Here is a 227018-nt window from a genome sequence, read left to right as displayed (position 1 = left end):
GACATGGCGAAGACTGCACTCAAGGTCAAGGCCGCCCGCAAGCCGAAGTTCAAGGTCCGGGGCTACACCCGCTGCCAGCGCTGCGGCCGGCCCAAGGCTGTCTACCGGAAGTTCGGCCTGTGCCGCATCTGCCTTCGGGAGATGGCACACCGCGGCGAGCTGCCCGGCGTGACCAAGTCCTCCTGGTGACCACCACTTCAAACCGCTGAAGGTCCCGCTCGCGCGGGAAACCACAGAAGAGAGAGAACACCCAATCCCATGACCATGACTGACCCGATCGCAGACATGCTGACGCGTCTGCGCAACGCCAACCAGGCGTACCACGACGTGGTGTCCATGCCTTACAGCAAGATGAAGGCAGGCCTCGCCGAGATCCTCAAGCAGGAGGGTTACATCACCTCCTTCGAGGTCAACGACAACGTCTCCGCCGAGGGTGAGGCGGTGGTCGGCAAGACGCTCACCATCACCCTCAAGTACGGCCGCACCCGTGAGCGTTCGATCGCCGGTGTCCGCCGCATCAGCAAGCCCGGACTGCGCGTGTACGCCAAGTCCACCAACCTGCCCCGGGTCCTCGGTGGGCTCGGCGTCGCGATCATCTCGACGAGCCAGGGACTGCTGACCGACCGCCAGGCCAACCAGAAGGGCGTGGGTGGGGAAGTCCTCGCCTACGTCTGGTAACGACGAGACCGGAAAGAGAGAACAGAGCAATGTCGCGAATTGGCAAGCTCCCCATCGCGGTCCCGTCCGGCGTCGACGTGGCCATCGACCAGGCGCTGGTGACCGTCAAGGGCCCCAAGGGCACCCTGTCGCACGAAGTCAGCGCCCCGATCGTCGTGGAGAAGGGTGAGGACGGCGTCCTCGAGGTGAAGCGCCCCAACGACGAGCGCGAGAGCCGCTCGTTGCACGGGCTCACCCGCACCCTGATCAACAACATGGTCGTCGGTGTCACCGAGGGATACGAGAAGAAGCTCGAGATCGTGGGCGTGGGCTACCGAGTCCTGCCCAAGGGACCCACCCAGCTGGAGTTCCAGCTCGGCTACTCCCACTCGATCACCTTCGACGCCCCCGAAGGCATCACGTTCACCACCGACGGCCCCACCAAGCTCGGCGTCGTCGGCATCGACAAGCAGCTGGTTGGTGAGACTGCGGCGAAGATCCGCAAGCTCCGCAAGCCCGAGCCCTACAAGGGCAAGGGCGTGCGATACGCCGGCGAGCAGATCCGCCGCAAGGTCGGAAAGGCTGGTAAGTGACATGGCGATCTCGCTGTCCAACAACAAGCACACCGCCGGTCGCGTCAAGGCCCGTCTGCGGCGCCAGGTCCGGGGTCGCAAGCGCGTCGCCGGCACTGCCGAGCGTCCGCGGCTCGTGGTCACCAAGTCGGCGAAGCACCTCAGCGTCCAGGTCGTCGACGACCTGCGGGGCGCGACGCTGGCCTACGCCTCCACGATGGAGGCGGACGTCCGCGCCGTCAGCGGCGACAAGACCGCCAAGGCCAAGCAGGTCGGTGAGCTGGTTGCCCAGCGCGCCAAGGCCGCGGGTGTCGAGGGCGTCGTCTTCGACCGCGCCGGCAACAAGTACCACGGTCGTATTGCGGCCCTTGCTGATGCTGCCCGCGAGGGCGGCCTTCAGTTCTGATCGCCCACGCGAAGAATTCTGAAAGAGGAGAAAGTCTCATGAGCGGAGCCCAGCGCGGACAGCGCAGTGGCGAGCGCCAGGGCGGCGACCGTCGCAATCGCGACGACCGTCGCGGCCAGGGTGCCGAGAAGACCGCCTACATCGAGCGCGTCGTTGCGATCAACCGTGTCGCCAAGGTCGTGAAGGGTGGTCGTCGCTTCAGCTTCACCGCCCTCGTGATCGTCGGTGACGGTGAGGGTCTGGTCGGCGTCGGCTACGGCAAGGCGAAGGAAGTTCCCGCGGCGATCGCCAAGGGCGTCGAGGAGGCCAAGAAGCAGTTCTTCAAGGTCCCGCGCGTCCAGGGCACGATCCCGCACCCGGTGCAGGGCGAGAAGGCTGCAGGCGTGGTCCTGCTGCGTCCCGCTGCTCCCGGTACCGGTGTCATCGCGGGTGGCCCCGTGCGCGCCGTGCTGGAGTGCGCCGGCATCCACGACGTGCTGAGCAAGTCGCTCGGCTCCTCCAACCAGATCAACATCGTCCACGCGACGGTGGCTGCCCTGAAGATGCTCGAGGAGCCCGAGGCCGTGGCCGCACGCCGTGGCATGCGGGTCGAGGACGTCGCTCCGGCCGCCCTGCTCAAGGCGCGCGCCGAGTCGACCGAGATCGCGGCTGCGGGGGTGTCCCAGTAATGGCACAGCTCAAGGTCCAGCAGAAGCGCGGCCGGGTCGGGCTCAAGGCCAACCAGCGCGAGACCCTGCGCACGCTCGGTCTGAAGAGGATCGGCGATGTCGTCGTCAAGGAAGACCGCCCGGAGATCCGGGGCATGGTCAACACTGTCCGTCACCTCGTGACGGTCGAGGAGGTGGAGTGACATGACGCTCAAGCTGCATCACTTGCGTCCCGCTCCTGGCGCCAAGACCGCCAAGACCCGTGTGGGTCGCGGTGAGGGCTCCAAGGGCAAGACTGCCGGACGAGGCACCAAGGGCACCAAGGCGCGTTACCAGGTTCCGGTCGCCTTCGAGGGTGGCCAGATGCCGATCCACATGCGCCTGCCCAAGCTGAAGGGCTTCAAGAACCCCTTCAAGGTGGAGTTCCAGGTCGTCAACCTCGACAAGATCAACGACCTCTTCCCGGCCGGCGGCGCCGTGTCGGTGGAGGACCTGGTCGAGAAGGGCGCCGTCCGCAAGGGCCAGCCCGTCAAGGTCCTGGGCCAGGGCGACATCGCTGTCGCGGTCCAGGTGAGTGCTGACGCGTTCTCGACCTCCGCCAAGGAGAAGATCGAGGCCGCGGGCGGAACCACCACCACGATCTGAGGCACGAAGACCAGCGTCGGCCCGGTCGGAGCAGCGGCACTCGCCACTCCGTCCGGGCCTTCGCGTCTCCCGGCAGGACACGAGGAGCGGGCTGTTAGGCTTCCCCGGGCCTGTCCGCGACCAGAGTCGCGGATCGCACCACACTTCGCCGCTCGCCCACCGCGCCGCGGCGCCCCGTCACGAAAGAGGATCCAGTGCTAGGCGCTTTCGCCAACGCTTTCCGGACGCCGGACCTGCGGCGCAAGCTGCTGTTCGTACTCCTGGTCATCACGATCTTCCGGCTCGGGTCCCAGGTGCCGACCCCCGGTGTGAACGTCGCCAACGTCCAGAGCTGCATCGCCGACCTCGAGGAGGACGGCCTCTACAGCCTGATCAACCTCTTCTCGGGCGGAGCGCTCCTCCAACTGGCCGTCTTCGCGCTCGGGATCATGCCCTACATCACGGCCTCGATCATCCTCCAGCTCCTCGTCGTGGTGATCCCGCGGCTGGAGACCCTGAAGAAGGAGGGGCAGGCCGGGCAGACCAAGATCACCCAGTACACCCGCTACCTCACGCTCGGGCTCGCCGTGCTCCAGGCCACCGGCATCGTGGCCCTCGCTCGCTCGGGACAGCTCCTCCAGGGCTGCCAGGAGGACCTCCTGCACGACAACGGCACCGCGACCTTCCTCGTGATGGTCGTGACGATGACGGCGGGCACCGCCGTGATCATGTGGCTGGGTGAGCTCATCACCGACCGCGGCATCGGCAACGGCATGTCGATCCTGATCTTCGCCCAGGTCGTGGCCACCTTCCCCTCGTCCCTGTGGAACGTGCAGAAGACCAACGGCTGGTGGGTCTTCGGGGTCGTCATGGTCGTCGGCCTCGTCCTGGTGGCAGCGATCATCTTCATCGAGCAGGCCCAGCGCCGCATCCCGGTGCAGTACGCCCGCCGCATGGTCGGTCGCAAGATGTTCGGCGGCAGCTCGACCTACATCCCGCTGAAGGTCAACCAGGCTGGGATCATCCCCGTCATCTTCGCCTCATCGCTGCTCTACCTGCCCGCGATGGCGGTGCAGTTCAACCCCGAGAGCAAGAACCCGGCGCTGCTCTTCATCGCCGACAACCTCGTGAACACCGGCAAGCCGCTCTACATGGCTGTCTACTTCGCCCTCATCATCTTCTTCGTCTACTTCTACGTCTCGATCACCTTCGACCCGAAGGAAGTCGCCGACAACATGAAGAAGTACGGCGGCTTCATCCCCGGGATCCGGGCCGGCCGACCGACCGAGGACTACCTGTCCTTCGTCCTCTCCCGCATCACCTTCCCCGGCGCCATCTACCTCGGAATGATCTCCTTGGTCCCGTCGATCGCCTTCGTTCTGATCAATGCCGACCAGAACTTCCCGTTCGGTGGCGTCTCCATCCTCATCATGGTCGGCGTCGCGCTGGACACGGTCAAGCAGATCGAGAGCCAGCTCCAGCAGCGCAACTACGAAGGGTTCCTCCGCTAGTCATGCGTCTCATCCTCATGGGCCCACCCGGGGCCGGCAAAGGCACTCAGGCCAGGTTCGTCGCCGAGCACTACGGCGTCCCGGCGATCTCCACCGGCGACATCTTCCGGCACAACGTCGCCGCCGGCACCGAGCTCGGCCTGGAGGCCCAGCGCTACATGGACGCCGGCGACTACGTCCCCGACGAGGTCACCAACAAGATGGTGCGCAACCGCATCGGGGAGGCCGACGCCAGCGCCGGGTTCCTCCTCGACGGCTACCCCCGCACCCTCGCACAGGTCGAGGAGCTCGACTCGATGATCGAGCCGGCTGGGCACTCGCTCGACGCCGTCGTCGTACTGACCGTCGACCCCGACGAGATCGTCGAGCGCCTCCTCCAGCGCGCCCAGGTCGAGGGCCGCGCGGACGACACCGAGGAGGTGATCCGTCGCCGGCAGGAGGTCTACGCCGAGCAGACCGAGCCCCTCATCGGGGTCTACCGGGAGCGGGGGCTCCTGGTCGAGGTCGACGGGATGGGTGAGGTCTCCGAGGTCACCCAACGGGTCTTCGCCGCGCTCGACGCCGTACGCCCGGACTGAGCGGCGGGGCTGGGCGATCCCATGGGATTTCGCGACCGCGGCCTCGAGATCAAGTCTCGCGAACAGATCGACCTGATGCGGGTCGCGGGAAGGCTGGTGGGGGAGACCCTCGAGCTGCTCCGCGCCGCGGTGACGCCCGGAGCCACCACCGGTGACCTCGACCGCCTGGCGGAGGCCAACATCCGCGACCACGGCGGCGTCCCGTCGTTCCTGGGCTACGGCGTCCCACCGTTCCCGGCCACCATCTGCTCCTCCGTCAACGACGAGGTCGTCCACGGGATCCCGGGGGACCGCGTCCTGGTGGAGGGCGACGTGGTGTCGATCGACTGCGGCGCGATCGTCGACGGCTGGCACGGTGATGCGGCGATCACGGTGCCCGTGGGTGACGTCGGTCCGGAGGTCCTCGAGCTGATGCGTGTGACCGAGGAGTCCCTGTGGCGCGGCATGGCTGCGGCGCGCCTCGGTGGCCGCGTCACCGACATCTCGCACGCCGTCGAGCAGTACGTCCGCTCCCAGGGGCGTTACGGCATCCTCGAGGACTACACCGGCCATGGCATCGGCACCGAGATGCACATGAGCCCCAACGTGCCCAACTACGGCCGGGCCGGACGAGGGCCCTCGCTGGTGGAGGGGCTCGCCCTGGCGGTCGAGCCCATGGTGACGCTCGGGAGCAAGCACACCACGCTGCTCGACGACGAGTGGACCGTCGCCACGGTCGACGGGTCGTTGTCCGCGCACTTCGAGCACACCTTCACCCTGACCTCCGACGGGCCCTGGGTCCTGACGGCCGTCGACGGGGGAGCGTCGCGCCTGGCCGACATGGGTGTCCCCTTCGGCGGTCGATGAGGGTCCTCGACCGACCCTGTGAGAGAGTTTCCTCCACCAGGAGGGGAGTATTCCCCCGCGGTGGCGTCGTCAGTACGGTGGAGGGCAGTGACCTGTCATGACACCCGGTGCCACCGGTCGGCTCCGCTGACGGAAGAGACCTCCGGAGCACGCGGTCCGGTCGGAAGCCGGACCGGCCCACGTCTACTCCGGAGGAGTCAAACGCTTGAACGTCCTGCTCGGTGACTCGGTCGCCTCTCCCACCATCTGGCTGGTCACCATCGTCGTCACGGTCGGTGTGCTGCTGGTCGACCTGCTGGTCATCGCCCGCCGCCCGCACGAGCCGACCATGGCCGAGGTCAGCCGACACCTGGCGTTCTTCGTCGGGATGGCCGTGCTCTTCGGGATCTGCCTCTGGGTCTTCGCCGAGCCGCACGACCTGTCCCCAGCACCCGGCCCCGAGTTCTTCGCAGGGTGGCTGACCGAGTACTCGCTCTCGATCGACAACCTGTTCATCTTCATCATCATCATGAACAGCTTCGCCGTCCCGAGGCAGTACCAGCAGACCGCGCTGATGATCGGCATCGTGCTGGCGCTGATCATGCGCGCCATCTTCATCGTCATCGGCGCCGCCGCGATCAACGAGTTCAGCTGGGTGTTCTACCTCTTCGGGCTGTTCCTGCTCTACACGGCGGTGAAGCTCGCCAAGGAGGGCGGCGAGGACGAGGACGAGTACGAAGAGAACCGCCTGGTGAAGTTCGCCGAGAACCACCTCCCGGCGACGAAGGAGTGGAACGGCACCAAGCTGTTCACCCACGAGAACGGCAAGCGCCTCATCACGCCGATGTTCCTGGTCGTCCTCACGCTGGGGACCACCGACCTGCTCTTCGCGCTCGACTCCATCCCGGCGATCTACGGGCTGACCAAGGACCCCTACCTGGTGTTCACGGCGAACATCTTCGCGCTGATGGGGCTGCGCCAGCTCTACTTCCTCATCGGCGGCCTGCTCCAGCGCCTGGTCTACCTCTCCTACGGATTGGCGTTCCTGCTCGGCTTCATCGGCGTCAAGCTGATCTTCCACGCCCTGCACGAGAACGAGCTGCCCTTCATCAACGGCGGCGAGCCGTTGCACTACGACTGGCTCGAGATCCCCATCTGGCTGTCGCTGACGGTCATCATCGGGACCTTGGCGATCACCGCCGTGCTCAGCCTCTGGGCCTCGCGCCGCATGACTGCGGCCGAGCAGGACGCCGCCACCGGACCGCGTCGCGACTGGGACGAGGACTGACCGCTCAGGCCACGCACTCGCGGGCGCTCGGCGACAGGTCGTTGCCGCGTTCGAGGGAGACCTCGAGGCACACCTGACCGGGCTCGCGCACGAGGAGCTCACGCTTGGTGGTGCGTTCGAACGCGCCGGAGTCCCGACGCCACAGCCAGCGGTCGCCCGGTTCCAGCGGCTCGGGACTCCTCCATCTGAAGACGACTCCTCGAGGGGTCCGGGTGCCGGAGAGGCTGGGTGAGCGGGACAGTACGTCGGGGATCAGGTCCTCCGGCGTCCGGGACTCGGTCGGGAGTGTCCCGACGCCGGGGTCCGGGCGGTCGCCGTCCTCGCCCAGGACGAGGAATCCGACCAGCACGGCCAGCACCACGACGCCGACCACGGCCCACACGGCGCCGGCGATCCCCGATCTCGTCCCCTCGTCGGTGGCTTCGGTGGAGGGGTCGACGCTGACCTGACGGGGAGCGGACGCGGAGATGACCTTGACGGCCTTCATGACGGTGGCGTCCTCGGGCGGGGCCTCGTCGTCTCCTCGGGCAGCCACCGACGCGTCGGGCAGGTCGCCCTCCACGGCGACCGAGGTACGCGGCCAGCGCGCGGCGGCCTCGATCCGCTGGAGCGCCCGAGCGAGCTCCAGCGCACTCTGTGGACGGTGCTCGGGGCGCTTGGCCAGGCACTGCTGGAGCAGCCGGTCGAGCGCTGGCGGCACGTCGGGTCGCTGCGTCGCGGGCGGGGGAGCGTGCAGGATGCGTGCGCTGAGGGCCCGGGTGGAGTTGTCGCCGGCGGGGATCGAGAACGGGGACCGCCCGACGAGGAGGTGCCAGATCGTGGCGCCGAGGGAGTAGACGTCGGAGGCGACCGAGCCGTTGGAGCGACCGTCGAGCAGCTCCGGCGGCGACCACGGGTAGGAGATGCGAACGTCCTGGTCGCTCTCGACGTCGGCGAGGTGGCCGGCGATGCCGAAGTCGGTGAGCGCGGGCTCGTGGTAGGTCGTGACCAGGACGTTGCTGGGCTTGATGTCGCGGTGGATGATGCCCGACCGGTGTGCGGTCTCGATCGCGCTCGCGAGCTTGATGCCGGTGGACACGGCGTCCACCACGGGCATCGGGTTGGACCGGACCCGGATGCCGAGGTCTGGCGGCGGGCAGTAGCGCATGACGAGGTAGGGGCGACCGTCCTGGGTGATGCCCGCCGTGATCACGGAGACGATGTAGGGATGATCGGCGAGTCGGGCCATGGAGTTGGCCTCGGCTGCGAAGAGCTGCTTCTCACGAGTGGTCAGGGGGACGTCGGGACGGACCACCTTGACCGCGACCCGCTGTCGCGGCCACTCCTGCTCGTAGAGGAAGACGTCAGCGAAGCCGCCGCTGCCGAGGTGCTCGATGAAGTGGAGACCCGGGATGCTCGGCGCGCTCACCGGGCGGACACCGGACCGGTCTCGTAGCGGACCGCGTAGACCTCGGCGAGGTCGAGGACGGCCCCGGACTCCAGCACGTAGGCCTCTCCGGGGCTCATCCTGAGCGGTTCCCGCCCGGGCTGCGCGAGGGTGGTGCCGCCACGGCTGTCGAGGTCACGGGCCAGGACGTCCCAGCCGTCGAGCTCGATGTGCAGGTGCATCCGGGAGACGAAGGAGTGGGCAGGGGGCAGGTGGACCAGGTGCGGCCAGTCGGTGCTGCCTTCGACGGGGGCCGGCTTGCGTCCCAGCACCACGCCACGATCGAGCGGGACGACCTCGCCCGTGGGCAGGCGGAGGCCTCCCAGGGTGGGCCGCTGGACCTGGCGCGGCTCCTGCGGCGCAACTCGCTGGTGGCAGGTGCGGCACACAGGGTCGGTGGGGGCAGTGAGGTGTCCGAGGGGACAGCTGACGGCGAGCACCGTCGTGGCCGAGACGTGGGCGAGGTGCGCGGGCCGGTGCACGGTCGATCCGTCGTGGTCGTCCGTCCCGTCCTCGAGCGGGTGGGGAGCGCGGATGGTGGTGTGACCACCATCCTCGATCCGCTGCACGAAGAGCGGGTCCGGCTCGGTCGTGTCGACCGACGACCCGGTGTCCCGGGCGGAGACCCACTCCGGCTGCTGCTGGCGTGGACGCGGGGGCGGCGGCCCGTCGGGTCCGGTCGCCGCGAGGATCTCCGCAGGGATCCCGTCGATCAGCCCCGTGGTCGGCGCGGAGGGGGCCTCGGTGACCTGGACCGCAGGTCGGCCGGCAGCACCGAGAGGCGGAGCCTGGGCCGCGTGGAGGACCACCTCAACTGCCCCGACGACCCCCGCGACCAGCGGTCGGCGGTCGTCGCCGGGTGGGGAATCTGTGGCTTCGGCGAGCGTGAGCACGTGCGTCTGTCCCGTCCCGCTCACGCGTCCGGTGCCGAGAGTGGTGGACGTGGAGGTGCCGGGTGTCAGGTCGACGGCGGCGAGCGCCACGGGTGCACCGTCCTTGGCCTGCGTGGCCTCCGACTCGACCAGCGCCACCACTGCGTCGAGCACGGGCGTCCCGAGAGGCTGCGGCGTGGAGACGAGCTCCCAGAGTCGTGAGAGGAGCCGCTCGTCGCCCGGATCGGTCACCAGGACCCAGCGCGCGCCGCTGCCGACCAGCACGCCAGGGCCCGGTGTGTACCTGGCCTCCACGAGCACGTTCCCCCTCCTCGCATTCGTGTATCCGCCCATTGTTGCGCATGAGCCGCCCGGACGCGTCGCCATCCCATCTCGCCACCCTCGACTTGTCCGATGGTGAAGCGCTACATACCCTGCGTCCACAGAGTGTGTTCGGTTGCGGGTTCGGGGGGGAGTCGCGTGGGCAGGGCGACGTTCGTGCGGCGGCACCGAGCCGCGCTCGCATCCGGTACCGCGCTGGCCCTGGCGACGGGGCTGGTCGTCGCCTACGCCGTCACGGCCGACGGCTACAAGGCCCACCGCGCCGACCTCAACGACGGAGGCGTGTGGGTGGTGAACAACCACCTCGGGGTGCACGGCCGCATCAACAAGCCCATCAACCAGCTCGACGGAGTCGTCTACGACGAAGGCCCCAAGCTCAGGCTCGACGTCGTCCAGGACGGTGCCGCCGTGGTGACGCTCAACCGGGGCTCCAACCGCGGACGAGGCGTGGATCCCGGCCTCCTGGAGTTCGCCGACGGCGGCACCGTCGCAGTGCCCGCCGCCGGGGACGTCCAGATGGGCGGCGGCACCCTCGCCACGATCGACGCGACCACGGGCAAGCTCTGGGCGACGCGCTACGACCCCCAACTGGGCAGGCCGCTGGTCAACACCGTCGACCGGCAGGCGGACGAGACCGCCGAGGTGGGCGAGGCAGCTGCGCTGGCGGTGAGCACGCAGGGCACCGTGGTCGCCACGTCCGGTGTCGAGGCGACGGTGTCCCGACTGAGTCCCGCGGGCGACGGTCTGGCGAAGCCGGAGGTCCAGGACCTCCCGCGAACGGCGGGGTCGCCGACCTCGGTGACGACGGTGGGTGAGCGGGTGGTGACGCTCGACGAGACCTCCGGGCAGCTGGCCGTCCTCGGCGGCGCCGCGACTGACGTCCCCGAGGACAGCATCCTGCAGCAGCCGGGGCCCGATGCCGCCGAGGTGCTCGTCGCCACGAGGTCCGGACTCCTGTCAGTCGACCTCGACAGCGGTGAGCAGGAGGAGGTGGCGTCGGCCACCGGCACGCCGGTCGAGCCCGTGCGGCTCGGCGCCTGCGTCTACGGCGCGTGGTCGGGCGGTGGGGGAGACGTGGCACAGCAGTGCGGCTCCGACCCGGTCCGGGTGAACGGGCTGGGGGGCAACGCCACCAACCTCGCCTTCCGGGTCAACCGGGGTGAGATCGTGCTCAACGACGCGACCAGTGGGCGGGTCTGGGACGTCCAGGAGGACAAGCCGTTCAAGATCGACAACTGGGACTCCTACACGGCCAGGAAGAAGGTCGAGGACGAGCAGGAGCAGGACGAGCAGGACAGCAGGGGTGACCAGCGGCCGCCGAAGGCGGTGGACGACGCCTACGGAGTCCGCCCCGCCCGCACCACCGTCCTGCACCCGCTCGACAACGACTCCGCCCCCGCGGGTCGCCTCCTGAGCATCGTCTCCGTGGACCAGCCCGGCGGTGGGTCGCGCGTCACCATCGGCCCCGACGGTCAGACCCTGCAGATCCAGGTGCCCGAGGAGGCCAGGCCGGCAAGCTTCGACTACTTCATCGACGACGGGCGCAACCTGCGCGCGCACGCCACGGTCCGCGTCCAGGTGCGCGGCGAGGCGGAGAACCAGCAGCCCGCGCCCCGCGAGGGCTACGAGCCGCGCCAGTGGCACGTGCCCGCGGGCGGCTCGCTCTCGGTGCCGGTTCTCAGCGACTGGCGCGACGACGCCGACGGCGACGCCCTGGTGCTGGACTCCGCCGTCGCGGTGGACGCCCAGGCCAACGGCGCGGTTGCCCGCTCCACCGCCGAGGGGCGGATCCGCTTCACGGCTCCGCCTCGGGGTGGTGGCGTGGTCAAGGTCGACTACGGGGTGAGCGACGGCCGCTCGGCACCGGTCACCCGAACCATGCTCTTCGAGGTCCAGCCGGTCACCGATCGTGAAGGCTTCCCCCCGGTGGCCGAGCCCGACGTGGTGCGTGGCGAGGTCGGCAAGCCGATCGAGATCAGGCCGCTGGCCAACGACCTGCCCGGATCCGATCCCACGACGCCCCAGGCCGAGCTGGCCCTGGGTGGCAGGATCCCCGACCAGGCTGACGCCGAGATCAGGACCGACCTCGAGAGCGGCGCGATCACCTTCACGTCCACGAAACCCGGCACCTACCTGCTCGACTACGACGCCGCCTACGGCAACACGCCGCTGTCCCAGAGCAAGATCCGCGTCGACGTGCGGCCGCGGCCCCGGCGACCGGAGGATCCGGTGGCGATGCCGGACACGCTCATGATCTACGGCCAGTCACCGGCGCTGGTCGACGTGCTCGCCAACGACCTGGATCCTTCGGGAGACCTGCTCGTGGTGCAGCGGGCCGTCGCAGACCGTGCCGAGCAGCTCGACCTCGCCATCGTCGACGGTCGCTGGCTGCGCGTCGCAGCGCGCGGCGAGTTCGGTTCCGCGACCCAGCTGGTCCGCTACACGGTCACCAACGGGCAGGCCAGCGTCACCGGCGAGGTGACGGTGACCCAGCGTGAGCAACCGGCGGACAACACGCCGATCACGGTGACCGACCGGGTCGTCGTACGCTCCGGGGCATCGGTTGCGGCGCCGGTGCTCGACAACGACTCCTCCCCCTCGGGTGACCGGCTCGAGCTGCGCACCGACATCACCGAGCGCCCCGGGGTGCTCGACGTGCTGGCCCCGCGCGACTACGACGGAGGGCCCGGGGCCGCTTTCGTCGCCGGGCGGATGGTGCGCTTCGTGGCACCCGTGGTCAAGGAGCGCGAGACCTTCGAGGTGCCCTATGCGGCCGTCAACGCCGCCGGGCAGTCGGCTCCGGGGCGGCTGCTGGTCACCGCGGTGCCGGCGAGCGAGCCGAACTCTCCTCCCGAGCCGCCGACCCTCGAGGGACGAGCAGTCGCGGGGGACGTCGTCACCCTGCGGCTGCGTGGCAGCGAGGTCGACCCCGAGGGCGACCCCGTCGCCATCACCGGCATCAGCAGTGCGCCGAGCTTCGGCCGGCTGCTCTCCACGACCGCCAATGCCCTCGTCTACCAGGCCTACCCGGGCTCCGCAGGGACCGATGAGTTCGAGTACGCCGTCGTGGACACCCGTGGTGCCACGTCGACCGGTGTGGCACGAGTGGCCGTCGTCAAGCCCTCGTCGCCCCAGCCGCCGCTGGCCGTCGACGACGAGCTCACGGTGCAGCCGGGGCGGACGGCGACGTTCGACCCGCTCGCCAACGACCACGTCGTCGCGGGCGAGGACCCCCAGATCCGGCTGGTCAACCCCACTGAGGGCATGGAGCTCGACGCAGACACGGGACTGGTCAGCGTCCCGGCGCCCGAGTCGCTCGACGAGCCCGCGACCCAGGTCGTCTACTCCGTCAGCAACGGCATCGACGAGTCGCGTGCCGTGATGACCCTGCGCACGTCCCCGGACGTCGAGAACCCGCCCGTCGTCTACGACGCCTACGGCAAGGTGCAGGACAGCGAGGCCGTGTCGGTCGACGTCCTCGACGGCGCCTACGACCCCGACGGCGACGCCGCGGACATCGTGGTGGCCGAGGTCTACGGCGACCCCGCGAGCGTCTCGCACACCGACAAGCGGGTCCGCGCGACGCGCACCGAGGATCCCCAGGTCATCCCGTTCCGCGTCGAGGACGGGCAGGGCACCTCGGCAACCGCGCAGGTCTTCGTGCCGCCCACAGGCCATGGCCTGCCCTTCGTCAGGCCGGGCTCCCTCATCGAGGTCGAGTCGGGCGAGTCGGCCAAGGGAAGGCTCTCCGACCACGTCGAGAATCCCGCCGGCGGCGCGCTCCGGCTCACCGGGCGCCAAGGAGTGCACGCCTCCCCGTCGCAGCTCCAGGCGCAGGCGACTGGCGAGAACACCTTCGAGGTGCGTGCCGACGCCGGCTACCGCGGCCCCGGCGCCGTGCTGGTCGAGGTCACGACTGCGACGGACGCCAACGGCAACGAGGACGCAGCCAGCTCTGCGGACGGCCAGACCGTGCTCCTCTCGATCCCCGTCCAGGTGGGAGACGACACCCCGGTGCTCGAGTGCCCCGGCACCACTATCGACCTGGCCCCGGGCGAGAGCAGCCAGATCGACGTGCAGTCGCTGTGCAAGGTCTGGACGCAGGATCCCCGAGATGCCGCGGGGCTCGACTACACCGCCGCATGGGTGACCGAGCTCGAGGGCCTGGGCGTCCGACCGCTCGGCGGATCAGTCTTCTCCGTCGATGCCACCGACGCCTCGGCCGGGGGAGGGCGCGCGGTCCTCTCGCTCCGGGCCGGTGACTCCGACGAGGCCCAGCTGACGTTCCGCGTGGCGAGGGCTCCCCAGCCGCGGATGCTGCCCATCCCGGTCCCCGACATGAGGGCCGGCGAGTCACGCACGATCGACCTGGAGCCGTTCCTCGTGCCGGGCGTGGCCTCACCCCAGCCCCGGGTGGTCTCGATCAGCCAGGTCAGCGGCGACCGCTCCCCGGCATCCATGTCGGGGTCCTCCATCACGTTGAGGCCGTCCGACGACGTCGAGGGGCGTGTCGTGTACCGCGTGGTGATGAGTGACGTCAGCTCGGAGGACCCCCCGGCCGACCGCAGGGCCGAGGGTCGCGTGACGTTCGAGGTGCGCGGTGTGCCCGGAGCCCCGACGCAGGTGACCCCCTACCCGGACGACCAGACGGGGGAGATGCGCGTCGGCTGGTACCCACCCCGTGACACCGGTGGCTCGCGGATCACGCACTACCAGGTGATGGAGCTGAAGACCGGCGATCGGCAGACCTGCCGGCAGAACGAGTGCTTCTTCCGTGGCCTCAAGGACGGCGTGCGCTACAGGTTCAAGGTGCGCGCGCACAACGCAGTCGACTACGGCCCGTGGAGCGAGACCTCGCGCGAGGCGTTCGTGGACACCCGGCCGAGCCGGGTGCGCAACATCCGCATGGTCTCGCGCGCCGACAAGACCATCCGGATCGCCTGGGACAAGCCGGCCTCCTCGACGTCGAAGATCGTGAAGTACGCCATCAGCTGGTCGGGCGGGGCCGGGATCGAGGTCGCCGGCGACCGTGATCGAGTCACGATCCCCGGCCTCGACAACAACACCACCTACGTCTTCTCGGTCCAGGCGCTCAACGAGATCGGGTGGTCCGATCCCCGGCAGTCGCCCGTGCTCCAGCCCCTCGGCACCCCGGCCGCGCCCGTCGACGTGTCCGCGACCGACCTCAGCACCGGCAACGCCAAGACGACCGTCCGGGTGAGCTGGACCGGCACCAGCCCCGAGGGCCCCGGGCCCGTGGTCTACACGGTCTACGTCAGCAGGGAGGGCGGCAGTCCGCGCGAGGTCCCCGGCTGCGTGCGGATCCAGGCGACGTCATGCAACGACGCCCGTGACTACGACGGTCTCGACTACACCTACACCGTGCGTGCCCAGAACTCTCCGAGCCCTGAGAAGCCCAACACCTCGCCGATGAGCCAGGGACGACTGTTCGAGGCGGTGGGCAAGCCGGCTGCCTGGGGCAACTGGTCGTGGACGGCGACCGGCACGAGCCAGGAGATCCAGGTCTCCTTCACGGTCCCGGAGTCGCGCGGGCAGGTGAGTCGTGTCGAGATCCTGGTCAACGGCTCCAGCGTCAAGACATTCGCCAACCAGACGGGAAGCACGACCACGCGCTTCGAGGTCGGCAGCAACGACGCGGCCTGGCGCGTCGAGCTGCGCGTCTGCAACGAGCACGCCCCGACCGGTTGCACCACGAGTCCCTTCCAGGACGTGCAGAGCTACGGAAGCCTCACCAGCTCACTGGACGACATCCCGGCCGCGCAGGTCAACGGCAAGAACCTCTCCTGGCTGGTCACGGGCACGAGCAACGGCAATGCCGCGGTCCTCGGCATCTCCCTCAACGGTGGCCCGGAGCAGATGGTCAGGGTCAACGGCGTGGGGAGGTTCTCGCACCAGGTGACCTACACGACCGAGGGCTACTACGAGTCGGTCTCGGTCAGGGTGCGCCTCTACGACGACGCGCCCACGGGCCGCGGCGAGGACGTCTCCTCGCGCAGCGACGAGTCCGGATCGCCGCCACCACCGTCCGTCAACATCGGCAAGGGCGATTCCTGCATGGACGGGGACGAGGACCAGAACAACAACTGCGGCGACATCATCGAGCCGGACTGCACGAACACGTCCTGCGCGTTCGTCAGGTACAACGTCTCCGGCTTCCTCGAGGACTACTCCTGCACGGTGAGCAACAGCGAGTACCCCCTACGCAGCGAGACCAACTCCCACGAGGGCGGGACGAGCGCTTCCGTGCAGACCGATTGGTACTACGACAAGGGCTACGTGTCCATCACGTGCTCCTCGGGCAACGGCGCTCGCGACCAGCGGGCGCAGTCCGGCTTCGACTGGCCCGACCCGGCTCCATGACCTCCACCTCCGGCTTGAACACGACGGCATCCGCCCACACCTCAGGAGTCCTCCGTTGACCATCTCCCACGAACAGGCCGACTGGTTCAAGACGACCTTCGACCAGCTCACCGACAACATGGAGAAGGCCGTCCTCGGCAAGCGGCACGTCGTACGCCTCGCCCTGACGTGCCTGCTGTCCGAGGGGCACATCCTCCTCGAGGACTTCCCGGGCACCGGCAAGACGATGCTGGCGCGGGCCTTGGCCAACACCGTGCAGGGCAGCCACGCCCGCATCCAGTTCACCCCTGACCTGCTGCCCTCCGACGTCACCGGCGTGACGGTCTACGACCAGCACAAGGGGACCTTCGAGTTCCACCCCGGGCCGATCTTCCACACGATCGTGCTGGCCGACGAGATCAACCGGGCGTCCCCCAAGACGCAGTCGGCGCTGCTCGAGGTCATGGAGGAGGGACGCGTCACCGTCGACGGAGTCGCCCACCCGGTCGGCAGGCCCTTCCTCGTCATCGCCACGCAGAACCCCATCGAGCAGGCAGGGACCTATCGCCTTCCCGAGGCGCAGCTCGACCGCTTCCTCATGAAGACCGCGGTCGGCTATCCCGACCGGCAGGCCACGGTGGAGCTGCTCAACAACGCCGCGGTGCGTGATCGTGCCGCCCTTGTGACCCCGGTCATCACCGCCGCGACGATCGCCCAGATGAGCGAGCTCGCCGACCAGGTCTACGTCGACCCGGCGGTGGTCGGCTACGTCGCCGAGCTGGCCGAAGAGTCCCGTCGTCAGCCCCACGTCAAGCTCGGCCTCTCTCCCCGAGGGTGCCTGGCCCTCGTCCGCGTGGCGAAGACGTGGGCTGCCGCCGATGGCCGCGACCACGTCGTGCCCGACGACGTCAAGGACCTGGCCGAGCCGGTGCTGTCCCACCGCCTGCTCCTGGACGCGGAGGCGCAGTTCAGCGGCGTCGACGTCGCGACCGTCATCGGTCGCCTCCTCGACTCCGTCGCGCCGCCGACCGACCGCGTGGGGGTCTGAACCCGACCATGGAGGCAGTCCTCGAACGGCTGAGGCCAGGGCTCGAGATCGTCCGCCCCACGGGCTGGATCGTTCTCGGCCTCGGTCTCGGCGCTGCGGTGCTCGCGGCCGTGGCCCACTGGCGCGAGATCGCCGTGCTGGCCACCGCGTGCGCAGCCCTGCTCGCGCTCGGTGTGCCGTTCCTGCTCGGCCGCACCTCGGTGCGCGTGGACCTGCGGCTGGAGCCCGAGCGGGTGGCCGCCGGCGACTCGGTCGTGGCCGGCGTCGTGGTGACCAACACCGCCTCGGGGCGGTTGCTGCCGACCACGCTGGAGGTGCCGGTCGGGTCGTCCGTCCACCGCTACGGCATCGGGTCCCTGGCAGCCGGGGCCTCGCACGAGGAGTCGTTCACGATCCGCACCGAGCGGCGCGGAGTCATCCCGGTTGGCCCGGCGATCACCCGGCGCGGCGATCCGGTGGGCCTGTTCTCGCGTGACATGGAGTGGACTCCGCTGCGCGAGGTGCTGGTGCGTCCGCCGCTCCTCCCGCTCGACTCGTTGGGGGCCGGCCTGCTCCGGGACCTCGAGGGTGTCTCGACCGACGCTGTCTCCCAGAGCGACCTCGCCTTCCATGCTCTGCGCGAGTACGCCCCCGGCGACGACCTCCGGCACATCCACTGGCGCTCCTCGGCGAAGGTGATGGCCTCGACCGGCGAGTCCAGCCTGCTCGTGCGCCAGTACCTCGACACGCGCCGCAGCCACGCCACGATCGTCGTGGACGACCGGGCGGAGGCCTGGCCCGATGCCGACGAGTTCGAGTCCGCCATGTCGGTGGCCGCGTCGATCGCCGTGCGAGCAGTGCTCGACGAGTTCGACGTCTCCTTCGTGTGCGGCAGCCACTCCTCGACCGGGGCCTCGGGGCACACCGCCCTCGACGCCGTGTGCCGGGCGGACTTCGGCGACGTGGGCATCGTCGACGCCGCCCAGCGGGCCACCGACGTGGCCCCCGAGACGAGCCTCGTCTTCCTCGTGGCAGGGGCCGCCACCGGGTTCACCGACGTCCTGCGCGCAGCTGCGGTGTTCCCGCCCGAGGTGCGCCGCTACGCCATCCTGGTCGAGCCCGACGGCACCAGCCGGATCAGCGAGGCCGGCGGCCTTCCGGTCATGCACCTCGCCGCCAAGGAGGACCTCGGCGGCCTCCTCTCCTGGAGCGTGCGTTGAGGCACCTCGACACCCGCACCCGCGTGCGTCCCACACCGCTGCTCCCCGACCGGCACACCGCGGTCGACCTGGTCATGGTGGTGGCCCTCGCGGTCGTCTCGATCAGCTCCCTGGCGTCGTCGTTCACCGGGTGGGACTTCCTCCTCGTGGGCGTGCTGGGAGTGGTCCTCGGTGTGCTGATCACCCACGTGACGCGTGCGGTCGGCTGGCCCTTCGTCTCGGCCGTCGTGCTCGCCCTCGTGGTGTTCTTCCTGCTGGGTGGGCTGCTGTGCCTGCGCTCCCTGGGGGACGCCTCGCTCATCCCCGGCCCGGCGACCCTCTCCGAGCTCGCCGACCAGGCGATCTTCGGCTGGAAGGACCTGCTGACCACGCTCCCGCCCGTGGACGGCTCCGGACCCCTGCTCGTCCTGCCGTGGCTGCTCGGGCTGGTCGCCGGCGTGTCCGGTACCGCGCTGTCGCAGCTGGTCCTCCGGCGCGCATGGCTGGGTGCGCTCCTCCCTGTCCTTGCCATGACCGGCCTGCTTGCCCTCACCCTCCTCCTCGGCGTGCGGCACCCGACGTCGCTGCTCGTCCACGGTGCGGTGTTCGCTGCTCTCGCACTCGGATGGCTCGCGATGCGCTCACGCCGTGCTTCGGCCGCCGTGCACGGAGGCACCGCCGGGTGGGGCCGGCTCGCCGTCGGGGCCGCGATGGTGGCACTCGCCGCCGCCGCGTCGTTGCCGGCAGGCGCCCTGGTGGGCGACGACAGCGAGCGCGCGGTGGCCCGCGACTGGATCACCCCGCCCTTCGACATCGGCCGCTACCCCTCGCCCCTGGCGGGCTTCCGCAAGTACGTCGACCCCCAGGGCCGCAGCGACCGGGCCAACGTCCACGACGAGACGCTCTTCACGGTCTCGGGGCTGGAGCCCGGCTCCCGGATGCGGATCGCGACGATGGACCGCTACGACGGGCTGGTGTGGGGTGCCTCGAACGACGCCCTCCCGGGCGAGGGGGGCGACTCCTTCCAGCGCGTCTCCTCGACGCTCGACAACCCGGCCGAGGGCACGTCGGTGGAGGCCAGCGTGACCATCGGGGAGGGCTACGACGGTGTGTGGCTTCCGACGAGCGGCTCCCTCACGTCGCTGGAGTTCGGCATCGGGGACCCGCTCCTCAAGGCCGAGGTCTTCCGCTACAACCTCGCCACCTCGACCGCCGTCGTACCCACCGGTCTCGCGCCCGGCGACACCTACACCTTCACCGCCGTCGTCCCGGACGACTCGTTGCGACCGGGCACCGTGCCGTCCTCCGCCGTCACCACCCTCCCGCCCGGCACGGCCTTCCTCGGGGCTCCGGCGACCCAGTGGTCCGAGGACACCACCGAGCCGATGAGCCGCGTGCTGGCCATTGCCCGGCACCTGAAGCGAGAGGGCAAGTACTCCGACGGTATCGGCAAGGACGAGCGCCAGTACCACCCCGGCCACAGCATCCACCGGCTCTCCGACGAGTTCTTGAACCAGCAGGTCATGGTGGGCAACGACGAGCAGTACGCCGCCACGATGGCCCTGCTGGCCCAGCAGGTGGGGGTGCCCGCGCGGGTCGTCCTGGGCGCTGAGGTCCCGCAGGACGGGGCGGTCACCGGGGCCGACGTCTCGGCCTGGGTGGAGCTGCGCGCGGCGGACGGTTCGTGGCGCACGCTCCCGACCGAGAGGTTCATGTCGAAGGAGCCGCCCACCCAGCAGCTGCCCCAGACCGAGGAGCCGATGACGGGGACGGTCATCCCGCCCCCGGCTCCCATCCCGCCACCCTCTGACATCGGTGACCAGAGCAACGCCGACCTCAAGGAGCGCAAGACCTCCAAGGAGGAGGACGAGGACGAGGAGGCGCTCGCCGGGCTGCCGGCCTGGGTCGGTGTGGTGCTGCGCTACGTCGGCCTGCCGCTGCTGGTCGTCGCGCTGGTCGTCGGCTCGATCCTCGCGCTCAAGGCACTGCGTCGACGCCGGCGCCGCCGGGCAGCCACGCCCTCGGCTCGCTTCGTGGGTGCGTGGCGCGAGCTGGTGGACCACGCGCGCGACCTCGGGCAGGTGGTGGCCCTGGGGCCCTCGGTCACGCGGCGCGAGCAGTCCTGCGACATCTCCGCCGACGCGGCGCCCTCCCTGGCGAGGCGGGCGGACAGCTTCGTCTTCGGACCCCGTCCGCCCGAGGCGGCCGACGCTGCGGCATACTGGAGCGCAGTCGACCAGGCTCGCCGCAGCATGTCCGCGGCGGTGGGCCGCCGTCGAAGGCTCCTCGCGGCCGTGAACGTCGCGACGCTGCGCCCGCGCCGTCGCTGATTGGTCTTCCACAGGCGGATCCGACTAGACTCGCGTGTCGGCCCAACGTGGGTTGTGCATTCGGATGCCTCGCGGCTGCCGGATCCATCTCGACTCGCTCGCTCGAGCGTGTCGTCGTGTGTCCGGAAGAGGGATCCGGGGCCACCGCACGAGGTCCACCGCCAGCCCCTCCGGGGGCAGGAGGAGGTTCCCGGGCCGGAGCAAGGAACGGTAGATGACCAGACGACAGATTGTGGAGGACATGCCGAAGAAAGAAGGCGTGATCGAGCTCGAGGGCACGATCACTGAAGCCCTGCCCAATGCGATGTTCCGTGTGGAGCTGAGCAACGGTCACAAGGTGCTCGCCCACATCAGCGGCAAGATGCGCCAGCACTACATCCGGATCCTCCCCGAGGACCGCGTGGTGGTGGAGCTCTCTCCCTACGACCTCACCCGAGGACGGATCGTCTACCGCTACAAGTGAGCGAGCGTCGAGCTCACTGCAGCACACCGAGACAGCCACTCACGAGCAAGAAAGGGCTGACATGAAGGTCAACCCGAGCGTCAAGCCGATGTGCGACAAGTGCAAGGTCATCCGTCGCCACGGCCGCGTCATGGTCATCTGCGAGAACCCCCGTCACAAGCAGCGCCAGGGCTAGTTCTCCGCCGGCTTGCACGCAGCAACAACTGAATCCACCACAACGTGATCGCTAGGTGAGGCACCGCCTCATCGAAGTCACCTCCGGAGCACTGGCCGGAGCCCACCCCGAGGCGGGATGGGACGCGACACGACCGAAACCAGAGCGATGAACACAGACAAGGCTCCCAGCCTTGTGGAAAGGGCCACCATGGCACGCCTCGTTGGTGTGGACCTCCCGCGCGACAAGCGCATCGAGATCGCACTCACCTACATCTACGGCATCGGCCGTACCCGCGCCCAGCAGCTGCTCGCCGAGACCGGGGTCGACCCGAACGCTCGGGTGCACACGCTCGGCGACGAGGAGCTGGTCAAGCTCCGCGACGCGATCGAAGCCAACTTCAAGATCGAGGGTGACCTCCGTCGCGAGGTCCAGGCAGACATCCGCCGCAAGATCGAGATCGGCAGCTACCAGGGTCGTCGCCACCGCATGGGCCTTCCGGTCCGCGGTCAGCGCACCAAGACCAACGCGCGCACCCGCAAGGGTCCCAAGCGCACTGTCGCCGGCAAGAAGAAGGCCAAGTGACCCTCGGCACCCGCCGAGCTCGCTGACCTTCCCTCGATCCCACAGCTTCCAGATACCTCAGGAGAAACTGCATGCCTCCCAAGAGCCGCGCGACCAAGGTGCGCCGCAAGGAGAAGAAGAACATCGCTCAGGGCGAAGCCCACATCAAGAGCACGTTCAACAACACCATCGTCACGATCACCGACCCCACGGGTGCGGTCGTCTCGTGGGCCTCTGCCGGCACTGTCGGCTTCAAGGGCTCGCGCAAGTCGACGCCCTTCGCTGCGCAGATGGCCGCCGAGGCCGCCGGGCGCCGCGCCATGGACCACGGGATGAAGAAGATCGACGTCTTCGTCAAGGGCCCGGGCTCGGGTCGCGAGACCGCGATCCGTTCGCTGGGTGCCATCGGCCTCGAGGTCGGCACCATCCAGGACGTCACCCCCACCCCCCACAACGGATGCCGGCCGCCCAAGCGCCGCCGCGTCTGACCCGAGACTGAGAAAGAGAGACTGACATGGCCCGTTACACCGGACCCATGACCCGCAAGTCGCGCCGTCTCGGTGTCGACCTCGTCGGTGGGGACGCCGCCTTCGAGAAGCGTCCCTACGCTCCCGGCCAGCACGGCCGTGGCCGTATCAAGGAGAGCGAGTACCTCCTCCAGCTGCGCGAGAAGCAGAAGGCGCGCTTCACCTACGGCGTCATGGAGAAGCAGTTCCTCCGCTACTACAAGGAGGCCAGCCGTCGCCAGGGCAAGACCGGCGACAACCTCCTGCAGCTGCTCGAGTGCCGTCTCGACAACGTCGTCTACCGCGCAGGGTTCGCCCGCACGCGTCGTCAGGCCCGCCAGCTGGTCGTGCACGGCCACTTCCTGGTCAACGGCAGGAAGGTCGACATCCCCTCCTTCCAGGTCACCGACCACGACATCATCGACGTGCGCGAGAAGTCGCTGGAGCAGACGCCGTTCATCGTGGCCCGCGAGACCCACGGCGAGCGCCACGTCCCGGCCTGGCTCGAGGCCATCCCCTCGCGGATGCGCATCCTCGTGCACCAGGTTCCGGTGCGTGCTCAGATCGACGTGCCGGTCACCGAGCAGCTGATCGTCGAGTACTACTCCAAGAAGTAACGCGCGGGGGTTCGCCCCCGTGCACCTCCGGCCCGCGGTTGCAGCTGCTTCCCGGGCCGGGGGGCACCTCCTCCACACACCCTCATCTGGTTCGGATCCATCAAATAGTGGTTGGGTCCGGGAAGGACACATTCCGTGCTCATCGCTCAGCGCCCGACTCTCACGGAAGAGACAGTCAACGACTACCGCTCGCGGTTCGTCATCGAGCCCCTCGAGCCCGGCTTCGGCTACACGCTCGGCAACTCGCTGCGCCGTACTCTCCTCAGCTCCATCCCAGGCGCCTCGGTCACCAGCATCAAGATCGACTCGGTCCTGCACGAGTTCTCCACCATCGAGGGCGTCACCGAGGACGTCACCGAGGTCATCCTCAACCTGAAGGGCCTGGTCGTCTCCTCCGAGCACGACGAGCCCGTGGTGATGTACCTCCGCAAGTCCGGCGCCGGTGACGTCACCGGGGCCGACATCACGCCGCCGGCCGGTGTCGAGGTGCACAACCCCGAGCTGAAGATCGCCACGCTCTCCGACAAGGGCAAGATCGACATCGAGCTCGTCGTCGAGCGCGGTCGTGGCTATGTCTCGGCCGTCCAGAACAAGGGCGCCGACAACGAGATCGGCCGCATCCCGGTCGACTCGATCTACAGCCCCGTGCTGAAGGTGACCTACAAGGTCGAGGCCACCCGTGTCGAGCAGCGCACCGACTTCGACCGCCTGGTCATCGACGTCGAGACCAAGCCCTCGATCCGTCCCCGCGACGCCATCGCCTCGGCCGGCAAGACCCTGGTCGAGCTGTTCGGCCTGGCTCGCGAGCTCAACGTCGAGGCAGAGGGCATCGACATCGGTCCGTCGCCGGTCGACGAGCAGCTCGCCGCCGACCTGGCACTGCCGGTCGAGGACCTGCAGCTCACGGTCCGCAGCTACAACTGCCTCAAGCGTGAGGGCATCCACACCGTGGGTGAGCTCATCAGCCGCTCGGAGCAGGACCTGCTCGACATCCGCAACTTCGGCGCCAAGTCGATCGACGAGGTCAAGGCCAAGCTCGTCGAGATGGGCCTCTCCCTCAAGGACAGCGCTCCCGGCTTCGACCCGAGCGCGGCCCTGGCTGCCTACGGCGACGACGACGACGACAGCTTCGTCGAGGACGAGCAGTACTGAGCGGACCGAGGAGTGAGGCGGAGGTAGGCCGAGCGCCAGCGAGGTCTGCCGAAGCCTAGCCCCGCAGGTTCCGCGACAAATGAGCACCATCCAAACCGTCCGACGCCGCGTCGGACGTCTACCCCGGTACCTGACACGGCCGGAGAGAAAAGAGAACTGAGATGCCCAAGCCCAAGAAGGGTGCCCGCCTCGGCGGCAGCCCCGCCCACCAGCGCCTGATGCTCTCGAACCTGGCCACCGCCCTGTTCGAGCACGGCCGGATCACCACGACCGAGACGCGCGCACGCGTGCTTCGCCCGGTGGCCGAGAAGCTGATCACCAAGGCCAAGAGGGGCGACCTGCACAACCGTCGCGAGGTCCTCAAGACCATCCGTGACAAGTCGGTGGTGCACACGCTGTTCACCGAGATCGCGCCGACCTTCGCCGAGCGTCCCGGTGGCTACACCCGCATCACCAAGATCGGGCCCCGCAAGGGCGACAACGCCCCCATGGCCGTCATCGAGCTGGTGACGGAGGCCTACAGCCCCAAGGCTCCCTCGACCAAGAAGACCCAGGCCGCTGCTCCGGCTGCTCCGTCCGAGGCCGCTCCGGCCGAGGTCGTGGCGGACGACGAGGTCCTCGACACCGAGGCCGCCGACGTGGAGACCGCCGAGGCCCAGGCCACCGGCGAGGCCGCAGAGGTCCACGGCGTGGCGACCCTGCCGTCGGACGAGGGTGTGACGGACGGCAACGTCTCCGGGAAGTACCCCGGCTCGCACGCGCCGATGGAGAACGTCGACGAGGTCCCCGAGGGCTTCCCGATCAAGGGCAACGAGGATTCCATGAAGTTCCACGAGCCCGACGGCCAGTGGTTCTCCCAGACGACTGCCGAGGTGTGGTTCGACTCCGTCGAGTCCGCCGAGGCGGCCGGCTTCACCCGCGCCGGCGAGTGAGCTAGTCACCAGGACCGCACGGCGGCCCGTCACCCTCCGGGGTGGCGGGCCGTCGTCATGCTCGGGGGAGTGAGCGCCGCCCGGGCAGCCTGGTCGAGCCCAGGTCAGCCCGCTGGCCGGCGCTCCATCCCGCGTGCATCCCGCTGCCTGAGAGGCGACGCGCCGACGCCTGCCGGAGGTGGGGGTAGGTGCGGTCCCGGGCACTCTCGACCGCGGCTGACCTGTCGGCCAGGACGAGGGCGCTGGACGTGCCCTGGGCAGCGAAGCGATCGCGCGCCCGGTCGGCGGCCTGCACCTCGACCGCGCTCAGTCGGTCGCCGACAGATCGGCTGAAACCGGCCAACCAGCTGCGACGGAACGCCGCTGGGTGGTCGGAGGCGGGGACCGCGGTCCGGGCCAGGGCGTGCACGGCTTGCACCAGCAGGCTCGTGAACAGGATCTCGGCCCGCTGCAGGTCGCAGCGGTGGCCGAAGAGGTGGACCGAGAGCTCCTTGGAGCCGCCTGAATAGCGCGTTCGCCGGACCGGCCGGCACCGCAGCGCCACCGAGATGGCGCTCAGCAGGTCCGCCTTGTCAACGGCATAGGGGCGGTCGAGCACGATGACGAGGTCGCCGACGATGTCGAGGCCGGGGTCGGCCAGGGCGAGCAGCGCCCGGTCGATGCCGTGGGCCGCCATCAGCTCGGCGGCCTTCGCGGTGTAGGTCTCGGCCTCCTGAGCCGTCGCCGCCGGATCCTCGGCCTTGGCCAGCAGCTTGCGGACCTTGGCGAGGGTGTCGGAACTGGGCTGGTCCATGGGCGGCTCCCGAGATGAGGTGGTGGTGTCGGGTGAGACTGCCACCCGTCACCGACAGCGCCGCGACCGGACTACCGGGACCAGCGGGTCTCCACCAGGCGCAGGGCCTCGGCGCGCTCGAGGCCGAGGCGGCGGGCACGAGCGACGTAGTCGTCGGCGGCAGCCAGCGAGTCCTGCTGCTCGGTGAGCCGGGTCGGGGCGACGGAGGTGCCCTTGCGGCCCTCGGTGATGACGACGCCGTCGCTCTCCAGCTCGCGGTAGACACGGGCGACGGTGTTGGCGGCCAGGCCGAGCTGGGATGCCAGGGACCGGACGCTGGGCAGCCGCGTCCCGGGAGGCAGGTCACCCGAGGCTGTCTTCTTCGCGATCTGGGCGCGGACCTGCTCGAACGGAGGAGTTGCGGAGCCAGGATCAATCGGGTGGAGCTTCATGGCTCAACCCTAGGATTGTCGTGTAGACCTTGTTGGCATGTTGGCGAAACCAGTGGTCCTCGTGGTGGGTGAGGCCCTGGTCGACGCCGTACGACGCCCCGACGGCGTCACCGAGGAGCATCCTGGCGGCAGCTGCGCCAACGCTGCGGTGGGGCTGGCCCGGCTGGGCCAGGAGGTCTGGTTCGCCACAGCCCTGGGGGACGACGCCCGCGGACGAGCCGTCGCCGGGCACCTGGCCGCCAACCACGTCGGCCTGGCGGGCGACCCCTACGTCCTGGCGCGGACCTCGACCGCGCTCGCCACCGTCGGGTCCGACGGTGCAGCGACCTACGCCTTCGACCTGGAGTGGCGGCTGCCCCCGCTCGACGTCCCTGACGAGGTCGACCCGGCCGTGGTGGTCTACGGCTCCCTCGGGGCGGCGCTGGCTCCGGGGGCAGAGGGCGTGGCACGGCTGGTGGAGTCGCTCCGCGAGCGCGTGCTCACCGTGCTCGACCTCAACGTGCGACCCGCGGTGACCGGCCTCGGCCCCGAGGTGGTCGCCAGGGCGGAGCAGATGGCGTCGCTCGCGGACGTGGTGAAGGCCAGCGACGAGGACGTCGAGGCCCTCTGGCCCGGTCGTGACAGGGGGGACGTCGCGTCGCAGCTGCTGGCCGCGGGCAGCAGCGCCGTGGTGGTGACCCGGGCCGCCGCGGGCGTGCAGTGGTTCGCCCGGGACGGCGTCGTCGAGGTACCCGCACCGGAGGTCGCGGTCGTGGACACGATAGGTGCCGGCGACACCGTCACTGCGGCTCTCGTGGACGGGTTGTGGCGCCTGGGCGCCCGGGGCCCGGGCGCAGGGGAGCGGGTGCGCGACCTCGACCCTGCCGACCGCGTGGGCGTCATCCGGCTCGCCGCCCGCGCCGCAGCCGTGACGGTGTCCCGGGCAGGTGCCGACCCGCCGTGGCGCAGGGAGCTCGGGCAGTCCTAGGCCGACGCGGTCGGCGAGCCCTGGGCGGTCCAGGCCGGGTCGCGGCCGATGAAGCCCATGAGGCGGTCGACGACCGGCGCGTCGGCGGGGACTGGCACGGCGGGGCCGTACTGGCCTGAGTCTCGCAGCATCTCCTCGATGCCCTGCATGCCCGTGAGCAGGCGGGCGGCGTAGTCGGGGTCCAGGTCGACGTCCTGGCCGCTGGCCCGTGCGAGGTCCCAGGTGTGCATGAACACGTCGGCGGTGTAGAAGAGGTCCACTGCGTCCGACAGTCGGTGGCTCCCCGCGCGTGGGTGGGTGAAGTCCTCCTCGCCCCGCTGCTCGAGGAGCGCCTGCACCTCCGACGACTGGTGCTCCCACGCGCCGACGGGGTCCTCGTCGGACCGCGGCCCCGGAGCCAGCTCGACCCCACCCGCCGACAGGAACGACGGGAACCAGTCCACGAGGTGATCGACCACGTCGCGCGCGGTCCAGCCGGCCACCGGAGCCGGGGCCGACCAGTCGGTGACCCCGGCCACCACGGAGGCGAAGCCGCTCGCGACGAGACGGTGCCGCTCGGCCGGGTCAGAGGGCGCCATCGGCAAGCATCCCGTCGATGGCCTCGTAGCCGTCGTCGACGCCCACCTCCATGCCGCTGGCCAGCCACTGGTCGCGGCCCTCGAAGGAGTCGCACAGGGACATGGCGTGGAGCCGGGTGCGGCCGTCGCCGAGGTCCTCGAACTCCATCGTCTCCAGCGAGACGGCGTCGGGCATGCCCTCCCAGGTGAAGGTCTGGACGATGCGGTCCTCGCGGACGGTGTGGAAGCAGCCACGGAAGGACGTCTCGAACGCCTCGCGCCCCTCGCCTCCGCGCGCGGTGTAGCTCCAGCTTCCGCCGTCGCGGGCGTCCCACTCGTGGATCTCCGCGCCGACGTCGCGCGGGCCGATCCACCGCGCGAAGAGCTCGGGATCGGTGTGGGCGCGGAAGAGCTGGGCGGGCGTGCCGCTGAAGTCGCGCCAGATGTGGATGGCCGGGACCTGGGCGTCGGCCTCGATCCTGGCCTTGTCGTAGCGGGTCGGCTGATCCGTGGAGGGGCTCTGCGTGGTGGTCATGATGCGGTTCCTTCCTGGGGTCGTGCGCGGTGTGGGTGCTGCTGGTCGTCGAGCTCGGCCAGGACCTGGTCGAGGCGCGAGTAGCGCTCCTCCGCCTGGCGCTGGTAGCGCTCGATCCACTTGGTCATCAGGTCGAACACCTCCGCCTCGAGATGGACGGGTCGGCGCTGGGCATCCCTGCTGCGGGTGACCAGGCCGGCTTCCTCGAGCACCTTCAGGTGCTTGGAGACCGCCTGCACGCTGACGTCGTACGGCGCCGCCAGGGCGCCCACCGTCGCGTCACCGGCAGCCAGCCTGGCGACCATGTCGCGCCGGGTGGGGTCGGCAAGGGCGGCGAAGATGCGGGAGAGCGGATCGGTCACGTGAAGTCCTTCATCAACCAGTAGGTTGAGAACGACGCTAGCCCTCGTCCCGTCCCTTGTCAACCAATTGGTTGGGAAAGGGATGGTCCGCTGCGAAGAGCCGCGCGGGGATGCCCGCGGAGCGGCTCTCTGCAGCGGACTATCTCGAGGAACGACGGATGCGCACGGACCGGGAGGTTGCCGCGGGGCACTCCGCGACCGCAGGGGCGTAGGCCGGCTCGGCAGTGAGGTAGTAGCGACCGGGGCGTCGCGGTGCGTCCAGAGCCTTCTTGCCGCGGGAGCTGGTGGTGAGGCGCTTGACCACCTTGTCCTCGCCCTTCTTCACCCGCCACAGGACGACCTGGGCGCGAGCCTGGCACTCGGGGTAGTAGGAGCGGACGCGAATGCTGAGGCCATGCTTCTTGCGCAGGTGGCGCAGTCGAGCGGTCCGGTCGGCGACCGGGCAGCCCGAGGCGGTGACGGCGGTGATGGCGGGGCAGCCGTCGGCGATGTTGGCCACGGTGTCTCCGTCGGTGTCGTCGTCGCACGCGTCGCCGCGGCCGTCGGCGTCGCGGTCGAGCTGTTCGGAGTTGAGGACGACAGGGCAGTTGTCGACCTTCTCCTCGATGCCGTCGCCGTCGCTGTCACAGGTCGCGAAGGTCAGCGTCACCGAGAACGAGCGGACCTCGCCGGTCATCGTGGAGGTGTTGAGCACCCACAGGTGCCACTTGCCCGCCGCGGTGTGGTCCTCGAGGTCGCGGAGCGGGTTGGCGGGTGCGTAGGTTCCGGGCGAGGGGTCGACGCCGGACAGCCCGGGTGCGCCCCTGTCGTCGTCGAAGCTGTAGTCGCCGTCCAGGCCGCCACGGGCGCCGTCGACGGTCCACACGGCAGGTGCGAGCCAGGTGAAGTCCGTCTTGGGCCCGAGGAGGTTGACCGCGATCTTGGACGCATCGGCGAACGCGATGTCGTAGGACAGGTCGAGGTCGACCACCGTGCGGGTGTCCGCCACCTCCAGCGTCCAGGCCGAGAGGGAGTGGCCGGAGCCGTCAGGGCTGGAGTTGGGGTGGATCGGGCCGCCCGCGCGCGCGAAGGTCATCGTGCACGGCTCGCTCGCCGTGGCAGCGGGAGGGCTGGTCACCACGGGCGCAACCGCGAGGGCCAGGAGCATGGCCAGGAGTGTCCTACGCACGAGCACGGTGCTCACCTCCTTGGCCGACGGATGCGCACGGACTTGGAGGTGGCCGGGGGGCACTCGGCGACCGCGGCGGCGTAGGCCGGCTCGGCGGTGAGGTAGTAGCGACCGGGGCGTCGCGGTGCGTCGAGGGCCTTCTTGCCGCGGGAGCTGGTGGTGAGGCGCGTGACCACCTTGTCCTCGCCCTTCTTCACCCGCCACAGGACGACCTGGGCGCGAGCCTGGCACTCGGGGTAGTAGGAGCGGACCCGGACCACCAGGTCGCTCGTCTTGAGCAGGTGGCGCACCCGGACGGTCCGGTCCGCCGCCGGGCAGCCGGACGTGGTGAGGGCGGTGATGGCTGGACAGCCGTCGGCGGTGTTGGCCACGCTGTCTCCGTCGGTGTCGTCGTCACAGGCGTCGCCGCGGCCGTCGGCGTCGCGGTCGAGCTGTTCGGAGTTGAGGACGACAGGGCAGTTGTCGACCTTCTCCTCGATCCCGTCGCCGTCGCTGTCGCAGGTCGCGAAGGTCATGGTGATGCTCCAGCTCCCGACGGTGCCTGCCGTGGTGCCGTAGTTGCTCACCCAGATCGACCAGCCGCCGGTCGTCGGTGGCACCTCCATCGCCGACATCGCCGTCGCCGGTTGGTAGTCACCTGCCGGCGGGTTGCTGCCGGTGATCTTGGCGGAGGCCTCGTCGTCGAAGCGGTAGAGGCCGTCGACCACGCCGGTGGCCTGTCCCTTCTGGAGCGCGACGACGTTCGGGAGGAAGCCGACGGTCTGGGGGCCCATCAGGTTGATGTGCAGGTCCTGCGCCCTCGCGTGGTCCAGGTCGATCGCGAGATCGAGGTCGACGACGGTCCTCTCGTCGGTGGTCTCGACCGCCCAGGCGTTCCACGAGTGGTCCTTCTGGGGGTCCGGCCCCGGCCTGATGGCGCCACCGCTGCTGGAATAGGTGATCGAGCAGGGCTGCACCTGGGCCGACGCCGGCGCGGTGGTGGCGACGGGGACCGCCATGACTGCCAACAGCACGGACAGGACTGTCGTACGCACGAGCACGGTGTTCACCTCTCCGACCGACGGATGCGCACGGACCTGGAACGAGCGGCCCCGCACTCGGCCACCCCGATCGCGTAGAGCTCCTCGACCGTCGCGTAGTGGCGGCCCGGTCGACGCGGCGCCTTGAGCACCAGGCGGCCACGGGCGTCGGTGGCCTTGCGTGCGACCATCTTGTCGGGGCCCTTGCGGGCGCGCCACACGACGACGTCCGCGCGGGACTGGCACTCGGTGAAGTAGGAGGCCACGGTCACACGCAGCTTGCGCTTCTTCTTCTGGTGCCGCAGTCGAACGTCGCGGTCCGCACCCGGGCAGCCGCTCATGGTGGCCGCTGCGACCCGCTGGCAGCCGTCGGACGCGTTGTCGAGGGCATCGCCGTCGCGGTTGCCATCGCAGGTGTCACCGACTCCGTCGGTGTCGATGTCCACCTGCTCGACATTGGGCTCCGCCGGGCAGTTGTCGGCTGCGTCCGCGATGCCGTCCTTGTCGGAGTCGCAGTCGACCGTCAGGGTCAGGGTGACGTTGCCCCAGTCCCCGGTGTTGTCCGAGACGTTGGTGACCATGAAGCGCCACCGCCCTGCCGCAGGGTGTCCGGTCAACGCGGCCGCCAGCTCGTCGGGACGGTAGCGGCCAGGGGCCGGGCTGCTCGTCGCGAACGGAGCCGACGCCGAGTCGTCCAGCACGTAGGAGCCCGAGAGCGGGCCGGTCATGCCGTTGACGATGGACTTGGGGACGTTCTTGTCGTCCGACTGCGGATTCACGAGCAGGAACGAGAGGTCCGCGGAGTCGCTCGCGTAGGTGGCGTCGAAGCCCCAGTCGACGTCGACCACCGTGCGGGTGTCGGCCACCTGGATGTCGATCACGCCAACGGAGAAGCCGGGGTTGGGCAGGACGCGGGGGTGGAGTGTCTTGAGGCCTGGTGCCGAGTACTCCATCTCGCAGGTGGTGGGCGCTGCCACGGCTCCCGTGGAGGACGGGAGCACGACGAGCAGCGCTCCTGTGAGGAGCAGGGCGGCGGTGCGCGAGAGCGCGCTCAGGGTGGCCATGACGGGGACATCCTAAGATCCCTGCGTGCGACTGCGACTGGACCTGTCATACGACGGGACCGACTTCTCCGGCTGGGCCGCCCAGCCGGACCGTCGTACCGCCCAGGGAGTCCTCGAGGAGGCGCTCGCCACTGCCCTGCGAGTGCCTCGCGCGAGGGTGACCGTGGCCGGCCGCACGGACGCCGGTGTCCACGCCCGCGGCCAGGTCGCCCACCTCGACGTCGACGAGTCCCTGCTGGCCGCCTCCGCGGGCAGGTCGGACGATCCGCCGATGGAGGCCCTCGCTCGTCGCCTGGCCGGGATCCTGCCTCCGGACCTGCGCGTACGACGCATCGCCGAGGCCCCGGCCGGCTTCGACGCGCGCTTCTCGGCGATCTGGCGGCGCTACGCCTACCGAGTGGCCGACGACCCGGCGCTCGTCGACCCGCTGACCCGCCGCCACGTGCTCACCTGGCCGCGCGGGCTCGACCTCGAGGCGATGAACGCGGCCGCCGAGCCGCTCACCGGCCTCACCGACTTCGCGGCCTTCTGTCGCAGGCGCGAGGGCGCCACCACGATTCGCACGCTCCTCGAGCTGAGCTGGGCCCGTGACGGGAGCGGCGTCGCCGTCGGCACGGTCGTCGCCGACGCGTTCTGCCACAACATGGTCCGCGCGCTGGTGGGCTGCCTGCTCGCGGTGGGGGACGGCCGCAAGCCCGTGACCTGGCCGGCCCAGGTGCTGGCCGGGCGTTCGCGCGAGGCCGGGGTGGCCGTCGTACAGGCCCACGGGCTCACCCTGGAGGAGGTCGGCTACCCCGAGGGGGCCGAGCTCCTCGCCCAGTCCGAGCGTGCCCGCGCCAGACGAGAGGCTCTCCATGACTGACCACTACTTCTCCGCCGATCCCGCGGCCGCGTTCGAGCGGGAGTCGTTCACGACGACGATCTGGGGCCACGAGCTCACCTTCGAGACAGGGTCCGGCGTGTTCAGCAAGGGCCACCTCGACCACGCGACGGCGGTGCTGTTCCGCGAGCTCGAACCGCCCGCGAGCGGTCGGTTCCTCGACCTGGGGTGCGGCTACGGGCCGATCGGCCTGGGGATCGCCCGGGCCGTGCCGCTGTCCTCGGTCATCGGCGTGGAGGTCAACGAACGGGCCATCCTGCTGGCCAACGACAACGCGCGCGCCGCGGGTCTCAGCGGGCAGTTTGTGGCCTGCACGGCGCAGCAGGTGCCGAGCGACCTGGTGTTCGACGAGATCTGGTCCAACCCCCCGATCCGTATCGGCAAGGACGCGCTCCACGAGCTGCTGCTCACCTGGCTGCCACGGCTGGCCCCGGGCGGTCGTGCGGTGATGGTGGTGGGCAAGAACCTCGGCGCCGACTCCCTCCAGCGCTGGCTGACCGACCAGGGATGGCCCACCGAGAGGCTGGCGAGCGTCAAGGGCTTCCGGGTGCTGGAGGCTCGCCGGCCCTGACGATCAGGCCGGGCGAGTCGCGACGAGCACCCCGATCTTGTCGATGCGGTGCTCGGGGTTGTCGAACTCGTCGGCCCAGTAGTTGCCCGCAGCATGGTCCTCGAGCGTCGCGCAGGTGGAGATCGTGATCATCGGCCGCGTCGCCTCGACGCCGGGACGTCCCGGCACGGCTGCCCGCTGCGCGGCGAGGGACGCCGGCTCGCGGAACGACGTCCACCGGGTGCGCCGGACCTCGTAGACGTGCACGGTGTCGCCGCTGCGCACCAGCACACGTGCACCGCGTCGCAACGAGGGGGAGCGGCGCAGGGGTGCCGTGCCGGTGAGCCGGTGGCCGGTGACGATGAAGTTGCCCACCTCGCCGGGCCCGACCCCGCCACGAGGCCCTCGGGGGGAGGCCATGTCGCCGGCGTTCTGGATCCGCGTGCCGGGAGCGTCGTCGGGCGATCCCCAGTAGCGCACGACGGGGAAGTCGCGCAGGCCGAGTGCCGGGATGGTCACGAACGAGCGCCTGGGCTCCGGGGTGGCGGCCGGCAGCGGGCTGGTCGCGCTCTCGGGAGTGGCCGGCGCGGGGGTCGCCGACGTCCGGGTGGGGGAGGTGCGCGTCGGCTCCGAGTCGGGTCGCGCAGGCGCCTGGTCCGAGCAGGCGGCCACACCGACGACGAGCGGGAGCACGATGCCGGCGAGGAGCGGTGCTGCTCGGCCCATCTCGTCACGGTACGCCGTGGCGGCAAGCATGCCTCGCACGCTGTCAGGGCAAGATGATGGGCATGGGCTACGAAGCAGCACCCGACCGGTACGACGACGACGGAGCCGGGATGGACTACCGCTCCTGCGGACGCAGCGGGCTCAAGCTGCCCGCGCTCTCGCTGGGGTTGTGGCAGAACTTCGGCACCGACCGGCCCGAGGAGACCCAGCGCGCGATCCTGCGCCGGGCGTTCGACCGCGGTGTCACCCACTTCGACCTGGCCAACAACTACGGCCCTCCCTACGGCCGTGCGGAGGAGAACTTCGGGCGCTACCTGACCGACGACTTCAAGCCCTACCGCGACGAGCTCGTGATCTCGACCAAGGCCGGCTGGGACATGTGGCCCGGGCCCTACGGGCAGGGCGGCGGGTCGCGCAAGTACGTCCTGGCGTCGCTCGACCAGTCGCTGGCACGGCTCGGGCTCGACTACGTCGACATCTTCTACAGCCACCGGTTCGACCCGGACACGCCTGTCGAGGAGACCATGATGGCCCTGGACACGGCGGTCCGGTCCGGCCGAGCGCTCTACGCCGGCATCTCCTCCTACTCGGCGGCCAAGACCCAGGAGGCGGCGACCATCGCCCGTGACCTGGGCACGCCGTTGCTCATCCACCAGCCCTCGTACTCGATGCTCAACCGCTGGATCGAGACACCCCAGCAGCACGGGAGCAGCCTGCTCGACGAGCTCGAGGCACAGGGCATGGGCTGCATCGTCTTCACCGCGCTGGCGCAGGGCCTGCTGACCGACCGCTACCTCGACGGCGTCCCCGCCGACTCCCGTGCGGCACGCGAGGACTCCACCCTCGCGGGGCTCGAGGACGGCGTCCTCGAGCGGGTGCGCGCGCTCAACGAGATCGCCGGCAGGCGTGGGCAGAAGCTCGCGCAGCTCGCCCTCCAGTGGGTGCTGCGTGACCGCCGTGTGACGAGTGCGGTGATCGGTGCCTCCAGCGTCGAGCAGCTGGACGTCAACCTCGATGCCCTGGACGCGCCTCCGCTCAGCGACGAGGAGCTGGCCGAGATCGACCGGTACGCCGTCGACTCCGGCATCAACCTGTGGGCGAAGCAGACCGAGGAATGAGCAGCGACGCCACCCGGGTCCTCGTGATCGGTGCCGATGCTGCCGGCATGTCGGCCGCCCACCAGGCACTGCGCACCGCAGGGAGCCACGGTCGGTCGCTGCAGGTCACCGTGGTGGACAAGGGCGCCCACACGTCGTACTCCGCGTGCGGGATCCCCTACTGGATGGCCGGTGACGTCGAGTCCGGTGATGAGCTCGTGGCACGCACCGTCGAGCAGCACCGCGAGGCGGGGATCGAGATGCGGCTCGGGACCGAGGCGGTCGCGGTCGACGTCACCTCGCGCACGGTCACTGTCCGCGGCGGGCAGGACGTCGACGAGGAGACCCTCGAGTACGACGAGCTGGTCGTCGCCACCGGTGCGCCCGCCATCGTGCCCGCCTGGGCGCTGCGGCCGGACGGGACGCCGTACGTCAACGTCGGGCCGGTGAAGACCCTCGACGACGGGGCCGCCTGGGAGAGCCGCTTCGAGGCAGCAGGCGAGGGTGCGCACGTCGTCGTGGTGGGTGCTGGGTACGTCGGCGTGGAGGTGGCCGAGGCGGCCCTGCGGCGAGGCCTGGGCGTCACCGTGGTCACACGCGGACGCGGGCTCGCCCTGCTCGAGGAGGAGATGTCGGAGAAGGTCGCCATCGCGATGTGCGACGCCGGTGCCGAGGTCGTGCTGGGTGTCGAGGTGACGGGGCTGGAGACCGCGACGGGCGAGAGCGGCGGGCACAGGGCCACCGGCGTCCGCTGGGAGGGTGGTGGCCGGGACGCCGACCTCGTGGTGCTCGCGATCGGGGTGCGGCCCGCGACGGGGTTCCTCCGCGACTCGGGCCTGCCGATGGGCGACAACGGGGCGTTGCTCCCCGACGAGCACGGCCGGGTGGCGCCGGGCATCTGGGCGGCGGGCGACTGCTGCGAGGTGCGACGGCGCATCGACGATCGCACGGTGTTCCGCCCCCTCGGCACCCACGCCAACAAGCTGGGGCGTGTGCTGGGCGACAACCTCGCCGGCGGCTCCCTGGCGTTCCCCGGGGTGGTCGACACCTCCATCACGCGGTTCGCGGCGTGCGGGGAGTACCTCGAGATCGCGCGCACCGGACTCGGCCTCGAGGAGGCGCAGCACGCCGGCTACGACGCAGTCGCGCTGGTGACCGAGGGGACGACCGCGAGCGGCTACATGCCCGAGGCCGAGCCGATCTCGGTGTGGGTCCTGGCGTGCCGTTCGACGCGAAGGCTGCTCGGGGTGCAGGTCGTGGGCGGGCACGGTGCCGGCAAGCGGGTCGACACCGCGGCCGCGGTGCTGTGGAGCGAGGGGACCGTCGACGACCTCGCCTGGATGGACCTGGCCTATGCACCGCCGTTCTCGACGGCCTGGGACATCCTCCAGATCGCGGCGCGACGACTCGCGGAGCGCCTGTGAACGAGTCGGCTGTCCAGCACGAGGAGGCCGGCCCGGCCCACGAGCGCAGCAACGGCCTGCGGCAGGTCGTGGCCAACGCGCTGCAGGGCACCGGCGACCAGGTGGTCAACGCCAAGAGCGTGCTGCCCTGGCTGCTGACCGGCCTCGGCGCGCCCGGGTTCCTGCTGGGCCTGCTCGTGCCGATCCGCGAGTCGGGCTCGATGCTGCCGCAGGCGGCGATGACACCGTGGGTACGACGTCATCGCGCGCGCAAGTGGATCTGGGTCGCCGGTGCGCTCGGCCAGGCCTCGTCGGTCGCGGCGATGGCGCTGCTGGCGTGGCTCACCACGGGGGTGGTGGCCGGTGTCGGGATCGTGCTGGCGCTGGCGGCCTTCGCCACCTCGCGCGCGCTCTGCTCGCTCGCCGGCAAGGACGTGCTCGGCCGCACGATCGAGAAGGGGCGGCGGGGGCGCATCAACGGGCTCGAGGTCGTGGCGGCCGGAGGGGCGGCCATCACGCTCGGCGTCGCGGTCCAGGTCTTCGGCGGCTCCTCGGTGCGCGTCGGGCTGCTGGCGGCGCTGCTGGTGGGTGCGGCGGTGCTGTGGGTCGTCGCGGCGCTGGTCTTCGCCGGCGTGCGCGAGCCGGTGCCGGAGTCCGCGCCCGGTTCCTCGTCCTCGGGCTGGGTCGCCTCCTCGTGGTCGCTGCTCAGGAACGACGCGACCTTCCGGCGGTTCGTCGTGGTGCGGACGCTGCTCCTGGTCTCGGCCCTCAGCCCGCCGTTCGTCGTGTCGATCGCGGCAGCCGAGGGCGGGGTGGGCCTCAGCGGGCTCGGACCGTTCGTGATCGCCCAGGGGATCGCCGGCCTCGTCGGCGGCCGGTGGTTCGGAGGGCTGGCCGACCGGTCCTCCCGTCGGCTGATGATCTGGGGCTCGGGGCTGGCGTCGGTGATCCTGCTCGCCTACCTCGCCCTCGCCCGGTCACCCGGTGTGGAGGAGTGGTCGCTGCTCCACCCGCTCACCTATCTCCTGCTCATGCTGACCCACACGGCCGTGCGGGTGGCCCGCAAGACCTACGTCGTCGACATGGCCGAAGGGGACCGGCGCACGGAGTACGTCGCCGTGGCCAACACCGCGATGGGCGTCCTCCTGCTCGTGGCGGGCGCGGTGTCGGGTGCGCTCGCGATGCTCGGCCCAGGATTCGCGCTGGTCTTCCTCGCCCTGCTCGGGCTGCTCGGCGTCGTCGTGGGTCGGACCCTGCCCGAGGTGGAGAAGCGTCAGGAGTCCTGACGCGCAGGTGAGGGCAGCATGTCGCCGAGTTCGGCGCGAGCGGTGGGGTAGGGGGTCAGCCGCTCCAGCTGCGCTCGCGCACCTCGACCCGCGCACCCGTGTCCGTGGTGACCGCGACGGGAGCGAGCTGGACCTGGTCCCAGCCAGGGCGCCATGTTCCGCGGTGGTGGAAGACGGTCCAGCCCGGGAGCACGGCGCCACTCTGGGACGTCGCCTCGGTCGAGCGGCCGTCGGGACCTTCGATCGAGACGGTCACGGTGCCGGGGACCGCCCCGACCAGCTCGTAGTTGCCGTCGGCCAGGTTGCCGCCATACAGGTCGATCCCGTCGGCTGCCTCCTCCTTCTCGGGCGTGAGCGCGGGAAGAGTCCGGAACAGCCGGTCCCCCTGTTGAAGGCCAAGGGCGACCAAGGCGTCCCCCTGCGTCGAGGCAGTGTCTGCGACGGCGTAGACGACCTGCGGGACGCCGTACGCCGTACCGGCCGGCATGCGTTCGCCCAGGAGCTCGCCCGTCTCCCAGCTTCCGACCACGTCCAGACTTCCGAGCTGGAGCGTCGTGCTCTCGGGTCGGGTCGGGGTGGTGGGCGAGCTGGAGGAGGCGGGCTCCTCGGCCCGGAGACCGGGCGCGGTGGCGGAGTCTTCGTCGGTGCCGCAGGCACCGAGCAAGGCGATGAGCAGAAGTGTGACGGGTGCCGTCCCGAGAGTCCTCACGACTGTGTAGACGCACCAGGAGGGCGGTGGGTTGCCTCCACCCTCCGAGCCGAGGGGACTCAGTCCTCGCGCAGCGCGCTGTGCTGGTCGATGTTCCGGACGTCGTCGGAGTCGGGCACGCGATCGGTGTCGATGCTGGCGAGGGTGTCCCCGATCTTCACCGCCGGCGGGAGTGAGCTGAAGTCGCGGTCGGAGGTGCGTCCCCTTGCTGCCGTCATGGAGGAACCCTACTGCGCCAGTCACTCACACCGGACCCTGAGCGTCGCCGAACAGGGTGACAGCTCCGGGCCGTCCTCTGGTGAAATGCACGGATGGAGCTCACCATCGGCACGCTGGCCGACGACCCGGACGTCATGGACGTCTTCTGGCACATGGAGACCTCGTGGCCGGAGTTCATGAAGCACGACCCCATCGGGAACGCCTACTACGCGTCGGTGGAGCACTTCGCGGAGTACGTGCTGGTGTGCCGTGACGGCGACGGTCGGCTCGTGGCCAAGGCGCACTCGGTGCCGTTCAGGCTTCCCGACGAAGAGCTTCCCGACGCCGGCTGGGACGAAGCGATCCGGAGCGGCCTGCTGACGAGGCTCGGTGGCGAGGAGGCGAACGCGGTCTCAGCCGTGGAGATCGCCATCGTCCCGGGCCTTCAGGGCACTGGACTCTCGGGACGTCTGGTCGTCGCCCTGCGCGACAACGCGAAGCGACTGGGCCATCGGGAGCTCCTCGCTCCCGTTCGACCCAACGGCAAGAAGGACGTCGACGAGCCGATGAGCGCCTATGCGCTCCGGACACGCGAGGACGGTCTGCCCCGCGACCCGTGGCTCCGGGTGCACGTCCGCGCCGGCGGAACCATCGAGAAGGTGGCGCCTCGGTCGATGGTCATCCCCGGCACGGTGGAGGAGTGGCGGGAGTGGACCGGGCTGCCCTTCGACCGGACAGGCCCAGTGGAGGTGCCGGGCGCGCTCGCCCCCGTGCTGTGCGACGCCGAGCACGGGACGGCGGTGTACGTCGAGCCGAACGTGTGGGTGCGGCACCGCACGGGGCTGTGAGCGCGGCAACCGGCAGGCGAGGACCGACCTACAGCTCCCGGACCACCCGTGCCGGCGAGCCGACGGCGACGACGCCGGCGGGGAGGTCCCGCGTGACGACGGACCCCGCCCCCACGACCGTGTCGGCACCGATCGTGACGCCGGGGCACACGATCACCCCGCCGCCGAGCCACACGTTGTCACCGATGGTGATGGGCTCGGCAGCCTCCCACTTGTCCCGGCGAGGGCCGGGCTCCAAGGGGTGAGTGGCGGTGAGGAGCTGCACGTTCGGGCCGATCTGGACGTCTTCGCCGATCGTCACCCGGGCGACGTCGAGGACGACGAGGCCGAAGTTGGCGAAGGATCGCGCTCCGAAGGACGTCTGGTAGCCGTAGTCGCAACGGAACGGCGGACGGATCTCGGCGCCGTCGCCGTAGTGCCCGAGCAGCTCGGTGAACAGCCCGCGCACGAGGTCGCGGTCGTTCGGGTGGGCGGTGTTGATGCGGTGGCACAGGTCCATGGCGCGGGCGGAGTCGGCAGCGATCGCCGGGTCGTCGGCGATGTAGAGGTCGCCGGTGAGCATCCGCTCCCGCATGGGGCGCCGGTCGGACTCGTCGGGGACGGTCACTTCACTCCTCGGCGCCGGAGTCGGCCGGATGCAGCAGGGCGCGGAACAACCGGCAGGTCTCCTCGATCGCCTGCTGGGCGGCCACGGAGTGCTGTCCCATGTCGACGAACCCGTGGATGAGGCCGTCGAACTCCTCGACCAGGACCGGCACCTCGGCGGCGGCGAGGGCTTCGGCGTAGGCCGTGCCCTCGTCACGCAGCGGGTCGAACTGGGCGACCACGACGACCGCGGGCGCGACGCCGGCGAGGTCGCCACGCAGCGGCGAGAGGCGCGGCTGGGCGGGGTCGGTCTCGGCGCCGAGGTAGTTGACGGCGAACCAGGTCATGGTCGGCATGTCGAGGAAGTAGCCCTCGGCGTTCTCGGTGCGCGAGGGCAGCTCGGCGAGCATGTCGGTGCCGGGGTAGATCAGCAGCTGGGCGTCCAGTCGTTCTCCCGCATCGCGCCGCTCCTGGGCGACCACCGCCGACAGGTTGCCACCCGCGCTGTCGCCGGCGACGGCGAGCACGTCGGACCCGCCCAGCTCGGCGGTGTGGTCGGCGGCCCAGCGCGTGGCCGCGAGGGCGTCCTCCACCGCCGCCGGGAACGGGTGCTCAGGAGCGAGCCGGTAGTCCACCGACAGGACCACGGCGTCGCACAGGGAGGCGATCGTGCGGCAGGTGAGGTCGTGGGTGTCGAGGTCGCCGATCACCCAGCCGCCCCCGTGGAAGAACACCACCGTCGGCAGGTCGCCGGCACGGGGACGGTAGATCCGCGCCGGCCGTTCGCCGTCGCCGCCCGGCACCGTGGCCTCGGTGACGGACTCCAGCTGTGGGACGCGGGAGTGGTCGCGGAAGTCGACCGTCATCGCCCGGAACATGGCTCTTGCCTCGTCGGGGGTGACCTCGTGCATGCGGGGCGCGCCACTGCCCTGGACCAGGGCGAGGAGCCCTGCCAGCTGGGGGTCGAGGCGGGGATCGAGCTCGCTCATGCGGTGGGCTCCGGGATCGGGTCGAGGGCGGCATGGTCATCGATGCCCGCGGCGAGGACCGACAGGTGGTCGCCGTCACCGAGGAAGCGCTCGAGCACGGTGAGGCGGGCGGTGATGTTGCCGACGAGGTACTCCGCAGTCATCGCGATGCCGCCGTGCAGCTGGATCGCGTCCTGCCCGATGTGGCGGGCGGCCTTGCCGACGTGCAGGCCGGCGCGCGCGGCCGCCTCGCGGGTCGCAGCGGCGTCGCCCGTCGCGTGCACCATCGAGGCCCACAATGCCGTGCTGCGGGCGAGCTCGAGGGAGACGTACATGTCCGCAGCCCTGAAGTTCAGGGCCTGGAAGGTGTTGAGCGTGACCCCGAACTGCTTGCGGCTCTTGAGGTAGTCGGTGGTGGCCGAGAGGGCCACCTCCATCCCGCCGAGCATCTCGTGGCACGCGGCGATGCGAGCACCCGCCAGGGCCTGCTCCAGCAGGGGAGCCCCGTCGGTCTCCGGGTCGCCGAGCGCCACGGCGGTGGTGTCCTCGAACGAGATCCGCGCCGCGCGCCCCCCGTCGTACGACGAGTAGCCGGCGCGCGTGGCGGCGTCGCCCTCGACGAGGAACAGCCCGAGGCTGCCGTCGGGCCGCGTCGCGCTCACCACGACCTGGTCGGCCCGAGCGCCGTGGACGACCGGCTCCTTGACGCCCGACAAGGTCCAGGAGTCGCCCGAGGGGGTGGCGGTGACCGGGTCTCCCGGCTCGAGGTGGGCAAGGGCCAGCACCCGCTCGCCGGAGGCGAGGGAGCCCAGGACCTCGGTGCGCTGCTCCGGGGTGCCCGCCAGTGCGACGAGGCCTCCGGCCAGCACGACCGAGGAGAGGAAGGGCTCGGGGGCGATCACCCGGCCGAGCTCGGTGGCGACGATCGCCACCTCGACGGGACCGGCGCCCATGCCGCCGTCGTCCTCGGAGAACGGCAGCCCGAGGACACCCATCTCGGCGAGCTCGCCCCACAGGCTCTCGTCGAAGCCGGGGTCCTCGGCCACCTGCCGGCGGCGTTGCTCGAAGTCGGAGTACTTCCTCGCCAGGAGGCCGCGCACGGCGTCGCGGAGGGCGATCTGCTCGTCGTCGTAGGTGAAGTCCATGGTGATCTCCTCACAGTCCCAGGATCGTGCGGGCGATGATCTGGCGCTGGATCTCGTTCGACCCGCCGTAGATCGAGGCCTTGCGGAGGTTGAGATAGGTCGGGGCGGCCCGGCGCGCCCACCCGGGGGCGTCGGTCCCACCGGCGTCCGGGTCGGCGCCGGAGGCCAGCGACTGCGGCCCGGCGAGGTCGAGCAGCAGCTCGCTCGCCGCCTGCTGCAGCTCGGTGCCCCGGAGCTTGAGCACGGAGCTGGCCGGGTGGGGCGCCCCGCCGGCGGAGTGGGCGACCACACGGAGGGTGGTCAGCTCGAGCGCGAGCAGCTCGTTCTCGAGGTCGGCGATGCGGGCGCGCAGGAGCGGGTCGGCCAGCCTGTCCCCGCCAACCTGCTTGGCCCTGACCAGCATCCGCTTCACGGACCCGACCGGGGCCACGCCCACACGCTCGTTGCCGAGCAGGAACTTGGCCATCGTCCAGCCCTGGTTGACCTCGCCGACAAGGTTCTCGCCCGGGACGCGCACGTCGGTGAACCACACCTCGTTGACCTCGTGGCCGCCGTCGATGAGCTGGATGGGGCGCACCTCCACGCCCGGGGAGGTCATGTCGATCAGCAGCATCGAGATGCCGAGCTGCTTCTTGGCCTCGGGGTCGGTGCGGACGAGGGTGAAGATCCAGTCGCCGTGCTGGCCGAGCGTGGTCCAGGTCTTCTGCCCGTTGACCACCCAGTCGTCGCCGTCGCGCACGGCCGTGGTGCGCAGGCCCGCCAGGTCGGAGCCGGCGTCGGGCTCGGAGAAGCCCTGGGACCACCAGATGTCGAGGTTGGCGGTCGGCGGGAGGAACCGCTCCTTGACCTCCTGGGAGCCGAAGTGGGCGATCACCGGCCCGATCATGCTGGTGTTGAAGGGGAGCGGCAGGGGGACACCCGCAGCCTGCATCTCCTCGTGCCACAGGTGCCGCTGCAGCTGGCTCCAGTCGCGGCCACCCCACTCGACCGGCCACCCGGGCACGGCGAGCCCGCCGGCGTTGAGGGCGCGCTGGCTCTCGACGACCTGCTCCTTGCTGAGCTCGCGGCCGTCGAGGACCGCAGTGCGGATCTCCTCGGGGACCTGGGTGGTGAAGAACTCCCGCATCTCCTTGCGGAAGGCCTGGTCCTCTGCTGACAGCTCGAGCCGCATGCTCGCCCCTCTCGTCCGGTGTGAGGACATCATGGCCGGTGGGACAACCCTTCGTGGCATCTGGATATCGGCGTGCCCGGATCTTGGTCAGGGCGCACAATGACGCCATGGGTCACGTGGACGTCGCAGGGGTGCGCTACGAGCTGCCGGACGGCCGGGTGCTGCTGGACGAGGTGTCCTTCCGCGTCGGGGACGGTCAGAAGGTCGCCCTCGTCGGGGCCAACGGGGCCGGGAAGACGACGCTGCTGCGCATCGTCACCGGTGACCTCAAGCCGCACGCCGGCGTCGTCACGCGCTCCGGCGGACTCGGCGTGATGCGGCAGTTCGTCGGGCACGGGGGAGCCGACGAGACGGTCGAGGAGCTCCTCCTCAGCGTCGCCCCCGCCGCTGTGCGCGCGGCGGCCCAGGAGGTCGCCGCCGCCGAGCTGGCGCTGATGGAGACCGACGACGAGAAGACCCAGATGTCGTACGCCGAGGCGCTCTCGCAGTACGGCGACGCAGGCGGCTACGACCTCGAGGTGACCTGGGACGTGGTCACGACGGCGGCGATGGGCATGCCCTTCGACCGTGTCCGGAACCGGTCGCTGCGCACCCTCTCCGGCGGTGAGCAGAAGCGCCTGGTCCTGGAGTACCTCCTGCGCGGCCTCGACGAGGTCCTGCTGCTCGACGAGCCCGACAACTACCTCGACGTGCCCGGCAAGATCTGGCTTGAGCAGCGGATCCGCGAGTCGGCCAAGACGATCCTGTTCATCAGCCACGACCGCGAGCTCCTCAACAACACCGCGACGCGCATCGTCACCGTGGAGCTGGGCTCGGATGGCAACCGGGTGTGGACCCACCCGGGGGACTTCGCGTCCTACCACGAGGCGCGCACCGACCGCTTCGCCCGCTTCGAGGAGCTGCGCCGGCGCTGGGACGAGGAGCACGCCAAGATCAAGGCGCTGGTCCTGCGGCTCAAGATCAAGTCGGAGTACAACGACGGGATGTCCTCGCAGTACCGCGCCGCCCAGACGAGGCTGCGCAAGTTCGAGGAGGCCGGGCCGCCGATCGAGCAACCTCGTGAGCAGCAGGTCACCATGCGGCTCAAGGGCGGTCGCACGGGCAAGCGCGCCGTCGTGTGCGAGGACCTCGAGCTGACCGGGCTGATGAAGTCGTTCGACCTGGAGGTCTGGTACGGCGAGCGGGTCGCCGTGCTCGGCTCCAACGGGTCGGGCAAGTCGCACTTCCTCAGGCTGCTCGCGGCTGGTGGCTCCGACCCCGACGTCGAGCACCGGCCCGTCGGTGAGCCCCCGGCTCCCGTGCCGCACACCGGGCGGGCGCGGCTAGGGGCCCGCGTGCGACCGGGATGGTTCGTGCAGACGCACGAGCACCCCGAGCTCGTCGGGCGCACGCTGCTGGAGATCCTGCACCGCGGCGACGGCTCCCCGGACGGGCGCCGGGGGATGGGCCAGGAGCAGGCCGCCCGCGTGCTCGACCGCTACGAGCTCGCGCACGCCGGCGAGCAGGTCTTCGAGTCCCTCAGCGGCGGCCAGCAGGCCCGCTTCCAGATCCTGCTGCTCGAGCTGTCCGGCGCCACGTTGCTGCTCCTCGACGAGCCGACCGACAACCTCGACGTGCAGTCCGCCGAGGCGCTCGAGGCCGGGCTCGAGGCCTTCGAGGGCACGGTGCTGGCCGTCACCCACGACCGGTGGTTCGCCCGCGGCTTCGACCGTTTCCTCGTCTACGGCGCCGACGGCGAGGTCTACGAGGCCCCCGAGCCGGTGTGGGACGAGGGGCGCGTCGTCAGGGCGCGCTGAGCGCCAGGGCGAGCGCCTGCTCCGCCATCGGCAGTGCGGCGGCACGGTCCTCGGGCACCAGGCCGACCCGCACGCGGCGGTCGAGCAGGTCGTCGACGTCGGCGGCGCCCTCGTGGGTCACCCCGAAGACGAGCTCGGCCAGGGTGATCCCCTGGGGGCCGGGGGCCAACAGCTCGGCGTCGGTCATCCCGGTGGCTTCTCGTGCGGTGTCGAGGACCAGGTGCGCCTCGGTGCCGAAGCGTCGGACGAGCCGCGCGGGGGCCTCCAGCCTGGCAAGCTCCTCGCGCGGGGCGGCTCCCAGCAGCGGCAGTCGCCGGGTCGGGGTCGGACGGGTGGTCAGTCCGGTCGCGTCGACGGCGTCCTCGGCCATCTGGCGGTAGGTCGTGAGCTTGCCCCCCACGACGGTCACGACGCCGCTGGCGGAGCGGAGGACCGCGTGGCGTCGCGACAGGTCGGCGGTGGACCCCTCGGACTCCAGCAGTGGCCTCAGGCCGGCGAAGGCTCCCACCACGTCCGAACGGCGCAGCGGCTTCTCCAGCGCGGCGCTGACCACGTCGAGGAGGAAACCGATCTCGCTCTCCGTCGGCTGCGGCACGTCGGGGACGGTGCCGTCGGTGGGCTCGTCGGTCAGTCCGACGTAGATCGTGCCGTCGGGCTGGGGGACCGCGAACACGAACCGGCTGGCGCTGCCCGGCACTGGGACGGTCAGCACGCCGATCAGTCCCGGGACCGACTCGGCGCGCAGGACGACGTGGGTGCCGCGGCTGGGCCGCAACCGGATGCCGTCCACGAGCGTGTCGGCCCACACGCCGGTCGCGTTGACGACCGCGCGGGCGGCGACGGTGAACGTCTCGCCGGTCAGCTGGTCGCGCAGCGTCGCGCCGGTGCCGTGGACCTCGGTGACGCGGGCGCGCGTGCGGACATCGGCGCCGTACGACGCCGCGGTCCGGGCCAGGCAGGTCACGAGACGGGCGTCGTCCTCGAGCTGGCCGTCCCAGGTGACCAGCCCGCCGCGCAGGCCGGAGGCGCGCAGGGCCGGTGCCAGGCGCAGTGCCTCGGTGCGGGAGACGCGACGCGGCCGGGGGAGGGTCTCTCGCGACGTGCGCGCCCCCAGGCGCAGCAGGTCGCCCGCGCGGAACCCCAGCGACGACATCGTCGCCTGCTGCCGGGAGACGCTTGCCATCAGGGGCAGCAGCCAGGGGAGCGAGCGAGTGAGGTGGGGGGCGGTGTGCTCCATCAGGATGCCGCGCTCGACGGCGCTCTCGTGGGCGATGCCGACCTGCAGGGAGGCGAGGTAGCGCAGGCCGCCGTGGACCAGCTTGCTCGACCACCGGGAGGTGCCGAAGGCGACGTCGTGGGCGTCGACGGCGAGCACCGACAGCCCGCGCGCGGCTGCGTCCAGCGCGACGCCCGTGCCGGTGACGCCCAGGCCGATGACGAGGAGGTCGAAGTCAGTGGGTGTCCCTGCGAGTCCCGCACGGATCCGGGCGTCGGCGCCGCCGGTGCTGGGAGTGGGTGGCCGGGTCATGGCGTGAGGAACCTCGTGATCATCTCGACCAGGTCGGCGTCGAGGTCGTCGCTGCCCACCTCGTCATCGGTCATGGTCTGGTGGGACAGGGCGAAGCCATGGGCGGCCAGGACCATCGACCGTGCCAGTCGCGGGGGGTCGCCGGCCCGGACCTCGCCGTCTGCCTGGGCGGTGGCGATCGCGTCGGCGAGCAGCTCGATGACGGCCGACTGGGACCGGCCGCGCCGCTCGAGCAGGTAGGGGAGGAGAAGCTCGGGGTCAACGTCGACGATGCGATGGAAGAGGGGGTTGGCGCGCAGGGCTCGCACGGCGGCCAGGACACGCGCGGCGATGCGCTCGGCCGCCGGCAGGCCGGGTGCGTGGTCCTCGAGCTCGGCGAGCATCTGGAGCCACTCGCGCGTCATCAGGTCGCCGAGGAGGCCGGTCATGTCGGGGTAGGTGCGGTAGACCGTCATCCTCGAGACGCCGGCGCGGCGGGCCACGTCGGTCAGCGTCGTACGCCGCCATCCCACCGACAGGATCGAGTCGCGGGCTGCGTCGAGCAGCCGGTCCTCGGTCGTGGTGTTACGGATGGACGTCATATGTCACACTGTAACCCATGACCCTCGAGATGCATCCACAGCGCTGGGGCGACCCGGCCCACGCGGCGCCCCTGCCTGCGTCCACGCACGCTCTGGTCGACGCGTTCCTCGGGACCCGCGACACGCCCGCCAGCGACGGGGCGACCCTGCCCGAGCCCGGCCTGTCCGCCGACCTCCTGGACTCGCTCGAGAGCCTTCTCGGGGCGGGCGCCGTGCTTGCGGACGACGAGACCCGACGGCTGCGCACCCGCGGGAAGTCCACTCCCGACCTGCTGCTCGCGCGCGCCGGCGACCTCGGCGACGCCCCGGACGTCGTCGTACGACCTCGGACGCACGAGGAGGTGGCGGCCGTCCTCGGCTGGGCTGTCGAGCACCACGTGGCCGTCGTCCCGTTCGGCGGCGGCACCTGCGTCACCGGGGGCCTTGCCGCGGTCCGCGACGGGTTCGCCGGCCTCGTGTCGCTCGACCTGGTGCGGATGGACAGGCTGCTGGACGTCGACCAGGTCTCGATGACCGCCACCTTCCAGCCCGGGGTCCGCGGACCGGCCGCGGAGGCCATGCTCGCCGAGCACGGCCTCACCCTCAGCCACTTCCCGCAGTCGTTCGAGTTCGCCTCGATCGGCGGCTTCGCGGCCACCCGCTCGAGCGGGCAGTCCTCCGCAGGGTTCGGCCGGTTCGACGAGATGGTCGTCGGGCTCCGCGTGGCGACCCCGGTCGGCGAGCTGGTGACGGGGTCCTCGCCCGCCAATGCGGCGGGCCCCGACCTGCGGCAGGTCGTCCTCGGGTCCGAGGGAACCCTGGGCGTCATCACCGAGGTCACGGTGCGCGTGCGCGAGCTGGCGCCTGAGAAGGCCTACGAGGCGTGGGCCTTCGACTCATTCGCCGCAGGCGCCGATGCGATGCGCCACCTCGTCCAGCACGACCTGCGGCCGACCGTGCTGAGACTCTCCGACGAGACCGAGACGATGGTCAACCTGGCCAGCCAGAGCGAGGTCGGTGGGGAGGGGATCAGCGGTGCCCTGATGATCGTCGGCTACGAGACCCCCGGGGCACTCCGGCGCCGCGAGACCGTCACGGCGGCGCTCGGGGAGCTCGGTGCGAAGCCCCTCGGTGAGGAGCGCGGCGCCGCGTGGGCCCGGGGGCGTTTCCACGCGCCCTACCTGCGTGACTCCATGCTCGACGTCGGGGTGCTGGTCGAGACGCTGGAGACGGCGACCTTCTGGTCCCGCCGCCAGGCGCTGTACGACGCTGTGAGGGCCGCGCTCGAGTCGCACCTGCCCGGTGCGCTCGTGATGTGCCACATCTCCCACGTCTACGAGACCGGCTGCTCGCTCTACTTCACCGTGGCAGCCCGGCAGGGCGACGATCCGATCGCCCAGTGGCACGCCGCCAAGTCGGCGGCCTCCGACGCCATGGTCGGCTCGGGGGCGACGATCACCCACCACCACGCGGTGGGCACGGACCACCGGCCCTGGCTGGCCCGCGAGATCGGGGAGGTGGGGGTGGCGATGCTGCGCGGGCTCAAGGGCGCGGTGGACCCCACCGGCATCCTCAACCCGGGGGTGCTGATCCCGTGAGCCGTGCCTTCTCGTTCCTGGTCAACCCGATCTCGGGCGGCGGCGCCGCGCCCCAGGCTGTCGTGCCCGTGGCCCGGCTGCTCCGCGACGCCGGGTCGGTCGTCGAGGTCACCTACTCACCCGGTCCGCAGCAGTGTGCGGCGCTGGTCGCTGCGGCCGTCGACCGCGGCGACGTGGTCGTGTCCGTCGGCGGGGACGGGATGCTCTCGTCCGTCGCCGGCCACGTCTCCGACCGGGGTGGCACCCTCGGCATCGTCCCCGCCGGCCGCGGCAACGACTTCGCGCGCATGCTGGGGATCCCCGGTGACGTGGAGTCGATCGCGCGGATCCTCCTCGACAGCGAGCCCGTGAAGGTCGACCTGATCAGCTTCACCCTCGGGGACGCGCCGCGGCGGCTGGTGGCGGGGTCGGTCTACACCGGAGTCGACGCGGCCACCGCCCAGCTGGTCGACCGGGTGCGCTGGATGCCACGCCGGCTCCAGTACCCCTACGCGGCGGTGAGGTCGCTGGCGTCGTACACCCCGGTGCGTGCACGTGTGGTCGTCGACGGCGACGCCCACGACGTCGTCGCGGCGACCGTCGTCGTCGCCAACTCCGCCTACTACGGCTCCGGCATGAAGATCGCGCCGCCGGCCTCGGTCACCGACGGCTTCCTCGACGTCGTGGTGATCACCGCTGCCTCGCGGCGCGCGATGATCCGTGCGATGCCCAAGGTCTACGACGGCTCACACGTCGAGCTCGACGAGGTCATGCTGCTGCGCGGCCGCGTCGTGGAGATCTCCGGCACGCCCAGCGCGCCGATGGGTGCTGACGGAGAGCCGCTGGGCCACCTGCCCCCGGGTGGGACGACCGAGGCGGTCGCCCGGATCGAGGCCATGCCCGGGGTGCTCACCGTCCTGGCTCCCTGACCGCGCCGCCTACCTGCTGACGTGAGCAACCAGGGCCCGCCTGGCTCAGCTCGAGCTGTCGGCGTCGGAGTCGAGCGTCACGTCGGCGGTCATCTCCTCGCCACTGCGCTGCCACGTCACGGTGACCTCGTCACCGGGGCGGTAGGAGCGGATTGTGGCCACCAGGGAGTCGGCTCCGGAGATGTGCCGGTCGTCGACCTTGGTGATGACGTCCCCGGGACGCAGCCCGGAGTCCTCCGCGGTCGATCCCGGCGTCACCTCGGTGACCTTCGCGCCCGGGACCTCGGGGTCGTCGGAGCCGGTGATGCGGATCCCGAACTGCGCGTGGGTGGGCGTCTCGCCCGCGGCCATCTGGTCCACGATCGGCATCACCTCGTCGATCGGGATAGCGAAGCCCAGGCCGATCGAGCCGGCGCCACCGCCCCCGAACGGGGACTGTGAGGGGGCGGTGCGGATGGAGGAGTTGATGCCCACGACGGCACCGGTCATGTCGACGAGCGGGCCGCCGGAGTTGCCTGGGTTGATCGCCGCGTCGGTCTGGATCGCGGGGTAGGTCGTGGAGCTGCCCGACTCGTCGGCACCCACGCTGACGGGCCGGTCGAGGGCGCTCACGATCCCGCTGGTGACGGTGGCGTCGAGCCCGAAGGGCGACCCGATGGCGACGACGCCCTGTCCGACGTCGAGGTTGGCGGACTTGCCGATCGTCGCGGCGTCGAGGCCGTCCACTCCTTCGGCCTTGATCACGGCCGTGTCGGTCAGCGGGTCGGTGCCCAGGACCTCGGCATCGGCGGCGGAGCCGTCGCTGAACGAGACCCGCAGGGAGCCGGACTCCCCGACGCCCGCGACGACGTGCTCGTTGGTCAGGATGGTTCCGTCCGAGGTGAGGATGATGCCCGAGCCGGAACCCGACCCCTGGGGGCCGGCCACGTCGATCTTGACCACGCTGGGCAGGACCTTGCCCGCAACGTCCTCGATCGAGCCCTCCTCGGCCGGCGGGTCGCCCTGGTCGACCACGGAGGCGGTCGACGTCTGGGTCGTCGACGCCGGTGCCGTGTCGTCCTGGATGGCGTCCCACGCTGCCGCACCACAGAGGCCGGCGCCCGCGCCCACGACGAGCGAGGTCGCCACGACCGCCGCGGCCAGCCCGCGTCGGCGCGGCGGGCGCGGCGGCTCAGGGGAGGCCGGTGGGCCGTAGGGATATCCGAACGGGGGGCCTGGGTTCGTGGTCGTGTTGCTCATGCCTCCACTGTGCGAGGCGTCCCTGTGTGCTCCCTGAGAGAGAACTTGGGCAAGGTGAAGAAGGTGGCCCCGACTCCCGTCAGGCCCAGCGCTCCTCGGCCGGGGTGAAGGTCAGCTCGCGGGGCCCGGTGTAGATCTGCTTGGGCCGGGCGATCTTCTGCTCCTTGTCCTGGACCAGCTCGAGCCACTGGGCCAGCCAGCCCGGCGTGCGGCCGATGGCGAACAGCACGGTGAACATCTCGGGCGGGAACTGGAAGGCCTCGTAGATCAGCCCGGAGTAGAAGTCGACGTTGGGGTAGAGCTTGCGGTTGACGAAGTACTCCGTCCTCCAGCGCGATCTTCTCCAGCTCCTTGGCGATGTCGAGGAGCGGGTTGGTGCCGGTCACCTCGAAGACGTCCTCGGCGGACTTCTTGATGATCTTCGCGCGCGGGTCGTAGTTCTTGTAGACCCGGTGGCCGAAGCCCATGAGCTTCTCGTTGCCGTCCTTGACCCCCTCGATGAAGGAGGGGATGTTCTCCTTGGTGCCGATGCGGCGCAGCATCCGCAGCACCGCCTCGTTGGCGCCGCCGTGCAGCGGGCCGAACAGCGCGCCGATGCCCGCCGAGACGGCCGAGTAGGGGTCCACCTGCGTGGAGCCCACCGACCGGACGGCGTTGGTGGAGGCGTTCTGCTCGTGGTCGGCGTGCAGGATGAAGAGCACGTCGAGGGCCTTGACCAGGCGCTCGTCGGCGGCGAACTTCTTCTCGCTCATCCGGAACAGCATCGAGAGGAAGTTGGCGGTGTAGCTCAGGTCGTTGTCGGGGTAGATGAACGGCTTGCCCTGCGCGTGGCGGAAGGACCAGGCACCCAGGGTCGGCATCTTCGCGATCATGCGGACGATCTGCATGTGGCGGTTGTCGGCGTCGGTGATGTTCCGGGCGTCGGGGTAGAACGTCGACAGGGCGCCCACCGAGGCCATCAGCATGCCCATGGGGTGGGCGTCGTAGCGGAAGCCGTGCATGAAGCCCTTGACGTTCTCGTGGACGAACGTGTGGTAGGTGATCTCGTGCACCCAGGCGTCGTGCTGCTCCTTGGTCGGCAGGTCGCCGTGGATGAGCAGGTAGGCGACCTCGAGGAAGCTCGACTTCTCGGCGAGCTGCTCGATCGGGTAGCCGCGGTACTCGAGGATCCCCTTGTCGCCGTCGATGTAGGTCACTGCCGACCTGCACGAGGCGGTGTTGACGAATCCGGGGTCGTAGGTGGCGAGGCCAGGGGCGTCGTCGGCCACCTTGATCTGTCCCAGGTCCTTGGCCGCGATCGTGTTGTCGGTGATCGCGATGTCGTACTGCTGGCCGGTCCGGTTGTCGCGGACGGTCAGTGAGTCGGAGTTGGCCGCTACGTCGGTCACGTCGGCTCCTGCCTTGAGGTCATCGGGTCTCCCTCCAACCTATCCGCGTGACCCCTCACGCGCGAACCCGAGTCCCACGGGCGTCTCGTATTACCAGACGAGAGTGACCCAGTTGCTCGAAAACGCCGCATATACGTGCCACCCCACCCATACTTTCGACCATGACCACGGCTCGGGGCTCGCTTGCGCGACTGGCGGGGTGGACCCTCGCCTTCGTGGTCGCCGGGCTCGCCGGCCGGGGAACCGCCATCGACGGGCAGGGGCTCGCCCTGGTGTGGCCCGCTGCCGGGGTCGCGGTGCTGTGGCTGGCCTCGGGCGACCGCGCCCAGAGGCGTGTCGACGTGGCCGTGCTGGGCCTCGTCAGCTTCGTGATCAACGTGACCACCGGAGCGCCCGCCGACCTGAGCCTGGTGCTGGTGGTGTGCAACGTGGGCCAGGCGGTGGCCTTCGTCGAGCTCTCCCGGCGGTGGCTCCCGCACCTGAGAGGGTTCGGCGGCCATGAGCCGCTGCGGCGCGTCGGCGACCTCATCACGTTCTTCGCCGCCGCACTCGTGGCATGCGCCCTGGCAGCCGCGGTCGGCGTCGTGGGCCTCGAGGTGACGCTCGACTCCGGCAGTCTTGTGAACTTCCTGGTCTGGTGGGGCCGCAACACCACCGGCATCCTCGTGGTGGGGTTGCTGGGGATCCTGCTGCGGGAGGCGATCGGGGAGGACCGCCCCTCGACACTCGTCGCACTGCGTCGGGTGGGCGCCTCGATGGTCTCGACCTCGGGCGTCCGGGGCGTGGAGATCACCGTGCTCACGGTGCTGTCGACCTCCCTGTACGCCTTCGTGTTCATCCACCCGCAGGGCCACCCGTTCGCGTTCCTGCTGCTGGTGTTCACGTTCTGGGCAGCGCTGCGATTCACGCCGCTGACCGTCCACATGCACGCCATCGGCGCCGGCACCGTCGCCATCACCGCGACTCTCTACGACCTCGGCCCGTTTCTCGTCCTCGACGACCTGGCCTTCCGGGCGCTGATCTCCCAGGTCTTCTACATCATGGTCGTGGTCGCCGGTCTCGCCCTGGCCCTCACCCACTCGGAGGAGCGGTCCGTGTCGGCCCGGCTCGCTGTCCTGCTGGAGAGCAGCAAGCTCCGCGAGGAAGCCGTCACCACCTCCCGCGACCGCGCCGAGCGGCTCTTCCAGGACGCGCCCCACGGCGTCGCCGTCCTGGACACCTCCGGGGTGATCCGCCAGGTCAACCCGGCGCTGTGCGACCTCCTGGGGAGCTGGGCGTCGGACCTGGTCGGCCTCGAGCTCGCGAGCTTCGGCGACGACCACGCCGACGCCACGCTGCACCAGCACATCCTGGCGGTCGTGGCCGACGCCGCCTCCGCACGCGAGGAGGCGATCTGGACGTTTCGCACCCTCGACGGCAGCCAGCGCGTGGTCAGCCTGTCGAGCACCCTGCTCCGCGACGCCGACGGTCCGGGCCGGCACGCTGTCCTGACCAACGTCGTCGACATCTCCGAGCGCCACCGCTACCAGGAGAGACTGACCTACCTGGCCGACCACGACCCGCTCACCGGGCTGGCCAACCGCCGCAAGTTCCAGCACGAGCTGCAGCTGCACCTCAAGCGTGAGGACGCCGGTGGCGCGGTCCTGATGCTGGACCTCGACCACTTCAAGGACGTCAACGACTCGCTCGGCCACGGGGTCGGCGACCAGCTCCTCGTGCTTCTGGCCCGCGCCCTGCGAGGTCGGCTCCGGGAAGGCGACGTGTTCGCCCGTCTCGGTGGCGACGAGTTCGCAGTGCTCCTGCCAGAAGCCGACCTGGGCGTCGCGGAACGCGCAGCCGAGGACATCGTCGCGCTGGTCCGCGAGCACATGTCGCAGCTCGACGGCGTGCAGCGCCGTGTCACGGTCAGCGTCGGCGGCGTCGTCATCGAGCCGGACGACTCGACCGTCTCGTTGCTCGCGACCGCGGACACCATGCTCTACGACGCCAAGGAAGCCGGTCGCAACCGCGTCGCAGTGCTCGATCGCCGCGTCCACGCCCAGCCCGAGGGAAGCGCCCGGATGATGTGGGCCGAGCGCATCGACACCGCGTTGGCCCGCGACGACTTCGAGCTGCACCTCCAGCCGATCCTCGACGTCGCGACGGGACGAGTCACCGGGGCAGAGGCGCTGCTGCGCATGCGGTACGACGGCGAGATCGTCATGCCCGGCCAGTTCCTGCCGGTCGCGGAGCGGTCCGAGACCATCGTCCAGCTCGACCGGTGGGTGGTGCGGCGCGCGGTGGAGCTGCTCGCCACGCTTCAGTCCACCGACCCCGGTTTCCGCCTCTCGATCAACCTGTCGGCGAAGTCGGTGCACGGGCTGAGCATCGAGGACGAGCTCCGTGCGGCGCTCGAGCTCCACGGCGCCGATCCCCGAGGTCTGGTGCTCGAGATCACCGAGACCGCGGCGCTGCGCCACATCGACGAGGCGCGCGAGTTCATCGAGCGCCTCCGCCCGCTGGGCTGCAGGTTCGCGCTGGACGACTTCGGTGCCGGGTTCGGCTCGTTCTACTACTTCAAGAACCTGCACTTCGACGTGGTGAAGATCGACGGGCAGTTCGTCGACGGCTGCGCGGGGAGCCCGATGAACCGCGCCATCATCTCCTCGGTGGCCCAGATGGCCACCGAGCTCGGCAAGACCACGGTGGCCGAGTTCGTCACGGACTCCGCGACCCTCGAGGTCGTGGACACCCTCGGAGTGGACTTCGCGCAGGGCTACCACGTGGGCCGGCCTATCCCCGTCGACGACTTCATCGGGGTCATGCACGCTCGTGAGCAGACCCCCAGCGTCGTGTCATGACCGCGTTTTGACCGGGCTCCTCGTCCGCGCGTAACCTTGCCTGTCGCGACTCCTGCCGCGCTCCGGTCCCACACGGATCGAGGGTGCAGACCCGGGTGAAGAGAAACCGGGCAGTGTTCGTCAGAAGCCGCAGCACCACCACCCGCCGGGAAGCCTCCCGCCGGGCACCACGAACGAGAACGGGACATAGCCGTGCGCACGTACAGCCCCAAGCCCGCTGACATCCAGCGTGAGTGGCTCGTCATCGACGCCACCGACGTGGTCCTGGGACGCCTCGCCGTCCAGACCGCCAACCTCCTCCGCGGCAAGCACAAGCCGCAGTTCGCCCCGCACATGGACATGGGCGACTTCGTGATCATCGTCAACGCGTCCAAGGTCGCGCTGTCGGGCTCGAAGAAGACGACCAAGATGGCCTACCGCCACTCCGGCTACCCGGGCGGCCTCTCCGCCACGCCGTTCGGCGAGCTCCTCGAGAAGGACGCGCGCAAGGCCATCGAGAAGGCCGTGTGGGGCATGCTGCCCAAGAACAAGCTCGGTCGCCAGATGCTGAAGAAGCTCAAGGTCTACGCCGGTCCTGAGCACCCGCACATCGCCCAGCAGGCCACTCCCTTCGAGATCACGCAGATCTCCCAGTAAGCGACTGAGGACCCACCATGACTGAGAACACCGCTACCACCGCTCCGGGTGAGGCCACCGAGGCCGAGGAGACCTTCGCTCCCAACGAGGAGGGTGTCTCCTACACCTCCGAGAGCGCCCCGTCGGCCGACGCCCCGCTGCGCCCCGCCACCATCGCGCCCGCCGGTGCGACCGGTCGCCGCAAGGAGGCCGTCGCCCGCGTGCGCATCGTCCCCGGCACCGGCGAGTGGACCATCAACGGCCGCACGCTCGAGAACTACTTCCCCAACAAGCTGCACCAGCAGATCGCGAACGAGCCGTTCACCGAGCTCCAGCTCGAGGGTCGCTTCGACGTGATCGCCCGCATCCACGGCGGCGGCATCGCCGGCCAGGCCGGTGCGCTGCGCCTGGGCGTGGCCCGTGCGCTCAACGACGTCGACGTCGAGGCCAACCGCGCGATCCTCAAGAAGGCCGGCCTGCTCACCCGCGACGCCCGCGTCGTGGAGCGCAAGAAGGCTGGTCTCAAGAAGGCCCGCAAGGCTTCGCAGTTCAGCAAGCGCTGATCCGTCTCCCGAAAGGGCCCGAACCGTCTCCGGACGGTTCGGGCCCTTCGTGGTTCTTCGTCGAGTCCGGGCGGAACCGCCAAGGTCTCGCGCAGACTGATCGAAGATGCATCGAATCTGCCGCGGGGGACGTCCCCCCGAGTGCTTCCTTGTCGTGAACCGCACCGGGGGGTGCGGCCCGGATGCATCGGAGCAATCACATGAGCCTTCCACCTCGCGCCTGCGTGGCGTCGAGAGCGACGGCGGGAGTCGACGGAGGTGTGGTCACGGGGGCCAGCACCTTCGGCAGGATGCGACCGGGACAGTGGGCTCGGGACTGGCCCACGCCGCACGGTGGCTTGGGGTGGTGCCACCGGGTGACCTCACGAAGGCGGACGGCTCCGCGGGGGCCGGCCGACGTCCGCTTGGAGTGATCAGGGGGCGTCAAGGCCCGGTGGCTCCCGTAGGCTGCCGGGCCATGACGCGACTCTTCGGCACGGACGGGGTCCGGGGCCTGGCGAACGCCACACTCACGGCGGAGCTGGCCCTGGACCTCTCCGTTGCAGCAGCCCATGTGCTCGCCGACCTCGGCGAGTTCGCCGGTCACCGGCCCCGCGCGGTGGTCGGTCGTGACACCCGCATTTCGGGCCAGTTCCTGGAGGCCGCCGTCGTCGCGGGCCTCGCCTCTGCCGGTGTGGATGTGCAGCTGCTGGGTGTGATCCCGACCCCCGGCGTCGCCCACCTCACCGACAGCCTGGGCGCCGACCTGGGCGTGATGCTCTCGGCGAGCCACAACCCGATGCCCGACAACGGCATCAAGTTCCTGGCGCGTGGTGGCAGGAAGCTCGACGACTCCATCGAGGTGGCGATCGAGAAGCGCATGCGCGAGGAGTGGCAGCGCCCGACCGGCGGCGGCGTCGGCCGCGTGACGTCGTACGACGCTGCGGTCGCCGACTATGCCGCCCACCTGGTCGGCACGATCCACCGTCCCCTGGCGGGGATCAAGGTCGTGCTCGACTGCGCCGCGGGTGCTGCCTCGGTGGTGGGCCCGAAGGCGCTGCGCGACGCCGGCGCGGAGGTCGTCGCCATCCACGCCGAGCCCGATGGCCTCAACATCAACGACAACTGCGGGTCGACCCACCTGGAGTCCCTGCAGGCTGCGGTGATCGAACACGGCGCCGACGCAGGGTTCGGGCTCGACGGCGACTCCGACCGTTGCCTGGGCGTCGACCACGAGGGCGAGGTCGTCGACGGCGACCAGATCCTGGCCATCCTCGCGCTGGCCCTCCACGACGAGGGAGCGCTGGTCAAGGACACCGTGGTCGCCACAGTGATGAGCAACCTCGGCTTCGTCAACGCCATGAAGCAGGCAGGGCTCGGCGTGCGCCAGACCAAGGTCGGCGACCGGTACGTCCTCGAGGCGATGAGGGTCTCCGGCTACAACCTCGGCGGGGAGCAGTCGGGCCACGTCATCCTCAGCGACCACGCCACCACCGGCGACGGCATCCTCACCGCCCTGAAGGTGCTCGAGCGGATGGCCGGCACCGGCCAGTCGCTGCAGTCCCTGGCCTCGGTGATGACCCGGCTGCCCCAGGTGCTCGTCAACGTCCCCGGCGTCGACAAGTCCCGCGCCGACGACGACGCCGTGCTGGCCGCGGCGGTCGCGGAGGAGGAGGCGACGCTGGGTGACACCGGGCGCATCCTGCTGCGTCCCTCTGGCACCGAGCCGCTCGTGCGGGTCATGGTCGAGGCGCCGACGGCCGAGGTGGCGCAGGGCGTCGCCGACCGGCTGGCCGGCGTCGTGAAGGCCCAGCTCGCCCTCGACCCCGCCTGACCGAGCGGTCCGAGCGCTAAGCCCTGTCTCGGGCCGGCCGTCGTCCCACCGCGGCGTGGGCCACGGCGACACTGAGCACGCCGAACACCTGTGCCAGCGACCGAAGGTGCAGCGGCGTCATCGGCCGGCCCCCGCGATGAGCGCGGCCACCGCGACGACGGCACGGGCGAGGAGTCCAGCGATTCCGTACGACGTTGCCTCGGTGTTGACGCGTCGGGTCGTGGTGAGGCGGGTGTCGGCGTTCATGGTCGACATCGGTGTCTCCTGTGAATGACTCGCGAGAAAACGATGTGCCCATCGTCTTGAGCGTGTGCACCGGTGGGCGCAGCGCGAGCGTCGTACCCCGACGTCATGGAGACCATGCGCGGGACTGCGGTGTGTGCTGCGTCGCAGGCTCGCCGTGGCCGGCTGGACCAGCAGCCATCCTGTTCCCTCTGCAATGCGTGTTCACATCCCCCACCGGGAGATGCTGCTCTTCACTGGACCGGTCAGCGTGCTGCGAGACGCTTCGGGCCTGGCGTGGGGCTACCCGCAGACATACCAGGAGCCACACCTCGTCTGGCCAGAGGATCAAGCCTGGTGCGTGGCGTGCGAGGTCGACGAGGAGACCGAGCTCACCGCGGGATGCTCTGGCGACGCGGCCCAAGCCCTCATGGAAGCAATGTCGGACGCTGTACGCCGGGTCGCCTACGGAGACGCCGCGCCGCTGTACCGCGACTCTCCCTGACGCGGCGAGGCTCGCACATCGGCTGTTCGGGTCGCGGAGGTCCCCACGCCGCACGTCCCGTCAGAGGTCGATGAGGGCGTCGGGCGTGACGAGGGTGGTGAGTCCGGCGGGGCCGGTCCAGAGGTAGGTGCCGGGTGCGAGGCGTTGGTAGGACCAGGCACCTGAGGTCTTGGCCCGGTGGTGGCGCCGGCACAGGGGCGCGAGGTTGGCGGCGGTCGTGCCGCCTGACTCGGTGGGCGGTCCGGTGTCGTCTGGTGGGCCGGTGTCGTACGGCGTGATGTGGTCGAGGTCGCAGCATCGGGCGTGACGGCCACAGCGCGGGAAGACGCAGGTCTCGTCGCGCAGCCGGACCGTCTCGGCCATCCGGGGTGGCGGGTCGTGCCGGTCGATGGTCCAGGTGTCGTCACTGGCGACGTGGAGGACGGGGGTGATGGTGACGCGGGAGTGGCCGACCCAGTCCTTGAGCTTGGCGAGCGTGGTGGGGCCGAGGGTGTCGGCGGTGCCGACCAGGTCGTCGTGTCCGCGGGTCAGCAGGTCGGGCAGGGAGGCGTGGAGGAAGAGCTTGACCTTGGCGTCGGCCCGGGTGAGCGCCTTGGCCCGGACATCCGCACGGTCGTCGTCGGACTGCTCGCCGGCGATGAGCCCGGTGAGGTCGAGGGCGGCCTGCTGGGCGGCGATCACGCCGAGGGCCTTGGCCTGCCGCTGGCCGAGGGTGTCGGTGTCACCGAGCGCGGCGAGGGTGTCGGCCTCGGCGTTGACGACGTCGTGGAAGCAGGCCAGGTCGAGTGAGTCGCCGCGGGCGGTCAGCGTGGAGGTGCCGGCGAAGTCACCGGGCGACGGGTGGTCGAGGTCGACTCCCCAGGTCTCGCGTGCCCGGTCCTGACGGTTCTTGAGGGCGTCGGGGTCGAACTGGGCGGTGGCGTGGGCGACGATCCGGTCGAGCTGAGCCGAGGACACTCGCCCGGATGCGGCGGCGACCTGACGGTCGACCCAGCGGGCACCCTCCGCGGACAGGTCGCGGGTGGCGCCGGCGACTCTGCGGGCCCGGGCGGCGGGGATCCTCAGCTCACGGGTGAGGTCCCACAGCAGGGGGAGGCGGAACGACAGGTCGAGCGCGTCGGCGACCAGCCGGGAGGAGGCGGCCGGAGCGATGCTCATGGCGACGGCGAGGGTGTCGGTCGCGAACGCGGCCACCTCCGGCGTGCCCGCCCCGCCGGGGTGGTCGGGTGCTTCCAGGACCGAGGACGACGTCTCGACCACCGGGTGGGTGATCGACCACTCCAGCGCGACCTCGAGGCGGGCGACCTCGACCTGCCGGGAGAGCTGCTCGACCTCGGCGGCGTGAGCCATCAGCTGGGTTCTGCTGAGCCCGTCCAGCACCGGACGCCCGGGCACCGGGGCGGCGATGGTGGTGGAGGAGGTCATGTCTCAATACAACCGAAGACCACCGACAACCAGCCCCCGAAAACCTGGATCCCGCCACGATGTGGACAACGACTTCAAACGTTCTCGTGGTCGCGACCCCGTCGCCTCGAGCTCGACTCACGTGAGCCAGATGGCGAGCGCTGACACCGCGTTGAGGAGGACGAACCCGGCCGCCACGATGACGGCCAACAGCATGGGAATCCGTGCCCTGTCGTCGCCGTGGCGCATGGCGCGCCTGCCGAAGTGGACAGCCGCCACGGCTGGCAGGACGAACACGATCAGGGCCGGTGTGGTCGCGATCAGGGCGGCCCACCACGGGGCCTGCTCCGCGCCGCCCACCGGGTAGCCGAGCAGGGAGATGAGTCCCTCGCCGATGAGGAACGCCAACGCGAAGCTCGGCACGAACCCGAGGAGCGACAACCATGCGCGGCGGGTGAGGGGTGCCCCGTCGAGCTGGGCGGGGTGGTGGGTGGTAGCCATGACGTGAGACTCCTTCTGCACTCCCATCCTCCTCCGCTGCGACCTGCGGCGGCAGGGTCGAAAGACCTCAGTGCGCGCGGCCCCGTGGAGTCGTCGAGGACGTTCGCCTCTGCCGACCCACCCAGGGACGCAAGAGGCTGGAGCCATGGACGACACGTCTCCGCCTGTCACCGGCCGCGGCGCCTCAGCGGCGGCGGGCGTGATGGCGCGGCAGCTGGCCGGCGGCGCGCTGGTGGTCCTCGTCCTCGCTGCGGTGCTGTTCGGAGGCGCGTGGGTGATCGGTGGCGACGACGCCGTCTCCGACAACTGGGTCGGCGTCACCGTGACGTTGGCGCTCTTCCTTGGCCTTGTCAGTGCCTTCATCGCCCTGGTCATTGCAGCGTTCGCCGGGTTCGTGCACGAACCGTGGCGCCGGCTGTGGCTGCCGCTGGCGACCTTCCCGACTGTGGTGGGCCTCGTCGTACTGCTCGAGGTCCTCGTCTTCGAGTAGTCGTTCGATCGACGACGCCGGGACGCCTACTCTCGCGTCGTGTACTTCTCCATCGAGCAGATCGATCCTCACAACGAGCCGGCCCTGAAGGCCTGGTGGGAGGTCGGCCAAGCAGCCACTGCCGGGCGGGCGAGCATGCCGTGGCCGGTGTGGGAGCAGATGCGCTCTATCGCGACGACCACGAATCCCGAGCGGGCGCTGGTGTTCCTCGCCGCCATCGACGGCCGCGAGATGGTCGGGGCCGCGTTGGCCGCCCACCCGCTCCTGGAGAACACGCACGGGGTGGAGCTGGAGCTCTACGTACGACCCGACCGCCGTCGCGAGGGCATCGCTACGGCGCTGCTGGCAGAAGCCGAGGCGCTGACGCGTGGCGCCGGCAGGACCACGGTGTGGTCGGCTGCCCTGGTCCCGCCCGGCGGCACTGCACCGGGTGAGGCGTTCGCCCACGCGCGAGGCTTCGACGTCGCCAGCCGGGAGTCGATGAAGGAGCTGACCATGGCCGACTATCGGGCCCGGCGGCAGGCGGCGCTCGACGCCGTGGGCGGGGCGAGCGACGGCTACGAGATCGTCACGTTCGACACGGTCTGTCCTGAGGAGCACCTCGTCTCGTTCGGCCGCCTGCTGGGCATGCTCAACGCCGAGATCCCGCTCGGTGACCTCGACCTCGCGGACGCCGAGTGGACGCCCGAGCGCATGCGCGCTGCCGAGCAGCGGCAGGTCGCCATCGGTCGCCATGTGCTCACCGCCATCGCCATCGCCCCGGGCGGCACGGTCGCGGGCGCCTCCGACGTGCGTGTCAACGACACGTCGCCGACCCAGGGCCAGGTCGGGATCACCCTGGTCGACCCGGGCCACCGCGGCCGACGTCTGGGGCTGGCGCTCAAGGTGGCGACCCACGACCTCGCGCTCTCGTCGTACCCCCGTCTGCGGAGCGTCGAGACCAGCAACGCAGAGGTCAACACGCACATGAACGCCGTCAACGAGCAGCTCGGCTACCGCACCGTCGAGACCGTGCTGGAGCTCCAGAAGAAGCTGTGAGACGTCACCCCGTTGGCGGGGCCCCCACGGCCCCGTCCGGGACGCCCCGGCGGCGAAGCTCGGCTTCGGCCAGCGCCAGGCCTCCATGCTCGAGGGCGCCGGCGGTGGTCGACCCTGACCAGACGGGGCGGTCACGGTGGAAGACCTCGACAGAGACGTGAGCGGTGAGGTGCTCGATCGCCCCGGCGGTGTTGCGGTGCGCTGAAGGCAGCGGCACGGGCAGGACGTGTGCCTCGCCGAGCGGAGACTCGCCGTGGACCCGGACCCGCCAGCCCCGCGACCGGCCGAGGTGCCCGCGGCCGTCGAGGTCCCACCTGGTGTCACTGACAGCCGCGCTGACGGGCGAGACGAGGGAGTCGCCGAGGCGGAGGACGCGACCGTCGGGGAGGCGTACGACGAGCGCGGTCACCTCGGTGCGCAACGGTCCCGCCGTCACCTCGCCTCCGGCGAACGCCAGGCAGGCGCCGGGGGAGTCGGCGAAGTGCGCCTGCCCCCACCACCAGGAGTCGGGAAACCCTCGCGCCCCCAGTTCTTCTCGCAGTAGACCTGCGCGTCGTCCAGCGACCACTCACGCCCCTCGACGACGGCGGTGCCTCGGGCGGTTCCCCCGAGCAGCCACGGGTGCCAGTACTGGTTGAGGGCGGGCACCGCCTGGAACACGCTCGACCCGCCGAGGCCGCGGCGCGGCCAGGGAACGGGATCGGTCACGCGCACGTCGACGTCGGCGCCGGGCACCGACACCCGCAGCCTGCCGGCGTCGGCGACGAACGCCTCACCCACCCGGACGCCGAGCCGCGAGGGGTCGGCGACGGCTCCTCGCGGGTCGGCCAGCACCAGCGCACCCCCGGAGGTCGCCACGCCGAGCGTCGCCCACGAGCCCTCCGGCCCCTGGTTGATGCCGCACAGCGCGACCAGGGCCCGGCCGTCCGGCAGGCTGAAGCGCCAGAAGTAGCCCTCCATCGCCACGCCCGCGTGGGAGCGGAGCAGGTCCCCGAAGGGCGCAGTGGCGCCGGTGCCGCGGTAGCCCGGGAGACGTGGGCGCGTCACAGCTTCCGCAGGCGCACGTAGCGCACCGAGTGGTCGGAGTCCTTCCGTAGGACCAGGGTGGCGCGCCCGCGCGTGGGGGCGACGTTCTCCACCAGGTTGGGGCCGTTGATGCCCTCCCAGATGCGGGTGGCCTCGTCGACGGCCTCGTCGTGCGAGAGGCGGGCGTACTTGCGGAAGTAGGACGCGGGGTCCTGGAAGGCGGTCTCGCGCAGGCGCAGGAATCGGTCGATGTACCAGCCCTTGATGTCGGGGAGCGCCGCGTCGACGTAGACGGTGAAGTCGAAGAAGTCGCTGACGGCGAGACCGGTGCGACCGTCCTCTCGCACGCGCGCCGGCTGGAGGACGTTGAGGCCCTCGATGATGACGATGTCGGGGCTCTTGACCACGACCTTCTCGTCGGGCACCACGTCGTAGACGAGGTGGGAGTAGATCGGTGCCTCGACCTCCTCCTTGCCGGACTTGATGTCGATGACGAACCTGAGCAGGGCCTTGCGGTCGTAGGACTCCGGGAACCCCTTGCGGTGCAGGAGCCCCCGGCGCTCGAGCTCGGCGTTGGGCAGCAGGAAGCCGTCGGTGGTCACGAGGGCGACGTTGGGGTGCTCGGGCCAGTGGGCGAGCATCTGCTGCAGCACGCGCGCGGTGGTGGACTTGCCGACCGCCACCGAGCCCGCGAGGCCGATCACGAACGGCGTGCGCGGCGGGGTCGCGCGGTGCAGGAACTCCTCCTGCTCGAGGTGCAGGCGCGACGCCGCCGCGACGTAGAGGCTCAGCAGGCGCGAGAGCGGGAGGTAGACCTGCTCGACCTCGCGCAGGTCGAGGGCGTCGCCCAGGCCGCGCAGCCGGGCGATCTCGTCGGGCTGCAGGGGTGCCTCCGTCGCCGGGGCCAGCGCCGCCCACGCGGCCCGGTCGAGCTCGACGTAGGGAGAGGCCTCCTGGCCGGAGGCCGGCGCAGCGCCCGAGACCGGCTCAGTCGACATGACGGCGATTCTCGCATCGTCGACGCCGGCGGGGGGCGGGCGCCCTGCCGATAGACTCCCCGACCATGTGCGGAATCGTCGGGTACGTGGGTGGGAAGTCAGCCCAGGATGTTGTCATCGAGGGACTTCGCCGCCTCGAGTACCGCGGGTACGACTCCGCCGGGATCGCGCTGATCGACGGCGACCGCGTCGTCTCCGACAAGCGGGCCGGCAAGCTCGCCAACCTCGAGAAGGCCATCGCCGACCAGCCGCTCCCCGCGGCCACGACCGGCATCGGACACACCCGCTGGGCCACCCACGGCGCCCCCAACGACGCCAACGCCCACCCGCACCTGGGCCAGGAGCGACAGGTCGCGGTCGTCCACAACGGCATCCTCGAAAACTTCGTGGCCCTGCGCGCGGAGCTGGAGGCCGAGGGCATCGACATGCTCTCCGAGACCGACACCGAGGTCGCCGCCCACCTCCTCGAGCGCGAGGTCCGTGCCGGCCACGACCTCACCGAGGCCATGCAGCGTGTGTGCCGGCGACTCGAGGGCGCCTTCACCCTCGTGGCCGTCGACGCCAAGGACCCGAGCCGGGTCGTCGCCGCCCGCCGCAACTCCCCGCTGGTCGTGGGGCTCGGCGAGGGCGAGAACTTCCTCGGCTCCGACGTGGCGGCGTTCATCGAGCACACCCGCGAGGCGATGGAGCTCGACCAGGACCAGGTCGTCACCATCACCCGCGACGGCGTCAGCGTCACCGGCTTCGACGGCTCGCCCGCCGAGGGCCGGCGCTACCACGTCGACTGGGACCTCTCGGCTGCCGAGAAGGACGGCCACGACTGGTTCATGCGCAAGGAGATCTTCGAGCAGCCGCACGCCGTCGCCGACTCGCTGCTGGGACGCCGTACCCCCGAAGGACTGCTCCAGCTCGACGAGATGCGCCTGTCCGACCAGGACCTGCGCGACATCGACAAGATCATCATCATCGCCGCCGGCACCTCGTTCTACGCCGGCATGGTCGCCAAGTACGCCATCGAGCACTGGTGCCGCATCCCGGTCGAGGTCGAGCTCGCCAGCGAGTTCCGCTACCGCGACCCCATCCTGACCACCGAGACCCTCGTCGTCGCGATCAGCCAGTCCGGCGAGACCGCTGACACGCTGCAGGCGATCCGCCACGCGCGGGTCCAGCGCTCCAAGGTGCTGGCCATCTGCAACACCAACGGCTCGACCATCCCCCGCGAGTCCGACGGCGTCATCTACACCCACGCCGGGCCGGAGATCGGCGTCGCCTCCACCAAGGGATTCCTGACCCAGCTCGTGGCCTGCTACCTCCTGGCGCTCTACCTCGCCCAGGTCAAGGGCACCCGCTTCGGCGACGAGATCGGGCAGGTCATGGACCAGCTCGACGAGATGCCGGGCCACATCGAGACCGTGCTGGGCAAGGCCGAGGAGATCTACGAGCTCGCGCGCGCCCACGTCGGCTCGCGGTCGGTGCTGTTCCTGGGTCGCCACGCGGGCTACCCCGTGGCGCTGGAGGGCGCGCTCAAGCTCAAGGAGCTCGCCTACATCCACGCGGAGGGCTTCGCCGCGGGCGAGCTCAAGCACGGCCCGATCGCCCTGATCGAGGAGGGCCTGCCGGTGCTGTGCGTGGTGCCTCCCCGGGGGCGCGACCAGCTCCACTCCAAGATGATCAGCGGTATCCAGGAGGTGCGCGCCCGAGGTGCCCGCACGCTCTGCCTGGCCGAGGAGGGCGACGACACGGTGGCCCGGTACGCCGACGTGCTCATCACGCTGCCCCAGGTCCCCGTGCTGCTGCAGCCGCTCGTGGCAGCCGTGCCGCTCCAGCTGTTCGCCTGCGAGCTGGCTACGCAGCTGGGCCACGACGTCGACCAGCCCCGCAACCTCGCCAAGTCCGTCACGGTCGAGTAGCCACCCGAGGAGCCAGCATGCCCGTCATCGGCGTGGGCATCGACGTGGTCGAGATCGACCGCTTCGAGCAGTCGCTGGAGCGCACGCCCGGCATGCGCGCACGGCTGTTCACGCCGACCGAGGCGACCCAGCCGATCGCGTCGCTGGCGGCCCGGTTCGCCGCCAAGGAGGCGATCGCCAAGGCCTTGGGTGCTCCCATCGGCCTGGCCTGGCACGACGCCGAGATCGTCTCGGAGGAGAGCGGTCGACCCCGGTTGGAGCTGCGCGGCACCGTGGCCGCCCGGGCCGAGGCGCTGGGCGTCCAGCACGTCCACGTCTCGCTGTCCCACGACGCCGGGGTCGCCTCGGCGGTCGTGGTGCTGGAGTCCTGAGGTGCTGCGCGCACACACGGTGGAGCAGGTGCGTCGGGCTGAACGTGACCTCATGGCGCGCCTTCACGACGGTGCCCTGATGGAGCGGGCGGCGGCAGGCCTGGCCGCGGCGGTGCTCGACCTGCTCGGCGGCGGCTACGGGCGGCGCGTCCTCCTGCTGGTGGGGTCGGGCGACAACGGCGGCGACGGGCTCCTGGCCGGGTCGATGCTCGCGCGGCGAGGCGTCCGCGTCGAGGCGCTGCTCCTCTCCGACCACGCCCACGCGGCCGGCCTCGCCGCCCTCCGGGCTGCGGGGGGACTGACTGTGCGCGAGGTGCGCGACCTGCACCCGCGCCCCGACGTCGTGATCGACGCGATCGTCGGCATCGGCGGCCGACCCGGCCTGCGCCCGGCGGCCGTCGAGGCGCTGGAGTCGTTCGCCGGCGTGCCGGTCGTGGCGGTCGACGTCCCCTCGGGAGTCGACGTCGACACCGGCGAGGTCGACGGTCCCCACGTGACGGCCGACCTGACGGTCACCTTCGGCACCCACAAGGTCGCACATCTGGTCGACCCCGCTGCCAGTGCGTGCGGTGCCCTGCACGCCGTCGACATCGGGCTCGACCTCCCCGAGCCCGCCGTGGAGGCCCTCCAGCCCGCTGACGTACGCCGCCTGCTGCCGCAGCCGGCCCTGCACGCCCACAAGTACACCCGTGGCGTCGTGGGCGTGCGTGCCGGGTCCTCCACCTACCCGGGCGCAGCCCTGCTGGCGGTGGCGGGCGCCAACACGGGGCTGGCCGGGATGGTGCGCTACGTCGGCTCCGAGGCCGTCGCGTCCCGGGTGCGCGAGGCACACCCCGAGGTGGTGGGCGAGGGACGCGTCCAGGCGTGGGTGGTGGGGCCGGGCGGCGGGAACGACGCGGCCGCCATGCTCGACGCCGCGCGCGCGGACGGCGTACCCCTCGTCGTGGACGCCGACGCCCTTGCTCACGTCGACGGCACGCTGCCGGGATGCGTCCTGACCCCGCACGCCGGCGAGCTGGCGGGGATCCTGGGCCTGGCACGCGAGGAGGTCGAGGCGCGTCCGCTCGCCCATGTGCGCGGGGCGGCCGACCGCTTCGACTGCGTCGTGCTGCTCAAGGGGCACCGCACGCTCGTGGCGGCCCCCGACGGTCTCGTCCGGGCGACGTCGACGGGGACGCCGTGGCTCGCGACGGCAGGGGCGGGCGACGTCCTGGCCGGGCTCGTCGGCTCCTTGCTCGCGGCAGGCCTGCCAGCCTTCGATGCCGCGTCCCTGGGGGCGTGGGTGCATGGTGCCGCCGGGACACGTGCCTCGCGGGGCGGGCCACTCACCGCGACGACCCTGGCGGGCTCGATCCCCCTCCTGATGCGTGACTTGCTGGCTCGGCAGGGATAATCGGACGCGTGCATCGTGCCGAGATCGTCGTCGACCTGGCCGCCATCCGGCACAACGTCGGTCTGCTCAAGGAGCTGGCGGCCCCCGCGCGACTGATGACGGTCGTCAAGGCCGACGGCTACGGCCACGGCATGGTCGAGGTGGCCCAAGTGGCCCGTGAGGCCGGCGCAGACTGGCTCGGGGTCGCCACGCTCGACGAAGCCCTGTCGCTCCGGGCGAGCGGAGACCATGGCCCGCTGCTGTGCTGGCTCACCGCACCGGGCGAGGACTACGCCGCCGGCGTCGCTGCCGACGTGGACCTGACGGCCGCCACCGAGGCCGAGCTCGACGAGATCGCCGCCGCGGGCGACAGCGTCGGCACGGTGCCCCGGGTGCACGTCAAGGTCGACACCGGCCTGCGCCGCGGTGGCGCTCCGCGCGCCGACTGGCACGACCTCTTCGCCTGTGCCAGTGACCTCCACCGGGAGCGCCGCCTCCGCGTCGTGGGCCTGTGGTCCCACCTCGTGGCGGCCGACAACCCCGACCACCCCGCCAACCACGCCCAGCAGGCCGCCTTCGAGGACGCGCTCTCGCTGGCCGCCTCGGCCGGGCTGGAGCCGGAGGTCAGGCACATCGCCAACTCCGCGGCCACGCTCGTGAGTCCTTCCTTCCGCTACGACCTGGTCCGCTGTGGCATCGCGACCTACGGCCTCGACCCGGCGCCCGGCGTCACGCCGGCCCGACTGACCGGCTCGGACGGCCTGCGGCCGGCCATGACGGTCCGCGCGAGCCTCTCCCTGTCCAAGCCGGTCGCGACGGGGGAGGGCGTGTCCTACGGCCACACCTGGATCGCCGACCACGACACGACGGTGGGCCTGGTCCCGGCCGGATACGCCGAGGGCATCCCTCGGGCGGCGGGCAACACGGCGTCGGTCTGGGTCGACGGCGAGGTGCGACCCATCCGCGGGAGGGTCTGCATGGACCAGTTCATGGTCGACCTCGAGGGGGACCTCCCGCCCTCCGGCACCGAGGTCGTGCTCTTCGGGCCCGGCGACCGTGGCGAGCCGACCGCCCAGGACTGGGCCGTGGCGCTCGACACGATCAACTACGAGATCGTCACCCGGGTGGGCGGGCGCCTGGCGCGCCATCACGTCGACACCGCGTGCGCCCCCGAGGAGCGGCCATGAGGCGGGCCGGGAAGCTCGTCGGCACCGCCGCCGGCGCGGCCGCCGGGGCGGCCGCGGTGGGGGCGGTCGCGCGCCAGCAACGCACGATCGCACGCCGGGGAGCGGGTGAGACGACCCCGTTCGGCGAGCTGCGCAGCACTCCGCTCCAGATCGTCGCCGACGACGGCACCGACCTCCACGCCGAGATCGACGAGCCGGGGGACCACGGCGGCACCCCGGCGACCGAGGACGACCTGACGGTCGTCTTCGTCCACGGCTACACCCTCAACCTCGACTGCTGGCACTTCCAGCGCGCGGCCTACCGCGGCCGGGTCCGCACCGTCTTCTACGACCAGCGCAGCCACGGTCGCTCGGCGAGGTCCGAGGGCGACGGCTCCACGATCGAGCAGCTGGGGCTGGACCTCATGCGAGTCATCCAGCACACCGCGCCCGGTCCGGTGGTCCTGGTGGGGCACTCGATGGGCGGCATGAGCATCATCTCGTTGGCCGAGCACCACCCCGAGCTGTTCGGGGACAAGGTCGTCGGAGCCGCCCTGGTGTCCACGACCGCCGGTGGCCTCGATCCCGGTCGCATCCTCTTCCCGATGCTGCCGCTCGGCATGGGTGGCAGGTTCGTGGGGCGGGCCGTCCGTACGCTCAGCCGCGGCCACAAGCTCGTCGACCTGGCCCGCGAGTGGGGACAGAAGATCGCCGACGTCGTCACCGACCGCTACGCCTTCGGCGACGACGTCCCGATCGACTACGTCGACTTCGTCTTCGACATGATCAACGCGACGCCGTTCTCCGTGGTGGCCGACTTCTACCCGGCCTTCGCCTCGTTGGCGAAGTTCGAGGTCCTCAGCCCTCTCGCCCAGGCGCCGACCGCGATCATCTGCGGCACCGAGGACCGCATCACCCCCATCAGCCACAGTCGCAAGCTCCACGCCCGCATCGCCGGCTCCAGCCTCCTGGAGTGCCAGGGCGCCGGCCACATGGTCATCCTCGAGCGTCACGACGAGGTCAACCGCGAGCTCGACGACCTCCTCGACCTGGCCCACCAGCGAGTGGCCCAGCAGCGAGCACCGCAACGCTCGCAGCGGAAGACGGGCGCGTGAGCCTCGAGGTCCGGCGAGTCGGCGCGGAGGCCGCTGCCGAGGTGCTGCAGGTCGTCCGGGCGGCCTTCGGCGCCCGGCCGGTCCTGGACCCGCCTGCCGACGCGTTGTCCGAGGACCTCGCCAGCGTGAGCGGCGCCCTGGCCGGGCACGGCGGGATCCTCGCCACCCTCGACGGCGAACCGGTCGGCTGCCTGCTCCTCGCGCCCCGGCCCGACGGCATGGTGCTGCGGCGCTTCGGGGTGGTCCCGGACGCCCAGGGGCACGGCGTGGCGCGAGCCCTCGTGGAGCTCGCGGTCGAGTGTGCGCTCGGCCACGAGTCCCTGGTGGTGCGTGCCCGGCAGGAGCTGCCGGAGACCATCCGGTTCTGGGAGCGACAGGGGTTCGTCGAGGTCGAGCGATGGGACTGCCACGTCCGGCTGCGCCGGCCGCTCGAGACGTCGTACGACGCCGCTGACGCCGACGCCATGCGTGACCTGGGCCGCCGCGTGGGGCGCACGCTCGCGGCAGGCGACCTGGTGGTCCTGACGGGCGAGCTCGGCGCAGGCAAGACGACGTTCACGCAGGGCCTGGGGGAGGGCCTCGGCGTGCGGGGGGCGGTCACCTCGCCGACCTTCGTGATCGCGCGCGTGCACCCCTCGCTGGTGGGCGGCCCGGAGCTGGTCCACGTCGACGCCTACCGCCTGGGCGGCGTGGCCGAGCTCGACGACCTCGACCTCGACACCTCGGTGGAGTCGGCGGTCACCGTCGTGGAGTGGGGCGCAGGCCTGGCCGAGGGCCTGTCCGACTCGAGGCTGGAGATCACGATCGAGCGGGCGCTCGGCGCCGCGGGCACGGACGACGACCCTCGACGCGTGGTGCTCCGGCGCCACGTCGGATAGGTACCCTCGCAACCGTGCTGCTGGCCTTCGACACCGCGACCGCGCTGGTCACCGTCGCGCTCCACGACGGCGACCGGGTGGTCGCCGAGCGCTCCTCGGACCGGCCGATGAAGCACGGCGAGCAGCTGGCCCCACTGATCGAGGAGGTCATGAGCGCTGCGGGCGTCGTGCGCCAGGACCTCACCGCCCTCGCGGTGGGGGTGGGACCGGGGCCGTTCACCGGGCTGCGCGTCGGTCTGGTGACTGCGCGCACCCTCGGTTTCGTGCTGGCCGTTCCGGTCTACGGCGTGTGCACGCTCGACGTGCTCGCCGTCGAGGCGGTGGAGACGGGCGCGGTGGACGAACCCTTCATGGTGGCGACCGACGCGCGCCGCAAGGAGGTCTACGTCGCTTCCTACGACGCCGCCGGGACCCGGATCGCCGGGCCGGCGGTGAGCAGGCCGGCCGAGGTCGCCACCTCCGTTCCTGTGACGGGCGCGGGTCCGGCGCTTTACCCTGAGGCGTTCCCTCAGGGGGTGGGCCCCGAGAAGCCCAGCGCCGGGTGGCTGGCGCACACCGTCACCCACGAGCGTGCTGAGCTGCTCGACCCCGAGCCCCTCTACCTGCGGCGCCCGGACGCGGTCGCCGGCGCTCCCAGAAAGCCAGTTTCGTGATCCGTCCCGCCACTGAGTCAGACCTCCCGGCCCTGCTCGAGCTCGAGCAGGCGCTCTTCGGTGTCGACGCGTGGAGCGCCGAGCAGCTGCGTCAGGAGCTCGACGGTCCGAGCCGCCGATTCCTGGTGACCGACGAGCTGAGCGGCTACGTGGTGACCATGTCGGTGGGCGACGTCGTCGACCTCCTGCGCCTCGCCGTGCACCCTCAGACCAGGCGCGAGGGCATCGCCAGCCGGTTGCTCGAGGCCGCGCTCGAGGACACCCACGAGGCGTCCCGCATGCTGCTGGAGGTCAGTGTGACCAACACCGACGCGGTGGCGTTCTACGTGGCGCGACAGTTCACCGTGATCGACGTACGCCCGCACTACTACCGCGACGGGTCCGAGGCGCTGGTGATGTGCCGGTGGCTCCCTGCAGCCAACCGCCCGGAGCCGGCGCCCTTCCCGCGCGTGAGAGGTCGGCATGCCTGACGAGCCCCTCGTGCTCGGGATCGAGACCTCCTGCGACGAGACAGGCGTCGGCATCGTCCGCGGCCACACCCTGCTCGCCGACGCCGTGGCGAGCAGCGTCGAGGAGCACGCGAGGTTCGGGGGCGTGGTCCCGGAGGTGGCCAGCCGAGCCCACCTGGACGCGATGGTGCCCACGATCGAACGAGCCTGCGAGACGGCAGGGATCGCGCTGAACGACGTCGACGCCATCGCGGTCACCAGCGGCCCGGGGCTGGCCGGAGCCCTTCTCGTCGGGGTGGCCAGCGCGAAGGCGCTCGCACTCGGGCTGGGGAAACCGCTCTACGGCGTCAACCACCTCGCTGCCCACGTCGCCGTCGACCAGCTCGAGCACGGGGCCCTCCCGGAGCCCTGCCTGGCGATGCTGGTGTCCGGCGGGCACTCCAGCCTCCTGGAGGTCGCCGACGTCACGCAGGGTGTCGAGCCGATGGGCTCCACGCTCGACGACGCGGCGGGCGAGGCGTTCGACAAGGTGGCACGCCTGCTGGGCCTGCCCTTCCCCGGCGGCCCGCACATCGACCGCGCCGCGCGGAGCGGCAACAGCTTCGCGATCGACTTCCCCCGGGGGCTCACCAGCAAGCGAGACCTCGAGCGCCACCGCTTCGACTTCTCCTTCTCCGGCCTCAAGACAGCTGTCGCGCGCTGGGTCGAGGCCCAGCAGCGCGACGGTGTGGCGATCGACGTCGCCGACGTGGCGGCGTCGTTCCAGGAGGCGGTGTGCGACGTGCTGACCCGCAAGGCCGTGGACGCCGCGCGTCACCGGGGCATCGAGGACATCCTCATCGGCGGAGGGGTCGCGGCCAACAGCCGGCTGCGGGTCCTGGCCGAGGAACGCGCCTCGGCCCACGGGATCCGGGTGCGGGTGCCGCGACCGGGCCTGTGCACCGACAACGGCGCGATGGTGGCCGCGCTCGGCTCCGAGCTCGTCGCCCGAGGTCGGGCGCCGTCCGCACTCGACCTGCCGGCCGACTCCTCGCAGCCGCTCACCACCGTGGTGGCCTGAGCGGCTGCGAGCCGCTCAGGTCAGTCCAGGACCCCCGGAGCGACGTCCTCGTCGCCCAGCCAGTCCTGGTCGTAGACCAGCGAGTCACGCTCGGCGGGCGAGCGGCGCTCGCCCTTGCGCCCACCTTGGGTGGAGGCCATGCCGACCCCGCGGGCGCCCGTGCCCCCACGTCCGCCGGCACCGCCGGCGGCGCCAGCGCCGCGGCCGGTCGCTCCGGTGGCGGCAGCCGAGCGGGCGCCGGCTCCCGCCGCGCCGGCCCGCGACGTGGGACTCCCCGCGGAGCCGGCAGCGCCGCGGCTGATCGCGCTCGGCCCGCCGGTGCGACCGGTGGCGCCGATGCCCTTGACGCCTGCACTCCGCGCACCTGCCGAGCGGCTGGGCGAGCCGGCAGCGGACGCGCCGCCGCGAGCACCACCCGCTCCCAGAGCGCCTGCACCGGCAGCCAGTCCTGCTGCTCCGGCGCCGGTGCCGGCGCCGCTGCCGGTGGCACCGCTCACCCCGGACACCGGGCTCGAGGACACCGAGGAGCTCGGCTGGTAGTCGATCCCACCCTGGGGGGTGCCCGAGACCGACGTGATCGGCGTGTGGGGTGGCAGCGGCTCCGTCGGGTTGGTCGGAGGCAGGGGGTTCACGGGCGGCTCGACCGGCGGCAGCGGGGGCAGCGGCGGCGGAGGCGGCGGCGGGGGGCAGACGACCACCGGGGGCTCCACGACCGGGGGCGGTGGAGGCGGGAAGCAGATCGGGGGCTGCGGATTCTCGGGAGGCCTGGGCGGGATGGGCGTGAGCACGTGGCCACCGCCGCCACCGCCTCCACCGCCGCCGCCACCCGTCGGCGGAGCGGTGCTCGGGAAGCCCGGACCGGACGGCTGCCCGGGCGGCGGGGTGGGCGGCTCGGTCGGGTCCTCCTGGCCGTGGATCGCCTTCATCGGCGGAATCGCCTCGAGGAACTTCTCGTCGAGCTTGGTGACCTGGTTGGCGGCGGCGGTCTCCTGGTCGGCGTACGCGGTGTCCCAGTCGCTCCGCAGGTTGTTGCGCTCCCTGCGATCGTTGCCCTGCTGCGTGAGCTCGGCGTCGGTGAACGGGACGCCGGTCGCGGCGGGCGGGGTGTAGGGCTCCGGCTTCTCCTGGAGCTCCGGCATGTTGGTGAGCTTGGTGCGCGCGATCGACAGCCGTCCGGCCACCTGGACGAGCTCGGCTCCGGCAGCCTCCAGCTTCGCCGCCTTGTCATGGATCGAAGTAGCCGTGCTGGTCATGCTGGCCCGCAGCGCCGGGCCGGTCAGCGTCTCGCTGCCGATGCTCAGCTCGGCATCCTTGGCGGCGGCCTCCAGGGCGTCGGCGAGGAGCTTCAGCGCGCGGGCCTTGTCCTTCCAGTCCTGGCCGGCCAGGAGCATGTCGTCCTCGTTGGCACCCGTCAGGTAGGACTCGAGCTTGGCGCGATTGGGGCCCTTCACCACTGCCATGTCTCAGTCCTCGCTCGCGGGCGGCAGCGTGCACTGCCCGCCGTCGAAGGTCGGGGCCGCGATGCACTCGGTGGCGGCCTCGTAGTTGGTGAACATGATGCGGGTGTCCTCGGTGACGCCGGTGACGTCACTGGCGAACTGGCCCACCGAGGTCGACATCTCGCGGATGCCGGCCGCCATCTTGCCCAGCTCCTCGCGCACGGCCTGGTCGGCCATGCCGGCGTTGGTCGCCAACCGGTAGCCGCCGGTGTGGGAGCCTCCGAACCATGCCTCGCTCACGTTGAGCACCGACTGCGGCTTGATGCTGTCGGCTGTGGAGTCGAGCGTCGACATCAGGATGTCGATGGTGTCCGTGTCGAGGTTGAGGCCCTTCATCGTGTCGCCGAGCAGGGCTCTGTCTTCGGGGAGGAGCATGTGTCCCGCCTTCCCCGGTGCGCTCACCTCTAAACATGGAATTTGTTGCGGCTAGGGTCGAGACATGTCTCGGTCGGTCCCACGCTCATCCCTGGCTACGCTCCTCCTCGTCCCCGCGCTCGCGCTGGGCGCGTGCGGCGACTCGGGAGCCGGCGAGCCCTCCGAGGGTTCCAGCGCAGCGACCAGCACCGCCAGCACCTCGCCCTCCGAGGCGCCTCCCACGGTCGAGCCGGCTGACGGCCCGTGGATGAAGGTCCCGGGGGCGAGGATCCGCACGCCGAAGAACTGGGTGATGGTCACCGACTACCTGGGCCTGGTGATGACCCGCCGGGACAAGGACCTGCGGGCCTCCGTCGCCCTCTCGCCGGCGTTCGTGGACGGGACACCGACCCTCGACCAGCTTGCGCGCCAGATGAAGAAGCGCGCGATCTACGTGCCCAAGGGGAGCAAGCGGCTGGAGGACGTGGTCGTCGGCGGCACGCTCTACGGCTTCCACTTCCGCAACACGTCCAATCGCCAGGAGATCACCGATGCCTACGGCGTCGTCAACCACGGTGGCGAGTGGACCATCACCTTCGACTTCCCGCGCATGGTGATCAACGACAAGGAGCCGATGGACGCGCAGGAGCGCCAGGAGCTCATCGACTCGGTCCTGGCCACCTTCGAGAACATCTACCCCGACTGAGCGTCGGACTGAGGAGTCCCCCATGCAGCAGGTCAAGGCGGTCGTCGCCCTCGCGAAGGGTGAGCCGGTCACCCTCACGACCATCAACGTCCCCGACCCGGGGCCGGGCGAGGCGCTGGTGAAGGTCCAGTCGTGCGGGGTCTGCCACACCGACCTCCACTACCGCCAGGGCGGCATCAACGACGAGTTCCCGTTCCTGCTCGGCCACGAGGCCGCAGGGATCGTCGAGCAGGTCGGTCCCGATGTCACCGACCTCGCGCCGGGCGACTTCGTCGTCCTGAACTGGCGGGCGGTGTGCGGCAGCTGTCGGGCCTGCCACCGCGGCGAGCCGTGGTACTGCTTCGCCACTCACAACGCGACGCAGAAGATGACGCTGGCCGAGGGCGACCGGGCCGGCACGGAGCTGACGCCGGCCCTCGGGATCGGCGCCTTCGCCGAGAAGACCCTCGTCGCCGCGGGGCAGTGCACCAAGGTCGACCCCTCGGCCCGGGCGGCTGCGGTCGGCCTGCTCGGTTGTGGCGTGATGGCCGGGCTCGGCGCCGCGCTCAACACCGGTGCCGTACGTCGTGGCAGCACCGTCGCGGTGATCGGCTGCGGTGGCGTGGGTGCTGCCGCCATCGCGGGAGCGGTGCTCGCGGGCGCGTCGACGGTGGTCGCCGTCGACGTCGACGACGCCAAGCTCGAGGGAGCCCGTGCAATGGGAGCCACCCACCTCGTCAACTCCCGCGACACCGACCCGGTCGAGGAGATCAGGCGGCTCTGTCCACCCGCCGACGCCACCGGACACGAGGGCGGGGCCGACGTGGTCATCGACGCGGTGGGCCGCCCCGAGACGTGGAAGCAGGCGTTCTACGCCCGCGACCTGGCCGGGACGCTCGTGCTGGTCGGCGTGCCGACGCCGGACATGAAGGTGCCCGACATCCCGCTGATCGACGTCTTCGGACGCGGGGGAGCGCTCAAGTCGAGCTGGTACGGCGACTGCCTCCCCTCGCGCGACTTCCCCATGCTCGTCGACCTCTACCAGCAGGGGCGACTCGACCTCGACGCGTTCGTGAGCGAGGAGATCGCCCTGGGGGACGTCGAGGCGGCCTTCGAGAAGATGGAGACTCCCGGTCAGGGCGTGCTGCGCTCGGTGGTGACGCTGTGAGCGCGCGGGTCGACCACGCCGTCGTGTCGGGCACGTTCTCCCTCGACGGGGAGACCTTCGACGTCGACAACAACGTCTGGGTCGTCGGGGACGACGAGCAGTGCGTCGTGATCGATGCACCCCACGACGTCGACGCCATCATGGCGGTCGTGGCCGGGCGGGCGGTGAAGGCCATCGTGTGCACCCACGCCCACGACGATCATGTCCGTGTCGCCCCGGCCCTGCGCGAGCGCACCGGCGCCCCGATCCTGCTGCACCCTGCCGACCGGCCGCTGTGGGAGCTCACCCACGGGGGCGACGAGGAGGGTGCGGAGCTGTGGGACGTCGACCTGTCCGACGGGCAGTCGATCACCGTCGGCGGTGCCGCGATGACGGTGCTGCACACCCCCGGCCACGCACCCGGGGCCGTCTGCCTCTACGTCCACGACCTGGGCTGCGTCTTCACCGGCGACACGCTGTTCGAGGGAGGGCCGGGTGCGACCGGCCGGTCGTTCAGCGACGCCGACCTGATCGTCGACTCGATCCGGTCGCGACTGCTGGCGCTCCCCGACGAGACGGTGGTGCACACCGGGCACGGCCCCGACACCACGATCGGCGCCGAGCGGGACAACCTCGGCTGAGGCGTGCGCCCGACCGCCGCGCTCGTGCTGACGCTGGGGCTCCTGCTCTCGGCGTGCGAGGGCGACGCCACCGAGCGCCCCGACGAGTCGGCGCCCGGTGCGGCGACGGCCACGGAGACCCCGCCGACGCCAGCCGAGGGCCTGGGGCTGCGTGAGGGGTGGGGCCCGGATCTCGCCGGGCTCGACCGGGCGGCGCGGATCGTCGGACGGATGCGGCTTCCTGACCTCGCCGGCCAGGTGATCGTCGCGCAGTGGCGCGGCACCCGCGCCCCGGTACGGCTCGTGCGCGACCTCCACCTGGGTGGGGTGATCGCGTTCGCCGACAACGTCGCGTCCGCGGACCAGGTGCGGGCCGTCAACACCGCGCTCACCCAGCGCGCCCGCCGCCCTTGGCCGCTGTTCCTCGGCGTCGACCAGGAGGGCGGGGTGGTCGAGCGGCTGCGCGGCGCGGCCACCCGCTTCCCGGCGTTCATGAGCGCCGGCGCCGCGCGGAACGCGGTGCTTACCCGGTCGTCGTACGCCGCCCTCGCCGCCGAGCTGGGCGGGCTCGGCTTCACGGTCGACTTCGCCCCGGACGCCGACGTGACCAGCGGGCCGGGTGACCCGACGATCGGCTCCCGCGCGGCGTCCTCGGACCCGCTGGTGGTCGCCGAGCACGTGACGGCGGCCGCCATGGGCTTCGCCGCACGCGGCGTGGTGCCGGTCGTGAAGCACTTCCCCGGGCACGGGTCCGTCCCCGACGACAGCCACCTGACGCTGCCGGTCCAGCACCGCTCGCGTGCCGAGCTCGAGAAGGTCGAGCTGGTGCCGTTCGCGGCCGCAGTCGGCGCGGGGCTGCCGGCCGTGATGGTGGGGCACCTCGACGTCCGCGCAGTCGACCCGCGTCGGCCCTCGTCACTGTCGCGCAAGGTCGTCACCGGGCTCCTCCGCCGGGACCTGGGCTTCGAGGGGCTCGTGGTGACCGACTCCCTGTCGATGGCCGGCGTTACGCGGGGACGCACCACGGCCGGCATCGCCGTCGGCGCGATGAGGGCCGGGGCCGACGTGCTGCTGATGCCCGCCTCCCCGCGGGTCGCCCGCGACGCCCTCGTGCGCGCCGTGCGCCGGGGCGAGCTGCCGCGTCGGCGCCTCGAGCAGGCGGCCGCGAGACAGATCGCCCTGCTGTCCCACGTCGCCGGTGGCCGTGGCAGGTCGAAGGGGTCGGCCCCCGGGTCGGCGAAGGGGGCCTCGCGCGCACTCTCGGCAGCGGCGGTCACCGTCGTCGCCGGGCCATGCCAGGGACCGCTGGTGGACAGCGTCGTGCACCCGTACGGCGACCCAGCGGCCGTCGCGGCGTTCTCCACTGCGGCCGTCGCTGCGGGGATCACGGTGCTGCAGCGCCGTACCCCTCCCGCCCGGCTGACTCGGGTCGCGCCCGAGCCGGAGCGGAAGGCCAAGGAGAGGCGCCGGCACTTCCGCAAGCGGCTGCGGCGCTGGGAGCGCCGCGAGGACCGCCGTGAGCGTCGGCTGGACCGTTGGGAAGCGCGCGAGGAGGCCAGGCTCGCGGCAGGCACGGCCATCGGCTTCACCGGCTACCGCGACGCCCCGGTGGACGGGGCGGTCGCGGTGGCCACCGACTCGCCCTGGGTCCTCGGAGCGGTCACCGCACCAGTGCGGATCGCGACCTACGGCGACACCCCCGGCGCGATGTCCGTGCTCGTGGAGGTGCTGCTGGGCCGGGCGTCGGCTCCGGGGAAGCTGCCCGTGCGGGTGGCTGGAGTCGAGCGGACGGGCTGCTAGAACGGCTGGACGAGCAGGGCCGTGCCGGATCCGTCGACCCGGGTGAGCACGAGCGTCGCCTCGTTGTCGCCGTGCAGCGCCAGGCGCTTGCGGAGCTCGTCGGGGACGACGTCGACGCCCCGCTTCTTGATCGTGAGCCGGCCGATGGCGCGCTCGCGGAGGGCGGCCTTGAGCTGCTTCTCGCGGTAGGGCAGCTGCTCCAGCACGCGGTAGGACCTGGCGAAGGGCGTGTGGAACGAGGCGTCGGAGGTGATGTAGGCGATGTGCGGGTCGACCAGCCCGCCCTCGACGCCTGCGGCGACCGCAGTGACGAGACCGGCGCGGATCACGGCGCCGTCGGGCTCGTAGAGGAAGGCGCCGAGGTCGCGCACCGGGCGGTCCCGGCCGACGAACGGGTCGTCCTCGTCGGTGATGCTGGCCAGGCCCGTGCCGCCCAGGACGGTGGCACGCCGACTGACGGTCGCCAGCGAGGACGACCACAGCGCGGCCTCCTTGACCTCACCCCCCTCGCTCACCCACTCCGCCTCGACTCCTTCGGGCACGAGGTCGTGGGGGATGCCGGGGGCGACCTTGACGACCGCACGTCGGGCGAGCAGCTCCTCGACCCAGGGCCACGGGGGCGTCCAGCCGTCGGCGTCGAAGACGCGTCCACGGCCGCTGCGGCGCGCCGGGTCGGCGAACGCGGCGTCGAAGCCGGAGGTGTCCACGGCCGTGGCGTCGGTCGCCATGACCGCACCCGGCAGCCCGAGCGCGGCGAGGTTGGCCCTCGCGATCTCCGCCCGCACGGGGTCGAGGTCGACCCCTGCGGCAACGAGCCCGGCGCGGGCGAAGGCGATGAGATCGCCCCCGATCCCGCACCCGAGGTCGATGACGCTCCCACCGGGGATCGCGGTCGCCAGGCGGGCTGCACGGTGTGCCGCGACGCGGGTGCGCGTGGCCTGCTCGAGGGCGTCCGGGGTGAAGTACATCCGGGTCGCGTCGGCCCCGAACTTCGCGACCGCCTTCGCCCGCAGCTGGACCTGCGTGAGTGCTGCAGCCGCGCGGTCGGCGTTCGGCTCCGTACGACGCACCGCCGCCGCAGACCGCACTGGGTCACCCTCGTGGTCGGCCCAGGCGTGCGTGGCGTGCACGAGCAGCTGCTGCCCCTCGTCGGTCAGCAACCAGGCGAAGGTCTCGGCGTCCACGCAGGTGATCCTGACAGAGACGCCTTTCGGGTGCGGGGCGGGATCGCAGCAGTGGGAATGCGTCTGTGTTCCGAAGCCTCCTCTGTGCCGTGGCCGCCGGGGGCTGCCTCGGCGGTCGCACCCGACGATGAGCGCCCTCACCGCGTCGAGTTGACTGCCCTGGTGGAGATGAACTCGGAGCAGACCACCAAGGGCGAGCTCTTGGAGCGGCTCGACGCCACGCGCGCGCATGTCGCAGAGCAGGTGTTGAACATGCCTGCGGCAGCTCGCCGCCGTTCACATGTCCCCTCTGGCTGGACGCCACGAGGTCTCGTCAGGCATCTGACCCTCGATGTTGAGCGGGTCTGGTTCCGCGCAGTCATGGCGGGCGAGCCTGTGGAGATCCCTCAGGGATACGACGGCTGGACGGCGCCCGAGACGCAGAGCGACGAGGAACTACTCGAGCGTTATGCAGCCGAGTGCCGGCTGGCTTCGGCAGCCATCAGCGACTTGCCGCTGGACGCAAAGCCCGCCTGGTGGTTCGAGGACGGCGGCAACCCTCCTCACTCCTCGTTACGAGCGGTCCTGCTGCACGTGATCGTCGAGACCGCGACCCATGTCGGCCACCTGGACATCTGCCGCGAGCTGGCCGATGGCGGACAGCGATTGGTTCTCGACGAACCCACCTGACGCGCAAGCACCTGCGGTGATGCGCTGGCCGGCGTGGAGGCCGCGGTGACCCCACAGTGCACCCAGACGAGCTCGAGTCGCTGGCGAGGCCCTGAGCTCTTCCAGTCAATCGGGACCACCCATGAGGGAGAGATCATCCCGCGCCGGCCGGCCCTCGACGTGCTTGTGCCCCCGCCGAGTGGTGCTGCGGCGGGGTGCGGGGCGCGGTCAATGTCGTAGGTCGTCGTTGCTTGAGGAAGGACGACGACGTTCGGTGGTTGAGGAAGGACGGAGTCCTGTCTCGAAACCAGATGAAGCCAGTGGCGAGGTGCCGTCATGGTCGCGGAGGTAGCGGTGGCCGTGGGGGCTGGTCCACTCGAAGACCCCGGGCTCGACCATGGTGTAGCGCCATCCGGTGTGGGTCTTGAGTCGGTGGTGGAAGGTGCACAGGGCGGCGAGGTTCGCGGTTGAGGTGGGGCCGGGTTGGGGTCTGCCTTCTGCTTGTGCGTCGTGGTCGTAGGGCTCGATGTGGTCGACCTGGCAGCGCCGGGCTGGTCGTGTGCAGTGTGGGAACACGCAGGTCCGATCTCGCAGGATCACGTGGTCGCGCATTCGGTCGGGGATCGCGTAGCCGTTGGCTCGCGACGGCTGGTTGAGGTCTATGACGGGTTTGAGGACCACACGGGTGTGGGAGTCGCCGCACCAGGACCTGACCTGGTCGAGCAGGAGCAGGCGTTGGCCTTCCTCCATCCGACCGAGGTGGTCGAAGGAAATGCCGCCGTCGCCGACCGCGGCTGCGGTGAGGTGGATGTGCAGGACGAGCTGGCGGGCCGCGGGGGTTTCGAGACGGCGCTGGCGCGCCTCCTCAACCACCGAACTCTGCTCAACCACCGAAGGTGGCTGGCCGTCCTCGACCACCGAGGACTCGTGACCGAGGAGACCGGCGAGGTCCATCGAGGTCTGGGTGCGGGCGAGGTGCCCGAGCGCGGTGGCGCGGCGGGCGTCCAAGGACTCGGTGGAGCCGAGTGTCTTCAAGGTGGCGGCGTGATGAGACAGCGTGTGGTCGAGGTCGAGGGCATCGATCAGGTCGAGGGAGGCGTTGACGGCGATGGTGCCGCACCGGGAGACGATGTCCTTCTCGATGGTGAGGTGCCGGGTCTCACCCGGGGACCTCTCGTCGTCGGGGTCGGTGGTGTCGAGCTGGAACCGGGTGATGGCCTCGGTGACCAGCCGGTCGAGCTGGGCGGCGCCGACCTTGCCGGCCACCGCCGCGACCTGGGCGTCGATCCAGCCGGCGGCTTCCATCGACAGGGCGGGGGAGGCGTGGGCGGTGGCCTCGGCCACCAGCCGTGCCCGCCACGCCGGAACCTGACCGGACTGGACGGCTGCCCAGAGCCTGGGGAGGCGGTGCCTGAGTTCGAGGGCGTTGCCGATCAGCCGCTTCGCCGCGGTGGTGGAGACACCCAGGACTGCACCGAGCTCGGCGCAGCAGAACTCCGCCACCAGCGGCGTGCCCGGGTCCGGCGAGGGGTTCCTCGTGCTCACACCCCGGGATCGAGAACCCGGCGGCGTGGTGGATGGACTCGGGCGGGTGCAGGTCGGCCCACTCCGCAGCCAGCGACAACTGGCGGGCAGCCGCGGCCTGCTCGACGACCCGCTCGGCCTTCACCTCCGCCAGCACCGCAGCCGCAGAACCCGGCTGCGTGGTGGTGGCGGTGGTGGCTGGCATGCCTCAATCCAACAGGAGGCCACTGACAGTCGGAGGTCGAGGAAAGCGCCATTCCACAAGGGTTTCGAGACAGGACTTCGTCCTTCCTCAACCAGCGACGGGGCGTCCTTCCTCAACCAGGGAGCGCTGGTGCTGGTCTCAGCCCGGCGACGAAGACGCGCTCGCCCTCCTGTCTGCGCACCTCGACGAGCATCTCGACCGCGACCTCGGAACCGTCGCGTCGCAGGAACGGTACGACGACGGTGCGGCCGAGCAGGGGGCTGCGTCCGTTGCTGAGGTGGAGCGTGAGCCCCGCCAGGTGAGCCTGGTGGTAGCGCGCCGGGATGATCGCCACCAGTCGGCGGCCCACCAGCTCGGCCGACGTGTCGTACCGGAGCAGCTCGCAGGCACCTGGGCTGGCGACGACGATCCGGCCGTTGACGTCGGCGGCGAGGACGGCCTGGCCCGGCGTGGCGATCACGTCGTCCTCCCAGGGAATCGGCGAGACCGCGTCGGTCGTCGCCACGTCGGGATCGCTCCACCAGGCGGAAGGCGGTCCTCCGTGGGCCTGCCTCGACACCTCCTGGCACAGCCAGCGGCGCAGCTCGCGGACCTCCGGCTGGATCGGGGGAGTCAGGAACGTCCCGGACTCCGCGAGACCGAGGGCTGTCTCCATGGTCTCGTCCAGCACCCGGAAGTGGGGGACGGAGGCGCGCGGAACGTGCAGCACGACGCGCCGGGAGGAGAGCTCGGGATCCACCGCCTGCGCCATGACGGTCGCCGGGTCCTCGCCGAGGTGGGGCACGAGGATGTGCTGGTTCAGCAGGGAGATGGCGTCGCTCGCGGCCGCATGGGCGGCCAGTACCTCCATCGGGTCGTCGTCGTCGAGGCTGACCAGCAGGTATTCGCGGAGCATCGCTTCGGCGTGCTCCTGCCAGGCGGCGTGGAGGAGCAAGGGAGTGTCGAGCAGCACGACGTCAACCGCGTCGTCGTACGGGCCCCGGGCGGCCCCGCCCTGGCCTTCGCCTGCCGCGACGGGCATTGGGACGTTCTCGTCCAGCTCGTCGTTCCCGTCCAGCTCGAACCAGACCGTCTTGCCGTCGGGCAGCGGGAGGGTTCCCCAGCTGTCGCCGAGCTGCTGCAGCAGCTTCAGCCCACGGCCGGTCCCGGCCATCCCCGCGTAGCGGCGCGGGGATGGCGCCTGCGTGCTGCCGTCGGACACCTCGACGCGGAGGCCCGCCTCTCCCACGAAGGCGTGGAAGTCGATGGGCGTCCCTGCGTGCACGAGCGCGTTCGTGACGACCTCGCTGACCAGCAGCTGCGCGGTGTCGACGAGCTCGTCGCGGTGGGCCGATGCCAAGACCTCGCGCACCATCCGGCGCGCCGCGGCGACACTCGAGGGGTGGGCGAGCAGCGTCTGGCCCTGGGCGTCATCCGCCCCACGGGAGGAACCGGGGTGTCTGTGCGGTGTCACGGCACGCTCGCCACCAGGCCCGAGATGCACGGCCAGCGCCTTGTGCCCATGCCCCTACCAACGATCGGGGTCGCGGGAGGTTACCCCCGGCGACGAGTCCGCGAGCGGGGCGAGAGCACGTCGGGGCACCGGAGCCGGCCTACTTCTCCCAAGGAGTGGCGACGGGGAAGTACCGCTCCAGGAAGTCGTGGAGCAGGGCGTCGGCGCGCTCCTCGTCGAAGGCGGACAGCAGGTTGTCGGCGACACAGAAGAAGTCGCGGTCGCGACGCATCATGCTCTGCAGCTGGCTGGGGAGCTGCTGGTGGCCGAGGTCGACGTAGCCGCCGTGGGCGGAGCCGCGGAAGGCGGCACCGGTGACGAGGCCGTAGTTCTGGGCGAAGGACGACAGCAGCGAGACGTCCGTCTCTGAGCGGAAGGGGGAGCGGGTCGTCGCGTCGACTGCCGGGGCGAAGCGTTCGGCGATCTCGGACAACACGGACACCCGCTGCGGGTGCGGGCTGTGCATCATCGTCTGGGTGATCGCGACGCCGAGCTCCTCGAGCAGCAGCCGGCGGTTGTTCTGTGCGGCGGTGAGGTAGGGCCGGTCGTCGGTGCCCGGCAGCCCCACGGCGCGGTGGTCGGCGACGAAGGCCGCGGGGGCACCGCTGGGGGAGAAGAAGTGCTCCGGCCTGCGCGGCCGGCCCAGGAACACGTCGTCGTTGACGTAGATGAACTGCTCGGCCAGGTCGGGCACCGCGTGGAGGCGGGTCTCGATCGCGTGCGAGCTGAAGGTCGGGAGCGCGTCAGCGGGGAGGATGTCACGGTGGTCGACGAGCCGGATCCTCTCGTGGTCGGTGTCCAGCCACGTCGGCACCTGCCCGGCCGTCACGAGGTGGATGCGGCGCACCCACGGCGCGAACAGGTGGAGCGAACGCATCGAGTAGCGCAGCTCGTCGCGGCTGCGGTAGCGCTGGGCGCCCCCCGCCCGCTCGGACGGCTGCTGCCCGAGCCCGACCAGCCGCGCGTCGCGGGCGTCCTGCCACGCAGGGTCGTCGCCGTCGACCCACGTGTAGACGACGTCCACCTCGAACCGGCAGTCGTCGGGCGTGGGATGGGTCATCAGGGTGAGCGTGGGCACCGCGACGCCACAGACGTCGTACGACGTCCGCTCGGCCGAGTCGAGCAGTGCGGCCGGCACCCGGTCGCCGTAGCGGTTGAGGTGGGGCGCGAGCAGGTCGCCGGCGGGCGACTCCTCCCAGAACTCCACGGCGACGCCGGTGTCCTGGGAGAGGAGGCCGTCATGGCCGCCGCGTCCGGGCCACGGCTCCACGAAGACCGTGGCGGTGCGGGTGCGGGCCAGGTCGGCGCCGAGGGCCTCGAAGGTGCCGCGGCGCTCGTGCCAGCCGCGCTCCTCGGGGTCACGCAGGGAGAGCCAGGTGGGCGCCCGACCCGAGGCCAGTGCCGCGAGGAAGCCGGCGCGGCGAGGGGCTGGCACGACGACCACCGGGTGCGGGTCGAGCCCCCGGGGCGGGATGACAAACCACCGCTCGCCGGTCGTGGCCGCGGCCGCCGCGACCACGCGCAGCGCCTCGGTGCGGGCCTCGGCGGGGGTGGTGCCGACCGCGAAGTCGCCCTCGGGCAGGTCACCCAGTGGGCCCGGGCGCAGCCCGTGGAGGACGCGGCGCGGAGCCAGCGGGTCGGCCCGCCGGGCGACGGCGGTGCGGAAGACGTCGACCCAGCGCCGGGCGATGGCCACGGGGTCCCACTCGGTGGACCGCTCGAGGGCCGCCCGGCCGAGTCGTGACCGCAGGTCGTCGTCACCCGCGAGGCGCAGCATGGCGGCGGCGAGGGCGGCCTTCGAGCCGGGCGTGACGAGCAGCCCGTCGACGTCGTGGGTGATGATCTCGCGCGGCCCCGACGGGCAGTCGTAGCTGATGGGCGGGACGCCGGCGGCCATCGCCTCCTGGAGGATCAGGGGGTAGCCCTCGCCCCGGGAGGCCAGCACCGCGATGCTGGTGGCGGCCCACTCGCTGGTCATGTCCTCGGTGCTGCCCGGCAGCGCGACGCGGTCCTCGAGACCGAGCTTGCGGACCTGCGCCGCGAGGTTGTCGGCGCGGGGACCGTCGCCCCAGATGCGCAGCGTCCAGCCGGGAAGCTCCTCGCAGACCCGGGCGAAGGCGTCGACGACGTGCTCGAACTGCTTCTCCGGAGCGAGCCGTCCTGCGGTGACGAAGGTCTTCTGGTCGAGCGTGGAGCGGGGCTGCTCGTCGGACGCGAGCGGGTTGGGCACGACGACCAGCTCGGGGGCCGCCCCGCCGAGCCTGCCGGCCAGCCAACGCGACATCGACTCGGTCAGCGAGGCGACCACGTCGGCGCGCGGCGCGAACTCGAGCAGCGCTCCCATGTCGTTGACCCTCCGCGAGGACGCCCGGTGCTCCTGGTGCACCAGCGCGACGTCGTCGGGGGCGAGCTGGGCGACGACGGCCAGCAGCTCGGGGGTGGTGGTGACGACGACGTCGGCGTCGAGCCGGCGGAGGTGGGCGCGCAGGGTGGCGTCGGTCAGGCCGCTGAAGGTCGCGTCCCAGCTGCGGGGGACCAGCAGCGACTCCCGCTCTCCCAGCTCGGCGGGATGGTCGCCGGAGAGGGCGACGGGTCGCTCGCCGCGCACGTCGACGAGGTAGGTGAGCCCCACGCCGTCGGCGAGGGCGTAGTGCGGGTGGTCGGCACTGCGGGTGACGCTCAGGACCGAGACATCGTGTCCCTCGCCCAGTGCGGCAAGGGCGTTGGCCTGCGCGATGCCGGACCGGGCGGTCCCGCCCATCCCGTCGGCGTTGAAGAGGACGTAGACCACACGGAGGCCGTTGCGCCGGCGCAGCACCGACCGGACCCCTCGCTTGACCGCCACACCGTCGATCCTAGAGGGAGCCACCCGGCCGATAAGGTGACCGCCATGCCCACCCCCCTCGTCCTCGTCTCCGGGTCGGGCCGCAGCGGCACCAGCTCGCTCGCCGGCACCCTGAAGCGGCTGGGCCTGCACGTGCCCCAGCCCGAGGTGGAGGCCTCGGAGACCAACCCGCGCGGGTTCTACGAGCCGAAGTGGGTCATCGACTTCCACAAGCGCCACCTCAAGGAGCTGGCGCTGTTCAACATCGACAGCCGCCCCGCGGCGGTCGACCTGGTGGCGTCGTACGTCGCCTCGGGGGTCCCGAGCGGTGAGCTGCGGGAGTGGCTCGCAGGTCAGCTCGAGCCGGAGCAGGTCGTGGTCAAGGACCCGCACGCCTTCTGGTTCGCCCGGGTGTGGGAGGAGGTCAGCGCCGAGCTCGACGCCGACCTGCGCTGGCTGACGGCGCTGCGCCACCCGGCCGAGGTCGTCGGCTCACGCGAGATCGCCTACCTCTCCAGCCAGTCCGACGAGCTCCGCCTCACCAAGGAGACCTCCAACGTCGCCGGCTGGGTGCACGCGGCGCTGCTGACCGAGCACGCCGGTCGTCGCCACAAGCGCGCGTTCGTGCGGTACGGCGACCTGCTCGCCGACTGGCGCACCGCCCTCGAGCCGGTGCAGCACCAGCTCGACCTGAGCTTCAACACCGACCTCGACGAACGCGAGCCTCATCCCGTCGACGACTTCATCGAGCCGTCGATGCGCAAGTCCCAGCTCACCTGGGACGACGTGCGCACCCCCGACTGGCTGCGCGAGATGGCCGAGGAGGTCTGGCAGCTGCTCGGCGCCCTGGTGGCCGAGCCGGCCGACGAGGCCTCCATGGCGAGACTCGACCAGATCCACGAGGACTACAAGGCGCGCTACGCCGATGCGGTGGCGCTGACCTTCGACCACACCAAGGCCGAGTCGACCCTGGCGGGCCGGGAGGCGCGCGACGCGCAGCGCGCGACGGTGGCCAACCTGCGACGCGAGCTCGCCGAGGCGAGGCAGTCCACCGGGGGCGACATCGGTGGCCGCGAGGCGGTCCGCATCCTCGGCCGGGCCGCGCGCCGCCGGATCAGAGGCCGCTGACGCCCTCTCCGCCGCCCGACTGCTCGTCGAACGTCTCGTGCTCGATCAGGTGGAGCACGGGCACGCCGAGCTTGCGGCGGGCGCGAGAGGTCCAGTCGACGTGGAAGAACTCGGCGACCACGTGGGGGCGGGTCAAGATGATCGTCTCGCGCGCGTCCACCTCGGAGACCTTCTCCACCAGGGCGTCCACCGGAGGCGCGGTCGTCACGGAGCCCTGTGCCTGAGCGCCGGTCTGGCGAAGCGCGCCGAGAGTCGCCTCGAGGTCGGACTCGGAGCGCTCCTGGCACTCACGTCGCACCGACTCGATGTCGATGTCACCGAGGGCCAGCCCGGGGGAGGCCATCAGGTCGCCGGCACCGAGGGTGCCGAGCGAGGACTCGATGCGAGCGGCGGCGTCCTCCAGCGGCAGCAGCACGTGGTAGACCACCTGGTCGCTGATCTCCTCGTGGAGCGAGTGCACCTGGGCGGCATCGGTGGCGGACATGGCCTGCTCCACCAGCAGCACGACGTCGTAGGTGCCGTGGCCGTCGTGGATGCTGTCCTCGGTCATTGCTGTCTCCCTGGTCTGGTCGAGCCTGGTCTGGTCGAGCTCAGTCGGTGCTCAAGATCCGCGTGAGGTCGTAGCCGGCGGGCTCCTCGAGCTGAGCGTATCCGCAGGACTCGGGGTCGCGGTCGGGCCGCCACCGCTTGAAGTGGGCGGTGTGGCGGAACCGGTGCCCCTCCATGTGGTCGTACTTCACCTCCAGCACCCGCTCGGGACGCAACGGCGTGAAGGAGAGGTCCTTGCCCTGGCTCCAGCGGCTCTGCGTGCCCGGCACCCGGTCGGGGTTGGCGGTCAGGAACTCGTTCCACCGGCCCCACGGGTGGTCGGCGATGTCGACCACCAGCGGCTGGAGCTCCTCCCACAGCTCGGCGCGGCGCTTGGCGGTGAAGCTGGCCGAGACGCCGATGTGCTGCAGGTCGCCCGAGGCGTCGTACAGGCCCAGGAGCAGCGAGCCGACCAGCGGCGCCTCGGGCGTGGAGGTCTTGTGCTCGCGGTAGCCGGCGAGAACGACGTCGGCAGTGCGCTCGTGCTTGATCTTGAGCATGGTGCGCTTGTTGGGTTGGTACGACGCCCCCAGCGGCTTGGCGACGACCCCGTCGAGCCCTGCTCCCTCGAACTCGTGGAACCAGCGCTCGGCGACCTCGGGGTCCTCGGTGGTGCGGGTGAGGAAGCACGGGCCGCGGCCGTCGAGGCGGGCGAGCGCCTCGGTGAGGGCGGCCCGCCGCTCGGTCAGCGGGCGGTCGAGGTAGGACTCCTCGCCGAGGGCGAGGAGGTCGAAGGCCACGAACCCGGCCGGGGTCTCCTCGGCGAGCCTGGTGATCCGGCTGGCGGCCGGGTGGATGCGCTCCTGGAGGGTCTCGAACTCCAGGCGCCACCCCTGGGGGCCCTCGAGGCCGACGAACAGCTCGCCGTCGAGGACGACCCGGTCGGGCAGCTGCTGGCGCATCGCCTCGACCACCTCGGGGAAGTAGCGGGTGAGCGGCTTGGTGTTGCGGCTCGTGAGCTCGACCTCGTCGCCGTCCTTGAAGACCAGGCAGCGGAAGCCGTCCCACTTCGGCTCGAAGCTGAGGCCGCCGTGCTTGGCAGGGTCGGGCACGCCGGACACGCTCTTGGCGAGCATCGGGAGCAGGGGTGGCATCACGGGAAGGTCCACGGTGCCGACGCTATCCCTACTCGTCCCCCGTCAGTGCGAACGAGCGCAGCCGGTCGCCGGCGAACCAGAGCCCGCCGACGGTGACCACCAGGCAGGCGGCGAGTGCCCACGGCAGGTTGGCCGGCGCGTCGAGCACCGAGGAGACCTCGTGGCCGATCCGCACGCCCCACGCGGTGACGCTGAGCCACGCGATGCCGCTCAGGATGCTGCCGAGGAGGTTCTCCCAGATCAGCACGAAGACCAGGCCGATCACGACGGCGTGGCGGGTGAGGGCCGACAGTGCGAGGAACAGGGCGCTGTAGGCGGTTCCGGCGGCCGCGGCAGCGACGAACCACGCGAGCGCCTGCTCCCCTCCGCCGGCGACGAGCCCGGCGACGAGCAGGGAGCCCGCGCCGACCACGATCGTGGTCGCCCACGCCACCACCCACTTGGAGACGGCGACGACGTGGCGGTCGACGGGCTTGGAGAGCAGGTAGACGACCGAACCGTCGTCGACCTCGGGCCCGAGCACGGCCGAGGAGGCCAGGATGGCGACGAGGGGCAGCACGAGAGGCAGGCCGAGGATCGCGACCAGCTGGAAGCCGGCGTCGCCGTCGGCCATCGCGACGAGTGCGCCGGTGAGCGCGAGCATCAGCACGGGGAACGCCACCAGGACCCAGAAGCGCCGGCGGCCGAGCAGGGCCTGGAGGGCGAGCTTGGTGATCGTGGAGTTGATCATCGGGCCGCTCCCTGCCGGTCGACGAGGTAGGCGAAGACGCTCTCGAGCGACTCGTCGCTGGGCGAGAGCTCGAACAGCGTGACGCCTTCGGTGCGCGCCAGGCCCGGGAGGGTGGAGGCGAACGCCCCCAGGTCGGTGACCTGGACGCGCAAGGCTCCCCGGGGATCGAGGGCCACCGACTGGACCGAGGGCTGGGCCATCAGCACGGCACCGAGCCGACGGTCGTCGCTGGAGGTGATCGAGTAGCGCACCGGGCGGTCTGTCATCAGCCTGCGGATGGCCCCGAAGTCGCCGGAGGCCGCGTGGCGCCCGGACACCACGACCTCGATGTGGCGTGCGAGCCGCTCGACCTCCTCGAGGATGTGGGAGCTGAACAGCACGGTCCGGCCCTCGTCGCCGAGGCGCCGCAGGAGGTCCATCAGGTGCATCCGCTGACGCGGGTCGACCCCGTTGAACGGCTCGTCGAGCAGCAGGATCGCCGGGTCGTGCACCAGTGCCGCTGCGATCTTGATCCGCTGCCGCATGCCCTTGGAGTAGGTGTCGATACGCCGCTGGGCCGGCTCGACCATGTCGACCACGCCGAGGATCGTCTCCGTGGCGGCTGCAGCCTCAGGCAGGCGGTGGAGGTCGGCGTTGGCGCGCACGAACTGCCGACCCGTGAGGTAGCCGAAGCTCAGCTCGCGCTCGGGGACCAGCCCGATCTGGCGGTAGGCGTCGGTGCGGCGCCACACGGGCTCGCCGTCGATGGTCACCGACCCCGACGAGGGGGGAAGGAAGCCCGACATCATCGCCATCAGCGTGGTCTTGCCGGCGCCGTTGGGTCCGAGCAGTCCGGTCACGCCCGGCCCGATCGTCATCGAGATGTCATTGACGGCGACGACGTTGCCGAACCAGCGGGAGACCTTGTCGAGGACGAGCGTGCTCATCGGGCACCGACCTTGGTGAAGCGACGGACGAGCAGCAGCACGCATGCGCCGCTGACTGCGAGGGCGGTCGCGACGTAGACGACGACCCAGGTCGCCGAGAGCGACACGATCGACCGGCCCCCGGAGTCCCAGGCCTCGGCCAGGCCGTTGTGGAGGGTCCACGGGGAGAAGAGGCCGGCCACCTCGCCGACGGCGCTGATCCCCTCCTCCTGGCTGATGGCCTGGAAGATCAGCACGATCCCGACCACGACGATCAGCACGATGATGGACGCCACCACGGCGAAGCCGCGGCGCAGCGCCCACGAGGCGATGAGGCCCGTGAGCCCGGCGAGCAGGCAGGCCAGCAGGACCTGCAGCGCCAGGGACTTCAGCAGCAGCGGAGTCTCCTGGCCGGCGTCGAGCCCGGCCAGCAGCGCGCCGGCGTAGAGCACGAGCGTCGGGAGCAGCGTGAAGACGAGCACGGCCGTCGCCAGCGAGGCCCAGCGGGTCAGGGCGAACAGCGCCGGTGAGAGCGGTCGGGCGAGGTAGAGCACGATCGAGCGGTGCCGCAGGTCGCGCGAGAACAGCACCGGTGCCTGCGCCGCGGCGAAGAGGCTCACCACCATCTGGAGCTGGCTGGTGTAGGCGGTGTAGGACAGCGGCAGCTCGTCGAGCTCCACGATCGTGACGACCCCGACGATGATCAGGGCCGGGAGGACGTTGAGGCCCAGCAGCAGGAAGGGCAGCACCTTGGACCGGCCCGAGCGACCCAGGCCGTAGGCGTGGCGCATGCCGGTGACGAACAGGGTGCGGGCCAGCGTGAGGTCGGCCTCCCGCTGGCCGTCGTAGCCGCGGTAGCCGATGTCGTGGATGACGCCGGTGCGCTCGGTCATGCCGGGCCTCCGGGTGCGGCTGCGCCGGCGGTCGTCGAGGAGCTCATGAAGACGTCCTCCAGGTGGGCCTGGTCGGGCTGGATGCGCACCAGCGCCAGGCCAAGGTCGGCGGCGGTGTCGCGTACGACGTCGTGGACGGCGAGGCCTTGTGGCGGCGGGTCGACCGCCACCAGCTGGCCCCGAGGGTGGCAGGTCAGGCCGGCTCGCGCGAGCGCCTCGCCCAGCTGGTCACGCTCGGCGTCCCCGCCGATCACCTCCACCAGCAGTCCGCCCGTGTGCTTGAGGAAGTCGGCGGTGGCGCTGGATCGCAGCAGGTGGCCGCCGTCCAGGACGATGACGTGGTCGCTCACCCGCTCGAGCTCGCCGAGGAGGTGGGAGGTGACCAGCACGGCGATGCCGAAGTCGCGTCCGATCCGCTGGACCAGGTGCAGCATGTCGACGCGGGCGGCTGGGTCGAGGCCGTTGGTCGGCTCGTCCAGGAAGACCAGTCGTGGGTCGTGGACCAGTGCCTGGGCGAGCTTGGCGCGCTGCTTCATGCCGGTGGAGTAGCCACCCATCTGGCGGTAGCGCTCCTCGTCGAGCCCGACGTGCCGCAGGATGTCGGCCGCACGCTCCCGGGCGGCGGTCGCCGGCAGCCCCGACATCCGTCCCATGTGCACCACGAAGTCGCTGGCGCTCACGTCGGGTGGCAGGCAGTCGTGCTCCGGCATGTAGCCGACGAGCCGGCGGATCTCCTGTGCCTGGCTCGAGATGTCGTGGCCCAGCACGCGCGCGGTCCCGTCGGTGGGGTCGAGCAGCCCGAGCAGGATCTTGATCAGGGTGGACTTGCCCGCACCGTTGGCGCCCACGAGGCCGGTGACGCCCTCGCCCACGCTCACGGTCAGGTCGGTCAGGGCCTCGACCTGGCCGAACCTCTTGGTCAGGCCTGAGGTCTCGATGACCCGCGCCTCTCCGATTGTCACGGGCGTCACGCTAGCGGTCTCGAGAGACACTGCCCATCAGGGATCGCCCCGGCTCCTGTGAGGGTCTGGTGAGGGTCGGGCCCCGCGGACTCTAGGCTGGGTCGCACATTCCCCGGTTGGTCTGCCGGCAGGGCCCGCCTGACTTTGAATCAGGACTAGCGACGTAGGTTCGACTCCTACCCGGGGAGCAAGGCTCGCGGCAGCGCCGCAGTGCTCGAGCGTGCTGCGTCCGCCACTGCCGCCGGCGAACCGGACGGTGCAGATCATCCCGTTGTCGGTCAGCGCGGATGCGGTCCCACTCGGTGGGCGGCCTACTTCCGGACGCGGAGGACCAGGGACGATGAGGATGGCGCGAGGCTGGCCGACCCCGAGTACGTCACCGCCAGCCTGACCCTGCCCGCCTTTGCGAACTTGCGGAGCCGCGCCGTTGCCATGCCGTTCTCGACGGCCGCCCTACTGATCACCCTGCCCTTGCGCAGGACCCGGACCGTGCCCGTGGCCCTCGCGTCGGAGACCCGCACTCTGAGCCGTACGGCCATGCCGACGCGGACCTTCCTGGGCGCCTTGGCCCGCACGGTGCTCGCGGACCGGCTGGGCGTCGGGGTCGTCGGGGTCGTCGGCGTCGGGGTCGGGGTCGGGGTTGTCGGCGTCGGGGTCGTCGGCGTCGGCGTGGCCGCGGTCGATCCCGGGGCCAGCACGCCGGTGCTGGTATTGACGGTGACCGTGCCGTTGGGCACGAGCGGGCTGACGTTCCCGAAGCGGTCCTGGGCAAAGACGGAGTAGCTGTAGGTGGTGTTCGTCGCCAAGCCAGTGAGGGTGACGCCGGTGACCACGCCCTCGGGCAGCGCGACGCTGCGGCCGGATGTGGCGCTCTCCGGCGGTCTGGTGCCATCGGCCCGGCGGACGATGCTCCTGCGGAGTTCGACGTCGGGGTTGACCCAGGAGAGGGTGAGACTCGTGGGGGACTCGAGCGTGGCGGTCGTGCCGGTGACGGGCCCAGGGAGGGCGGCGGGGAACGTGAGGCTCGTGGGTGTCCCTGCATTGCCCGCCAGATCCACGGCGAACACTGAGTAGGAGACCTGCTGGCCGGTGGGTACCCCGGCGGTGTCGGTGGCGTACTGCCGAGGCCAGGTGACCGGGATGTCGACGCCGTCCGTCACCTGTGCGGGTGGCACGGCGCCGGACGCCCTCCGCACGATGAACCGATGGACGTCACCGTCGGTCAGTCCGTTCGGACGGTTCCAGTTGAGGGTGACTTTCGTGTTCGAGAGCGCCGAGGCGTAGAGATTGCGCACCTGCGTGGGCGGGGGATCATCGGCGATCACCACGCTGTGCATCGCCTTGGCAGAGATCTGGGTGACGCCGGTGATGTCCTCCGGGATCTGCTGAATCCCGAAGGCCTCGTCTCCCCACGTCGCCACGGTCCCGTCGGGGAACGCTACGAGGCTGTGAGTTCCCCCGGCAGCGATCATGGAAACGGGCGGCAGGTCTTCTGGCACGCTTGACTGACCGAACTCGTCGCTGCCCCAGGCCACCACGGTGCCGTCGTCGCGCATCGCCATGCTGTGGTTCCAGCCTGCCGCCACGGCAACCACGTCCTTGAGACCAGCGGGGACGTCGGTCTGTCCGTACTGGTTGCTGCCCCAAGCCTTGACGGTGCCGTCAGTCAGCAGGGCGACGTTGTGCCAGCCGCCGCCGTCGATGGCCACGACGTTCTTGAGGTCGCTGGGGACGTCGGACTGGCCGTGCGAGTTGCTTCCCCACGCGCTCACCTTGCCGTTGTCGTGGAGGACGAGGCTGTGGAAGCGGCCGCCGGAGATGTGGGCGATGTCGTCGAGGCCGTCGGGTGCCGTGGCCTGCCCGTGCGTGTTCTGGCCCCACATCACCAAGGAGCCGTTCCGCTTGAGGGCCATGGAGTGGAACCCCCCGGACGCGACTTCCACGACGTCGGTGAGGCCCTCGGGGACGTCGCTCTCCCCGTAGGTGTTGTGTCCCCATGAGACGACCGTGCCGTCGTTCTTGAGGACCACGTTGTGAGCTGTGGAGGAGATCTGCTTCACGTCGCCGAGGCCCGGCACGATGTCGGACTCGTTCCACGTGTTGCGTCCCCAGGCCAGGACGGTCTTGGTGTCGACGGAAGTCGTCGTCTCGGCCGGCGCGACCGTGCAGAGAGCCGTGGTGACGAGCACGATGACGAAGACGAAGCCGGCAGGTCGCGCCCAGGTGTTCGAGATGCTCATGCGACTTCCTCAACAGTGATGGCGCCTACCCCCCGCTGGGGCACCTCTCCTCAAGGTAGGTCCGGTGCGCCCCGCCCCGGATCCCTCACATGGGGTATTGCCGTGCAGACTGAACCCGGTCCGGCACCGCAGCCATGCGCACGCGAGCGCGCCCGAGGGCCCGCACATCGCCGGGCTCTGGTCGCTCTGGGCTCGGGGCTGCTCAATCCGGGCTGGTCGTTGCGCGGTACGCCTCGAGCGCGGTGGGCAGCGTGTGGAAGATGTGCTCGGTGCCGATCCGCTCCAGGATGCCGCTGGGCGCCAGGACGTCGCGCGGGTCCTGTTTCAACCGCGCCAGGGCCAGCACGATGCCCTTCTTCTCCAGCTCGGCGCGGAGCGCCTCGAGGGCGTCCGCGCCGGTGAGGTCGACCTCTCCCATCGCCTCGGCGTTGAGGAGGACCCACCGGGGCTCGTAGCGTGCCACGGACTCCCGCACACGGGTCAGGAAGTTGTCGGCGTTGGCGAAGAACAGCGGGGCGTCGTAGCGGTAGACCAGCAAACCGGGCACGACCTCGGCGTCGTCGTAGTCGTCGACGTCATGCATGCCCGCGAGCTCGGGGACGAGCCCCTCCACCGCGTCGTGGGGGCGCGCGACGCGGCGGAGCACGTCGCCGAGCGAGAGGGTGACCGCGACGAGCACCCCGGGGAGGACGCCGAAGACGAGGACGCCTACCGTCGTGGTGAGCGCGATGAGCAGCTCGGTCCGGCGGTAGCCCGCGATCCGGACGAACTCCGAGACGTCGACCAGGCGAAGGCCGGCATAGACCACGACGGCCGCCAGGGCAGGCTCGGGGAACCGGGCGAGCACCGGTGCGAGCGCCGCGACGAGGACCACTGCGGCCACGAGGGTCGACAACCCGGACCAGCGGGACCTGCCGCCCACGGCATCGATGATCGCCGTACGGCTGCCCGAGCTGCTGACCGGGAAGCCGTGCACCACCCCGGCTGCGACATTTGCGGCGCCCAGGGCAAGGAGCTCGCGGCGGGCGTCGATCCGGTCGCCGTGCCGGTCACCGAATGCGCGGGCGGTGAGCACGTTGTCGGTGAAGCCGACCACGGCGATGGCCAGGGCGGTGGTCAGCAGCGCCCAGGACCCCAGCGACGGCACTGCTGGCAGGCCGAGGGTGGGCAGCGAGAGGTCAAGGTCCCCGACGACGGCCACGCCGACCTCGGAGAGACCGGCCAGGGTCACGGCGAGCGTCGCCCCCAGCATCCCGGCCAGGGGCACCGGTCCCGTGGGCCACACCCGATTCCCGACCAGCAGCACCGTCAGTGTCGCGAGGCACACCACCACGGTCGGACCGTGGATCGCCGACGGGTGCTGCACCACCCACCAGACCTCTGTCAGGAGGCCGGCCTGCGGGACGTCGGCTCCCGTGCCCCTGCCCACCTGGGACAGGATCATCAGCCCGGCGATGCCGGCCATGTAGCCCACCAGGACGGGCTTGGACAGCAGGTCGGCGAGGAACGCCAACCCGCCCGCCGCGGCGATGAGGCACACGGCTCCGACCGCGAGCGCGAGCAGCGCGGCGGTGTCCTGGGCAGACTCGCCGGGGACCGTGATCGCGGCCAGCGCGGCACCGGTCATCAGGGCCGTCGTCGACTCCGGTCCCACCGAGAGCTGGGGTGAGGACCCGAGCACGAAGTAGACCGCGAGCGCGACGAAGGCCGCCCACAACCCCGCCTCGGGCGGCATCCTGGCCAGACCGGAGTAGGCCAGCACCTGGGGGACCAGGTAGGCAGCCACCGTGACCCCGGCGAGCGCGTCGGCCCGTAGCGCTCGCGGCGCCGGGGGCCGAAGCTCGCACATGGCCGGCTCCCTTGTCCGACGAAGCGGCCTCTGGCCTGTGCGTGACGGACCAGAGGCCGCGTTGCCCCTCCATCGTCGCGCAACGCAACGTTCAGCGTCAGGGCCGAAGGGCCCTGGTTCCCCCACACGCTGGGTGAACTCCGGCACCATGAGCAGCATGCAGCAGGTGGAGGTCGTGCCCGTCCCGCTCGAGCGGCTCGCGTCGCTGCTGCCGCCCGAGCGCGTCGAACGCATGGATCACTACGCCGCGTTGGCGCGGGAGGGGCTGTCGGGACGCACGGTGTGGAACCTCAACTCCACCGCCCACGGGGGAGGCGTGGCCGAGATGCTCCACACCCTCGTGGCCTACGCCCTCGGCGCCGGCGTCGACGTCCGATGGCTGGTGGTCGGCGGTGATCCCGACTTCTTCGCCGTCACCAAGCGCATCCACAACTGGCTGCACGGCGTTCCCGGTGACCACGGGGCGCTCGACGAGGCCGCGCGCGCGGCGTACGACGACACGCTGGCGCGGCAGCGCGACGAGGTGCTCGACCTCGTCCAGCCCGGCGACGTGGTGCTGCTCCACGACCCGCAGACCGTCGGTCTGGCGGGGCCCCTGCGTGCCAGGGGAGCCCTGGTGGTCTGGCGCTGCCACGTGGGGCTGGACGCGCGCAACGAGTGGACACGTGGGGCCTGGGACTTCCTGCGTGGACTGGTCGCGCCGGCCCACGCGTGCGTCTTCTCCCGTGAGGAGTTCGCGCCCGAGTGGCTCGACCGGTCGCGGTTGCGCATCATCCCGCCGTCGCTGGATCCCTTCAGCCCGAAGAACGCGGACCTGGACGATCACCTGGTCGAGGACCTGGTGCACCGCGACGGCCTGGTGGTGGAGGGCGGCCCGCTGGCCACGGTGGGTCGAGCCGTGCTGCAGGTCAGCCGTTGGGACCGGCTCAAGGACATGGCCGGCGTGCTCGAGGCGATTGGCGGACACGTCGACGACCTGCCGCCCGACGTCCACCTCGTGCTCGCCGGCCCCGAGACGACCGGCGTGGCCGACGACCCCGAGGCCGCCGAGGTCCTGGACGAGTGCCGAAGCCTGTGGCGATCGATGCCGGAGGCGGCGCGCGCACGCACCCACCTGCTGTCGGTGCCCATGGCCGACCCTGACGAGAACGCCAGGATCATCAACGCCCTGCAGCGCTGGGCGACGGTCGTCGTCCAGAAGAGCCTGGCCGAGGGCTTCGGCCTGACGGTGACCGAGCCGATGTGGAAGGGCCGTCCCGTGGTCGCCTCGGCCGTGGGCGGGATACGCAACCAGGTCGAGCACGGCGTGAGCGGCCTGCTGCTCGACGACCCGACGGACGGAGCCGGCCTGGTCGACGCCGTCGCCTCCTTGCTCAATGACCCAGCGCGCTGCGAGTCGATGGGCCGCGCCGCCCACGAGCGGGTGCGCGACCAGTACCTCGCCGACCGCCACCTCATCCAGTACGTCGAGCTCTTCGCGCAGCTCGTCGACGAGAACGAGGCCTGACCACCCGCCGGGACGCCGGCCCCAGGACGAGACCTTCGGCCCTGTGCGCACAGCTCGCGCGGCGGCACGCTGGGGGCATCGCCCAGTGAGAGGCAGCCCGATGACGCGACCCACCACCTTGACCTTCCTCGGCGCTGCCGGAACCGTCACCGGCAGCAAGTTCCTCGTCGAGTCCGACGACCAGCGCCTCCTCGTCGACAGTGGGCTGTTCCAGGGGGACCGTGCGTGGCGCCGCCGCAACTGGGAGCCCCTGGCCGTGCCGCCGGCGAGCATCGACGCCGTCGTGGTGACGCACGCCCACCTCGACCACACCGGCTACCTGCCGATCCTGGCGCGCGACGGCTTCGAGGGGCCGATCGTGTGCAGCGAGGAGACCGCGCAGCTGTTGCGGATCGTGCTCCTCGACGCCGCGCACCTCCAGGAGCAGGAGGCCCAGTGGGCGCGCGAGAGCCGGGTGTCCAAGCACGCCGACCCGCGGCCGCTCTTCGACACCGCCGACGCCGAACGGGCCCTGGGCCTGCTGCGACCGGTTCCCGGGAGCGAGCCGGTCACCGCCGGTCCGGCCTCCGTGGTCCTCCGCCGCGCCGGGCACATCCTCGGTTCACGCTTCGCCGAGGTCACGATCGATGGACGGACGACTGCCTTCAGCGGCGACCTCGGCCGCCCCGACCACCCCCTCCTCGAACCTCCCGAGGCACTGGGCTCCGTCGACCAGGTGGTCGTCGAGTCGACGTACGGCAACCGTCACCACGACGCGTTCGGCGAGGACGAGCTCGCCGCAGTGCTCACCCGGACCCTGCGTCGAGGCGGGACAGCGCTGATGCCGGCGTTCGCGGTCGACCGCACGGCGCTGCTCCTCCACGTCCTGCGCGGCCTGGTCCACGACGGACGGGTGCCCGACGTCCCGGTCTACGTGGACAGCCCCATGGCCCTCGCTGCGCTCGACGTCTATCGCGCAGCCCTGCGCCCGGGCGGTGACTTCCGGCCCTCGGTGGTGGCGGACCCGCGCCCCTTCGACCCTGGCCGGTTGAAGCTGGTCCACGACCCGGGGGAGTCGCAGCGCCTCAACGACCCGCGCCACCCGTGCATCCTGATCTCGGCCTCGGGCATGGCCGAGGGGGGACGCGTGCTGCACCACCTCGAGCACCAGCTGCCGCGCAGCCACAACACGGTCGTCCTCACGGGCTACCAGGTGTCCGGGACCCGGGGCCGTCAGCTGGCCGACGGTGCCAAGCAGATCAAGATCCACGGTCGCTACGTCCCCGTCCGCGCCGAGGTGGCCAACGTCCGCGGCTTCTCCGCGCACGCCGACTCGAGCCAGCTCCTCGACTGGGTCTCCGGCGCCGGGAGCCCCGAGTGCGTGTACGTCGTCCACGGGGAGGCGCACGCCGCCGAGGCCCTCGCCGACAAGGTCCGCGACAAGCTCGGCTGGACCTCCGTCGTGCCTCGGCACGAGGAGCGCGTCCTTCTGAGGTAGTGCGCCCGATCTGTGCCCGCGGCCGGTCTAGACGTGCCGCACGCATCCGTTGCCATGCCGTCACGCCCTACCTAGTGTGACGCGATTGGTTGTTTCACGGGGGTGTGGAGATGCGGCTCGTCGTACGTTCGTCCGTCCGGTTCGTCGTGCTCGCCATGGTGGCGAGCGTGGTGTGGGTGCTTGGCGCCAGCCCGGCGCACGCCGCCGAGATCGTCATCATCCAGGACATCAAGGTCGCCACCCCGGTCATGCAGACCGTGGACGAGTGCCGCGGCTACATGCGCCACCAGGACCCGGTCGTGCCGATGACGGTCGTCGCGACCTTCATCCCACCGCCGGGCCAGGAGCCCACGGGGCCCTACGCGACGGGCATGTGGAACGGCGGGTTCGGGTCGTGGGACAACCACTTCGGCACGTCCCAGGGCAAGGCCACGACGCAGTTCTTCCACATCCTGCTCCGCAGCGCCCGGCTCGCGGGGTACCGCGGCGCCGGCTACTACGACGTCACCTCCATCGTGCAGGACGTGGGCCTGGCCGGAGGGTTCGCCGAGAAGACCAAGAGCGTCTACATCCCGCCTCCGTCGCCGGGCGGGGCCAAGGTCAAGTGCACGATGGTGCAGCCGCTGGGGCCGCAGTTCGTCCTGGACCAGGTCAAGGACGCCGCGATCGACCAGATCCGTGACCACTTCTGCCCGGTCTGCGGCCCGATCAAGGACGCGCTGAGCACGATCCAGACCTACAGCGAGATCCTCGACCACTACACCTACAAGGCCATCGCGGACGACCCGCCGGACCCCGACTACCAGCAGGCCGCGACGCCCCAGCCCCCACCGCTACTGGCCCCGCCCGCGGGGCTCACCCCCGAGCAGGCCGCCGCCTACTCCCAGCTGGTCGCGTCCTACGCGAAGAACGTCGGGCTCGCCCGCGCGCTCTACACGACCGTCAACCGCCTGTGGGGAGCCAACAACGCCGCGAGCGACTACTGGTACGACTTCCAGCTCCGCACGATGGCAGACCTGGCCGACCAGCAGGCTGCAGCCCTCGAGGAGCTGCCACCGCTCTGGGACGCCTTGGCGCGATCCATGGAGTCGGGGCTGTCGGGAGTCGACGTGACCGTCGACGGCAAGGCCGTCGCGACCAACATGGCCACCTACCTCGACGGGCTCCCCGACGGACACGCGACACGAGCGAGCGCCCTGGGCGAGACCGAGGCGTCGCAGCGCGAGATCGCGGACACGATCGTGGCCTACGCCAACCTCGACGACGTCGAGCCCACCCCTCTCATGACTGCCCTGTTCGCGACCAACGCCCCCGACCTGGCCGCCTCCTTCCGGATCATGCGCAACTGGGCCCGGTCCGCACTCGAGGAGGCCCGCCCGGTCGTTAGCGAGGTCACCCCCAACCGGGTGCGGGCCTCCGGCGGCAACCTGGTCACCGTCAAGGGCCTCAACCTTCAGAGCGTGTCGGGCATCAACTTCGGGCCCTCGACGACGACGACCGGGCAGGGCGACATCTCACACTGCAGCGACGACGAGTGCTCCGTCGTCGCACCTCCGGGCCACGGCACGGTCGACGTCGTCGCCATCGGTCCCGGCGGCCCGTCCGCGGTCCGCCCGTCCACCAAGTTCACCTACGCCGACGGCGTGCCGGCGGTGACCGGGGTGTTCCCGTCGGCCGGGCCGCGCGAGGGACGCAACGAGGTCACGATCTTCGGCACCGGCCTCGACGGCGGGACGCCGTACTTCGGGCCGAGCATGGCGGGCTCGTGGATCTGCTTCGAGGACCGTTGTCGGGCCTGGCCGCAGGAGAGCGTCAACCCCGCCACCGTCGACGTGACGGTCAGGACCGATGCGGGGCGTTCGCCCGTGGTCGCCGGTGCGCAGTACACCTTCTCCGACGAGGAGCCGCCGCCTCCGGCCCCGCCCGCGATCACCTCGGTCAGTCCCAGCAGCGGGTCCGACCGGGGCGGGGACGAGGTGACCGTCACCGGCTCGGGGTTCACCGGGGCCACCCGGGTGGAGTTCGGCGGCCCGGACGGCCGGGAGGGCTCGAACCTCCTGGTGATGAGCGACACCAGGCTCAAGGTGACCACCCCGTGGGGCGAGCTGGGGTCGGGCGAGGTCCTCGTCTACGGACCGGGCGGGGTGTCCCAGCCGTCCGCCGGGTCGACGTTCACCTACATCGACCAGCCACCCGTCATCACGTCGGTGACACCGAGCTCTGGGCCCAACATCGGTGGGACCAGGGTCACGGTCCACGGTGTCGGACTCCACGAGTCCTACATCGAGGTCGGCGGCGCCTTCGTCCGCGACGAGGTCTGCACGTCGACGCAGTGCACGTTCACGACCCCTCCGGTCCACGAGGACGACCCACAGACCGGTCCGGTGGACATCAACATCCGCACGTCCAACGGCGAGACCGTCCCGGGGCCGGCCGGAAGGTTCACCTACACCGACTCCCCGGACCCGGTGGTCACCGAGGTCGTGGCCGACACCGGCACCAAGTACGGCGGCTCCAAGGTCGTGGTCCTCGGCGAGAACCTGGCCGGGGGGACCGTCACCTTCGGTGGCGCACCGGCGGAGGTCCTCGACTTCCCCGAGTGGTGCTCGATGCAGTCGTGCATCGTGGAGATCCCACCCCACGACGTCGGCCCCGTCCCCGTCGTGGTCACGACCCCGGGCGGGAGATCGGTGCCCGACGACCGGGCCACCTTCACCTACGTGCGTCCGGCCAAACCGGTCATCACCTCGGTCACTCCCACGTCCGGTCTACTCGAGAACGTCGACGACGTGACGATCCACGGCCACAACCTCGAGCACGGCGTCGTCCACTTCGGGAGCGCGAGCCGCACGCCCCGATGGGGGTGTACCCCGTCGGAGTGCGAGCTCGACTACCCGCCCTCTCCCGAGGGAGGACGCACGCCCGGCGTGGTCGACGTACGGGTGGAGACCCCGGCGGGGATCTCCGACGTCTCCGACGTCACCAAGTACGAGTTCACCGTCCCCACCGTCGCCTCCGTCTCACCCACCTCGGGCTGGAACGACGGGCAGCAGGAGGTGACCGTGACCGGCACGGGGCTCAAGGGGGCCCGGATCCTCTTCGAAGGTCGCATGTCGAGCAGCGAGGCGTGCGAGGAGGACACCACGTGCACGGTACTGGCGACGAGGACCACCACGCTGGGTCCGGTGGACGTCCAGGTCGCCGCCGACGAGGGCTCGACCAAGTCGCTGCCGGGTCCGCAGGCCAGATTCACCTACACGACGCGTCCGATGCCCACCATCACCGGCGTCTCACCCGCCTCCGGCACCACCGCAGGCGGCGACACGGTCACGGTCGAGGGCACCGACCTCTTCATGGCCGAGATCACGGTCGGCGGCTACTCCGTCACCGAGACGTGCACCAACACCAGCTGCACGTTCAGGACCGCGGCGCGCGCGGCGGGTCCGCAGCCGGTTCAGGCTCGCACCACCGCAGGCACGACCGCGCTCGCGGGCGCTCCCACCTTCACCTACGCCGTTCCTCCCGCGCCCACCGTCACCTCGATCAGTCCCGACCGCGGCACCACGCTCGGCGGAACTCTGGTGACCGTCAACGGCACCAACCTCCTCGGGTCCCAGATCACGTTCGGCACTGGCGCCGGGGCCGAGGAGAGCTGCACGCGGACGACGTGCACGGTGCTGACCCCCAGACGCGCCGCGGGCCAGGTCGCGGTCGTCGCCACGACGGCCGGCGGTGCCTCGGCCCCGGGCACGCCCACCTACACCTTCGAGCTCCCGCCCGTGCCCGTCGTCACCGGGATCAGCCCCGACACCGGCCCGGCGACCGGCGGGCAGAAGGTCACCGTCACCGGGGAGCACCTCTCGGGGTCCACCATCAGGTTCGGCGACGTGGCCGTGCCGTTCAACCAGGTCACGTGCACCCCGACCGAGTGCACCGCCGTGCAGCCCGCCGTGCCAGCCACAGGCACGCCCGGGCAGGTCCAGGTGACGGCGACGACCGAGGGCCGCACGTCGACGACGAGCGCGACCTTCACCAACACCGGCGTCCGCGCGGACGAGGTGGCGCTGCCGGGCACCGAGCCGACGCCACTCGGAGGCGGCACGGTGACGCCCGGCGCAGCCGGGTCCGTGTGGTTCACCTCGCCCACCCGGGACGAGGTGGGCCGGGTCGACGCCGACGGCACGGTCACGGTCTTCGCGACCCCGGACGACTCCGAGCCCCTGGCGATCACACGTGGCCCCGACGGACGCATGTGGTTCACGGAGAAGAAGACCAACCACATCGTCGCCATCTCCGCGGACGGCACCCAGGAGCGCTTCCCGCTGCCCGGCACCTGGGGCGAGGGCGCCTTCGACCTGCGCCACATCATCTCTGGGCCGGACGGTCGGCTGTGGTTCACGCTCTCGACCTCCGCGGCGATCGGCGCGATGACCACGTCGGGGGACTTCGAGCTCTTCCACCTGCCCGACCCCTACTCCGTTCCCTACCACCTGCGCACCGGACCGGACGGGCGCATCTGGTTCACCGAGTGGGGAGGTCAGTCCGTCGGAGCGATCACGGTCGACGGCGAGATCACCGAGTACGCCGTCCCCGGTGAGCGCGGCGTCTCGTGGGAGATCGTCGAGGGGCTGGACGGCCGGATGTGGTTCACCCAGGCCGTCGGGCGCGCCCTCGTGGCCGTGGACACCAGTGGACGCGTCGAGGTCCACGACCTTCCGCCACGCGCCGCCAACCCCCAGGGACTGATCGTGGGACCGGACGGCCGGCTGTGGTTCGTCGCGCCCGACGTGGACCAGCTGGGCGCCTACGACACGGGCACGCGGGAGCTCACCACCTACCCGCTCCCACCCGGACAGGTCCGCGGCCCCAAGTACCTCACGATGGACCGCGACGGCGACCTGTGGGTCAACACGCTCGGGTCGCCGAGGCTCTTCCGCGTGTCCGGTCTCCCGGCCGCTGCGCCGGCGGTCACCCACCTCTCCGAGCGCTACGGCGCGGCGGGCGACGAGCTCGTCGTGACCGGCTCCCACCTCGGCGGGGCCACGTCCGTGACCGTGGGCGGCGTCGAGGCGGCGTACACCGTCGTCGACCCCGCGCACGTCCGGATCACCGTGCCGACCGGCACGGGAGCGGTACCCGTGCGCGTCACCACGCCTCTGGGCACGTCGTCGACCAGCGAGGCGGCGACCTTCACCTACGGGGCGCCACCTGCTCCACAGCCGGTGGTGACGGAGGTGTCGCCGACCTTCGGGCTCACCAGCGGCGGCACGGCCGTCACCGTGACGGGCCGCCACCTCGACGGCGGCACGGTGCGGTTCGGTGCCGCGCAGGCGACCGGCACGTGCACCGCGACGCAGTGCTCGGTCACCTCGCCGCCACACGCGGTCGGGACGGTCGACCTGTCGGTCGCCACTGAGGGGGGCCAGAGCGAGGTCGGAGAGCAAGCCAGGTTCACCTACCAGGAGGCGCCGCCGCCGGCGCCCACCCTGACCGGCGTCTCGCCGGACAGCGGTCCCAACACCGGTGGCACGGCGGTGACGATCACCGGCACCAACCTGGCCAAGGGCATCGTGACGTTCGGGAGCCGGACCGTTCCGAGCACGTGCACGCAGACGCAGTGCACGGCCACGTCGCCTCCCGCGGGTGCGGGCCTGAGCACCGTCCGGGTGAGCACCGCCGGCGGCATCACGCCGGTCAACGCGGCGAGTGCCTTCACCTACGAGCCGACCGACCCCATCGAGAGCATCAGCCTGGTCGAGACGGACCGCCCCTCGAAGGTCTACGGCGACTACTTCGGGATCAGGACCCGGGTGATCCCGGCGGAGGCCAGCGGGACGGTGGTGCTCAGGTCGGGCAGCACCGTCGTCGGCAGCGGAGCGCTGGAGAACGGGCAGGTCTACATCTCCGTCCAGTACCTGCCGGTCGGTACCCACCAGCTCACCGCCCACTACCAGGGCAGCGTCGAGCACGCCCCGAGCTCGTCACAGCCGGTGGCCTTCACCGTCGAGCCGGCGCCGGTCGAGACCGATCTCGACCTGGACGTCAGCCCGGCCGCACCGACCGTCGGCCAGCCGGTGAAGCTCACGGCCACCGTGACCCCGGGGGTCAGCGTCGGAGAGGTCACGTTCTACATCGACGACGAAGACGGCGTGGACGTCCCGGTCGACGCCAGCGGCAGGGCCGTCCACACGGTCAGCGGGCTGGCACTGGGAGAGCACGACATCTACGCGAGCTACCGCGACGGCTCGGGCGAGTTCGAGAGCAGCTATGCCTCCACGACGATCGAGGTCGTGTCGGGGACGTCTCCCTCCCCGTCGCCGTCGCCATCGCCGTCTCCCTCCCCGTCGCCATCGCCATCGCCGTCCCCGTCGCCGTCGCCGTCCCCCAGCCCGTCGCCATCACCGACGACAGCACCGCCTCCGCCGGGGACCCAGTCACCGGCCGGCCGGGCTCCGTCAGCACCGCGTGCTGTCAAGGCGAAGGCAGCCAAGAAGTCGGCCAAGGTCCGGTGGAAGCCTCCTTCCGACACCGGCACCGCGCCGGTCACGCGCTACGACGTGGTGGTCTTCCTCGGGAGGAAGAAGGTGGCCACGGTGTCGAGCAAGAAGACCGCTGTCACGGTCAAGAAGCTCAAGCCGCGCAAGAAGTACACCTTCCGGATCATCGCGATCAGCTCGGCCGGCAAGAGCCCGATGTCGGCCAAGAGCAAGAGCGTCAAGCCGACGGCACGCACAGTGCTGTCGGTGCGTCCGAGGTCACCTGTCGATCCGCCCGTGCCCCTGGACCTCGACGCGCCTGTTCGGATCTTCAGGCTCGACTGAGGTTCAGGGGTGGACAGCTGACCTTCCACTCCTGCCCGTGGAAATCCATTGGGAGGGCGACCTGCCCGCTGTCAGCATCCTCCTCATGAGCACGGAGATGACGTACGACGAGCTGCTGCAGCGCGTCCGCAGCCTGATGACCACCACGGCCCACATCCCGGTCGTTGCCATCAGCGGTCACGGTGGGGCAGGGAAGTCGACGCTGGCCGAGGCGCTCGCGGCGGACCTGGGACTGACGGAGGACCAGGTCGTCCCGACGGACTGCTTCTACGCCACGACCTGCGGTCCCGCGGCGGGGATGTGGGAGCAGCACGACTGGCGACTCATCGCGTCGCTCGTGCGCGGAGCGCGGAGCGAGCCGAGACCTGAGCGCCTGCGCTTCGACTACCGCTGGTGGACGGGGGAGACCGGCGTCGAGGACCACCCGATGCCGCCGGTCCTCATCGTCGAGGGCATCCGGCTGCTCAGCGCCCGCACCCGTGGCTTGTTCGACCTGACCGTGTGGATCGACATGGACCCGGGCTCGGCAGGAGCCCGGGCCAAGACGCGCAACCTCCTCCAGGGTGACGACCAGGACGAGCTGCACCTCTGGGACACCAAGTGGATACCCGAGGGGCACGCGTACGCCGACGCGGAGAGGCCTGAGGCACACGCGGACGTGGTGCTCCCGGCAGGCGCCGTGCCCCACGAGCGCGTGCGGTGATCAGGCCAGCCGGACCGTCGTGAGGCAGGTCGGGTCCTCGGCGCCGGTGGCGAACTCGGTGGTGGCCTGCTTGTCGTCGTACTCCACCGTCAGAGTGCCCTCGATGTCGCGGGGCAGCCAGAAGCCGGCGAAGCCGTTCTCGAAGGTCGTCACCGTGTCGTCCACCAGGACCTCGCCGTTGGTGTCGTCGGTGATCGTGACCTTGACCTCCTCGCCGCCCAGCTCGCCCTTGCAGGTCGTCAGGGAGTGGTGGAAGCAGTCGTGGGTCTGGTCCACGTAGGGCGCTACGGACAGGTAGAACTCGCCGTCCGGCGTGGGAAGTGCCAGCTCCTCGTCGCCGCTGGTGAGGATGAGCTGATCGGGCTTGACCGAGGCCATCAGGTCGGCGGGCCGGTCGTCCAGGGGCAGCCGGTCGAGGGTGTCGACCACCTCGGCACCGGACAGTCCGGCCAGGTCGTGGCGTTCCAGCAGGGTGTCTCCGGACGCGCTGGACGTGCTGGGCTCGCTGGTCGGGGCTCCGTCGTCGGCGCTCCCGCAGCCGCTGAGCAGCAGGGCGACGAGGGCGAGGCCGGTCATGAGCGATCTCATGCTGTTTCTCCTTGGGGTTGCAGGAACGTGGCGACGGCGTCAGCGGCACGCTCGCCCGAAGCGATGCAGTCGGGGACGCTGACCCCGTGGAAGGCGCTGCCCGCGAGGGCGATGCCGGGATGGGTCGTGAGGGCACGGTGGACCCGGTCCATCCGCTCGCGGTGCCCCACGGCGTACTGCGGCATCAGCTGCTCCCAGCGGCTCACCGACGTGACGACAGGCGCAGCGTCCAGGCCCAGGGTGTCGAGCAGCTCGCGCCGGGCGATGTCCACCAGCTCGTCGTCGGTCAGGCCCTGGGTCGCCGGTCTCCCCGGGCCGCCCAAGGACACCCTGAGCAGCACGTGGCCGGCGGGTGCGCGACCCGGGAACTTCGTCGAGCTCCACGTGCACGCACGGGTCGCCATGCCCTCGCCTGACGGCGTGAGGAAGTTGCGGTCCCGGTGCCGCGCGGGCACCTGGTCGTCGCGGTAGCCCAGGCTCACGGTCACCGTCGAGGTGTACTCCGTGCGGGCGAGCTCCGCTGCTGCCTCGGGGGCGACCGTGGCGAGCGCCGTGGACGCGACACCGGCGGGTACGGCGACCACGACGGCGTCCGCGGCCAGTGTGGACCCCCCGTCCGGGGTGACCAACCTCAGCCGCCAGGACTGCCCGTCGCGGTCCAGGCCGACCAGCCGCGAGGACAGTCGGAGGGACACGCCGTCGAGCCGGTCGGCGAGTCCTGTGACGATCGCGTCCATGCCGGCCGCGGGAGCCACGAGGGGCGGTCCCGCCGGCGTGGTCCGCGCACCGGACGGCCGGTCGCGCCGGTCGGCGAGGAGGGCACGGATGAGCCCGCCGTGCTGCTGCTCGGCCGAACGCAGGTGGGGGAGCGAGGAGAGCAGGCTCAGCCGAGCCGGGTCGGCGGCGAAGATGCCGCCGACCATCGGGTCGGCCAGGCGCTGGTAGGCCCCCCGGCCGAGCCGGCGGGTCACGAACGACGCGACCGACTCGTCCTGGTCGCCGGCGCGCGCGGGGACGGCGTACTCCATCGCCATGCGCAGCTTGGTCCACGGCGACAACAGCGGGGAGACCGCCAGCGACCAGGGCTTGCGGGGGAGCAGGCCCGTCATGGCGTCCGGCAGGCGGTGCATCCGTCCGCGGGAGGCGACGAAGGTGCCACGGCCCGATCCTGCGGCTGGTGAGAGCGGCAGGTCGAGCGCGGCCAGGAGGGCGGCGCCGGCGGGGTGCGTGCCGAGCATGGAGTCGGGGCCGGCCTCCATGACGAAGCCGTCGTGGCGTGCGGTGAAGAGCTTGCCGCCGATCCGGTCGGAGGCCTCCACGATCGTGACGGACCAGTCGGGGTGGAGGGTGTGCAGGCGATGGGCAGCACTGAGCCCCGCGATCCCTGCTCCGACGACGGCGACGTGCGGGGTGTCCACGATCACGACGGCCACCCGTCGGGGACGTACGCGCAGGCGGGGTCGGACGCCAGGTGGTCCCCGGTCATCGCGTAGGCACGTCCGCGCTGGCCGCCGCAGACCTGGCGGAACTCGCACGCGCCGCACTTGCCCGTAAGCCTGCCCGGGTCGCGCAGCGACCGGAAGAGCTCGTGGTTGCGATAGACGTCGACGACGTCGTCGACGCGCACGTTGCCTGCACTGAGGGGGAGGAAGCCGGACGGCATGATCTCGCCGAGGTGGGAGACGAAGAGGAAGCCGCGCCCGTCGTTCACCCCCTGGGTCGGTCGGTCGAGCCCGTCATGGGTGGCGAAGCCCGCGCCCGCCACGGACGCTCCTGCACCTCGCTGGATGGCGACGCGGCGGTACATCGGCGCAGCCGTGGCCTTGATGTCGAAGTCGCCGGTGAGCGAGAGGTCGTGGAGCCATCCGAAGACCTCCTCGTGCTGCTCGGGCGAGATCATGCTGAGCTCCTGGCCACGCCCCATCGGGACCAGGAAGAACACGCTCCACTGCACGGCGCCGACCTCGCGGACGAAGCGCACCATGTCGGGGAGTAGATCGAGGTTGTGACTGGTGACCGTGGTGTTGACCTGGGTGCTGAGCCCGATCTCCCGGGCGTTGCGCAGGATGGCCATGGTGCGCTCCCACGACCCCTTCACCTTGCGGAAGTCGTCGTGCACCTCAGCGGTCGGCGCGTCGAGGCTCAGCGCGATCCGGCGGACCCCCGCCTCCTGGGCACGACGCAGCCGGTCCACCGTCGGGAGCGCGGTGGCGGTCGGCGTCAGGGAGCAGCGCAGCCCGGCCGCGTCGGCGTACGCGATGAGGTCGAAGAGGTCCTTGCGCATCATCGGATCGCCGCCGGTGAAGACCAGGATCGGCGACCCGAACTCGGTGAGGCGATCGATGAGGGCGTAGCCCTCCTCGGTGGTGAGCTCGCCCGGGTTGCGCCGGTGCTGGGCGTCGGCCCGGCAGTGCACGCACGAGAACGCGCAGGCGCGGGTGACCTCCCACGCGATGGTGAAGGGGGCGCGGTCGAAGTCGACCCCCGCCATCCAGGAATTGCGCTCGCGGCGCTGCGTCCGGTGCTCGAGGGTGGCGCCGTGGCTCACAGGGGTCCTCCATGCGGGGCGTGGTGTCGGTCGCCAGCCTTGACGGACAGCACGCCCGGCAACAGGGCCATTGGTCCCCCGAGCAGGTGAGGAACGCCTCAGACCACCGGCTCGGCGCTCACGACGATGTTCGAGCGCCACGCGGTCCCGTCCCAGTCGGTGCAGGTGACGAGGACGAGGCCGCCCGAGCCGTCCTCCTGGCCGAAGAGCTTCTTCGCCCTGGCCGCGACCTGTTCCTGGGTCAGCGTGCGCACCTCCGTCGTGCGGAAGCGGGTCTCGCCGCCGGGAGACCGGAGCACGACGTCGTCACCGGGCTCGAGGGACCCGATCTCGTCCAGGGCGCCGTCGCCGATGCGCACCGTGTGGCCGGTGATCAGGACCTTGCCTGAGCGGGCGCCGGGCTCCGCGCTCCGTTGCCACCAGCCGACCGAGTCCACGTCCGCTGGGGGAGTGAGGACACCCTTCTGGTCCATCTCGATCGGCACCACCGAGGCCCGGACGCCGAGCGACGGGAGGACCAGCCTGGTGGGCGGCGCCGGGCTCCCGGAGACCTGGACGGCCTCGCCGGACGCCGTCGTACCACCCAAGTCCGCGACCACTCGCGAGACACCGACGACGCCCGCGAGCAGCAGCAGTGCCACAGCGACGGCGCCGACCTGGCGGCCCAGGCCCGGCAGCCTCGGGTCGGGCGCCGGCGTCTCCTCCTCGTCGTGCATGACGCGTCCCGTCAGCGCCTGCTGGCCAGCCGGTGCAGGCCCACCAGGCCCACCAGGCCGGCGAAGAGCAGGGCGAGGGTGACGGGGTCCAGAGCCGCGGCGTCGGAGGCCCGGGTGCTCTCGGCGCCCGAGGCGATCACCTTCGGGACCTCGGGCAACTTCTTCTTCGCCTTCTCCAGCTTCAGCGGCGCCGAGGCCTGCTGGACCTCCGGGGCGAGGCGCCCGTTGGGGCCACAGTCGACGTTGGCGATCCGAGCCGTCACGAGCGGCGCGCCGAGCTGCTCGGCCGCGGCCGGCAGGACCTGCGCCTCGATGCCCGTGACCTGGATGTGCCCGGCCGCGGGGAAGACCTGCTTGTTGAGGGTGACGTCGAGCAGGTTCTGCTCCAGCGGGGCCAGCTGGGTCGACACCTGGTCCACGAGGGTGTCGACGACCTGGTGCTGGATCCCGTCGGTGACTGCTGTCAGGCCGGACAGGTGCCCCTGCATCGTCGTGGTGAGGTCGGTCCTAAGCCCCGTCAGCACGGCGGTGAGCACGCCGTCCAGGTTGGTGACGACCTTGGTGTTGGGGGCCGGCTCGACGGGCAGGTCGATGACCTGGACGGTCTGTCCGGCCAGGGTCACGCCCAGCTTGGGGTCGGTGATGTACGTGGTGCCCGAGGCGGCGCCGGTGGTGGCCGCGCAGCGGGACTCGACGGCGCCGACCGTGCCGCCGATCGCGACGTCGGCCAGCGGGCCGAGGTTCTCGCTGAGGTTCTTCGACAGCTCAGCGGTCAGTGGCTCGAGGACCTGGGCCTCCAGCGGGTCGAGGAGCTGCTCCTGCAGCGGGGCCAGCGCGGTCGCGGGGTTCACGGTGGACATCCCGCTCAGGTCGAGGTTGGCGAGGTTGACCTCGACGTTGTCGCCGCCCTGGAGGCAGCGCGACTCGCCGACCTCGGCGACCGAGGCGCCGTCACCGGCGATCCCGGCGCACGCAGCCGTCTGCCCGTCACCATTGGCGTCGAGGGAGGCCGTGGCGTCCTGGGCAAGGGTGCCCGCGGCGAGCACCTGCTGACCCTGCAGGAGCGAGACCGGGGCGGTCGCGGCGCCGTCCTTGGTCTCGATGAGGCCGTCGTGGCGCGCGGTCACCGTGCCGGTGTCGTTGGCCTGGTCGGCGACCTGGATCGTCAGTGCGTTGGCGTGCGCCTGGGCCACGGTCGTGGCGAAGGCCGGAGCCATCGTCAGGCCGAGCAGGGCCGTCGCCCCGAGCACTGCCACGCACCGCACGGCGGGTCGTCGTGTCACGGTCTTGTCCTCCCCAGTTGCTGGTCTCTCTCCCATGGGCAACTGGCGAGTACGCATTTGGTTACGGGCACGCATCTTCGTCGTGGTGAGGAGGTGACACACTCATGGGCCATGGGCAACCTCACCGTGATCGTCCTCGCCGCTGGCGGCGGCACCCGCATGAAGTCGAAGACCATGAAGGTGCTCCACCCGATCGCCGGGCGCAGCATGATCGGCCACGTGCTCAAGGCCGTGCAGGCCGTCGAGCCGAGTCGCGTGGTGGCCGTGGTCGGCCACCAGCGTGAGCAGGTCGGGCCACACATCACCGAGCTGATGCCCGAGGCGATGCTGGCCGTCCAGGAGACGCAGGAGGGCACCGGCCACGCCGTACGCATCGCGATGGAGAGCTGCGGCGCGACCACCGGCACGGTCATCGTCGCTGCAGGTGACACCCCGATGCTGGAGGGCGAGAGCCTCCGCACGTTCGCCGAGGAGCACGAGGCGGCCCAGCGGGCGGTGTCGATCCTCAGCGGGCGTGTCGCGAACCCGTCCGGATACGGCCGCATCGTGCGCAACGACGAGGGTGACGTCGAGGCCATCGTGGAGGAGAAGGAGGCCACTCCCGAGCAGCGGCAGATCAGCGAGATCAACTCCGGGATCCTCGCCTTCGACGCGGCTTTCCTCGTGGAGGCCCTGCCCCGGATCTCCAACGACAACGCCAAGGGCGAGTACTACCTCACCGACGTCGTGGGCATCGCCCGCGACACCGGCCTGACGGTCGGCGCCCACCTGCTCGAGGACTTCACCCAGACCGAGGGAGCCAACGACCGCGCCCAGCTCGCTGAGCTCGGCAAGGAGATGAACCGTCGGATCGTCACCCGCTGGATGAGGGACGGGGTGACCGTGATGGACCCCGCGACGACCTGGATCGAGGCCGACGTGGTGCTCGAGCCCGACGTCACCATCCTGCCCGGCACACAGCTCCTCGGGGCGACCCTCGTCCACGAGGACGCCGTGGTGGGGCCCGACACCACCCTCAAGGACTGCGAGGTCGGCGCCGGGGCTCGCGTCATCCGCACCCACGGCGAGCTCGCGGTCGTCGGGGAGGGGGCCGACGTCGGGCCGTTCGCCTACCTCCGCCCAGGCACGAGGCTCGGCCGCCACGGCAAGATCGGCACCTTCGTCGAGACCAAGAACTCCACGATCGGTGAGGGCGCCAAGGTGCCCCACCTCTCCTACGTGGGCGACGCCGAGATCGGCGAGGGCACCAACATCGGCGCCGGCACGATCTTCGCCAACTACGACGGTGTCAACAAGTCCCGCACCGTCGTCGGCCGGCACGCCAGGACGGGTTCCAACAACACCTTCGTCGCCCCCGTCGAGATCGGTGACGGGGCCGCGACGGGCGGCGGCACCGTCGTACGCCGAAACGTGCCGCCGGGCGCCCTGGCGGTCAGCGGCGGACCTCAGCGGAACCTCGAGGGCTGGGCCGTCTCCAAGCGCGCGGGGACCGCCCAGGCGGCCGCCGCTGCCGACGCCGGTGACGACGTGACAGAATCCTGAGCAGCACCACCCCCGCTCGCCCTGCACTGTTCGACCAGCACCGCTGAGGAGTCGACCGCGTGACCGGAATGAAGAAGACCACCGAGAAGAACCTGATGGTCTTCAGCGGCAGGGCGCACCCCGCCCTCTCCGAGGAGGTCGCCGACCTGCTCGGGTGCGGCCTGGTGCCGCAGAACGCCTACGCCTTCGCCAACGGCGAGCTCTACGTCCGCTACCAGGAGTCGGTCCGCGGGTGCGACGCCTTCGTGATCCAGAGCCACACGGCCCCGATCAACGAGTGGATCATGGAGCACCTCATCATGGTCGACGCCCTCAAGAGGGCCTCTGCCAAGCGGATCACCGTCGTGATGCCTTTCTACGGCTACGCCCGCCAGGACAAGAAGCACCGCGGCCGCGAGCCGATCTCGGCGCGGCTCGTCGCCGACCTGTTCAAGACCGCCGGCGCCGACCGGCTGATCACGGTCGACCTCCACGCCGACCAGATCCAGGGGTTCTTCGACGGCCCGGTCGACCACCTGATGGCGCTGCCGATCCTCACCGACTACGTCAAGAACAAGTACGGCGACGACAAGCTCGCCGTGGTCTCGCCCGACGCCGGCCGCATCAAGGTGGCCGAGCGCTGGTCGGCCCGCCTCGGCGGTGTGCCGCTCGCGTTCATCCACAAGACCCGCAACATCGACCGGCCCAACGAGACCGTCGCCAACCGCGTCGTCGGCGAGGTCAAGGACCGCATCTGCATCCTGACCGACGACATGATCGACACCGGCGGCACCATCGTGAAGGCCGCCGAGGCGTGCATGGAGGACGGTGCGGCGGGCGTGATCATCGCCGCCACCCACCCGATCCTCTCCGACCCGGCCGTCGACCGCCTCAAGAACTCCCCGGCGACCGAGGTGATCGTCACCGACACCCTTCCCGTCGCTCCGGAGAAGCAGTTCGACAAGCTGACGACGCTCTCGATCGCGCCCCTGATCGCGCGGGCGATCCGCGAGGTGTTCGAGGACGGCTCCGTCACCTCGATGTTCGACGGTCACGCATAGCGGCTACCGGTTCGCAAGCAGCTCCAGCCCGTCGCCCTCGAGGTCGCGCGCGGCCTTCGATCGTCCGGTGAACACCATCAGGAGCTCCTGCATCGGACCTCGGACGAGCAGCCCCTCGCCGTGGCTCCAGTCCACGTCCGTGGCCTCGAGGCGCACGCCCCTGGCGCCCCAGCCCGTGAGCCACCCCAGGACGCGGACGCGGTCTGCGGCGGCGGCTGCGGCATCGGGCGGCATGTCGTGCGAGCGCCCGAGGGGTCGCAGGATGTCCTGGGTGTGCAGCAGCACGTCGATCAGCGCCTCCTTGCGGGTGGTGCCCGGGACGGTGCGGGTCGAGCCGTCGTACGTCGCGAAGTCGGCGAGCACCGACTCCGGCGTCTCTTTGCGGGCTCGTCTCTTCACCTCGAGGTAGGTCATCTGGTTGTAGCCGCGGCGTCCGAGGTTGCGTGCGAGCATCCCGGCGACTTCCCCGGCCCGGATCTGGGGGTGCGAGATCACGTGGGCGCCGACCTCGAGCACCGACCAGCCGGTGCACAAGGTCTCCGTCGACCAGTCCGCTGGTGACAGGTCGGCGAGCTGCTCGGCCAGCGCGGCACGCTCCCGGTGGATGTGCCCCCACATCTCGGTCCGCTCCATGACAGCCCCTTATTGGTCAGGTACCCTGACAATATGGTCAGCCTTCCTGACTATCTCGTCAACCCCCTCGTCGGACCAGGAGTGGAACGTGGCCCTGCCCCTGCCCCTGCTGATGTTCATCGTCCACCGCCATGCCGAGACCCGGATCTGGGAGCACCTGGCCCGACGCGGGTTCGACATCACTCCCGCCCAGGCCCGACTGGCGGCGCGCCTTGATGCCGACGGCATGCGCCTGACCACCCTCGCGGAGGCGGCAGGCGTCACCAAGCAGACCGCTAGTGCCCTGGTCGACCAGCTCGAGCGCGCCGGCTACGTCGAGCGGGTGCCGGACCCGACCGACGCCCGGGCCCGCCTCATCCGCATCGCCCAGCGCGGCAAGCAGGCCCAGGCCTGCGCGCGGGAGATGGAGCAGCAGGTCGAGGGCGAGCTGACCGCCCACCTCGGTCAGCGTCGGATGCGCGAGCTGCGCCGCTCCCTGGAGTCGCTGCGGGAGATCACCGACCCCTTCCTGTGAGGTCCCTCGGGAGAGTCACCGGCTACCCGGTGACTGCACGGGTTCGACACCGTTGCAACGGTCGATAACCCGACGAACCACCGGGTAGCCGGTGACTCTGACGGGGGCGGATCAGCCGATGACGCGGTCGAGGTCGTCGAGGGCGTCGTTCCAGGTCCGCGCCAGGACGGTGGGGACGTCCTCGGTCTCGAGCACCTCGGCCAGGCGCGCCCGCAGCGAGCGGCGTACGGCGTCGGGCAGGGGGAGCCACGGGAAGCCCGCGCGGCCGACGATACGGCTCATGGCCTGGCCGGACTCTCGCGCCAGCGCCAGGCCCTCGGTCAGGTGTCGCTCGACGTAGGGCTCGACCAGTGCCGCCTGCTCCCAGTCCCAGAACCCCGAGGCCACGGCCGTGAACTCGTGGTTGCTCAGCGTGCCGCCCATCAGGAGGGACCACGCCTCAGCCTTCGCCTCGGGGGTGGGTACGGCGGCGCGGGCCGCCAGCGCCGCGTGGTGGCCCGAGACCGACCGGTCGCGCTCCTGCTCCGCCGCCACGTGGCTGTCGTCCCCCAGGGCAGCGAGACGGTGGACGACGGCCCAGCGCACCTCCTGGTCGACGTCGTGCTCCCCGAGCCAGGCGACGAGGGCGTCACGGTCGTGGGAGGTGGCTGCGAGCGCGCGCGAGGCGCCAGGGGCGAGGGCGGGGTCGCCACTGTCCAGCGCGGCCCGGGCGATGCCCGAGACGCGCTCGAGCAGGCCGCCCACCTGTTCCGGGGTCGCGTAGCGCCGGACCAGGGCCTGCAGGAAGCCGAGCACGGCCTCGAGGACCACCGGGTGCCGCTCGGGCCGGAGATGGGTGTCGGCGAGGTCGAGGATCCGGTCGAGGTCGAGCTCGCGCGCCTGGACACGGTCGATCGCCGTCCACCACAGGACGGCCCGTGTCAGGGGTGACTCCAGGTCGGACAGCCCGGCCTCCACCGCCGTCCAGGAGTGGTCGTCGAGACGCAAGGAGGCGAACGTCTCGTCGCCCGCGTTGGGAACGACCACCCGTCCCGCGAACCCCTTGAGCCGGACCGGCTCGTCCGCGAGATCGACCAGGACGGCCTCGAGGAGCCGCATCGAGTCGTCGTAGGCCGCCACCGAGAGACGGTGGGGCCGGGAGCCCTCGCGCACCAGCACGGGGACGTCACCGTCGCGCGTGACGTGGATGGTGTCGAAGCCGGTGGTCCGCAACCAGGCGTCGGCCCAGGCGCGGACGTCACGGTCGGTCGAGGAGTCGAGGGCGTCGAGGAAGTCGGCGAGCGTCGCGTTGCCGAAGGCGTGCGCAGAGAGGTGCCGGTTGACCCCGGCGAGGAAGTCCTCGCCGAGCCACACACCCAGCTGGCGCAGAACCGCGTTGCCCTTGGCATAGGTGATCATGTCGAAGTTGGCGAAGGCGGTGTCGACGTCGACGAGCTTCTCGGGGTCCTCGGCGATGAGGTGGGTCGAGCGGCGGCGGTCGGCGGCGTAGCCCGTCGGCTTGCGCGTCAAGGCCGCGTCGGTCCAGGAGTCGGTGTAGCCGGCTGCCGTCCCTGCGACGTCGTAGCCCATGAAGTCGGCGAAGGACTCGTTGAGCCAGGTGTCCTCCCACCAGCGCATCGTCACCAGGTCGCCGAACCACATGTGCGCCATCTCGTGGGCGATCACCGACGCGGTGTACTGCCGGTCGAGCGCGGTCGGCGTGCCCTGTGTGAGGAGCTGGTCACGGAACGCCACGCACCCCGGGAACTCCATCGCGCCCCAGTTGAGCCCGGGGGTGAAGACCTGCTGGTAGTCGCCGAACGCGTAGGGCTCGTCGAAGACCGAGGTGTAGTGCTGGAAGCACGTGCTGGTGATGCGACGCAGCTCGTCGGCGTCGCGGCGGAGCTCGCGCTCCTGGGACGCTCGAGCGTGCCAACCGAAAGGCAGCGTGCCGCCGGGAGCGGGGGCGTAGGGCTCGTCCCAGGTGACCGAGACCCACGGCCCGCCGGCGACGAAGAAGAGGTAGGAGGAGACACGCGGCGTCGGCGCGAATAGCCAGGTGTCACCCTGCTCACCGGGCTCCCGGCCGGCCAGGACGCCGTTGGCCAGCACGGTCCAGTGCGACGGGGCGGTCACCGACACGGTGAAGGTCGTCTTGAGGTCGGGCTGGTCGAAGCAGGGGATGACCTTCTGGGCGATGTCCATGGCCGTGAAGCCGCACACGTAGCGCTCGCCGTCGGCGGGGTCGATCGTCACGGTCATGCTGTCACCGTCGGTGACGTACGGCAGGCGGGCGGTGACCCGGACCTCGTTGCGTGCGGCCAGGTCGTGCAGGGCGATGCGCCGGCCGTCGTACGGCGCCGGCTCACCGTCGAGGGTCACGTCGCTGGCACCGGCGAGCTCTAGGAAGCTGCTCGCCCCAGGTTCGGTGCAGCCGAACGTGAGGGTGGCCTCGACGGCGAAGTCGGCGGTCGAGGTCAGGTCGAGGTGGACGACGGTCTCGACGTCGGTGATGAGCGCGGCCCGCTCGCGGGCTTCGTGGAGGGTGAGGGACACCGGGCGACGGTAGCCCGTCGCGGATTGGCCTCGGGGCCGCGCCCCGCCTAGACTTTCCCGGTTGCCTCGGCGAGGGAGCCCATCGAACACCTGGGACTCCGTGATCGACTGGGCCCGGTCCGCCTCACAGCGCCGCGCTCACGATCCGGAGCGCGGCGTTCGTCGTCTCCGGCGCCCTGGCCCCCAGAGCCTCAAGCACCCCGCACCCCTCGTCAGGAGAAGTAGATGTCTGCACCCGAGAAGATCGTCGCCGAGACCCGCACCGAGTTCGGCAAGGGCGCGGCTCGCCGCATCCGTCGCGACAACAAGATCCCCGCCGTCATCTACGGCCACGGCAACGAGACGGCCCACGTCACCCTCCCGGGCCACCAGACCATGATGGCGCTCAAGCACGGCGGCTCCAACGCCCTCCTCGCGCTCGACGTCGACGGCACCGAGCAGCTGGCTCTCACCAAGCAGGTCCAGATCGACCCGATCCGCCGCCTCATCGAGCACATCGACTTCGTCGCCGTCCGTCGCGGCGAGAAGGTCACCGTCGACGTCCCCGTCCACGTCGTCGGCGAGGCCGGTCCCGACACCCTGGTGGTCACCGAGAACTCCACCCTGCAGGTCGAGGCCGAGGCCACCCACATCCCCGAGTTCTTCGAGGTCTCCGTCGAGGGCGCGGCTGTCGGCACCCAGATCCACGCCAAGGACCTCTCTCTGCCGTCGGGCACGACCCTGCTCTCCGACGACGAGCTGCTCATCGTCAACGTGACCCAGCAGATCTCCGCCGAGGCCCTCGAGGCCGAGCTGGAGGAGGCCGAGGCCGAGGCCGGCATCGAGCACGACGCTCCCGAGGCCGAGACCCCTGCCGAGGGTGTGACCGAGGAGACCGCTGCCGAGGGCGAGTCCACCGACTCGGAGTGACATGAGCGACCCAGCCGGCGCGACCGGTTCGGACGTCTGGCTCGTGGTGGGCCTCGGTAACCCGGGGCCCACCTACGCCGGCCACCGTCACAACGTCGGCTACCTCGTCGCCGACGAGCTGGCCCGGCGCCTGGGCCCGGTCCCCAAGGGAGGGCCCTGGCGCTCCCACAAGACAGGGCGCGCCGACGTCGTCGAGGGCAGGCTCGGGCTCGGTGGCCCGCGCGTCGTGCTGGCGAGGCCGCGCAGCTACATGAACGAGGTGGGCGGTCCCATCAAGGCGCTGGCCACCTTCTACAAGGTCGCGCCCGATCACCTCGTCGCGATCCACGACGAGCTCGACATCGCCTTCGGGACGCTGCGCACCAAGCTCGGCGGCGGCGACAACGGCCACAACGGGCTGCGCTCCCTGCGCTCGTCCCTGGGCACCGGCGACTTCTACCGCGTCCGTGCCGGGATCGGCCGGCCCCCCGGCCGCCAGGACGTCGCCGACTTCGTCCTCTCCAACTACTCCAGCGCTGAGCGCAAGGAGCTCGACGTGCAGGTGGTGGAGGCGGCCGACGCCGTGGAGTCCCTCATCCTCGACGGCCTGGAGAAGACCCAGCAGCGCTACAACTCCTGACATCTGCCGTCGGCTTCCCCTCGATGGGGGATGAGAGTGCGGCCACGGGCTCCTACGGTCGTGGCTCCACGTGCGATGGGGGAGGCGGGCACGATCGTGACACGGCGAGGCATCCGTCGTGCGGGCGTTGCCGTGCTCGCCCTCGGCCTGCTCGTGACGTTGGCGCTGGTGATCACCAACCTGAGCCTCGCCCGTCATCTGGGCAGGATCGACGGCGCCTTCGAGGGACTCGGCGAGAGGCCGGCGGCGGCGCCCGGCGAGACGATCCTCCTGGTCGGGACCCGTCCCGGTGACGACAGCGACGTCCCTTGGCTGCCCGGCGAGCAGTCGATCGAGGCGTTGATGATCGTGGAGATCGAGGCCCACGGCCGGGAGGTCCGGGTCGAGACGCTGCCAGCGGACCCGACGGTCGAGTCGGCGGTGGTCGCGTCCTCGCCCAACGCGTCGGTGGCAGCAGTGGAGGCGTGGTCGGGTCGACGTGTCGACCACCTGATGGCTCTCGACTGGGGCACCTTCGCCGAGCTCGCGGACGCCAACGGGCTCGATCGCTCCTACCGGTACGGCTCCTCGGCTGCGGTCCAGCACGACTACGTGCGCGACGTCCTGAAGGAGACCCTGCACGTCGAGCTGCGCCGGAAGCCGCTCGCCCTCTACCGCCAGCTGCGAACGACGGCCTCAGGACTGGCGATCGACGACGAGTGGACGATCGCCGAGCTGGACTGGCTGCTCATCTCGTTGCGCAACCTCCGATCGCGCGACATCGACTTCTCCACGGCTCGTCCCGGGTAGCGCTCACCAATATGCGGGAAAGCCCCCGTCGGTCTCCCGTCTCGTCGCCGCACCCCGTGACGATGCTCGCATCGGACGGTGGGGGCCGTCCCCGTATGACTGAGCACAGGGGATCTGACATGGCGGTGGCCAGTGTGGTCATTCCGGCGCACAACGAGTCCGCGAGCATCGCGCGAACCTTGGCTGCCTTGGCGACCGGCGTCGAGCCGGGCGACCTCGAGGTGGTCGTGGTCGCCAACGGATGCAGCGACCGGACCGCCCAGATCGCCCGCTCCGCCAACCCCCCGGTGCGTGTCCGGAAGATCGGCCAGCCCTCGAAGAGCGAGGCGGTGCGGGTCGGCAACGCCACGGCGTCCGTCTTCCCCCGTGTCCACCTCGACGCAGACATCGAGCTGACCGGGGCCGACGTGCTCCGGCTGGTGCAGCCGCTGATCGCCGGAGAAGTCCTCGCCACCGCCCCTCGGCGCGAGGTGCCGCGCGAAGGCTGTTCCTGGCCCGTCCGCTGGTTCTACGACGTCTGGGAGCGACTGCCGCAGGTCGAGAGCGGGCTCTTCGGACGAGGAGTCGTGGTCGTGGGCGAGGAGGGGCAACGCCGTCTTGACGCGCTACCCCGGATGCTCGGGGACGACCTGGCGATGTCTGACGCCTTCGGTGAAACCGAACGGCGCGTCGTCGCGGAGGCTGTCGCCGTCGTCCACCCCCCGCGAACCCTCCGCGACCTGCTGCGGCGGCGCATCCGCATCGTCACCGGCAACCACCAGGCGGATGCAGCTGACGTACGACGCGCCAGCTCGCGCACCAGCCCGCGTGTCCTGCTGGCGCTGGTCGCCGAGCAGCCGCGTCTCGCCGGTCCCGTGGCAGTCTTCGTGGCGGTGCACCTGACTGCGAGGATCGCTGCGCGACGGGCCATTCGCGCTGGAGACTTCACCACGTGGCAGCGCGACGAGAGCTCGCGCATGAAGACCCTCCGGGGTGTCGCGTCAGGAGCACGGTCGTGACCGCCCTCCTCGTGGCCAACGACGGCGGCCACATCATGCAGCTGCACACCCTGCGCCCGCGACTGGACGTCCAGGACGTGGTCTGGGTGACTCCGCGGACGCCCCAGACCGAGTCGCTGCTCGCCGGCGAGGTCGTGCACTGGGTCGAGCCGTCTCCTCCTCGTGACCTGCGAGCGGTCGTGCGCAACGCAGCGCGCTGCCGTGCACTCTTCGAGCGGTACGACGTGTCGCTGGTCGTCAGCACCGGGGCAGCGCTCGCGCTGTCCGTGCTGCCACTGGCCCGGATGCACAACATCGAGACGGTCTACATTGAGTCGGCCACCCGATCGGATGCTCCGTCGGTGTCGGGACGCGCGATGGCCCTCTTCCCAGGGGTGCGCACCTTCAGCCAGTCCACCTCTCTGAGCCGTGGCCGATGGACCTACCTGGCGTCACCGTGGGACCTCTACGAGTCAGCACTCGGCGAGCCGCGACCCATCTCGAGGATGGTCGTGAGCGTGGGTACCCAGGAGGGCTACGGGTTCCGACGTCTGGTGGAGCGGCTCGCCTCGCTGGTGCCTGCAGGAACAGAGGTGCTGTGGCAGACAGGGTGCACCGATGTCGAGGGCCTCGGCATCGACGGGCGCGTCAGCGTCCCCTCGGCAGAGATGGCCAGCGCGATCGCGGAGAGCGACGTCGTGGTGGCGCATGCCGGTACGGGCATCGCCCTCATGGCCCTGGAGAACGGCAAGTTCCCGGTGTTGGTCCCGCGTCGGGAGCTTCACGGCGAGCACGTCGACAACCACCAGCTGGCCATCGCGCTGGACCTCAGCCTTCGTGACCTGTGCGTCTCCCGAGAGGCCGACAAGCTGAAGCTCGCCGACCTCCACTACGCGGCGGCGCGGTCGGTGACGAAGGCGACGGCTCCCTCCGTCCTCGACCTGGTGCCGCGTCCCCGACGCGACTCGAGGGTCCTGCTGCCGACCTGACGCGACGACCCACAGGCAGCAGGGCTGCCTGAGGGCTGTCGTGGCGCGTTTCTGTCCTCCCCCCAATGGGGTATCGCGGCGCAGGGCCCTCGATCGTCAGGACAGGACATTCGGTCCACTGCTCAGGAATACCCAATATGGGTGAGAGCGGGTCTTCGAAAAGACCCTCGGGCAATTCTCCTGCGAATCCCGCACGTCGGCGAGCCGTCGTGCTCGTACGCGTGTCTGAGCGTGCTGAGAGGTGATCTAGGCCTCGCGGGCCCCGTCCGTCCCGACGCTGGGCAAGCCGGGGCGGGCGTGGGCGGTAAGTCGTTTCAGACGTGAATGGAGTGACGCATGGGCTTGAAATGCAGGGTGTCAATCCCGTGGGCTTTTTGGATTGCTCTGGTTTTCCTGCAGATTTGGTCAAGACCGAGCACACTCATTCACAGATGTCACGGCTCCTCGCGGTGCTGTTCATCAAGCGGTTCGGACCGAACGCGCCGGGTCAAACGGCGTGCCAACCCCCTCGGAGGAACATCACCTTGTCCCACTCACAGCGGAAGTCACAGCGCATCCTTGCCCTCGCCGCAGCAGCCCTCAGCGTCGGCGGCCTCCACCTCGCCGGCAGCAGCACCCTGGCAAGCGCCTCGCCGAAGCCGACCACCTCCGGCGGACCCACCATCAAGGGCAAGGTCTTCAAGAAGAACCTCGTGATCACCACGGACGGAACCGTCGTGGACGGCGCGGTCGTCAACGGTTCGATCGAGGTGAAGGCCGACAACGTCACCATCAAGAACACGACCGTGAAGTACTCGGGCTACCACAGCGTCCGCATCTACTCCGGCGCCGACGGCACCAGGATCCTGGACAGCAGGATCAACTGCCAGGAACCTCGCACCAACGGCGTCGTCTTCGGCAACTACACCGCCAAGCGGGTGCGCATCAACGACTGCCGCAACGACTTCATGTACAGCGCCGACAATCAGATCTACGTCGTGGACAGCTACGTCGACGGCGAGCTGTTCGAGAAGCGCGGCAAGCCCACCCCTGGGCCGAAGCCGAAGCCCACGCCGACCGCAACGACCACGCCGATCGTGTCGCCGACGGCCACCGCCACGGCGACTCCGACGGCCACCGCCACGGCGACTCCGACGGCCACCGCCACGGCGACTCCGACGGCCACCGCCACGGCGACGCCGACCGCCACGCCGACTGCGACTCCTACCACCCCGGTCGCCAGCGAGTTCCCGACGATCGCAACCACAGGTCCTCGTGAGACGTCTACGCGCACCACGTCCGGCCTGAGCTCGTCCGCCGCCGGCGAGACGATCTCGCGTGTCACCGTCAACGGTCGGCTCACGATCCGGCACGACAACGTGACCGTGCGGGACGTGACCATCAACGGCACCGGCACCTACATGCTCTACATCACCGACAAGGCCGACGGCTCCTGCCCCACCGGCGTCCGTGTCGAGTACACCGAGATCAACGGCGCCAACGCCGCCGAGAACGACATCCCGATCTACATGGACTGCGGTGGTGTGTTCGACCACGGCCACGTCCACAACGTGGGGCGGACCTCGCGACTGACCAACAACGGCACGGTCTCCAACTCCTACGTCGTCTCCAACCGGACCGGGGACTCGGGCGCCCACCGTGGCGCCGTCGGGACCAACGGTGGCAGCAACAACCAGATCATCAACAACGTGCTCATGTGCGAGGGCACCGGCTGCTCCGCAGCGATCCCCATGTATGGCGACTTCGCGCCCATCAACGGCATGCTGGTGCAGCACAACCTGATGGCTACGACGGGTGGCTACTGCGCCTACGGCGGCTCGGTCAACTCCAAGCCCTACCCCGACGGCTCGAACGTCCGGTTCATTGACAACCACTTCTCGACCCGCTTCTTCGACACCTGCGGTCGATACGGCACGGTGGCGAGCTTCGATGACGGCGTGCGCGGCAACGCGTGGTCGGGCAACGTGTGGCACGAGACCGGACGGGCGATCAGCGCCCCCTGACCTGACCTGCGATGCACGACCCCGAGCGCCGGGGCTGAGGGGCCCAGGTCCCCGGCCTCGGCGCCGGCTCGAGCGGTGCCCCACCGCCCGAGCTGAGCGTCCTGGATGTGTCCGGGCGGAGAGATCCCCGATTTGTGCCTCCGCGACACGGCTCTACCCGATCTTGGGAAGGGCTGAGCGGCGTCGTACGGGCCAGGACAGAGGCGTCGTACGCGGTCGTCCGGGCTGGCGTACCCCACCTGGGGGAGGCCACTCGGTGGGCACCGTCGTCAGTGCGGTTGTGCCTGCGCTCTGTGGGTATCTTCTTCCACGCCCATCCAAGGCCCATCCACGGCCCATCCGACGCCCCTTGTGTGGCACAGGGTCCTCGAACCCCCGAGGCGCGCGGCTGACTCGGTTGCATCGCCTGCCCCGTCGAGCGGAGAAAGAACCCCATCATGCTGAACAGATTCGCCCAGGACACCAGGCGCATGGTCGTCGTGGGAGTCGTCACGGTCCTGTCCGCCGGTGCCCTGAGCGCCGCGGCGACTGCTACCGCCGGGCTCGCGTCCCAGCAGGCGACCGCGAGCGCCGTCGCTCCGGCCGCCACACCCGAGGCCCAGCCCAGGAGAAAGTCCAGGAGGGTCCTCGAGCTCACCGAGGAGGGCAAGGTCCTCGACGGTGCGCGCGTGAAGGGCACCATCGTGGTCAAGGCCGACAGGGTCAAGATCAAGAACTCCCGCGTCCGGGGATCGATCGTGGTCAGGGCCGACGGGGTGAAGATCAAGAACACCACGGTGACGTCACGGGGTCGCCAGGGCATCCGGGTCTCCCGCTACACCGCCGGCACCCGGATCCGGAACAGCACGGTCGCGTGCACGGCGCGCCGGACGAACGGCATCGCCCCCGGCAACTACGTCGCACGACGAGTCCGTGTCAACGGGTGCAAGCGGGCCTTCGTGTTCAGCAGGAAGAATCCTGCCAAGGTGCGCAAGAGCCGGATCAACGGAAAGCCCTACAGCAACGGTGTGAAGTCCCTGCTCCCGCTCTCCCCGCCGACGTCCCCCCCGACGCCGACACCCACTCCGACGGTGACCCCGACCGTCCCGGTCTACGAAGGGTGGCCGACTCCCGAGAGCACGGGGCCGCGCCAGGCCGCCACACACACCACGGGGAACCTGAGCTCCTCAGAGGCGGGTCAGGTGATCTCCGGTGTCACGGTCAACGGTCGCCTGACCGTGCAGCACGACAACGTGACGGTGAGTGACGTGACGATCAACGGCACCGGCACCTACATGCTCCACATCACCGACAAGGCCGACGGCTCGTGCCCCATCGGTGTGCGTGTGGAGTACACCGAGATCAACGGCGCCAACGCCGCCGAGAGCGACATCCCGATCTACATGGACTGCGGTGGTGTGTTCGACCACGGCTACGTCCACAACGTGGGGCGGACCTCGCGCCTGACCGACAACGGCACGGTGTCCAACTCCTACGTGTTCTCGAACCGCACCGGCGGCTCGGGTGCCCACCGGGGCGCTGTCGGGACCAACGGTGGCAGCAACAACCAGATCATCAACAACGTGCTCATGTGCGAGGGCACCGGCTGTTCCGCAGCGATCCCGATGTATGGCGACTTCGCGCCCATCAACGGGATGCTGGTGCAGCACAACCTGATGGCCACCACCGGCGGCTACTGCGCCTACGGCGGCTCCGTCAGCTCCAAGCCCTACCCCGACGGCTCGAACGTCCGGTTCATCGACAACCACTTCTCGACCCGCTTCTTCGACACCTGCGGTCGATACGGCACGGTGGCGAGCTTCGACAACGGTGTGCGCGGCAACGCCTGGTCAGGCAACGTGTGGCACGAGAGCGGACACGCGGTCGGCGCCCCCTGAGGCACCTCGGTCCGACTGACCCCAGCGGACTGTGGTGACCTGGTGTGCTGGCCGATAGGGTCGGCACACCAAGCCAACCGTGCAGGACTCGACAACCATCCCACCCACGCGGGCCTGGTCCACCCGAGCGGAGAAACTCCTGTGATCAACATCGATGGCACGTACCGCAAGGGCGCCCTCGTCCTGGGGGCGGCTCTGATCGCCGCCACCGCGTTCTACGCGAACGCCGCTGCCCCGTGGCAGTCCGACCATGCGGCGACAGGCTCGGCAGCACGTGATGACCACGGCGCGGGGGAGGCCGTCGGGGAGACCATGGAGAGCGTCACCATCACCCAGGACGGGACCGTCCTGGACGGCGCGGTCGTCAACGGCTCGATCTCGATCCAGGCGGACAACGTCACGATCAAGGACACGACCGTGAGGTACTCCGGCTACCACAGCATTCGCGTCTTCCCCGGTGCCGAGGGGACGGAGGTCCTGCGGACCACGATCGAGTGCGGTTCAGAACGCACGAACGGACTCGTCTTCGGCAACTACGTCGCCGAGGAGGTCCGCGCCAACGGGTGCCGCAACGCCTTCCTGAGCGACGCGGCCAACCCGGCCGAGGTCGTCGCCAGCTGGGTCGACGGTGAACCGTTCGAGCAGCCGGCGGCACCGGACAGCCCCCCGGTCGTTGCTGCGGAGGAGCCGAGCGCGACGGCGACGCCGACCCCGACCCCTGGGGTCTCGGCCACCCCGTCCTCGGCCGCGAGCGAGACGCCCGCTCCGGGTCCGACGAACGAGGCTCCTGCCCCGACCGTGTCACCGCCGACGGCGCCGCTCGCCAGGCCGACCGTCCGCCGCACCTGGCCGACTCCTGGCAACACCGGGCCGCGCAGGGCCGCAAAGCGGACGACGAACGACCTCTCGAGCCGGAAGCCCGGTCAGGTGATCTCGCGAGTCACCGTCAACGGACGCCTCACGATCCGCCACGACGACGTGACCGTGCGGGACGTGACGATCAACGGTGACACCACCTACATGCTGCACGTCGAGGAGAAGGCCGACGGGACGTGCCCCCGGAACGTCCGCGTCAAGTACACCGAGATCGACGGGTCCGACGCCGCCGAGGACGACATCCCCATCTACCTCGAGTGCGGTGCAGTCTTCGATCGCGGCCACGTGCACCACGTCGGACGCACGTCGAGGCTCACCGACAACGGCACCGTCAAGAACTCCTACGTGATCTCCAACAGGACCGGGGACTCGGGCGCGCACCGTGGCGCTGTCGGGACCAACGGCGGCAGCAACAACAAGATCATCAACAACGTGCTCATCTGTGAGGGCTCGGGCTGCTCGGCCGCCATCCCGATGTACGGAGACTTCGCGCCGGTCAAGAACATGCTCGTGAAGCGGAACCTGATGGCCACGACCGGCAGCTACTGTGCCTACGGCGGCTCGGTGTCCTCCAAGGACTACCCGGACGGCTCGAGGGTCCGGTTCATCGACAACCACTTCTCCACGCGGTTCTTCAAGACGTGCGGGCGGTACGGCACGGTGGCGAGCTTCGACAACGGTGTCCGCGGGAATGTCTGGTCCGGCAACGTCTGGCACGAGTCCGGCAAGCCGGTCCGGGCGCCCCGCTGACCGGGATGCCTGAAGTGGAGCGGCTGGTCTCCCGCGTTCTGGTCGCGGCCTGCCGAGGCGGTGAGGTCGACGCGCCCCTCCGCTCCTCCGACGCCCCCGAGCTGATCGCAGCGGCACGGTTCCACCGCATCGCTCCGCTGGTGCTGGCAGCGCTGCGACACAGGGGTGACGAGGGCCTGCAACCGCTGCAGCAGGACCGCCTCCGGGCAATCACCGCACACCTCCGGGCCTGTGCCGCGCTCGACGAGCTGGCTGCGCTGCTGGACGGGGTCGACTGGGTCACGTTCAAGGGGCCGGTCTTCTCGCAGACGGTTCACCCCGTGCCCGGCCTGCGCACCTACAACGACGTCGACGTCCTGGTCGCGCCCGCGGCGTTGCGTGAGGTGTGCCGGAGACTGCACGCCGCGGGGTGGAGGGTGGCCGATTTCGAGGACATGCTGCTCGACGAGGAACCGCCGGGGGAGATGCACTGGGTGGCCCCCGGCGGCGTGCTGGTCGACCTCCATTGGTCGATGATCAACATGCACTCGCGCCGCCGGCTCTTCGACGTCAGCACCTCGGCGCTGTTGGAGCGCCGCGTGAGAGTCGCGCCCGGCGTGGGTCAGCAGTGGTGGACCCTCGATCCGGTCGACGCGTTGTTGCACGCCTGCCTGCACGCGGCACTGGCAGGCGCCAACAAGCTGGTCTACCTGGTGGACGTCGACGGGCTGAGCCGTGCGGTGACGGACTGGGACGAGGCCGCAGCGCGCGCGCGGCAGTGGGGCGCGCAGAGCCAGGTCTCCCTCGTCATGGGCCGCGCGAGGCGCGTGCTCGGGACGCCTGTCCCCGCCGACCTGGACTCCAAGTTGGGCGTTCCCCTGCCCGTGCGTGCCCTGATGTCGCTCACGAACAGGACAGCGCCCGTGCCGGACGTGCGCAAGGGCACCGGCTGGAGCCGGTTCATCGCCCGTGCGGTGGGCCCGACCACCGGTGCGACCGTCTGGGCTGCGGCGACCCACGCACTTCGCGGGCTCACCGAGCGGGTGAGAACGCGCCGAGGAGCGGATCGCGAACGGGTCCCCGCCGATGAGCGATCCCTCGAGGTCTTCCTGTCCGCTGTGGAGTCCCGGGCCACAATGGTGGTCTAGCTAGTCCACCTGGGGTAAGTGCAGCCCGAACCCGCCGCCCGACCGTCCGTCCCGGGGTAGGGTCCCGGCACCTTCCTCGGCGACACAGGGGGTTAGATGCCTTCTCCGGCTGCATCGATCGTTCGCGACCCCGCCTTCCGCCGCCAGTTCGTCATGGGACCCGACTTCTCCGACCTCCTGCCGCAGTGGCGGCGTCACTGGGTGGCCAACGGGTTGGCGTTGTCCGTCCATCCCGATCTGCCGGTCACCCGCGTGGACGCCGGCGCCCGCAGCATCGTCCTGCTCGGCTTCGTCCTCGATCCCCGCCATCCCGAGCGCGATGACCAGACGATCCTCGACGAGGTGGTGCGCGAGTCGCACACGTTCGACGAGGTGTTGAGGGCGTTCGACCCGCTCGCTGGTCGTTGGGCGGCCCTCTGGCTCCACGCGAACGGTGCGCATGTCTTCCACGACCCGGCCGCCCTGCGGCAGGTCTACCACGGCCGCGACAGCGCCGGCGCCTTGTGGTGCGGTTCCAGTCCCAGCCTCATCTCCCGGGTGGCGGGTCACGCCGAGGACGTCGTCCACCGCGAAGAGATGGTCCGCGACGGGCTCCTCGACCCGGGCACGACCCATTTCTGGCCGGGCACCGGCTCCTCCTTCGTGGGCATCGAGCGGCTCCTCCCCAACCACCATCTCGACGTCAGGACGGGAGAGGTCCGACGCTACTGGCCGCACGCGCCCATCCCACCGGTCGATCCCGACGTGGCGACCGCACGGTGCGCGAGCATGCTCACCGGCGTGATCGCCGCGGCTGCCGAGCGGTACCCGCTCGCCCTGGCGGTGACCGCCGGCTTCGACTCGCGCATCCTCCTGGCAGCCTCGCGCCCCCGCGCGGAGCGGCTCTCGTTCTACACCCTCAAGAAGGTCGGCACGAGCCGCCACGGTGGTGACGTCCGGGTGCCCCACCAGATGTTGCGGAAGGTCGGCCTCCGCCACCGCGTGATCCCGGTCAGTCCGACGCCGCACGGGCAGGTGTTCGACACCATCCGCGACACGTTCGTCCCCTGCCACAGGTCGACGGCCAGCTCCGCACAGGCGTTGCACGACCACCCGCCTCGCAGCGAGGAGAGCTGGGTGACGATCAACGGCAACGTGTCCGAGGTGACCCGACGGCGCAACCCCTACGCGCGCCTCTCCGCGACACCGCCGAACTTTGCGCGAGCGGCGAGGATGAGCGGGAGTTCCCTTGCGATGGAGCAGCTCGCGGCGTGGTGGGCCGGTGCCGTCCCCGCGGTCGAGGTCTCCGGCGTCGACGGGTGGGACCTGTACTACTGGGAGCAGCCCATCGGCGGCTGGCTGGCCACCGTGCGGACCGAGTTCGACGTGGTGGAGGAGGGGCTCACGCCGTACAACTGTCGCTCGTTGCTCACCACCATGATGGGGGTCGACTCCTCCTTGCGGGGCGGACCGGACTTCCCCTTCCACCGTGGTCTCATCGCCCACATGTGGCCCGAGCTGCTCGACCACCCGATCAACCCCCCTGTGCTCCGCACCAGGGTGAGACAGACGCTGCGAGGGAAGCTATTGCACAGATCACGCCCCGGCGAATCCTCTAGCGTGGGTCACCGTGTCCCATGAAATCCTCCTCCTGACCGGGTCCCCCGGTGCTGACCGGCACCAGCGACGCCGCCGTGTCCTGGAACATGCCGCCGCACAGGTCCCGGCCGCCGCGGCATGGCAGGTCTTCGAGGACGAACGCACGGCCCTCGCACTCGTGGAGACGAACCCCGAGGGCGGCACGACTGCGATCGCCGAGCGGGGGCCGGACGGCGGCCTGGTGGTGGTCGTCGGCCTCTCGTCCGAGGCGGCCCGGGCCGCGGGGGACTCGGTGGCGGGCCAGCACAGCGGGGCCGAGCACGGCCACGTCAAGGTCGTGCTGGGATCGCACGGTGAGATCGACATCTCGACCGACGGCACCGGCATCATCCCGTCCTTCTGGGCGGCTGGACGCGGAGAGGTCGCCTTCTCCACCCACCTGGCCTCCCTGGTCAGCCTCGGGGTCTCTCCGACGCTCGACGAGATCGGGTCCCTGGAGTACCTCGTGATGCTCCAGCCGCTCCGCGCCCGGACCGTGCTCGCCGGCGCCTCGCTCCTGCCCGCCGGCGGTCGCCTGCACGTCACACCCGGGGCCGCGCCGGAAGAATCGGTGCGGGGTCTCTACGTGCCGTCCGAGGACCGTCTGGGCGACGACGAGGCCGTGCGCGAGTTCGCCGCGCTGTGGTCGACCGTCACGCGCGACCTCCTGGACCGCGCCGGGTCCGAGCGGCTCGCCCTCGGCCTCAGCGGCGGACTCGACAGTCGCGCCATCGGGGTCGAGTGCGTGCGCCTGGGCCGACGTCCGCATGCCTTCACCTACGGCTCGTCCACCTCACGGCCGGCCAGGGTGGCGACGGAGGTGGCTCGCATCCTCCAGCTCGACCACACGGTGCTCCCTCTCCAGCAGGACCGCCTGTTGCCTCGCCCGGTCGAGCTGGCAGGGCTGCTGGACGGGGCTCACAGTCCTGCGGAGATGTACGAGCTGTGGTTCGGCCCCGCGCTCAAGGAGTTCGCCGACGTGGTGGTCAACGGCCACGGTGGTGGCCCCCTCTGGGGGGACGAGAAAGCGTTGGGCATCAGCGACGAGGCACGTCTCCTCGACACCCTCGAACGACGCTTCGGCGGTGAGGTGGACGGCGTCGCTCCGTTCCTCGCCGACGGCCTCCGGGGCACGGCGCGCGCGACGTTCCGGGGCTCGTTGCGCGACTCCCTCGAGCCGTGGACGGCCCTGGACCGGCCTGACGTCGTGTCGTTCTGGAACGTCAACAACCGCCAGTTCCGCTGGGGCAACATGCTCGCGACCGCGCTGCGGCGCTCGGGGTTGCGACTCGAGGCGCCCTTCATGGACTCGCGCTTCCTGCAGTTCAGCGCGCGACTCACGCCTGAGCAGCGCAGGAACGGCCGGTTGTACCTCCGGATGCATCGCGAGGTCTTCGCCGAGACCGCTGACGTACCTCGCTCCGACGACGGCAACCCCCCGCGGCACCTCAGCCACCTCTACTGGTCGGGGGAGTCGTCCTTCGCCCACCAGTTCACGCGGTTCGCGCGCGAGCACCCGATCAGTGCCGCGCGTCGTGCATCGAGGAGGTTGCAGGGCAATCTCGCCCATCGCGTCGAGCACTCGTCCGCGCTGGCACGCCCGGCCGAGGCACACCTCTCCAACAGCTCGATCTTCGTCGCTGATGTCTGGCTGCGCACCGACGACGCCTACCGGACCCGCCTGCGCGACTTCCTGGACAGCGCCCCGACTCCGCCGGTCCTCTCGGCGGCGTCGGTGAAGCGGGCTGTGGACGAGGTCGCCTCGGGTCGGGCACGGGGCGGAGCCCTCCGGCTGGCCAGGATCGCTACGTTGCAGGCGTGGAGCCAGGAGTTCGACCGACGTGCCACGGCACTGGCGTCCGTGCGATGAGGGCCGGCGTGGTGTCCGCACCCGTCTGGTCGGGTCCGAGCCGGAGTAGCACTTGGGTGGCCAGCCGGCTGCGTGGGCGACCCAGGAGGGCGCGCACGCTCTCGTTGGCCAGCACGACGGCCCAGTAGACGACGCTCGGGACGAGCGCGTGGCGCTTGCGGTAGAGGCGCTGGCGGTTGACGGCGACCAGGGTCCACAACTCGGGTGAGGACTCCATCTCCCCGCCGGGATGGGTGACGCTTGCGGCTGTCGTGAGCTGGACGCGAAAACCCTCGTCACGCGCGCGCAGGGCGTAGTCGGTCTCCTCGGAGTAGAGGAAGAAACGTTCGTCCCACGAGCCGACGGCGTCCAGGACCGCTCTCGAGAGGAACAGTGCGGCGCCGGTGGCCCAGTCGGCGGTCGCGCCCTCGACGTACTTCGAGGAGTCCCGGACCTGGTCACCCAGCCACGGATGGCGTGCCGCGCGGTGACCGCCGAGGACGGCCTCGCCGGCGGCACGCAGGATGGTGGGCTCGCGTCGCAGCGAGAACTTCACCTCGCCCGCCTCCGACAGCACCGTCGGGACCGCGATGCCGACTTCGGGGTCGGCCTCGACGACGGCGAGGAGGTGCGCCACGCTTCCCGGTGAAGGGACGGCGTCGGGGTTGAGGACGTAGACGCCACGGCGCGCCGTGCACTGCCGCAGCGCCAGGTTGATGCCGGCGGCGTAGCCGACGTTGCCCGGTGCGCGCACCACGGTGACCCAGGGCGCCACCTCCTCGATGGTGGCGACGGTGTCGTCGCTCGAGGCGTTGTCCACCACGACCACCCGCGAGCCGGGCACACCGACGAGTGCGGCAGGGAGTGCGGCGAGGAAGGGCTCGATCACCGACGCGCTGTTGTAGGTCACGCACGCAACGACCACCTCGGCGCTGGGGTCGTCAGCCCCGGCAAGACCCGTCGGCTGCGGGATCGTGCGCCCGCTCACCACTTCGCCGGCCTCCCGGCGGCGATGCTGACCCGGCGCCGGAGGGACTTGGCCTTCTTGCGCCACCCGGAGTAGGACCGAGGGTCGAGGGACGCGGTCTGGAGCACGATGGCGCTCTGCACGAGCTGCGCTGTCCACTGCTCGACGGTGCTGACCCCGTTGGCCTTGGCGGACAGGGGCATGCGGTCGAGCAGGTCCTCGTCGTCGTGGATCAGGGTGTGGGGGGAGCGGGGGTCGTCCATGTGGTCCTCGGGGACGAACGGGTGGTAGAAGCCGTTGACGGCGCCCGCCCGCGCCGCGCGGATGCAGTAGCCGGTGAACGACTCGTCCGGTCCCAGCGGGCCGTGCGCCTCGGTGAGCGCCCGCGGCATGAGGTAACCGCTGCCCTGGACCCACAGGTTGCGCATCAGCGAGTGTCCGCCGGCGTACTCCTTGATCTTGCGCTGCGCCAGCTCGGGGCGGAAGTCCTCTGCGGGGTGCCGCCAGCTGCCGATCACGCCGAACTCCGGATTGGCGTCGTGGGCCGCGACGAACGTGTCCAGCCATCCGGGCGACACCAGGCAGTCATCGTCGACCTTCGACACGAACCGGGCGTCCGAGCCCGACCACAGCCAGTTCGTCGGCTCACGCAGGCGCACGTTCTCGCGACTGTGGTGGAAGCGCGCGACGCGTGCGTCCTGCCGATAAGGGCGGATCGCCTCGAGCGTCGCCTCGTCGTCGCCGTTGTGCCACAACCACACCCGGTCGTCCGGGCCCAGCGTCTCGAGCAGTCTCGGCAGCGAGAGGTGCACGTATCCCGCACTGCGGTAGGTGATCATGACGATGTCAGCGCGTGCGCCCACGGGACCCCACTTCCCTCGGTTCGAACTCAGGACGCTTCAAGCCCCGGACGAAGATGCGTCGAGCGGTGCCCAGCGTGGAGGTGAGCTTGGCGCGTAGCGGCAGCTTCCACCACAGGCGGAACGACGGCATGCCCCGGAACCGCGGCGTGGGCATGCCGAGCAGCCGCATGCTCTGGACGCGGCCCCACACGGCGCCTCGGGTCGACTCGAGGTTGGGCTGGGAAGCCGGCAGCTTGTCCATCGAGAGCGGGGCTCCCTCCAGGGCGCCACCGGCCAGCGCCGACTCGAGCAGCCGACGGCCCCGCTCGGTCCGGACCACGACGAGTGAGCGGCCCCCCTCCTCGTCGGTGACGGGCCGGTACCAGGGGTCGCCGATCGAGAGGTCAGCGAACTCGCCGGTGTGGTCGGGGCAGATGAGGCATCGCCACTGCCGGTGCTTGGTGAGCTTCCCCCAGGAGTCGGCATAGCTCGTCGAGGCGCGTCGGCCGTCGTGGGTCTCGACACGGAACTCACCTGGCCAGCCCTCGCCGCGGTAGTCCAGCCGCTTCACCGTGTCGGGGTCGATCCCGAGGTCGGCCACGACGCTCCTGGTCGCCTCTGTCGACGGGGTCCCTGCGCAGAAGATGCCGAGCGTCACGGCCACCTTGTCGGCGAGTGCCGCGCGTTGCTCGGCAGCCTTCCGGGTGCCAGCGATGTCGCAGGGCTTCCCGACTACGACGCAGGGACCTTCGGCGTCCTCCACCAGATCGAGCCGCTCGCAGGGACTGGCCGGTGAGTAACGCGAACCGGTCGCGGTGACGATGTCCTCGCGCGAACGGTTGAGGACCGTCTCGTTGCGCAACGGGTCCTCCTGTGACGCCCTCACCTGGAGGGCCCCGACCGCGATGCCCGCCTCGATCGCGTGGGCAGCGAGCGCGCTCACCACGCCGCCCGAGGAGCCACGGTGGCGCAGGACCGGGTCGGCCGCCCAGCACTCGTACAGATCGAGGACCGGGCCCCACTCGCCGTGGAAGGGGGCGTCGTCCAGGCTTCCGACGGGATGGCTCAGCTCGCGTCCGGGGCAGGCCGCGACCCCCGCTCCCGTCGTCGGACCTGTCACGCCCACGATCGGGAGAGGGCGACGACCCACGTCAGGGACGTCGGCCATCTGGAGCCTGTCGGGGTGCAGGTGTGCACAGACACCGCAGCCCGTGCACAACCGGGCCTGCGTGATCGACTCGATGCTGTCGGGGAGGCGCCCCATCATCGGCGCAGGCTCCTGCGGTCAGCGGGATCGTCACGGCGCGCGTATGCGAAGACTTCACGAAGCTGGCTGCGCGAGCGTTCGACCGTGGACGTGGCGTGCTCGGAGAGCAAGGTCGCCGTGCGCGCACGGGAGTGATAGCCGGCCAGCAGCCGCTCGACCGCCTCGGCGCCGGACACGTCGCGTGCGTCGACGCACTGGTCCTCCACTCCGCAGGTCTCGAACACGCCGCGGGTCTTGTCGCTGTAGGCATAGGCAGCCACGGGCGTGAGGGTCGACAGAGCCGCGATGGTCGAGTGCATCCGGCTCCCTGCGAACCAGTCGAGCTGCGAGATGCACCACTTGACCTCTGCGGCGTCCAGCTCCGGCGAGAGGACCGTGGTCCGGCGTACCTGGTCGGTGCCGAGGCGCTCGCGCAGGCGCGTGATGGCGTTGACGTCGCTCTCACCGCCGCCTCCGGGGACGTGCACGTGCGGCACGAGGAGGACGTGGGTGCCGGCGTCGACCAGGGACGCGACCAGCGCAGTCATCGTGTCGAGGTAGTCGCCGGCCAGTCCGAAGCGATCGTGCGCCTCGCGGTCCAGGAGCAGGCCGCTGACGTTGACACCCACGACCGGAGACGCCGCGAGCTGTTCCACCTGCGTGGCCACCTCGGCTGCTGGCTTGCGTGGCTCGAGAGCGAAGGCGACGTCCACACCGTCGCGCAGCCGAGAGGGGTCGACGTCGTCACCGGCGAGCTCGAGCAGCTGCTCGTAGCTCCAGGGATCGCGCGCGTAGGCCAGCGCCGAGGCTCGGACGAGACGTCTCGCGATCGCGCGCGCCTCGGGGGTGGTGAAGGGCCCGTAGGTCTGAGGCAGCAGGATCAGCGGGCGGCCCGCCCGCAGTGCAGCCTCCTTCGGAAGGGTCACCGTCCGCAGGCGCGTGGGGCCGTACAGGTCGGTGAAGCTGTCGCCGGCGCTGAGGTCGAGGATCGCGTCTGCTTCCCGGAACCGACGGGCGACGGCATTGACGGCCGGAAAGGTCGACTGGGCGGCCCTGACCTGGGCCCAGCTCTCCGGGCGGTGCCAACGGCGGGACTGGCGTACGCCGACGTACTCCACCGAGCCGCCGGGATATCGCTCGCTCGAGTCCGGGCGCACTCCCCAGCCGTCGTCGAGGATGCTCAACCTGCCGCCTCTCGCCTCGCGTTGGACCGCGTCTGCGACGGAACGGCCGAGCGCCTCCACGCCGCGGTTTCCGTTGCCCACGGCGGCGCCCGCCAGGACAAGCCGAAGTTCCCCCATGTCGAGATTATGGCTCTCGCGTCAGTGGTGGGCGATGTTTGCCCGCGTCCGTGCAGGTCGTGGACTAGACCATCCGAACGCCGTTGTAGCCCATTTTGAGCATGCCGGGTCTCCCTGCGGCTACGCCATCCGGGCGGGACTCATACTGATGCGCGGTCGTGGCTCGCACATGAGTCGGCGTGTCAAGGGGGGCTTCAGGTTGGACTCTGGCGGATCGCGGATCCTTCCAACACTCCCGCGCGACGAGGCGAGGCGCGATGGCCCCTCCGGCACGACGGTGGTCGGCCGCGTCCGATCCGGAGAGACGACCCCCCCGACTGCGAGGCAACCAGTGAGCACCAGCGCCTTCGCTGTCCCGGCACGGGGAAACAACAAGGGCCTGCGCGCGCTGAGGAGCGTAGGCGTCGCGTGGCGCCGACTCTCGCCCTTCTTCCGCGGCTCCCGCCGGCACATCATGCTGCTCGTCGCGCTTGCGGTCTCGGCTGGCTTGGTCGAGGCATCCGTCCTCGCGCTGGTCGCGACCATCGCCGTGGCGCTCTCGACCGGTGGCGGAGAGGTTGCGCTCCACGTCGGCCCGCTCGCGGCCGATCTGTCCCAGTCCGGAGCCCTGGCGGTGGCGTTCGGACTCACCCTGGTGCGCGCTGCGCTGCAGCTCGCTCTTGCCTACCTGCCTGGACGCATGAGCTCCCAGGTGATGGCCGACTTGCGTGTGGACCTGTTCTCCGCCTTCACCAACAGCGCCTGGTCCGTCAAGGCCCAGGAGGGTGGCGGAGCATTCCAGACGCTCATGACCCAGAACGTCACGTACGTGGCGCTGGCAGTCATCAGCCTGGCGAACGGCGTCACCGCCACGATCATGTTCACGATCATGATCGCCGCCGCGCTGGCGCAGAGCTTCGTGGCTGCGAGCCTGATGGCGATCGGGGCGTTCGTGCTGTTCTTCACCCTCCGCCCGCTGTCACGGCTGCTTCGGCGGTTCGCCAAGCGCCTGAGCAGAGCTGCGATGCGCTTCACCGAAAGCGTCCAGGACATCATTGCCGTGGCCGAGGAGACGGAGGTCTTCGGTGCGACGGAGTCCTACGTCGCCGCGTTCCACGACCAGGTTGACGCCGTACGACGACCGTATGCGAGGACGCGCTTCCTGTCCGCCGCGATGCCGGCGCTCTATCAGAGCGTCGCCCTCGTGATGCTGGTGCTGGCGCTGACGGCGGTTGCGCTCGCCGAAGTCGGCAACCTCGCCGGGCTGGCAGCGGTGATCTTGCTGCTGGTCCGCGCTCTCACCTACGCCCAGCAGATGCAGGCCGCGATCACCAGCATCGACGAGCGGTTGCCATTCATGCACCAGATCCTCGATGCCCTTGATCGCTACCGACGCAACCCTCAGCAGGACGGCACACGGGATCTCGACACAGTGGCCTCGCTCTCAGTGGAGGACGTGTCCTTCGGCTACCGAGCCGACACCGAGGTTCTTCAGGACGTGAGCTTCGGCGTGTCCCGTGGAGAAGCGATCGGCATCGTGGGCCCGTCGGGTGCGGGCAAGTCATCCGTCGTGCAGCTGATCCTGAGGCTGCGCGAGCCGAGCTCGGGGAGGGTGCTCGTCAACGGCCAGGACGTGCGCGAGATCAAGCGTTCCGCGTGGCGCAAGAAGGTTGCCTACGTGCCCCAGAGCTCACAGCTGGTCCGAGGCACCGTCCGGGACAACATCCGCTTCTACCGTGAGTGGCTCGACGACGAGCAGGTCGAGCGTGCAGCCCGGCGCGCGCACATCCACGAGGAGATCATGTCGTGGCCCGAGGGGTACGACACCATGATCGGCCAACGGGCCATCTCAGGCGGTCAGCGGCAGCGCGTGTGTCTCGCCCGTGCGCTGGCGGACGAACCAGAAGTCATGGTGCTCGACGAGCCGACCAGCGCACTCGACGTCCGCTCCGAGGAGGCGGTGCGCCAGTCGCTCCACGAGGTCAAGGAGGACACGATCCTGGTCCTCATCGCACACCGCCTCTCGACGCTCTCCATGTGCGACCGCATCGTCGTCATGGTCGACGGCCGCGTGTCAGCCGTCGGTTCGCACGCCGACCTGGTCGAGAAGAACGACTTCTTCCGTGAGGTCAATGAGATCACCCACCGGCAGGTCGCCCAGTGAAAGGCGTCGATGCGGATGCCGCCCGTGCGCTCATGGAGTTCGGCTTCACCGGTGCGGAGGCCGCCAGCCTCGAGCAGCTCCCTCGAGGCATCAAGAACCTCAACTACAAGGTGCGGGCCTCGGGGCAGGACTGGGTGCTCAAGTGCCATCAGGCTGCCGGAGCCGCCGAGCGACTCGCGTCCTCCCACCGGATGGAGCTCGCCCTGGGCCAGGCCGGCTTCCCGGTGGCGCCCCTGAGGCGGCTTGAGTCGGGAAGGACGATCGTCGAGACACCGACGGGGGTCTTCACCCTGCACGCGTGGGTGGAGGGGCGCCAGATCTCCATCGACCAACGCGAGCAGGCGCTGTCCGACAAGCCCGCCCTCGTGGAGGAGCTGGGAGGTCTCCTCGGCGAGCTCCACCGCGAGGCAGCTGGTTCACTCGGCCACGGCAGTGGCAACGGCCAGGCAGACGTCCTCGCACGACTCGCGGCCCCCAGCGAGATCGCGGCGCGTGTCCGCCGGGGTGGCACGCTCGGCACGTCCAAGACACTGAAGATGCGTCTACGCGGACCGAGGAATGAGTTCGAGAGGTGGATCCTCGAGGTCCTTCCCGACCTGTTCCGACGGGCCGACCGCCTCGCCTCGCCGGAGGTCGCCTCTCAGGTCGACGGCGGTGACGTGGTCGTGGCACACAATGATCTCAACTGGGAGAACGTGGTCCTGAGCCCGTCGCTCGACGTCCTGGCGGTCCTCGACTTCGACAATGCCTCGGTGCTGCCGCGCGCACTCGACGTCGGCGCCGCCGCTGTGGTGCTCGTCGGTGTCGAGCCCTCCAGGGTGGAGCGCTTCTCGAGTGCCTATGCGCAGGCTTCGGGGGTCTCCGTGGAGCGCTCTGCCCTCGCACTCGGCATGCAGTGGAAGTGCGTGCGATCGATCCTGTGGACCATTGATGCCTACGCGAGCGGGAAGGTGGGCAGGTCGGAGCTGGCCGCCACCTGGTGCGGGCACCTCTACGACAGCGCGCAGACGCTGCCCCTGTGGGGAGGGCCTCTGAAATGCGAAGAGGCATGACCCTCGGCCGTCACCTCCGATCCCTCGCTGGAGGGCGATCGGGTCGGCCGCTCGATTATGCTGGACGAGGCCATCGACCGACCTCGCCGGCGCCGGACACGGCACACTGGAGGTCGCGGACGCGGAGACCGCACGGGCGGGTCACGTGGTGAGGGAGACGAGCAGCTTGGACGTCTGGGGAATCACGGTCGCGGCTCTGCGCCGCTGGTACGTCTTGCTGCCGCTGCTGGTGCTGACGGTTTTCGCAGCCCTTGCCGTCGGACGAGGCATGCAGCCGGAGTACGAGGCAGTCGGCGTCGCCGTCTACACCCCTGGCAGCGGACTCGTGGTGACCGAGGAGGACGTGGAGATCCGCAATCCCTACGGCTCCCTCGACGAGGCCAACACGATCATCGGCATCGTGCTGGACGGTCCGGTCGCGCGCAGTGAGATCGCGGCGATGGGACTGGACGAGGAGTACGAGGTGAGTCCCGGGAGCCGTAGTGCCATCATGCAGTTCAGCGTCCGCGCCGACTCTCCGGAGGTGGCCATCCGGACTGGCGCCGCGGTGTTCGAGATGGCGGCGACGGAGCTCAGGACGAGGCAGGACGCGGCCAACGTCCCGAAGAACGCCCAGTACGGCATCCAGGTCCTTCAGGCGCCCTACATCGAGGCCGCCGTCACGGACGGAAAGCTGCGCAACATGGCCATCATCGTGGTGCTCGGTGGCGCCCTCTCGTTGTTGATCGCCGTCTTCTTCGACGACCTGGTCGGACTGGCGCGCCGTCGGCGCGAGCGCCGGAAGGTAGGCCAGGTCGCGAGGCGCGAGGACCGCCCCGCCTCGGGCGACGCGTCTGACGAGTCCCTGCCCCCCCGGCACCAGTCCACGACTGCCGAAACGGCCATCAGCGACGCGCGATGATTCTTCCGAGTGGCGCGGTCCGGCCACGACCCGGCGCGAGTGACTGGCAGCCGGTGCTGCTCAAGGTGCCTGCCCGGTTGAGTCGGACGATCAGCGGCTGGAGCCCGCTGTTGTGGCGCAAGTGGCGACTGACGACCTTCACCTTCCTGGCGACCTTCCTCGTCCTCCAGTTCCTGATCCCTGCGCGCATGGTCATCAGTGGCATGGGTGCGGCCGGCCGGCCGAGTGCGGCTGTTGGGTGCCTGCTCGGGTTCTTGTGGCTGGTCTCCGCGTTCCGCCCACGTGGACTGCCCCGAGGAAGCCAGCCGGTCCGGTGGGTCGTCGGGCTGTTCGTGGGCGTGCAGCTCCTCGGACACGTCGTGGGCTTCGACAGGTTGCCCTCGCCCGTCGAGGCCAGCGCAGGGACGCGGTGGCTGATCTTCGTGATGTCGATCGCCGGGGTGACGCTGGCCGTAGCCGACGGCGTGGTGTCCCGGGCGGCCCTGGACCGACTGCTGAGGACCATGGTCGTGCTGGCGTCGATGATGTCGATGGTCGGGATCCTGCAGTACCTGCGCATCGTCGACCTGACGAGCTACATCCGGCTTCCGGGCGTCCAGCTCAACTCGGACCTGATCGGGGTCTCGAGCCGAGGGTCCGAGGACTTCGCACGAGTGGCCGGCACCGCGACGCACTACATCGAGTACGGCGTCGTCCTGGCCCTCATCCTGCCGGTGGCACTGCACTACGCCTTCTTCGCCTCACCCGGAGGCGCCAAGGTCTGGAGCTGGCTCCTTGCCGGGACTGTGGCCTTCGGCATCCCGCTCTCCATCTCACGCTCGGCGACCTTGACCCTGGTGGTGGTGCTCTTCCTGCTCGCGGTGGTGTGGCCCTGGCGACTGCGATACAACGCCTTGGTCATCGGAGTAATGGGCGTGGTGGCGTTCCGCGCGATCAACCCAGGAGTCCTGGGAACCATCAGGGCGTTGTTCGCCAACGCGGAGAATGACACGAGCGTGACAGACAGGATCGCTCGTACGAGCTACGTGATCGACCTGTGGCAAGAACGCCCCTGGCTCGGTCGAGGAGCGGGGATGGTCATCCCGGAGGAGTACATCCTCTTGGACAACCAGTGGTACATGACGCTGCTCGACGGTGGAGTCCTGGGTGTTCTCGCGATGGCTCTGTTCTTCCTGGTGCCCTACTTCATGGCGCGCAGCATCAGGCTGCGCGGCCTGGACGAGGAGACACGGCACCTCGGCCAGGCTCTGGCCGTGACCATCCCGGCGGCGATCATGTCAGCGGGGACGTTCGACTCCTTCTCGTTCACGACCTGGGTCGGGGTGATGAGTGTGCTGATCGGCGCGATAGGCGCCCTGTGGCGTCTTGACGGGACGACGGTGACGCGCCCCTTGCAGCTCGGGGTGCCCTCGGACTCCTACGTGACCACGCCTCTGTTCGCCCAGGCACGACGGCGGATAAGAGGCGCCTGGTCTGCTGCCGAGCTGCGGTCGCGGTCCTCCGCGACGACCCCCTCGGACGGGAGGGGCGACTCGTGACCGGGCCGCTACGCGGGGAAGCGAGCGGTGCACCGGTATCGCGGGCTGTCCTTGTCCAGCCCGTGCGCGCCCCCGAAGATGTCCGGATGGAGTCACTACCGAGCGTCTCGGTGATCGTCCCCGTGCGTGATGATCCCCGGTTGGCCGACTGCCTCCAGGCACTCCGGTCCCAGACCTATCCGGCGGACCTCGTCGAGGTGCTGGTCGCGGACAACGGCAGCAGCCCACCCGTGTCGGAGTCGCTCGGCCCGGAGTGCCCGGCCCGGTGCGTGTGGGAGCCCTCCGGCGGTTCCTACACGGCGCGCAACGCTGCCGTCGCCGCCAGTCGGGGCGCAGTCCTGGCGTTCACCGATGCCGACTGTCTCCCGGCGAGCACGTGGTTGGAAGAGGCTGTGAGCTCGATCGTCGGCGGAGCCGACATCGTGGCCGGCCGTGTCGAGGTCTATGCGCGCGACGATCGCAAGCCGCACCCGGTCGAGGCCTACGAGCTGGTGCAGGCCTTCCCGCAGGAGGTCTACGTCCGCCGCGGGGGTGGTTCTGTGACCGCGAACATGTGCACGACGCGGGCGGCGTTCGACGCAGCCGGACCGTTTCGTCCTGAGTTGATGTCGGGTGCCGACATCGAGTGGTCCCAGCGAGCGAACACCCTCGGCTTGCGCACCGTCTATGCCCCGGCGGCGGTCGTTCGGCACCCCGCCAGGAGCTCCTACCGAGAGTTGAACCGCAAGCTCGAGCGGGTGATCACGGGAAGGCACGAACGAGACAGGCTCGACGGTGGGCCGGCTATCGCCCCATGGCCGACGCCTCGGTCGATCGTCCCGCCGCTCGGTGCCTTCCGCCGTGTCCGTGCCTCGTCGTTGCCGACGGCTCGAGCGCGGGCTGCCTACGTGGTGGGGGAGTTCTACCACCGCTACGCGGCCGCCTGGTACGTGCTTCGGCTCGCCCGGCGAACGCGGGCGAAGGGCTCTACGTGACGCTGTCCGGCTGAGCTTCCCGACGCCACCGATTTACCGGGGCGGCCACTCCCAGCGTCGCTACCATGTCGTCGCCGGGTCGGTGACAACCCGTGACACAACTCTTGAGGGCGAGGCAGATTCGTGAACGTTCGTGGTGCGGCGAGGCGCAAGCTCGGCCAGATGAAGCGCAGGATCCTGTTGCCGACGGCCAGGCGCCTGGACGAGCGCCCCGACCTCGCACAGTTCGAGATCGGGCGTTACTCGTGGGGACATCTGACAGTGGCCAATCGCAACCCCGGTTGTGTGCTCAAGGTGGGCCAGTTCTGCTCCTTCGCCTTCGGAACCGAGGTGTTCCTCGGCGGCGAGCACCGCACTGACTACGTGACGACCTACCGCTTCGGAAGCTATCCGCCATTCAACGAGACCTATGCGTCGGCGCACGCGCACAGCGCGGGTGCTCGTGGTGACATCACCATCGGCAACGACGTATGGATCGGGCACAGGGCGATGATCTTGTCGGGGGTGACGCTGGGTGACGGCGTGGTCGTGGGCGCTGGCAGCGTCGTGCGACAGAGCGCGCCGCCGTACGCCATCGTTGCTGGCAACCCAGCCAGGGTGGCGGGATTCCGATTTCCGCCGGAGCAGATCGAAGCGATGCTGCGGATCAAGTGGTGGGACTGGAGCGAGGACCGCATCGTCGCGGCGCTCGACCTCTTGATGTCGGAGGACATCCAGAGCTTCATCGACGCCTACGACGTCGCCGTCGAGGACAGCCCGCTGCCGCAGCAGCAGGGATCGGCGTCGAACGACGGCTCGACGTCAGGCTGAGGTGCTGGTCGCGCGCTTGCGCATGACGAACCGCGTCAGGTTCTCGATGCTGTCCAGGTTGGCCGGCAGCGTCTCGTCGTCGGCCACGACGACGCCCATGTCGGTCTCGAGGAAGTCGACGAGCTCCAGGACTCCGGTCGAGTCCACGAGGCCGGACTCGAGCAGCGAGTCGGTGAGATCAGGCATCTTCGACTCATCACCGAAGAGGAAGTTCATCAAAATGAAGGTGCGCACCTGGTCTAGAACACCTTGGTCCAGAACCTCATCGCGCATGAGTTGCTCGCTCAATCCGACTACCCCGTTCTAGGTATGAATGCCGATCGTCGGCGGTGATGCCCCCGTGAAAGAGCGTTGAATACGCTCTGGAGCAACGCAGTATATGGGGGAGATGATGAGTTCGCAGCCCGCGAATGCGAGTGAGTTCCTGCTGGACCAGGGGCGCTCGGAGGACGTGGCCGTCATCGATGCGACAGGTCACCACACCTACGCCGACCTGCGCCGTGCTGTGGCCCTCCAGTCGCGCCAGCTCCGGGCCTGGGGGCTCGCCCCCGGCTCCCGGGTGGGCCTGCTGGGAGCAAACTCGTTCTTCTGGGTCGCCAGCTACCTCGCCATCATGCGGACCGGCCACACGGCGGTGCCACTGGCTGCCGTCCTGACGCCCGAGGACGCCGTGAGCAAGATGGCCCACGTCGGGTGCGAGGCCCTCCTGATCGACGAGAGGTTGTCGCGTCGCTTCGCGTCCGTGCTCTCCGCTGCGCGTCGTACGGCGACGAGCACAGGCCTGCACGAGGCGTCGGCGAGCGACGCGAGCGTCGTCCTGGAGGAGGCCGCGCCACCCGCTGAGACGGCCGTGCTGGTCTTCACCTCGGGGACGACCAGCCGCCCGCGTGCAGTGCGGGTGGGCCACGACAACCTGGTGGCCAACACCTCCTCCATCGTCGCCTACCTCGAGCTGGCCCGCGACGATCGCATGCTCGTCGTCCTGCCCTTCTCCTACTGCTTCGGCGCCTCGCTGCTGCACACCCACCTCGCGGTCGGCGGCAGCGTGCGCATCTGCGAGACCCAGGCGTTCCCCGAGTCGATCATCGAGGCGATCGAGGGCGACGAGTGCACAGGCTTCGCCGGCGTGCCCTCGTCCTACCAGCTGCTCCTGCGTGCCAGCACCTTCGAGTCGCGACCGCTGCCCTCGTTGAAACACCTCCAGCAGGCGGGCGGCCGACTGCCCAACGCACAGGTCGAGCGGGTGGCCGCTGCCCAGCCGCACGCGCGCCTGTTCGTCATGTACGGCCAGACCGAGGCCACCTCGCGCCTCGCCTACCTCCCTCCCGCCTTCCTCTCCTCGAAGCTCGGGTCCGTCGGCCGCGCGATCCCCGGGGTCCACCTGCGCATCACCGACGAGACCGGCGCCAACGTGCCGGCCGGGACCGTGGGGGAGATCAGGGTCCGCGGCGAGAACGTCACCCACGGCTATTGGGAGGACCCCCAAGGCACCGCGGAGAAGTACGTCGACGGCGAGCTGCTCACCGGCGACTACGGTCGGATGGACGAGGACGGGTTCCTCCACGTCGTCGACCGGCGCGACGACTTCATCAAGTCGTGGGGATACCGGGTGTCCAGCCACGAGGTCGAGGACGCCGTGCTGGAGCTCGGCGGAGTCGCCGGCGCCGCGGCCGTGGGACGACCGGACGCCGAGGCCGGCGAAGCAGTCGTGCTGTTCGCCACTCTCCGCCCCGGGTGCGACCTGAGCGAGTCGCAGATCCGTGCGCACCTGCGGTCTCGGCTCGCGAAGCACCTCGTCCCTCAGGAGATCCAGCTCCTTGACGACCTCCCGCTGAACCAGAACGGGAAGGTGCTCAAGACCAGGCTTCGTGAGCTTGCGCGCTCGTCGGGAGCGAGCTCACGGGCTCACCTCGATCTCATCGAAACCGGAGGACCATCACATGCTTAAGCTGATCGTGGCCGCCATCGCCATGCTGGGGCTCGGTGTCGCGCTCGCCGTGGGAGCGGTCGTGTGGGAACGGCCCGCCGAAGGCGCTCCGTTCAGGACTCCGGAAGCAACGGACGCGGATCTGGAGCGAGTCGCCGCCAGCAAGGTCTTCTTCGGGCACAAGTCCGTGGGGTTCAACATCCTCGACGCCCTCCCGAGCGTCTACGAGTCGGAGGGTGCAGCGGCTCCGACGGTGGTCGAGTCGACCGAGCCACCGTCGGCTCCAGCACTGGTACACACGGAGATCGGTGAGAACGGCGACCCGTTGGGCAAGATCGCCAACTTCGACCGCATCATGCGCGAGGGAATGGCTGACGCGGTGGACGTCGCCGTCCTCAAGCTCTGCTACGTCGACCTCCGCTCTGGCGAGGTGGACGTCGACGAGGTGTTCACGGCCTACCGCGACACCTTGGCCGCGCTCAGCCGCGACTACCCGGACACGGCCTTCGTCGCCGTGACCTCGCCGTTGACCCAGGAGCGGGGCCCGCGTGCCAAGCTGAACGCTGCGATCGGTCGCGCGGACAGGTACGGCCCCGAGCACAACGCCCTCCGCGAGCGCTTCAACACCCTGGTCCGTGCCGAGTACACAGAGCCAGGTGCACTGTTCGACCTCGCAGCCGTCCAGTCGACCGATGCGAGCGGGGAGCGAGTCGCCTACTCCCGTGACGGCATGACGTACTACTCGATGGACGACGACTACGCGAAGGATCCGGGCCACCTCAACTCCAGCGGGGGTGCCGTCGCCGCCTCGGCGTTGGTCGCTGTGCTCGCCCAAGCGCTTGACTGAGGCAGCGGCGGGAGGTGTCGTCGGCGTGGGCGTGGACGTCGCGGCCACCGACCGCTTCGAGAGACTGTTGCGCAGGAACGCGCCACGGTTGTGGGCCCACTGGTACACCCAGGCAGAGGTCGAGGAGTGCCTTCGGCACCCGCGTCCCGCACTCGCGGCCACGGCTCGCTTCGCAGTGAAGGAGGCGACCTACAAGGCAGTGGGTGCGCGGTTCGTCCATGCGGTGCGCTGGTGCGACATCGAGGTGCTCGGGTCCGGGCCGGGGTGGCAGGTGTCGCTGAAAGGTGAGGTCGCCGCGCAAGCCACGGTGGCAGGTGCTCAGAAGCTCCATGTCACCACTGACGAGACAGCCGACCGGGTCATCGCGGTGGTCATCGCCCGGGGCAGCCAGTCAAAATCCGAGCGCGCGCCGTCGCCACCGACCTACGCTTCGCCACAGTCGATGAAGGGGGACCGATCATGAGGTTGCGCGACGAGAACCTGGTGCGGCGCGAGATCGACGGCGAGACCGTGCTGCTCGACCTGGCCACCTCGACCTACTTCTCGAGCAACACGACAGGCACCTTCCTCCTCCGGCTGCTCGCCGAGGACCGGGAGCGAGAGTTCCTCGTCGCCGAGCTCGCTCGGGAGTTCGGGCTCGACGCCCAGGAGGCTGCCGCGGACGCGGACGCCTTCGTGGCCGAGCTCGTCGAGCAAGGCCTGCTGGTGTGAACGCCACCCAGCGCACTTCTCCTGTGGATTGGGTATGCCCCACGCTGCTGTGCGGCCCTACGCTGGAACGCAACCACAAGGAGAGCGGGGAACACGATGCACCCTTACGAATCACCGAGCCTCACCAGGATCGGGACCGTGGCCGAGCTGACTCAAGGCCAGATCTTCGAGCAGGGGCAGGACAGCCTGAGCTGGATCCCGATCATCGGTCACATCTTCGGGACGGCGAGCCCCAGTCCGACGCCGGGTCCCGGTGGCGGAGGCGGCTTCGGCTCCTGACCGGCGCGACGTGGGGGTGGGTCTGTCCTGCTCCCACGTCGTCGGCCCGCTCGTCGTGCGCCGCAGCGCCGCGTGACGTGCCGCTGAGCCACCGAGTCCAGTGGACATGACGACGCGTTCCGGAGACGCCGGCTTCTGGCGTCCCACGCCGTTCGAGATCGCCTCGAGCTGGGTCCACGGGCGAATCCCCCCGCCCGGCCCCGAGCCTGTGGAGACTCCAGGCCCGCGTGCAGCGTTCGAGGCTGCCATCATCCCTGCGCTCACCCTCGCTCCTTGCTTCGTGGCCTTCTCGGGTGGTCGCGACTCCTCCGCCGTGCTCGCGGTCGCCACCGACGTGGCGCGCCGCCACGGCCTCCCGGACCCGGTGCCGGTGACCGAGCTCTACCCCGGAATCCCGGAGTCCGACGAGTCCGAGTGGCAGGAGCTGGTCCTGTCCCACCTCGGACTGCGCGACTGGCTGCGACTCGAGTTCCCCCAGGGCAACGACTTCCTCGGCGGCGAGGCCCAGGCGTCCCTGCGCCGTCGCGGCCTCATCTGGCCGGCCGCGCTCCACGTCAAGGCCACCGTCCTCGACCGGATCGGCCAGTCCGGCACCCTACTCACCGGGGAGGGTGGCGACGAGGTGCTGGGACGCCGTCGCGGCGCGCAGGTCAGCCGTCTGTGGCGACGCTCGACAGCTCGGGTCGGTGCGAGTGACCTGCGTTCGGCCCTCTCGACGTTGTCGCCCGAGCCCCTCCGACGGTGGCGTGGTCGCGTGCGGCTGGACGGGGCCGAGATGCAGCCGTGGCTGCGTCCAGCGGCACGCGCTCGCCACCACCGGTTGCTGGCCGCCGACCTCGCCAGCGAGCCACTCTCGACCTCGGAGTCGTTGCGGTGGTTGCTGACCCGTCGCGCCGCAGCGATGGCCTCGCACAACTACACGACCATCGCAGCCGAGCACGGACTCGCCCTGCACGAGCCCCTCCTCGACCCGGGATTCGTCCACGCGCTCGCCGCGGCTGCTGGCAGGTGGGGCTTTGCCTCGCGCACCGACGCCATGCGCGCGATCTTCGGCGACCTGCTGCCGGACGCGATCCTCGCGCGGCGCGGCAAGGCCTACTTCAACAGAGCTTTCATGGGCGAGGAGACCCGAGCCTTCGCAGAGTCCTGGGACGGCAGCGGCCTCGACCCTGAACTTGTCGACCCGGCGGTCCTCCGCGCCGAGTGGCTCTCGCCGTTCCCCTCCGCGATATCCACACCCCTCCTGCAGGCTGCGTGGCTCGCCTCGACGACACCCCAGCACCAGGGGCTGGGCCGATGAGCGGCCCTCGTCTGTCCGTGCACGGAGTCGGTGTGTCCGACCTCGGTCGGACCGCCGTCGCGTTCCTGCTCGCCGCGGTGGTCGAGGTCGGGCTCCACACGCTCCGGCTGCCCCGTCTCTCCCGACTGCTCGGCGTCCCGCTGGACATCGACCCACAGCGCGACATCGAGGTCACCGCGCCGGTCATCGTGCCCCGCTGGGCTCGTCGCCGGCTCAGGGCAACTCGGAGGGCGCTGCGCTACTGGCCGTTCGGCGACAGCTGCTTGAGGCTGGCCCTCGTCGGCGGGTGCCTGGTGCGTCGACTGGACCCGGTCCTGCGCATCGGCGTGGCCAAGCACGACGGGGAGTTCAAGGCGCATGCCTGGCTCGAGATCGGTGGGCTGAGCCTCGACCCCGCGTCCGTCGACTTCGCGCCCGTCGAGAGCGTGCGGGCATGACTCCCCACGGCACGTCCGCGCAGCCGGGCCGGACCGGGGGAGAGCAGTTGTGCAGGCTCTACGGGCTCGACATCGCATCGGAGCTGGACCTACATGCTCGTCGGGAGAAGGCAACCAGTGGCGTCGACGTGCACGTCTGCCTCGGGGAGACTGTGTCCGCCTCGACGACGGTGCCCCCGGGGGACCTCATGGCCCAGTGGTCCACCGACTCGGGGCTGGTGGCCAGCTTCGTGCGCCGTCCCGATGCCAGCCACCTGCTCCGGTTCGAGTCGACGTGCGACGTCACGATCGACAGCCGCGCCGAGCACGTCACCGTGCACATGGTCGAGGGTGTCCCCGAGACGATGGGCGGTGTGCTCGTGGGTGGGACCGTCCTGTCCTACCTGCTCCTGCTGCGCGACGAGGTGGTGCTCCACGCAAGCGCCGTCGACATCGGTGGGCGGGCGATCGCTTTCGTGGGATCGTCGGGGATGGGCAAGTCGACCATGGCGACCTTGATGTGCCGTGACGGCGGTCTGCTCATCACGGACGACGTCCTGAGGGTGACGCGGGACGAGGATGGCGTCGACCGCTGCGCCCTCGGTGCCACCGAGCTGAGGCTGCGAGCAGCCGCGTCGGGGCTCGCGGACCAGTTCGCGGAGGGCGGCTCGCACCGGTCGACAGCCGACGACCGGCGAGCTCTGAGCGTGCCGGTGTGCACCGACGAAGGACTCCCTCTGGCAGCCCTGTTCATCCCCAGGCCGCGACGCGCCAGCCCGGAGCTGAGCCTCACCCGGCTCCACACGGCCGCGGCGGCGTTGAGCCTGCTCAGCTTCCCGCGGATCCTCGGGATCCGTGACTCGCGCCTGCTTGCCCGCCAGTTCGAGCAGATGACCGACCTCGCCGAGCGGGTGCCGGTCTTCCTCGCCGACGTCCCGTGGGGCCCGCCGTTCCAGGACAACCTGTCCGAGACCCTGCTCGCAGCCCTGGACGAGGAGATCGGTGAGCGCGCAACGACGGGCGGGGCGATGGACGCGCCCCAGGACGTGGAGATGCGATGACCCACGAGGACATGACCCTGAGCGAGCAGCTGCTCCGCGAGTGCGCCGCCATCCCGGTCGACACCGACGACGGTGAGCTGACGGCGATCGCGATCGCCATCCACCTGGAGGAGTCGCTGGGGTGCGTCGTCCCCGCCGACCGACTCGACCGCGACCACCTCGTGCCGTCCGTCGCCCTCGAGCGGACCGTGCGTGAGCTGAGAGGCGAGAGCTGATGTGCGGCATCGCAGGCATCCACAGCCCGTCCGGACGCCCGGACACCGACCTGCTCCAGCAGATGATGACTGCACTGAGTCACCGAGGTCCTGACGGCAGCGGCTACTACCGTGACTCCGAGGTGGCACTGGGTCACACCCGGCTCGCGATCATCGACCCCAACCTCGGCGTGCAGCCCATGTGCGGCGAGCGCGAGGACGTCTGGGTCACGTTCAACGGCGAGATCTTCAACTACGTCGAGCTGCGTGCACAGCTGGTCGACCGTGGTCACGACTTCCGTACCCGCAGCGACACCGAGGTCATCGTGCACGCGTGGGAGGAGTGGGGGCCCGACTGCTTCGAGCGCTTCAACGGGCAGTGGGCGCTCGCGATCTGGGACCGTCGTACCTCTGAGCTGGTGCTGTCCCGCGACAGGCTCGGGGTGCGCCCGCTCTACTTCACGAGGGTGGGTCGTGACCTGGTCTTCGCCTCCGAGGTCAAGGCGCTGTTCGCCCACCCGGGAGTCACTCGCTCGTTCGACCCGGTGGGACTGGACGAGGTGTTCACCTTCTGGTCGACCGTCGCGCCGCGCACGGTCTTCGCCGGCGTCGAGCAGCTCGTGCCGGGGACGTTCATGGTCGTCCGGGACGGGCTCGTGGACGAGGCCCGCCCCTTCTGGCAGCCCTCCTTCCCCGAGCGTGGAGCCGGTCGGGGCGCCGACCTCGACGAGAACGCCGCCGGTCTGCGCGAGCGCCTGATCGAGGCCACCCGGCTTCGTTTCGAGCGCAGCGACTTCCCTGTCGGGGCCTACCTCTCGGGCGGCATCGACTCAGCAGTCACCGCCGGCATCATCCGCGACTTCACCGATGCGGACCTGCACACGTTCTCCCTGCGGTTCGCCGACGCCGAGTACGACGAGGGTGGGCACCAGGCACTGATGACCCGCCGCCTGGGCACGACCCACCGCGACATCGTCGTGTCTCCTCGCGACATCGGGGAGGTGTTCCCCGATGTGGTCCGGCATGCCGAGACCCCGCTCCTGCGGACGGCCCCGGCCCCGATGTACCTGCTGTCCGGCCTGGTTCGCGAGTCCGGCTTCAAGGTGGTGGTCACCGGCGAGGGCTCCGACGAGGTGCTGGCCGGCTACGACATCTTCCGGGAGGCGAAGGTCAGGGAGTTCTGGTCGAGAGATCCTTCGTCCCCGGTCCGGGCCCGTGCGGTCGAGCTGCTCTATCCATGGCTTGACCGCAACCCCAACCAGGCCCCGGCGTTCGCGCGGAGCTTCTTCGGGCGGAACCTCGACGCGACCGATCCGGCCCTCTCGCACCGACCCCGCTGGGACAGCACCGCGGCGCTGAAGGCGATGCTGCGCCCGGCATGGAGAGCGGAGTCGTCCGACGCCGCTGCCAGGCTGCTGGACAGGATGCCGGCGGAGGCCGCAGGGTGGGACGGTCTCTCACGCGCACAGTGGCTCGAGATGACCACGCTGCTGCCGGGATACATCCTGGCGTCCCAGGGGGACCGGATGCTGATGGCGAACTCCATCGAGGGACGGTTTCCCTTCCTCGACGCCAACGTGGTCGAGTTCGCGGGCCAGCTCCCGGCGCGCCAGAAGATCCTGGGGCTGGACGAGAAGCACCTTCTCAAGCGCGCCTTCCGCGACATGCTCCCGCCCGAGATCGTCGCCCGGCCCAAGCAGCCCTACCGAGCCCCTGACGCGGCGGGGTTCGTGGGTGCCGGGGCTCCGAGCTGGGTCGCTGAGGCCACGTCCCCGGAGGCCGTCGAGGCAGCGGGCGTCTTCACCCCGGTGGTGGTCCAGTCCCTCCTCGAGAAGGCGCGGCGCTCACGCGGCAGGGCCCTCTCCAACACCGATGGCATGCGCCTGTGCGCCGTGCTTTCGGTCCAGCTGCTCCACCAGCAGTTCCTGGGCGACCGGGCCGCTGGCCCGGAGCGCATCGGGGCCCCGGCCGACCCGCCACGACCCATGACCACCTTCGACCAGCTAGAAACCCAGAGGAGAACAGCATGTCGGTAGCCTTCGGACCGGGCGTCTTCGCATTCGACGAGGAGGCCGAGGTCGCTCGCATCAGCGAGATGATCCGCACCTACCTGATGCGCAACAAGCGCAAGGGTGCCGTGGTGGCGGTGTCGGGTGGAATCGACTCGAGCGTCGTCGCGGCGCTCTGCGTGCGCGCCATCGGCCCGGAGCGCGTGTTCGGCCTGCACATGCCGGAGTCGGAATCCTCCGACGAGACGCTGGGCTTCAGCCGGAGCCTCACCGACTCCCTGGGCATCGACTCGGTGCTGGAGGACATCTCACCCATCCTCGACGCCGCCGGTTGCTACCGCCGACGCGACGAGGCCATCCGTCGTGTGGTCCCCGACTACGGACCGGACCACAAGTCCAAGATCGTGCTGCCCAGCGTGGTCGACTCCGACTCGCTTCGCCTCTACTCGGTCGTGGTGGAGTCGCCGGACGGCACCCAGAGCACCCACCGGTTGACCGTCGACGCCTACCTGCAGATCGTCGCCGCGACCAACTTCAAGCAGCGCACGCGCAAGATGCTTGAGTACTTCCACGCGGACCGGCTCAACTACATCGCCACGGGCACGCCCAACCGGCTGGAGTACGACCAGGGGTTCTTCGTCAAGCTCGGCGACGGCTCGGCCGACGTCAAGCCGATCGCCCACCTCTACAAGACGCAGGTCTACGCGCTCGCGGCCCACCTCGGGGTTCCTCGCGAGATCCAGGAGCGCCCGTCGACGACCGACACCTACTCGTTGCCGCAGTCGCAGGAGGAGTTCTACTTCTCCCTGCCCTACGACCGCATGGACCTCTGCCTCTACGCGCTCAACAACGACGTGCCGATCGAAGCCGTCGCCGAGGCAACGGGGCTCACCACCGAACAGGTGGAGCGCGTCTACCGCGACATCGAGCAGAAGCGCCGCACCACGGCCTACCTGCACGAGCCCCCGGTACTGGCAGTGCCGGTGGACGAGGTGGGACACCACTGACGCGTTCCGTCGCGGCTCTCCGCTGGCCGGTTCGTCGGGCCGGGGCTGGTGTCAGCCGTCGGCGGGATTGCCGGTCGTGCCGGTGACTGCACCCGCGCCGGCGCCCGCACCCGCGATGTCGGTGTGGGACTGCAGCTTGTAGAGGTCGGCATAGAGCCCGTCTGCAGCCACCAGCTCAGCGTGCGTCCCCTGCTCGGCCACGGTCCCCGAGTCGAGGACGATGATCCGGTCGGCACCGCGGACGGTGGAGAACCGGTGTGAGATGAACAGCGCGGTGCGCCCGTCCAGCACCTCGCGCAGCGTGCTGAACAGCGCGTGCTCGGCTCGCGGGTCGAGCGCGGAGCTGGGCTCGTCCAGGATCACGAGAGGTGCGTCACGGAAGAACGACCGCGCCAGGGCGACTCGCTGCCACTGACCTCCGGAGAGGTCGATCCCGCCCACGAACAAGCGCGAGAGGAGGGTCTCGAAGCCTTCGGGCAAGGCGTCGAGCACGCTCTCCGCACCTGCGGCCCGGGCCGAGGCCCGCACGCGCTCAGGAGAGGCGGGCAGCTCGACGCGTCCGACGGCGATGTTCTCCGTGCCGGTGAACGCGTAGCGGACGAAGTCCTGGAAGGTCACGCTGACCTGGTCGCGCAAGCTGGCGGGACGGAAGCCGGAGATGTCCGCGCCGTCCCACGTGATCCGTCCCGCGGCGGGTTGGTAGAGGCCGGCGAGCAGCTTGGCCAACGTGGTCTTGCCAGAGCCGTTCTCGCCCACCAGGGCGACGATCTCACCCGCGCGAAGCTCGAGGTCCACCCCACACAGCGCCTCCGCGGTCGACCCCGGGTAGGCGAAGCGCACGTCCTCGACGCGGATGGTGTCGAAGGACGTGGGAGCCTCCGACCCCCGAGTCTGCTCGAGAGCGGGCACGCCGAGGTCGAGGAACGCGTCGAGGTCGTCCAGGAAGAGTCCGGACTCGAAGATCTGCTGCACTCCTCGGAACAGCCCTTGGACCTGGCTGGCCAGCATCCGGATCGCGATGATGGCGGCACCGGCTCCGGCCACGCCGATCGCCCCGCGAGAGATCAGCCACACCAGGAACAGCAGGGTGCCGCCCAGGACGAGCGCTGAGCCGAGCTGGCCGAGGACGCTGAGGATCGTACGTCGCACGGCATGGCGTCGCAGTGCGTGCAGGTAGCTGTCGTAGATCGCGTCGAACCTCGAGCGGAGCCACTCGCCCAGGCCGAAGGCGCGGACCTCCTTCGCCTCCTCGCGACCGGTCTGGAGCAGCGCGAGGTAGGAGCGCTGCCTCAGGACCGGCGTCTGACCGACAGAGAAGTCGAACTCGAGCCGCGACTCTCGCCTGCTTGTGACCAGCAGCGGGATCCCGCCGACGACGACGAGGGCGAGCAGGACGGGGGAGACGCTGGCCAGTGCCAGGCCGAGCCCGACGCTCGCCACGGCTGCACCAGCCATCGACAACAGGCCCTGTGTCACCTGGTAGGGCCGCGTGACCGCGTTGGTCTGGACGCGGTTGAGGTGGTCGTAGAACTCTGGCGACTCGAAGTGGGCCAGGTCGACACCGGTGGCCACCCGGAGCACGCGTGTCCACATCCTCCGTGCCACCAGCTCACCGAGAAAACGCTGGAGCTGCCCCTGGAGCGCACCGGCAACGGCCGTGAATGCAGTCAGCCCTGCCAGCAGCAGCACCGGTGCGACGGCGCCTTCGAAGTCGGCGCGTTCGTCGGCAGCCAGGACGGCGGACAGCACCCACTGCACAGCGAGCACCTGCAGGCCCAGGGCCACGGCCGACAGGGCCTGGAGCACGACCAGGATCACGAACGGCCTGCGGCCTGAGGACCACACCATCGCCAGGCTCGTCCCGATGAGTCGCGTGAGGCGTCCCAGCGACTTGGGCTGGGAACGGGCCGCCGCGCGGAGGGCCACCGGGTCGCGTGGATCGGCCGACACGGTCAGGCACCGACGACGGTGGGTGGCATGCGGGACAACCTATCCAAGAGCGACTCCGTCGATACCGGAACGGCGAGGAAGATCAGTAGGCGCCGCGCTGGCCCAGGACGGCTCCCACGGTGCGGCGCAGGATGTCCAGGTCCAGGGCGAGGGACCAGTTGTCGACGTACCGGACGTCGAGTCGCACCGACTCCGCCCATGACAGGTCCGAGCGCCCCGACACCTGCCACAGGCCGGTGAGACCGGGCCTCACGGCGAGCCTGCGCCGAGGATCGAAGTCGTAGTTCTCCACCTCTGCCGGCAGCGCAGGGCGCGGGCCGACCAGCGCCATGTCGCCGCGGACCACGTTCCACAGCTGGGGCAGCTCGTCCACCGAGTAGCGACGCAGCCACGCCCCCACCGCGGTGACCCTGGGGTCGGACCGCAGCTTGAACAGCACGGCGTCGACCTCGTTGTCCCTCTCCAGGCTCTCGCGCACGTCCTCCGCGCAGGCGACCATGGTGCGGAACTTGTACATGGTGAACGGCTTGCCGTCGCAGCCCACCCGGGTCTGGCGGAAGATCGCAGGACCGGGGGAGTCGCGACGGATCACGAGCGCCAGGACCATCAGGAGCGGTAGCAGCGCCACGACGGCGACCAGGGAGACCGAGCGTTCGACAGCGGACTTGAGGAACCGTCGTGGGCCGCTGGTGGGTGCCGGCCGCACATGCAGGAGGTCCATCCCCGCTCCCTGGACGACGGACATGCGCGTCGTGGTGACGTCCAGCAGCCCGGTGCCGACGTAGACGTGGACGCCGGTGCTTGCGGCCTGCCACTGCAGGCGACGCAGAACGGCAGCCGGCATCTCGTCGCTGGGGAGCATCAGCACGGCGTCGGCCGCGTGCATGTTCGCGACCGTCACGGCGTCGGAGACACCGACGTGGACCGGCACGCTGCCGAGCCCGGAGGAGGGTTGGGGCGTGCACGCGGCGACGATGTCGTACCTCCCGGCGGAGGTGAGCTCGGTGGTCGCCTGCTGGACGTGGTCGAGGCTGCCTGCCAGGACGAGGCGCGTGCGGACCTGCCGTGGAAGAAGGACACACAGTCCCAGGGAGGATCCCGTCATTGCCAGGACCGTCGGGGCCAGCACCTCGGGTGCGGCGACGGAGCCGGCGAGGGGGAAGGCCACCCAGCAGCACAGGCCCAGGACGGCGCCCGCCCGAAACACGCGTCCTGCACGTCGCGAGAGCGGTTCGGGAACGGCCCGGTAGGTGTAGCGCCCAGCGCCGGCGAGCAGCGCTGGCCAGGCCAGCGTTAAGGCCAGGCCCGCCAGCTCGATGCCCGTGAGGAGCAGCTGGAGGCACACGACGACCGCCGTCGCGGCGAGAAGGTCTCCCGCGGGCAACAGCCACTGCGGAGCGCGCGCCCGGGAGTGGCGCGGAGCGGCAACCGGAGCGACGGTGCCCGCCCGGTCCGCCAGCGGAACCCGCGGGGCAGGTGGCCTGGGGGAAGCAGCGATCAGGTCGCGCACCGAGGGTGCAGCGGTGACCTCGGTCATCGACTACCCCCTCTTGGTTCCCCGACCAGCACTTGGCCCGAGCCTATGAAGCGAAGGTCCGCAGGGCATGCCGCAAATGCGGCAAAGCCGTGCCCGGGGGCACTTCAGCCGTGGTGTCGCCAGCCGACGTGGTTGGCGAGCCCGACGGCGGCCAGCTGCGAGGACACCTCGAGCTTGGCCAGGATGGACTTGACCTGCGTGCGCACCGTGGCCTCGGCGACGACGCTCGCGCGGGCGATGTCGCGGACGCTCTGGCCCTCGATGAGGTTGTCGAGCACGGACCTCTCGCGAGGGGTGAGCTTCTCGAGACGACCGCGCATGTGTTCGGTGGCCTGGCGCTCGTTGCGCCAGGCGTCGAGGAGCGACTCGAGCTCCTCGCGTGTCATGACCGGCAGGCCCTGGTGGAGCCGGCGGACCGTCGCCAGGGTGTCCTGGAGCTGCCCGCCCTTCGACAGGACCTTGCGCGCACCCTGCTTGACGCAGGCCCCCCAGCGACCGCGGTCGCTGGAGGCGGTCACGACCACGACGTTCGCCCCGGCCCGCGCCAGCGGGCTGATCAGGGCCATGCCGTCACCGAACCTCCCCAGGTCGAGGTCCAGCAGCACGGTGCGGGGATTGGCCCGCAGGGCGGAGGACCGCAGTGTCGCCATCGACCCGCCGTCGTCGGGGAGCGCCAGTCGGCGCACGTCGTAGCCCTCGAGCGACAGCGTGAGCTCGAGCGACTCGGCGAAGAGGCGGTGGTCCTCGATGATCAGGACCCGGTGCTTGGACCGGCTAGCTCCGAGCTGCGTCACGGTCGTACTCCTCTGACCGGCGTGCGGCCGGCAGCCGAATGACGAACGAGGAACCGATGGACGGTTCGTCCAGGGTGATGGTGCCGCCCTGCTCCGTGACCAGGCGTCGCGCGAGGTTGAGCCCGATGCCCTGCCCTGGGGAGTCGGAGCGGCCGACGCCCCAGTCGAACACCCGGTCGCGCAGGTCGGCGGGAATTCCCGGACCTTCGTCGCTGACGCGGATGCGTACGACGTCCTCGGACGGGTCGGACTGCACGGCCACCCTGCTGCCAAGGCCGCCCCCGTGCGAGGCGGCGTTCTCGAGGAGGATGTTGACTGCCTCGGCGACAGCGTCGAGACGGCCCTCCACGCGGGCGCCGCTGGGCTCCCACTCGATGGTGCGGCCGCGTGCCCTGTGGAGCGCGAGGAGGGTGTCGAGGAGCTCGTCGACGTCGACCGTGCTCGGCTCCGTCGGGGTCATCGAGATGACGCGCTCGAGACGGCTCAGCTCGGCATGGATGGTGAGCTCGAGGCGTTCGCGCACGTCGGGCGCGACGGCCGCGTCGTTGAGGAGCCGCGTGGCGCTGGACAGACCGGCGACGATGCTCCTGGCTTCGTGCAGGCGCTCCTTGGCTCCACGTGAGGCCGTCTCGATCTCGAAGAGGGAACCCTCGAGGGCGGTGGCGCGCCTCCGCTGGGCCTCGTCCGTCTCGCGAAGCAGGAGGAAGGTGGCACTGGCCCAGAGGACACCTGCCGTGGTCAGCACGGCTGCACTGACCAGCTCCGCCGTGGTGTTGCCGACGCCCCCCAGCCCGACGACGTGGCCGACGCCGACCATGGCCATCGTCAGGGCCAGGCGCCAGCGGGCCCAGTAGGGCAGGCGGCCGTTCATCATGACGGCGCCGCTGATGACGAGGTGTCCCACGACGACGACGGCGGCGAGCACGTCGACCCGTGGGTGAGGCCATGCCGCTCCGACCGCGAGGCCCCCGATGCGCAGGGCGCAGAGCGCCAGGACCAGCAGCGCACCGAGGAGCATCGGGTTGGGCATCCGGTGCGCCTGAGTGCGCAACGCGGTCACGCTCAGGGCGAGGATGACCACCATGGCGATGCCTTCGTGGAGAAGGGCCCAACCCCCGTCAAGCGCGACCTCGTGCCGCGGGTCGATGACGACGCCTGCATTGAGGAACGCCTGGCCGCTGACCACCACGACCGCAGTGACGATCCAGCCCTGGCGCGGGTCCGTCGTCGTACGCCACTGGACGTAGGAGAGTGTCGCCGCGACCAGCAGCAGGATCCCCGCGACGATGCCTGCGGCCATGGCCGCCATGGTCATCGACCCGAGACCCTCGGCGTCGGGTGAGTAGAGCAGCACGGCTCCGACCGGAAGTGCTGCTATCGAGAACATCAGGGCGGACTCCGAGAAGCCGCCGAACGCTCGATCGTGCATGACTGTGCTCATACTTCTAATGCCCCCCAGCATTTGTTTCCCCCAAAGCTCGGTGCTTCCCAGCACCTACCCGCAGATCCCCGAGGAACACGAGCCGCAGCGGGCCTCCGACTCGATTCGGATACTGTCGCGCGGTACCGCAATTGAGGCAAGACTGGACTAGGCCAATCCCAGCCCGGTGACGACTGTGATCTCGCTCTCGCCGATCCCCAATTGCGAGCACCTTCATGCTCCCCGAGGACGTGGGGGCGACTCCACCGCAAGAGTGAGGGTCGCTGGATTCCGCACTACTCCGGGGAGACGAATGATCGCGCGCGCAGCGGCAGGGGCCCCGACCCGACCCGGCACTGACGTCGCCGTGGCGGTGCGGTCACGTCACCTCCTCGTCGCCCAGGCTGTCGGGGCGGCCCTGCTGCGGCGACGAGTCTCGGCACGGGTGCTGCCGTGGGTGACGCGTCCCCAGCCGCAGACCGACGCCTTCGGTGACGTCGTGCTCGCGCTCGACGAGCTCGACTCCCGTGCCGCCGTCGACTCGCTCTGCGCATTCGTGCGGTCGTCGGAGATCCCCGTGCTCGTCCTCGCCGGCAGGCCGGAGGGCGCTGCGTGGGGAGGGATCCTCGATGCCGGCGCTGCCGAGGTGATGCCCAGCGCCACGTCCCTCGACGAGGTCGAACGTGCACTGAGGCGAGTGTCAGCGAGCGAGCCGATCATGCCTGCCGAGGCCAGGAGCGCCTTGACCTCGCGATGGAGGGAGTGGCTGACCGAGCAGGACCTGGTCGAGAAACGCCTCGCGTCGCTCTCTCCACGCGAGTCCAGCGTGCTGGGGATGCTCGCCGAGGGGCTCACGGTCGTCGAGATAGCTGCACGCCTCGGTGTCACGGAGTCGACGGTTCGCAGTCATGTGAAGGCACTGCGACGCAAGCTGCGTGCAGACTCCCAGCTCGCCGCCGTCGCCACGGCACGACGTTTCGCCGCCGGTCCTGATGTCGGGCTCGGGGCCGGTCCTGATGCCGGGCTCGCCGCCGTCGGCCCCGAAGTGCCGCGGCAGAGGTGATCCGGGCGTCGATAGGGTTGCGCGCATGACTGATCCGAGCGCTCTCGACGACCACGCCTTCGCCGTCTGGGCGGCCGAGCAGGCGGGTGCCGCCCTGCTGGAGGTGCGCGGCTCCGCGGCCGGCTCCGGGCTCAGCGGCAAGGACCTGAAGAACGCCGGCGACGCCGCCGCCCAGGAGGTCCTCGCTCGCGTGCTCGTCGAGCACAAGCCCGACGACGCCGTGCTGAGTGAGGAGGCCGAGGACGACCACGTGCGGCTCGACGCCCGACGGGTGTGGATCATCGACCCGCTCGACGGGACCCGCGAGTTCTCCGAGCCCCCGCGTGACGACTGGGCGGTGCACGTCGCCCTCTGGGAGGACGGCGAGCTCGTCGCCGGGGCCGTCGCCCAGCCCGAGCTCGGAGAGACCTTCAGCACCGCCATCCCGCGCGTGGTGCCGCCGCGCACGTCCGAGAGGCCCCGGATCGCCGTGAGCCGCACGCGGCCGCCGGCCTTCGTCGCGGCGCTGGCGGAGGAGCTCGACGCGGAGCTGGTCCCCATGGGGTCGGCCGGGGTCAAGGTGATGAGCGTGGTGCGCGACGTCGCCGACGCCTACGTCCACGCCGGCGGCCAGTACCAGTGGGACAACGCGGCGCCGGTCGCGGTCGCCCGTGCGGCAGGGCTGCACTGCTCGCGCGTCGACGGGTCGCCACTGGTCTACAACGAGGCCGACACCTCGCTGCCCGACCTGGTCGTGTGCCGTCCGGAGCTCGCCGACCAGATCCTCGACTTCGTGAAGCGCCACGGCACAGACTGAGGACCATGACCTCCTTCGTCGCGCACACCACCGTCGACTGCCACGACGCCTACGAGCTCTCGGAGTGGTGGAAGCAGCTGCTCGGCTACGCCGACGTCGAGGGCGATCCCAACGAGCCCGGTCACGAGGAGTGCATGATCCTCGACCCCGACACCGGTCACGCGATCCTCTTCATCGAGGTCCCCGACGCCGAGCTGCCTGCCAAGCGCATCCACTTCGACCTCCGCCCGCGGCAGGGGACCAGGGATGCCGAGATCGAGCGGGTGCGCGGCCTCGGGGCCGTCGAGGTCGACGACCAGCGCGGCCAGTACGGCCCCGGCACCGGGTGGGTGGTCTTCGCCGACCCCGAGGGCAACCAGTTCTGCATCCTGCGGTCGCAGGAGGAGATCGACGCCTCCTGATCGATGCCTCCTGATCGACGCCTCCTAGGGGAGCCGCTCGGGGTGTCGCCGCAGGTACGACGCCACGCTCACGGGCTGTCGACGCTCGTAGCCGGTCGGCAGCCAGACGCTGCCGCGCCGCGTGAGGTAGTAGACCTGCCAGGCGAGGTAGCCACGGAGCTGACGGGGGTCGCGACGCATCACCTCCGCGTGGTGGGTGACGCCGCGGACGTAGGCCCACGAGTTGTTGTAGCGCCACAGCGCGGCTCCCTTGTCGCGGGCGAAGCCGTTGGCGCGCAGCAGCCTCGCGGCGGCCAGGATCGCGTCGTGGGCGTTGTTGATGTCGCCACCCTCGCCGTAGATGTCCCACGTGGTGGGGATGAACTGCATCGGACCCTGTGCCCCGGCGACCGAGGTTCCGCGGATCCGGCCCATCGCGGTCTCGACCAGGTTGATCGCGGCGAGGTACTCCCAGTCGACGCCGTAGCGCCGCTCGGCCTCGCGGTAGCTGCGCAGCAGGACCTCGGCCGGAGCCGGGTCGACGATCCGCCACGCGGGGAGCTCGCTGGCCAGGTCACGGTCCGAGGTGGGGTGCATCGAGCGGAACTCGTGCCGGGCGGCCACCCCTGCCCGCACGTGCTTCCTCAGCCGGGCCGGCAGCAGGCCCAGGACGCGCGGCAGCCAGCGGCGATGGGAGGCGATCTCGCGGACCACGAGCTGCTCGGTGTGACCGGCGGCGGTGAGCAGGGCGCGATCGGGGTCGTCCGAGCGGATGACTGCCTGGGCGGCCTCCACCATCGCGGCGGCCTCGCGTGGCGTGCGCGGCCGGGAGGGCGCGCCGTCGAGCGCCGGCTGCAGCTCGGTGGGTACGACACCGGCGCGCGATGGCGCGGGGGAGCCGGCGGTCTCAGGAGCGGCCGCCCCGCTGATGGCGGACGGTCCGCCGGAACCGGGGGTGTCGTCCCCCGGTTGCGTCGACCCGCCGCAGGCGGTGACGAGGACGGCGCACGCGGTCGTGGTGAGTGCGGCGCGTCGCAGGCGGGACCGGAGGAACATTCCTCCACTGTCACACAGGACGCCACGTCCCCGCGTCGGGAGACGCGGGGACGTGGTCGGGGCCTGTCAGCGGGTCGGGCGTGTCAGTCGACGGAGACGCGCGGTGCTGCGGTGCGGTAGCTGTAGGTGCTGCCGACCGTCTGCCAGGGGACGAACCCGTTGCCGCCCTTGACGGTGATCCTCCAGTGCCACTTGCCGCGGCGCGGGGCGGGCAGCTTGAAGCGGAACTTGCCGCTCGACTTGGTCTTGAAGGTCTTGAACTTCTTCCACTTCTTGCCGACCTTCTTCTCGACCTTGATCGGCTTGCGCTTGTAGTCGGGAGTGATCTTGCCGAAGAGCGTCGTGCCCTTGTCCTTCATGACGACCTTGCGCGTCACGGGCAGCTCGGCGACGACGGACTCGCTGGGCGTGTAGTTGTCCTCGTAGGTCGAGGTCGCCGCGTAGCCGGAGTAGACGGCCTTGAGGACCATGCTCTCGGTGACCTTCAGGTCGGGGAAGGAGAGGTAGCCGCTGGCCGGGACGGTGGCGATCGGCGCCCCGGCGGGGTTGCTGGAGGTGATCGCGAAGAGCGTGACGGTGCCCTTGTAGACGCTCCCGCCGTCGGAGCCCGTCACGGCGCCACGGACGATGACGTCGTCGCCGTGCATCGTCGCGACCTCGGGGTTGAGGTAGGGCAGCTCCAGGGTCGTGGTGGTCGTGAGGGTCTCGGTGGCCTGCGCCGGCGCTGAGACCGCGATGAGGGTGGTGCCGACCAGTGCTGCGGTGGCAGCGCTGGCGACGATTCGGGTGATACGCATGTCCCCGTGGGTCCTCTCGATGGGGGGTGGTGGTCTGAGCGCCTTCCTACCCCAGCGCCCCTCGCGGCAAACCTCCGGCCCACCCGTAGACTCAGGCCACGTGACTCCGCCGCCCCCGCCCGACCCGGTTCCGGGGGCCTCTTCTCCTCTGGCCCGGGTCGCGGACGCCCTCCTCGCCGGTCCGGTCCTCTCCGAGGCCCTGGCCCAGAGCGGCGTCCTGCCCTCCCTCGACCTCACCGGTCCTGCTGCGGTGCGGCCCTTCGTGGTGCGCGGCCTGGTCGAGCGCGGACGCACGGTCCTGGTCGTCACCGCCACGTCCCGTGACGCCGAGGACCTCGTGGAGGAGCTCTCCGACCTGGTCGACCCGGCGCTGGTGGCGCACTACCCCAGCTGGGAGACCCTTCCCCACGAGCGGCTCAGCCCCCGCAGCGACACGGTGGGACGGCGCCTGGCCGTCCTGCGCCGTCTCAAGCACCCCGGTGACGACCCCTCCAACGGTCCGCTGCGCGTGGTCGTCGCGCCGATCCGGAGCGTGCTGCAGCCGCAGGTCAAGGGGCTCGCCGACATCGAGCCGGTCGAGCTGGCTCGGGGCGACGCCCGTCCACTCGAGGAGGTCGTGCAGGGGCTGGCCGCGGCGGCCTACTCCCGGGTCGACATGGTCGAGAAGCGCGGCGAGTTCGCGGTCCGCGGCGGCATCGTCGACGTCTTCCCCCCGACCGAGGAGCATCCGCTGCGCGTGGAGTTCTGGGGCGACGAGGTCGAGGAGATCCGCAGCTTCGCGGTGGCCGACCAGCGCACGCACGAGCAGGTCGAACGGCTCTGGGCGCCGCCGTGTCGCGAGCTGCTGCTGACCGACGAAGTACGACGCCGTGCCGCCGAGCTCGGCGAGGCCCACCCGCAGCTCCTCGAGCTCACCGACAAGGTCGCCGCCGGCATCGCCGTGGAGGGCATGGAAGCACTCGCCCCGGTCCTGGTCGAGGAGATGGAGCTCCTGGTCGACCTGATGCCGGCCGACACCACCGTGCTGGTGCTCGACCCCGAGCGCGCCCGCAGCCGAGCCCACGACCTGGTGGCGACCAGCGAGGAGTTCCTCGGGGCGTCGTGGGCCGCGGCGGCAGGTGGTGGAACCGCGCCGATCGACCTGGGGGCCGCGTCCTACCGCGAGGTCGCCGACGTCCGCAGCCACGCCCTCGGCCTGGGGATGGCCTGGTGGTCGGTGAGCCCCTTTGGAATCGATACCGATGACCTGCCCGCCGACCTTGCCGCCGACGGCGTACCGAGCCGTGCCCTGACCGCACAGCCGGCCGAGGCCTACCGCGGGGACCTCGAGAAGGCGATCAGCGACATCCGGGGATGGCTCGACCAGGGGCTGGCCGTCACGGTGGTCCACGCAGGCCACGGCCCCGCGCAGCGCTTCGTGGAGCTCCTCGCCGACCACGACGTGGCTGCGCGGCTGGTGGAGGAGGGGGCCTCAGCCGAGGGCGTTGTCACGGTCACGTGCGGCAGCCTCGTCCACGGCCTCGTCGATCCGGCTGCCCGCGTAGCGCTCGTCACCGGCGACGACCTCTCGGGCCAGAAGTCCTCCACCCGTGACATGCGCAAGATGCCCGCGCGGCGGAAGAAGCAGATCGACCCGCTCGAGCTGAAGGCCGGCGACTACGTCGTCCACGAGCAGCACGGAGTTGGCCGCTTCGTCGAGATGGCGCAGCGCGAGATCGGCGGCGCAACGCGCGAGTACCTCGTGCTGGAGTACGGCGCCAGCAAGCGCGGTGGGCCCCCGGACCGGCTCTTCGTGCCGGCCGACACCCTCGACCAGGTCACCCGCTACGTCGGTGGCGAGCAACCGTCCCTCGACCGGCTCGGTGGCGGCGACTGGACCAAGCGCAAGAACCGCGCCCGCCGCGCGGTGCGCGAGATCGCGGCCGAGCTGATCAAGCTCTACGCCGCCCGGCAGGCGACCAGGGGCCACGCCTACGGCCCGGACACCCCGTGGCAGCGCGAGCTGGAGGACGCGTTCCCGTTCACCGAGACGGCCGACCAGCTGACCACCGTCGAGGAGGTCAAGGCCGACATGCGCCAGGTCGTGCCCATGGACCGGCTGGTCTGCGGCGACGTGGGCTACGGCAAGACCGAGATCGCCGTCCGGGCCGCCTTCAAGGCCGTGCAGGACGGCAAGCAGGTCGCCGTGCTCGTGCCCACGACACTGCTGGTGACCCAGCACCTGTCGACGTTCAGCGAGCGGATGAGCGGCTTCCCCGTCGTGGTGAAGGGCCTCTCGAGGTTCCAGACCGACAAGGAGGCCAAGGAGGTCGTCGCCGGCCTCGCCGACGGCTCTGTCGACATCGTGGTCGGCACCCACCGGCTCCTCAACCCCGACATCAAGGTGAAGGACCTCGGTCTCATCATCGTCGACGAGGAGCAGCGCTTCGGAGTCGAGCACAAGGAGCAGATGAAGCGCATGCGCACCTCCGTCGACGTGTTGTCGATGAGTGCCACGCCGATCCCGCGCACCCTCGAGATGGCCGTGACGGGCATCCGCGAGATGTCGACGATCACCACCCCTCCGGAGGAGCGCCACCCCGTCCTCACCTACGTGGGCGCCTACGAGGACCGGCAGGTCGTCGCAGCGGTGCGGCGTGAGCTCCTGCGCGAGGGCCAGGTGTTCTACATCCACAACCGGGTCAACTCCATCGAGAAGGCCGCCGCGCGGATCCGCGAGCTCGTCCCCGAGGCTCGGGTGGCCACGGCCCACGGGCAGATGGGGGAGCACCAGCTCGAGCAGGTGATGCTCGACTTCTGGGAGAAGCGCTTCGACGTCCTCGTCTGCACCACCATCGTGGAGTCCGGTCTCGACGTCTCCAACGCCAACACGATGATCATCGAGCGTGCCGACACCCTCGGGCTCTCCCAGCTCCACCAGCTCCGCGGACGCGTCGGCCGCTCGCGCGAGCGCGCCTACGCCTACTTCCTCTACCCGGCGGAGAAGCCGCTGACCGAGACCGCACACGAGCGGCTGGCGACCCTGGCCCAGCACTCGGACCTCGGCGGCGGCATGGCGATCGCGATGAAGGACCTCGAGATCCGTGGCGCCGGCAACCTGCTCGGAGGCGAGCAGTCCGGCCACATCGCCGACGTCGGCTTCGACCTCTACGTCAGGCTCGTCGGCGAGGCCGTTGCCGAGTTCAAGGGCGGGGTCGAGGAGGAGCTCAAGGAGGTGCGCATCGAGCTGCCCGTCGACGCCCACCTGCCGCACGACTACATCCCGAGCGAGCGGCTGCGGCTGGAGATGTACAAGCGTCTCGCCGAGGTCCGCGCCGACAGCGACATCGACGAGGTCCGCGAGGAGCTGGTCGACCGCTACGGCAACCCCCCGGAGGTGGTGGACTCCCTGCTCCTGGTCGCCAGGTTCCGGGCACGGGCGCGCCGGGCCGGCGTCAGCGAGGTGACGATCGCGGGCAAGTACGTCAGGTTCGCCCCCGTCGACCTCCCCGACTCGCGCGTCGTACGCCTCCAGCGGCTCCATCCCGGCAGCGTGGTCAAGGCGCCGGTCAGTACGATCCTGGTGCCGCGGCCCCAGACCGCAGCGGTCGCCGGCAAGCCGGTCGGTGGGGTGGCACTGCTTGAATGGGCGCGCGGTGTGCTCGACTCCATCGTGGATCCCGAGGACGCCCGACCGAAGAACCCATGACCAGTTCCCGTGACCCAGTTGCGGGACATGGCAAGACCCGCGACAAGGAGTGAGCTCGTGAGCAGGACCCGGTGGACGACCGCGGCAGGGCTGGCGACGGCGGCTGTGCTGCTCTCGGGATGCGGCACCACGCCGGGCGTCGCGGTCTCGGTGGGAGACCATGAGATCTCCCACGACCGCATCGACGAGGCGACCAGCCACTTGTGCGACGCGCTGGGCGAGCAGTTCGAGAGCCAGGGCAACGTCGTCCCGATGGCGGTGGTGCGCCAGGCGGTGGTCCGGCTGCTGACCCTCCGCTCGCAGGCCACCCAGATCGCCGACGCCTACGGCATCGAGCCGGGGAGCACCTACGCCGACGACGTCGAGCAGCGTCGCCGTTCGGTGGCGTCGGAGCCCGAGGAGGTTCGTGAGGACTACGTGCTCCTGACCTCGTCCACCGCGCTCGCCAATGACGTCGCCGAGCGGGTGGGCATGATCGAGCTCGAGGTTCAGGGCATCGAGGAGCCCACGCGTGAGCAGGTCGGGCAGGCCGGTGTCGAGGTCTTCAACACCTGGCCCGACGCCAACGGTCTCGAGGTCGACCCGCGCTACGGGCTGGAGAACGTCGACGGCCAGCTCGAGCCGGTCGACACCAACCTCTCCGTGGCGGTGAGCGACACCGCCAGGTCAGGGCTCGAGGAGCAGCCCAGCGTGGCCTTCGCCAGCTCGCTGCCGGCCAACCAGCGCTGCGGCTGACATGACCGGCGGCGCGGGCGCTGACGGCTCGGCTCTGGAGGAGTTCGCCGACCAGATGCGCCTGCTGCACCGCGAGTGCGCGTGGAAGCGCGAGCAGACCCACACCTCGCTGATCCCGTTCGTGCGGGAGGAGGCCGAGGAGGTCGTGGAGGCGATCGAGTCCGGCGACCCGGCCGCGCTCTGCGACGAGCTGGGCGACCTGCTCCTGCAGGTGGTGATCCACGCGGTGATCGCCGAGGAGGCCGGCGACTTCACCCTCGAGGACGTCGCGCGTGGGGTCATCGCCAAGATGGAGCGCCGCAACCCGCACGTGTTCGGCGACGCGGTCGCCACCACGGTCGACGAGGTGATGGCGCTCTACAACGCTGCGAAGGCCGCGGAGCGAGCTGAGCGGACCAACGACCCGGACTGACTAGGTGGTGGGTCGGCGTCGGCGGCGGAAGATCGCGGCCGCTCGCCCTGCGACCCCGAGCAGGAGTACGACGATCCCGGCGAGCACCGAGGTCGTCGGCAGCGTCGCGGCCATCACCAGGCACCCGACCAGCCCGAGCGCCTGGAGGGGTCGTGGCCAGCGGCGCTGGTCAGCCGGCTGGCGCAGCGCCGACAGGTTGGCGACCGCGTAGTAGACCAGGACTCCGAACGACGAGAACCCGATCGCGCCGCGCAGGTCGACGCTGAGCACCAGCGCCACCACCGCCGCCCCGATGAGCAGCTGCGCGTGGTCGGGGACCTGGTGGAGGGGGTCGACGGAGGCGAGCGTGGCGGGCAGGTCGCGCTCGCGAGCCATGGCCAGGGTGGTCCGGCCGACCCCGGCGAGCAGGGCCAGGAGAGCGCCCAGAGCGGCAGCCGCGGCCCCGACCCGGACGATCGGGGTCGCCCACTCGGCGCCCAGCGCCCGCGTGGCGTCTGCGACCGGGACCGCCGACGTGGCGAGCTGGTCACCGAGCACGTGGACGAGCGCCCAGCCGATTGCCGTGTAGAGCACCACGGCGGTCCCCAGGGCCAGCAGGATCGCCCGCCCCAGCAGCTCGGGTCGTCGTACCTCCTCGGCCAGCGTGGCGATGCGCGCATAGCCCGCGAAGGCGAAGAAGAGCAGGCCGGCGGCCTGCAGCGCTCCGAGGGCTCCACCGGAGGAGGCCAGGGGTTCGCCCGGGGAGGCATCGCCAGTGGCCGTGAGGGCCAGGAAGCCCACCAGGACCACCAGGGTGGTGCCCAGCAGCACGCGCGCGGCGTTCGCGGTGCGGGTGACGCCCCGCCATCGCGGCGCAGGAGGCGGTCTTGCCGATCACGAAGCCCCACCCGGCGAGGAAGCCCCACCACGGGCCCAGCACCTCCCGGCCGAAGAGGTAGGTGCCGCCCGAGCTGGGGTGGTGCTCGGCGAGCTGGGCGGAGGAGGTGGCGTTGCAGAAGGCGATGACCGCAGCGATCGCCAGGCCGACGAACAGCCCTGATCCGGCGGCGGCCGCAGCGGGCGCGAAGGCGACGAAGACGCCCGCGCCGAGCATCGCGCTGAGTCCGACTACCACGGCGTCGGTGGTGCCGAGCCGCCGCGCGAGACCGGGCTGAGAGGTCACGATCGGCAAGGCTAATCTGTGCCGCATGACTTCCATCGCAGCAGTCGGCGCCCGCGAGATCCTCGATTCGCGCGGCAACCCCACCGTCGAGGTCGAGGTCCTCCTCGAGGACGGCGCGTTCGGCCGGGCGGCCGTGCCCAGCGGCGCCTCCACCGGCGCCTTCGAGGCCGTCGAGCTGCGCGACGGCGGCAAGCGCTACCTCGGCAAGGGCGTGACCAAGGCGGTCAAGGCTGTCGTCGAGACCATCTCCGGGACGATCGTGGGCCTCGAGGCCGACGACCAGCGGCTCGTCGACCAGGCGATGATCGATCTTGACGGCACCCCCAACAAGGCCAAGCTCGGCGCCAACGCGATCCTGGGCGCCTCGCTCGCCACTGCGAAGGCTGCAGCGGAGTCGGCGGGCCTGCCGCTGTTCCGCTACGTCGGAGGATCCAACGCCCACCTGCTGCCGGTGCCGATGATGAACATCCTCAACGGCGGCGCGCACGCCGACTCCAACGTCGACGTCCAGGAGTTCATGATCGCGCCGATCGGCGCGGCGACCTTCAGCGAGGCGCTCCAGCAGGGCGCCGAGGTCTACCACGCGCTCAAGGCCGTGCTCAAGAAGAAGGGCCTCTCCACCGGGCTCGGCGACGAGGGCGGCTTCGCGCCCGACCTGGAGAGCAACCGCGCGGCGCTCGACCTGATCGCCGAGGCCGTCAAGAGCGCAGGATTCAAGCTGGGCAAGGACATCGCCCTCGCGATGGACGTTGCCGCAAGCGAGTTCCACGACAAGGGCAAGTACACCTTCGAGGGCAAGAAGCAGTCGACGGACAAGATGGTCGACTACTACGCCGACCTCGTGGCCTCCTACCCGATCGTCTCGATCGAGGACCCGCTCGACGAGGAGGACTGGGACGGCTGGAAGGCCATCACCACTGCCCTCGGCGACAAGACGCAGCTCGTCGGCGACGACCTCTTCGTCACCAACGTCGAGCGGCTCCAGCGCGGCATCAGCGGCGGTCAGGGCAACGCGATGCTCGTCAAGGTCAACCAGATCGGCTCGCTCACCGAGACCCTCGACGCGGTCGAGCTCGCCCACCGGGCCGGCTTCCGCAACATGATGAGCCACCGTTCGGGCGAGACCGAGGACACCACCATCGCCGACCTGGCCGTGGCAACCAACTGTGGTCAGATCAAGACCGGCGCGCCGGCCCGCTCCGACCGCGTCGCGAAGTACAACCAGCTCCTCCGCATCGAGGACGAGCTCGGCGACGCGGCTCGCTACGCCGGAGCGGCTGCGTTCCCGCGTTTCACGGGCTGATCGGGGCACACTGGAGCCCATGCCCTCCTCGTCTCCGCACGGCCGTCGTACGCCGCGCGGCGGGCCGGGTGGCAGCACGCGACCGGGGATGCGCGGCGCTCGACCACGCACGCCGGGCGCCGGCACTGCCGACACCGGGTCGACGCGCCCCGTCGAGCCGACCCCTCCCACGAGGGGGCGGTTCACCGGACGCGCTGCGGTCCTCGTCCTGGTGCTCGCCGTGCTCACGGTGTCCTACGCCTCGTCGCTGCGGGCCTACCTCCAGCAGCGCAGCCACATCGGCGACCTCAAGGCGCAGATCGCGGAGCGCGAGGCGAGCATCAACGACCTCGAGCGCGAGAAGCGCCGGTGGGAGGACCCCGCCTACGTCAAGGCCCAGGCCCGCGAGCGCTTCGGCTACCTGATGCCCGGCGAGACCGGCTTCGAGGTGATCGGCCCCGACGGCAAGCCCCTGGAGGCGCAGGCATCTCTCAACGACCCCGACGAGGTGATCAGGACCGAGCCCACGGCGTGGTGGACCGCGGCCTGGGACTCGATGGAGCTGGCGGGCAACCCGCCGAAGCCGACCGAGGACCCCGCCGAGCTCGTCGACGGGACCCGGGGCCAGGGGAGTGGCCAGTGAGCGACGTCGATCCCGCCGACCGGGCCGCTGTCGAGGCGCAGCTGGGCCGCGAGCCGCGGGGGATCCACGAGGTCGGGCACCGCTGCCCGTGCGGCAACCCCGACGTGGTGACCACCGAGCCCCGCCTCCCGAACGGCACGCCGTTCCCCACCACCTACTACCTCACCTGCCCCCGGGCGGCCTCGCGCATCGGCCGGCTCGAGGGCAGCCACGTGATGAAGGAGATGGAGGAGCGGCTCGACACCGACCCTGAGCTCGCCGACGCCTACCGCGGCGCCCACGAGCGCTACCTCGCCGCCCGTAACCGGATCGCCGCCGAGGCCGGCCTCGACGTCCCCGAGATCGAGGGCATCTCCGCCGGCGGCATGCCCACCCGGGTGAAGTGCCTCCACGTGCTCGCCGGGCAGTCGCTGGCGCAGGGTCGCGGCGTCAACCCGCTCGGCGACGAGGTCCTCGACCTGGTCGGCGAGTGGTGGGAGTCCGGCCCCTGCGTGGACCGACCGGATTGACGCGCCTCCCGCGAAGTTCATGCACGTGAATGAACTGGCAGCAGGAGCGCGGCCAGCGCTGTCCGCAGAGCCTCCTGGGCGTCTTCGATACCGAGCGGGTCAGTACGGCGGACCATCTGCTGGCGTAGTCCGTGGACGACCGCCTCGACAGCGATGAGGTCGCTCGGCAGGAGCTGTGAAGGCGTCTCGTCCAGCCCCACCCGCGCCCCCTTGGCCAGTGACGACGCGGCAAGCCGACCGATGGTCCGTGTCTCGTGCTCCAGCCAGGGCGCCAGCACCCGGGCGAGCTCGTCGTTGTGCCTCGCAAGCTCACAGAGGGAGAGCCACGCACGAGTGGCCGCGACCTCCGAACAGTCCATCGGCCTGAGGGGTCATCTGCATCGCGTCGGCGAGACTTCTCAGCGTCACTCCGCTCGCACCGCGCACAGCCAGGAGTGGAATGGCCGCATCGGCCACGGCGTCGGCGTACCTGCCGCTCCTGCTCTCCACAGGGTCGACGGCCGGGCCTCCGCCTGCGTGTTCATGCACGTGAATGAACGAGCGGGTGGGTGGGCAGAATGGTGACCATGACCACCGTGGCGGCAGTCGACTGCGGCACCAACTCCATCAAGCTGTTGATCGGCGAGCAGACCGACCGGGGCTTCGCCGTACGACACCGCGAGTCCCGCGTCGTGCGCCTGGGACAGGGGGTCGACGTCACCGGCGAGCTGGCACCGGAGGCGCTGGCGCGCACGTTCGCCGCCGTCGAGGAGCTCGCGGCGCGCATCGGCGAATACGGCGTGCCGCCAGAGCTGATCAGGTTCTGTGCCACCTCGGCGACCCGCGACGCCCGCAACGCCGAGCTCTTCACCACTGGGGTGGAGGAGCGGCTGGGGGTGCGGCCCGAGGTCCTCTCCGGCGACGAGGAGGCGGCCCTGGTCCACGACGGCGCCCTCGGTGCACTGCCCGTCCAACCACCGCAGCCGGTGCTGGTCGTCGACATAGGCGGCGGCTCGACCGAGCTGGTGCTGGGCGACTCGGGCCCGCGGGAGTCCACGTCGATGGACATCGGGTCGGTCCGGCTCACCGAGCGCCACCTCCACGACGACCCACCGACGGAGCGTCAGGTGGGCGCATGCGTCGACGACATCGACCGGCACCTCGACGACTCGGGCATCGGCATCTCCGGTGCACGCTCGGTGATCGGCACCTCCGGCACCATCAAGACCATCGCGTGCGGTGTCCTGGACCTCCCCGGCTACGACCGGGACGCCTTCGACGGCGCCTCGCTGCGCATCGACCGCACCCTCGAGTTCTGCGACGACCTGCTCGCGATGACGGTCGAGCAGCGTCGCGCGCTGCCCTACATGCACCCGGGCCGGGCCGACGTCATCGGGGCAGGGGCCCTGATCTGGAGCCGAATCCTGCGTCGGTCGACCTGTGAGAGCTACCTCGTCTCCGAGGCGGACATCCTCTACGGCATCGCCCGCGGGATCGGTGCTCATGAGATCGGCGACCGCGGGACCGCTTCGTGATGCTTCCCCACCCGATCACCGGCGAGCCGTTCGAGAGCCCGGTCCCTCCGGGCACCGGCTGGCCTGACGACCCGGCGGCACCGGACACGCCCGTCGCGCGCACCGCTGCCCAGGTACGACGACTCTCCCGGGCGTCGCTGGCCGAGATCGACGCGCGGATCAGCGTCTGCGCAGCCTGCCCCCGGCTCGTCCGCTGGCGTGAGGACGTCGCCGAGACCAAACGTGCGTCCTTCGCCGACCAGCCCTACTGGGGGCGGCCGATCGCCGGGTGGGGCGACCCCGAGCCCTCGATGCTCATCGTCGGCCTCGCCCCCGCCGCCAACGGCGGCAACCGCACCGGCCGCGTCTTCACCGGCGACTCCAGCGGTGACTGGCTCTTCGCGTCCCTCCACCGCACCGGCTGGGCAGCGCAGGCGACCAGCGAGCACGCCGGTGACGGCCAGCGGCTCTTCGACGCCCGCGTGGTGGCCACGGTGCGGTGCGCGCCCCCGGACAACAAGCCGACCACCACCGAGCGCGACACCTGCGCGCCGTGGATCGCCGCCGAGATCCAGCACCTGCTGCCCAGCGTCCGAGTGGTCGTGGCGCTCGGCGGGTACGGCTGGGACGGTGCGCTGCGGTCGATGGCCGCTGCCGGGGTCGTCGTACCCAGGCCGAAGCCGAGGTTCGGGCACCTCGCCGAGGTCGACCTCGACGTGCCCGCAGGGGGCAGCGTCACCCTGCTCGGGTGCTACCACCCCAGCCAGCACAACACCTTCACCGGTCGGCTCACCCCGGTCATGCTGGATGAGGTCTTCGAGCGGGCGCGTGCGCTGACACAATGAGGGCGTGACACTCCACGCCATCACCGTCCTCGGCCACGACCGTCCCGGCATCATCGCCGAGACCACCGACAAGCTCGCGGGTCTCGGGCTCAACCTCGAGGACTCCACGATGACGTTGCTGCGTGGGCACTTCGCGATGATGCTGATCTGCGAGGGCGACGCCCCGGACGCCGAGATCGAGGAGGCCCTGGCGCCGCTCGTGGCGGACGGATCGCTCACGGTGACCGTGCGCGAGGTGCCGGCCGAGCACGTGGAGGCGCGATCCGGCAGCTCCTGGGTGCTCTCGGTCCACGGCGGTGACCGGCCCGGCATCGTCTCCGCGGTGGCCGAGGTCGTTGCCCGCGCCGGCGGCAACATCACCGACCTGACCACGCGGCTCTCCGGCGACCTCTACCTGCTGATCGCCGAGGTCGACCTGCCCGCGGACGCCGACCCCGAGGCCGTGTCGGCCGAGCTGGACCGGGTGGCCGGGGACCTGGGCGTGGGCGCGACCCTGCGGGTCGCCGACTCCGACGAGCTCTGACCGGTGGCCCTCAGCGAGCGGGTCCGTGACTGGACCGAGGACGAGCTGCCCGTGACCGGTGTGGTGCGCGACGTCGTGCGCGCCCCCGCCCCGGTGCTCTCCGCGTCCGGCGCCGACGTCGACCCCACCTCGCCCGAGACCGTCCAGCTGGCGGCCGACCTGGTCGCCACCATGCGCGTCTCGCCCGGCTGCGTCGGGCTCGCCGCGCCCCAGGTGGGGGAGGGCGTGCGCGTCTTCTGCGTCGACGTGTCCGCGCACCCCAAGACCCGCGCCCACCACGGCACGTTCGTGCTCTGCAACGCCGAGGTCGTCTCCGCCAGCCGCAACGAGAAGGCACGCGAGGGGTGCATGAGCGTGCCGGACCTCACCGGGGACGTGAAGCGCGCGACCAGGATCGTCGTACGAGGCCAGCTGCCGGGCAGCGGCGAGACCGTCGAGCTCGCGGCCGAGGCCTTCGAGGCGAGGGCGCTGCAGCACGAGATCGACCACTGCAACGGCCTGTTGTTCCTCGACCGTACGGCGGGAGCGCACGCCGTCTACGCTCGCAAGACCTATCTCTGAGGTCCTTGCGCCTCAGGCCCCTGTATCCCAATCGGTAGAGGAAGCGGTCTTAAAAACCGCACAGTCTGGGTTCGAGCCCCAGCGGGGGCACCGGCCGTCCATCCCGCCCCGTATGTCCCGGCCACAGTTCGGGAACAGCAGCGGGCGCGCCCTCGTTGTACAAGGTGATCCCCAGTAGAGTGGGGAGCATTCCCGGCCTCCAAGGAGAGACCAACCATGCAGAGCAACAACCCCATCTTCCGCCGTTCCGAGGAGTTCAACCGCCCCTCGGCCAACGCCTACGGCAACCAGACCTACCCCGGCGCGGGTGGCGGCTACGCCGGCTACGGCCAGCAGACCGCCGACCCCTCCACCTGGGGCACGGGCATGCCCGGCGAGCCCGGCACCGTCCCCGGTCAGGTCGACCAGGGCCGGATGACGATCGACTCCGTCGTGCAGAAGAGCGCGATGTCGCTGTTCGTGGTGATCGCGGCAGCAGCAGCGACGTGGATCATGACTCCCGACATGGGCGAAGGCAACGCCAGCGGTCTCTACCTCGCGCTGATGATCGGCTCGTTCGGAGCCTTCGGGCTGTCGATGGTCAACTCGTTCAAGAAGGTCATCAGCCCCGCGCTGGTCATCGCCTTCGCCGCCCTCGAGGGCGTCGCGCTCGGTGCCTTCTCCAAGGTCATCCCGGCAGCAGCCGGCGTGTCCAACGACATCGTCGTCCAGGCCGTGATCGGCACCTTTGCCGCCTTCGCCGGCACTCTCGCGGCCTACAAGTTCTTCAACATCCAGGTCGGCGACAGGTTCCGCACGTTCGTCGTCGCGGCCATGTTCGGCATGGTGGCGCTCGGCCTGCTCGAGATGGTGCTGGGCTTCTTCGGCAACCAGATCGGCTTCTTCGGCTTCGGCGGGATCGGCCTTCTCTTCGCGGTCGGCGGCCTGGTGCTCGGTGTGTTCATGCTGATCCTCGACTTCGACTTCGTCGAGAAGGGCATCGCGGCCGGCCTCCCCGAGCGCGAGTCGTGGCGTGCCGCGTTCGCGCTGACCGTCAGCCTGGTCTGGATCTACACCAACCTGCTGCGCATCCTGGCGATCTTCCAGCAGGACTGACCCCAACGCGTCAGACAGCACGAGGGCCTCGGGATCACTCCCGGGGCCTTCTGCATGTCTGCAGTGTCTAGGTCGCGATCTGCTCGTACCTGGTGCGAGCGATCGACGACCTTGAGCTCAGGAGGCGGTCTCGGGCTCGGAGTCCTCGAGAGCCTCGACGTCCTGCGGCGACTCCGGCTCGCCGGAGGGACGGCGACGGCGACGTCGAAGCTCGACCCAGCGCCCACGCAGGCCCCGCTGGGCGCCGGAGACCTCGGTGCCGCCGAGCTCGGTGCCGGGGGTGCGCACGGCACGGACGGCGGCCGCCGCGACCGGCAGCACGCCCTCGCCGCGGTAGGCCTCCGGCCTCGCCTCGTCCTCGGGGATCAGTCCGAGCGCGGCGAGGCAGGACGGGATGAGGATCGCGGCGAGCTGCTTGTAGCCGTCGGCGGAGGGGTGGAAGCGGTCGGGGCCGAACATCAGCGCCGGGGCGGCCTCGAACTCGGGGCCGAGGATGTCGCCGAGCGAGACCGTGCGTCCCCCGGCCTCGACGGTGGTGATGGTCTGCGCGGCTGCGATCCGGCGCGACCAGTGCCGAGCGACCTGCTTCAGCGGCGGCGGGATGGGACGCACCGTCCCGAGGTCGGGGCACGTCCCCACCAGCACGGCGACGCCTGCGTCCTGCAGGCGTCGTACGCCCTCGTCGAGGTGGCGCACCGACGCCGCGGGCAGCACGGTGTGGGTCACGTCGTTGGCGCCCACGAGGATGACGGCGAGATCGGGATCGGTGGGCAGGGCGGCGTCGACCTGCTTGGCGAGGTCGCTCGACATGGCGCCGACGACCGCGAAGGCGCGCAGGTGGACGCGTCGGTCGGCCTGGTTGGCGATCCCGCTGGCGAGCTGGGCGCCGGGAGTGTCCTCCACGCGCTCGACGCCGTAGCCGGCGGCGCTGGAGTCGCCGAGCAGGGCGACGCGGATCGCCGGGCCGGGCCGGCCGCGGCCGTACCACCCGGTGGAGTCGGGCGGCTCGCCTGTGGTGTCCCCGATGATGCGCCGGGCGATCCTGGCCTCGGCGACCAGCACGCCGTACAGCCCGGCGCCGAGCAGCGACAGCCCGCCGCCCCCAAAGGCCGCAGAGGCTGCCAGCCTGCGGGCTGCGGACGCCTTGCTCATGACGATGACCATACGGGGCTAGCCTCGGGCGCGTGAGCCAGTCCCGGGAGGTCGTCGACCCGCTGCCCTGGGTCGGTGTGGCGGCCTCGACCGGTCTGGCGGTCCTGGCTGCGGTGGCGCTGCTCCCGACCGGGCTCGATGCCGTGGTCGACGGCGGCACCGGCGGCTGGGTGTGGACGTTGGCCACGGCGCTCGTCGGCCTGCACACGACCCTGCTGCCGCCGCTCTCGACCCGCTGGCCGATGGTCGCGTTCGGGATCGGGTCGGCGTGCATGCTCGTGCTGGTGGTCGCCCCCGACCTCGGTGGCACGCTGGCGGCCGAGTCCGGTGGCGGTGTCGCGCCCGTGCTGCTGCCCAGCGGGTTGGTGTGGTTCGTGCTGCTGTACGGCGTCAGCGCCAGGTTGGCGGCTCCCTGGCCGTCGATCGCCCTGGCCGTCGGGATGGGCGGCTGCCTGCTCGTCGTGGTGAGGCTCTGGGAGTTCGCCGACGCGGGCGGCGCCACGATGGGCCCGTGGGTGTGGCGGTTGCTGCTGCCGGTCTCGCTCGTCGGTGGTGTCCTCGCCGCGTGGGCGCTCGGGCGCTACCGGGCCACCCGGCGGGCATGGACCGCTGCGCTGGCGGACCGGGCAGCGGCCGAGGAGCGCCGGCGGATCGCCCGGGAGATGCACGACGTCGTCGCCCACTCCCTGGCGGTCGTGGTCGCCCAGGCCGAGGGCGGCCGGATGCTGGCGAGCACCCAGCCCGACCGGGCGCCCGAGATCCTCGATGCGATCGCCCACCAGGGACGCGAGGCACTGGACCAGATGCGCGGGCTCCTGGGGATCCTGCGCTCCGGGGACGCCGGTGACGACGCCGGCGCCGAGCCCCCACAACCCGGTGTCGCCGATCTTCCCGCGCTGGTCGCGCAGGTGCGCGCGAGTGGTCTCGACGTCGTGCTCGAGACGTTCGGGGACCCGCGGCCGCTGGGGCCCGCGCACTCCCTGACGGCCTACCGCGTCGTCCAGGAGTCCCTCACCAACGTCGTCAAGCACGCGGGCCGGCAGGCCGCGGCGCGCATCACCGTCGACTGGACTGCCGGGCTGACCCTCACCATCACCGACGACGGCCGGGTCCCGGACCGCGCGACCACCGGTGGCCGGGGGCTCCGGGGGATGCGTGAGCGGGTCGAGGCGGTGGGCGGCGACCTGGTCTCCGGGCCTGTGCCGGAAGGAGGCTGGCGCACGTGCGCGAAGATCCCGGCATGACACCCGAGAAGATCCGGGTCGCGATCGTCGACGACCAGGAGCTCATGCGTTCCGCCCTGCGGATGACCGTGGAGTCGCAGCCCGACCTCGAGCTGGTCGGAGAGGCAGCCGACGGTCACGATGCGTTGACCATCGTCCGCGGGCGGAGGGTGGACGTCGTGCTGATGGACCTGCGGATGCCCCGTCTCGACGGCATCGAGGCGACCGGCGTCATCTGCGCCGAGCTCCCGGCCACCAGGGTCGTCGCGCTGACGACCTTCGACCTCGACGAGCTGGCCTTCGCCGCGATCCGCGCCGGCGCGAGCGCGTTCCTGCTGAAGGACGCCCGGGGCGAGGACATCGTCGAGGCCATCCGGATCGTGCACGCCGGCAACTCCGTCGTCGCGCCCACGACCACCAGGCGACTCATCGAGCACGTCGCCACGTCACCGGGGTTCGACCCGGGCCGGAGCGAGGCCGTGCTCGACCGCCTCACCCCCAAGGAGGTGGAGGTGCTGCGCCACGTCGCGAGCGGGGCCACCAACGCCGAGATCGCGGCGGTCATGCACCTGTCCGGCACCACGGTCAAGACTCACGTCGGCCACGTGCTGGCCAAGCTCGGCCTGCGCGACCGCGTGCAGGCCGTCGTCCTCGCCTACGAGACGGGGATCGTCCGACCCGGCACGTGAACCGACCGGCAGGTGTCCGCTGGCGATGGGGGACGAGCCGGACCTCCTCCTCGAGGATGAGGAGGTCGACCTCCGACGACGATGCCCACGGGCCTTCGGGACGCGAGCGTGGAGCCATGAGCACCTCGACACGTCCTCCTGACCTCACCCACGTGCCGCCCACCCGGAGCGACGACCCGCCGGGCCGAGTGGCCCGCGCCGCACCCTGGCTCGCCGGGGCGTGGGTCGTGACCTACCTGCCCATGGCACTCCTCCACCTGGTCCGGGACACGCCGCCGCCGTGGACCCCGACGCCTGCGTCGGTGCTGCTCGCCCTCTCCGCGGCACAGGCATCCGTGCTGATCATCGTGCTGGGAAGCCTGGCGGCGGTCTCGCTCGGCGCGTCGACGGCTCGCGGCGGCGCGGCCAGCCGCCCAGCGGCCTGGTTGCTCGTTGTCGTCGGTCTCGTCGTCTCACTCGCCGTCTCCGACGTCCGCGCCCTGAGCTTCGTCGGCTACGCGCCGATGATGGTGCTGGCGCTCCTCGGTGTCGGTCCGATGGCCGATGCCAGCGTCGACGGTGCCGTCTACACCGATTCCCTCCTTGCGCTGGGGTCCTCGATCGGCGGCATCGGCATGGTCGTGACAGGTGCCGGCCTGCTGGCACGTCGTACTGGCGCGGTGCTGTTCCGCACGCCCGGCAGCGCACTGCGGATCGGCCGATGGGCGGTGGGCGTCGCTGCGCTCGTGCCGCTCTGCTACGCCGTGACCCGCCTCGCCTGGGCGGTCGGCATCCCGCTCGGCGTCCGGGACGAGTTCCTGGACGAGCTCGGCAGTGCGAAGTGGGCCGGCTTCGGCCTTGCGGCGTTCGCCGTCGTGGGGTGCCTGCTCACGCTGGGTCTGGTCCAGCGGTGGGGCGAGGTCTTCTGGTCCTGGGTGCCCCTCGTGGGCGGGCGTCCGGTCCCGGTGGGGATGGCGGTCGTGCCTGCGCTGTTCGTCGCGACGATCGTGACGTCGGCCGGCCTGGCCTTCGACGCCGCCGTCCTCGGCGGCCACCTGGAGGAGCTGCCGGGCGCCGAGCAGGACTGGGCCGCGTGGGCACCGGAGCTGTTGTGGCCCGTGTGGGGAGCGGCCCTGGCCGTCGCTGCGCTCGCCTACCGCAGCCGTCGGGCGGTGACCCGATGAGCGGGATGCCGTGGGTCTGGGGCGACGCCGGCTCGATGTCCCCTCTCCGTGCGCCCGAGGGGTACGACGGCCGGCGCGCCGTCCGCGCCGTCCCCGTCGCCGCGCCCCCGGAGATCGTCTTCCGCTGGCTCACCCAGATGGCGGTGGCGCCGTACTCCTACGACCTGGTCGACAACCGCGGTCGGCGCAGCCCACGTCGCCTGCTGGACGGCTGCGAGCCGGAGGTGGGCCGGGTGATGATGGAGATCTTCACGCTGACCGCAGTCGAGCCGGACCGGCTGCTCGAGCTGCAGATGAGCGCCCCGGGTGCCCTGCGCGTCTTCGGACGGATCGCGGTCGTCTACCGCACGCTCCCCGAGCACGGAGGCACGCGCCTGCGCTGCGACGTCTTCCTGCCGCCGGAGTCCGGTGTCGGCACGCTGCGGAACCACCTGCTCGCGTGGGGAGACCTGGTGATGATGCGCAAGCAGCTGCTGACGTTCAAGGCACTCAGCGAGCGGAGTGCCCGGGGTTTCCCAGCGGCACCTCCGGCGGCCTAGATTGGCGGGGTGAAGTACGCGAACTCACTCCTCGACCTCATCGGCAACACCCCGTTGGTGCGGCTGAACCAGACCCTCGACCTGCCGGGAGACGGACCCCTGGTCCTCGCCAAGGTCGAGTACCTCAACCCGGGCGGGTCGGTGAAGGACCGGATCGCCACGCGGATGATCGAGGCGGCCGAGGCCTCCGGCGCGCTCCAGCCCGGCGGCACGATCGTCGAGCCGACGTCGGGCAACACCGGCGTCGGACTGGCGATGGTGGCGCAGCAGAAGGGCTACAAGTGCATCTTCGTCTGCCCCGACAAGGTCAGCGAGGACAAGCGCAACGTGCTGAAGGCCTACGGCGCCGAGGTGGTCGTGTGCCCGACGGCGGTGGCTCCCGAGCACCCCGACTCCTACTACAACGTGAGCGACCGGCTGGCCGCGGAGCCGGGTGCGTGGAAGCCCGACCAGTACTCCAACCCCCACAACCCGCGCTCCCACTACGAGACGACCGGCCCCGAGATCTGGGAGCAGACCGACGGGCGGATCACCCACTTCGTCGCCGGTGTCGGCACCGGAGGCACCATCAGCGGCATCGGTCGCTTCCTCAAGGAGCGCGCGGCCGAGCAGGGCCGTGACGTCCAGGTGGTCGGCGCCGACCCGGCCGGCTCGGTCTACTCCGGCGGCACCGGCCGCCCCTACCTCGTCGAGGGGGTGGGCGAGGACTTCTGGCCCGAGACCTACGACCGCGACATCGCCGATCGGATCATCGAGGTCTCCGACGCCGACTCCTTCGCCTTCACCCGCCGCCTCGCGCGCGAGGAGGCGATGCTGGTCGGTGGGTCGTCGGGGATGGCGGCGTTCGCGGCGCGCCAGCTGGCCCACGAGCTGGCCGAGCAGGGCCGGAACGACGCCGTGGTCGTCGTGCTCCTGCCGGACTCCGGACGCGGCTACCTCACCAAGGTCTTCAACGACGAGTGGCTGGGCCAGTACGGCTTCGCCAGTGGCGCCCAGGCCGATTCCCGCACCGTGGGGGAGGTGCTGCGCGGCAAGTCCGGGCAGCTGCCCGACCTGGTGCACACGCACCCCGGCGAGACCATCGCCGAGGCCGTGCACATCCTCCAGGAGTACGGCGTCTCGCAGATGCCCGTCGTGCGGGCCGAGCCGCCGATCGTGGCGGCCGAGGTCGCCGGGTCGGTGTCCGAGCGCGACCTGTTGGATGCCCTGTTCGCGGGCGATGCCAAGCTCACCGACCGCGTGGAGGACCACATGTCGGCGGCGCTGCCGACCATCGGGTCCACCGAGGCCGCGTCGGACGCGGTGCACCTGCTGGAGAAGGCCGACGCCGTGCTCGTCCACGAGGACGGAAAGCCGGTGGGGGTGCTGACCCGCCAGGACCTCCTGGCGTTCCTGGCCGGGGCCTGAGCCCCCGCTCGGGGCGCCCGCGGTGGTCGATCCGTCGCTCGAGGTCGTCGCGCTCCTGGCGCTGGCGGCGCTGGCGGCGGGCTTCGTCGACGCCGTCGTCGGCGGTGGGGGCCTGATCCAGCTGCCGGCGCTGGTGATCGGCCTCCCGGGGGCCTCGCCCGTGCAGCTCCTGGCCACCAACAAGCTCTCCTCCATCACGGGCACGACGACCAGCTCGGTCACCTACTACCGCCGGGTCCACCCTGACCCGCGGACGTTCCTGCCGCTGATGGCCTTCGCCTTCGTGGGCTCGCTCGGCGGGGCCTTCGTGGCCACCCAGATCCCGCGCGAGGCCTTCGACCCGATCGTCCTCGTGGCACTGGTCGTGGTCGGTGGCTACGTGTGGTTCAAGCCGTCGATCGGGTCGGTGACCGCGCTGCGATTCGAGGGCCGTCGCCACCTCGGGGCGGCTGCCGCCGTCGGGCTCACCATCGGCTTCTACGACGGCGCGCTCGGTCCCGGCACCGGCTCGTTCTTCGTCTTCGCCCTGGTCGGTCTGCTCGGCTACAACTTCCTGGAGGCCTCCGCCAAGGCGCGGCTGGCCAACTGGGCCACCAACCTCGCCGCGCTCGCGATCTTCATCCCCCTCGGCGCGGTGCTGTGGAAGCTGGGGCTCGTGATGGCCGTCGGCAACGTCCTCGGCGGCTACCTCGGTGCCCGGGTCGCGGTGGCGAAGGGTGCCCGCTTCGTGCGGATCTTCTTCCTCGTCGTGGTCAGCGCGTTCGTCGTACGCATCGGCGGCAGCGTCCTGGGCCTGTTCTGAGCGAGCCCGGTAGCCTCCACGACGTGCGAGGGGTGGATGCGGTCGACGAGTTCCAGCGGCGCCACCGCGTCGTCGGCTTCCCGCTCGCCGTGATCTACAAGTACTTCGACGACCAGGGCCCCTACCTCGCCTCGGCGCTCACCTACTACGCGTTCATCGCGATCTTCCCGCTGATGCTGCTGGGCTCCTCGATCCTGGGCCTGGTCCTGCAGGGCCGGCCCAACTGGCAGGAGCGGATCCTCAACTCCGCGCTGTCGCAGTTTCCCATCATCGGCGACCAGCTCGGCCGCCCCGAGGGGCTCCAGGGGTCGGTGCTGGGTGTCGCGGTCGGCGGCCTGGTCGCGCTCTACGGCTGCCTCGGGCTCGGTCAGGCGTTGCAGAACACCCAGCACGTCGCCTGGTCGGTGCCTCGCAACAGCCGTCCCAACCCTGTTTACGCCCGTGTGAAGACGTTGCTGCTGCTCGTCACGGCGGGGCTCTCGTTGCTGGCCGTCTCGGTCGTGTCCACGGCCGCGAGCACCACCGACATCCTGACGGAGACGCTCGGCGGGGGCATCCGCGTCCTGCTGCCGCTCCTCACCGTCGCCGTCGTCGGCACGTTCCTGACCCTGCTGTTCCGCTTCGCGGCGACGGGGCAGCACTCCTTCGTCAGGGCCGCGCCGGGCGGCTACACGCTGGCGCTGATGTGGCAGCTGCTCCAGCTCGGAGGTGCGGCGTACGTCGACGGGGTGCTGGTCGGCACCAGCTCGATGACCAAGACCTTCGGCCTGGTGCTCGGCCTCATCGGGTTCCTGTGGATCGGCGCGGTGATGGCGGTGCTGGCGATGGAGATCAACGTGGTGGTGGCACGTCGCCTCTGGCCGCGCGCGCTGCTCACGCCGTTCACGGACAACGTGCGCCTCACCGATGCCGACCGCCGGGCCTACGCGTCGTACGCCCGGATGCAGCGGCACAAGGGCTTCGAGCGGGTCTCGGTCACCTGGGAGCCACGCGAGGCACGCGAGGCACGCGAGGCGCGAGCGGACGGGGCCTCCGCCGACTCGCCGCCGCCGTCGTCATGACGTCGTACCTCACCATCGGCCGGGACGGCGAGGCCGAGGTCGAGGCCAAGCACTCCAGGTTCCTCTGCACGCTGCAGCGCGTCGAGGCGGAGGACGACGCGCGGGCGCTGGTCGCCCGGCTGCGCAAGCAGCACTGGGACGCCCGGCACCACTGCACCGCCTTCGTGATCGGTCCGGACGCGGCGATCCAGCGGTCGTCCGACGACGGGGAGCCGGCCGGCACCGCGGGTGCTCCGATGCTGGAGGTGCTGCGCGGCGCGGGTGTCAGCGACGTCGCGGCGGTGGTCACCCGCTGGTTCGGCGGCACCCTCCTGGGCGCCGGCGGGCTGGTGCGCGCCTACGGAGACGCAGTGCGGGCCGCGCTCGACTCCGTCGGCACGGTGCGCCGGTCCCTGCTGCACGAGCTCGCCCTGGAGGTCGACCACGCCGACGCCGGGCGGGTGGAGGGCGACCTGCGCGCGCGAGGCGTCCCCGTCCTGGACGTGGAGTACGCCACCCGCGTGCGGCTCCTGCTCGGTGCGGATCCGGCCGGCGTCGAGGCCCTCACGTCAGCGGTCGCGTCGCTCACCTCGGGCGCCGGGGAGCTGGTGGTCGTGGGGGAGCGGTGGGTGGACGGCCCACTATTCTGACCCTCATGACGGGGGCACTCGAGGGACTGGCCGAGCTCGCGCGACAGGAGACCGAGCGCACCGGGCTCCTGGCGCGCCTCGAGGAGGCACACCGCCAGCAGGTGGTCGCTGCCGAGCGCCACGATGCCGCCGCGGAGAAGCTCGACGGCGAGCTCGAGGACGTGGCGAGGCTGGAGTCCATGTCGATGACCCGCATCCTCGCGGGACTGCGCGGAACCCGCGACTCCGACCTGTCCCGTGAGCAGGCCGAGGCCGAGGCCGCGCGGTACGCCGCCGCCGACGCCGAGGCGCGCCGGACGATCGCTGATCGAGAGGTCGAGGACCTCGAGCGGCGGATCGAGGCGTTGGACGACCTGCCGGCACGTCGGGCGGCCCTGCTGGCCCAACGGGAGGCAGAGGTGGCCGCCGACCCCGGCGCGATTGCGGTGTCGCACCAGCTGACCGCACTGGCCCAGCGCCTGGGCATGTGCGAAGGAGAGCTCGCCGAGCTGGAGGAGGCGTTGGAGGCGGCCCACGTCGCCCGGCGAGCGCTCGGCTCGGCCCAGGACCACCTGGTCGGCGCAACGAGGTGGTCCACCTACGACACCCTCTTCGACGGGGGCTTCGTCTCCGACATCAAGAAGTACAACCAGCTCGACGTCGCGGGGGACAAGATGCGAGAGGCTGACGCCGCGCTCGCCCACCTGACGACCGAGCTGGCCGACGTGGACATCGCGACCGTCGGGGAGGTCGGCATCACCGAGATGGCCAGGGCCTTCGACGTGTGGTTCGACAACATCTTTAGCGACTGGGCGGTGCGCGAGCGCATCAAGGAGGCGTCAGTCCGGGTCGACGGCCTCGTGGTCGCCGTCGACGACGTCTGCCGCGAGCTGGTGACTCGTCGTGACGCCGCGGTGGCGGAACGCACGTCACTGCTCGAGCAGCGCGAGCGCCTGCTCGTCCCTGACGGTGCGGCCGGTCAGTCCACGTCACCGTCGACGTAGAACCAACGGCCGGCGCGCCGCTCGAACCTGCTCCGCTCGTGGAGCGCTCCACCGTCCCACCGCGCGACGAACTCGACCACGTCCCCCTCGGCGGCCAGGATCTCCATCCCGGTCCACCGGGTCGTCGGGTCGGGTGTCGTGTCGTCCGGGCGGGTGCGAGGGTGCCACGTGCGGAAGAGGTGGTCTGCGTCTCCGAGCACGTAGGCCGTGTAGCGCGAGCGCATGAGCCGCTCCGGTGTCGCGGCCTGCTCGCGGTTGGCCAGCAGCGGCTCGCAGCACGCGTCGTACGACGTGCCGGTCCCGCACGGGCAGGGCTTCGGAACCACGTGGGGGAGGGTAGCCCGTTGCATGAACCTCGCTCAGGTGTAACTGCGAGTTGCCCTAGCATGCGGGCGTGGACGACCGCCTCGCGCTGATGGACCAGGGCTCGTTCCTCGGGCTCCGTGCGCTGGGCCACCAGCCGTGGACGTTCTTCATGTGGACCTACGACCGGCCCGTCGACCTCGACGGCCTGCGGGAGTTCAACGAGAAGCTCGCCGACACGCTCCTCGGTCGGCTCGTCCGGCGCTCACCGCTGCCCGGGGGCCGGCACCGCTGGGTCAGCCTCGACGCAGTGCCACCGATCGAGGTCGAGCCCGAGCCGCGTCCGCGCGAGGAGGTCCAGGCCTGGGCCGACGCGCTCGGCGACCGCGGCGTCGATCCCGAGCACGGTCCGGGCTGGCGCATCGGGGTGCTGCAGTTCACCGACGGCGGCACGGCCGTCGCCATGGTCTCGCCGCACGCGCTCGGCGACGGCCTCTGCAAGCTGGACGCGATCGCCGATGCCGTGAAGGGCATCGCGCGTCGTCCGGCCTACCCCGCCCGCAGCGACGTCCGGCGCCGCCACCTGTTGTGGTCAGACCTGGTGAGGTTCGTGCGTGACGTCCCCTCGGTGGCCCGTGCGGTGGTCGCGGGAATCCGTGTCGCTCGCGCCGAGCAGTCCCCGGCGCAGGCACCGGGGTCGTCTGCCTCGAGTGTCGCGGTTGCTGCGCGTCCGGGGCCCGAGGCCACCCCGTTCCACGCCACTGCGGCCTGCGTGCGCGTCGCCCAGGCCGACTGGGACGCGGCTGCGACGCGGCTCGGAGGCACGAGCAACACCCTGGTCTCCGCCTTCGCGGCGCGGCTGGGACAGCGGTTCGGCCGGACCGATGCCGACGGGCGGGTGACCCTCGCGGTGCCCGTGAGCGTGAGGACGCAGGACGACACCCGCGCCAACGCACTCGACTCGGTGATGGTGCAGGTCGATCCCGAGCGCCTGGACCGCGACCTCTCGGAGCTGCGCCGTGCCACGAAGGCGGCGTTGCTCCGCCGTGCGGAGCGTCCCAACGAGATGCTGGCGGTGCTGCCGCTGGTGCCGGTCACGCCGCCTGCGGTCGTACGCCGCGCCGAGCAGCTGGCGATGGGATCGACAGCGTCGCCCGTCGGCTGCTCCAACCACGGCCGGCTCGATCCGGCCATCATGCGCATCGACGGTGCCGATCCTGACGACTTCTGGGTGCGCTCCGCGGAGCCCGGCCAGACCGCGGCCGAGCTGGACCGGCTGGGCGGCAAGGTCTACGTCCTGGCTGGCCGCGCGCTCGACGCGGTCTACCTGTCGGTGGTCGCCCACCCGGTCGGCGGGGGTCTCCTGAGCGAGCAGCTGCACGAGCACGTCACCGAGGTCCTGGCCGACTTCGGTCTCGCGACCTCGAAGCCCTAGCTCTCACTTCCCTCGCGCGCTGACGGAACAATGGTCTTGATGTATGGGTTATTACGGTGTAATCATGTAATCCACCGCAAGGAGACCCAGATGATGGCCAAGGACGAGCACAAGGAGACCCGCGGCGGACGCGGGCGTGGCGGACGCCGCGGTGGCTGGCAGGTCTCCGACCTGCCCGCGGCCGACGATGCGGCGGACTGGTTCCGCGGCAGGCTGCCCGACGCGTGGTTCGGCGACATCGAGGTGAGCGTCGACCGGGAGGAGATCGTGGTGGTCGGCACGCTGCCTGACACTGCCGACGGTGCTGAGGCCGAGGGACGGATCAGCCGCTTCCGCGCCGAGACGCGCGAGGAGCGCATCGAGATCGCGCTCGAGGCGCAGGACCGCTATCAGCGGAAGGTGTCGTGGGGTGTGCGTCTCGGTGACGCCTCCGCGCTGTTCACCCACGTCGCCGCACCCGTGATGACGCGGCTGCGCCAGCCCGAGCGCCAGGTGCTCGACACCCTGGTCGATGCGGGAGTGGCACGCTCCCGGTCCGACGCGCTCGCGTGGTCGGTCCGGTTGGTCGGTGAGCACGCCGATGAGTGGCTGGGCCAGCTCCGTGACGCGATGGCCGAGGTGGACAAGCTGCGCGGTGAAGGACCCGGACTCTGACCCGTCTGCCCTCAGGACCTTCGACCCGTCAGGTGCGGACGCACGCCTCTGCTGTGTGGGCCGCGGTGGAGCGAGGGTAGGGGTACCGGAAGACATCCGGACCTTTACCCAAGGAGGAGATGACGATGAGCGTCATCCACCGCCAGCACCACATCAGCACTGAAGGTGTCACCACCTCGGAGGTGGAGGAGGTGACTCACACCGGGCTGGCACGTGCGCTCGCGGTGCTGAGGATCGCCTTCGGCATCACCTTCTTGTGGGCCTTCCTCGACAAGGCCTTCGCGCTCGGGTTCCACACCGGCTACGACCAGGAGGGCAACCTCGACCGGTTCGGGGACGCGGCCTGGATCAACGGTGGCAGCCCCACCGAGGGGTTCTTGAGCTTCGGGGTCCCTGCGGACAACCCGTTCAAGGACGTCTTCAACTCCATGGCCGGTCAGGCCTGGGTCGACTGGCTGTTCATGCTCGGCCTGCTCGGCATCGGCGTGACCCTGCTGCTGGGGGTCGGGATGCGTATCGGCACCGCCGCCGGCGCCCTGATGTACGCCTTCATGTACGCCGCTGTCATCCCGCTGGAGAACAACCCGGTGGTCGATGACCACCTGGTCGGAGTCATCGTGATGGCCGTCCTCGCCCTCGGCGCCGCTGGCACCACCTGGGGCCTGGGCAAGAGGTGGAACGAGACCGAGCTGGTCAAGAAGAACCCCGTTCTCCGCTGACCCGCATCACTCCCGCAACAGGCCGACCGGGCTCCCACCCGGTCGGCCTTCTGCGTGTGTGTCAGCTCACCGACTCGTGCAGGCAGAGCACGTTCCCGTCGGGGTCCTTGAACCAGGCAGCCTTCTCGGAGCCCAGCACGCACACGTGGTCGACCGTCTTCAGCTCCGGCAGGTCGTAGTCCTCGAACACGACCCCCCGGGCCTCGAGTGCCGAGATCTCAGCCGTCACGTCGTCCACCTCGAAGCTCATGGCGGTGCTCTCCGTGGGATGGCTGCCGGGGCGGGGGAGCAGCAGCAAGGTGGCGCCGCCGTCCAGGGCGTACATCGCGCTTCCCTCGTCGTTCGTGCCCGTGTAGTCGAGCCCCAAGGACTCTGTGTAGAACCTGCTGGCGCGATCGACGTCGGTGACCGGGAGCATCATCGTGACCGCGCGATGGGTGAGTGACATGGCGCCTGGCCTTTCTCGCCGGATGGGCTCCCTCCATCGTCCGCGCGGTCCCGCACGGGCACAATGGCGATATGGGGGAAATCGAGGGCATCCGAACCGCCACGGACGCCGACTGGCAGCAGATCTGGCCGTTCTGGCGCGACATCGTCCAGGCCGGCGAGACCTACGCCTACCCGCTCGACGCGACGAGCGCGCAGGCGCGTGCCTGGTGGATGGAGCCGCCGCCCGGCCACACCGTGGTGCTCGAGGAGGACGGCGAGGTCCTCGGGTCCGCGAAGATGGGTCCCAACCGGCCGGGGCGCGGCTCGCACGTGGGCACCGCGTCGTTCATGGTCGCTCCCCGGGCACGCGGCAGGGGTGTCGGCAGGCGCCTGGCGGAGTACGTCGTCCAGTGGCACCGCGAGCAGGGCTTCGCGGCCATCCAGTTCAACGCCGTCGTCGAGACCAACGTGGCCGCCGTCGCGCTGTGGCGCTCCCTCGGCTTCGAGGTGGTCGGGACGGTGCCCCGGGCCTTCGACAGTGCGACCCGAGGGCGCGTCGGCCTCCACGTCATGCACCTCGACCTGGGGCGGGACCAAGGGCCCGACGAGACGTGACGGTGGCCTCTCACGACAACCGTCCCGCCGCGGGAGGGTAGGGGTACCGGAAGACATCCGGACCTTTACCCAAGGAGGAGATGACGATGAGCGTCATCCACCGCCAGCACCACATCAGCACTGAAGGTGTCACCACCTCGGAGGTGGAGGAGGTGACTCACACCGGGCTGGCACGTGCGCTCGCGGTGCTGAGGATCGCCTTCGGCATCACCTTCTTGTGGGCCTTCCTCGACAAGGCCTTCGCGCTCGGGTTCCACACCGGCTACGACCAGGAGGGCAACCTCGACCGGTTCGGGGACGCGGCCTGGATCAACGGTGGCAGCCCCACCGAGGGGTTCTTGAGCTTCGGGGTCCCTGCGGACAACCCGTTCAAGGACGTCTTCAACTCCATGGCCGGTCAGGCCTGGGTCGACTGGCTGTTCATGCTCGGCCTGCTCGGCATCGGCGTGACCCTGCTGCTGGGGGTCGGGATGCGTATCGGCACCGCCGCCGGCGCCCTGATGTACGCCTTCATGTACGCCGCTGTCATCCCGCTGGAGAACAACCCGGTGGTCGATGACCACCTGGTCGGAGTCATCGTGATGGCCGTCCTCGCCCTCGGCGCCGCTGGCACCACCTGGGGCCTGGGCAAGAGGTGGAACGAGACCGAGCTGGTCAAGAAGAACCCCGTTCTCCGCTGACCCGCATCACTCCCGCAACAGGCCGACCGGGCCCCCACCCGGTCGGCCTTCTGCGTGCCCCGCTCAGGTCAGGGTCACTGCCCTGAGTCGGTGATCAGCCCGCCGGTGGTGGGCTGGTAGGGGTTCAGCCCGTGGTCGATGGCGTACTGCTTGAGGTAGCCCTCGCGGCCCAGGACGGCGATGCGCTCGGCGATCTTGGCGGCCTCGGCCTTCTCGACCTCGACCTGCGCCTGGGCGGCCTTGACCTGGGCGGCGGCCTCGGCCTCCTTGGCCTTGGCCTTGGCGACCGACTCCTGCTGGGCGACGAGCGCGGCCTTGACGGACTCCGGGGGCACGGGCTTCTGCAGCGTGATGGCGAAGTCGGTGAAGAACGCCTCCTCCCCGTCGATCTGGCGGCCGACCAGGTCAGGCATCTGCTCGAGCACCTCGGTCTCCCACTGGGCCTTCACGTTGGGGTCGGTGTAGAGCTCGGTGTAGCTGTAGTTCTGGCCGGCCCGGTCGATCGCGGTCTCGAGCGGGCGACTGATGTAGACGCTGAGCATCCGCAGCCAGCCCTGCGACCCGTTGCCGTCGGCGGTGTCCATGTAGGCGGCGTACCGGTTGCCGATCAGGTCGTGGAACTTGCGCAGGACGTCGCAGTCGGTGTTCAGCATGAACGCCGCGACGCCGTCGACGCTCATCTCGATGCCGTCCTTGGTCACGAACGTGACGTGGCCACGGTCGCCCTCCTCGCCGAAGACGTAGTTCCTCTGGGAGGACGGGTAGGAGTAGTGCTTGTCGCCGGGGCCGTCCCACGCGCGGGTCGAGGGGGACACGCAGTCCTTGAACCGGCGCGGAGTGAACGCTCCGTCGCTGTAGTGGAGTGCCACCTGGTCGGGACCGGTGGACACCGTCGTCGGCCTGACGAAGAGGAGGACGCCGAGGAGGAGGACGCCGACGAGGGCGCCGACCCCGGCGACCTTCTTGAGCGCACCGGCCTTGCTGGAGAGGTCGGGAGGAGTGGGCATGGGTGTCCTTCTGGTCGGGCCGAGGGTTCGGTCGGGCTGTCAGGGTCGGATGATCAGGAGCCGGGCAGGCCGCGCCGGTGGCGCTGGGTGATCTCGTCGATCACGATCGTGGAGAGCTCGGGGGAGACGTCGCGGTGCTGCCAGGCGAGCTCACGCAGCTGCTCGATGAAGGCGTCGCGCTCGGCGATCTCCGCGGCGGACCTGGGGTCCGCGGTCACGGGGGCGGTCATGCGCCCGAGCCAGAAGGCCACGGCGATGGCTCCCCCCACGAAGACGAGCAGGAGCACGGTGAACGTCGGCATGTGCGCATCCTTCCCTGTTTGGGGGCGGTTGAACCCACCAGCCCGGCAGTAGCGTGGAGCGCGTGACTGCACTCGCACCCACCACGCCCCCCGACGTCAGCACCGTGGCCGAGCTCCGCGCCTCCGGCCACGAGCTCAAGTCCCTGCGCCAGGAGATCCGTGACAACCTGCTCCAGCGCCTGCGGGACGGGGTCGACCCGTGGCCCGGGCTCCACGGCTTCGCCGACACGGTCGTGCCGCAGGTCGAGCGGGCGCTCCTGGCCGGGCACGACGTCGTGCTCCTCGGGGAGCGTGGCCAGGGCAAGACCCGCCTGCTGCGCGCGCTCGTCGGGCTCCTCGATGAGTGGTCACCCGTCATCGAGGGTTCCGAGCTGGGTGAGCACCCCTACGAACCCATCGCACCCGCGACGATCCGCCGGGCCGCCGAGCTGGGCGACGCGCTGCCGGTGACGTGGCGCCACCGTGACGAGCGGTACGCCGAGAAGCTCGCCACCCCGGACACCAGCGTCGCCGACCTCATCGGTGACGTCGACCCGATGAAGGTGGCGGAGGGGCGCACGCTCGGCGACCCCGAGACGATCCACTTCGGCCTGATCCCGCGCAGCCACCGGGGCATCGTCGCGATCAACGAGCTGCCCGACCTCGCCGAGCGCATCCAGGTCGCGATGCTGAACGTGATGGAGGAGCGCGACATCCAGATCCGCGGCTACGTGCTGCGGCTGCCCCTCGACGTGCTGGTGGTGGCGAGCGCCAACCCCGAGGACTACACCAACCGCGGCCGCATCATCACTCCGCTCAAGGACCGCTTCGGCGCCGAGATCCGCACGCACTACCCGCGCGAGATCGTCGAGGAGATCGCCGTCATCGAGCAGGAGGCCCACCTGGTCGCCGACGTACCGGCCCACCTGCTCGAGATCCTCGCGCGATTCACCCGCAACCTGCGCCAGTCGCAGTCGATCGACCAGCGCTCGGGGGTCAGCGCCCGCTTCGCCATCGCGGGCGCCGAGACGGTCGCGGCGGCCGCGCTGCACCGAGCGACCGTCCTCGGCGAGGACGCGGCCGTCGCTCGGGTGGTCGACCTCGAGACTGCCGTCGACGTGCTGGGCGGCAAGATCGAGTTCGAGACCGGCGAGGAGGGCCGGGAGACCGAGATCCTCACCCACCTCCTGCGCACCGCGATCGCCGAGACCGTCCGCGAGCACCTGCGCGGCCTCGACCTGCGGCTGCTGGTCGAGGCGCTCGAGGAGGGGGCCACGGTGACCACGGGTGCCCGGGTGTCCGCGCGCGACTTCCTCGGCGGCCTGCCGGTCCTGGGGGAGTCCGAGCTCTACGACCAGATCACCGACCGCCTGGGCGCCACCGATGACGGCTCGCGGGCCGGGGCGATCGAGCTGGCCCTCGAGGGGCTCTACCTCGCCCGGAAGGTCGGCAAGGACAGCGACGGCAGCGAGACCGTCTATGGCTGAGGTCCTGCTGCGGCCCGCCACACCCGACGACGTCGCCGGTCTCCGCCGCCTGGGCGAGGCCGTCGTACCCACGACCTATGCGCCGATCGACGCCGCCTACGCCCAGCGCATGCTCGACGAGTGGTGGACGCCCGACTTCTTCACCGCGTCGCTGGCCCGGATGCCCCACGTCGTCGCTGAGTCCGACGACGAGGTGGTCGGCGTCGCCAACCTCGGCCCGACGCAGGTCCGTGGCGAGGAGCGGGAGGTGATGTGGAAGCTCTACGTCCACCCCGACCACCAGGGCCGCGGCATCGGCACCCGCCTGCTCGGTGCGGTCGAGCAGCAGGTCCGGGCTGGCGCGCTGTGGCTGGAGGTGGTCGATGGCAACGACGCGGCCGCCGGCTTCTACCGCTCGCAGGGCTTCACCGAGGTCGAGCGGGCCGCCAATGCGCCCTGGCCCGACGACATCTGGCTGCGCAAGTCCCTGGGTATCGGGGAGGTGTGATGAGCCGCTACAAGAAGTACGACGGTGGCGACCCGCTCGCACCCCCGGTCGACCTGGCCGAGGCGCTGGACGCCATCGGTGAGGACGTGATGGCCGGCTACTCGCCCGAGCGGGCCATGGCGGAGTTCCTGCGCCGTGGGGGGAAGGACCAGGCGGGTCTCGACGACCTCGCGCGCCGGGTCGCCGAGCGTCGGCAGGAGATCACCCAGCGTCACAACCTCGACGGCACCTTGCAGGAGGTGCGCGAGCTGCTCGACCAGGCCGTGCTCGCCGAGCGGGGACAGCTCGCACGCGACATCACGATGGACGACGGCGACCGCGCCCTGCGCGAGATGCAGCTCGACAACCTGTCGCCGTCGACGGCCGCCGCGGTCAGCGAGCTGGCGTCGTACGACTGGGCGTCGAGCGAGGCGCGCGAGCGCTACGAGCAGATCAAGGACCTGCTCGGCCGGGAGCTGCTCGACCAGCGCTTCGACGGGATGAAGCAGGCGCTCGAGGGAGCCACGGAGCAGGACCGCGCGGCGATCAACGAGATGTTGACCGACCTCAACGAGCTGCTCGAGAAGCGCCGACAGGGCGTCGACACCGATGACGACTTCCGCGACTTCATGGGAAAACATGGAGATCAGTTCGCAGGTCCGTCTGGGAATCCGCAGAACCTCGACGAGCTGATGGACAGCCTCGCCCAGCGGGCGGCCGCCGCCCAGCGGATGCTCAACTCGATGTCGCCCGAGCAGCGCCAGGAGCTGATGGAGCTCTCGGCCCAGGCGTTCGGGTCGCCCGAGCTGATGCAGCAGCTCGCGCGGATGGACGACAACCTCCAGGCGCTGCGGCCGGGCGAGGACTGGTCGGGCTCGGAGCAGTTCTCCGGCGAGGAAGGGTTGGGGCTGGGCGACGGCACCGGCGCGCTCCAGGACCTCGCCGAGCTCGACGCGCTGGCCGACCAGCTCTCCCAGTCCTACGGCGGAGCCCGCATGGAGGACGTCGACCTAGACGCCCTCGCCCGCCAGCTCGGCGACCAGGCCGCCGTCGAGGCGAAGACGCTGCAGGAGCTGGAGCGCGCGCTGCGTGACAGCGGCTACCTCAAGCGCGGTTCGGACGGCGACCTGCGTCTTTCGCCCAAGGCGATGCGCCAGCTGGGGAAGGCGCTGCTGCGCGACGTGGCTGACCGGATGAGCGGCCGCTCCGGCGCTCGCGAGTCCCGCTCCAAGGGCCTGGCAGGCGAGCCGACCGGTTCGTCGCGACCGTGGCAGTTCGGCGACACCGAGCAGTGGGACGTCCCGCGCACGCTCACGAACGCGATGGTGCGGCAGGGCGGGGAGCGCCCGATGCGGCTGGCCATCGACGACGTCGAGGTGGTCGAGACCGAGGCACGCACCCAGGCGGCGGTGGTCCTGCTCGTCGACACCTCCTTCTCGATGGCGATGGACGGTCGTTGGGTGCCGATGAAGCGCACGGCGCTGGCCCTCCACCAGCTCATCAGCTCGCGCTTCCGCGGCGACCACCTGCAGCTGGTGACGTTCGGCCGGCACGCGCAGGTGATGGAGATCGAGGAGCTCACCGCGCTCGACGCCCGCTGGGCCAAGGGCACCAACCTCCACCACGGCCTGCTGCTGGCCAACCGCTTCTTCCGCAAGCACCCCAACGCGCAGCCGGTGCTGCTCGTCGTCACCGACGGTGAGCCGACCGCCCACCTGGAGTCCAGCGGCGAGGTCTTCTTCGACTACCCGCCCCACCCGCTCACGATCGCGCACGCCGTCAGCGAGCTCGACAACACCGCCCGGCTGGGCGCGCAGGTGACCTTCTTCCGCCTGGGCGAGGACCCCGGCCTGGCGCGCTTCATCGACTCGATGGCACGCCGCGTGGACGGCCGGATGGTCAGCCCCGAGCTCGACGACCTCGGAGCCGCGGTCGTCGGGTCCTACCTTGGCTCGCGCGCGACAGGGTCGTCGTACGCCCAGCAGTTCGGTGGCTGGGGCGGCCGCGGCTTCTGGGTTGGTGGCTAGCCGCCGGCTGCCTCGAGCATGCGCAGCAGTTCGGCGCCCATGTGCTCGATGACGGCGTTGAGCGCCTTCGCCGGGCGGATCATCACGGTGAAGTCGACGATCTGCCCGGCTTCGTCCCACGTGATGATGTCGACGCCGCTGACGTCGAGGCCGCCGACGACCGTGCGGAACTGCAGGACTGCGCTGTCCTCGCCGACCCACTCGCGCTCGTAGGTGAGGTCGGGCCCGAGGACGACGAACGCGGCCGTGAGGTAGCCGACGACGGTGTCGCGGCCCTCCTGGGGCGTGTGGACAGCAGGGCTGCGGAACACCGCGTCCTCGGCGACCAGCCCTTCGAGCCCCGCCGCGTCGCGGCTCTCGACGACGGCGTGCCAGCGGGCCAGGGCTGCGTGGGAGTCCATGGGTGTCATCGTGACAGGGGTCATCGGGGCAGGGTCGCCCGGAGGGCGGTGAAGGCCTGCGGCAACGCGCTCGTCACGGAGAGGTGCCCCTCGCCGGGCAGCAGATGTGCCACGGCTCCCGGGATGTGGGAGGCGAGCCACTCGCCGTGGGAGAACGGCACCATCAGGTCCTGGGCGCCCTGGATCACGGTGGTCGGCACCGCGATGTCGCCCACGTCGAACCCCCAGTCCTTCACGAAGGCCAGGTCGTCGTCGACCCAGCCGTCGTGACCCAGTCGGACGGCCTCGCGGAAGCTGGCGGACATGTCCTCACCGAACACGTCGGTGAGCTGGGCACGGTCGACGGCGGGCAGCAGCCCGGACATGCTCTCCAGCAGCCCCTTGGCATCCGCGTCGCGCAGTCGCGGGACGGCAGGGTCGAGCACCTCGCGCAGCGCCTCCTCCCCTGCGACGGCGGCCGTGAACTCCTCGACGTTGTCCTCGCCCATCCCGGCCAGGAAGTCCAGGCCCTCTGCGTCGTACGGCGCGACCCCGGCGACGCACAGCACCCCGGTGACCCGATCCGGGACGAGAGCCCCCAGGGCAAGGCAGTGGGGACCGCCGCCGGACCACCCCGCGGTCGCGCAGCGCTCCACGCCCAGGTGGTCGAGGAGCTCGACCAGGTCGGGCACCACGTCGGCCACAGAGCGGCCGGGCAGGCGCGACGAGCCGCCTGCGCCGGCCCGGGAGTAGAAGGCGATCCGCAGGCGGGAGTCGATCGCCGCGCGGGAGAGCGTCCGCTGGACGATGCCGGAACCGGGGGTCCCGTGGTGGAAGAGCAGGACCGGGTCCTCCGCTTTCCCCTCGACGGCGTAGTCCAGGGCGCGACCGTCGGAGAGCTGCAGGGTCTGCATCCGTTGAGTGTGCACCCTCTGCCACTCTCAGGCCGCGAAGCCGGGCAGTGACTCCTCGAGGATCGCGCGGAACGGCGCCTCGGCCTCGAGCTGGCTCAGCAGGCCGATGCCGCCCAGCCAGGTGCGGTGGATCAGGAGGTAGGACGTCGGCAGGTTGAGCTTGGTCGCCATCGCGAAGGCCGGGTCGCGGGGGTTGTTGATGCGCTCGAACTGGGTGCGCATCCACTCGCGGGTGAACCTGAACGTCTCGGTGTGGGTGGGCTCGATGAACGGGGAGAGGTAGTCGAGCACGAGCTGGGGGTCGACCCGGACGTTGGGCCGGATGAAGCCTTCCTCGCGCAGTCCGGCGACGAGGGTCTCGCGGTCGCTGTCGGCCGCGGTCCGGATGAGTCGTCCCATCGCCTCCGGCAGTGAGCGCTGGGGCAGGCGTGCCACGGCGCCGAAGTCGAGCACCCCGAGGCGGCCTGGGGAGCCGTCGACGGCGGGGAGCAGGCGGAAGTTGCCGGGGTGCGGGTCGGCGTGGAGCATGCCGGTGCGCGCGGGACCGGCGAAGAGGAACCGCGCCAGCAGCTCTCCGTAGTGGTCGCGCTCGGCCTGGGAGCCCTCGCGGATGACGTGGGCGAGGGAGTGGGGCGACTCCATCCACTCGGTGACGAGGACCTGCCCCCCGACCGCGACGACGTCGGGGACGACGAAGGACGGGTCGTCGGTGAAGGCGGCGGCGAAGGCGCGCTGGGCCTCGGCCTCGAGCGTGTAGTCGAGCTCTTCGGCGGCGCGCTCCTGAAGCTCGGCGACCAGCGGCTTGATGTCGATGCCGGGGAAGACGGGGGCCACGCCGCGGGCGAGCCGGGAGAGCTGGCGCAGGTCGCTCATCAGCGCGTGGCCGGCGCCGGGGTACTGCACCTTCACGGCGACGTCTCGGCCGTCGTGCCAGCGCCCCTTGTGGACCTGGCCGATGCTGGCCGCCGCCGTGGGAGCGCCGTCGAGCCAGACGAGCTGTTCGCGCCAGTCGTCGCCGAGACCCGCGGCGATCTGGTCGCGCACGGTCTGGGTGGGCATCGGCGGCGCGTCGTCCTGCAGCCGGGTGAGGTTCTCGCGGTAGGGCGCCACGAGCTCGTCGGGCAGCGCCGCCTCGAGCACGGAGAGGGCCTGGCCGAACTTCATGGCTCCGCCCTTGAGCTCGCCGAGGGTCCGGAAGAGCTGCTCGGCGGTGCGCTGCTGGACCTCGTTGAGCACGATCTCCGCGGGAGCACCGCCGAGCCGCTTGCCGAAGCCCACGGCCGAACGGCCGGCGTACCCCAGGGGCAGCGCGGCGAGTCGGGCACCGCGCGCTATCGCCTTGCGGGGGAGCTCGCTCATGGGTCCAGTGTGGCGGATCGGACCTGAGCAGGCCGTGACCTGGGCGGCCCCGGGACGTTGAGAGTAGTGACACCCCTACTTCTCGGGAGGCATCCAGTGCGTAGAACACCCCTGCTTGCAGCCGCCGCCGTCCTCGCGGCCTCGGCGTCGCTCGTCTCGCCCCAGGCGTCCTCGGCGGCGGACGAGCCGGCCGACGTCTCGGAGTTCCTGGCCGACCAGCTGGGCGGCCTGACCGGCCGGACGGCGGTCATGGTCCACGGCACGTCCCTGGGCGCCGCGCGCGACGCCGTCACGGCGTCCGGACTGACGAAGAAGGGTGAGTTCCGCAAGATCGACGTGGTCGTCGCCCGCGGCACCAAGGCCCAGATCGAGGCCGTACGCCGCCAGCCCGGCGTGACCTACGTCGAGGGCGGTGCCCAGAAGATCGACTTCTTCCAGGAGACCTCCAACACCGCGACGCGTGGTGCCGAGGCGGCCGCCACGCTCACCGGCGCCGACGGGTTGCCGTTGACGGGCCGGGGCGTCAGTGTCGCCGTGATCGACTCCGGCGTCGACCCGACCCACCCCTACTTCAAGGAGGCCGACGGCAGCAGCGCCGTGGTCGCCAACCTCAAGGCGCTGTGTGAGCCGCTGACCGAGACCTGCTCGGTCCAGCGGCTGCCCGGCAGCATCGACACCGACACCCTCTCCGTCGGTGGGCACGGCACCCACGTGAGCGGCATCGTGGCCGGTCGTCCGACCACGTTGAGCGACGGTGGCAGGCTCCAGGGTGCTGCTCCCGGGGCCAAGCTCGTGTCGATCTCCACCGGCGCCGGCATCGTGATCCTGGGCGCCGACTCCGCCCTCAACTGGGTCCTCGAGAACCACGAGGCACCCTGCGGCGAGGGCGTCCCGGCCAGCACCTGCCCGCCGATCAAGGTCACCAACAACTCCTACGGCCCGAGCGGCGGCGGCGAGTTCGACCCCGAGTCGGCGACGGTCAAGCTCCAGCGCGCGCTGGCGGCCGAGGGCGTCGTCACCGTGTGGGCGGCCGGCAACGACGGCGGGGACGGCTCCGAGAGCCTGACCAACCCTCCCGGCCAGGACCCGACCGGCGGCATCCTCTCGGTGGCGTCCTACTACGACCAGGACACCGGCACGCGTGACGGTGTCGTCTCGGAGTACTCCTCGCGCGGCGACGCCTCCGACGCCTCGACGTGGCCGGACATCTCCGCCCCGGGCGAGAACATCACCTCGTCCTGCCGCCCCTACCTGGCGATCTGCTCCACCGGGCTGGACTTCCGCAACGGCCCCGGTGCCCTCGACATCGGCACCTTCAACACCATCAGCGGAACGTCGATGGCCGCGCCCCACGTCGCTGGGATCGTGGCGCAGCTCTTCCAGGCCAACCCGAACGCCACGCCTGCCCAGGTGGAGGCCGCGCTGAAGTCCACCGCCCACCAGTTCGGTGACGGCGCCGCCTACGTCGGCGGGACGTCGTACGACAAGGGGTTCGGCCTCGTCGACGTCGTGGCGGCGGCCACGGCGGTCAGGTGACCTGCTGACCTGATCTCGAGCTCGGGGGAGAACGGGCGCCGGAGGTGTGCAACCTTCCGGCGCCCGTCCGCGTCTACAAGGCATCCCCACAGCGGGGAGACCACGTCACGAGAAACGGGATCCACCATGCGCACGACCAGCATCCTCAGCTCCGCCGCCCTGTCGGCCGTCGCCCTGAGCCTCTTCGCGCTTCCCTCGGCGAGCGCCGACGGGATCGGGGTGAAGGACGCCCGCGACCTGGACCACGGGGTCGACCTGCGGTCGGTGGTCGTCGACCACGGAGCCGAGGAGCTCGTCGTCACGACGACCCACACCAATCTGCGGCCATCGTTCCGGACGGGGTCCTCGGGCGGGGTCTTCCTCGACACCGACGCATCCGACCCCGGCCCGGAGTACGCCTTCGTGGGCGGCTACTTCCGCGGCACGGACTACCAGCTGGTCGAGGTCGACGGCTTCCACCGCTCGCAGTGGGTCGGCCCGGTCGACGGGTACTACGACATGAAGGTCGACTACAAGCGCGACCGCGTGCGGATGACGATCGACCGGGCGGCGATCGACTCGCCCGAGCAGGTCCGGGTGGCGGTCAAGGTCGGGGGCAGCCGCACCGATGGCAGCACCAAGCGGCTCGTCGACTGGCTCGGTGAGCCTCGCAGCTTCACCGACTGGGTGGCGCAGTAGCCGAGGCGACCGTGGAGCCCGGGGCCGGTAGGTCCGGCCTCGGGCTCCACAGTCATGTCAGGGGAGCTCGACGAACTCGCCGAGGAACGCCCGCGCAGACTCGGTGTCGAGACGGTAGTCGACGTTGGTGGCCCGGCAGATGGCGTCGCCGGTGATCGTGATCGCCGCGACGATGTCGGTCGAGCCGAGGAAGTTCGGGCCACCGGAGTCGCCGTAGCAGGTGCCTCCGTCGCCGGTGTTCTTGTTCATGGAGATGCGCAGCCACGTCTTGTTGATCGCGTTGAGCTCGCCTGAGGACACCATCCGGCGGTCGTCGTAGAGGTAGCGGTGGCCGCCGGGCTCGTTGGTCACCTCGTAGGCGCCGTAGCCCACGGAGGTGAAGCGCTGGTCCTTGGGGAGCGCGGAGAGCGACCCTGCTTCGGGCAGCCGCGCCGGCTCGATGCCCTCGACCGCCTCGTCGAGGACTACCACGGCGATGTCGTGGCTGTTGCTCTGGTTGCCGGGGTAGAGCGGGTCGGCGTGGAAGGTGCCGTGGTGGACGGTGTCGCCGTCCTCGTAGTCGCTGTCGAAGGTCACGCCGACGCGCTCGCCGTCCTCGGCGCAGTGGGCCGCCGTGAGGAACACCGTCGACGAGATCAAGGTGCCGGAGCAGTAGAGCCAGGTGCCGTCGGAGTACTGCGTCGGGGACACGAGGCCGCCCACGTTGGGGTGCTGGTCGCCGTCGTAGGTGCCGTTGGTGATGGCCATCGCGGACGGACCAGTGAGGAAGCCGCCCAGCACGACGCTGAGGGCCATGAAGAGGGTGAGCAGCAGGCGACGTGGCATTCGAACTCCCGGAGGTGTGCGGACTGGAGTGCCCAGACTCTGCCTCGCTCCGCCCCCGGTCAAGGGGCTTGTCCCTCGGCGAGGCTGGTTCGATGGTCCCCATGAGCAGTGACCGCGTGGCCAGCCTGCGAGCCCTCTACGAGTCGTTCAACGAGCGCGACCTCGACGCTGTCCTCGCGGCCATGGCGCCCGACGTCGACTGGCCCAACGGCTGGGAAGGAGGGCGCCTTCTCGGGCGTGAGGAGGTGCGGAAGTACTGGGTGCGCCAGTGGCAGGCGATCCGGCCGACCATGATCGTGCGGAACATTGCTGAGCGCCCAGACGGGACGGTGGAGGCACGCGTCCGGCTGGTCGTCAGGGACCCTGCCGGGAGTGTGCTGGAGCGCTCGGAGGTGACGCACGTCTTCGAGCTCGTGGGACCTCATGTCCGCCGCATGACGGTCGAGCAGTGACCCTCAGGGAGCCTCAGTGGGGCGCGCGCGCCTGGAACCCGGCGCGCAGCAGCACCCGCTCGACGCGCTCCCGCTCCAGGTCGCGCGGCGGTCCCTCGGGAAGCGAGTAGATCCGCTCCTCCTCGCCGAGGGCACGACATGCGTCGACGAGCACGTCGTCGTAGGCGCGGACCCAGCCGCGCCGGCGTGCAGCGGGCATGTCGTGGGGCGCCCGCTGGATCTCACGCTGGATGCGCCACAGGTCTGCCGCGATCTGCTCGACGGGCGGGCCGGACGGTCGGGGTGGCGCGGGAGCCCTCAGGTGCAGGGCCTCTGCGGTTCGTCGTACGCGACGGGCGTAGGTGTCCCAGTCGAGCACCGCCCAGACGAAGGCCAGGACGGCGACGACCGAGCCCACCTTGAGCACGAGGTCCGCCTCCACCGATCCATGAAACGCCTTCAGGAGAGCGTGGGCAAGAGTCGTGGGGCCCTCAGCCGGGGAACTTCACGCCCGTGTTGGCGTGGCAGCGATAGCCGAAGGGGTTCTTGGCGAGGTACTGCTGGTGGGGGTCCTCGGCGTAGTAGTAGCCGGCCTCCTCGGCAGGGCGGATCTCGGTGGTGATGTCGCCGAGGCCGCGGCGAGCGAGCTCCTCGCCGTACAGCTTGGTCAGCTCGTGCGCGGTGGTCTCCTGCTCCGGCGAGGTGAAGTAGATCGCCGAGCGGTACTGGCTGCCGACGTCGTTGCCCTGCCGCATGCCCTGCGTCGGGTCGTGGATCTCGAAGAACCGCTTGACCAGGTCGGAGTACGACACCTGCTCGGGGTCGAAGACCACGCGCACCGCCTCGGTGTGGCCGGTCTGCCCCGAGCACACCTCCTCGTAGGTCGGGTGCGGGGTGATGCCGCCGGCGTAGCCGACCGACGTCGACCAGACGCCGGGGACCTGCCAGTAGATCTCCTCGGCGCCCCAGAAGCAGCCGAGCCCGAAGACCGCCACCTCGTGGCCCTCGGGCACCTCGTCGGTGACGACCGGAGTCTTCAGGACGACGTGCTCGCCCAGCTGCCAGGGGCGGGAGTCGCGCCCGGGCAGTGCCTTGTCGGGGGTGGGGATCGTGGTCTTGTCTCGGCCGAACATGGCTCCATTGTCCTCCTCGGCCCAAGGCCGCGGTCACGGCCCGCAGCAGGGCGGGGCTAGGGTCGGGAGCGTGACCCAGGAACACACCAACAAGTCCGGTTTCGAGACGCGTGCGATCCACGCCGGCTACGAGCCCGACGAGATGACCGGAGCGGTGATCCCGCCCATCTACGCCACCAGCACCTACAAGCAGGACGGCGTCGGCGGCCTGCGCGGCGGCTACGAGTACAGCCGCTCGGCCAACCCCACGCGCACCGCTCTCGAGGGGGCGCTGGCGGCGGTCGAGGAGGGTGAGCGGGGCTTCGCCTTCGCCAGTGGCCTGGCCGCCGAGGACACCCTGATCCGTGCGCTCACGCGGCCCGGTGACCACGCCGTGATCCCCGACGACGCCTACGGCGGCACCTACCGCCTCTTCGACAAGGTCGAGAAGGCCTGGGGCCTGGAGCACAGCCCTGCGGCGGTGAGCGACGTCGACGCGGTCCGGGCCGCCGTCCGCCCCGGCACGACGAAGCTGGTGTGGGTCGAGACGCCCACCAACCCGATGCTCAACATCGCCGACATCGAGGCGCTCGCCGCCGTCGCGCACGACGCCGGCGCGCTGCTCGTGGTCGACAACACCTTCGCCTCGCCCTACCTCCAGCAGCCGCTCACGCTCGGCGCCGACATCGTCGTGCACTCCACGACCAAGTACGTCGGCGGCCACAGCGACGTCGTCGGCGGGGCGCTGGTCGTGCGCGACCTCGAGGTCGCCGACAGGCTCGCCTTCCACCAGAACTCCATGGGCGCCGTCCCCGGCCCCTTCGACTGCTTCCTCACCCACCGCGGCCTGAAGACCCTCGGCGTGCGCATGGACCGCCACTGTGACAACGCCGAGAAGGTCGTCGACTTCCTGACCGGTCACGGCAAGGTCACCCAGGTCGTCTACCCCGGCCTCAAGGAACACCCCGGGCACACGGTGGCTGCCAAGCAGATGAAGCGGTTCGGCGGCATGGTGTCCTTCCGCGTCGAGGGTGGCGTCGACGCCGCGCTCGAGGTGTGCGCCAGGGCCGAGGTCTTCACCCTCGGGGAGTCCCTCGGCGGCGTCGAGTCCCTCATCGAGCACCCGGGTCGGATGACGCACGCCAGCGTGGCCGGCACCGACCTGGAGGTCCCGGCCGACCTCATCCGGCTCAGTGTCGGCATCGAGACCGCCGACGACCTGATCGCCGACCTCGACCGTGCCCTCGGCACCGTTGGTTGAGGAAGGCGCGCAGCGCCTGTCACGAAACCCCGGAGCCGTCGTCTGCGTCGACTTCGGCTCGACCTTCACCAAGGCGCTGCTCGTCGACGTCGCGGACGGCCGGGTCCTGGCGGGCGCCGAGAGCCCGACGACCCTGCCCGGTGCGGCGGGAGGTGACGTCCTCGACGGCTTCGACGCCTGCCTGGATGCCTTGGTCGAGCAGGACGCGCGAGCGGCCGGAGCGCCGGTGCTCGCCTGCTCCAGCGCCGGCGGCGGACTGCGGATCGCCGTCGTGGGCAACGAGGAGCTCGTCACCGCCGAGGCAGGTCGCCGGGTCGCGCTGTCCAGCGGCGGCAAGGTCGTGGCCGTCCTGTCCGGCGGCCTGACCCCGGCGTCGTACGACGCCCTGGTCGCCGCCGAGCCCGACGTCGTCCTGCTCGTGGGCGGCACCGACGGCGGCAACAGCGCCCAGCTGGTGGGTGACGCCGAGCTGCTCGCGGCCCGGGGCTGGGCGGGCCCGGTCGTGGTGGCCGGCGACGTCGAGGCGCAGGACCGGGTCCGCAGCGTCCTGGAGGCGTCTGGCACGCCGTTCGTCCTGGCCGACAACGTCGTGCCGCGCATCGGCGTGCTCGCTCCCGACAGCGCCCGGGCAGCGATCCGCGAGATGTTCCTCGCGCACGTGATCGGCGGCAAGCACCTGAGCTCGCGCGGCGACGACTTCCTGCGGATGGTCAGGGGGGCCACTCCCGACGTCGTGCTCACGGGCGTCGAGCTGCTCGCGCGCGGCCTCGACGAGGAGCACCCCGGAGCCGGTGACGTGGTCGTCGTCGACGTGGGCGGGGCGACGACCGACGTCCACAGCATCGTCGAGATCGACCCCGAGAAGAGCGAGCTCGCGCGCGAGGTGGTCGCCGTCAGCGCCGTCACGCGCACCGTCGAGGGCGACCTCGGGATGCGCTGGTCGGCAGTCTCCACGGTCGAGGCCGCCGGCCTCGATGGGCTCCACGACGCCGCGGTCGCGCGCCGCGACGACCCCGACCTGGTGCCGACGGACGAGGCGGAGTGGGAGGCCGACGAGGCCATCGCCCGCGCGGCGGTCGGCCTGGCGCTCAAGCGGCACGCGGGTCGCAGCAGGGTCGTGCTCAGCCCCGAGGGGCGCGTCGTCGAGCGGACCGGCAAGGACCTGCGAGAGGTCGACCTGCTGGTGGGCTCGGGCGGCGCCCTTCGCAACGGTCGAGCGGGTGTCGTACGACGCGTGCTGCTGCCGTCCACCGGCGACCACGTCGACGGTGGCTGGCAGCTGCCCCGGGAGCCGCGGGTGGTCGTCGACCAGGACTACGTGCTCGCTGCCGCCGGTCTCCTGGCCGGGCCTCACCCAGCCGCCGCACACGGTCTGCTCGATGGCCTGCGCGCTGCTGCCGGACAGGCGGGCCGATGAGTAGCCTGTCGAACGTGAGCGACGACGTGACGCTGGACGACATCCGGACCGCACGCGAGGCGATCGCCGACGTCGCGGTCCGGACCCCGATGGAGGAGTCGCGCTGGCTCTCGGCGCTGGTGGGCGGGCCGGTGTGGCTCAAGTGCGAGAACCTCCAGCGGACCGGCTCGTTCAAGATCCGCGGCGCCTACCTGCGCATCTCACGCCTCTCCGAGGAGGAGCGGGCGCGCGGTGTCGTGGCCGCGAGCGCCGGCAACCACGCCCAGGGGGTCGCGCTGGCCGCCAGCACGCTCGGCATCAAGTCCACGGTCTTCATGCCCGAGGGCGCGCCGATCCCCAAGGAGAAGGCGACCCGGGGCTACGGCGCCGACGTGGTGTTCGAGGGCCGCTACCTCGAGGACTCCCTGGCGGCGGCCCGGGCGTTCGCCGAGCGCACCGGCGCCGTGCTGATCCACCCCTTCGACCACGCCGACATCATGGCCGGGCAGGGCACGCTGGGCCTCGAGGTCCTCGAGGAGGTGCCCGACGTCAAGACCGTCCTGGTGCCCACCGGAGGAGGCGGCCTCCTCGCCGGCGTCGCGCTCGCGATCAAGTCGCAGCGGCCCGACGTGAGGGTCGTCGGGATCCAGGCCGAGGGCGCCGCGGCCTACCCCGGATCCCTCGAGGCCGGCCACCCGGTGGCACTCGGCTCGATGAGCACGATGGCCGACGGCATCGCCGTGGGCTGCCCCGGCGACATCCCGTTCGCCGCGATCCGCGACCACGTCGACGACATCGTCACGGTCTCGGAGGAGTCGCTCTCCCGGGCCCTGCTCTCGGTCGTCGAGCGTGCCAAGCTCGTCGTGGAGCCGGCCGGCGTCGCGGCCGTGGCTGCGCTGCTCGACGACCCCGACGCCTTCGAGACGCCCGCCGTCGCCGTGCTCTCGGGCGGCAACATCGACCCGCTCCTGCTCGGCAAGGTCATCCGCCACGGCCTCGCGAGCGCAGGGCGCTACCTCTACCTGCGGGTGTGCATCCCCGACCTGCCGGGAGGCCTGGCCTCGCTGCTCACCGAGGTCGGGGATGCCGGAGCCAACGTGCTCGAGGTCGCCCACGAGCGCATCTCGCCCACCCTCAACCTCAACGAGGTCGAGGTGCGGATCCAGCTCGAGACGCGCAGCGAGACGCATGCCGAGCAGGTGAGGGCCCGGCTCCGCGAGTGTGGCTACCGCGTCTACGAGTGATCGAGGTCGTGACGCTCAGGCCTGGTAGGGGACCGCGTCAACGATCTTGACCTTGATCTCCTTGCCGTTGGGCGCGGTGTAGGCGACGGTGTCGCCCTTGCTCTTGCCGTTGATCGAGGAGCCCATGGCCGACTGGGGGGAGTAGACCGTCAGGTCGTCGCCCTCGGTGAGGTTCTCACGGGCGCCGAGGAGGAACTTCTCGGTCTCGTCGTCACCGTCGAACTGGATCTCCACGACCATCCCGGGCTCGACCACGCCGTCGTTGGGCGGGGTCTCGCCGACCTCGGCACGACGCAGCATGTCCTCGAGCTGGCGGATGCGGGCCTCCTGCTTGCCCTGCTCGTCCTTGGCGGCGTGGTAGCCGCCGTTCTCCTTGAGGTCACCCTCGTCACGGGCTGCGGAGATCTTCTCGATGATCTCCTGGCGCTTGGGGCCCTTGAGGTCCTCGAGCTCGGCCCGCAGCTTGTCGTAGGCCTCCTGGGTCAGCCAGATGGTGCCCTGGTCGGTCATGTCATCTCCTGCTTCCTGGTGTTGCCCGCGTCGTGCCTGGCGGGTCGTGCTGTGCGTGTGGTGGGGCGGCTGGCGCGGGATGTGCGTCAGCGTGGCCACGGGTGGTCAGTGGTGCGTTCTTCCGTCCGCTCCTCTGGCGCGGCCGCAGACGTGGGCCAGCGCTGCCGGACGGGCAGGACAACAGGTTAGCAACTGACCCGCGATCTCGCAGGTCGGGCGATCAGCGGGGGCGGTCCTGGCCCGGCGCGGTGCACCCGACGCCCTCGACTGTGGTCGCCCCCCGCTCGGTGCGTACGACGACCTCGTTGACGCCGTCGACCGGGGTGAACGCGAGCTCGCCGACCATCGTGTGGTCCTCGGCGTAGGCGCGCAGGCGGCAGGTCGCGTCCTCACTGTCGGCGAGGTCGTCGGACAGGTCGACGTGGACGGTGGCGCTGGTGGCGTGGTCGCTCTCGACGTTGAAGCCCACGAGCTCGGACTCGACGGAGGGGGTGCTGTGGAACCACGCGGCCCAGGCGAGCCAGCCGAGGCCCACCACGGCCACGACGACCGCGAGCCCGAGGCCGGTGCGGCGGCGCCAGGGGGAGGGGGCGCCGTACCGCTGGGCGAGGTCGGTCGTCACGTCCGCAAGCCTACGGCGGAGCGGGAGGGCCGGACGATCCGCCCTAGACTCGCGCCCATGTCCCAGGTTCCCCGCACCGGCCATGCCTCGCGCGCCGGCCTGCGTCTGATGCACGTCCACGCTCACCCCGACGACGAGTCGAGCAAGGGCGCGGCGTCGACGGCGATGTACGTCGCCCAGGGCGTCGACGTCCACGTGGCCACGTGCACCGGAGGCGAGCGCGGCTCCATCCTCAACCCCAAGATGGACCGCCCCGACATCCTCGAGAACATCACCGAGATCCGCCGCCAGGAGATGGAGCGCGCCCGCGATATCCTGGGGATCCGGCAGGACTGGCTCGGCTTCGTCGACTCCGGGTGGCCGGAGGGCGACCCCAAGCCGCCGCTGCCCGAGGGCTGCTTCGGCCTGGTCGACGTCGAGGTCGGTGCTGAGCCCCTGGTGAGGCTGATCCGCGAGTTCAAGCCACACGTCCTCACGACGTACGACGAGAACGGCGGCTACCCCCACCCCGACCACATCATGTGCCACAAGATCTCGGTCGAGGCGTTCCACGCCGCGGGCGACCCCGAGCGCTACCCGGAGGCGGGGGAGCCGTGGCAGCCGCTGAAGCTCTACTACTCCCACGGCCACAGCCGGCCCAAGGCGGTGGCGCTGCACGAGGCGATGCTGGCCCACGGGCTGGAGTCGCCCTGGGCCGAGCGCCTCGAGACCTGGCCCGAGAACCCCGAGTGGGACGCCCGCGTCACCACCAAGGTGCACTGCTCGGACTACTTCGGCGTCCGGGACCAGGCGCTTCTCGCCCACGCGACCCAGATCGACCCCGACGGCTGGTTCTTCTCGATCCCGCGCGAGATCCAGGTCGAGACGTGGCCCACCGAGGACTTCGAGCTCGTCGTCAGCCACGTCGACACCGAGCTCCCCGAGGACGACCTCTTCGCCGGGATCACACCCGACGCCTGAAGCGTTGTCCGGCGACCCAGCTGACGGCTTGAGCCGGTCTGGTCACGTCAAGCCATGCGGCACCCGCCGCGATTGGCTGACCCGAACATCCGCTCATGCCGAGATCTGGTCGAGAGGATCGCGCTCATGATGCGTCGTTCTCACCTGTCGGCGTGCGGCGCTCCTAGGCCGTCATCGTTCGCACCGGCGTTCCCGCTCAGCCCTGCAGCGGTCCCGCCCCCGTCCGCTCAGCCACCGTCCGCCGTCCGCCGTGTCCCTGCCACGGTTGCCCAACAGGATGTCCGAACCGTACGAACCGGAGAGGTCGTCGTTGCCACTGCCGCCGCGCAGGAGGTCATCCTTGAGGCCACCGTGGATTTCGTCGTTGCCCGAGTTTCCGATCAGTCGGTTGCGTCCGTACAGACCTTTTATGTAATCGTCGCCCGATCCGCCTCGCATGGTGGCCTCCGCGGCCCACAGGTCACACACGGGTTGACGGTTCCCTAATGAGGCCCCGCGGAGGTAGTCGTCTCCGCCCTTGCCGATGATCTGCACGTCGCACCCGTAGGCGGACAGGGAGTTCTCTTTGGCGTTCCCACGCACGATTGCTCGTGGTGCGGATGCGTCAGCACGGCTGAATCCCGCGATGTGGGCCGCAAGGATGCCGCCCACCAGGACGGTTCCCTTCAAGTCGATCTCCACGTCGTGTGCGGCGCTGCGGACTCTGAGGTGGGAACCGGTGTAGGTGCCGGGCTGGCCCGCTGGAGTTGCGGTGACCTCGACGATCACAACGTCCGCACCCGAAACGCTGTCATCGAAGCCCTCCGCACGCACCTCGTCGTGATTGGGACCACCGATGTAGCGGTCGAGCCCAGACCCCAGATCAGCACGGTTCCCAAGCACGGACGTCGTGCTTGACCCCGACGCGTCCACCACGTCATCACCCTCGCCCGCCTCCACATACACGTCCTCAGGCGAGCCTGAGGAGATGCACACCAGGTCGTTCCCAGCGACAGCGTAGGTGAACTGAGAGGTGCCGGTGACGATGACGTCATCACCCGGCGTGCCCTGAATGTCCGGGCCAGTGCCGACGATCGTGGCCGGCCGGCCTTGGCAGGTCTGAGCAGTGGCCGAAGCCGCCGACGACGGTGCGCTCAGCAGCGCCCCCGCAACAAGCGCGGTGACAACAAGTGTGGTCGAACGCTGAAGCACGGTTCCCCCTTGGGTGAGCGCTGTCGCCTGATGATGGTGGGCAGCGTGTCGGTGACGGTACGTCGCATGCGACGGTCCTTGCTAAGACGCGCCGACCTCATGATTAGTTGTTGTCGGCATTCGCGGGTTGCGAGAGTCGGGCGGCTGTCTCGACCGTCCCGCACACCCCGCTACGAACATCCGCATCTGCCGCAATCCGCGTGAGCTCATCGCCGCAGGTCCGGATCAGTGTGAGCCCTTGAGTGGTCAACTCGGACCAGAGTTCTGCGGTCACCGCAAGCGAGTTCCTGGCCGGTCTCACGGCACATGTCGTGTGGGGGGGCACCGCGGTGCGACGGACCATCCCGTGTCGTCGTCAGGCACCGCGAGAAGGACGGCTGGGTGAACCCTGCGGGGTCAGACGACGGAGCGGTCCTTCGGGCCGAACAACCGGCCTCTATCTGGCGCCACCAACGAGCTCACGCTCCCACACAGACTTCTTGAGGATCGAACTCTTCGGGAGCGCAGTAGCTGATGATCGATTCACGCGTTTCCCCTCGCGAAGGGCGGCGGCCGTGTTGAAGTTCGGTGGTGGACCCGAAGTTGACCCTCGCGAGTGACGTGCTCGAGCGCGTCGACCGACGTTTGCTCGACCCCGACTCCGCCGCGCCGCTGTGGCCGACCGGGTTCCCACTGCTCGATGAGGCGCTCGACGGCGGGCTCCGCGCCGGCACGCTCAACCTGCTGGCCGGCGCCCAGGGCGAGGGCAAGACGACCTTGGTGCTGCAGATGGCTCGCAGCTCGGCACGTTCGGGACGACCGGTCGTCTTCGTGTCCTTCGAGCTCGAGGCCGAGACATTGTTGCAGAAGTGCATCTCCGCCGAGGCCGCCGAGACAACCGAGGTTTCGAGTCTCTCGACGCCTCTCACCGTGCGGCAGGTGCGGGCCGCGTTCGAGGCGTCAGACACCGTTGCGGGCGGCCTGCCCGAGCGTCTTGGCGAGCACATCGGTGGCATCGACGCGCTGACCGCCGTGAGTCGCTACGCCGGCTTGCTGTACATCTACCGTTCCACAGCGACCCAGACGACGCTCGACGTGATCGCGGGGGCTGTGAAGGACGTGCTGGTCGAGCACGGCGTCGCCCCCCTCGTGGTCATCGACTACCTGCAGAAGGTCTGTACGCCCGACCACAGGGGCGAGGAGGAGAAGGTCACGCGTATTACCGAGGGGTTGAAGGACCTCAGCATCGAGTTCGAGTGCCCAGTGCTTGCAATCTCCGCCTCCGACCGCGCCGGCCTCGAGCCGGGCACCAGGATGCGGGCCCGCAACATGCGCGGATCCACCGCTCTCGCCTACGAGGCCGACGTCGTGATGATCATGAGCAACAAGGCCGACGTGGTCGCGCGCCATCACCTCATGTATGGCGCCAACAATGGTGAGCACTTCAAGGACTGGTCCGTGGTGACCATCGAGAAGAACCGCTCTGGCTACAGCGGCGGCGAGGTGGAGTTCCGCAAGCACCTCGAGTGTGGACGCTTCGACGCCAATGGCCAGGCCGTCTCCGAGAAGCTGGTCGACGAACGGGTCTACACCGAGTAGGCACTCCCCACGCTTTCGCGCTCTCGAGCCGCCGCGGCCGGCATCGACGAAATGAGTACGTCGACGCGATCGGTCATGGCTTCCTTCCCATGGGTCCTGGGGTCAGGCACGGGCGTAGAGCTCGACGAACCGGGCGAGCAGCCGGACGGGCTCGGTCACCTGCGCCTCGCGAGCTGCCGTCTTGAGCGATTCCTGCTCGTGGAGCTCGTAGTAGCCGTGGGCGCTGTAGGCGTCGACCCTGTCGCACAGGGCGGCGGCGTCCAGCTCGGGGTGGAACTGAGTCGCGTAGACGTTGCGACCGAGGCGGAACGCGTGGACCGGGCATGTGTCGGTGGATGCCAGGAGCACCGCGCCCTCGGGCAGCTGGGACACCGCCTCCTTGTGCCCGAGGTAGGCGTTGAACACCTCGGGCAGCTCGCCGAAGAGCGGGTCCGCCAGACCGTCGGCGCTCAGCCGGACCGGGAGGGCGCCGATGGCTTCGCCGTACGTCCGGTCGACGACTCCGCCGGCCCGCGTGCCGAGCACGCCGATCCCGTAGCAAGCCCCGAGGAAGGGAGTGTCGGTCGCGACGACGCGCTCGGCGAGGTCGTGCAGCTCGGCCTCCACGCGGCGCTGGACCGACGACTTGAGCTCCTGGGGGTCGGACATGTTGAAGGGCCCGCCGCCGAGGATGACCCCGGACCAGTCGTCAAGGTCGATGTCGCCGAGCGGGCCGGCCTCGAGCCGGACACGCACCAGCTCGTCAGGGCGCAGGCCGGTCCCCGCGAGCATGGCGTCGTACTCCTGTTCGGCGACGAGGTCCTCAGCCCGGGTGCCGAGAAAGAGGAAGGGACGCATGCTCAGCCTTCGACGTGGACGCCGCGGTCGATGCCGTCCTGGAAGCGCGCGAGCTGCATGTGCTTGGCGTCTACCCAGCACAGCGCGTTCCACCACTCGTCCTCGCGTGGTGCTGGCTTCGCAGTCATGACGCCGAGTCTGCCGCACGACGCGACCCGAGCGACCTTCGTGACGTCGTACCTGCCTAGCAAGGACCGCGTGCGGCGCGGCAGGGCGTGCCCCATTCCGTCCGAGTGGGCGCGGTGAAAGCCGAATCCGCGTTCGGCCTACGTCCGTCTGTGGAAGCTCACCTTGTTGTCGGGGCTGATCCGGGTGTCGTAGCGGGCGTCGTGGGCTCGTCTGTGGTGGTGGGGGCAGAGCAGGCGCCCGGTGTCGACGTTGGTGGGGCCCTGGTCGGCTGACCATTCGAGGTCGTGGTGCGCGTGGCAGGCATCCGGTGGCATGTCGCAGCCCTCGGCGGTGCAGCCCTTGTCACGGACGGTCAGTGCGATGCGCTGGTACCTGGTGTGGAACCTCTTGGAGCGGCCGACGTCCAGCGGCATCGACTTTCCGCCCAGCACCAGCGGGATGATCCCGGCCTCGCAGGCCAGCCGTCGGGCGGTGGAGGCGCTGATCCGGTCGCCGTTGCCCAACGTCGCGACGCCGAGGCCGGTGTGGAGGGCCTTGAGGTCGAGGGTGACCACGACGGTGGCGTTCACGCCCGCGGATTGGGGGAGCTGGCCGGTCGGGTAGCGCTCGATGAACTCGCCGAACGCCTGCCCGAGTCGCTGTGGAGTCGGACGCCATTCACCGGTCTTGGAGTCCTTCAGGTCGTCGTGGTCGTGGCGGGCGGGGTTGGCGATCGCGTGCAACGCGAGCTTGAGTGCGGCGCCCTGGTGGGTGGGGAGGGCGAAACGGCCCCAGGTCTTGCCGTGGCCGTCGTCGTGGAGCTTCAGGAACGCGGTCGCGGCAGCGTTCTGCGCCTCCTTCTCGAGGAGCTGCTGCTCCAACGCCTCACCCACCTCGGGTGCGACGACGTCGAGGATGCGCTTGCCGACCCGGCGCAGCATCTTGGCGTCGTGGTCGGCTGCGATCTTCAAGAGGTGGTCACGCGCCTGGGCACGCACGGACGCGTCGATGTGGCGCACCTGCCCGTCAAGGGTCTCGACCTCGTCAGGGATCGCTTCGACCGCAACCACGATCACCTGCGCCTGGTCCACCCGCAGGTCACCTGCGGCCAGAGCCTCGCCGACCGGACCATGCACCTCGGACTCGAATGACTTCCCGAGTCGCACCAGCCGTGCGGCCTCGCCGCGGGTGAGCCGCGTGCGGCGTGCCCACCACTGATGGGTGTGGCGTGCCCCGATCTCATCACCCAAGCGGCGCCGGTCGGCCTCGGCTGAGACCCGGCAAGCCTGCGCGGTCACCCGGCCGACAGCCGAGGTGGCCGTCTCCAGCACCCGTGTCACGTCCGGGTCAGACAGCGCGCCCAGCGAAAGCGAGCCGAGCTCGTCCAGCGCCTCGCCCACCCGCGCCAACACCCCAGCCACGTGCGGCGAAGCGACCAGCTCGGTGCCCGGCGCACGCCACCCGTGCTGCGGGTCGCTGGCGGAGATGCTCACCTGGAGGGTCCTTTCAGGATGTAGCGATGCTTCGAATCCATGTTCGATTCTAGTGCGGACCACCGACATCGCACTCGGCCCGGCCACCGCGTCGTACCGCCGTGTCCGCAGCCCCGACGACCTGAGAGAATGGACCCATGCTGGAACTGCTGGTCGTCACGCTGGGCTCCATCGACCTGGGCGCGCTGCCCCTGGCCGACGGGGTCCCCGACGACACCGAGGTGAAGGCGGGGCCGCTCGGTGCCGCCGTGTTCGTCTTCCTGATCCTGGCCGTGGTGGTGATCGGCTTCAGCCTCGTGCGTCAGCTCCGCAAGGCGCAGTCGGCCAAGGACGCCGGCCTCTACGGCGACGAGCCGGTCGAGCGGACCGAGGACCCCGAGAAGGGCTGACCATCGGGTCAGCGGCGCCTCCGACGCTCAGTCCGGCTGGGTGGGGAGAGGAGCGCGCCCGGCGTACTTGGTCTCCGCGACCACGTCCATCGCGTCGATGATGTTGCGGAGGTTGATGATCAAGGCGCCGTAGATCGGCCACTCCTCGGAGCGCTCGGTCGTGCGGAGGTCCTCGTTGAAGTCGACGAGGCGCGCTCGGACGTCCAGGTGGGCGCGCGGGTCGGCCGAGCTCGCCGCCAGCCCCGCGTCGCGGAGCATCTCGGTCCATGGCCGGCCGAAGGCCTCGCCCCAGACCTGCATGTGGTCCTCCTGGCTCCCGAGCGTGCGCACCAGGCTGTGTGTCTCGGCGACCGCCTGCTCCAGCCGGCGCAGCGTGGCGTGCCACTGGTCCGGCTCGCGGACGAGCCTGGCCGAGCGCCTGGGGTTGAGGCGCGCGCTCTCCTCGACCTGGCGCACGTTGGCCCAGGCGCGGCCGATGTCGACGAGGATGTCGCGTGCGCGCTCACCCCAGGCGTCGACGTCCTTGGACGCGCGGCCTTCGACGATCCCCTCGGAGATGTCGACGAGGAGCTGGCCGAGGTCGGCGTCCAACCGCTCCATCGCGGCCTCGGCGGTACGACGACGGAGCGGCGGCCAGACGAGGAGGTTCACGACCAGGCCCACGGCGATGCCGATCCCGGTGTCGAGCAGGCGGGAGATGAGCAGCGTGTCGTCGTGGTAGCCCGTGGTGAGCACGATCATCGAGGTGGTCGCGACGGTGAGCGCCTCGGCGCCGTACCACCTGAACCGACCGACGAGCAGCGCCACGGTCAGCAGCAGCGCGAGGGCGGCAGTGTTCAGGCCGAGCAGCTGGCCGACGCCGGCGGCGAGCAGCACCGCGGTCACCGTCGCGACGATCTGCTGGAGACCGCGTGAGAAGGTCCGGTAGACCGTCGCGTGCACGACCAGCAGCGCTGACCACGGAGCCAGGAACGGTTGCGGCAGGTCGAGCACGACCGCGGCGATGACCCAGGCGATGACGCCTGCCAGCACCGTCTTGGCCACCTGGATCAGGTCGTTCCACCACACCGGGTCGTGGACCCGGTCCATCACCTTGTCCCTCATCCCTCCGACACTACGGCCGAGGGTGCGTCGGGCTCACCGGTCGGGTGCGGGCGATGCCAGCGCAGAGACGGTGACCGCCTGCCACATCAGGTGGGCGATCTCGTCGTGGGCGATGTCGCTGTGCGCCCCGGACGGACCACCGCCCGCGGAGATCACCCGGCTGGCCTCGATGTTGAAGACCTCGCCCGGGGTGAAGCCGTAGTCCTCCGTCGCGGCCAGCACCACGGTGTCGTGGCCCGCCGTGCCCTGGATCCCCCAGGCGCCGATGCCTCCGAACTTGGGGAGGTCGTCGCCCAGCAGCACGTCGTCGGCGACCCTCGCGCCGAGCGGGTAGAGCCTGCCGACGGCGGTGTCGTGCTCGGACCGAGTCGTGACGATGGGACCCGTGACGAGGCCGCTGTCCCGGATGGCCCGGAAGTACCCCGACGAGCCCGGGGCGAACGGCACGTCGTCGGCGTAGGACCACAGCGACATCGCGCCCTGGACCAGGAAGAGCGAGCTCACCGGCCTCGGCAGGGGAGACGCGAGCGAGCCGTCGTCGGCCACCGGACCCGCGACAGCCGCCGAGACGACGATGCAGCCGAAGCTGTGCCCCATCAGGTGGACCCGGGCCGAGGGCGCCTCCCGCTGGATCGCCGCGAGGAAGTCGTGCATGCCGGACTCGCCGACGACCCTGGCGCGGCGCTTCATCGTCCAGAACGACAGCTGGCGCACCGGCATGAGGAGGGCCTGGCGAGCCTTGGCGGCGAGGTCGGCGAGCCCGTCGAACGGCCCGAGGAGGAGGTCGGGAGCCGGCTCGGCCGCCGGAGCATCTCCCGCCCACTGCTCGATCGTGAGGCGGGGGTCGAAGACGTCGTTGTCGGCACCCGGTGCTGCGGTGGCGCCGTCGCTGGCAACCAAGGTGTGCTCGTAGAGCGTCGCGTAGGACTCCGCCAGGTCGTCCGGGAGGTCACCCTCGGCCACCCGCTCCGCGACCTCGGGCTCGTCGGCGGCGGCGACGATGCGCGCCAGCGCGGTGCGTACGGCGTCCCGGTCGGCCGCGTCCGAGTCGGCCGCCGTCAACCGCGTGACGTAGGCGTCGATCAGCGCGCCGGCATCCATCCGGGCCTCGTCCGCGAACTCGTCGGCTCCCTCCGACTCCGGTGCCTCCGCAGGCGAGTCCCCGAGCAGCACCGCTGGCGCCTTCTCGTCGCCGAAGGGAAGGCTCGGCCAGTGCAGCCCGACGAGCAACGCCTTGAAGTCGGGCACCACGGCACGGATGCGGTCGCGGTCGGCCTGCTGTCGGACCATGACGCCGATCCACGTGTCGTACTGGCGGATGGCGGCCGGCACGTCGCCCTTCCACCCGTGACTGAGCAGGAAGACGTCGGTGACGCCGTCCTTCGCGGCAGTGAGCACGCCGGCCGACGTCCGCGAGCCGTCGCCGTCGGGCAGCTCGGTGCCGTCCTCGTCGTACCGCACGAGGTGGTAGTCGATGCTGGTCCCGGGGACCTGGTGGGTGGTCATGGCCGGGCCAGGGCGGGATCGACGCGGGTGTCGGCGTCGCAGTGGACGGCGTAGAGGAGGCCGAGCGGGTTGCGGTGCTGCTCGAGGAAGGCCCGGCGCGACTCGTGGACGCTGTCGCCGACGCTCTGCCCGTCGAGCAGCCGGTCGAAGAACGCCTCGGCGAAGCGCACGGCGAACAGGGCCGGCGTGCGGCACTCGGTGCCGATGACGCCCCGGGCGCCCTTGGCCATGAAGTACGGCACGAACCCGGCGTAGAAGAGCGGCGAGAGGTCACCGGACTCGCATGCGTTGATGAAGACCAGGGGGTGGCTCTCGAGTTGGACCGTCTGCGGCGCGTCGAGGTTGAGGTCGGAGAGGGTCACCTCGTCGTGGCGACCCATCTGGATGACCGCGCCGTCGGGGTTGCCGTCCTTGCCCTTGCTCGTGGCGTGGCAGTAGAAGTACTGGATCTGGTCGGCCGTCGCCGCGTCCCCGAGTGCCGCCACCACCGACGCGCGGGTGCTCCGCTGCAGGAGGCTCATGGTGCGCCGCTGGTCACGCAGGTCGGTCCAGTGCTTGAGGTGGTCGGCGACCAGGGTGACGCCGAACTGCGCGTCGATGTCGCGGTTGGCGTTGACCCCGACCGACAGGATCGGGCTGCTGAGGATGCGCTGGTCGGGCACCGACAGCGACATCTGGAACGGGATCTGCTCGATGACGTGCCTGGCGCCCAGGAACCGGTCCCAGCTCAGCTCGGAGCCCTCCGCGACCGGGCCGAGGTAGAGCAGGGCCCAGGGGACCGGCACGTCGTGGGCGACGACCTGGACGGTGAGGCGCACCTTGTCGTCGGTCGCCTGCTGACGCAGCCACTCGCCGACGCGCGTCACGTCGGCGCCGGCTCCCGGGTGGTTGAACAGCTGCTGGAACAGCCGGGCCCCAGCGCGGGCGAGGCTGTGCAGCGCCTTCGTCGCCATGTCCTCGGGGATGGTGATCTCGGACGCGAACGGCTTGCGTCCCTGGGCATCCACGCTGAGGACCACGTCGAGCATCGCCTGCTGGACGGCACCGGTCGCCAGCTCGAGCTCCTCGCGGGTGATGGGCAGGCGCACCCGGGAGGAGATGCTGCCGACGGACGTGCACGTGTAGCCGCCACCTGGTGCCGGCTCGAGGATGAGCGTGATGTCACGCGGCTCCAGCGTGGCCGCGGAGTCTGGTGGCCGCCCGGTGCTGGTCATCGAGACGTCGGTGTCGGTGGGGTCCTCGACGGGCATGTCCAGCTGGAGCTGGCTCACGAAGTTGCCGTCGAGGTGGACGGTGCCGGTGAGTGAGCACGTCCCGGCGTGGAGGGGTACGACGTCGAAGTCGACGGGGTCGCTGGGCCCGGTCCGGGGCAGCGTCAGCTGCTGGCTCGTCGGGCTGCGAACCTCGAAGTCCTCGGTGTCGACCTGAACGGTCAGGGCGAAGGACTCGGCGGTCGGGTCGCTGTCGAGCAGCGCCTCCTCACCCTCGAAGTCGGCGACAGCGGTGGCACCGTGCAGCTCGCCGGTGACGCTGATGCCGAGGTGGTACTCCTGGCCCACGCGGTAGGCCTCTCCCTCCGCGCGCCCCGTCACGTCGGCCCGCCACTTCCGCTCGACCCCGCCCTCGTGTGCGGACTCCTGCGGCACGGTTGGGGGTGCCTCCTCCAGCCCGTCGGTGGCGCCGGTCCCGTCACCCGGCTCGGCTCCCGCCCCTGCTTCAGCCTCGGTCTCGGGCTCGGCCCCTGCCTCGGCCTCGCCGAGCAGGATCTCGGGGGCGGGAACAGCTCCTGCGTCGGACTCTCTCCGCTCGGACATCCTCCAGCGAAGCCGCTCCCACGCGTCTCCGAGGCCTCCGAGCCCACCGCGCCCGGCGCCCCGTGGTGCCGGTGCGGGTGCAGGCGGTGCAGCCGGTGCGGCGGGAGCGGGCGGCGGCGGCGCGGACTCGGCCGGCGGCGGCGGCACGGACTCGGCCGGTGGTGGCGGTGCCATGGGCATGCCCATCACTCGCGGCCCGAGCTCCTCGACCATCTCGCGGAACGCCTCTTCCACCGGCTCCTGGTCGGGGAAGCCCTGCTGCAGCCAGTCGGCGTACCGACGGGACAGGGCGCCCATGTCGGCCGGGTCGGGCTGGCTGCCGGTGGCCACGATGACGCGTCTGAGGTCGGTGATCAGCTGTGCCTCGGTGGGCCCGTCGGCCGAGGAGGGGAGCGCGGCGCTCAGTCGTGAGACGAGCTCCCTCGCGTGGGCGGCCGGAAGCGATCGCAGGCCGGTGAGCTCCACGCCTGCCAGTGGTCCGGGCCAGCGCCGCTCGACCTCGTTCGCGACCTTCGCGGCCCGTGACCGTGGTGACTCTGCTGCCGCCTGCGCTGTGGGCATGCGCCCCCCTCGAGAAAGCGTCCTGCTAGGCATGCTCGACCCGGGCCACTGGCGCGTCAACCGCGATGCCCCCGGTCTAGAGCAGCCGGGTCAGCTCTCGGGCAGCGCCGCGAAGGCCTTCTTGGTGTCGTTGTACCAACCCAGCGACCGCTTGGGGTGGCGCCAGCGGGACTTCATGGCGTCGCGAGCCTCCTGGTGGGTCGTGTCGCCCGCCTTCTCCGCCTCCTTGAGGTGACGGTCCTGGAGCTTGATGACCTCGTCGGCGTCCTTGCCCTGGTGCGCGAGGTCGCAAGGTCCGCCGAGGTCGCGGCAGGTCATGGTCTTCATGGTCTTCTCCTGTGGTTGAGGGGTGTGTGTCCTGTTGACGATCGGGACAGGTCAGGTGTGACCGGCTCAGTCACGTCGGCGGTCGCCGTCACGTCGTACGACGCGTGACAGCACCTCGGGCGCGGCGCGGAACGTGATGGCACGCACGACTCCGTCCCGGACGGTGAAGTCGAAGACGACCCTGGCCTCGCCCCGGTGGAACCAGGCGCTGCTGGGCCGTTCGCCGACGAAGACCGGCAGCGCCGCCTGGGCGCTTCCGTTGAAGAAGGTGGCGACCTGCTCGCGGCCCTCGATCGACCGGGGGGTGCCGGCGAGGATCGCGGCGTCGTCGGCCGTCACCGTGGCGTCCGGCGCCAGCATGCGGATCAGCTGGGCGAACTCGCCGTTCCTCGCGGCGGCCATGAACGCGTCGACCACCTGCCAGTCGGCGAGGCGGTCCTCGGGTCTCGGCTGGGACACCTTGGCCCTGGCCCGCGAGGCGAGCTTGCGCGCTGCGACCGGGCTGGTGTCGAGGACGGCCGCGATCGTCGGGAAGTCGAAGCCGAAGCTGTCGTGGAGCACGAACGCCACCCGCTCGCGTGGGGACAGCTGGTCGAGCACGACCTGGAGCGCGAGGCCCACGGTGTCGGCGAGCGTCACGTCGTCCGCGGGGTCAGCCGTGCTCTCCCCGGTGTCCACGTCATCGGACGGAACGGGTGTGCGCGATCGCAGCCGGTCCAGGCACAACCGCGTCGTCACGGTCGTCAGCCAGGCCGGCAGGTTGTCGATCTCCGCCTCGGTGCCGTGCAGTCGCAGCCACGCCTGCTGTACGACGTCCTCGGCCTCGGCGTGGTCTCCGAGCACCCGGCTCGCCAGGCCCACGAGCCTGGCGCGCTCTGCCTCGAACCCCTCGGTCTGGTCCATGTCGTCACCCTTCCACTTCGCACTGTCACCTCCATGTCGTGTGCGGCAGCAGATGTGTGACCGACACGGCCCGCGAGCTAGGAGCCGTCCCGTGAGTCAGGCCGCGCCATCGCTTCGTCGAAGGCACGCCCGGCCGCTCGCCACGGCCCCGACCCGCCCTCCTCGGCCAACCCGAGCAGGTGTGGGACCAGGTCCGTGCTGAAGCCCTCGCTGGCCTCCCGCGGGAGCAGGGAGGGGAGGTTGTCGATGGCGATGACGTCCAGGGCCGCGCTGGCGTGCTCGGGGTCGCCGTCGTGCAGGCGACGGACCGGCTCCTGCCAGGTGGTGATCTCCGTGTTTACCGGGAGCATGTTGGTGGGGCCGGTGACGTCGCAGGTCACATCGGCGAGGACGCTCAGCCGGCGCTCGTGGTCGAGGTCGGCCTGCTCCACGAACGGAGTGGTCGGGGTGGGGGTGAAGACGCAGTTCACCAGCATGTCGTGGCCGAGCAGCACCTGCTTGTGCAGGTCGATCGTCTCCTGGCGGTCCCACCGGGTGATCGGCAGACCGGCGGTCATGAGTGCTCGTTGGGCGCCGCGACCGGACCGCCCTCGCGCTCCTGTGACCAGCGCCAGCAGCTGGTCGGCCCCGGCCTGTCCGGCCTTCTCCAGCTCGGTGTCGAGGTCGTGCTTGGCCATCGGCACGAGCGGTGCCACGAGCCGGTCGGCCAGGTGCAGCACGCCGAGGGCGGCACCCACGTAGCCCGCCCAGTAGCCGAACGCGACCACCCGCTTGCCCTGCTCGTCGGTGAGGTACTCGATGTCGAGCAGCCGACCTTCGCCGCGTCGGAACCGCTTGAGGGTGTCTTGCGCGCCCTCCTGCCCCTTGAAGGCGTGGGCGAAGAAGATGTGCCGGTGGCGCAGCGAGTCGGGCGCGTCGGGCAGTTCCTTGATCCCGAGGACGTAGGCATCGTCGGGCGCGTCCGTCCAGGTGCCCTCGTCCACGACGAACGCCCCGGCCGCGGCGTACTCGTCGCTGCTGAAGATGCGCTGGGGCGACTCCTCGACGGTGACCTCGAACCCTGCGTCCAGCAGCAGCGGGACATCGGCGGGGACGACCGGAGCACGCTGCTCGGTGCTGCGGGACTCGGACCGGATCCAGACGTGGACGGGCTGCATGCGGCAAAGGATGCCACCAGCGGTCAGCGCGCCAGCCCGAGGACCGGCCCGAAATGCACCACGGGCCCCGACCGCAGCAGCGGTCGGGGCCCGTGAAGAAGACGTCAGGCGATGCGGACGTTCTCGGCCTGGGGACCCTTGGGGCCCGAGGCGAGGTCGAACTCGACCTTCTGGTTCTCGTCGAGCGACTTGTAGCCGTTGGTCTGGATCGCGGAGTAGTGGACGAACACGTCCTCACCGCCGCCGTCCTGAGCGATGAAGCCGAAGCCCTTGTCGGCGTTGAACCACTTGACAGTTCCCTGAGCCATGAGTTTTTTCCTTTGTTTCCGTGCCGGGGCACTGTGCCCCGTGCTGCTGAAGACACCCACCTGTGCTGATGTCCAGCGAACCGAAAACCAGGAGTAAGAGATACAAGCCGCAACTCGAGTGCGGCCAGGACGGCGGTCAAGCCATCCCTTCAACAAGGTCAACGGTACGGCATGGGCGCAAGGTTCGGCCACTCGCCGTGACCTGGGTGACCTCAGACCCTGTTCGCGGAGCTCCCGGAGTGGTGGACTGGGTGCTCCGCCGACCGCGAGGAGATGTGATGAGGAAGTCCCAGAAGGCCAAGGCGCTGGGCGTCGCGCTCTCGGCGGTGCTAGTCCTGCCGATGGCCGCGTCCTCGCTGCCGGCGACGGCTGCCGTCGCCCCCCCGACGGACCACGTCTGGTACGACGAGCCCGAGACCACACCACCCGCGCTCGACATCGTCTCCGTACGCCGCGTCGCGGCGGCGGAGCCCGGCAGGCGCATGCGGGTGGTCATCCGCTTCGCCGAGCGGATCGAGGCGGGAGACAGCCTGGAGGTGCACTTCAGCACCGACCGGGACCCTGACCCCGAGGTCTGGTACGCCGGCATGGCCTCGTCCGAGTACGAGGTCTACGACGTCGACCACTGGCGCGACAATGACGACCCGATCGGTGCCATGTGCAGCGGCCGCATGCGATTCGCACTGGGGGAGCAGCGGGGCCTGGTGACGTTCGACCCGCAGTGCCTCGACGACCGGGTCCGCGCCGTCCGGGTCAACGTGCAGACGTTCTTCTACTCGGCTCCGCATGGCCGCGAGTTCGCCCCGGCACGGCGCGCCTGGCTTCCTCGGACCGCGGCCTACGCCGGGTGATGGCGAACCCGAAGCTGGTGGCCAGCACGTACATGAGGACCGAGTAGACCGCTGCCGGGACCGCCACCTCGGTGCTCTTCATGACACCCAGCGCCACGGTGAGGGCGATGGTCGTGTTGTGGATGCCCACCTCCATCGAGGTGGCCACGGCCTGTGCCTGGCTGAGTCGCAGCAGCCTGGCGCCGACGTAGCCCAGGTTGAGACTGACCAGGCAGAAGATCCCGGTGAGCAGCCCGACCTGTTGCAGGTAGTCGGCCAGGTTCTCCCGCTCGCCCAGGAGCGCCCCGGCAGCCACCAGGACCAGCACAAGGACCGAGAAGATCCTCACCGGCCGGTCCGCGCGGACTGCGAACGCGCGTCGGCGGTTGCGCACCACCATCCCGACGCCGACGGGAACCAGGACGATGGCGACCACCTGGACCACCTTGCCCGTCTGCAGGCCCACCTCACCGGTGGCGTCGAACCAGGCGATGGCGGCGTTGGTGATCAGCGGAAGCGTGACGGCCGCGAGCACGGAGTTGATGGCGGTCAGGGTGACGTTGAGGGCGACATCCCCCCGGAACAGGTGGCTGAACAGGTTGGCCGTGGTCCCACCTGGTGACGCGGCCAGCAGCATCACACCGACGGCGAGGAGCGGGTCGACGTCGAAGGTGACAACCAGCGCGAAGGCCACTGCGGGCAGGACCAGGACCTGCAGGACCAGGGCGACCACGACGGCGCGGGGCGAGCGCGCCACCTGCCGGAAGTCGGCCGTGGTGAGGGACAGGCCCAGGCCGAACATGATGACAGCCAGGGCGAGGGGCAGCCCGACGGAGATGAGCGCGGAGTCGGCCATCGGCTCAGATGCCGAACGTGTTGCGCGGGTAGGGCTGATCGACGTCGGTGATCACGTTGACCAGGTAGGGCACGCCGGCGTCGAACGCACGGTCGAGCGCTGGCCCGATGTGCGCGGGATCGGTGACGGTCTCCCCACCACCGCCCAGGGTCCTGACGATGTCGTCGTACCTGGTCTGGGGAGCCAGGTCCGCGGCGACGTCGTAGCCGTAGAGCATCTGCATCGGCTGCTTCTCGAGCCCCCAGGCCGAGTTGTTGCCGACGACCATCACCACGGGCAGGTCGTGCCGCACCAGCGTGTCGACGTCCATCAACGACATCCCCGCCGCGCCGTCGCCGAGCAGCAGCACCACCTGGGACGACGGCCGGGCGAGGCGGGCTGCGATCGCGGAGCCGAGTCCGGCGCCCAGGCATCCGAACGGGCCGGGATCCAGCCAGCCACCGGGCTTCTTCGGCTCGAGGTACTTGCCTGCGAACGAGACGAAGTCCCCACCGTCACCGATGACCACGGCGTCGTCGGCGAGCCTGGGCACCAGCTCGCCGTAGATCCGCGCCGGGTGGATCGGGTCGGTCTCTGCCCTGAGCACGGTGCTGTCGCGTTGGACGGCCGCGGCCACGTGGATCTGGAG

Annotated in this window: 216 protein-coding genes, 2 tRNA genes and 2 pseudogenes (2 of these 220 cut by a window edge); 132 read left to right on the top strand and 88 right to left on the bottom strand. The window is 70.7% G+C overall.

Annotation, left to right across the window (positions count from 1 at the left end; genetic code table 11):
- The 12 genes from rplE to EXE58_RS04105 all read left to right on the top strand — a co-directional run.
- On the top strand, window positions 1-2 hold a 2-nt sliver of the coding sequence (rplE, locus tag EXE58_RS04160; protein WP_135266710.1) for a 50S ribosomal protein L5. Its footprint begins 568 nt before the window's first position; only 2 of the gene's 570 nt are visible here; the start codon falls outside the window, past its left edge; the stop codon is cut by the window's left edge — 2 of its three bases fall inside, at window positions 1-2.
- 1 nt (window position 3) lies between these two features.
- Complete coding sequence (locus EXE58_RS04155; RefSeq protein ID WP_135266709.1) at window positions 4-189, top strand: type Z 30S ribosomal protein S14; 186 nt, start codon at window positions 4-6, stop codon at window positions 187-189.
- A gap of 69 nt (window positions 190-258) precedes the next feature.
- Window positions 259-678 (top strand): 30S ribosomal protein S8, encoded by a 420-nt coding sequence (gene rpsH, locus EXE58_RS04150; protein WP_135266708.1) that lies wholly within the window; start codon window positions 259-261, stop codon window positions 676-678.
- 29 nt (window positions 679-707) lie between these two features.
- A complete protein-coding gene (rplF, locus tag EXE58_RS04145; RefSeq protein WP_135266707.1) occupies window positions 708-1250 on the top strand; it encodes a 50S ribosomal protein L6 in 543 nt (180 codons plus the stop codon).
- Between the two features lies 1 nt (window position 1251).
- On the top strand, window positions 1252-1635 hold the full coding sequence (gene rplR, locus EXE58_RS04140) for a 50S ribosomal protein L18 (protein ID WP_135266706.1): 384 nt from the start codon (window positions 1252-1254) through the stop codon (window positions 1633-1635).
- A 38-nt stretch (window positions 1636-1673) separates the two neighbouring features.
- Window positions 1674-2303, top strand: coding sequence for a 30S ribosomal protein S5 (gene rpsE, locus EXE58_RS04135; RefSeq protein ID WP_135266705.1), 630 nt, complete (start codon window positions 1674-1676; stop codon window positions 2301-2303).
- Window positions 2303-2485: a 50S ribosomal protein L30 gene (gene rpmD, locus EXE58_RS04130; RefSeq protein WP_135266704.1), complete on the top strand. Its 183-nt coding sequence runs from the start codon at window positions 2303-2305 to the stop codon at window positions 2483-2485. Before rpsE ends, rpmD begins: the two co-directional genes overlap by 1 nt.
- A gap of 1 nt (window position 2486) precedes the next feature.
- A complete protein-coding gene (gene rplO, locus EXE58_RS04125; RefSeq protein WP_135266703.1) occupies window positions 2487-2927 on the top strand; it encodes a 50S ribosomal protein L15 in 441 nt (146 codons plus the stop codon).
- A gap of 194 nt (window positions 2928-3121) precedes the next feature.
- Window positions 3122-4417, top strand: coding sequence for a preprotein translocase subunit SecY (gene secY / locus EXE58_RS04120; RefSeq protein WP_135266702.1), 1296 nt, complete (start codon window positions 3122-3124; stop codon window positions 4415-4417).
- 2 nt (window positions 4418-4419) lie between these two features.
- Window positions 4420-4995 (top strand): adenylate kinase, encoded by a 576-nt coding sequence (locus tag EXE58_RS04115; protein WP_135266701.1) that lies wholly within the window; start codon window positions 4420-4422, stop codon window positions 4993-4995.
- A 21-nt stretch (window positions 4996-5016) separates the two neighbouring features.
- The gene (gene map / locus EXE58_RS04110; protein WP_135266700.1) at window positions 5017-5841 is read left to right on the top strand and encodes a type I methionyl aminopeptidase; all 825 of its coding nucleotides are present in this window, start codon (window positions 5017-5019) and stop codon (window positions 5839-5841) included.
- A gap of 205 nt (window positions 5842-6046) precedes the next feature.
- Window positions 6047-7108 (top strand): TerC/Alx family metal homeostasis membrane protein, encoded by a 1062-nt coding sequence (locus EXE58_RS04105; protein WP_135266699.1) that lies wholly within the window; start codon window positions 6047-6049, stop codon window positions 7106-7108.
- Between the two features lie 4 nt (window positions 7109-7112).
- On the opposite strand, the gene EXE58_RS04100 is transcribed toward EXE58_RS04105, so the two are convergent.
- Entirely contained in the window at window positions 7113-8516 is a 1404-nt protein-coding gene (locus EXE58_RS04100) for a serine/threonine-protein kinase (RefSeq protein WP_135266698.1), read from the bottom strand.
- Window positions 8513-9727: an FHA domain-containing protein gene (locus tag EXE58_RS04095; protein ID WP_167288681.1), complete on the bottom strand. Its 1215-nt coding sequence runs from the start codon at window positions 9725-9727 to the stop codon at window positions 8513-8515. The genes EXE58_RS04100 and EXE58_RS04095 overlap by 4 nt, the downstream gene beginning before the upstream one ends.
- 177 nt (window positions 9728-9904) lie before the next feature.
- Between EXE58_RS04095 and EXE58_RS04090 the strand changes: the two genes are divergently transcribed.
- From EXE58_RS04090 to rplQ, 11 genes are all read left to right on the top strand, one after another.
- Window positions 9905-16129, top strand: coding sequence for an Ig-like domain-containing protein (locus tag EXE58_RS04090; RefSeq protein ID WP_135266696.1), 6225 nt, complete (start codon window positions 9905-9907; stop codon window positions 16127-16129).
- A 55-nt stretch (window positions 16130-16184) separates the two neighbouring features.
- Entirely contained in the window at window positions 16185-17156 is a 972-nt protein-coding gene (locus tag EXE58_RS04085; RefSeq protein WP_135266695.1) for an AAA family ATPase, read from the top strand.
- Window positions 17157-17164: 8 nt separating this feature from the next.
- Window positions 17165-18355, top strand: coding sequence for a DUF58 domain-containing protein (locus tag EXE58_RS04080; protein ID WP_135266694.1), 1191 nt, complete (start codon window positions 17165-17167; stop codon window positions 18353-18355).
- Window positions 18352-20664 carry a transglutaminase-like domain-containing protein gene (locus tag EXE58_RS04075; RefSeq protein ID WP_135266693.1) on the top strand — a complete coding sequence of 771 codons (2313 nt, stop codon included), beginning with the start codon at window positions 18352-18354 and terminating at the stop codon, window positions 20662-20664. The genes EXE58_RS04080 and EXE58_RS04075 overlap by 4 nt, the downstream gene beginning before the upstream one ends.
- 241 nt (window positions 20665-20905) lie before the next feature.
- Window positions 20906-21127: a translation initiation factor IF-1 gene (infA, locus tag EXE58_RS04070; protein WP_026145687.1), complete on the top strand. Its 222-nt coding sequence runs from the start codon at window positions 20906-20908 to the stop codon at window positions 21125-21127.
- Between the two features lie 61 nt (window positions 21128-21188).
- Complete coding sequence (gene rpmJ, locus EXE58_RS04065; RefSeq protein WP_056707964.1) at window positions 21189-21302, top strand: 50S ribosomal protein L36; 114 nt, start codon at window positions 21189-21191, stop codon at window positions 21300-21302.
- Window positions 21303-21491: 189 nt separating this feature from the next.
- Window positions 21492-21866, top strand: a complete 375-nt coding sequence (gene rpsM / locus EXE58_RS04060) for a 30S ribosomal protein S13 (RefSeq protein ID WP_135266692.1) — start codon at window positions 21492-21494, stop codon at window positions 21864-21866.
- Between the two features lie 71 nt (window positions 21867-21937).
- Window positions 21938-22333, top strand: coding sequence for a 30S ribosomal protein S11 (gene rpsK / locus EXE58_RS04055; RefSeq protein ID WP_135266691.1), 396 nt, complete (start codon window positions 21938-21940; stop codon window positions 22331-22333).
- Between the two features lie 26 nt (window positions 22334-22359).
- Window positions 22360-22968, top strand: a complete 609-nt coding sequence (rpsD, locus tag EXE58_RS04050; RefSeq protein WP_135266690.1) for a 30S ribosomal protein S4 — start codon at window positions 22360-22362, stop codon at window positions 22966-22968.
- Window positions 22969-23103: 135 nt separating this feature from the next.
- On the top strand, window positions 23104-24120 hold the full coding sequence (locus EXE58_RS04045; protein ID WP_135266689.1) for a DNA-directed RNA polymerase subunit alpha: 1017 nt from the start codon (window positions 23104-23106) through the stop codon (window positions 24118-24120).
- A gap of 161 nt (window positions 24121-24281) precedes the next feature.
- Complete coding sequence (gene rplQ / locus EXE58_RS04040; RefSeq protein ID WP_135266688.1) at window positions 24282-25052, top strand: 50S ribosomal protein L17, sunset domain variant; 771 nt, start codon at window positions 24282-24284, stop codon at window positions 25050-25052.
- Between the two features lie 55 nt (window positions 25053-25107).
- Here the strand turns inward: rplQ and EXE58_RS04035 are convergent, their stop codons facing one another.
- Window positions 25108-25845 (bottom strand): DUF2786 domain-containing protein, encoded by a 738-nt coding sequence (locus tag EXE58_RS04035; RefSeq protein ID WP_135266687.1) that lies wholly within the window; start codon window positions 25843-25845, stop codon window positions 25108-25110.
- A gap of 71 nt (window positions 25846-25916) precedes the next feature.
- Complete coding sequence (locus EXE58_RS04030) at window positions 25917-26276, bottom strand: GntR family transcriptional regulator (RefSeq protein ID WP_135266686.1); 360 nt, start codon at window positions 26274-26276, stop codon at window positions 25917-25919.
- A gap of 37 nt (window positions 26277-26313) precedes the next feature.
- On the opposite strand from EXE58_RS04030, the gene EXE58_RS04025 reads away from it, so the two are divergent.
- Entirely contained in the window at window positions 26314-27243 is a 930-nt protein-coding gene (locus tag EXE58_RS04025) for a PfkB family carbohydrate kinase (protein WP_135266685.1), read from the top strand.
- Here the strand turns inward: EXE58_RS04025 and EXE58_RS04020 are convergent.
- The 6 genes from EXE58_RS04020 to EXE58_RS03995 all read right to left on the bottom strand — a co-directional run bounded on the left by EXE58_RS04020 (window position 27240) and on the right by EXE58_RS03995 (window position 31948).
- Window positions 27240-27821: a TIGR03086 family metal-binding protein gene (locus EXE58_RS04020; protein ID WP_135266684.1), complete on the bottom strand. Its 582-nt coding sequence runs from the start codon at window positions 27819-27821 to the stop codon at window positions 27240-27242. The genes EXE58_RS04025 and EXE58_RS04020 overlap by 4 nt on opposite strands.
- Window positions 27808-28335 (bottom strand): SRPBCC domain-containing protein, encoded by a 528-nt coding sequence (locus tag EXE58_RS04015; protein ID WP_135266683.1) that lies wholly within the window; start codon window positions 28333-28335, stop codon window positions 27808-27810. The genes EXE58_RS04020 and EXE58_RS04015 overlap by 14 nt, the downstream gene beginning before the upstream one ends.
- Entirely contained in the window at window positions 28332-28697 is a 366-nt protein-coding gene (locus EXE58_RS04010) for an ArsR/SmtB family transcription factor (RefSeq protein WP_135266682.1), read from the bottom strand. The genes EXE58_RS04015 and EXE58_RS04010 overlap by 4 nt, the downstream gene beginning before the upstream one ends.
- A 139-nt stretch (window positions 28698-28836) precedes the next feature.
- On the bottom strand, window positions 28837-29844 hold the full coding sequence (locus EXE58_RS04005) for a thrombospondin type 3 repeat-containing protein (protein WP_135266681.1): 1008 nt from the start codon (window positions 29842-29844) through the stop codon (window positions 28837-28839).
- Between the two features lie 32 nt (window positions 29845-29876).
- Window positions 29877-30914: a thrombospondin type 3 repeat-containing protein gene (locus EXE58_RS04000; RefSeq protein ID WP_208544121.1), complete on the bottom strand. Its 1038-nt coding sequence runs from the start codon at window positions 30912-30914 to the stop codon at window positions 29877-29879.
- Window positions 30911-31948 (bottom strand): thrombospondin type 3 repeat-containing protein, encoded by a 1038-nt coding sequence (locus tag EXE58_RS03995; RefSeq protein WP_135266680.1) that lies wholly within the window; start codon window positions 31946-31948, stop codon window positions 30911-30913. Before EXE58_RS03995 ends, EXE58_RS04000 begins: the two co-directional genes overlap by 4 nt.
- Window positions 31949-31973: 25 nt before the next feature.
- Between EXE58_RS03995 and truA the strand changes: the two genes are divergently transcribed.
- Together truA and EXE58_RS03985 are read left to right on the top strand one after the other, a co-directional pair.
- Window positions 31974-32810 (top strand): tRNA pseudouridine(38-40) synthase TruA, encoded by an 837-nt coding sequence (gene truA / locus EXE58_RS03990; RefSeq protein ID WP_135266679.1) that lies wholly within the window; start codon window positions 31974-31976, stop codon window positions 32808-32810.
- Entirely contained in the window at window positions 32803-33399 is a 597-nt protein-coding gene (locus EXE58_RS03985; RefSeq protein ID WP_135266678.1) for a class I SAM-dependent methyltransferase, read from the top strand. Before truA ends, EXE58_RS03985 begins: the two co-directional genes overlap by 8 nt.
- Before the next feature lie 3 nt (window positions 33400-33402).
- Here the strand turns inward: EXE58_RS03985 and EXE58_RS03980 are convergent, their stop codons facing one another.
- Window positions 33403-34134: a class E sortase gene (locus EXE58_RS03980; protein WP_244242410.1), complete on the bottom strand. Its 732-nt coding sequence runs from the start codon at window positions 34132-34134 to the stop codon at window positions 33403-33405.
- 32 nt (window positions 34135-34166) lie between these two features.
- Here EXE58_RS03980 and mgrA point away from each other — a divergent pair, with 32 nt between their 5' ends.
- From mgrA to EXE58_RS03965, 3 genes are read left to right on the top strand one after another with little or no spacing between them, the layout of a single operon-like run.
- A complete protein-coding gene (gene mgrA / locus EXE58_RS03975; RefSeq protein ID WP_135266677.1) occupies window positions 34167-35222 on the top strand; it encodes an L-glyceraldehyde 3-phosphate reductase in 1056 nt (351 codons plus the stop codon).
- On the top strand, window positions 35219-36625 hold the full coding sequence (locus tag EXE58_RS03970; protein ID WP_135266676.1) for an FAD-dependent oxidoreductase: 1407 nt from the start codon (window positions 35219-35221) through the stop codon (window positions 36623-36625). The genes mgrA and EXE58_RS03970 overlap by 4 nt, the downstream gene beginning before the upstream one ends.
- Window positions 36622-37890: an MFS transporter gene (locus EXE58_RS03965; RefSeq protein ID WP_135266675.1), complete on the top strand. Its 1269-nt coding sequence runs from the start codon at window positions 36622-36624 to the stop codon at window positions 37888-37890. Before EXE58_RS03970 ends, EXE58_RS03965 begins: the two co-directional genes overlap by 4 nt.
- 55 nt (window positions 37891-37945) lie before the next feature.
- On the opposite strand, the gene EXE58_RS03960 is transcribed toward EXE58_RS03965, so the two are convergent.
- On the bottom strand, window positions 37946-38599 hold the full coding sequence (locus tag EXE58_RS03960) for a hypothetical protein (RefSeq protein WP_135266674.1): 654 nt from the start codon (window positions 38597-38599) through the stop codon (window positions 37946-37948).
- Between the two features lie 59 nt (window positions 38600-38658).
- Window positions 38659-38817 carry a hypothetical protein gene (locus tag EXE58_RS19405; protein ID WP_167288679.1) on the bottom strand — a complete coding sequence of 53 codons (159 nt, stop codon included), beginning with the start codon at window positions 38815-38817 and terminating at the stop codon, window positions 38659-38661.
- 93 nt (window positions 38818-38910) lie between these two features.
- Between EXE58_RS19405 and EXE58_RS03955 the strand changes: the two genes are divergently transcribed.
- A complete protein-coding gene (locus tag EXE58_RS03955; RefSeq protein ID WP_135266673.1) occupies window positions 38911-39645 on the top strand; it encodes an N-acetyltransferase in 735 nt (244 codons plus the stop codon).
- 28 nt (window positions 39646-39673) lie between these two features.
- On the opposite strand, the gene EXE58_RS03950 is transcribed toward EXE58_RS03955, so the two are convergent.
- From EXE58_RS03950 to EXE58_RS03935, 4 genes are read right to left on the bottom strand one after another with little or no spacing between them, the layout of a single operon-like run.
- Complete coding sequence (locus EXE58_RS03950; RefSeq protein WP_279638261.1) at window positions 39674-40252, bottom strand: sugar O-acetyltransferase; 579 nt, start codon at window positions 40250-40252, stop codon at window positions 39674-39676.
- A gap of 1 nt (window position 40253) precedes the next feature.
- A complete protein-coding gene (locus EXE58_RS03945; RefSeq protein ID WP_135266672.1) occupies window positions 40254-41219 on the bottom strand; it encodes an alpha/beta hydrolase in 966 nt (321 codons plus the stop codon).
- Entirely contained in the window at window positions 41216-42343 is a 1128-nt protein-coding gene (locus EXE58_RS03940) for an acyl-CoA dehydrogenase family protein (protein WP_135266671.1), read from the bottom strand. The genes EXE58_RS03945 and EXE58_RS03940 overlap by 4 nt, the downstream gene beginning before the upstream one ends.
- 10 nt (window positions 42344-42353) lie before the next feature.
- Window positions 42354-43514, bottom strand: a complete 1161-nt coding sequence (locus tag EXE58_RS03935; RefSeq protein ID WP_135266670.1) for an acyl-CoA dehydrogenase family protein — start codon at window positions 43512-43514, stop codon at window positions 42354-42356.
- Between the two features lie 107 nt (window positions 43515-43621).
- Here EXE58_RS03935 and EXE58_RS03930 point away from each other — a divergent pair, with 107 nt between their 5' ends.
- Window positions 43622-45310 (top strand): ABC-F family ATP-binding cassette domain-containing protein, encoded by a 1689-nt coding sequence (locus EXE58_RS03930; RefSeq protein ID WP_135266669.1) that lies wholly within the window; start codon window positions 43622-43624, stop codon window positions 45308-45310.
- On the opposite strand, the gene EXE58_RS03925 is transcribed toward EXE58_RS03930, so the two are convergent.
- Window positions 45297-46838, bottom strand: coding sequence for a glycerol-3-phosphate dehydrogenase/oxidase (locus tag EXE58_RS03925; RefSeq protein ID WP_135266668.1), 1542 nt, complete (start codon window positions 46836-46838; stop codon window positions 45297-45299). The genes EXE58_RS03930 and EXE58_RS03925 overlap by 14 nt on opposite strands.
- Entirely contained in the window at window positions 46835-47419 is a 585-nt protein-coding gene (locus tag EXE58_RS03920; RefSeq protein ID WP_135266667.1) for a TetR/AcrR family transcriptional regulator, read from the bottom strand. Before EXE58_RS03920 ends, EXE58_RS03925 begins: the two co-directional genes overlap by 4 nt.
- A gap of 17 nt (window positions 47420-47436) precedes the next feature.
- On the opposite strand from EXE58_RS03920, the gene EXE58_RS03915 reads away from it, so the two are divergent.
- Together EXE58_RS03915 and EXE58_RS03910 are read left to right on the top strand one after the other, a co-directional pair.
- Window positions 47437-48996, top strand: a complete 1560-nt coding sequence (locus EXE58_RS03915) for an FAD-binding oxidoreductase (RefSeq protein ID WP_135266666.1) — start codon at window positions 47437-47439, stop codon at window positions 48994-48996.
- Complete coding sequence (locus EXE58_RS03910) at window positions 48993-49904, top strand: diacylglycerol/lipid kinase family protein (RefSeq protein ID WP_135266665.1); 912 nt, start codon at window positions 48993-48995, stop codon at window positions 49902-49904. The genes EXE58_RS03915 and EXE58_RS03910 overlap by 4 nt, the downstream gene beginning before the upstream one ends.
- 45 nt (window positions 49905-49949) lie before the next feature.
- Here EXE58_RS03910 and EXE58_RS03905 read toward each other — a convergent pair whose 3' ends face one another.
- Both EXE58_RS03905 and EXE58_RS20445 read right to left on the bottom strand, forming a co-directional pair.
- A complete protein-coding gene (locus EXE58_RS03905; RefSeq protein ID WP_135266664.1) occupies window positions 49950-51143 on the bottom strand; it encodes a S1C family serine protease in 1194 nt (397 codons plus the stop codon).
- A gap of 79 nt (window positions 51144-51222) precedes the next feature.
- Window positions 51223-52531 (bottom strand): annotated as a pseudogene (locus EXE58_RS20445) (citrate synthase).
- 161 nt (window positions 52532-52692) lie between these two features.
- Between EXE58_RS20445 and EXE58_RS03895 the strand changes: the two are divergent.
- The 4 genes from EXE58_RS03895 to glmM all read left to right on the top strand — a co-directional run bounded on the left by EXE58_RS03895 (window position 52693) and on the right by glmM (window position 58362).
- Complete coding sequence (locus EXE58_RS03895) at window positions 52693-55371, top strand: bifunctional diguanylate cyclase/phosphodiesterase (protein WP_135266663.1); 2679 nt, start codon at window positions 52693-52695, stop codon at window positions 55369-55371.
- A 192-nt stretch (window positions 55372-55563) separates the two neighbouring features.
- Window positions 55564-56007 (top strand): 50S ribosomal protein L13, encoded by a 444-nt coding sequence (rplM, locus tag EXE58_RS03890; protein WP_135266662.1) that lies wholly within the window; start codon window positions 55564-55566, stop codon window positions 56005-56007.
- Between the two features lie 17 nt (window positions 56008-56024).
- Window positions 56025-56549, top strand: coding sequence for a 30S ribosomal protein S9 (gene rpsI, locus EXE58_RS03885; RefSeq protein WP_135266661.1), 525 nt, complete (start codon window positions 56025-56027; stop codon window positions 56547-56549).
- A 457-nt stretch (window positions 56550-57006) separates the two neighbouring features.
- Window positions 57007-58362 (top strand): phosphoglucosamine mutase, encoded by a 1356-nt coding sequence (gene glmM / locus EXE58_RS03880; RefSeq protein ID WP_135266660.1) that lies wholly within the window; start codon window positions 57007-57009, stop codon window positions 58360-58362.
- Between the two features lie 117 nt (window positions 58363-58479).
- Here glmM and EXE58_RS19400 read toward each other — a convergent pair whose 3' ends face one another.
- The 3 genes from EXE58_RS19400 to EXE58_RS03870 all read right to left on the bottom strand — a co-directional run bounded on the left by EXE58_RS19400 (window position 58480) and on the right by EXE58_RS03870 (window position 60994).
- Window positions 58480-58617 (bottom strand): hypothetical protein, encoded by a 138-nt coding sequence (locus tag EXE58_RS19400; protein WP_167288677.1) that lies wholly within the window; start codon window positions 58615-58617, stop codon window positions 58480-58482.
- Between the two features lie 532 nt (window positions 58618-59149).
- The gene (locus tag EXE58_RS03875) at window positions 59150-60514 is read right to left on the bottom strand and encodes an HNH endonuclease signature motif containing protein (protein WP_135266659.1); all 1365 of its coding nucleotides are present in this window, start codon (window positions 60512-60514) and stop codon (window positions 59150-59152) included.
- A 117-nt stretch (window positions 60515-60631) separates the two neighbouring features.
- Window positions 60632-60994: a hypothetical protein gene (locus tag EXE58_RS03870; RefSeq protein WP_135266658.1), complete on the bottom strand. Its 363-nt coding sequence runs from the start codon at window positions 60992-60994 to the stop codon at window positions 60632-60634.
- Window positions 60995-61139: 145 nt separating this feature from the next.
- On the opposite strand from EXE58_RS03870, the gene EXE58_RS03865 reads away from it, so the two are divergent.
- The gene (locus EXE58_RS03865; protein ID WP_135266657.1) at window positions 61140-61484 is read left to right on the top strand and encodes a hypothetical protein; all 345 of its coding nucleotides are present in this window, start codon (window positions 61140-61142) and stop codon (window positions 61482-61484) included.
- A gap of 39 nt (window positions 61485-61523) precedes the next feature.
- Window positions 61524-62522 (top strand): GNAT family N-acetyltransferase, encoded by a 999-nt coding sequence (locus tag EXE58_RS03860; protein ID WP_135266656.1) that lies wholly within the window; start codon window positions 61524-61526, stop codon window positions 62520-62522.
- Window positions 62523-62526: 4 nt separating this feature from the next.
- On the opposite strand, the gene EXE58_RS19655 is transcribed toward EXE58_RS03860, so the two are convergent.
- From EXE58_RS19655 to coaA, 3 genes are read right to left on the bottom strand one after another with little or no spacing between them, the layout of a single operon-like run.
- Window positions 62527-62943 (bottom strand): hypothetical protein, encoded by a 417-nt coding sequence (locus EXE58_RS19655; RefSeq protein ID WP_208544120.1) that lies wholly within the window; start codon window positions 62941-62943, stop codon window positions 62527-62529.
- Window positions 62944-62954: 11 nt separating this feature from the next.
- Window positions 62955-63569: a hypothetical protein gene (locus EXE58_RS19650; protein WP_208544119.1), complete on the bottom strand. Its 615-nt coding sequence runs from the start codon at window positions 63567-63569 to the stop codon at window positions 62955-62957.
- The gene (gene coaA / locus EXE58_RS03850; protein ID WP_135266655.1) at window positions 63566-64546 is read right to left on the bottom strand and encodes a type I pantothenate kinase; all 981 of its coding nucleotides are present in this window, start codon (window positions 64544-64546) and stop codon (window positions 63566-63568) included. Before coaA ends, EXE58_RS19650 begins: the two co-directional genes overlap by 4 nt.
- 65 nt (window positions 64547-64611) lie before the next feature.
- Between coaA and glmS the strand changes: the two genes are divergently transcribed.
- Genes glmS through tsaD form a run of 9 tightly spaced genes read left to right on the top strand, consistent with a single transcriptional unit; the run spans window position 64612 to window position 73520 of the window.
- A complete protein-coding gene (gene glmS / locus EXE58_RS03845; RefSeq protein ID WP_135266654.1) occupies window positions 64612-66456 on the top strand; it encodes a glutamine--fructose-6-phosphate transaminase (isomerizing) in 1845 nt (614 codons plus the stop codon).
- A gap of 17 nt (window positions 66457-66473) precedes the next feature.
- Window positions 66474-66827, top strand: a complete 354-nt coding sequence (locus tag EXE58_RS03840; protein WP_135266653.1) for a holo-ACP synthase — start codon at window positions 66474-66476, stop codon at window positions 66825-66827.
- Between the two features lie 52 nt (window positions 66828-66879).
- Window positions 66880-68220, top strand: coding sequence for an NAD(P)H-hydrate epimerase (locus EXE58_RS03835; RefSeq protein WP_135266652.1), 1341 nt, complete (start codon window positions 66880-66882; stop codon window positions 68218-68220).
- An 8-nt stretch (window positions 68221-68228) separates the two neighbouring features.
- Window positions 68229-69386, top strand: a complete 1158-nt coding sequence (alr, locus tag EXE58_RS03830; protein ID WP_135266651.1) for an alanine racemase — start codon at window positions 68229-68231, stop codon at window positions 69384-69386.
- On the top strand, window positions 69383-70480 hold the full coding sequence (locus EXE58_RS03825) for an alpha/beta fold hydrolase (RefSeq protein WP_135266650.1): 1098 nt from the start codon (window positions 69383-69385) through the stop codon (window positions 70478-70480). The genes alr and EXE58_RS03825 overlap by 4 nt, the downstream gene beginning before the upstream one ends.
- Window positions 70477-71358, top strand: a complete 882-nt coding sequence (tsaE, locus tag EXE58_RS03820) for a tRNA (adenosine(37)-N6)-threonylcarbamoyltransferase complex ATPase subunit type 1 TsaE (protein ID WP_135266649.1) — start codon at window positions 70477-70479, stop codon at window positions 71356-71358. Before EXE58_RS03825 ends, tsaE begins: the two co-directional genes overlap by 4 nt.
- A gap of 14 nt (window positions 71359-71372) precedes the next feature.
- Entirely contained in the window at window positions 71373-72011 is a 639-nt protein-coding gene (gene tsaB, locus EXE58_RS03815; RefSeq protein ID WP_135266648.1) for a tRNA (adenosine(37)-N6)-threonylcarbamoyltransferase complex dimerization subunit type 1 TsaB, read from the top strand.
- On the top strand, window positions 72008-72481 hold the full coding sequence (locus EXE58_RS03810) for a GNAT family N-acetyltransferase (protein ID WP_135266647.1): 474 nt from the start codon (window positions 72008-72010) through the stop codon (window positions 72479-72481). Before tsaB ends, EXE58_RS03810 begins: the two co-directional genes overlap by 4 nt.
- Window positions 72474-73520: a tRNA (adenosine(37)-N6)-threonylcarbamoyltransferase complex transferase subunit TsaD gene (gene tsaD / locus EXE58_RS03805; RefSeq protein ID WP_135266646.1), complete on the top strand. Its 1047-nt coding sequence runs from the start codon at window positions 72474-72476 to the stop codon at window positions 73518-73520. Before EXE58_RS03810 ends, tsaD begins: the two co-directional genes overlap by 8 nt.
- A 20-nt stretch (window positions 73521-73540) precedes the next feature.
- Here tsaD and EXE58_RS19395 read toward each other — a convergent pair whose 3' ends face one another.
- Window positions 73541-74980: a hypothetical protein gene (locus tag EXE58_RS19395; protein ID WP_167288675.1), complete on the bottom strand. Its 1440-nt coding sequence runs from the start codon at window positions 74978-74980 to the stop codon at window positions 73541-73543.
- 3 nt (window positions 74981-74983) lie between these two features.
- A complete protein-coding gene (locus EXE58_RS03790; protein ID WP_135266643.1) occupies window positions 74984-75394 on the bottom strand; it encodes a hypothetical protein in 411 nt (136 codons plus the stop codon).
- A 64-nt stretch (window positions 75395-75458) separates the two neighbouring features.
- Between EXE58_RS03790 and EXE58_RS03785 the strand changes: the two genes are divergently transcribed.
- From EXE58_RS03785 to EXE58_RS03770, 4 genes are read left to right on the top strand one after another with little or no spacing between them, the layout of a single operon-like run.
- Entirely contained in the window at window positions 75459-76079 is a 621-nt protein-coding gene (locus tag EXE58_RS03785) for a hypothetical protein (RefSeq protein ID WP_135266642.1), read from the top strand.
- A gap of 22 nt (window positions 76080-76101) precedes the next feature.
- Window positions 76102-77226, top strand: a complete 1125-nt coding sequence (locus tag EXE58_RS03780) for an S-(hydroxymethyl)mycothiol dehydrogenase (protein ID WP_135266641.1) — start codon at window positions 76102-76104, stop codon at window positions 77224-77226.
- On the top strand, window positions 77223-77846 hold the full coding sequence (locus tag EXE58_RS03775; RefSeq protein ID WP_135266640.1) for an MBL fold metallo-hydrolase: 624 nt from the start codon (window positions 77223-77225) through the stop codon (window positions 77844-77846). Before EXE58_RS03780 ends, EXE58_RS03775 begins: the two co-directional genes overlap by 4 nt.
- Window positions 77847-77849: 3 nt before the next feature.
- The gene (locus EXE58_RS03770; RefSeq protein WP_135266639.1) at window positions 77850-79625 is read left to right on the top strand and encodes a glycoside hydrolase family 3 protein; all 1776 of its coding nucleotides are present in this window, start codon (window positions 77850-77852) and stop codon (window positions 79623-79625) included.
- On the opposite strand, the gene EXE58_RS03765 is transcribed toward EXE58_RS03770, so the two are convergent.
- On the bottom strand, window positions 79622-80809 hold the full coding sequence (locus EXE58_RS03765; protein ID WP_135266638.1) for a class I SAM-dependent methyltransferase: 1188 nt from the start codon (window positions 80807-80809) through the stop codon (window positions 79622-79624). The two genes, EXE58_RS03770 and EXE58_RS03765, sit on opposite strands and share 4 nt — an antisense overlap.
- A 168-nt stretch (window positions 80810-80977) precedes the next feature.
- On the opposite strand from EXE58_RS03765, the gene EXE58_RS03760 reads away from it, so the two are divergent.
- The gene (locus EXE58_RS03760) at window positions 80978-81478 is read left to right on the top strand and encodes a mycothiol transferase (RefSeq protein WP_135269410.1); all 501 of its coding nucleotides are present in this window, start codon (window positions 80978-80980) and stop codon (window positions 81476-81478) included.
- A gap of 207 nt (window positions 81479-81685) precedes the next feature.
- On the opposite strand, the gene EXE58_RS03755 is transcribed toward EXE58_RS03760, so the two are convergent.
- From EXE58_RS03755 to EXE58_RS03745, 3 genes are all read right to left on the bottom strand, one after another.
- Window positions 81686-83002, bottom strand: coding sequence for an HNH endonuclease signature motif containing protein (locus tag EXE58_RS03755; RefSeq protein WP_167288673.1), 1317 nt, complete (start codon window positions 83000-83002; stop codon window positions 81686-81688).
- A gap of 296 nt (window positions 83003-83298) precedes the next feature.
- The gene (locus EXE58_RS03750) at window positions 83299-84639 is read right to left on the bottom strand and encodes a PAS domain S-box protein (RefSeq protein WP_135266636.1); all 1341 of its coding nucleotides are present in this window, start codon (window positions 84637-84639) and stop codon (window positions 83299-83301) included.
- A gap of 139 nt (window positions 84640-84778) precedes the next feature.
- Window positions 84779-87523: a stealth conserved region 3 domain-containing protein gene (locus tag EXE58_RS03745; RefSeq protein ID WP_135266635.1), complete on the bottom strand. Its 2745-nt coding sequence runs from the start codon at window positions 87521-87523 to the stop codon at window positions 84779-84781.
- Window positions 87524-87568: 45 nt separating this feature from the next.
- On the opposite strand from EXE58_RS03745, the gene EXE58_RS03740 reads away from it, so the two are divergent.
- On the top strand, window positions 87569-88630 hold the full coding sequence (locus EXE58_RS03740; protein WP_135266634.1) for a sulfotransferase family protein: 1062 nt from the start codon (window positions 87569-87571) through the stop codon (window positions 88628-88630).
- Here EXE58_RS03740 and EXE58_RS03735 read toward each other — a convergent pair.
- From EXE58_RS03735 to EXE58_RS03710, 6 genes are read right to left on the bottom strand one after another with little or no spacing between them, the layout of a single operon-like run.
- A complete protein-coding gene (locus EXE58_RS03735) occupies window positions 88617-89180 on the bottom strand; it encodes a hypothetical protein (RefSeq protein ID WP_135266633.1) in 564 nt (187 codons plus the stop codon). The two genes, EXE58_RS03740 and EXE58_RS03735, sit on opposite strands and share 14 nt — an antisense overlap.
- A gap of 40 nt (window positions 89181-89220) precedes the next feature.
- Window positions 89221-90327 (bottom strand): ATP-dependent DNA ligase, encoded by a 1107-nt coding sequence (locus tag EXE58_RS03730; RefSeq protein WP_167288671.1) that lies wholly within the window; start codon window positions 90325-90327, stop codon window positions 89221-89223.
- Between the two features lie 16 nt (window positions 90328-90343).
- A complete protein-coding gene (locus tag EXE58_RS03725; RefSeq protein ID WP_135266632.1) occupies window positions 90344-91045 on the bottom strand; it encodes an ABC transporter permease subunit in 702 nt (233 codons plus the stop codon).
- The gene (locus EXE58_RS03720; RefSeq protein ID WP_135266631.1) at window positions 91042-91971 is read right to left on the bottom strand and encodes an ABC transporter ATP-binding protein; all 930 of its coding nucleotides are present in this window, start codon (window positions 91969-91971) and stop codon (window positions 91042-91044) included. Before EXE58_RS03720 ends, EXE58_RS03725 begins: the two co-directional genes overlap by 4 nt.
- On the bottom strand, window positions 91968-92843 hold the full coding sequence (locus tag EXE58_RS03715) for an ABC transporter permease (RefSeq protein ID WP_135266630.1): 876 nt from the start codon (window positions 92841-92843) through the stop codon (window positions 91968-91970). Before EXE58_RS03715 ends, EXE58_RS03720 begins: the two co-directional genes overlap by 4 nt.
- Window positions 92840-93805: an ABC transporter ATP-binding protein gene (locus EXE58_RS03710; protein ID WP_208544116.1), complete on the bottom strand. Its 966-nt coding sequence runs from the start codon at window positions 93803-93805 to the stop codon at window positions 92840-92842. The genes EXE58_RS03715 and EXE58_RS03710 overlap by 4 nt, the downstream gene beginning before the upstream one ends.
- 109 nt (window positions 93806-93914) lie before the next feature.
- On the opposite strand from EXE58_RS03710, the gene EXE58_RS03705 reads away from it, so the two are divergent.
- Window positions 93915-93993: transfer RNA gene (locus EXE58_RS03705), tRNA-Gln, on the top strand.
- 123 nt (window positions 93994-94116) lie between these two features.
- On the opposite strand, the gene EXE58_RS03700 is transcribed toward EXE58_RS03705, so the two are convergent.
- Entirely contained in the window at window positions 94117-96045 is a 1929-nt protein-coding gene (locus EXE58_RS03700) for an Ig-like domain repeat protein (protein ID WP_135266629.1), read from the bottom strand.
- A gap of 202 nt (window positions 96046-96247) precedes the next feature.
- Complete coding sequence (locus tag EXE58_RS03695; RefSeq protein WP_135266628.1) at window positions 96248-97894, bottom strand: SulP family inorganic anion transporter; 1647 nt, start codon at window positions 97892-97894, stop codon at window positions 96248-96250.
- A gap of 148 nt (window positions 97895-98042) precedes the next feature.
- Here EXE58_RS03695 and EXE58_RS03690 point away from each other — a divergent pair, with 148 nt between their 5' ends.
- The 4 genes from EXE58_RS03690 to EXE58_RS03675 all read left to right on the top strand — a co-directional run bounded on the left by EXE58_RS03690 (window position 98043) and on the right by EXE58_RS03675 (window position 108402).
- Window positions 98043-99401 (top strand): glycosyltransferase, encoded by a 1359-nt coding sequence (locus tag EXE58_RS03690; RefSeq protein WP_167288669.1) that lies wholly within the window; start codon window positions 98043-98045, stop codon window positions 99399-99401.
- A 100-nt stretch (window positions 99402-99501) separates the two neighbouring features.
- Window positions 99502-100878, top strand: a complete 1377-nt coding sequence (locus EXE58_RS03685) for an MBL fold metallo-hydrolase RNA specificity domain-containing protein (RefSeq protein WP_135266626.1) — start codon at window positions 99502-99504, stop codon at window positions 100876-100878.
- A gap of 110 nt (window positions 100879-100988) precedes the next feature.
- Window positions 100989-107699, top strand: coding sequence for an IPT/TIG domain-containing protein (locus EXE58_RS03680; protein WP_135266625.1), 6711 nt, complete (start codon window positions 100989-100991; stop codon window positions 107697-107699).
- 37 nt (window positions 107700-107736) lie between these two features.
- Entirely contained in the window at window positions 107737-108402 is a 666-nt protein-coding gene (locus EXE58_RS03675) for a nucleoside/nucleotide kinase family protein (RefSeq protein ID WP_135266624.1), read from the top strand.
- Here the strand turns inward: EXE58_RS03675 and EXE58_RS03670 are convergent, their stop codons facing one another.
- The 5 genes from EXE58_RS03670 to EXE58_RS03650 all read right to left on the bottom strand — a co-directional run bounded on the left by EXE58_RS03670 (window position 108403) and on the right by EXE58_RS03650 (window position 113537).
- Window positions 108403-108990 (bottom strand): CueP family metal-binding protein, encoded by a 588-nt coding sequence (locus tag EXE58_RS03670; RefSeq protein WP_208544115.1) that lies wholly within the window; start codon window positions 108988-108990, stop codon window positions 108403-108405.
- On the bottom strand, window positions 108987-110414 hold the full coding sequence (gene hemG, locus EXE58_RS03665; protein WP_167288667.1) for a protoporphyrinogen oxidase: 1428 nt from the start codon (window positions 110412-110414) through the stop codon (window positions 108987-108989). Before hemG ends, EXE58_RS03670 begins: the two co-directional genes overlap by 4 nt.
- Window positions 110411-111538 carry a TIGR04053 family radical SAM/SPASM domain-containing protein gene (locus EXE58_RS03660; RefSeq protein ID WP_208544114.1) on the bottom strand — a complete coding sequence of 376 codons (1128 nt, stop codon included), beginning with the start codon at window positions 111536-111538 and terminating at the stop codon, window positions 110411-110413. The genes hemG and EXE58_RS03660 overlap by 4 nt, the downstream gene beginning before the upstream one ends.
- 98 nt (window positions 111539-111636) lie before the next feature.
- On the bottom strand, window positions 111637-112254 hold the full coding sequence (locus tag EXE58_RS03655; RefSeq protein ID WP_135266622.1) for a class F sortase: 618 nt from the start codon (window positions 112252-112254) through the stop codon (window positions 111637-111639).
- Between the two features lie 11 nt (window positions 112255-112265).
- The gene (locus tag EXE58_RS03650) at window positions 112266-113537 is read right to left on the bottom strand and encodes a hypothetical protein (protein WP_135266621.1); all 1272 of its coding nucleotides are present in this window, start codon (window positions 113535-113537) and stop codon (window positions 112266-112268) included.
- A 111-nt stretch (window positions 113538-113648) separates the two neighbouring features.
- Here EXE58_RS03650 and glmU point away from each other — a divergent pair, with 111 nt between their 5' ends.
- Together glmU and EXE58_RS03640 are read left to right on the top strand one after the other, a co-directional pair.
- Window positions 113649-115079, top strand: a complete 1431-nt coding sequence (gene glmU / locus EXE58_RS03645; RefSeq protein WP_135266620.1) for a bifunctional UDP-N-acetylglucosamine diphosphorylase/glucosamine-1-phosphate N-acetyltransferase GlmU — start codon at window positions 113649-113651, stop codon at window positions 115077-115079.
- A gap of 59 nt (window positions 115080-115138) precedes the next feature.
- Window positions 115139-116119 (top strand): ribose-phosphate diphosphokinase, encoded by a 981-nt coding sequence (locus EXE58_RS03640; protein WP_279638260.1) that lies wholly within the window; start codon window positions 115139-115141, stop codon window positions 116117-116119.
- A gap of 3 nt (window positions 116120-116122) precedes the next feature.
- Here the strand turns inward: EXE58_RS03640 and EXE58_RS03635 are convergent, their stop codons facing one another.
- Entirely contained in the window at window positions 116123-116752 is a 630-nt protein-coding gene (locus EXE58_RS03635; protein WP_135266619.1) for a maleylpyruvate isomerase family mycothiol-dependent enzyme, read from the bottom strand.
- Window positions 116753-116840: 88 nt separating this feature from the next.
- Between EXE58_RS03635 and EXE58_RS03630 the strand changes: the two genes are divergently transcribed.
- Window positions 116841-117266, top strand: a complete 426-nt coding sequence (locus tag EXE58_RS03630; protein ID WP_244242409.1) for a MarR family winged helix-turn-helix transcriptional regulator — start codon at window positions 116841-116843, stop codon at window positions 117264-117266.
- Window positions 117267-117377: 111 nt separating this feature from the next.
- Here EXE58_RS03630 and pepN read toward each other — a convergent pair whose 3' ends face one another.
- Window positions 117378-119801: an aminopeptidase N gene (gene pepN, locus EXE58_RS03625; RefSeq protein ID WP_135266617.1), complete on the bottom strand. Its 2424-nt coding sequence runs from the start codon at window positions 119799-119801 to the stop codon at window positions 117378-117380.
- A 225-nt stretch (window positions 119802-120026) separates the two neighbouring features.
- Here pepN and EXE58_RS03620 point away from each other — a divergent pair, with 225 nt between their 5' ends.
- The 11 genes from EXE58_RS03620 (at window position 120027) to EXE58_RS03570 (ending at window position 134204) form a co-directional block, all read left to right on the top strand.
- Window positions 120027-120710 carry a 50S ribosomal protein L25/general stress protein Ctc gene (locus tag EXE58_RS03620; protein ID WP_135266616.1) on the top strand — a complete coding sequence of 228 codons (684 nt, stop codon included), beginning with the start codon at window positions 120027-120029 and terminating at the stop codon, window positions 120708-120710.
- A 1-nt stretch (window position 120711) separates the two neighbouring features.
- Window positions 120712-121329 carry an aminoacyl-tRNA hydrolase gene (gene pth, locus EXE58_RS03615; RefSeq protein ID WP_135266615.1) on the top strand — a complete coding sequence of 206 codons (618 nt, stop codon included), beginning with the start codon at window positions 120712-120714 and terminating at the stop codon, window positions 121327-121329.
- 60 nt (window positions 121330-121389) lie between these two features.
- Window positions 121390-122118 carry a hypothetical protein gene (locus EXE58_RS03610; protein WP_135266614.1) on the top strand — a complete coding sequence of 243 codons (729 nt, stop codon included), beginning with the start codon at window positions 121390-121392 and terminating at the stop codon, window positions 122116-122118.
- Window positions 122119-122237: 119 nt separating this feature from the next.
- Window positions 122238-123116 carry a glycosyltransferase family 2 protein gene (locus EXE58_RS03605; RefSeq protein ID WP_208544113.1) on the top strand — a complete coding sequence of 293 codons (879 nt, stop codon included), beginning with the start codon at window positions 122238-122240 and terminating at the stop codon, window positions 123114-123116.
- Window positions 123113-124084: a glycosyltransferase gene (locus tag EXE58_RS03600; protein WP_135266613.1), complete on the top strand. Its 972-nt coding sequence runs from the start codon at window positions 123113-123115 to the stop codon at window positions 124082-124084. The genes EXE58_RS03605 and EXE58_RS03600 overlap by 4 nt, the downstream gene beginning before the upstream one ends.
- A gap of 524 nt (window positions 124085-124608) precedes the next feature.
- On the top strand, window positions 124609-126087 hold the full coding sequence (locus tag EXE58_RS19645; RefSeq protein ID WP_208544112.1) for a hypothetical protein: 1479 nt from the start codon (window positions 124609-124611) through the stop codon (window positions 126085-126087).
- 437 nt (window positions 126088-126524) lie between these two features.
- On the top strand, window positions 126525-127964 hold the full coding sequence (locus tag EXE58_RS03590) for a right-handed parallel beta-helix repeat-containing protein (protein ID WP_135266612.1): 1440 nt from the start codon (window positions 126525-126527) through the stop codon (window positions 127962-127964).
- 141 nt (window positions 127965-128105) lie between these two features.
- Complete coding sequence (locus EXE58_RS19390) at window positions 128106-129590, top strand: hypothetical protein (protein ID WP_167288665.1); 1485 nt, start codon at window positions 128106-128108, stop codon at window positions 129588-129590.
- 5 nt (window positions 129591-129595) lie between these two features.
- The gene (locus EXE58_RS03580) at window positions 129596-130717 is read left to right on the top strand and encodes a nucleotidyltransferase domain-containing protein (protein WP_135266611.1); all 1122 of its coding nucleotides are present in this window, start codon (window positions 129596-129598) and stop codon (window positions 130715-130717) included.
- A gap of 96 nt (window positions 130718-130813) precedes the next feature.
- Window positions 130814-132337 carry a hypothetical protein gene (locus EXE58_RS03575; protein ID WP_135266610.1) on the top strand — a complete coding sequence of 508 codons (1524 nt, stop codon included), beginning with the start codon at window positions 130814-130816 and terminating at the stop codon, window positions 132335-132337.
- A complete protein-coding gene (locus EXE58_RS03570; protein WP_135266609.1) occupies window positions 132327-134204 on the top strand; it encodes an asparagine synthase-related protein in 1878 nt (625 codons plus the stop codon). Before EXE58_RS03575 ends, EXE58_RS03570 begins: the two co-directional genes overlap by 11 nt.
- On the opposite strand, the gene EXE58_RS03565 is transcribed toward EXE58_RS03570, so the two are convergent.
- From EXE58_RS03565 to EXE58_RS03550, 4 genes are read right to left on the bottom strand one after another with little or no spacing between them, the layout of a single operon-like run.
- A complete protein-coding gene (locus EXE58_RS03565; RefSeq protein WP_167288663.1) occupies window positions 134140-135171 on the bottom strand; it encodes a glycosyltransferase family 2 protein in 1032 nt (343 codons plus the stop codon). The two genes, EXE58_RS03570 and EXE58_RS03565, sit on opposite strands and share 65 nt — an antisense overlap.
- Window positions 135168-136013: a glycosyltransferase gene (locus EXE58_RS03560; protein ID WP_244242408.1), complete on the bottom strand. Its 846-nt coding sequence runs from the start codon at window positions 136011-136013 to the stop codon at window positions 135168-135170. Before EXE58_RS03560 ends, EXE58_RS03565 begins: the two co-directional genes overlap by 4 nt.
- Entirely contained in the window at window positions 135997-137259 is a 1263-nt protein-coding gene (locus tag EXE58_RS03555; protein ID WP_135266607.1) for a Coenzyme F420 hydrogenase/dehydrogenase, beta subunit C-terminal domain, read from the bottom strand. The genes EXE58_RS03560 and EXE58_RS03555 overlap by 17 nt, the downstream gene beginning before the upstream one ends.
- Window positions 137256-138539 carry a polysaccharide pyruvyl transferase family protein gene (locus tag EXE58_RS03550; protein ID WP_135266606.1) on the bottom strand — a complete coding sequence of 428 codons (1284 nt, stop codon included), beginning with the start codon at window positions 138537-138539 and terminating at the stop codon, window positions 137256-137258. The genes EXE58_RS03555 and EXE58_RS03550 overlap by 4 nt, the downstream gene beginning before the upstream one ends.
- 331 nt (window positions 138540-138870) lie before the next feature.
- Here EXE58_RS03550 and EXE58_RS03545 point away from each other — a divergent pair, with 331 nt between their 5' ends.
- The 6 genes from EXE58_RS03545 to EXE58_RS20265 all read left to right on the top strand — a co-directional run bounded on the left by EXE58_RS03545 (window position 138871) and on the right by EXE58_RS20265 (window position 145957).
- Window positions 138871-140682 carry an ABC transporter ATP-binding protein gene (locus EXE58_RS03545; protein WP_244242407.1) on the top strand — a complete coding sequence of 604 codons (1812 nt, stop codon included), beginning with the start codon at window positions 138871-138873 and terminating at the stop codon, window positions 140680-140682.
- Window positions 140679-141734 carry a phosphotransferase gene (locus tag EXE58_RS03540; protein WP_135266604.1) on the top strand — a complete coding sequence of 352 codons (1056 nt, stop codon included), beginning with the start codon at window positions 140679-140681 and terminating at the stop codon, window positions 141732-141734. Before EXE58_RS03545 ends, EXE58_RS03540 begins: the two co-directional genes overlap by 4 nt.
- 166 nt (window positions 141735-141900) lie before the next feature.
- A complete protein-coding gene (locus EXE58_RS03535) occupies window positions 141901-142635 on the top strand; it encodes a YveK family protein (protein WP_135266603.1) in 735 nt (244 codons plus the stop codon).
- Entirely contained in the window at window positions 142632-144173 is a 1542-nt protein-coding gene (locus EXE58_RS03530; RefSeq protein ID WP_135266602.1) for an O-antigen ligase family protein, read from the top strand. The genes EXE58_RS03535 and EXE58_RS03530 overlap by 4 nt, the downstream gene beginning before the upstream one ends.
- 86 nt (window positions 144174-144259) lie before the next feature.
- Window positions 144260-145147 carry a glycosyltransferase family 2 protein gene (locus EXE58_RS03525; RefSeq protein ID WP_135266601.1) on the top strand — a complete coding sequence of 296 codons (888 nt, stop codon included), beginning with the start codon at window positions 144260-144262 and terminating at the stop codon, window positions 145145-145147.
- A gap of 162 nt (window positions 145148-145309) precedes the next feature.
- Entirely contained in the window at window positions 145310-145957 is a 648-nt protein-coding gene (locus EXE58_RS20265; protein ID WP_135266600.1) for a CatB-related O-acetyltransferase, read from the top strand.
- Here the strand turns inward: EXE58_RS20265 and EXE58_RS03515 are convergent.
- Window positions 145949-146173, bottom strand: a complete 225-nt coding sequence (locus EXE58_RS03515; RefSeq protein ID WP_135266599.1) for an acyl carrier protein — start codon at window positions 146171-146173, stop codon at window positions 145949-145951. The two genes, EXE58_RS20265 and EXE58_RS03515, sit on opposite strands and share 9 nt — an antisense overlap.
- 172 nt (window positions 146174-146345) lie before the next feature.
- Here EXE58_RS03515 and EXE58_RS03510 point away from each other — a divergent pair, with 172 nt between their 5' ends.
- From EXE58_RS03510 to nadE, 11 genes are all read left to right on the top strand, one after another.
- Window positions 146346-147905, top strand: a complete 1560-nt coding sequence (locus tag EXE58_RS03510) for a class I adenylate-forming enzyme family protein (protein ID WP_244242406.1) — start codon at window positions 146346-146348, stop codon at window positions 147903-147905.
- Entirely contained in the window at window positions 147898-148731 is an 834-nt protein-coding gene (locus EXE58_RS03505) for a hypothetical protein (protein ID WP_135266598.1), read from the top strand. Before EXE58_RS03510 ends, EXE58_RS03505 begins: the two co-directional genes overlap by 8 nt.
- Complete coding sequence (locus EXE58_RS03500) at window positions 148724-149194, top strand: holo-ACP synthase (protein ID WP_167288661.1); 471 nt, start codon at window positions 148724-148726, stop codon at window positions 149192-149194. The genes EXE58_RS03505 and EXE58_RS03500 overlap by 8 nt, the downstream gene beginning before the upstream one ends.
- Window positions 149191-149442, top strand: a complete 252-nt coding sequence (locus tag EXE58_RS03495; RefSeq protein ID WP_135266596.1) for a PqqD family protein — start codon at window positions 149191-149193, stop codon at window positions 149440-149442. Before EXE58_RS03500 ends, EXE58_RS03495 begins: the two co-directional genes overlap by 4 nt.
- 96 nt (window positions 149443-149538) lie before the next feature.
- Complete coding sequence (locus EXE58_RS03490) at window positions 149539-149721, top strand: lasso RiPP family leader peptide-containing protein (protein ID WP_135266595.1); 183 nt, start codon at window positions 149539-149541, stop codon at window positions 149719-149721.
- A gap of 106 nt (window positions 149722-149827) precedes the next feature.
- Complete coding sequence (locus EXE58_RS03485; RefSeq protein ID WP_135266594.1) at window positions 149828-151021, top strand: asparagine synthase C-terminal domain-containing protein; 1194 nt, start codon at window positions 149828-149830, stop codon at window positions 151019-151021.
- Window positions 151018-151458: a lasso peptide biosynthesis B2 protein gene (locus EXE58_RS03480; RefSeq protein ID WP_135266593.1), complete on the top strand. Its 441-nt coding sequence runs from the start codon at window positions 151018-151020 to the stop codon at window positions 151456-151458. The genes EXE58_RS03485 and EXE58_RS03480 overlap by 4 nt, the downstream gene beginning before the upstream one ends.
- The gene (locus tag EXE58_RS03475) at window positions 151455-152498 is read left to right on the top strand and encodes a phosphoenolpyruvate carboxykinase (ATP) (protein ID WP_135266592.1); all 1044 of its coding nucleotides are present in this window, start codon (window positions 151455-151457) and stop codon (window positions 152496-152498) included. The genes EXE58_RS03480 and EXE58_RS03475 overlap by 4 nt, the downstream gene beginning before the upstream one ends.
- The gene (locus EXE58_RS03470) at window positions 152495-152713 is read left to right on the top strand and encodes a hypothetical protein (protein ID WP_135266591.1); all 219 of its coding nucleotides are present in this window, start codon (window positions 152495-152497) and stop codon (window positions 152711-152713) included. Before EXE58_RS03475 ends, EXE58_RS03470 begins: the two co-directional genes overlap by 4 nt.
- Window positions 152713-154728, top strand: coding sequence for an asparagine synthase (glutamine-hydrolyzing) (gene asnB, locus EXE58_RS03465; RefSeq protein ID WP_135266590.1), 2016 nt, complete (start codon window positions 152713-152715; stop codon window positions 154726-154728). Before EXE58_RS03470 ends, asnB begins: the two co-directional genes overlap by 1 nt.
- Window positions 154719-155708, top strand: a complete 990-nt coding sequence (gene nadE, locus EXE58_RS03460) for an NAD(+) synthase (RefSeq protein WP_135266589.1) — start codon at window positions 154719-154721, stop codon at window positions 155706-155708. The genes asnB and nadE overlap by 10 nt, the downstream gene beginning before the upstream one ends.
- Before the next feature lie 51 nt (window positions 155709-155759).
- Here the strand turns inward: nadE and EXE58_RS03455 are convergent, their stop codons facing one another.
- The 4 genes from EXE58_RS03455 to EXE58_RS03440 all read right to left on the bottom strand — a co-directional run bounded on the left by EXE58_RS03455 (window position 155760) and on the right by EXE58_RS03440 (window position 161418).
- Window positions 155760-157658 (bottom strand): ABC transporter ATP-binding protein, encoded by a 1899-nt coding sequence (locus tag EXE58_RS03455; protein ID WP_244242404.1) that lies wholly within the window; start codon window positions 157656-157658, stop codon window positions 155760-155762.
- An 82-nt stretch (window positions 157659-157740) separates the two neighbouring features.
- Complete coding sequence (locus EXE58_RS03450; protein WP_135266588.1) at window positions 157741-159195, bottom strand: sugar transferase; 1455 nt, start codon at window positions 159193-159195, stop codon at window positions 157741-157743.
- A gap of 104 nt (window positions 159196-159299) precedes the next feature.
- Window positions 159300-159989 (bottom strand): LuxR C-terminal-related transcriptional regulator, encoded by a 690-nt coding sequence (locus tag EXE58_RS03445; protein ID WP_135266587.1) that lies wholly within the window; start codon window positions 159987-159989, stop codon window positions 159300-159302.
- Window positions 159970-161418, bottom strand: a complete 1449-nt coding sequence (locus tag EXE58_RS03440; RefSeq protein WP_167288659.1) for a sensor histidine kinase — start codon at window positions 161416-161418, stop codon at window positions 159970-159972. The genes EXE58_RS03445 and EXE58_RS03440 overlap by 20 nt, the downstream gene beginning before the upstream one ends.
- A 304-nt stretch (window positions 161419-161722) precedes the next feature.
- On the opposite strand from EXE58_RS03440, the gene EXE58_RS03435 reads away from it, so the two are divergent.
- Genes EXE58_RS03435 through EXE58_RS03425 form a run of 3 tightly spaced genes read left to right on the top strand, consistent with a single transcriptional unit; the run spans window position 161723 to window position 163669 of the window.
- Window positions 161723-162472, top strand: coding sequence for a helix-turn-helix transcriptional regulator (locus tag EXE58_RS03435; RefSeq protein WP_135266585.1), 750 nt, complete (start codon window positions 161723-161725; stop codon window positions 162470-162472).
- A gap of 25 nt (window positions 162473-162497) precedes the next feature.
- Window positions 162498-163268 (top strand): 3'(2'),5'-bisphosphate nucleotidase CysQ, encoded by a 771-nt coding sequence (locus EXE58_RS03430; protein ID WP_135266584.1) that lies wholly within the window; start codon window positions 162498-162500, stop codon window positions 163266-163268.
- Between the two features lie 5 nt (window positions 163269-163273).
- Window positions 163274-163669, top strand: a complete 396-nt coding sequence (locus EXE58_RS03425; protein WP_135266583.1) for a VOC family protein — start codon at window positions 163274-163276, stop codon at window positions 163667-163669.
- 24 nt (window positions 163670-163693) lie between these two features.
- Here EXE58_RS03425 and EXE58_RS03420 read toward each other — a convergent pair whose 3' ends face one another.
- Together EXE58_RS03420 and EXE58_RS03415 are read right to left on the bottom strand one after the other, a co-directional pair.
- Window positions 163694-164704 carry a lytic transglycosylase domain-containing protein gene (locus tag EXE58_RS03420; RefSeq protein ID WP_135266582.1) on the bottom strand — a complete coding sequence of 337 codons (1011 nt, stop codon included), beginning with the start codon at window positions 164702-164704 and terminating at the stop codon, window positions 163694-163696.
- A gap of 83 nt (window positions 164705-164787) precedes the next feature.
- Window positions 164788-165501: a hypothetical protein gene (locus tag EXE58_RS03415; protein WP_135266581.1), complete on the bottom strand. Its 714-nt coding sequence runs from the start codon at window positions 165499-165501 to the stop codon at window positions 164788-164790.
- Between the two features lie 148 nt (window positions 165502-165649).
- On the opposite strand from EXE58_RS03415, the gene mfd reads away from it, so the two are divergent.
- From mfd to EXE58_RS03400, 3 genes are read left to right on the top strand one after another with little or no spacing between them, the layout of a single operon-like run.
- Window positions 165650-169189, top strand: coding sequence for a transcription-repair coupling factor (gene mfd, locus EXE58_RS03410; protein WP_244242519.1), 3540 nt, complete (start codon window positions 165650-165652; stop codon window positions 169187-169189).
- Between the two features lie 57 nt (window positions 169190-169246).
- The gene (locus EXE58_RS03405) at window positions 169247-169924 is read left to right on the top strand and encodes a hypothetical protein (RefSeq protein ID WP_135266580.1); all 678 of its coding nucleotides are present in this window, start codon (window positions 169247-169249) and stop codon (window positions 169922-169924) included.
- 1 nt (window position 169925) lies between these two features.
- Complete coding sequence (locus EXE58_RS03400; protein WP_135266579.1) at window positions 169926-170336, top strand: MazG nucleotide pyrophosphohydrolase domain-containing protein; 411 nt, start codon at window positions 169926-169928, stop codon at window positions 170334-170336.
- On the opposite strand, the gene EXE58_RS03395 is transcribed toward EXE58_RS03400, so the two are convergent.
- Complete coding sequence (locus EXE58_RS03395; protein ID WP_279638259.1) at window positions 170337-171146, bottom strand: APC family permease; 810 nt, start codon at window positions 171144-171146, stop codon at window positions 170337-170339. It lies immediately after the preceding gene.
- 91 nt (window positions 171147-171237) lie between these two features.
- A pseudogene (locus tag EXE58_RS20260) lies at window positions 171238-171429 on the bottom strand (amino acid permease); the annotation flags it as partial.
- A gap of 94 nt (window positions 171430-171523) precedes the next feature.
- Between EXE58_RS20260 and eno the strand changes: the two are divergent.
- From eno to EXE58_RS03380, 3 genes are read left to right on the top strand one after another with little or no spacing between them, the layout of a single operon-like run.
- Window positions 171524-172801 carry a phosphopyruvate hydratase gene (eno, locus tag EXE58_RS03390; protein ID WP_135266578.1) on the top strand — a complete coding sequence of 426 codons (1278 nt, stop codon included), beginning with the start codon at window positions 171524-171526 and terminating at the stop codon, window positions 172799-172801.
- A 19-nt stretch (window positions 172802-172820) separates the two neighbouring features.
- Complete coding sequence (locus tag EXE58_RS03385; protein ID WP_135266577.1) at window positions 172821-173423, top strand: FtsB family cell division protein; 603 nt, start codon at window positions 172821-172823, stop codon at window positions 173421-173423.
- Complete coding sequence (locus EXE58_RS03380; protein ID WP_135266576.1) at window positions 173420-173932, top strand: DUF501 domain-containing protein; 513 nt, start codon at window positions 173420-173422, stop codon at window positions 173930-173932. The genes EXE58_RS03385 and EXE58_RS03380 overlap by 4 nt, the downstream gene beginning before the upstream one ends.
- A 17-nt stretch (window positions 173933-173949) precedes the next feature.
- Here the strand turns inward: EXE58_RS03380 and EXE58_RS03375 are convergent, their stop codons facing one another.
- Complete coding sequence (locus EXE58_RS03375) at window positions 173950-174291, bottom strand: hypothetical protein (RefSeq protein WP_135266575.1); 342 nt, start codon at window positions 174289-174291, stop codon at window positions 173950-173952.
- Window positions 174292-174498: 207 nt separating this feature from the next.
- Here EXE58_RS03375 and EXE58_RS03370 point away from each other — a divergent pair, with 207 nt between their 5' ends.
- The 6 genes from EXE58_RS03370 to EXE58_RS03345 all read left to right on the top strand — a co-directional run bounded on the left by EXE58_RS03370 (window position 174499) and on the right by EXE58_RS03345 (window position 178449).
- Window positions 174499-175446, top strand: a complete 948-nt coding sequence (locus EXE58_RS03370; RefSeq protein ID WP_135266574.1) for a Ppx/GppA phosphatase family protein — start codon at window positions 174499-174501, stop codon at window positions 175444-175446.
- Complete coding sequence (locus EXE58_RS03365) at window positions 175446-176270, top strand: uracil-DNA glycosylase (RefSeq protein ID WP_135269398.1); 825 nt, start codon at window positions 175446-175448, stop codon at window positions 176268-176270. Before EXE58_RS03370 ends, EXE58_RS03365 begins: the two co-directional genes overlap by 1 nt.
- Window positions 176271-176274: 4 nt before the next feature.
- Entirely contained in the window at window positions 176275-176793 is a 519-nt protein-coding gene (locus EXE58_RS03360) for a glycine cleavage system transcriptional repressor (RefSeq protein WP_135266573.1), read from the top strand.
- A 3-nt stretch (window positions 176794-176796) separates the two neighbouring features.
- Window positions 176797-177354, top strand: coding sequence for a peptide deformylase (locus EXE58_RS03355; RefSeq protein ID WP_135266572.1), 558 nt, complete (start codon window positions 176797-176799; stop codon window positions 177352-177354).
- Window positions 177355-177370: 16 nt separating this feature from the next.
- Window positions 177371-177444: transfer RNA gene (locus EXE58_RS03350), tRNA-Leu, on the top strand.
- 126 nt (window positions 177445-177570) lie between these two features.
- The gene (locus EXE58_RS03345; RefSeq protein ID WP_135266571.1) at window positions 177571-178449 is read left to right on the top strand and encodes a Bax inhibitor-1/YccA family protein; all 879 of its coding nucleotides are present in this window, start codon (window positions 177571-177573) and stop codon (window positions 178447-178449) included.
- A 117-nt stretch (window positions 178450-178566) separates the two neighbouring features.
- Here EXE58_RS03345 and EXE58_RS03340 read toward each other — a convergent pair whose 3' ends face one another.
- A complete protein-coding gene (locus tag EXE58_RS03340) occupies window positions 178567-179601 on the bottom strand; it encodes an SGNH/GDSL hydrolase family protein (protein ID WP_135266570.1) in 1035 nt (344 codons plus the stop codon).
- Between the two features lie 32 nt (window positions 179602-179633).
- On the opposite strand from EXE58_RS03340, the gene EXE58_RS03335 reads away from it, so the two are divergent.
- The 9 genes from EXE58_RS03335 to EXE58_RS03295 all read left to right on the top strand — a co-directional run bounded on the left by EXE58_RS03335 (window position 179634) and on the right by EXE58_RS03295 (window position 188097).
- Window positions 179634-180845 carry a sensor histidine kinase gene (locus EXE58_RS03335; RefSeq protein WP_135266569.1) on the top strand — a complete coding sequence of 404 codons (1212 nt, stop codon included), beginning with the start codon at window positions 179634-179636 and terminating at the stop codon, window positions 180843-180845.
- Window positions 180842-181513 (top strand): response regulator, encoded by a 672-nt coding sequence (locus tag EXE58_RS03330; protein ID WP_135269397.1) that lies wholly within the window; start codon window positions 180842-180844, stop codon window positions 181511-181513. Before EXE58_RS03335 ends, EXE58_RS03330 begins: the two co-directional genes overlap by 4 nt.
- 116 nt (window positions 181514-181629) lie before the next feature.
- The gene (locus EXE58_RS03325; RefSeq protein ID WP_135266568.1) at window positions 181630-182676 is read left to right on the top strand and encodes a hypothetical protein; all 1047 of its coding nucleotides are present in this window, start codon (window positions 181630-181632) and stop codon (window positions 182674-182676) included.
- Window positions 182673-183215 (top strand): hypothetical protein, encoded by a 543-nt coding sequence (locus tag EXE58_RS03320; RefSeq protein WP_135266567.1) that lies wholly within the window; start codon window positions 182673-182675, stop codon window positions 183213-183215. The genes EXE58_RS03325 and EXE58_RS03320 overlap by 4 nt, the downstream gene beginning before the upstream one ends.
- Before the next feature lie 9 nt (window positions 183216-183224).
- Window positions 183225-184622, top strand: a complete 1398-nt coding sequence (locus EXE58_RS03315) for a cystathionine beta-synthase (RefSeq protein ID WP_135266566.1) — start codon at window positions 183225-183227, stop codon at window positions 184620-184622.
- 22 nt (window positions 184623-184644) lie between these two features.
- Window positions 184645-185424 (top strand): TSUP family transporter, encoded by a 780-nt coding sequence (locus tag EXE58_RS03310; protein ID WP_135266565.1) that lies wholly within the window; start codon window positions 184645-184647, stop codon window positions 185422-185424.
- Between the two features lie 23 nt (window positions 185425-185447).
- Window positions 185448-186485: a YihY/virulence factor BrkB family protein gene (locus EXE58_RS03305; RefSeq protein ID WP_244242403.1), complete on the top strand. Its 1038-nt coding sequence runs from the start codon at window positions 185448-185450 to the stop codon at window positions 186483-186485.
- The gene (locus tag EXE58_RS03300) at window positions 186482-187114 is read left to right on the top strand and encodes a YigZ family protein (protein WP_135266564.1); all 633 of its coding nucleotides are present in this window, start codon (window positions 186482-186484) and stop codon (window positions 187112-187114) included. The genes EXE58_RS03305 and EXE58_RS03300 overlap by 4 nt, the downstream gene beginning before the upstream one ends.
- A gap of 5 nt (window positions 187115-187119) precedes the next feature.
- The gene (locus EXE58_RS03295; protein WP_135266563.1) at window positions 187120-188097 is read left to right on the top strand and encodes a hypothetical protein; all 978 of its coding nucleotides are present in this window, start codon (window positions 187120-187122) and stop codon (window positions 188095-188097) included.
- Here the strand turns inward: EXE58_RS03295 and EXE58_RS03290 are convergent.
- A complete protein-coding gene (locus tag EXE58_RS03290; protein WP_244242402.1) occupies window positions 188073-188423 on the bottom strand; it encodes a YchJ family protein in 351 nt (116 codons plus the stop codon). The two genes, EXE58_RS03295 and EXE58_RS03290, sit on opposite strands and share 25 nt — an antisense overlap.
- 68 nt (window positions 188424-188491) lie before the next feature.
- Between EXE58_RS03290 and EXE58_RS03285 the strand changes: the two genes are divergently transcribed.
- The 3 genes from EXE58_RS03285 (at window position 188492) to EXE58_RS03275 (ending at window position 191208) form a co-directional block, all read left to right on the top strand.
- Window positions 188492-189835 carry a hypothetical protein gene (locus tag EXE58_RS03285; protein ID WP_135266561.1) on the top strand — a complete coding sequence of 448 codons (1344 nt, stop codon included), beginning with the start codon at window positions 188492-188494 and terminating at the stop codon, window positions 189833-189835.
- A 90-nt stretch (window positions 189836-189925) separates the two neighbouring features.
- Window positions 189926-190489, top strand: coding sequence for a hypothetical protein (locus EXE58_RS03280; RefSeq protein WP_279638258.1), 564 nt, complete (start codon window positions 189926-189928; stop codon window positions 190487-190489).
- A 125-nt stretch (window positions 190490-190614) separates the two neighbouring features.
- Window positions 190615-191208 carry a hypothetical protein gene (locus EXE58_RS03275; protein WP_135266558.1) on the top strand — a complete coding sequence of 198 codons (594 nt, stop codon included), beginning with the start codon at window positions 190615-190617 and terminating at the stop codon, window positions 191206-191208.
- A gap of 61 nt (window positions 191209-191269) precedes the next feature.
- Here EXE58_RS03275 and EXE58_RS03270 read toward each other — a convergent pair whose 3' ends face one another.
- Complete coding sequence (locus EXE58_RS03270) at window positions 191270-191656, bottom strand: VOC family protein (protein ID WP_135266560.1); 387 nt, start codon at window positions 191654-191656, stop codon at window positions 191270-191272.
- Between the two features lie 71 nt (window positions 191657-191727).
- On the opposite strand from EXE58_RS03270, the gene EXE58_RS03265 reads away from it, so the two are divergent.
- Together EXE58_RS03265 and EXE58_RS03260 are read left to right on the top strand one after the other, a co-directional pair.
- Entirely contained in the window at window positions 191728-192252 is a 525-nt protein-coding gene (locus EXE58_RS03265) for a GNAT family N-acetyltransferase (protein WP_135266559.1), read from the top strand.
- Window positions 192253-192338: 86 nt separating this feature from the next.
- Window positions 192339-192932 (top strand): hypothetical protein, encoded by a 594-nt coding sequence (locus EXE58_RS03260; RefSeq protein WP_135266558.1) that lies wholly within the window; start codon window positions 192339-192341, stop codon window positions 192930-192932.
- A 74-nt stretch (window positions 192933-193006) separates the two neighbouring features.
- Here EXE58_RS03260 and EXE58_RS03255 read toward each other — a convergent pair whose 3' ends face one another.
- Window positions 193007-193939 carry an SPFH domain-containing protein gene (locus tag EXE58_RS03255; RefSeq protein ID WP_135266557.1) on the bottom strand — a complete coding sequence of 311 codons (933 nt, stop codon included), beginning with the start codon at window positions 193937-193939 and terminating at the stop codon, window positions 193007-193009.
- 53 nt (window positions 193940-193992) lie between these two features.
- The gene (locus tag EXE58_RS03250; protein ID WP_135266556.1) at window positions 193993-194241 is read right to left on the bottom strand and encodes a hypothetical protein; all 249 of its coding nucleotides are present in this window, start codon (window positions 194239-194241) and stop codon (window positions 193993-193995) included.
- Between the two features lie 62 nt (window positions 194242-194303).
- Here EXE58_RS03250 and EXE58_RS03245 point away from each other — a divergent pair, with 62 nt between their 5' ends.
- The 3 genes from EXE58_RS03245 to EXE58_RS03235 are packed head-to-tail and all read left to right on the top strand — an operon-like array spanning window position 194304 to window position 198200.
- Window positions 194304-195707: a magnesium chelatase ATPase subunit I gene (locus tag EXE58_RS03245; protein WP_135266555.1), complete on the top strand. Its 1404-nt coding sequence runs from the start codon at window positions 194304-194306 to the stop codon at window positions 195705-195707.
- Window positions 195700-196194 carry a GNAT family N-acetyltransferase gene (locus EXE58_RS03240; protein WP_167288657.1) on the top strand — a complete coding sequence of 165 codons (495 nt, stop codon included), beginning with the start codon at window positions 195700-195702 and terminating at the stop codon, window positions 196192-196194. Before EXE58_RS03245 ends, EXE58_RS03240 begins: the two co-directional genes overlap by 8 nt.
- A complete protein-coding gene (locus EXE58_RS03235; protein WP_135266553.1) occupies window positions 196194-198200 on the top strand; it encodes a vWA domain-containing protein in 2007 nt (668 codons plus the stop codon). The genes EXE58_RS03240 and EXE58_RS03235 overlap by 1 nt, the downstream gene beginning before the upstream one ends.
- Here EXE58_RS03235 and EXE58_RS03230 read toward each other — a convergent pair.
- From EXE58_RS03230 to EXE58_RS03220, 3 genes are read right to left on the bottom strand one after another with little or no spacing between them, the layout of a single operon-like run.
- Window positions 198197-198601: a nuclear transport factor 2 family protein gene (locus EXE58_RS03230; RefSeq protein WP_135266552.1), complete on the bottom strand. Its 405-nt coding sequence runs from the start codon at window positions 198599-198601 to the stop codon at window positions 198197-198199. The two genes, EXE58_RS03235 and EXE58_RS03230, sit on opposite strands and share 4 nt — an antisense overlap.
- 20 nt (window positions 198602-198621) lie before the next feature.
- Entirely contained in the window at window positions 198622-199494 is an 873-nt protein-coding gene (locus tag EXE58_RS03225) for an alpha/beta fold hydrolase (protein ID WP_135266551.1), read from the bottom strand.
- A gap of 27 nt (window positions 199495-199521) precedes the next feature.
- The gene (locus tag EXE58_RS03220) at window positions 199522-200853 is read right to left on the bottom strand and encodes an ABC1 kinase family protein (RefSeq protein WP_135266550.1); all 1332 of its coding nucleotides are present in this window, start codon (window positions 200851-200853) and stop codon (window positions 199522-199524) included.
- A gap of 96 nt (window positions 200854-200949) precedes the next feature.
- Here EXE58_RS03220 and EXE58_RS03215 point away from each other — a divergent pair, with 96 nt between their 5' ends.
- Entirely contained in the window at window positions 200950-202389 is a 1440-nt protein-coding gene (locus tag EXE58_RS03215) for a S8 family serine peptidase (RefSeq protein WP_244242401.1), read from the top strand.
- Between the two features lie 126 nt (window positions 202390-202515).
- Window positions 202516-203067, top strand: coding sequence for a hypothetical protein (locus EXE58_RS03210; RefSeq protein WP_135266549.1), 552 nt, complete (start codon window positions 202516-202518; stop codon window positions 203065-203067).
- Window positions 203068-203124: 57 nt separating this feature from the next.
- Here the strand turns inward: EXE58_RS03210 and EXE58_RS03205 are convergent, their stop codons facing one another.
- On the bottom strand, window positions 203125-203892 hold the full coding sequence (locus EXE58_RS03205) for a trypsin-like serine protease (protein WP_208544111.1): 768 nt from the start codon (window positions 203890-203892) through the stop codon (window positions 203125-203127).
- A gap of 101 nt (window positions 203893-203993) precedes the next feature.
- Between EXE58_RS03205 and EXE58_RS03200 the strand changes: the two genes are divergently transcribed.
- Window positions 203994-204344, top strand: coding sequence for a nuclear transport factor 2 family protein (locus tag EXE58_RS03200; RefSeq protein ID WP_135266548.1), 351 nt, complete (start codon window positions 203994-203996; stop codon window positions 204342-204344).
- A 13-nt stretch (window positions 204345-204357) separates the two neighbouring features.
- On the opposite strand, the gene EXE58_RS03195 is transcribed toward EXE58_RS03200, so the two are convergent.
- A complete protein-coding gene (locus tag EXE58_RS03195) occupies window positions 204358-204765 on the bottom strand; it encodes a hypothetical protein (RefSeq protein ID WP_135266547.1) in 408 nt (135 codons plus the stop codon).
- A 49-nt stretch (window positions 204766-204814) separates the two neighbouring features.
- Complete coding sequence (msrA, locus tag EXE58_RS03190; RefSeq protein ID WP_135266546.1) at window positions 204815-205456, bottom strand: peptide-methionine (S)-S-oxide reductase MsrA; 642 nt, start codon at window positions 205454-205456, stop codon at window positions 204815-204817.
- A 70-nt stretch (window positions 205457-205526) separates the two neighbouring features.
- Between msrA and EXE58_RS03185 the strand changes: the two genes are divergently transcribed.
- Genes EXE58_RS03185 through ilvA form a run of 3 tightly spaced genes read left to right on the top strand, consistent with a single transcriptional unit; the run spans window position 205527 to window position 209336 of the window.
- Window positions 205527-206696 (top strand): cystathionine gamma-synthase, encoded by a 1170-nt coding sequence (locus EXE58_RS03185; RefSeq protein WP_244242400.1) that lies wholly within the window; start codon window positions 205527-205529, stop codon window positions 206694-206696.
- Window positions 206689-208113: a glutamate mutase L gene (locus EXE58_RS03180; protein ID WP_244242399.1), complete on the top strand. Its 1425-nt coding sequence runs from the start codon at window positions 206689-206691 to the stop codon at window positions 208111-208113. The genes EXE58_RS03185 and EXE58_RS03180 overlap by 8 nt, the downstream gene beginning before the upstream one ends.
- A 14-nt stretch (window positions 208114-208127) precedes the next feature.
- The gene (ilvA, locus tag EXE58_RS03175; RefSeq protein ID WP_425271668.1) at window positions 208128-209336 is read left to right on the top strand and encodes a threonine ammonia-lyase; all 1209 of its coding nucleotides are present in this window, start codon (window positions 208128-208130) and stop codon (window positions 209334-209336) included.
- Window positions 209337-209351: 15 nt separating this feature from the next.
- On the opposite strand, the gene greA is transcribed toward ilvA, so the two are convergent.
- Both greA and EXE58_RS03165 read right to left on the bottom strand, forming a co-directional pair.
- Complete coding sequence (gene greA / locus EXE58_RS03170) at window positions 209352-209846, bottom strand: transcription elongation factor GreA (RefSeq protein WP_135266543.1); 495 nt, start codon at window positions 209844-209846, stop codon at window positions 209352-209354.
- A 220-nt stretch (window positions 209847-210066) separates the two neighbouring features.
- Complete coding sequence (locus tag EXE58_RS03165; protein WP_167288655.1) at window positions 210067-210468, bottom strand: DUF4307 domain-containing protein; 402 nt, start codon at window positions 210466-210468, stop codon at window positions 210067-210069.
- A gap of 57 nt (window positions 210469-210525) precedes the next feature.
- Between EXE58_RS03165 and mca the strand changes: the two genes are divergently transcribed.
- Window positions 210526-211428: a mycothiol conjugate amidase Mca gene (gene mca / locus EXE58_RS03160; protein ID WP_135266541.1), complete on the top strand. Its 903-nt coding sequence runs from the start codon at window positions 210526-210528 to the stop codon at window positions 211426-211428.
- A gap of 171 nt (window positions 211429-211599) precedes the next feature.
- Here the strand turns inward: mca and EXE58_RS03155 are convergent, their stop codons facing one another.
- A complete protein-coding gene (locus tag EXE58_RS03155; protein ID WP_135266540.1) occupies window positions 211600-212619 on the bottom strand; it encodes a calcium-binding protein in 1020 nt (339 codons plus the stop codon).
- Between the two features lie 582 nt (window positions 212620-213201).
- On the opposite strand from EXE58_RS03155, the gene EXE58_RS03150 reads away from it, so the two are divergent.
- On the top strand, window positions 213202-214197 hold the full coding sequence (locus EXE58_RS03150; RefSeq protein WP_167288653.1) for a DnaB-like helicase C-terminal domain-containing protein: 996 nt from the start codon (window positions 213202-213204) through the stop codon (window positions 214195-214197).
- A gap of 102 nt (window positions 214198-214299) precedes the next feature.
- On the opposite strand, the gene EXE58_RS03145 is transcribed toward EXE58_RS03150, so the two are convergent.
- The 3 genes from EXE58_RS03145 to EXE58_RS03140 form a co-directional block, all read right to left on the bottom strand.
- Window positions 214300-215034: a glutamine amidotransferase gene (locus EXE58_RS03145; protein WP_135266538.1), complete on the bottom strand. Its 735-nt coding sequence runs from the start codon at window positions 215032-215034 to the stop codon at window positions 214300-214302.
- Window positions 215035-215036: 2 nt separating this feature from the next.
- A complete protein-coding gene (locus EXE58_RS20255; protein WP_279638257.1) occupies window positions 215037-215162 on the bottom strand; it encodes a hypothetical protein in 126 nt (41 codons plus the stop codon).
- A gap of 138 nt (window positions 215163-215300) precedes the next feature.
- Window positions 215301-216635 (bottom strand): HNH endonuclease signature motif containing protein, encoded by a 1335-nt coding sequence (locus EXE58_RS03140; RefSeq protein ID WP_167288651.1) that lies wholly within the window; start codon window positions 216633-216635, stop codon window positions 215301-215303.
- A 137-nt stretch (window positions 216636-216772) separates the two neighbouring features.
- Here EXE58_RS03140 and EXE58_RS03135 point away from each other — a divergent pair, with 137 nt between their 5' ends.
- Window positions 216773-217024, top strand: coding sequence for a hypothetical protein (locus tag EXE58_RS03135; RefSeq protein ID WP_135266536.1), 252 nt, complete (start codon window positions 216773-216775; stop codon window positions 217022-217024).
- 27 nt (window positions 217025-217051) lie between these two features.
- Here the strand turns inward: EXE58_RS03135 and EXE58_RS03130 are convergent, their stop codons facing one another.
- The 7 genes from EXE58_RS03130 to EXE58_RS03100 all read right to left on the bottom strand — a co-directional run bounded on the left by EXE58_RS03130 (window position 217052) and on the right by EXE58_RS03100 (window position 224704).
- Window positions 217052-218128 carry an FUSC family protein gene (locus EXE58_RS03130; RefSeq protein ID WP_135266535.1) on the bottom strand — a complete coding sequence of 359 codons (1077 nt, stop codon included), beginning with the start codon at window positions 218126-218128 and terminating at the stop codon, window positions 217052-217054.
- Between the two features lie 33 nt (window positions 218129-218161).
- Window positions 218162-219634, bottom strand: coding sequence for a hypothetical protein (locus EXE58_RS03125; RefSeq protein WP_135266534.1), 1473 nt, complete (start codon window positions 219632-219634; stop codon window positions 218162-218164).
- Window positions 219631-222009: a CHAT domain-containing protein gene (locus EXE58_RS03120; RefSeq protein ID WP_135266533.1), complete on the bottom strand. Its 2379-nt coding sequence runs from the start codon at window positions 222007-222009 to the stop codon at window positions 219631-219633. Before EXE58_RS03120 ends, EXE58_RS03125 begins: the two co-directional genes overlap by 4 nt.
- 90 nt (window positions 222010-222099) lie before the next feature.
- The gene (locus tag EXE58_RS03115) at window positions 222100-222336 is read right to left on the bottom strand and encodes a DUF1059 domain-containing protein (protein WP_135266532.1); all 237 of its coding nucleotides are present in this window, start codon (window positions 222334-222336) and stop codon (window positions 222100-222102) included.
- A 66-nt stretch (window positions 222337-222402) separates the two neighbouring features.
- Window positions 222403-223239, bottom strand: coding sequence for a sigma-70 family RNA polymerase sigma factor (locus EXE58_RS03110; protein ID WP_135266531.1), 837 nt, complete (start codon window positions 223237-223239; stop codon window positions 222403-222405).
- Window positions 223240-223316: 77 nt separating this feature from the next.
- Window positions 223317-224396, bottom strand: coding sequence for a saccharopine dehydrogenase (locus EXE58_RS03105; RefSeq protein ID WP_135266530.1), 1080 nt, complete (start codon window positions 224394-224396; stop codon window positions 223317-223319).
- Window positions 224397-224500: 104 nt separating this feature from the next.
- Entirely contained in the window at window positions 224501-224704 is a 204-nt protein-coding gene (locus EXE58_RS03100) for a cold-shock protein (protein WP_135266529.1), read from the bottom strand.
- Between the two features lie 278 nt (window positions 224705-224982).
- Between EXE58_RS03100 and EXE58_RS03095 the strand changes: the two genes are divergently transcribed.
- Entirely contained in the window at window positions 224983-225555 is a 573-nt protein-coding gene (locus EXE58_RS03095; RefSeq protein WP_135266528.1) for a hypothetical protein, read from the top strand.
- Here EXE58_RS03095 and EXE58_RS03090 read toward each other — a convergent pair.
- Together EXE58_RS03090 and EXE58_RS03085 are read right to left on the bottom strand one after the other, a co-directional pair.
- The gene (locus EXE58_RS03090) at window positions 225458-226390 is read right to left on the bottom strand and encodes a bile acid:sodium symporter family protein (protein WP_135266527.1); all 933 of its coding nucleotides are present in this window, start codon (window positions 226388-226390) and stop codon (window positions 225458-225460) included. The genes EXE58_RS03095 and EXE58_RS03090 overlap by 98 nt on opposite strands.
- Window positions 226391-226394: 4 nt before the next feature.
- Window positions 226395-227018: the 3' portion of an acetolactate synthase gene (locus tag EXE58_RS03085; protein WP_135266526.1), read on the bottom strand. Its footprint extends 1110 nt past the window's final position; only the last 624 of its 1734 coding nucleotides appear in the window; its start codon lies off the right edge, out of view — the gene reads right to left on this strand; it ends in the stop codon at window positions 226395-226397.

The sequence above is a fragment of the Nocardioides seonyuensis genome, from assembly GCF_004683965.1.
GTDB lineage: Bacteria > Actinomycetota > Actinomycetes > Propionibacteriales > Nocardioidaceae > Nocardioides > Nocardioides seonyuensis.
The sequence above is the reverse complement of the archived record's forward strand: the minus strand, read 5'-3'. Positions and strand labels throughout refer to the sequence as shown.

Excerpts from the sequence above, each read along its gene's own strand:
- pth (WP_135266615.1), top strand. The coding sequence starts at position 120,712 with ATGAGCGACCCAGCCGGCGCGACCGGTTCGGACGTCTGGCTCGTGGTG.
- EXE58_RS03130 (WP_135266535.1), bottom strand. The coding sequence starts at position 218,128 with ATGAGGGACAAGGTGATGGACCGGGTCCACGACCCGGTGTGGTGGAAC.
- EXE58_RS03385 (WP_135266577.1), top strand. The coding sequence starts at position 172,821 with ATGCCCTCCTCGTCTCCGCACGGCCGTCGTACGCCGCGCGGCGGGCCG.
- EXE58_RS03525 (WP_135266601.1), top strand. The coding sequence starts at position 144,260 with ATGGAGTCACTACCGAGCGTCTCGGTGATCGTCCCCGTGCGTGATGAT.
- EXE58_RS03260 (WP_135266558.1), top strand. The coding sequence starts at position 192,339 with ATGAGCGTCATCCACCGCCAGCACCACATCAGCACTGAAGGTGTCACC.
- EXE58_RS03415 (WP_135266581.1), bottom strand. The coding sequence starts at position 165,501 with ATGCGTATCACCCGAATCGTCGCCAGCGCTGCCACCGCAGCACTGGTC.
- EXE58_RS03090 (WP_135266527.1), bottom strand. The coding sequence starts at position 226,390 with ATGGCCGACTCCGCGCTCATCTCCGTCGGGCTGCCCCTCGCCCTGGCT.
- msrA (WP_135266546.1), bottom strand. The coding sequence starts at position 205,456 with ATGTTCGGCCGAGACAAGACCACGATCCCCACCCCCGACAAGGCACTG.
- EXE58_RS03575 (WP_135266610.1), top strand. The coding sequence starts at position 130,814 with ATGCCTTCTCCGGCTGCATCGATCGTTCGCGACCCCGCCTTCCGCCGC.
- EXE58_RS03580 (WP_135266611.1), top strand. The coding sequence starts at position 129,596 with ATGCCTGAAGTGGAGCGGCTGGTCTCCCGCGTTCTGGTCGCGGCCTGC.
- EXE58_RS03945 (WP_135266672.1), bottom strand. The coding sequence starts at position 41,219 with ATGAGCGAGCTCGATCCCCGCCTCGACCCCCAGCTGGCAGGGCTCCTC.
- EXE58_RS03655 (WP_135266622.1), bottom strand. The coding sequence starts at position 112,254 with ATGCACGACGAGGAGGAGACGCCGGCGCCCGACCCGAGGCTGCCGGGC.
- EXE58_RS03345 (WP_135266571.1), top strand. The coding sequence starts at position 177,571 with ATGCAGAGCAACAACCCCATCTTCCGCCGTTCCGAGGAGTTCAACCGC.
- EXE58_RS03695 (WP_135266628.1), bottom strand. The coding sequence starts at position 97,894 with ATGTGCGAGCTTCGGCCCCCGGCGCCGCGAGCGCTACGGGCCGACGCG.
- map (WP_135266700.1), top strand. The coding sequence starts at position 5,017 with ATGGGATTTCGCGACCGCGGCCTCGAGATCAAGTCTCGCGAACAGATC.
- EXE58_RS03985 (WP_135266678.1), top strand. The coding sequence starts at position 32,803 with ATGACTGACCACTACTTCTCCGCCGATCCCGCGGCCGCGTTCGAGCGG.
- EXE58_RS03125 (WP_135266534.1), bottom strand. The coding sequence starts at position 219,634 with ATGACCACCCACCAGGTCCCCGGGACCAGCATCGACTACCACCTCGTG.
- EXE58_RS03295 (WP_135266563.1), top strand. The coding sequence starts at position 187,120 with ATGACGGGGGCACTCGAGGGACTGGCCGAGCTCGCGCGACAGGAGACC.
- EXE58_RS03925 (WP_135266668.1), bottom strand. The coding sequence starts at position 46,838 with ATGACCCGGCCACCCACTCCCAGCACCGGCGGCGCCGACGCCCGGATC.
- EXE58_RS03720 (WP_135266631.1), bottom strand. The coding sequence starts at position 91,971 with ATGAGCACGCTCGTCCTCGACAAGGTCTCCCGCTGGTTCGGCAACGTC.
- EXE58_RS03250 (WP_135266556.1), bottom strand. The coding sequence starts at position 194,241 with ATGCCGACGTTCACCGTGCTCCTGCTCGTCTTCGTGGGGGGAGCCATC.
- EXE58_RS03790 (WP_135266643.1), bottom strand. The coding sequence starts at position 75,394 with ATGCTCCTCCCCGAAGACAGAGCCCTGCTCGGCGACACGATGAAGGGC.
- EXE58_RS03230 (WP_135266552.1), bottom strand. The coding sequence starts at position 198,601 with ATGGACTCCCACGCAGCCCTGGCCCGCTGGCACGCCGTCGTCGAGAGC.
- rplQ (WP_135266688.1), top strand. The coding sequence starts at position 24,282 with ATGCCCAAGCCCAAGAAGGGTGCCCGCCTCGGCGGCAGCCCCGCCCAC.
- EXE58_RS03450 (WP_135266588.1), bottom strand. The coding sequence starts at position 159,195 with ATGACCGAGGTCACCGCTGCACCCTCGGTGCGCGACCTGATCGCTGCT.
- EXE58_RS03550 (WP_135266606.1), bottom strand. The coding sequence starts at position 138,539 with ATGGGGGAACTTCGGCTTGTCCTGGCGGGCGCCGCCGTGGGCAACGGA.
- EXE58_RS03475 (WP_135266592.1), top strand. The coding sequence starts at position 151,455 with ATGACTCCCCACGGCACGTCCGCGCAGCCGGGCCGGACCGGGGGAGAG.
- EXE58_RS03275 (WP_135266558.1), top strand. The coding sequence starts at position 190,615 with ATGAGCGTCATCCACCGCCAGCACCACATCAGCACTGAAGGTGTCACC.
- EXE58_RS03280 (WP_279638258.1), top strand. The coding sequence starts at position 189,926 with ATGATGGCCAAGGACGAGCACAAGGAGACCCGCGGCGGACGCGGGCGT.
- EXE58_RS03740 (WP_135266634.1), top strand. The coding sequence starts at position 87,569 with ATGCCCACCCCCCTCGTCCTCGTCTCCGGGTCGGGCCGCAGCGGCACC.
- EXE58_RS03490 (WP_135266595.1), top strand. The coding sequence starts at position 149,539 with ATGCACCCTTACGAATCACCGAGCCTCACCAGGATCGGGACCGTGGCC.
- mca (WP_135266541.1), top strand. The coding sequence starts at position 210,526 with ATGTCCCAGGTTCCCCGCACCGGCCATGCCTCGCGCGCCGGCCTGCGT.
- EXE58_RS03210 (WP_135266549.1), top strand. The coding sequence starts at position 202,516 with ATGCGCACGACCAGCATCCTCAGCTCCGCCGCCCTGTCGGCCGTCGCC.
- EXE58_RS03780 (WP_135266641.1), top strand. The coding sequence starts at position 76,102 with ATGCAGCAGGTCAAGGCGGTCGTCGCCCTCGCGAAGGGTGAGCCGGTC.
- EXE58_RS04155 (WP_135266709.1), top strand. The coding sequence starts at position 4 with ATGGCGAAGACTGCACTCAAGGTCAAGGCCGCCCGCAAGCCGAAGTTC.
- EXE58_RS03760 (WP_135269410.1), top strand. The coding sequence starts at position 80,978 with ATGAACTCGGAGCAGACCACCAAGGGCGAGCTCTTGGAGCGGCTCGAC.
- EXE58_RS03995 (WP_135266680.1), bottom strand. The coding sequence starts at position 31,948 with ATGGCCACCCTGAGCGCGCTCTCGCGCACCGCCGCCCTGCTCCTCACA.
- coaA (WP_135266655.1), bottom strand. The coding sequence starts at position 64,546 with ATGTCGACTGAGCCGGTCTCGGGCGCTGCGCCGGCCTCCGGCCAGGAG.
- EXE58_RS03970 (WP_135266676.1), top strand. The coding sequence starts at position 35,219 with ATGAGCAGCGACGCCACCCGGGTCCTCGTGATCGGTGCCGATGCTGCC.
- EXE58_RS03235 (WP_135266553.1), top strand. The coding sequence starts at position 196,194 with ATGAGCCGCTACAAGAAGTACGACGGTGGCGACCCGCTCGCACCCCCG.
- rpsH (WP_135266708.1), top strand. The coding sequence starts at position 259 with ATGACCATGACTGACCCGATCGCAGACATGCTGACGCGTCTGCGCAAC.
- nadE (WP_135266589.1), top strand. The coding sequence starts at position 154,719 with ATGTCGGTAGCCTTCGGACCGGGCGTCTTCGCATTCGACGAGGAGGCC.
- EXE58_RS03515 (WP_135266599.1), bottom strand. The coding sequence starts at position 146,173 with ATGAACTTCCTCTTCGGTGATGAGTCGAAGATGCCTGATCTCACCGAC.
- EXE58_RS04025 (WP_135266685.1), top strand. The coding sequence starts at position 26,314 with ATGTTGGCGAAACCAGTGGTCCTCGTGGTGGGTGAGGCCCTGGTCGAC.
- EXE58_RS03265 (WP_135266559.1), top strand. The coding sequence starts at position 191,728 with ATGGGGGAAATCGAGGGCATCCGAACCGCCACGGACGCCGACTGGCAG.
- EXE58_RS19400 (WP_167288677.1), bottom strand. The coding sequence starts at position 58,617 with ATGTCGACCATGAACGCCGACACCCGCCTCACCACGACCCGACGCGTC.
- EXE58_RS04115 (WP_135266701.1), top strand. The coding sequence starts at position 4,420 with ATGCGTCTCATCCTCATGGGCCCACCCGGGGCCGGCAAAGGCACTCAG.
- EXE58_RS03530 (WP_135266602.1), top strand. The coding sequence starts at position 142,632 with ATGATTCTTCCGAGTGGCGCGGTCCGGCCACGACCCGGCGCGAGTGAC.
- EXE58_RS03370 (WP_135266574.1), top strand. The coding sequence starts at position 174,499 with ATGACCACCGTGGCGGCAGTCGACTGCGGCACCAACTCCATCAAGCTG.
- EXE58_RS03270 (WP_135266560.1), bottom strand. The coding sequence starts at position 191,656 with ATGTCACTCACCCATCGCGCGGTCACGATGATGCTCCCGGTCACCGAC.
- EXE58_RS03735 (WP_135266633.1), bottom strand. The coding sequence starts at position 89,180 with ATGACCGAGGACAGCATCCACGACGGCCACGGCACCTACGACGTCGTG.
- EXE58_RS03440 (WP_167288659.1), bottom strand. The coding sequence starts at position 161,418 with ATGCACGATCGAGCGTTCGGCGGCTTCTCGGAGTCCGCCCTGATGTTC.
- EXE58_RS03330 (WP_135269397.1), top strand. The coding sequence starts at position 180,842 with ATGACACCCGAGAAGATCCGGGTCGCGATCGTCGACGACCAGGAGCTC.
- EXE58_RS03425 (WP_135266583.1), top strand. The coding sequence starts at position 163,274 with ATGACCTCCTTCGTCGCGCACACCACCGTCGACTGCCACGACGCCTAC.
- EXE58_RS03555 (WP_135266607.1), bottom strand. The coding sequence starts at position 137,259 with ATGATGGGGCGCCTCCCCGACAGCATCGAGTCGATCACGCAGGCCCGG.
- EXE58_RS04030 (WP_135266686.1), bottom strand. The coding sequence starts at position 26,276 with ATGAAGCTCCACCCGATTGATCCTGGCTCCGCAACTCCTCCGTTCGAG.
- mgrA (WP_135266677.1), top strand. The coding sequence starts at position 34,167 with ATGGGCTACGAAGCAGCACCCGACCGGTACGACGACGACGGAGCCGGG.
- rpsE (WP_135266705.1), top strand. The coding sequence starts at position 1,674 with ATGAGCGGAGCCCAGCGCGGACAGCGCAGTGGCGAGCGCCAGGGCGGC.
- EXE58_RS03225 (WP_135266551.1), bottom strand. The coding sequence starts at position 199,494 with ATGCAGACCCTGCAGCTCTCCGACGGTCGCGCCCTGGACTACGCCGTC.
- EXE58_RS03200 (WP_135266548.1), top strand. The coding sequence starts at position 203,994 with ATGAGCAGTGACCGCGTGGCCAGCCTGCGAGCCCTCTACGAGTCGTTC.
- EXE58_RS03635 (WP_135266619.1), bottom strand. The coding sequence starts at position 116,752 with ATGGAGCGGACCGAGATGTGGGGGCACATCCACCGGGAGCGTGCCGCG.
- EXE58_RS03220 (WP_135266550.1), bottom strand. The coding sequence starts at position 200,853 with ATGAGCGAGCTCCCCCGCAAGGCGATAGCGCGCGGTGCCCGACTCGCC.
- rpsI (WP_135266661.1), top strand. The coding sequence starts at position 56,025 with ATGACTGAGAACACCGCTACCACCGCTCCGGGTGAGGCCACCGAGGCC.
- EXE58_RS03835 (WP_135266652.1), top strand. The coding sequence starts at position 66,880 with ATGGCGCGCCTTCACGACGGTGCCCTGATGGAGCGGGCGGCGGCAGGC.
- EXE58_RS04015 (WP_135266683.1), bottom strand. The coding sequence starts at position 28,335 with ATGACCACCACGCAGAGCCCCTCCACGGATCAGCCGACCCGCTACGAC.
- rpmJ (WP_056707964.1), top strand. The coding sequence starts at position 21,189 with ATGAAGGTCAACCCGAGCGTCAAGCCGATGTGCGACAAGTGCAAGGTC.
- rplR (WP_135266706.1), top strand. The coding sequence starts at position 1,252 with ATGGCGATCTCGCTGTCCAACAACAAGCACACCGCCGGTCGCGTCAAG.
- eno (WP_135266578.1), top strand. The coding sequence starts at position 171,524 with ATGACTTCCATCGCAGCAGTCGGCGCCCGCGAGATCCTCGATTCGCGC.
- rpsK (WP_135266691.1), top strand. The coding sequence starts at position 21,938 with ATGCCTCCCAAGAGCCGCGCGACCAAGGTGCGCCGCAAGGAGAAGAAG.
- rplO (WP_135266703.1), top strand. The coding sequence starts at position 2,487 with ATGACGCTCAAGCTGCATCACTTGCGTCCCGCTCCTGGCGCCAAGACC.
- EXE58_RS04080 (WP_135266694.1), top strand. The coding sequence starts at position 17,165 with ATGGAGGCAGTCCTCGAACGGCTGAGGCCAGGGCTCGAGATCGTCCGC.
- EXE58_RS20265 (WP_135266600.1), top strand. The coding sequence starts at position 145,310 with ATGAAGCGCAGGATCCTGTTGCCGACGGCCAGGCGCCTGGACGAGCGC.
- EXE58_RS03420 (WP_135266582.1), bottom strand. The coding sequence starts at position 164,704 with ATGTTCCTCCGGTCCCGCCTGCGACGCGCCGCACTCACCACGACCGCG.
- tsaD (WP_135266646.1), top strand. The coding sequence starts at position 72,474 with ATGCCTGACGAGCCCCTCGTGCTCGGGATCGAGACCTCCTGCGACGAG.
- EXE58_RS04005 (WP_135266681.1), bottom strand. The coding sequence starts at position 29,844 with ATGCTCCTGGCCCTCGCGGTTGCGCCCGTGGTGACCAGCCCTCCCGCT.
- EXE58_RS03255 (WP_135266557.1), bottom strand. The coding sequence starts at position 193,939 with ATGCCCACTCCTCCCGACCTCTCCAGCAAGGCCGGTGCGCTCAAGAAG.
- EXE58_RS03930 (WP_135266669.1), top strand. The coding sequence starts at position 43,622 with ATGGGTCACGTGGACGTCGCAGGGGTGCGCTACGAGCTGCCGGACGGC.
- glmS (WP_135266654.1), top strand. The coding sequence starts at position 64,612 with ATGTGCGGAATCGTCGGGTACGTGGGTGGGAAGTCAGCCCAGGATGTT.
- EXE58_RS03715 (WP_135266630.1), bottom strand. The coding sequence starts at position 92,843 with ATGACCGAGCGCACCGGCGTCATCCACGACATCGGCTACCGCGGCTAC.
- glmU (WP_135266620.1), top strand. The coding sequence starts at position 113,649 with ATGGGCAACCTCACCGTGATCGTCCTCGCCGCTGGCGGCGGCACCCGC.
- EXE58_RS03825 (WP_135266650.1), top strand. The coding sequence starts at position 69,383 with ATGAGGCGGGCCGGGAAGCTCGTCGGCACCGCCGCCGGCGCGGCCGCC.
- EXE58_RS03590 (WP_135266612.1), top strand. The coding sequence starts at position 126,525 with ATGCTGAACAGATTCGCCCAGGACACCAGGCGCATGGTCGTCGTGGGA.
- EXE58_RS03470 (WP_135266591.1), top strand. The coding sequence starts at position 152,495 with ATGACCCACGAGGACATGACCCTGAGCGAGCAGCTGCTCCGCGAGTGC.
- EXE58_RS03920 (WP_135266667.1), bottom strand. The coding sequence starts at position 47,419 with ATGACGTCCATCCGTAACACCACGACCGAGGACCGGCTGCTCGACGCA.
- EXE58_RS03485 (WP_135266594.1), top strand. The coding sequence starts at position 149,828 with ATGACGACGCGTTCCGGAGACGCCGGCTTCTGGCGTCCCACGCCGTTC.
- rplF (WP_135266707.1), top strand. The coding sequence starts at position 708 with ATGTCGCGAATTGGCAAGCTCCCCATCGCGGTCCCGTCCGGCGTCGAC.
- EXE58_RS03955 (WP_135266673.1), top strand. The coding sequence starts at position 38,911 with ATGGAGCTCACCATCGGCACGCTGGCCGACGACCCGGACGTCATGGAC.
- EXE58_RS03135 (WP_135266536.1), top strand. The coding sequence starts at position 216,773 with ATGCTGGAACTGCTGGTCGTCACGCTGGGCTCCATCGACCTGGGCGCG.
- EXE58_RS03320 (WP_135266567.1), top strand. The coding sequence starts at position 182,673 with ATGAGCGGGATGCCGTGGGTCTGGGGCGACGCCGGCTCGATGTCCCCT.
- EXE58_RS03300 (WP_135266564.1), top strand. The coding sequence starts at position 186,482 with ATGACGTCGTACCTCACCATCGGCCGGGACGGCGAGGCCGAGGTCGAG.
- rpsM (WP_135266692.1), top strand. The coding sequence starts at position 21,492 with ATGGCACGCCTCGTTGGTGTGGACCTCCCGCGCGACAAGCGCATCGAG.
- EXE58_RS03680 (WP_135266625.1), top strand. The coding sequence starts at position 100,989 with ATGCGGCTCGTCGTACGTTCGTCCGTCCGGTTCGTCGTGCTCGCCATG.
- EXE58_RS03865 (WP_135266657.1), top strand. The coding sequence starts at position 61,140 with ATGGACGACACGTCTCCGCCTGTCACCGGCCGCGGCGCCTCAGCGGCG.
- EXE58_RS03510 (WP_244242406.1), top strand. The coding sequence starts at position 146,346 with ATGATGAGTTCGCAGCCCGCGAATGCGAGTGAGTTCCTGCTGGACCAG.
- EXE58_RS03375 (WP_135266575.1), bottom strand. The coding sequence starts at position 174,291 with ATGGACTGTTCGGAGGTCGCGGCCACTCGTGCGTGGCTCTCCCTCTGT.
- glmM (WP_135266660.1), top strand. The coding sequence starts at position 57,007 with ATGACGCGACTCTTCGGCACGGACGGGGTCCGGGGCCTGGCGAACGCC.
- rpmD (WP_135266704.1), top strand. The coding sequence starts at position 2,303 with ATGGCACAGCTCAAGGTCCAGCAGAAGCGCGGCCGGGTCGGGCTCAAG.
- EXE58_RS03495 (WP_135266596.1), top strand. The coding sequence starts at position 149,191 with ATGAGGTTGCGCGACGAGAACCTGGTGCGGCGCGAGATCGACGGCGAG.
- EXE58_RS03915 (WP_135266666.1), top strand. The coding sequence starts at position 47,437 with ATGACCCTCGAGATGCATCCACAGCGCTGGGGCGACCCGGCCCACGCG.
- EXE58_RS03100 (WP_135266529.1), bottom strand. The coding sequence starts at position 224,704 with ATGGCTCAGGGAACTGTCAAGTGGTTCAACGCCGACAAGGGCTTCGGC.
- EXE58_RS03340 (WP_135266570.1), bottom strand. The coding sequence starts at position 179,601 with ATGAGCAAGGCGTCCGCAGCCCGCAGGCTGGCAGCCTCTGCGGCCTTT.
- EXE58_RS03205 (WP_208544111.1), bottom strand. The coding sequence starts at position 203,892 with ATGCCACGTCGCCTGCTGCTCACCCTCTTCATGGCCCTCAGCGTCGTG.
- EXE58_RS03325 (WP_135266568.1), top strand. The coding sequence starts at position 181,630 with ATGAGCACCTCGACACGTCCTCCTGACCTCACCCACGTGCCGCCCACC.
- EXE58_RS03725 (WP_135266632.1), bottom strand. The coding sequence starts at position 91,045 with ATGATCAACTCCACGATCACCAAGCTCGCCCTCCAGGCCCTGCTCGGC.
- EXE58_RS03240 (WP_167288657.1), top strand. The coding sequence starts at position 195,700 with ATGGCTGAGGTCCTGCTGCGGCCCGCCACACCCGACGACGTCGCCGGT.
- EXE58_RS03840 (WP_135266653.1), top strand. The coding sequence starts at position 66,474 with ATGCCCGTCATCGGCGTGGGCATCGACGTGGTCGAGATCGACCGCTTC.
- asnB (WP_135266590.1), top strand. The coding sequence starts at position 152,713 with ATGTGCGGCATCGCAGGCATCCACAGCCCGTCCGGACGCCCGGACACC.
- EXE58_RS03870 (WP_135266658.1), bottom strand. The coding sequence starts at position 60,994 with ATGGCTACCACCCACCACCCCGCCCAGCTCGACGGGGCACCCCTCACC.
- EXE58_RS03620 (WP_135266616.1), top strand. The coding sequence starts at position 120,027 with ATGTCTGCACCCGAGAAGATCGTCGCCGAGACCCGCACCGAGTTCGGC.
- EXE58_RS03980 (WP_244242410.1), bottom strand. The coding sequence starts at position 34,134 with ATGCTTGCCGCCACGGCGTACCGTGACGAGATGGGCCGAGCAGCACCG.
- EXE58_RS03685 (WP_135266626.1), top strand. The coding sequence starts at position 99,502 with ATGACGCGACCCACCACCTTGACCTTCCTCGGCGCTGCCGGAACCGTC.
- EXE58_RS04035 (WP_135266687.1), bottom strand. The coding sequence starts at position 25,845 with ATGGACCAGCCCAGTTCCGACACCCTCGCCAAGGTCCGCAAGCTGCTG.
- EXE58_RS03935 (WP_135266670.1), bottom strand. The coding sequence starts at position 43,514 with ATGCGGCTCGAGCTGTCAGCAGAGGACCAGGCCTTCCGCAAGGAGATG.
- EXE58_RS03365 (WP_135269398.1), top strand. The coding sequence starts at position 175,446 with ATGCTTCCCCACCCGATCACCGGCGAGCCGTTCGAGAGCCCGGTCCCT.
- EXE58_RS03895 (WP_135266663.1), top strand. The coding sequence starts at position 52,693 with ATGACCACGGCTCGGGGCTCGCTTGCGCGACTGGCGGGGTGGACCCTC.
- EXE58_RS03120 (WP_135266533.1), bottom strand. The coding sequence starts at position 222,009 with ATGCCCACAGCGCAGGCGGCAGCAGAGTCACCACGGTCACGGGCCGCG.
- EXE58_RS03115 (WP_135266532.1), bottom strand. The coding sequence starts at position 222,336 with ATGAAGACCATGACCTGCCGCGACCTCGGCGGACCTTGCGACCTCGCG.
- EXE58_RS03105 (WP_135266530.1), bottom strand. The coding sequence starts at position 224,396 with ATGCAGCCCGTCCACGTCTGGATCCGGTCCGAGTCCCGCAGCACCGAG.
- EXE58_RS03505 (WP_135266598.1), top strand. The coding sequence starts at position 147,898 with ATGCTTAAGCTGATCGTGGCCGCCATCGCCATGCTGGGGCTCGGTGTC.
- greA (WP_135266543.1), bottom strand. The coding sequence starts at position 209,846 with ATGACCGACCAGGGCACCATCTGGCTGACCCAGGAGGCCTACGACAAG.
- rpsD (WP_135266690.1), top strand. The coding sequence starts at position 22,360 with ATGGCCCGTTACACCGGACCCATGACCCGCAAGTCGCGCCGTCTCGGT.
- EXE58_RS03095 (WP_135266528.1), top strand. The coding sequence starts at position 224,983 with ATGAGGAAGTCCCAGAAGGCCAAGGCGCTGGGCGTCGCGCTCTCGGCG.
- EXE58_RS20255 (WP_279638257.1), bottom strand. The coding sequence starts at position 215,162 with ATGACTGCGAAGCCAGCACCACGCGAGGACGAGTGGTGGAACGCGCTG.
- EXE58_RS03110 (WP_135266531.1), bottom strand. The coding sequence starts at position 223,239 with ATGGACCAGACCGAGGGGTTCGAGGCAGAGCGCGCCAGGCTCGTGGGC.
- EXE58_RS03605 (WP_208544113.1), top strand. The coding sequence starts at position 122,238 with ATGGCGGTGGCCAGTGTGGTCATTCCGGCGCACAACGAGTCCGCGAGC.
- EXE58_RS03875 (WP_135266659.1), bottom strand. The coding sequence starts at position 60,514 with ATGACCTCCTCCACCACCATCGCCGCCCCGGTGCCCGGGCGTCCGGTG.
- EXE58_RS03480 (WP_135266593.1), top strand. The coding sequence starts at position 151,018 with ATGAGCGGCCCTCGTCTGTCCGTGCACGGAGTCGGTGTGTCCGACCTC.
- EXE58_RS04020 (WP_135266684.1), bottom strand. The coding sequence starts at position 27,821 with ATGGCGCCCTCTGACCCGGCCGAGCGGCACCGTCTCGTCGCGAGCGGC.
- EXE58_RS03400 (WP_135266579.1), top strand. The coding sequence starts at position 169,926 with ATGACCGGCGGCGCGGGCGCTGACGGCTCGGCTCTGGAGGAGTTCGCC.
- EXE58_RS03670 (WP_208544115.1), bottom strand. The coding sequence starts at position 108,990 with ATGAGATCGCTCATGACCGGCCTCGCCCTCGTCGCCCTGCTGCTCAGC.
- EXE58_RS03690 (WP_167288669.1), top strand. The coding sequence starts at position 98,043 with ATGAGCAGCATGCAGCAGGTGGAGGTCGTGCCCGTCCCGCTCGAGCGG.
- EXE58_RS03700 (WP_135266629.1), bottom strand. The coding sequence starts at position 96,045 with ATGAGCATCTCGAACACCTGGGCGCGACCTGCCGGCTTCGTCTTCGTC.
- infA (WP_026145687.1), top strand. The coding sequence starts at position 20,906 with ATGCCGAAGAAAGAAGGCGTGATCGAGCTCGAGGGCACGATCACTGAA.
- EXE58_RS03785 (WP_135266642.1), top strand. The coding sequence starts at position 75,459 with ATGTCTCGGTCGGTCCCACGCTCATCCCTGGCTACGCTCCTCCTCGTC.
- EXE58_RS03430 (WP_135266584.1), top strand. The coding sequence starts at position 162,498 with ATGACTGATCCGAGCGCTCTCGACGACCACGCCTTCGCCGTCTGGGCG.
- EXE58_RS03145 (WP_135266538.1), bottom strand. The coding sequence starts at position 215,034 with ATGCGTCCCTTCCTCTTTCTCGGCACCCGGGCTGAGGACCTCGTCGCC.
- EXE58_RS19395 (WP_167288675.1), bottom strand. The coding sequence starts at position 74,980 with ATGGCAGTGGTGAAGGGCCCCAATCGCGCCAAGCTCGAGTCCTACCTG.
- EXE58_RS03940 (WP_135266671.1), bottom strand. The coding sequence starts at position 42,343 with ATGGACTTCACCTACGACGACGAGCAGATCGCCCTCCGCGACGCCGTG.
- EXE58_RS03435 (WP_135266585.1), top strand. The coding sequence starts at position 161,723 with ATGATCGCGCGCGCAGCGGCAGGGGCCCCGACCCGACCCGGCACTGAC.
- EXE58_RS19405 (WP_167288679.1), bottom strand. The coding sequence starts at position 38,817 with ATGACGGCAGCAAGGGGACGCACCTCCGACCGCGACTTCAGCTCACTC.
- EXE58_RS03905 (WP_135266664.1), bottom strand. The coding sequence starts at position 51,143 with ATGAGCAACACGACCACGAACCCAGGCCCCCCGTTCGGATATCCCTAC.